Source organism: Sphingomonas mali NBRC 15500, assembly GCF_001598415.1.
GTDB lineage: Bacteria > Pseudomonadota > Alphaproteobacteria > Sphingomonadales > Sphingomonadaceae > Sphingomonas > Sphingomonas mali.
On the sequence record NZ_BCYX01000005.1, the window covers coordinates 1 to 200,031 of the forward strand.

The window sequence follows — 200,031 nt, forward strand, 5'->3', positions numbered from 1 at the left end:
CCCCCCGCCGTGCCTTGCGTCGGCGGGCTCGCGGCCGCCGCAAGCTGTGGCGGCCGCTTTTTTTGTCATTTCGATTGAGGAACCCGCGATGAAGTCTCGTCTGTTCGGCGCCTTGATCTGTATCGGTACGGTTGGCCTGCCGGCCGCGCTCGCCGCGCGCGAAGCCGAGCAGAAGCCCGTCGCCCCGGCGACGAATCGCGCCGGAGAACCGTGGCGCGACAAGAGCTTGTCGGCGGCGGCGCGGGCCGCGGCGTTGGTCAAGGCGATGACGCTTCAGGAGAAGCTGACCTACATCCACGGACTGTTCCCCAACAAGATCGATCCCCGCCCGGCCGACATGGTGCCCTCGGCCGGCTATGTGCCCGGGGTGCCGCGGCTCGGCATCCCGACCTTGCGCGAAAGCGATGCCAGTCTTGGTGTCGCCAACCAGATGAACCTGCGCACCGACGACGTCGCCACGGCACTGCCATCGGGGCTCGCGACCGCGGCGACGTTCGATCCCAAGCTTGCTTATGCCGGCGGCGCGATGGCCGGGGCGGAGGCCCGAGCCAAGACCTTCAACGTCCTGCTTGCCGGCGGCGTCAACCTGACGCGCGATGCCTGGAACGGGCGCAATTTCGAGTATCTGGGGGAAGACCCGCTGCTCGCCGGGACGCTTGCCGCGGCCGCGGTGCGTGGGGTCGAGTCGAACCATATTGTCTCGACCGTCAAGCATTTCGCACTCAACGCGCAGGAAACCGGCCGGACCATCCTCAACGCGCGGATCGACGAAGCCGCGTTGCGCGAGAGCGACCTCTTGGCGTTCGAGATCGCGGTGAAGGACGGCCGGCCCGGCTCGGTCATGTGCGCCTATAACAAGCTCAACGGCGACTGGGCGTGCGAGAACCGGTTCCTGTTGACCAAGGTATTGCGCGACGACTGGAAATATCCCGGCTGGGTGATGTCCGACTGGGGCGGGGTCCATTCGACGGTCAAGGCGGCGATGGCGGGTCTCGATCAGGAATCGGGCCAGGAACTCGACAAGGAAATCTATTTCGGCGCGCCGTTCGCCGCGGCGGTCGCGAACGGCACGATCCCGGTGGCGCGCCTGGACGAGATGGTTCGCCGCATCCTCACCGGGGTGATCGCCAGCGGCCTTTATGACGATCCGTCGCCAGCGGCGGTGCAGCCGATCGACTATCCGGCCCATGCGGACATCGCGCAGCGCGTGGCCGAGGCGTCGGTGGTCCTGCTCAAGAACCAGGGCAACGTTCTGCCGCTGGCCAAGCGTGCGCGGAAGATCGTGGTGATCGGCGGCCATGCCGATGTCGGCGTGCTGTCGGGCGGCGGGTCCAGCCAGGTGCGTTCGGTAGGCGGCGTGCCGATCGAGATCCCGCTGACATCGGGCGCGGCGGCGTCGTTCGTCCGCGTGACCTACCACAATTCCTCGCCGCTCAAGGCGATCCAGGCGATCGCTCCGGGTGCGCAAGTCTTCTATGTCGACGGCAAGGACCCGGCGGCCGCGGCAGCGGCGGCGCGCGATGCCGACATCGCGATCGTCTTCGCCACGCAATGGGCGACCGAAGCCGAGGATAATCGCGATATCGCGCTGCCCGACAATCAGGATGCGCTGATCGACGCGGTGGCCGCGGCGCAGTCGAAGACCGTGGTGGTGCTCGAGACCGGTGGTCCGGTGCTGATGCCGTGGATCGACCGCGTGCCTGCGGTGGTCGAGGCCTGGTATCCCGGCCAGCGCGGCGGCGAAGCGATCGCGCGCGTCCTGTTCGGCGATGTCGATGCGACCGGGCGGTTGCCGATGACGTTCCCGCGCGCATCCGCGCAGCTACCGCGCCCCGGACCTATCGGCCTGGAAAGCCTGAAGAACGACGCCGCGAGCAATGCCGGTTCGGGGACCGCCGAGCCGGTCGCATCGTTCGATGTCGATTATAAGGAAGGCGCCAATGTCGGTTACCGCTGGTATGCGGCGCAGAACAGCCAGCCGCTCTTCGCGTTCGGCTACGGGCTCAATTATGCCAGGCTGAGCTATGGCAAGGCCCGCTTCATCGGTGGGGCCAAGCCCAGCGCGACCGTTGCGATCACCAATCAAAGCGACCGGGCGACTGTTGCCGTGCCCCAGCTCTACGTCACGCTGCCGGACGGCAGTCCGTTGCGACTCGCCGGGTGGAGCCGCGAAGCGCTGGCGCCGCACGAGACGCGCACGGTGACGATCACGGCCGATCCGCGCGTGCTGGCGCGCTGGCAAGCCGGCCGGTGGCGGCAGGCTGCCGGCCGCTACAAACTGACCTTGGCGACCGATGCCGTGCACCCGTTGCAATCGGCCAGTGTTGCCTTGGCGCAACGCTAAATCGAACGATCCGAAAAGGACTTTGTCCGATATTGACATCGATGTCGGACTCGATACGAAGACACTCGAGGCGAGACCACATCGCTTAACATCATAGTCGTGTCGGCATGGGAAGATGCCGGCCAGATAGGGAGGATCCGGGGCATGAGAACATTGAGAATTTCTGCGTCTGCGCTGGCACTTGCGGTCGGGCTTGCAGCGCCGGGCGTGGCCGCCGCTCAGGCTCAACCGCAAACGGCCGCACCCGATGCGGCGCCGCCGGCCTCGCCGGCCGATGATCAGGCCGCATCGAGCGGTGACATCGTGGTCACCGGCGTTCGCGCGTCACTCGAACGATCGATTGCGATCAAGCGCAATTCCAACGGTATCGTCGACGCGATTTCGGCCGAGGATATCGGCAAATTCCCCAACACCAACCTGGCGGAATCGCTCCAGCGCATCACCGGCGTGTCGATCGACCGCGTCAACGGCGAGGGTTCGACCGTCACCGTCCGCGGTTTCGGCGCACAATATAACCTCGTCACGTTGAACGGGCGCCAGCTCGCCACGTCGAACATCCTCGCCGTGGGCGGGGATCAGGGCGGCGACGGCGCGGCCGGAAACGGCCGGTCGTTCGACTTCGCAAATCTCGCCGCGGAAGGGGTCAAGACGCTCGAAGTCTACAAGACCGGCCGCGCCGCGGTGCCGTCCGGCGGCATCGGCGCCGCGATCAACATCGTCACCCGGCGCCCGCTCGATGCGAGGGAGGGTGGGTTCACCGGCACGATCGGCGCGAAGGCCGGTTACGACACCAGCGCCGACGACTGCATCAGCTGCGGCAGCCACGTGACACCGGAAGTTTCCGGCCTCCTGAGCTGGAGCGACAAAGATCAGAAAGTCGGCGTCTCGCTGTTCGGCAGCTATCAGAAGCGCAACTTCAGCGTTCCCAGTGTGGCGAACGACGACTGGAACATCCGCACCTTGTCGGATTTCCTCAATCCGGCCAACGGCTTCGTCAATGCCGCGACCAAGCTCAATAACGTGCCGGGCAATTCGAACGTCCTGGTCTCGGTCCCCAATGACAGTCGCTACCATTTCTCGGAATCGAGCCGCGAACGCCTTAACGGCCAGGCGATGCTGCAATTCCGGCCGACCGACGGGCTGACCATCACCGCCGACGGCCTGTATGCGCAGCTTCGTCAATCGGAGCGCCGCTCGACCCAGTCCAACTGGTTCAACCGCCCGTTCGACGAAGTGACGTTCGACGATGCATCCAACGGCATCGCCACGACTTCCTATCTCCACGAAACGATCAACGGCGTGAAGGACGAGGCATTCGAGCAAGCCTATCGCGCGGAGAAGAATCGCCTGTGGGATGTTGGCCTGAATATCGACTGGCAAGCCACCGATCGCCTGAAGTTCGTGCTCGACGGGCATATCGGCAAGGCCGAAAGCCTGCCGGACAATCCCAATGGCCAGACCTCGACCACGGTCGCGTTCAACCTGCCGGTCGTAACCTCGCACTCGCTCACAACCACCCCGGGCGGTTTCCCGCAGCAGACGCTGACTTTCAACGACTGTGCGCCGAGCGTCACCCCGACGGGCACGCCTTTCACCAAGGGCAATTGCAACAACACGCTCGATGCCGGCGATCTCTCTGGTGCCATCCAGCGCCAGTTCGCCTCGACCCAGACGCAGCGCATCAAGGAATTGCGCCTCGACGGCACCTGGGATCTGGGCGGCGGCAGCAAGTTCGATTTCGGCGGCGGCTATCGCACTACCAACACGCTGCAGACGCAGGTAAATACTCGCCAGGTCCTCGGCGACTGGGGCAATTCACTGCCGCCCGAGATCAATGCAGTGGCGCCCGGGCAGGTGTTTCAGTTCTGCACGGCGTGCCAATTCACGCACAATAACCCCAACGCCGACGCCAATACTTTGGTCGCCTGGCGCACGGAGGATGCGACCAAGCTCTACAACACGCTGTACCAACATTATATCGGCATCACGAACGACGGCGTGGGCCACCAGAACAACTTGGACGCCAATAACTACAATCGCGTCAAGGAGAGCATCTGGTCGGTCTATGGTCAGGTCACCTGGAACGGCAATATCGGCAACATGCCGGCGCAGCTCGTCGCCGGCGCCCGGTTCGAAAGCACCAAGGTCACCGCGAACTCGCTGCAACCGGTCCCGCTTGCGATCGTCTGGCAAGCGGACAACGATTTCACCGTTCTCAACTCGACCGATCGTCAGGCTCTGAACTCCAAGGGTAGCTATAACAATCTGCTGCCGTCGATGGACTTTTCGATCGATCTCACGAGCAAGCTGAAGGGCCGCTTCTCTTATTCGAAGACGATCGCGCGCGCGCCCTACAGCAACCTATTCGCTTCGGCGTCGGTGCAGAACGCCCCGCCGCGCCCCACAGCTATTGGCGGTGTCGCGACCGGTTTTGCCAACAACACCGATCTCAATCCGCTGGACTCGGATAACTTCGACGTGTCGCTGGAATGGTATCCGAATAAGGACACCTATTTCTCGGTCGGCTTCTTCGACAAGCGCGTCCACAATTTCATCGGCAACACCCTGGTCAACCGTAGCCTGTTCGGCCTGCGCGACCCAACCTCGGGCGCTCCCGGCACGCGCTCGGGTACCGCCAAGGATCAGCTGACGAACGTGTTCCACGCCGACATTACGGACGTGAACCTGTTCACCTATACCGCTGTTCTGCAGCAGAATAATGGCAACGTGGCGGCGGCCAATGCGGTGTTCGCATCGCATTATAACGCCGTCTCCCGGTCGCTCGATCAGGGCTTTGTCGACTCGACGCTGGCGGCAGTCGACATTCTCGCCGATGCCAATGATCCGCTGTTCAACTTCGCGGTCAATACGCCGATCAACAACAAGGACGCGGAGATTTACGGCGTCGAACTCGCCGGCCAATATTTCCTTGGCCGGACCGGTTTGGGCATCGCCGCCAGCTACACCCTGGTGCGCGGCAATGTCGGCATCGACGTGGCGGCCGACCCCAGTGTCGACCAGTTCGCGCTGGTCGGCCTGTCGGACACCGCCAACGTTACGTTGATCTATGAGAAATACGGGATCTCGGCCCGCCTGGCCTATAACTGGCGCGCCAAGTTCCTGAGTCAGCTCAACCGCGACACCTATCACAACCCCGTCTACACCGCGCCTTATGGCCAGCTCGACCTCAGCGTCAGCTACGACATCACGAAGAATATCGCGGTCAGCTTCGAAGGCATCAACCTCACCGAGGAAGGTGTCCGGACTTATGGTCGCGATCCCAGCAACACCTGGTATCTGGCCGAAGGGTCGGCCCGCTATCAGATCGGTGCGCGCTTCAAGTTCTGAACCGCATTACATGCTGAAAATGGGGAAGGCCGCTGCACAAGCGGCCTTCTTCGTCTAAGAATAGTAAGATGGCGAACCCTGTCCTTCTCAACAATGTCGACCATGCCGACCTGCGGGTCGTGCTCGACCGCGGCGCCGCTTATGGCGATGCCGTCAACCAGACGATGGTGTTCGCCACCGAGTTCGAGGAATTGCAGCGCGAGTACGCGATCCTGTTCCGGCGCGACCCCGCCGGCGCCTATCGCGCGACCGTCCTGCTCGGGTTCGATGCCGAGGAGAATCTCTATCTCGACGGTGCGCGCTGGGACGCGCGCTATATCCCCGCGCTGATGAGCCGCGGTCCGTTCTCGATCGGGGTGCCGCCGGAAGGCACTCCCGGCGAACCGATGATCCATATCGACCCGTCGCATCCTCGCATACGCCATGGCGGCGAGGGGGCCGCGATCTTTCTCGGCCATGGCGGCAACGCGCCGCTGCTCGACCAGGTCTCGGCCGCCCTTCAGCGCGTCTATGTCGGATCGCAGGTCGCCCCGGCCATGTTCGCCGCCTTCGACGACCATGGGCTGATCCAGCCGGTCGAGCTGCGGATAGAGACCGACGACGGCCGTCGTTTCACGGTGCCTGACGGCTATACGATCGCGCAGGACCGGCTCGCCGCGCTCGACGGCGCGGCGCTCGCGGCGCTGCATCGCGACGACTTCCTGCGGCCGGCAATCTGGGCGGCATCCTCGCTCGGCAACATCAATGCTCTGGTGGAGCGCAAGCGGCGCCGCGATGGCTGATGCGGCGCCTGCCCGGATCGCCGTGACCCGGCGAACCCGCGAGTTGGACGGAAATATTGCCGCCCCGGACCTCGCTGCCATTATTGCCGAAGGGGTGCCGACCATCCTCAAGGGTGCCGCGCGCGACTGGCCGCTGGTCCAGGCCGGGTTGGGCTCGCCGGAACGCGCCGTTGACTATCTGCTGCGGTTCCACAGCGGCCAGCCAGTGGTCGGCTATACCGCCGATCCGGCAGCCGGCGGCCGCTTCCACTATACCGAAGACGCGACCGCCATGAACTTTCGCGGCGAACGCATCGCCTTCGATGCCTTCGTCGCGCGCATCCTCGACCATCGCGGCAAGTCCGGCGCGCCTGCTTTCTATATCGGCTCGACCGATCTCGACACCTTCTTCCCGGGCTTTCGCGCGGAGAACGAATTGACGCCGGCGGGCGACCTGTTCGCGAAGCACCCACCTCTGGCCAGCATCTGGCTTGGCAATCGCACGATCGCGGCGGCGCATTTCGACATGTCGAACAATGCGGCGTGCTGCGCGGTCGGCCATCGCCGCTTCACCTTGTTCCCGCCCGATCAGGTCGCCAACCTCTATCCCGGTCCACTGGCGCCGACGCCGGGCGGGCAAGTGGTGACGATGGTCGATTTCGCGGCGCCCGATCTCGACCTTTATCCCGATTTCCCAAAAGCGGCGGCGGCCGGCGAGATCGCCGAGCTCGAGCCCGGCGACGTCCTCGTTTATCCGGCCTTGTGGTGGCACCAGGTCGAGGCGCTCGACGACTTCAACGTGCTGGTCAATTACTGGTGGAACGCGGCGCCCGATTTCCTCGACACGCCGATGACGACCTTGCTCCACGCCATGCTCTCGCTACGCGATCGCCCGGCGCACGAGAAAGCTGCGTGGCGTGCGATGTTCGACTATTACATCTTCGGTCCGCCGGAACGCCCGGCGGCCCATTTGCCCGCGCCCGCCCTCGGGCCGCTGGCGCCTCTCGACCCCATGGCGGCGCGGCAGTTGCGCGCCTTGATCCAAAGGCAGCTCAATCGATGACTGAAGCAACTCCCGATCGGATCCGGCGCGTCGTGGTCGCCGGCGGCGGCACTGCCGGCTGGATCGCCGCCACCACGCTCGCCAAGCATCTCAGCCCGATGATCGAGGTGGTGCTGGTCGAATCCGACGAGATCGGCACGGTCGGGGTCGGTGAATCGACCATCCCCACCATCCGCAGCTTCCATTCGTTCATCGGCATCGATGAGGACGCATTCGTCCGCGCGACCAATGCCAGCTTCAAGCTCGGCATCGGCTTCGAGGATTGGGACCGGCCGGGCGACCGCTATTTCCACTCTTTCGGCTCGGTCGGGCGATCGGTGTTCGTCGCCGATTTCCAGCATTTCTGGCTGGAGGCGCGGCATCGCGGGTTCGGTCGCCCCTATGGCGATTACTCGTTCGAGCTGCGCGCGGCGGCGGAAAACCGCTTTTCCGCCGATCCCGAGTTGGGGCTGGCTTATGCCTATCATCTCGACGCGACCGCTTATGCACGGTTCCTGCGGGGCATTGCCGAAGCCGACGGCGTGCGGCGCGTCGAGGGCCGGATCGCGGAAGTGTCGCAGGACGCGGAAAGCGGCGACATCCGTTCGCTGATCCTGGCGTCGGGCGAGCGGATCGATGGCGATTTCTTCATCGACTGCACCGGCTTTCGCGCGCTCCTGATCGAGCAGACGCTGAAGGCCGGGTTCGACGATTGGAGCCACTGGCTCGCGACCGACAGCGCGTTCGCGGTCCAGACCGAAAGTGCCGGCGAGCCCGTGCCCTATACCCGCGCCATCGCGCACGACGCCGGCTGGCGCTGGCGGATTCCGCTGCAGCACCGGGTCGGCAACGGCTTCGTCTTCTCCAGCGAATATATGGACAACGACACGGCGCGCGAGACGCTGCTGGCCGCGCTCGACGGCGAGCCGTTGTTCGAGCCGCGCCTGCTGCGCTTCACCGCGGGCATGCGCCGCCGGGCATGGCATCGCAACTGCCTGGCGCTCGGCCTTGCCGGCGGGTTCATCGAGCCGCTCGAATCGACCAGCATCCATCTGGTGATGATCGCGATCACGCGCTTCATCCAGTCCTTCCCGTTCACGCGCGACTATGACGCGCTGGCCGAGCGCTTCAACACGCGGTCAGCGGCCGAATGGACCGATGTGCGCGACTTCGTGATCCTGCATTATGCGCTCAACCATCGCGACGAACCGTTCTGGCGGCGCATGGCCGAGATGACGCTGCCCGATACGCTGGCGGCCCGTCTCGAACTGTTTCGCGAACAGGCGATGGCGTATCAGGACCAGGACGAGATTTTCCGCGTCGATTCCTGGTGCCAGGTGATGATGGGGCAGGGCGTGATGCCTGGCGGCTGGCACTTGCTGCCGAGCCAACTGCCCGACGCCAATCTTCGCCAGGCGCTGGACGGGCTCGATGCGGGGATCAAGGCCCGGCTGCCGCAGCTCCCGACCCTGGCTCAGTTCCTGACGCGTTACGCCGACCCGGTCCCGGCGGCAGCCGCTCACTGACGGATCGACATTCGGTTGGCCGGCGGCTGGCTCAACCCTAGGCGGCTAGCGTCGAAAAACGCTGGTTTGGCGGGGGGCTCTCATGCAGGAAAATGGTGGCCTACAGGACTCACACCAGCTCTTGAGACCCGCAGAAATCCTCGGGTTTTGGCACCCCCCAGATTTCGTGGTCCCTCCGTGGTCCCACCCCAAAAATCGTTCCCACGATCGGACTCGAACCCTCGCCAAGGGACATTTCCTGACGTGATTCGACCTGTTTTGAGACCGACCTTATGCGATCACCGTTCCGCGAGCGCCTCCTGAATGGGGCTCGTTGAATGTTCGTCGATCGATAAGTTGGCGTTTCAGGCTGGAGCGATTTCACCCCTCGAAATCTGGGCATCGCTGCGGGGTAGGATCGTAGCCTGTCAGTCACGATGACGTAGACTTGGCCGGGCCGGCTATCACGCTACGCTGTGGCTGCCACGTTGATCTGACAATGCCGTTTTACCTTGGCGATCCGGCGCGTCATTGCCGCTTTATGGTGATCGTGATTCGTTCGGCTTTTTCGATCCGAACTGACGCAAGCTGCTCCGCGAAGACAAGGTGGCCCCCGGCGACGTCGAAGGTGCAGCCGTTGGGATATTGGGTTCGCGGCACGTAGATTTCAGTAGGCGCCGCGATCGTTGGATCAGCGTCGAAGGTCAGCGCGAAATCGCCGCTCGCCCGGTCGAAATGCATGTTTTGGATTCGTCCCTGAACGTGCCTGGCGAACGGCCGGCAAAATCCCCTGACCCCACGACCGCCGGAATTGGAATCGCCCGATACCAGTTGGTCCCGTGAAAAGATCGACAGATCCTCCTGGTTCCAATTGTCCCCGACCCTGAGGTCGTTGCGGTTCGAAGCGGTGTAATTCCATTGCGTGGAACTGAGTTGCAGCGCGTCGAGCGCATCGTACATCAGCCCGAGCAGGAGATCGTGCTTCGTCCAGACAGAGGGATCGCGCTCGCCGCGATCCCAGGCGGCATAGGCCTCGCCTTCGTCGAGATCATAGGGGATGCCGAACTCGCCGATCAGCGTTGGGGCGCCATCGGGGCCGAAAGAATTGGCGCCGGCTGCCGCCTTGTAGCCGATCTGCGCTATATAGCGCTGCCGCACCTGATCCTCGCTGGTTGCCAGATCGCCGGTCAGGAAATCGTAGGAATTGTTCGGATCGAATGTCTTTAGATAGAGCGTCGACGCGTCGTACCAATGGCTGGCATTGACCGAGCGTTCGGGCATGACTGCGGGAAAGGGGCGCCCTGATGCCGCGCCGAACGCGTCGAGCTCGGCGAACACTGACCAGTCGGGATTGTGCCGCCGCGTGGTTTCCGCGACCGCGCGGAACAGCGGGCCGAAGCCATCTTCAGAGATGGTGATGCGGCGGCCACCTCGCGTACGGAAGAATTCCTCGTCGAGCGGGACCGCCTTGCCGTCCTCGACGCGATAGGCGCCTGCGGCGGCGAACGGGCAACTTACGCCGTCGCGCCAGATCGATACGCCGTCGGGATTGATGATCCGGCTGCCGACGGGTTCGGCATGGCCGGTGTCGAGATTGCGCCTGAGCACCGGCACCTCGACCGACAGGCCGCTCGCTGCAGCCAGCCCGTCGAGCGCCGACGCCGCCACACCGGGTCGTGGGCGCGATCGGTTCTCCTCGCTCGGGGCCAAGTGGCGATAGCTGAGCCCGTCGCCGACCCAACCTGTGCCTGGCTCGTTGAGCGTGTCGAAGCCGAGCACGTGCGGCATGTCGGCGATGCGCTCGGCAATCGCGTCCATCGAGCCGAGATAATGGCGCTGCAGATAATGCTGGATGTTCTCGCCGTCGACGCGATGGTCGGGGGTGAAGAGAGCGCCGCACCAGAACAGGCTCCACATGATTGCATTGCCCGACAGGCGATAGTTCGATCCCCAGCTCATCTGCGGATATTGCGGCTGGCGGCGGACGTCGCTGCCATAGTCATAGACCTGCTGCATCACGTGCGCAGCGCCCGCCGCGTGGAATTTGGTGAAGTCGAGCCCGGCCGCCTCGAACGTCCAGCCCGGCGCGCCGTCGCCGCCGGTCATCCGTGACCAGACGTCCTGATGGAAATCGACGAACAGATAGAGGCCGTGCTTGCCCGCGCGCGCGCAGACTTCGGTAAAATAATCGAGATAGTCCTGGTCGTGCTGGCCCGGTCCGGCATGCTCGACCGCTTCCCAGGTGGTGAGCAGGCGCAGGCAGTTGAAACCCCAATGCGCCAGCCGTGACAGATGCTCGTCGGCTTCGGCGATCGGGAACGGGCGTCCGACGAATGAGACGGTGCGATGATCGGAAAAATCGCTCGGATATTGGGTGCCGCCATTGGGGTAGGGCACCTTGCAGTCGCCACCCAGATTGACCCCGCGCAAGATGACATGGCGGCCATGGCGGTCGACGAACCGGTCCCCGTCGATCGAGAGGGTGGGGGAAAGAGCAGGTCGCGTCGCGACATCGATGGTCATGGTCTCTGAGCCTTGCCGGATGAGATGGACTGGCCAGAAATTTATCGAAAACGTAGAAAAAAATCAATTATGATTTAAAAAAGCACAGGGAGATGCGGCGTCGTTTCCGGAGCGCCTTTCAATTTACCGGGCCCGCTGCTCTATGATGCCGGCTCTTCTCGCCCGCTCAGAAAGACCAGATGTGACAGCATTGGTTTCCGTCGCGACCTTCACCGATCCCCGCCTGACTGCTGGGATCGACGCCGATAAGAACCCGACTCAGGCGGTCGCGCACTGGATGCGCCGCGACATCGTACGCGGCGTGTTCGCGCCGCTCGAACGCCTCAAGGTCGAGCAGCTCACCCAATTTTACGGAGTCGGGCACAGTCCGGTGCGCGAAGCGATCCTTTTGGTCTCGGCACGCGGGCTGATCGAGCACGAACACAATAAGGGCTATCGCGTCGCCGGCATGTCGCTGGCCGATTATAACGACCTGATCGATATCTATCAGCGCACCTATCAGCTCGCGCTGCAAATGGCGGTCGAGCGCGGCGGCGAGGCGTGGGAAGAGCGCGTCGTACTCGCGCTGCACCGCTCGCTCAAGGTCAGCAAGGTGATGACCGACGGCGATCCGGAAGCGCGCGAATTGTGGCAGCAGGCCTATAAGAGCCTGCACGAGGAAATCCTGTCGGGCTGCGGGTCGCCGATCCTGATGGGAGTGGTCGGCAATCTCGGCGACCGCGCCGAGCGTTACGTCAACCTCCATGCCGATCTCGCCACCGACCGCGCGCGCGACAGCCATGCCGAGCACCGCGTGATCGTCGAGGCGATCGTGAGCGGCGACGCTGACCGGCTGCACGCGCTGCTCGACAGCTTCTTCGAAGGCGGCGAACCGATGCGCGCGACGATCCGCCGCAACCTCGCCGAACTCGACCAGCCGAAGCGCGGGCGCGGCAGCGTTCGGAGTGTGCGCGGACGGCGCCCCGCTACCGCCGCCTGACGCCTGCGCCGGCTTCGCGTCAGCCGGATAGCTGCCTCGCGGGCGCGGTAAATCCCGCCTTTTGGTGTTGGGGAGGTCGGGATAGCATCGTGCCATGCCCAGCACTGATGGAACTTACTGGACGACGGACGAGAAGCTTTTTCGGACGCTGCCGGGGAGCGATGAGGTCACCATATGGTTCGGCTTCATCCCTTCTTTTCATGATTGGGAGATCGAGAGGTTAGACGTCACGGCCGGCAAGGCGACGATCGTCTTTAAAGCTCGCCGAACGACGAGCGAGATAGACGCCAGAGGATTTTTCGTCTCCGACCGCCATGCGCATGTCTCCATTCACGTCGATGAAATCACCGGCATTTCGCTGGTTGGAGACGCCGGCTCGATCGTTCACGATCTCGGCATCAGGCGGGTCGCGGCGGAGCAAGGTGGATGGGCGACGGCGGCCGGTCCACAAATCGGGGACCTCGAATTGACCTGGGAGAGCAGCATTGGGCTCGAGGGTTCGTTCTATGCTCGCGAGATCCGCTTCTCGGTGCAGCCGGCTCAAGCGCGAGTGGCCGGTTTGGGCCGACTACCTACGCCATTCCCGGGATAATCCCGAGCGCAGCCGAGCGCTGGAACCTCTCATCGCTCGTATCCGGCCACGGCCCCGGCTCCGGAAATGCCCCGCCCGGCAGTGGCCAGGCGATCGGGGTCGCCGGCCCATCGATCGCCGCCCCAATCGGGATCCCGGTGCGGTCGACCGATGGATGCGCGCGCTCGCCGCCGCGCGTGCAACCGTCGGCGAAATAGATTGCGGTATAGGCACGACGCGTGATCCCGGATTGATTGGGCAGCGCCATGTGCATCGTGCGGCCGTGATGGAACAGCACGTCGCCCGGCCGCGCGGGGACGAACACCGCCTGGTCCTCGACCTGCGGGCCGTTGCTGTCGTCGCCCGCGAAGATGTCGACGAACTGCCGTGCGTCGTGGTGCGAGCCGGGGACATAGCCCATGCAGCCGGTCACGCGGTCGACCTCGACGAGCGGGATCCAGGCGGTGATCGTCGCGTCCTCGGTGATCGGCCAATAGGGATGGTCCTGGTGCGCCTGGGTCGATTTGCCGCCGACCTCTTTGTACAGCGCCTGGTCGTGCCACAGTCGCACCGCACCGGCGCCAATCAGTTCGGCCGCCATCCGACAGACATTTTCGTGAAAGGTGAGGGGGCGGATGCCGGGCGAATCCTCCCACATATATTGGCATTGCACGAACGACTGCTCGTAGCGCGATTTCTCCGTCAGGCTACGCGTGTCGCGGGCCTTGCGCCGCGCGACCGCGGCATCGACCTCGGTGGCGAGCGGCGCGAGCTCGGCCGGATCGATCAGCCCGCGCACCGCGACGAAGCCGTCGCTGCGATACGCCTCGATCAGCGCCGCGCCGTCGTCGCGCATCATTGTTCGGAGCCTTCGATCACGAACTGGCGCTCGGCATCGTCCTGCCGGATCGCTTCGCCATCGACCATCGTATGCGCGCCATCGGGGGCATATTGCAGGATGTACGCCTTGCGCACGGTGCCGTCGCGCAGGTTCGGCCCGGTGCGATGCGGGGACAGCGACGAGAACAGGATGATGTCGCCCTTCTTCGCCGGCACCGCCACCGCGTCCTTGGCTTCCTCGAGGCATTTGAGCCCGATCGGCGTGCGCCAATGGTGGAGCGTGCCACCCTTGTGGAGGCCCGGCACGATCCATGGACAGCCATTCTCCTCGTCGACGTCGAGCAACGGGATCCAGAAGGTCAGATATTGCTGCGGCTCGATGAAGGTGTAGCCGTTATCCTGGTGCCAGGGGAATTCCTGCTTCACCCCGGTCTTCTTGTAGACCGACTGGTCCCAATAGAGCCGCACCGTCCCGCCCATCAGATCGTGGCACAGATCGCGGATCACGGGATGCGCGGCGAACCGGCGCAGCACGTCCGAATGTTTGACGATGTGCGTCGTGAAGGTGATCGCGTCGGTGTTGGTCAGGCGGAGGTTGCCGCCGTGTTCCTTGACGTATTTCTCATAGGCCTGTTCGATCGGGTCGATCGCCGCCTCCACCGCATTCAATTCGGCGTCGCTGAACGCGTTCTTGATGACGATGAAGCCGTCGCGATCGAATGCCTTCACCTCGTCGCGCGTCAGCCGGCGCAGCGGCCGCGCCCCGGGCACGTCCTGCCAGCGGAAATCAAGGTTGAGCGGGTGCGGGCGAGGATAGGTCTGGGTCGACATGGTGATCCGTTCTTCAGGCTGGGATGTTGAAGGTGGCGCGCCGCGCGGGGATCCAGCGGTTGACGTGCGCGAGCGTTGCCGCCGCGACCGCGTCGACCGGCTTGGTGCCGGCTTCGGCATAATGATAGACCATCGCCGAGCGGCGATAGTCGGCGACGTTGTCGGTCGAGCGATGCATCAGATAGGAGTGGAAGAAGAGTACGTCTCCGGGCTCCATCGTCACCGGGATTTCCTGCGTCGTGTCTTCCGACACGATCTCCTGATAGCCCTGCAGGCTCTCGGGCCGGCGATCTGGGACGTGCTCGAAAACTTGCTGTCGCTTATGCGATCCTGGCAGCACCCACAGGCAGCCATTCTCCAGGGTCGCGCGGCTCAGCGCGACCCAGACGGTCACCTGCGGCTGCTTGTCGTAGCGGAAATAATAAGCGTCCTGGTGCCAGGGCTGGCCGACCACGCCGGGGTTCTTGAAGATGAACTGGCTCTGGAAGCAGTCGATGTCGTCGATCAGGATGCCCTGCAGCGGGTCGGTGAGCACCGTATCGACGGCGAGGTCGTGCGCGGCGCCGACGATGTGGCAATTGAACACCTTGGCGATGAAGTCCTCGGGGTTCCGCGCCACCGGGCTGGGCGCCTTTTCGGGATAGATCAGCAAATCGTCGGCGGTCGAATAGACGCGCTCGCCGCCATGCCCGGCCGGCGGGTCAGCCCGGATTGCCTCCACCGCTTCGCGCTCGATCTGCTCGGTGACTGCCGCCGAGAGCAGGCCACGTTCGATGAAGAAGCCACGCTCCTCCCAACTGTCGCGATCCGGCATATCCGCCTCCATATGATTCGATCTAATATAGCACATTTATGGGATTTTAAATCGAAAATAGATCAAATTTGCAAGAGACGAAAGGGCTAGCGACGCGGCGCGTCGGGGGCACCCGCACACAACCGAAGCCACCCCGGCGAAGGAGCGCCGGGGTGGGAAGTAAACTTGATGGATTACAGCTGGGTGATCGAGTGCTCGGCTAGGGGGTGCCTGGGCCGAGTTACCGTCGCGAGACCTCACCCCATCCCCATGGTCAGGGCACGTTGCTCAATATGCTCTGCCAGTTGGTGGTCTCGGTGTAGATTTCGCCGGTCGAGGCCTTGAACGCCTGCTGCCCGTCGGCCGCGCCCTGGAGCTGCCACATCAGCCAGGCGGTCGGATAGCCGAGATAGGCATCGACCCCGTTGTTGCACGACCCGACGCCCGATGGGCAGGTCGGATTGCCCTGGACGTCATTATGGTTGGTACCCTTGATGATCGCCTTGGCCTTGAGCAGCGCCGAGGGCGTGGCATTGTAGTAGGCCGTGTTCGAGTTGAGTTGGCTGCCGAACAATTGCGTGTCGGGAGAGATCAAGCCGTCGGCCGACCCGCTGACATAGAGGAACGAGCCGGAAGTCGCCCCGGTCAGCGTCGCCGTCTGCAGGCAGTTGGACGATGAACTGCACCACATCTGTGCGGGAAGATGGAGCGCGACCGCGGTGCGGATCATGCCGCCCGAATGGATCATCGCGTTCATTACCCCGGTCGCGCCTTGCGAATGGCCGACCGCGCCGATCTTGCTGACGTCGAGCTTGCCAAAGAAAACGCTGCTCGCGTCGGTGTTGCGCGCCTTGATGTAACTGGCGCTGTCGATCAGCGTCTGGCCGACGCCGGTGGTGCCGTCCTTAGTCGCGATCACGACGAAGCCCCACGACGCCAGGTGGCGGAGAAAATAAGCGTAAGTGCTGGCCGCGATTGGCGTGGTGCCGCTGCCGTTTCCCCACACAATGATCGGATGCAGGAAGCCGTTGGCGCCCAGATTGGCCGGGAAATAGATGTCGCACAGATTGCCGGCGGAATCGCAGGCGGTGGCCGTGACCGTGGTCGTCACGGTCCAGGGGCCGTTGGCATAGTATTTCTGCTCGATGGGCTTGGTGGGCAGATTGGTCCCTGCCTGCGTACTCACCGGAACAACCGCGACCAACGCCGCCAGCAACAAGGCTAACCGCTTCATTTTCCTCTCCCTTCGCCGTGCTTGGCATCGGCCGCTTTTTGCTCGGGACGATTTCGATGCCGTTTGAAAATTGCCGACTCTCTTTATAGAAAGTAGAATTAAATTCGATAAATTATCGAATCAAGAGATATTTTCACGCGACTGCCGGCGGCGCGTCCGAGGCTTTCTAAAAGGAGAAGAGCAATGGCGACCGACCCCACCACCGCGCCCCGGATCGATCCGCGCAGCGCTGGCTTCGAATGGCGCGACGTACCTGCCGACCGACCGCTGCGCCGTCTGGCACGCGATGAGGTGGAGGCGTTCGATCGCGATGGCTTCATCTTCGTGCGGGACGCGTTCACGCGCGCGGAACTGGCCGAGGTCGAAGCCGCGATCGATCCGATCGAACAGGCCTATGAACGCTATGTCAGCGAGCAGCAGAGCGGTAATTTCCGGCTAACCTCATCGGGCACGATCACTTTCACCGCGCATCTCGTCGCCCAGTCGGTGGTATTGCGCGCGTTCGCCGCGCATCCCGTGATCCGCGATCTTTGCCATGACTTGGCCGGCGGCCGCATGCGGCTCTATTGGGACCAGTCGGTCTACAAGAAAACGGGCAAGAAGCAGGAATTCCCCTGGCACCAGGACAATGGCTATACCTTCATCGAGCCGCAGCAATATCTGACCTTCTGGATCCCCCTGGTCGATGTCGATGAAGAGAATGGCTGCCCTTGGATCGCGCGTGGCCTGCACAAGCTGGGCACGCTCGAACATTGGCTCACGCCGATCGGGCTAAAGTGCCTCGAGGAGGCCGACGACGCGGTCGCCGCGCCTGCCGCCGCCGGAGACATCATCCTGTTCTCGTCATTGGCGCCGCATCGCACCGGACCCAACCTCAAGGACGGGACGGTGCGCAAGGCGTACATCCTGCAATATGCCCCCGACGGCGCGCGGACGTTCGGCCCCGACGGTACCGTGGTGTTCCAGAACGATCCCGCTCGCCAGTTCCTGATCGACTAAGCGATGGAGGGGGAGGACGGTGATCACTCACCGTCGTGCTCCTCCCCCTCCGGCAATCCCCGCGGGGGACTGCCGCTCCCCTGGCGGGGAACCGATCAGGCCTCGCCGGCGACCACGCGGCGTTGCGCCTCGAGCTCTTCGACGATCTCGTCGTGCCGCTTGCCGCGCAATGGATAGAAGAACATCGCAATGCCCGCGATGACGAGCCCCAAGGCGGGCAGCGCGGTCATCAGCACTTTCATCCGCGCCAGCGTTTCGGCCGATTGCGCGACATTGGCTTGATAGCCGATTACGCCAAGCAACCAGCCGAACAACCCCGCACCGAGACCCAAAGCGACTTTCAAGAAGAACTGGCCCAGCCCAAACACGAAGCTTTCGGTGCGCCGGCCCGATCGCCATTCGCCATATTCGACGGTATCCGGCAGGATCGACCAAAAGCCGAGCGCGAGACCCAGGCCGGTCACCTGCATCCACAGGAAGAATCCGATCGCCAACGCCGTCGTCCGCACGTCGGTGATGGCGAACCAGGTCAAGCCGGCCAGTCCCCAGACCACCGCGGCAAGGCAGGCGTTGCGCTTGCCGATCCAGCGCGTGACGAGCATCCAGATCGGCACGACGATCAACCCCGATGCAGCGCAGAGGCTCAGCGCGGTACGCGCTTGCGCCTCATCATGGAGGTAATATTTGAAATAATAGAGAATCGATTTGCCCAAGGCGGTCGAACACATTGCCCCGGCACAGATCGCGGCGAGCAATGTCCAGAGCGCGCGATTGCCCTTCAGCGCTTGCCAATATTCGCTCAGACTGTGCGGCACGACTTCATGCATGTCGCCTTCCGGCTCGCGAGTGGCCGCGAACACGATCGGGAAGATTATTGTCGCTACCGCCGCAAACAGGGCAGCCGCGAGCAGATAGCCGTGCGGCGAGTCGACAGTTCCGCCGAAATGCGCCGCGAGCGGTTGGGTCGTGATTGCGATGGTCAGCCCAGCCAGAGTCGCGAAGATGATCCGCCCGCCGGCGATCGATCCGCGCTCTCCCGAGTTGGGCGTGATGCGCGCGCTCATCGCGGTATAGGGGATCGACACAACGGTATAGGCGATGCGGAACAGTATGTGCGTGCCGAGCATCCAGGCGGCGAGCGCCGACCCCGCCAGGTCCGGCTTGAAATAGAGCAGGACGAACGCAATTCCGACGAACGGGCCGCCGAACAGCAGATAGGGACGGTAGCGCCCCCAGCGCGTCCGCGTACGATCGGCGATCGCACCCATCAGCGGGTCGATCGTCGCATCGAAGATCGAGGCGATCATGTAGATCAGCCCCGCCGACGCCGCGCTCAGTCCGACCGCGTCGGTGTAGAAGAACAGCAGATAGAGCGAGATGCTCTGCCAATAGAGATTGAACGCGAAATCGCCGATCGTGAAGCCGATCACGCGCGAGATGCCTAATTTTGTACGCGCCCGTCCGGCCATCCCATCCTCCCGATTTTTCGAAGAGGAATAAATGGAGAATCGCTAATTAGCTAGAGAATTTATCTATTTTAACGCGGATTTTTGCGAGGCCGTCCGCGCTTGCGCGGCGCACCCTCCATATCCGGCGCGGAGTCTGCGTGAGCGGACTTTTCGTAGCTGGACAGCGTATGGCTGATCGTCTGGTGGAACTGCACGCCCATCTCGAACATGTCGGCGACGAGCTCGTGCAGCCGCTCGGCATCGCGGTGCACCACCGCGTCGACGATTTCGCGATGCTTGCTGTGATGGTCGAGCACGCGATCGATCTCGAGATCGGCGAACAAATTGACATAGCGTTCGAGCCGCCCGCCAAGATCGGCCCAGATCCGCATCAGGATCGGCGAGCCGCAGCCCGACAGTAAGGTCCAGTGCAGCGTCGAATAAGCGAGCTGCCACATCTCGCGATGCTCGGGGTCGTCGAAATTCTTCTCGACCTTAAGCGAGCGGTGGAGCTGGAGCACCACTGCTTCTTCCCAGGCGTCGTCGCCGTGTTTGAGCGCGCTGTCGAGCATCAGCTGATAGATCTTGCGATAGGCGCGGATCAGATCGTCGTAATCGGCCAGCGAGACAGGCGCGACGCGATGTCCCTTCTGGTGCTCATGGATCACCAATCCACTGGTCGACAACAATAAAATCGCTTCGCGCACGGGGCTGTGTCCGACATCGTAGAAAGCTACGAGTTGCTCGATCTTGAGCCGTTCGAGCGGCGCGAAGACACCGCGGACAATGTCGCGGCCGAGCCAATATTGCACCGCCAGCGTCGGATTCCGCTTGGGATCGACCGGGGCGATAGCCGATGGCGCGGTGAAATTCTTTACGGATGGAATGTCGGTCGGCACGCCGTGACTATTAGACAAGCCTCGCGCCCGCGCAACCAGCACGCCTTCCAGCCGCGGCCGATCGTCGCGTGGGTGTTTCCGCGTCCCTTCGGCTTGACGGCTATTGGCGGCCATCGTTGCTCGCGAGCATCGGCAGGACCTGAGGCGCCGATGCGGCGGTGCCCAGGACGGCAGCGTCGAAACAGGCGCGCGCCTGCTCGGTGAGGAATGTGGCCTCCGTCCAGCGGTCGCTTTCCTCGCGCGGGTTGCCATCGGGGCCGGTGACCATCTTGGGATAAAAAGTGCGCGCGGGGAGCAATTCGCAAAGCGCGGGCAAATAGTCCCCGGAGCGGGCGGTGAGGAGGAAGCCGCCGATGCTCTCCGTCCACATCTGCCGGAAGATGGCGAGATGCTGCGCTTCGGCCGGGTCGCTCGCGGTGAGCTGGCCGAACGCGCCGGACGAGACGCGCAAGTGGAGGAAGCGGACGCGCTCGAACACCGGGCGCATGGCGATCAGCTTGGCCTCGATATCGCCATACGGCAGTTCGTGACCGATATACCAATGCGCGAAATCGCCGTTGAAGGTCAGCTCGGGGAAGCGCTCGATCAGCCCGAGCGTCCGCCGGATGTCCTGCGTCATCGTCGCGCGATGCGTTTCGAGGTGGAGCACGTGGCGCTCCTGCTCGGAGATCTGCAGCATGCCCTCGGCGAGCCGCCACAGATCGTCATCTTCTTCCAGCCCGGTGCCGAGTTGTACCGTGGTGCAGGCGCAGCCCTGGTCACGCCAGTGCCGCGTGACCGCGCGAAGTTGGTCGAGATCGTCGATCACCCGCGCGATCCCGAACGGGACCAGCCCGGCGCCGCGAGCGGTCGCGGGCTCGAGCGTTTGGATGCCCTCATATCCCGCCTCGCCGAGCGCGGCATAGATTTCTGCGGTGTCACCCTTCGGCCCCGACGACCAGGACGGCAGGTCGGCGATCGTGACGAAGCTCAATCCTGCGAACAGGCGGGGAGGGGGCGAAGCCTCCCCGTCCGCATCGCGTGGTTCAGAAACCGACATCGAGCGAAAGCCCCGCCGACCGTTGCGATTCGTACGGCCGGAACTGGCTCAGGCTGCGCGCACTGCCGAACGGGGTCGAGAACATCGTCACCGCGAAATGCTCGTCGAGCAGGTTCTTGCCATAGACCGACAGTTTCCACAGCTTGCCGCTGGCCAGCGCGATCGCGCCGTTGACCAGCACATAGCCGTCCTGCCGCGTGCGCGGATTGTTGGGGAAGGCGATCAGCTGCGACGAGCGATAGCTCGCCGACAGGTCGAACTGCAGCTTGAGCCTGGACGACAAATCGACGCCATACGAACCGCCCGCATTCAATTGCCATTTGGGCGAATAGGGTAGCGGCGCGTCGGTCAGATTCTGCTGCACCCCGGGCGATCCCGCCGGCGATCCGGGCGCCGGCACGCATCCTTCCGCCACGGTCTGGCCGCCAAAGCACGGCGCGTTGGGGAAATCGCCCCAGCGTGCATCGACATAGGAGCCGCTCAGCACCAGGTTGAGGTCGGTCGCCGCGATCGGCCGCCAGCCGAGATCGAACTCGACGCCCTTGGTCTTCGCCTCGCTGCTGACGATCGGATAGGTCGCGGTTACCGGGTCGCGGCCCGCCGTCTGGTAATTGTCGACATGCGTGTAGAAGGCAGTGACGTTGAACGTCACGCGCGCGTCGGGCCAATAGGTGCGGAGACCGACTTCGTAATTTGTCGGCCGCTCGGGCTTCACATAGCGCAAGGTCCTGACACCGATATTGGTGTCGAACCCGCCGCCCTTGAACCCTCGGGTGACGGTGGCGAACACGTTGGCGTCCTTGGTGATGTCGTATTGCGCGCCCGCGCGCCACACCAGGGCGTAGGATTGTTCAGCCTTCCGGTCCGAATCGGTCAGGTGATAGGCCGGGTCCTGCCGGTCCTTGGCTGCTTCCACGCGGTCCTTGAGGTAGCGCAGCCCGCCGATCAGCTTGAACGATTTCGATATGTTGAGATTGGCTTGGCCGAACAACGCCATATTGCGCGAATCCGAGGTGATGTGCGCGCGGCGATTGAAGAACGGCAGCGGCACCGTTGCGAAGATCTGGGTCGATCGCGAATTGACGTCGGCGTCGAAATAATAGGCGCCGAGCACGTAATCGATCAGCTTGCCGGTCGGCGAGGCCAGCCGGATTTCCTGGCTGAACTGCGACTGGGTGAAATGCGCGTAATTGACGTCGAGCAAGTTGATCGGCGCCGAATCCGAATCGAGCCCGTCGGTCGTCTCCCAAGTCCGCCACGCAGTGATCGAGGTCAGCGTGAAGCCGCCCAGGCGATAATCGGCCTGGAGCGACACGCCCTTGCCCTTGGCGTTCGAGAAGACGTTGCCATTGATATCCTGGTCGAGATTGTCCCTGCCCGGTTTGATGCCTTTTGCGATCTGGATCAGTTCGGGCGCGCCCGGGGGCGTCCCCACCGAATAGAGCGTCCACACGCAGCAACTGGAGTCGCGCTTGTAATAATCGGCGATGCCGGTCAGCGTCAGGTTGGCGGTCGGCTCCCATTCGAGCTTGGCGCGCCCGCCCCAATCGTCGCGGTCGTTGAGCTTGCGGCCGTCAAACATGTTAGTGACATAGCCGTCGCGCTTGTTGCGCCGTCCCGAGATCGAGAAGCGAAGCGTGTCGGTGATCGGCCCCGACAGATAGGCGCTGAAGCGACGGTCATTGTCCGGCCAGCCCCAACTGACGCTCGCATTGCCGGTCAATTCCTTGGACGGCCGCTTGGTCACGACGTTGACCACGCCGGCCGATGCATTCTTGCCGAACAAGGTGCCCTGCGGCCCGCGCAGCACTTCGATCCGCTCGATATCGGGGAGGTCGCCGAGCGACGCTCCGGCCTGGCCCATGACGACTCCGTCCAGGACATAGGCGACGCTGCCCTCGATCGCCTCGGACGAAAAGGTGCTGGTGCCGATGCCGCGAATGAAGAAACCGAAATTGCGCGGTCCCGCCGCGTTGGTCAGCGTCACGCTGGGGACCATATATTGCAGGTCGCTGGTCTCGTTGAACTTGAGCGAGGTGAGCTTGTCGCCGCCGATCACCGCGACCGACAGCGGTACATCCTGCAGATTCTCGGCGCGGCGCTGCGCGGTGATGACGATGTCGCCGCGCGTGTCGAACGGCTGTGCCTGCGATGTCGCGGCCGGCGTGCCCGGGGCCTGCGTATCGGGCGCCGGCTTGTCCTGCGGCACGTCCTGCGCCTGTGCTGCGGTCGCCCAGCTTAGCGCCAACATGCTGACGGCGACGCTTCCAGCCACCCGGAATCGAAAACTGAGCATTCACCTCTCCCGATAAATTACTATATTTATCACTAATATTTTATCGGATTCGTGACATTGTCAATCATTCGATATTTTTGGCGCGCGACGGAACGGCTCTCCCCCAGCTCCGTTCGCGGAACTGCGGTTTGGCTAACGAGGGGCTTTTGAGCGACGACGGTCGTCGGCTGACGGACAGCTGGGTGCTGTCAGCCCAAAGCGAACCGGTCTCCGAACGACGGATTCGCGATCATTCCACCGGGCCGGTCGAGCTCACCTGCACGTTCTTCCTCACTCGGATGTCGTCGGAGCCGCCGCCAATCAATAGCTGGTAGATTCCGGCACGCGCCATCCAGCGATGCGTCGCCACGTCCCAATAGGCGAACGCGCGGGTGTCGAGATTCAGCCTCACCGTCTTCGTCTCGCCGGGCTGCAGCTCCACCTTGGCAAAGGCCTTCAGCTGCTTGATTGGCTCCTCAGGCGTTCGATCGGCTCGCGCGACGTAAAGCTGAACGACCTCCTTGCCGGCGACCTTTCCGGTGTTCCTGAGCGATAGTTGAACAGCGACGGGTTTGCCGGGCCGGACAGACGACGGGGCGGTCAGGTCGCCATAGGCGAAGGTGGTATAGGACAGACCGTGCCCGAACGCGAACAGCGGCACAATCGATCTTGCTTCGTAGCCGCGATAGCCGACCAGCAGGCCCTCGCTATAGTTGCTCTTGGCATCGGTCAGCACCGCCGGATCGTCGGCGCTCTTCATCGGGAAGGTCACCGGCAGCTTGCCGGAAGGGTTGACCTTGCCGGTCAGCACGGCGGCAAGCGCGCCCGCGCCTTCCTGGCCCGGCAGCCACATGTCGACAATGCCGGGAACCTGTCCGGCCCAGGGCATGGTCATCGCCGCGCCGGCATTGACCACCACCACGGTCGACGGATTGGCCGCGGCGACCGCGGCGATCAGCCGGTCCTGCTCGCCCGGCAAGTCGATCGACGGCCGGTCATAGCCTTCGCCTTCGGTCATCGACGCCGATCCGGCGATCACCACCACCGCTTCGGCACGCTTCGCCACGGCGATCGCGGCGTCAAAATCGGGACGCGGCAGGCGGACGCCGAACGACAGCGATTCATACGGCGTCTGGCCGGTCCGATAGTCGAGCTGGACAGGATAGGTCTTGCCGCTTTCCAAGGTGAGCTTGACCGTGCGCCGCCCCACCGGAAAGCCGATGACGTCACGATTGTCGGGCGTCGCCGGGATAGCCTTGTCGAGGATGGTCTGGCCCTCGAACATCAGCACGGCCGAACCGGTGCCGCGCACGCTGAATTCGTACATGCCGCTGGCCGGCGCGCGAAAGATCCCCGACCAGCGCAGCGCGGCATAACCGGTCGCCTGGGGGCCGGCGATATTGCCGCTGATCCGCTTGGTGAAATCGGTCGCCCGCTCGCTCCGGGTCGGCGTGCCGCTCAGGTCGGGAGTGGCGAAATAGGTGGCGGTCAGGCCGGTGTCGCCACTGCCGGTGGCTGGACTGAACAATCGGGGATCGGCGGTCGGTGGCGTCTCCTCGCTGTCGACGCCCTTGGCATAGATCACCTCGACCCCGGGCAGTGCCGCGCGGATCGCCTCGAGCGGAGTCTGCAATTTGGCGAAGGGCGCGACAGCCGAGCTGCCGCCGCCCTGGATTCGCGCGACATCGGCATTGGGACCGATCACCGCAAGGGTGCGGATGCCCGGCTTGAGCGGGAGCACCCCGGCATTCTTGAGCAAGACGATCGCCTCATCGGCCGCCGCACGCGCGACCGCGCGGTGGCGATTGCCACCAATCTCGCCCGGGGGGAGTGGGCCATTGAGCACGCCGCTGCGTACGATCAGCCGGACGATGCGGCGGACATTGTCGTCGAGCTGCGCCGGGCTGACCTCGGCCGCTCTGACCGCGGCGGCTAGCTTGTCGCCGAAGAATTTGGCTGGGCCGGGCATTTCGAGATCGAGCCCGGCATTGGCTGCCGCGACGGTCGAATGCGTCGCGCCCCAGTCCGACACGACGAAGCCGCGATAGCCCCATTCCTTCTTGAGCAGATCGGTCAACAACCAGCGATTTTCGCTGGCATAGGTGCCGTTGATCTTGTTGTATGACGCCATCACCGACCACGGATCGGCCTGCTTCACCACCGTCTCGAATGCCGGCAGGTAGATCTCGCGAAGCGCTCGCTCGCCGACCACCGAATTGACCACGAAGCGGTTGGTTTCTTGATTGTTGGCGGCGAAATGCTTGATCGACACGCCGACCCCGCCACCCTGCACGCCGCGGACATAGCCGAGCGCGAGCCGGCCGGCGAGCACCGGGTCTTCCGAATAGCTCTCGAAATTTCGGCCCCAGCGCGGTGTGCGGACGATATTGACCGTCGGCGCGAGCAGCACCGACGCGCCATAGCCACGCGCCTCACCCGCGATCGCGCTGCCGACCGCGCGGATGAGATCCGGATTCCAGGTCGCCGCCAGCGCGACACCGACCGGAAAGACCGTCGCCGGCTCGTCCTCGGGCGAGCGCACGCCGGTCGGCCCGTCGGTCATCTTGACATCGGGAACGCCGAGCCGGGGAATGGCGTGGAGCGTCATCGAGGTGTCGCCGGCAAGCAGCGACACTTTCTCCTCGAGCGTCAGCCGCGCCATCAAATCGTCGACCCGCCGGTCGAGCGGGGCGGCCTTGTCGCGATAGATCATGCGATCCTTGCCCGGCCCCGCCTGTACGCCGATGGCAAAGCCCGCGATTGCCAGTGTGGCGGCCGCGACGCGCACCATTCCCCCTTTGCGCATCACTTGATCGTCGCGAGGTCGGTCGCCGTCTTTGCCAGCATCTCATCGGTCAGCTTGCCATCCGAATAGGCCTGGAGCTGCTTGAGGCCGATTGCCTTGAACATCTCATATTGCGGCAAGCCGATCAGTCCGGGCAGATTCTTTTCGAGCACCGCCTTTCCCGCGGCATCGGCAACGATGTCCTGGATCGGCGTATCGAGTGTGAACTTCGCGGCTTCCGCCGGCGCGGCGGGCGCCGGTGCCGGAGGCGTGGGCGCGGTGGCCGCAGACGGCGGGCTGGTCTGGGCCGAGGCGGCGGCCGGGATCAGCAGCAGGGCAGCGAGCGAGAGAAGCTTCATGGGTTCATCCTTCTTGTGGGGCGACGGCGCATTCGCTGTCGCCGAGCTCGGCGACCATCGCCTCGCGGATCAGATATTTCTGGACCTTGCCGGTCACGGTGGTGGGGAATTGGTCGACGAAGCGGACGTAGCGCGGCACTTTGTAATGCGCGATGCGATCGCGGCAGAAGGCGCGGACCTCCTCCTCGTCGCCGGTGGCCCCGGCGCGCAGCCGGATCCAGGCGCACAGTTCCTCGCCCATGCGATCATCGGGGACGCCGATCACCGCGACGTCCTCGACCGCCGGATGCGAGTAGAGGAATTCCTCGATCTCGCGCGGATAGATATTCTCGCCCCCGCGGATCACCATGTCCTTGAGCCGCCCGACGATGGTCGCGTAACCGTCGGCGTCGATCACCGCGAGATCGCCCGAATGCATCCAGCCATCGGCATCGATCGCCACTTCGGTCTTGTCGGGCTCGTCCCAATAGCCGAGCATGACCGAATAGCCGCGCGTGCACAGCTCGCCCGGCGTGCCGCGCGGCACCATTGCACCTTGCTCATCGACCAGCTTGCATTCGAGATGCGGCTGGACCCGGCCGATCGAACCGACGCGACGGCCGACAGGGTCGTCGATCGCGGTCTGAAAACTGACCGGACTGGTTTCAGTCATGCCGTAGGCGATGGTGATGTCGGGCATGTGCAACCGCTCGATCACCTGGCGCATCAAAGGTTCTGGACAGACCGCGCCGGCCATTATGCCGGTGCGTAGCGACGACAGGTCGAAGCTCGCGAATTCCGATTGCGCGAGCAAGGCGATGAACATCGTCGGCACACCATAGAGCGCCGTGCAGCGCTCCGCCGCCACTGCCGCAAGCACCGCGCCGGGATCGAACCCGGCGGCCGGATAGACCATGGTCGCGCCGTGGGTGATGCTCGCGAGATTGCCCATCACCATGCCGAAACAATGATAGAGCGGCACCGGGATGCAGATTCGGTCGCCGGGTGCGAGACCCTGGGTGAGCCCCACGAAATAGCCGTTGTTGAGGATGTTGCGGTGGCTGAGCGTCGCACCCTTGGGCTGACCAGTGGTGCCACTGGTGAATTGGATGTTCGTCGCGGCGGTCGCTTGGAGCGTCGCGCCAATCGGGGTCAGGCGGTCGCGGTCGGTGCCGCGCGCGTGCCCGGGCACGTCAGCGAACCGGATCCAGTCGTTACCCTCGCTCACTCCGACGCAGATGATCCTGCGCAACGCGGGCGAAGCGGGCGCTATCTCCGCGACCATCGCCGCGTAATCGCTGGTCTTGAAGCGATCGACGAACACCAGTGCCGCGAGGCCCGCTTTGCCTATCGCGAACGCCGCTTCGGAGGTTCGATAGGCCGGGTTGATTGTGACCAGAATCAGCCCGGCGCGCGCTGCCGCGAACTGAGTGACGGTCCATTCGGCGCAATTAGGCGCCCAGATCCCGATCCGCTCGCCCGGTTCCAGCCCGAGCGCGAGCAGACCCGCGGCGAAACGGTCGACCTGTTCGAGCAAGTCGGCGAAGGTCCACCTTATGTCCTGCTCGACCGATACCAATGCCTCGCCGTCACCCCAACGCGCAGCCGCCAAGGCCAGCGCCTCGCCGATCGTGTGCTCGATCAACGGCGGTGACGCGGTGCCGCGGACGAGGCTGGCCGTCAGGCTCATTTTTGGGTGCCGGGCGCCACGCAGGTGAAGTTGATGGCGTCATCGCTCGACCCCTTGCCGTTCCAGCGTGCGACCTTGGGATAGGCGCAGAGCGGCCGCGTCCGCACCGGCTTGCTAGGAAAGCCGAGATAGCCGAACAGGTCGTTATCATACTTGGTCGCGATCATGCTTTCGGGCGCCGCGCCCCCCTGTCGCCACTGGTCGAGCGTGCCAAGCGCGTCGAACACGTTCGGCCCCGGGCCGGCCAGGCAATGCGACATGCCTGGGACCATGAACAACCGCACCGAGCCTGCCGCATCGGCCTGCCGCTTCAGGACCGACTGGTAGTAAGCGATCGTATTCTCGGGCGCGATCGCGGCATCATTCCAGCCGTGATAGAGGATCAGCTTGCCGCCGCGCTTCAGGAACGCGCTGATGTCGGGATTGTCGCTGTCGAGGATCGGCGCCAGCCGCCGCGCCGCCGCATAGTCTCTGGCAAGGCTGAACGCCGAGGGCTGCCAGTCGGCGTTCGAATAGACCATGTAGCGGAAGAATTCGGTGGCGAAGATGCCGTGCTGCGCCTTCGGCCCGGTCAGCCAGGTGTCCCAGGTGCCCGACACCGCTTCGGCACCCGGCATATAACCGGGGAAGAAGCTCTTGCCGCCTGGCCCGACCGCGCCACGATAGAGAGCGCGAGCGGCACCGACCTGGGTCGCCGTCAGGCAGGACGGCCCGTCGCCCGCCTTGCATTGCAAGACGACAGGATCGAAGCGGCAGGCACGTGGATCGTCGATCACTCCGTCCTTGATGCCGTCCTTGCCGTCGCATTGGGCGATCGCGGCGTCCTGTAGCAGCTTGAGCTTGTCGTTGGGGATCACCGTTTCGGAGCGGGCGAATACCGCGCGGTCGTCGGCCATGAAGGCGGTCATCAAGCGCGTCCAGGCATTGGCCGGCGCGCCCGCGATGATGGCATCATAGTCGTCGGGATAACGCTGCGCCTCCATCAACGCCTCGCGCCCGCCGTCCGAGCAGCCCTGGAAATAGGCCGCCTTGGGCTTGTTGCCGTAATAAGCGGCGATCACCGCCCGCCCGGCCGAGGCGGCGAGATGGTTGGCGCGATGCCCGAAATCCGTGATCCGCTCGGGCTGGTTGAGCGCCCATTTGGCATCGGTGTCGGCGGTGCCGAGATGACCCATGTCGGTGCCGACCGTGGCATAGCCCTTGGCCAGCGCGCCCTGCATCGTCAGCTGGGGCAGCAACAGGCTGCCGCCATAGCCGCCATTACCGGCGCCGAGCATCGTGCCGTTCCACGCGGTCGTGGCCGGCAGCCACACTTCGACCTTGATCGATGATGCCGGTGTCGGCGTCAGCACGGCGTGGACGCGGCAGAAGGCGGCCTGCGATGGCAGACCGGGCTGGCCCTGCTGGGTCGAGACCATGCCGCCCTTGCCGACGTCCTCCGCCGCGACCACCTTGCCGTCGGCGAGCGCCAACCCGACCAAAGCGGTGCACGCGCTGGCGGGTGCGTCGGCGGGAGGGAGCGCGCCGGCCGGCACCGCGCCGAACCCAGCCGCCAGCGCGACACCTGCGAGCGCACCAAGCGCGCCGGCGAGACCGATCCTGCTCATTTGCCCAGCAACCCCTTTTCCCGGAACCATGTTTGCGCGCGGCCCGTCCAAGCGTCGGAGGCGGCGCCTTTCTTGGCGATGCCGAAGCCGTGTCCGCCGGTCGGATAGGTGACCAGGGTTGCGTCCGCGCCGGCCGCCTTCCACGCGTCGACTAGGCGGCCGGATTCGGGGCGCACGAGTGGGTCGTCATCGGCCACGATCGCGAGCAGCGGCGGTGCCTTGCCCGGAACGGTCAGCGGATCGCCTACTAGCCCTGGATACATCGCTACGACGAAATCGGGCCGGCTGTCGGCCTTGCCCGCCAGCGCGGTCCACATCGTCACCGCGCCGCCCGCGGAGAAGCCCATCATCCCGACCCGGTCCTGGCGCACGCCATAGCGTTGCGCGTTGGCGCGGACATAGCGCATCGCCTGCTCGCCATCGGCGGTGGCAAGCGGGCGCAACGGCACTATTGCTGCCTCGAGTTCCTTGAAGTTCATCAGCCGCCGCATCAGCACCAACGCGGCGTCATCGCCGGTCGGCAGCAAGCGATAATGCAGCACGAAGGCAGTGATGCCGAGGCTGTTGAGCCAGCGCGCGACGCCGTCGCCTTCATTGTCGACCGACAGGATATGGAAGCCGCCGCCCGGCGCGACGATCACCGCCGTGCCATTGGCGATCTTGGGATCGGCCCGGAAGACTGTGAGCGTCGGGTCGGAGACATTGCGGGTGACATAACCGAACGGCGGCTGGTTGCCGGTCGTTTCGGCCTGCATCGCGCCCATGCTGCCGGGCGGCCCTTTGGGCCACAGATTCACCGTTTCGGCATTGCTGGCGACTGCCTGGCCACCGCATCCCAGCAGCGCCAGGACCGACATAAGCATCGTCAACACGCGCATGTCCGGTCTCCTCATTTCTTGCCGGCGTCACGCGCCGCCGCGATTGCGCGCAACACCGGGCTGCCGGCGGGCGCTGCCTTGGTGTCGGTGCCGATTGCCAGCAACTGCCCGTCGGTCGCCGCAAAACGCGGCCAGGCAGGCAGGCCGGGGCCATTGGGATCACCGGTCCTGGCGAAATTGACCCAATAGTCGGCGACCAATTTTGCCGCGGCCATGTCGGTGGGTGTTACCTTGCCGCCGGCCAGCATCAGATTGTCGAACTGGAACGGCACGTCGGAAGCGTGCGATGCGCCGGACAACGACTTACGCTTGTCCTCGACGACATAGCCGAACCGATAGAGCCAGGTCGGCGTGCCTGCCGATTGCCGCGATGCCAATGCCAGCGCCGGCTCGTTGAAGGTGAAATCGCTCGGGATGTTGTGTTTGTAGAGATCGGGGGACCCGTACGCCGCGCGCACCGCGTCGGCACCGACGCCCAGCGCTTCGGTCGTCTTCTTGACGAAGCCGCCCATGAACAGCGCGGGGATGAAGCCGAGCTCGTCGCTGTTCGACCCGACGATATACCGGATGTCCTTGGCCTTGCCTGCCGCCAGCAACGTGTCGACATCGCCGGTGACGATCTGGCCGTCGGTCATCGGGCCCGAATAATGCTCCTCGTCGCTCTTGAGCAGGTTGATACCGCCCTGGACCTTCTCGGCCGGAAGTGCGCGAAGCGCGGCGAGGTCGTCGCCTTTGACGCCTTCCCGGGTCGCGAACGCGATCCCCTTGGTCTCGGCCGCCGCCACGGTCGGCCAAGTGTCGCGCCCGCCGCCCGATGCCGCGATCGCCTTGACGAACAATCCCTTGGCCGCCGACGACACCATCAGGCGGTCGACCGATTCACCGCCGGCGGATTCGCCGAAGATCGTGACGTTGGCCGGATCGCCGCCGAATGCCGCGATATTCCGCTGCACCCATTTGAGCGCGGCGATCTGGTCCATCAGGCCCCAATTGCCGTTCGCGCCAGCACCCACTTCGCGCGTCAGTGCGGGATGCGCGAAGAAGCCGAGGCGGCCGAGGCGATAATTGAGCGTGACGACCACGACACCGCGGGCGGCAAGCCGGCGGCCGTCGAGGATCGCCGAGCTTCCGGTCCCGCCGGTAAACCCGCCGCCATGGATATAGACCATCACCGCGAGCTTCCCAGCCGGTGCCGGTTTGGGCGTCCATACATTGAGGAACAGGCAGTCCTCACTCATCGGCAAGGTGGTATTGGCAATGTCTCCGGCGAAGCGCGCCTGCATGCAGTCGTTGCCATAACCCCTGGCGTCGCGCGGCGCAGTCCAGGGCTGGACCGGCTCGGGCGCGTGCCAGCGCAATGGCCCGACCGGCGGTGCTGCATAGGGGATGCCCCTGAAGCTGGCGACGCCATCGGCGACCGTTCCGCGCACCGGGCCGCTGGCGGTCGTCGCAACTGGCGCCTCGTCAGCCGGTGCCGCGGCGATCAGCGCGATGGCGAGAAGCGGTAGCAGGCGTCGCATCATTGTCCATCCGTGATAAATTCTGTCGCCCCTGGAGAGATCGTATAAATTCTTGCAGAATTTGTCTGTCGCGAAAATACCGCTCCGGCGGGTGTTGAAACACTGCCGAACTGCGTCGGCACCCAAACCTCACCGGCGCTGTTCATCGGAATGGTGACGGTCATCCGGAGCTTGCCGCCTGCGATCCGCCAGGCCGAGCGAGCCTTGCCCTGCGGCGTCTCCATCGTCGCCTCGGCCCAGTCGAGGCCCTTGGGAATCGTCGGCCGCACCAGCACGATGCGATAGCCCGGCGCACCAGGGCGCAGCCCGCCGAGCCGCTGGCGGAACCAGTCGGAGATCGACGCGAAATAATGGTGATCGCGCGACCTCGCATTGAGGCCCCACGATTCGAACAAGGTCTTGTGCCCGTTCTTCAGCAGGAAGCCCCAGCTCGGCTCGTCGGTGCGGGTCGCGACGCGATAGGCGAGATCGGTATGCCCATAGTCGCTCAGGATATTGAGCAGATAGCGTGTGCCGTAGACGCCCGCGCGCAAGCCGCGCGCATCGACATCCGCCGCGATCGTGTCGGCGACCTTCTGTTCCTGGCCGTCGGGAACCATGCCGAAGGCGAGCGGCAGGATATTCTGTGTCTGGCTGGGCGGCTTGACGGCACCCTTGTCGATCGTGCGGTACCAACCATTGGCGGCGTCCCAGTATCGAGCGTTGTAGGCACGGCGGATATCGGCGGCGAGCTTCGCGTAACGCTCGGCATCGGCGCGGTTGCCGATCACCGCCGACGATTTGGCCAGCAAATCGGCTTCGTGGAAGAAATAGGCGACCGTGACCGCGTCGATGCCGCCATTATTGGCATTGAAGATGTCGAACCCGCCAGGTGCCGCCCATTCGCTAAGGCCGCTGTCATGGCGATAGTCGGGGGCCTTGAAGACGGTCGCGGTATAATCAACCAGCCGCTTCTGCGTGTCGTGCATCCGCTCCAGGATGCGCGTGTCGCCATAGGTCTGGTAGAGTTCCCAGGGCAGGATCATCGCCGCGACGTCCCACGGCGTGGTCGGCCCCCACATGAATTGCCAGCCCGGCGACCTGTCATAGCCGTAATAAGGCGTCGCCGGCACGATCTCGGGCAATTCGCCGCTCGGCGCTTGTGCGTCGGGATAGTCGGCGAGCCATTTGCTCCACACCCGCGCCACGCCGAGGCTGCGCGCCGCGGCGCCGGCCGATGCCTGGGCATCGCCGGTCCAGCCATTCTTCTCATAGGTCGGCGTATCGGTCTGATAGCCGTGCATGTTGTTGAGGATGGTGCGGATCGCCGCCTGGTCGATCTCGGCGAGCAGTGGATTGGCGCTGGCGAAACCTCCGACCGCCGCAACCGACGAATGGGCCACCTTGCCGGTCAGCGTGGCGAGCGTCGGCCTGCCCGGAAAGCCGCGCAGCTCGACATAGCGGAACCCGCGATAGCCGAAGCTCGGCTCCCAATGTTCGCGTCCCGTGCCCGCCAGCGTGTAGCGATCGGTCTGCAGCTGGGCGTCGATCAGGCCCGACGCCGGCACGACCATGCCGTCGTCGCCGATCCGTTCGCTGGCGACGAGCGAGACGGTCTGGCCGCGCGGGCCGGCGACGTCGATCGCTGTCCAGCCCGAAAAGATCCGCCCGAAGTCATAGACCCAGATGCCCGGCCTCACTTCACGTATCGACATCGGGGCAATCGTCTCGACCGGCGCGATCGGTTCGAGGTTGGCGGCGCGCACGACACCGGCCGGGCCGGCAACCAATCGAGCCGCGTTCCAGCGGGCGCCGACTGCGCCGGGCCGATCCCAGCCGACGGGCAGCAGCCGGGCATCGTAACGCTCGCCGCGATGAAGCGAATCGTTCAGCGTCGGCCCCGACATCGTCTGCCAGCCGGCATCGGTCGCGACCGTCTGGCGCGACCCGTCGGCGAAGGTCAGCTCGAGTTGCGCGCCGAGCGCCGGTTCGGCGTGCCAGGGCGCCTGGTTGAAATACCATTCATTGGGATCGGTCAGCCCATACCAACCACGCCCCAGTTCGGCGCCGATCACGTTCGCTCCCGCGCGGATCCGGTCCGTCACGTCATAAGTCTGATAAAGCACGCGCTTGTCATAAGCGGTGAAGCCGCTCGCCAGCGCCGAAGGACCGACGGCCGCGCCGTTTAGATGAAGCCGCGGCCAGCCAGCGCCGGCGACGTAGAGGCGCGCCGCGGCAACCTTTTTTGCCGGCACGATGAAGCTCCGCCGGACGAGCGGCGCGGGCGCTTCGATCGGCAGTACGATGTCGACGGATGGAACGCCGCTCGCGACCATCAGGCCGGAGGTTTCGACCGCCCCGCCGACGAACGGATTGTCGTTAGCCTGGAACCGCGTGGTGAAGGCTGGGCTGCCGGTACCGGTCGCTCGAACCGAATGGATGATCGCCGCCTGCGCCTCTTTCGACGAGAAACCGATCGTCCCATGAGCTTGCGACGCATCGGTAAGGGTATCGACCAGCCGCCCGTCGATCGCGGTGGTGACGCTGTCGCCGCGCGCGGTGATCGTGACGCGATGGCGCACATTCCTGAGCGTCATGCCGGTTAATGGCACCCGCTTGAGGTCGGCGACCTTGACGCCCGAACTGCTGCCGCCCGGATAACGCCGGACACGCTCGATCAATACCGGCCCATCCTTGTCGTCGGCGAGCGTCCAGACATAGGCCTCGCCATAGGTCTTGCCGGCGGGACGCGCGCGGAACAGCAAATCGAGCGACTTGCCGGTCAGGGTGAGGTCGCTTTCGAAACTCAGATCGGTCCAGTCATGGTCGCTGCGTGCCGGCCCGGCGATCCATTTCGCCGACCAGTCGCTCGGCTTGAGCAGCCCCATTTCCCACCAGCCGGGCGCGCTCCAATCGCTCTCGCCGCCCTCGGCGTCCCACGTCCTGACTTGCCACCAATAGCGCGTGCGGGCTGTGAGCGCCGGTCCGGCATAGGGTATCTGAGAATCCGCCGCCGACGCGACTTTGCCGCTGTCCCAGGTCAGCTGCCCGGAAACGAGCGCGGCCTTGCTGGTTGAGACCCGGACTTGCCAGGCAACCTGGTGTTTCGCCGGCGAATGCCAGCCCAGGCGCGGTGCCGGCTCGTCTATGCCGAGCGCGGCGCCGGTATATTCGACAGTCAGCGCCGATGGCACGGCCCGTCCGCTATCCGCTAGGGCGGTGGCAACGGGGAGGGTTGCCACCGCCACGCTCGTGGCGAGCGCGAGACCGAAGAGCAGCGCGGCCGACGACTTTGATGGTACCGGCACACGCGCCCCCTCTTAGAATTTGGTCCGAAGACCGAACGAGACCAGCCGCCCCAAGGTGCTGCCATTGGTATAGCCGGTCGAGCTGTTGAGGTAAGGCGGATCCTGATTGAACACATTGTCGACGTTGAGCGTCAGCATGGTGTTCTTGAGCGGCCCGGTCTTGGCCAGATCGTAGCCCAGGAACAGGTCCACCGTCTTGAACGCACCGACCCGCGTCTGTGGCGCGACGCCCAGGATCGGATAGCCGCCCTTGTAATTGAATGCCGCCCGCGCGGTGACGCCGTAAATCTTGCCGCCCAATGTCGCTACGAAGTTGAAGCGGCCGACACCATTGGCGAGATCGTCGCTGAATGCCCCTCCGGCAATCGCTTCGGATTTGCGGCTGAGCGTGTAGGTCCCGGCGAAGTTCGCGCTGATCGCGCCGAAGCCGGTCTTGCGAACATAGGACAGGTTGAAGTCCAGGCCATCGGTGTTCACCGCGCCTAGGTTGTTCCGCCGCGCATCGATCAGAACATAAGGCGACGTACCGACATACAGGCTCTGCAGGCTCGGTGCGCCGTTGAGAAGTAGCGTGCCGACCGCTGCCTGCGTCTGCGCAAGCGTCGGATTGAGGATGTAGAAATTCTTGTAGTTAGGGTCGGTGTAGAGCGTCGGCAGCAGGAACGGTGCCAGGCCGATCGCGTCCTTGAACTTGACGTTATAGTAAGTGACGTTGACCGTCAGTCCGGAAATAGCCCGCGGCGTCCAGTCGAACCCGACTGACCAGGTGTCGGCGCGTTCCGGTTTCAGGTCGGGATTGCCGCCCGCCAGCACAATCGTCGGCCGCAGGAAATTGAATGGCGAATCGCCAGGACGGAGAAACGGACTGAACAGCAGGATTTGGGCGCGAGAATCCGCCGTACTGGTGGTGTCGGCAAGACTGGGTGCGTGGAACGACGTACCGTAATTGCCGCGGATCACCAGATCGTCGAACGGCTTGTAGTTGACGCCTACCTTGGGATTGGTGGTGCCGCCGACATCGTTGTACGAATCATAGCGCACCGATCCCGAAATCTGCAGACCGCGCAGCCCCGGACTGCCGTTTCCGGCCCCCACGATCGGGACCAGCAATTCGCCGAACAGGGACTTCACGTCGCGCGAAACGCTCGACGAAATGGCGTTGGTGAAGGCGTTGCGGCGGTCCTGCGAAATCCGCGACGCGAGGTTCTCGTAGTGATATTCGGTCCCGACCGCGAGCTTGATGTCGCCGCCCGGCAGGGTCGCGAGCGATCCGTCGAGGATCAGCCGTCCCTCCGCGAGTTCCTGCGTCGCGTCGCCGAAATTCTCGTAGTCGGCGATCGCGGCAAGCAAGGCCGGATTGCTCGCGGACGGGTTATAGGGATTGAGCGCGGTCGCCGTCGTCGTGCCATTGAGCGCCGCCGACGCGAGCGTGGTATTGAGCGCGGCCTCGCGGACGACATTATAGCTCCGGCCGAAATTGCTCTCGGCGCGCAATTGCCAGCCATGGCCGAGCGAGATCGCGAAGCCGGGCGTTACTCCATAGGAATCGAATCGCTGCCGGCTGGTCAGGCTGTTTCCCAGTGCGCCCGAGAAGGACAGAGCGACGCTCTGCGAGAGTTCGCCGGTGATGCTGTGGAAATAGGGATTGAACGCAGAGACAGTGCCGGTCAGCGTCCCCTGCGCTTCCATGATGGTGGTGTCGCGCCGCGAGAAATAGGCGGTCATCGAAAAATCGACGTCCTCGCCCAGTTTCTGCGTCAGTGCGGCGAACACGGAATGGCGCTCTTCGCGCGGATAGAGATCCGCATAGGCATTCTGCTCGCACCTGTTGGTGGTGTTGGCGGTGAAATTGGGCAGCGCATAGTTGGTGGCGCCGACCGTGACATTGCCGGGAAAGCAGGTGGTCGAGCGAAGATCGAGCCCGCCTTCCTGCGTGTTATCGGCGCTGACATAGCTGCGCTGGCGGTTGAGGATATTGTCGTGCCAGACATAGGCGTAGGAGACTAGCAGCGAACCGCTGCCCCAATCCTTGCCCAGCGTCAGGTTACCGTCGACCGTCCGGTAGTCGTCGGCGAAGCCGTAACGGATATTGCCGCCGATGCCGTCGAACCGCTTGCGCGTGATGAAGTTGATCACGCCACCGATCGCGTCAGAGCCGTAGATCGACGATCCGCCGTCGGGGATGACCTCGACCCGGTCGATCACGTCGGGCGGAATGATCGAGGGATCGACCGACGTCTGCAATACGCCCGCCCCGACCAGGCGATGGCCGTTGAGCAGGACCAGGGTAGTGGTGCCGCCCGAGGCGCCGAGATTGCGGATGTTGGGGCGAACGATCGGCAGGCCGAAGGCCGCGCCGCCGGCGGGAACCGTCCCGAAATTGCCGATCTGTGGGATCGACGCGAGCAGGTCGTTGGACGACGCCGCGCCGTTCTCAAGGATGTTGTCGCGCGATACGCCGATGACATTGGTGCCAGTCGGTGCGACGCCGCGCAGCAGCGTACCCGTGACGACGATATCGTCTCGATCCTGCTCGATCGCCGGGGGTGCCGCGTCATCGGCGGCGAGCGGCGTTACGGCCTGTGGCTTGTCGGCGGCTGGGTCGCTGGTCGGCGCAGACTGTGCATGAGCGGCGCCACTCCATACCAGCATCGTGGCGAGCGCCAGCGTCGACAGTCCGGCCAGCTTCGCGATGTTGCGCCCCTGGGCCTCGTTCGCCTTCTTGATGGTCATTTTTCCTCCCTCCCGGTCCTTTGGACTCTCAGTCTCCCGCGTGGTCTGGTGCCGTCGCTCGGTGGAATCGCGCCTTGGCGATCACCCACAGGCTGGCAAATCTCGATCTTTTCTTACCCTGTCAATAGTCATTTTATCATATCATTCTAAATTGAGCATTTCGATAAATTGTGTGATATTTTTCCATCAATTGATAAATGCGGCTGGGGGAATAAAGGCATATGCGTGAAGATCGGCTTCGGGGGAGCCGACCCTCCCTGAGCTCAATAGAGCGCTGTTTCGACCTCGTGGAACGTGCAGCCAATGCCGTCCAGAATGGCATCGCCGCTGGTCGCAGCCTGCCGGCCGTATCGCAACGTCGACGTAGCGCGGTTCGATCTCGATCGCGCAGGGACTCTGCCGTTTTCGGCGGGAACGGTACCGTGGGCTGTGCCCGTTTGGGAATGAGTCCGGCTGCTTCAAGGTGCGCAATGTGTGCGGGGCTAAGTCCGAAGACCGACGTTTGTGTACTAGTTCCTCAGAGCTCTTCATTCGTCTTGAAGCCCGGATCAGCGACCACCCCGTAAACGGGGGATTGAAATCGGACAGCCGGGCGGCGAGGCTGTTCCCTACATGGACCGATGCGCAGCAGCCCGTCAGACCATTGAAGCACGAGAGAGTGGGGAGAAGTGAAAGCGAACGTCGTCATTGTCGAGGACGATCCTCTCGTCGCTGCTCATGTTGGGCGCGGTGTGGAGGCGCATGTTGGTTTGTCGCTGGTAGCCACCACGGGCACGCTGGCCGGAGCACGGGCTCTGATCGATCGGAACGTGGACCTGTTCATCCTCGATCTCGGGCTTCCCGATGGAAGCGGGATCGAACTGATCGAGGAAATCCGCGCGCGAGCTGGTCTGGAGCCGAAAATACTCGTCCTCTCGGTGCTGGGCGATCAGGATACGGTGCTGGCGGCTGTACTGGCAGGCGCGGATGGTTATCTGCTGAAAGATATCGACAGCCTCGACATCGGCCAGCAAGCCGCCGATGCGCTGACCGGCGGCGCGCCATTGTCGCCCAGTATCGCCGCTTATGTGCTGCGGCACCTGCGCCGGCAACGCGAAGACGCGAAACCGGATGATGCCGATCCGCCATTGTCTCCACGCGAAATCGAGCTGCTGCAGCTGCTGGCACGCGGATACAGTAACCGGCAGGCGGCGGCCGAGCTGGAAATATCGCCGCACACGATCGGCGATCATGTGAAATCGATCTACAGGAAGCTTCGCGTGAGCAATCGGGGCGAGGCGATGGTACGTGCCTTTCGCAGTGGGCTGCTGCGTCTGTGAGCCTGTTGCCCCGGCTGACGGGATGGCGCCGTGCGCTGGCCATCATCCTCGGCGCGCAATTGCTGTTCTGGGGAGCCTATGCGCTCATCGTTGCCGGATTGCAGCCGGCGGGCACGCTGGAGCGCTACCGGTTGCCCGCAGCGCGGGTGCTGCTGGCGTCCGAGCAGGGCAAGTCGAGCGCCTTTGTTGCCGGGCTTTCAGGGCCGGCCCTGCTGCGCATCCCTGGCTGGCAGCCGGTAATCCTGTATCCGGCGCGGGCGAGCCTGTTGACGCGGGACGAAGCGGCGACGGGGATTGGATGGTCGCTCGCCTGCCTGGAAAGCTCCTGCCCAAAGGCGGTGACCGCCTATGCAGGGCCTTTCGACCGTATGAACAAGGCGGCCGACTGGGAGAAATTCCAGCGTTTCGACATGGTGTGGCTGGTCGTCGCGACCGAGCTGATGATGGGGGCAGCGCTGCTCGTGCTGTTGCCGGTCAATCGGTTTTCACGCCTCCAGGGCGTCACCGGCCTGCTGCTCATTCTGGTCGGCATCGACGCCTGGCTCACCACCTTCGGCGCGGAGAGCCTGCCCTATGTCTGGTTTCCGCTGCTGCGCTACGGCACCGAATATCTGATGTTGGCGATGGCGGCGCTTTCCGTGAACGCCTTTGTCGATTGGCGACCGCGCGAGGCCTGGGCCGCCTGTGGCTGTTTCATCGCCGTCTTCGTCATATTGCTCGCGACCATGATCGCGGGCGCCAACTTCGCGACAATCGTGCCCTGGCTCGATGCAATGACGCTGACCCTGCTGCTCGGATATGGCGTCGTCGCCTTGCTGCGGATGGGGCGGACGGCGCCGGGGCCGGCGATACGGGTACTGGCGATATTGCTCGTCGCGCTTGCCTCGATTGCCTTCGACCTGTTCCTTCTGCCACCGCCCACTGGCTTCGCGCTGCAGGCATCGGTTCTCGCCCCGCCGCTGACGATGTTCGGCATCCTGTTCGAGATCGCGCTGCAGGGGCACCGGCTCAATCAGGAGGCGGAGGAGGCACGCAGCGATCTGGAGCGTCAGGTGCTCGAACAGGACGCCAGCCTGCTGCGCTCGTCGCAATTGCTGCGTCATCAGGAGCGGTTGATCGCGATCGACGCCGAGCGCCAGCGCTTGCTACGCGACATGCATGACGGGGTGGGCGGTGTGCTGACGCACCTTCTTCTCGATGTCCGCGAGAATCGCCTGACCGAGCCAGAAATCGAGCAGGGACTGCAATTCGCGGTAGACGACCTGCGCAATATGGCGAGCGCGATCGACGCGGGCAATGAGCCGATCGACGAGGCACTGGCGATGTTCCGGGAACGGATGGCGGGTCGACTTGCCCGATCGGGCATTGCCATGGACTATCGCTGCATGTTGCCGATCCCCGCGCCGAGCCTGGACGTGCGGCGGTTGCTCAGCCTCTATCGGCTGTTGCAGGAGGGCATCGCCAACGCTGTGCGCCATGCTTCCGCTACCAGGATCGACCTCGCGGTGACGTTGGGTGACGATGGCGTCATTCTGGTCATTTTGTCGGACGACGGCATGGGATTCGAGCCGGCGAGCGCCATCGGCGCGGCCGGCGAAGGGCGCGGCCTTGCGAACATGCGTCGCCGGGCTGACCAGATGGGCGGGCGAATAGAGATCGAAAGCGCGCCTGGACGGGGCACGCAATTGACCCTGGCCATCCCGACCGTCGTCGCCGCGAGACGAAAAGGCTGAACTGGCTACATTATCATGCCGATATCCCCTGAACGCGGGATTGTTGCGGCGGCCCCAAGATGGGAAATTTCATCGCTGACGTAAGGAGCGCTGGCCCTGACGGGACCGTCGCTCGCGGCGTCGATCGCTGGCGTTCAAGCGCACGCCGCTCAAATGAGATCGACCAGGGAGACGGTCATGAACCTCCGCAACCGCTTCTGCGTCGCCGTCCCGCTGATGGCCACCGCTCCCGCGGCGCAGGCACAGCAATGGCTCGTCAACAACGCCATCAATAACCAGATCGTGGAAACGGCGATCTGCGATTCCGGCCTGAAAAAGGGCGAGAAATTGCCGAGCATCTGCGCCAAATATCCGAAATATTCGCGCGCGGTGCGGCCGAGCAACCCGACGCCGCAAACCCCGCAGGCGTTGGCGAGCGCCAAGCCGCGCGCCGCCGGCTCGGGGAAATTCGTCCCGAACCCGGGCGACGATTCGTTGCGGAAGCTGGCCGACAGCGTCGGCTCGACCGAGCAGGAAAGGCAGCAGCTGCGGCAGGTCGTACAGGCCGGAAACACGCTGTTCGAGCAAAAATATGGCGCAAAGGGCTGGAAGAACGACCTCGCGGGCGCCTTCGCCTTCTTCATCGTCTCGATCAGCACTGTCTATAACGACCAGGAGCCTGATGGCGCTGCCCAGGACCGGGTGTTCGATGCGCTCGGCACCACGCTGGGGCAGGCGCCCGACATCGCTAAGCTGTCGAACAAGGACCGGACCGCGCTGTACAACACGCTGATCGCCGCTGGCGGCCTGCCGCTCCTGTTCTACGCCGACGGCAAACAGCAGAACAATGCCGCGGAGGTCGAACAGGCCAAAGCGATGGCCATCGAGTTCAGCCGCAAGATCCTGAACACCGAGCCACAGGCGCTCGCGGCGATCGGGCAATGAGTCCGGGTAGGGCGCCGATGTGCCTCATCGATCCTCAGTAAGAAAGCACGCTTTTTTTCCGAACTCGAAACGCAAGGGAGTTGGACAATGGTATCTCGGCGCATTGCATTGGGCACAGCGGTGGGGGCCGCGACGATCGCTTCCCTGCCCTTGCTCGCCGCACCCGATCCCGCGAATGCGCCGATCGCGCGCTACGACATCAGGGCGGGAACGGTTTCCGGCACGGGTGCGATGGGCACCGGTTCGATGATGGGGATGATGTTCGGTGGGCGTGGGGGCAACAATGTCCAGCACGAACTGCTGTTAAGGCTCGGGTCGTCGCAGGCCACGACCAAGGGTGAGCCCAGGGCCGAACATTTCATGCCCGCTGGCGCCAGGCTCGGCAAATCTGTGCTCCTGAGCACGCCCAAGATCGAACGCCAGGAGGGAGATCAATTGCCGCAGAGGCCGAAGGGCCGGCTGCTGATATTCTGGGGATGTGGGGCGAATGCACCCAAGGGACAGCCCGTGATCATCGACTTCGCCAAGGCTGCCGGTGGCCAGATGCCAGCAGGCATCTGGACGACCACGATCCCGCGCGATTCGGGCCCCAGCCTGCAGAACAGCCGGACGTTCGGCCATTGGCCCTATGACGACGGCAAGTCCGCAAAACCCGACAGTTCGCTGATCGGTCTGCATCGTATCGCGAGCAATTACGCCCCGGAAATAGCCTTCACGGCCGCCAAGGACTTCATGTCGCCATTACAGGCCACCAACCGTCAGCAAGCCGGCGGCGCGACCCTGTTGAGCTGGAACGGCATTCCCGCCGCCACCGGATATCTGGCGTTCGTCAGCGGCGGCAAGATGGGGCCGAAGGGTGAGATGGGCGACATGGTGATCTGGACCAGCAGCGCCACGCGCCAGTTCGGGGGCGGGCTGTCCGACTGGCTTACGCCGACCCAGGTGGCCGGTCTGGTGCGCGACCGGACCATCCTGCCGCCAAGCGCCACCAGCTGCCTGATCCCAGCCGAAGTGCGGCAGGCGGCGCCGGATTTCACCGCCGGCACGCTGACAGCGTTCGGGCCGGAGGAGGATTTCTCCTATCCTCCTCGTCCGGCTTCGAACGCCACGCCTTGGCGTCTCGAATGGACAGCCCGGATTCGGCACCGTTCCACGACCAGCTGGGTGGAAGCGCAGGGCATGTCGATGGGGTCCATGGGCGCGCGTAGCGCGTCAGCCGAGGATGGGCAGCAGAGTCAGGGGCAACAGAAACGGTGCAAACCAAAAGGGCTTGGCGGCATGCTGGGCGGCATCGTGCGCGGCGGAGGCGGTTGCTGACTCCCGCTCGCGTCACGCGCCGGTAGTGCGCGATTCCTGAGCTTTCAAACACGGTGGCGTTGGGGCGAAAACCCTGAATTTACCAATATTATCGCGCTGATACCCCCTGAACGCGGGATTGATGTGCTGCCGCCGGCGCAGCAAAAGTGCGCTCGGATCTCTCCAGCGGGGTTGGAGAGCAATCAAACGATTACGGTCCCGCCGGCGATGGCGTGGGGTGGACGCATGTGCGCGCCGCCTTGCGCGCCCGCGCGGTTGGCCGTCGCAAGGGGACAGGAACGATGACCGCAAGGAATTCCGGCAAGAGCAATCGTTCGGAGACTATTTCCCTGAGGAGATTGTCGCTCACAACCTCGACGCTCGCGCTCCTCGCGGTCGCCTTCGCTCCCTCGTCCGCTCATGCGCAGGCTGCTACCTTCAACGGGACGGATTCGACCAACGGCCCGTTCAGCTACGACTTGCAGACCTTCAACGACTCCAGCAAGCTGAACGCCGCGGCGGCCGATACGCTCACCGGCGGACACCAGATTTTCAACGCAACCAGTACGTTGGATGCATCGTCGGCCAATGCAGTCCGTGACGGGCTGCAAAATTTCAAGCAAAACAGCGTCCTGATCGCGCGAGCGACCAACACTATCAGCGGCGGACAACAGGATTTCGACAACAGCAGCGTTCTGAATGTGAATGTCTTGGGCGCGATCGGCGGCGGAACGCAATATTTCCGGGGGTCCAGCAGCCTTAACCTCAACGTCGCCAACGCTATCGGCGGCGGAACCCAGACATTCTTCGAATCCGGCACCCTCAACGTGCGGGCTGCCAATGCCTTGAACAACACCAACGCCCTGACGTTCAATAACACGGTTGGTGGCGGGGTGGGCGGCTTCTTGATGCTTAACGGGTTCGACGCCACCGTCGGCCGGATCAATAGTGTTTCCTTCAGCCCCTCGACCGGCGGCTGGATCGCCAATGGCGAGGCGACCGCCGTCACGTTGACCGTCGACAGTTCCTTGCTTGGCGATTCCTTTTTCTCGGGCGTGATCACCGATGGCGGCGGTCCGCTGACCTTGGTGAAGAGCGGCACGGGTACGCTCACATTATCCGGTTCGACGGGCTATTCCGGTGGAACCAGGATCGAGGGCGGCACGCTGCGCCTCAGCGGCGGCGGTTCGCTGGGCAGTCAGACGGGCGCGCTTTTCGTCAGCGCCGACGGCACCCTCGACATGGGCGGCGCCTCACCCAGAATCGGCAGCCTTTCCGGAACAGGGTTGATCACCAGTTCCGTGGCGGTCTCGGGAGGGAACATCCTCACGATCGTCAATCAGACGGCCGACACTACCTTTGCCGGTCTGCTGCGCGACGGTGTGGGCGGGGCCGTGATAGGGCTGAGCAAGGGTGGCGCTGGCACGCTGACCCTCACCGGGAACAATAACTATAGCGGCGGCACGCAAGTCGTGTCGGGCACGCTGCGGCTCACGGGCAACGGCTCGCTCGGCGCGCCGAGCGGATCGCTCTCCATCGGCAGCGGCGGCACGCTCATTTTTGACACAACGGCCCTGACGGTCGGCTCGCTCTCTGGCGCGGGCACCATCACCCGGTCGGACTTGAATCCCGGTGTGCTCACCGTCGATCAGGCGACCGACACCAATTTCAGCGGCGCCATCAACGACTATTTCGACGAGATCAACGGCGTCACCACCATGACCGGGCTGACCAAGGCAGGCACCGGCACGCTGACCTTGGGCGGGAACAGCGCCTATACCGGCGCGACCGATGTGACGGGCGGCACGCTGCTCGTCGATGGGGCGCTGGGCAATGTAATGTGGGGGCCCATACAATTGGGCACCACGCAGGTCGCGGTTGCATCGGGCGCCAGCCTGGGCGGTGCCGGCTCGATCGCCGGCGGCGTTTCCGTGGCGGATGGCGGCATTCTGCTGGGCCGCGCCGGCCAGACCCTGTCGATGGGATCGCTGGCGCTGAGCGGCGGATCGGTGGTTAATGTCGCGCTGGGCGCGCCGTCCACCGCCGGGCTGTTCGACGTCACCGGCAACCTGACGCTCGACGGCACGCTCAACGTGAACAATGCCGGCGGCTTCGGCAATGGCCTCTATCGGCTGTTCGATGCGGGCGCCGTCACCGATAACGGCCTTGCCATCGGCACCACGCCGAACGGCTATGCCGCGGGCGATCTCAGCGTTCAGACGACGGCCAATCAGGTCAATCTATTGGTCGGGACGGTCGCGCCTGGCTCGTACAGCTTCTGGAACGGCGCGCAGACCACGCCAAACAACGTGGTCAACGGCGGCACAGGCACCTGGAGCGCCGCCGGAACCAATTGGACCAACGCGGGCGGCAGCGCGAACGGCGTCTATGATCCGGCCGCGCTGCTGATCTTCCAGGGCGCGAGCGGCACGGTGACAGTCAGCGCGGGCGGTGGAGCGCTCGACGTGAGCGGCGGAATGCAGTTCTTCGTCGGCGGCTATCAGCTGTCCGGTGATGCCCTGAACCTCACTCAGTCCGATGTTCCGATCCGCGTGGGCGACGGCACGGCCGGCGGCGCGGGCATGACCGCGACCATTTCCGCCGCGCTCACCGGCAGCGGCGGTATCGACAAGACCGACCTCGGCACGCTGGCGCTGACCGGCGCCAGCCACTTCAATGGCGAAATCACCGTCAACGGCGGTACGGTCGCGATCCGCAACGGCGGCAGTGTTACCAACGCCGCCGGCGAGATCGCCAAGGATGCCGGCACCACGGGCACGGTCACGGTCGATGGCGCAGGATCGGTGTGGACGAATAGCAGCGGCATCTCGGTAGGGATCGGCGCGAACAGCAGCGGCACGCTGAACATCATCAATGGCGGCAACATTCTCCAGACCGGCGGCGACGGCATTGTCGGCTTCGGCGCCACGGGTACGGCCTCGGTCGACGGCGTGGGCTCGAAGTGGATCAATAACGGCGCGACAAGCGCCATCCAGGTCGGTTGGGGCAGCGGCAACGGTACGCTGAGCATCATCAACGGCGGCAGCGTTTCCGATACGTTCGGCCAGATCGGCTATTCCGGTACCGGTGCCGGTAGCGGTGGCACGGTCACGGTCGATGGCGCAGGATCGGCATGGACCAATAGCAGCAACCTCAACGTCGGCGCTTACGGTAACGCCACGCTGAAGATCACCAATGGCGGCAGCGTTTCCAGCGCCACCGCCGTTGTCGGCAATGGCACCGGCGCCAACGGCACGGTCACGATAGATAGTGCAGGCTCGTGGACCAACAACGGCGTCCTCAAGCTGGGCCAGGGCGGTTCCGGCACGCTCAACCTTAACGGCGCGGTGGGCACGCGCGGCGTGCTGGCGACGCAGAGCATCAGCAAAGGCCAGGGCACCGGTGCCGTCAATTTCGATGGCGGCATCCTGCGCGCCGCGAGTTTTAGCGCCGATCTACTGAGCGGCTTCGCCGCCGGAGACGTGACGATCGGGGCGGGCGGCGCGTTCATCGACAGCAATGGCGGGAGCGGCAGCATCTCCTCGCCGCTGGGCGGCGTCGGTGCTTTGACCAAGCAAGGCGCAGGCTCGCTGACCCTGACCGGCGCGAACACCTATGCCGGCGGCACGATCATCGAATCCGGTACGCTGCAAGTCACCGGCACCGGAACATTGGGCGCCACAACCGGGGCGCTGAGCATAACCGGCGGGGCCATGCTCGATCTCGGAGGCACGTCGCAGACGGTCGGTGCGCTGTCGGGCGCGGGCAACATCACCAGCACTGTCCTGGGCAATCTGAGCCTATTGACGGTCGATCAGGCCACCAACACCACGTTCTCCGGCATCATCGGCGACGGTTTCGATTCCATTGCGGGCGGCACGGTCCAGGTCGGATTGTCCATGCGCGGCGGGGGCATTCTCACGCTGTCGGGGGTGAATAGCTATACTGGGCCGACCACAATTTTCGGCGGCGGCGAAATTCAGGTCGATGGTTCGATCGCCAGCGCCGTTACGGTCAATAGCGGCGGCGCATTGTCCGGTGCCGGTACGATCTTCAACGCGGTGACGCTGAACCACAACGGCCTACTGGCCGGGAAGTCGGGCCAGACCTTGACCATGAACAGCCTGACTCTGAATGATGGGTCGGTAGTTGTCGCGGCTCTCGGGCCACCGTCCACGACTGAGTTGTTCAAGGTCCACGGTGATCTCGTGCTTGTCGGAACCTCAACGCTGGATGTTTCCCCCGACACCGGCTTCGGCGCGGGCCTCTATCGGGTGATCAGCTTTGACGGGAACCTGACTGGCGGCGGCAGTCTGACGGTCGACCCGGCGGCGAATCCCGCGTGGAACCTTGAGGTTCAGACCGCCGCCCACCAGGTTAACCTGCTGGCGGGCACGTCGGCCAACCCCGGCGCCTTTGCCTTCTGGAACGGCGCACAGACCACGCCCAACAACATGGTCGATGGCGGCGCAGGCACGTGGAGCGCCACCGGAACCAACTGGACAAACGCGGCCGGCAGCGCGAGCGGCGTCTACGATCCGGCCGCCATGCTGATCTTCCAGGGCACGCCCGGCACGGTGACGGTGAGCGCAGGCGGCGGCGCGCTCGACGTGAACGGCGGGATGCAGTTCTTCGTCGATGGCTACAAGGTAGCGGGCGACGCGCTGAACCTCACGGCGGCGGCCACGCCGATCCGCGTCGGGGACGGCACCGCTGCCGGTGCCGGCATGACGGCGACTGTCTCCTCCGTGATCACCGGTAGCGGGGGTCTCGACAAGACCGACCTCGGGACGCTCGTTCTTTCCGGGTTCAACACGTACACCGGCGACACGACGATCTCGGCGGGCACGCTGAAGTTCGACGTCGACCTGGGTGGCACGCTTGGCGCACCAACTGGAGCGCTTGCGATCGCCGGCGGCGCCACATTTGATCTTACCGGTACCAGCCAGACGGTCGGCGCGCTGTCCGGCGCCGGCAGCATCACCAGTTCGGTATATGGCGGCCGGCAAAGCCCGCTCACGGTCAATCAGGCGACCAACACCAGCTTCAGCGGTGCGATCACAGACGGATACATGACGGGCGCTGGGGACGGCGCCGTGTGGCTGATCAAGGATGGTGCGGGCACGCTGACCCTGTCCGGCCACAGCGCGTTCTCCTTCACCACCGTCGATGGCGGCACGCTGGCGATCGCCAATGGCGGTACGGTCGCGAACGAAACCAGCAATTTGGGTAACGCGGCCGGCAGCAATGGCACGGTTCTCGTCACCGGCAGCGGGTCTGTGTGGAGTACGGATTATCTGTACCTGGGTTACGCCGGCGCGGGCACGCTTACCGTCGCGGATGGCGGCAGGGTCAGCATCGACACGGTGGATATGGCGCACGCGAGCTCCGGCAGCGGCACGTTGAATCTGAACGGCACGGCCGGGGCGCGCGGCGTGCTGGAAACCGGCTTCGCGGGGGGGAACCGCGGTGAGGTGACGGTCAATTTCGACGGCGGAATCTTGCGCGCCACCGATGCCGACACCTTGCTGAGCGGCGGCGTTCCCGGCTCGGTGACGATCAAGGCGGGCGGCGCCTTCATCGACAGCAACGGCTATCACATGGAGATCGCCTCTCCGCTAGGCGGCGTCGGCGCGTTGACCAAACTGGGCGCCGGGACGCTGACCCTGACAGGCAACAACAGCTATGCCGGTGGCACGATCATCGACACAGGTACGTTGCAGCTTGCTGGGACGGGGACGCTGGGTGCGCCTACGGGAGCCCTCACCATCGCGGCCGGCGCGGCGCTCGATCTTGGCAGTACATCTCAGACGGTCGGTTCGCTGTCCGGCGCGGGCGATATCACCAGCACGGTCACGACGGGGACACCCAGCCTTCTCACCGTCGATCAGGCTACCGACACCATCTTCAGCGGCGCCATTCGCAACGGCGTCTATGTAGCCAGTCCCGGCAGCGCCGGCCTCCCGCCGATCATCGTGCCAACGGTCGTCGGGCTGACCAAATCGGGCGCCGGCTCGCTTACGTTGAGTGGCAGCAACGCCTATACCGGCGATACGAACGTGACCGGCGGAACGCTTCTCGTCGATGGGGCTTTGGGCAATACCAAGGTAGCGGTCGGGTCTAGTGCCACCTTGGGCGGGGCCGGCACAATCGCCGGCGATGTTTCAGTGGCGGATGGCGGCATCCTCTTGGGGCGGGCCGGCCAGACCTTGTCGATGGGATCGCTGGCGCTAAGCGGCGGCTCGTCCGTCAATGTTTCGCTCGGCGCGCCGTCGACGAGCGGATTGTTCAACGTCACGGGCGACCTGACGTTGAACGGCACGTTGAACGTCGGCTCTACAGGCGGCTTTGGAGACGGCCTCTACCGGCTGTTCGATTATGGCGGCGCGCTGAGCGGTTCCGGACTCGCCATCGGCGCCACGCCCGCGGGCTATGCCGTGGGTGACCTGACGGTGCAGACGTCGGTGGCCCATCAGATCAACCTGATTGCCTCGTCGGGACCGTACATCTTCTGGGACGGCGCCAATACCATTGCGAATGGAACGGTCGACGGCGGCTCCGGGATATGGAGCGCCGCTGGCACCAACTGGGCCAACAACAATGCCACCGCCAATGGCGCCTATAGTCCCGCAACCATGCTGATCTTCGTCGGCACGCCGGGTACGGTGACGGTGGACGCGGCCGGGGCGGGTGCGCTCGACATCGGGACCGGTCTTCAGTTCGCGGACGATGGCTTCATGGTGAAGGGTGACGGCCTAGCCTTGACCGGAGCGAGTACCGTTATCCGCGTAGGCAATGGCATCGCCTCGGGCGGTAACGTGACCGCGACGATCGCGTCCGCGCTTACTGGCAGCGGCGGCCTCGACAAGACCGATCTCGGCACCTTGGTCCTCACCGGCACCAATAGCTACGCCCGCGGCACGACGATCGCGGCCGGTACACTCCAGCTCGGCAATGGCGGCACGACCGGCTCGATCCTGGGCGATGTTGCCAATAACGGCCGTCTAGTGTTCGACCGGTCGAATGCGCTCACCTTCACCGGCGCAATCTCCGGATCCGGCTCGCTCGAGCAGATCGGCGCGGGTGCGACCACCTTGACCGCCGCGAACACCTATACCGGCGGCACGACGATCTCCGGCGGTATACTGGCGATCGCGGCGACCGGCGGCATCACCTCCGATGTGACCAACAGCGCCACTTTCCAGAATGCCGGCGCCGTCGCGGGCGGCGTGACCAATAATGCCGGCGCGACCTTTACCCAGACGGGCGGCAGCGTTTCGAACGGCCTGGTCAACACCGGCACGGTCAATGCCAATGGCGGTGCGCTGAACGGCGCAATCGCCAACAATGCGGGCGGTAGCTTCGCGGTCGGCGGCACGGTGACGGGCAACGGCGCTTTCAGCAACGCCAACGGCGCGACGCTCACGGTGGCGGCAACCGGCGGCTTCACGATCGCGGGGCTGCTGACCAATAGCGGTGCGGTCAGCGTCGCGGCGGGCGGCTCGCTGATCGCCCCGGCCGGCATCCTCAACAAGGCGGGCGGCGTCGTCACCAACAATGGTACGATCACGGACGCGCTCGATAATGCCGGGACCGTCACCAACAACGGCGTCTACAACGCCAACGTTGCGTCCAATACCGGCACTATCACCAATAGCGCCGGCGCGACGTGGAACGGCAATTTCAACACGGCTGGGGTCGTCAACAACGGCGGTACGATCAACGGCGGCCTGACGCAGAGCGGCGGAACGACGAGCAACACCGGCGCGATCACTGGCGTCGTCACGATCGCGGGCGGGCTCTTTACCGGCACGGGGTCGGTCGGTGGCCTGAACGTCGCGGGCGGCGCAACGGTTGCGCCAGGCACGAGCGGCGGCATCGGCACGATGGACGTGGCCGGCGGCATCACCTTCAACAGCGGCGCGATTTATCAGGTCGCCGTGACTGCGGCGGGACAAGCCTCGCGTATCAACGCGACCGGGCAGGCCATTCTCAACGGCGGGACGGTCGATGTGCTTGCCGGAGCGGGCAATTACCGGCCGCAGACCGATTACACGATCCTGTCGGCTGGTGGCGGGGTCAGCGGTACCATTACCAATGTGACCAGCAATCTTGCCTTCCTCGACCCGTCGCTCCGATACGACGCGGGCAATGTCTATCTGCGGCTGCGCCGCAACGACATCAGCTTTGCCGGGATCGGCCAGACGCCGAACCAGGTCGCCATCGCCGCGCCGACCGAGAATCTGGGCTGGGATAATCAGGTGTTCGATGCGGTGGTGAATCTCTCGGCTGATCAGGCGCGCGATGCCTTCGATCAGCTTTCAGGCGACATCCACCCCTCGATGCGCACCGTGATGCTGGAGGACAGCCGTTTCGTGCGCAATGCGGTCTGGGACCGGTTGCGGGGAAGTGCGGGCGACGACGGGCGCGGTGGCGTCTGGGGGCAGGCAATCGGCTCCTGGGGCCATACTGGCAGCGACGGCAATGCCGCACGGCTCGACCGCTCGGCCGGCGGCCTGCTGATGGGCGTCGACGTCGCCGCGGGCAAGAACATCCGGCTCGGCGCGGTGTGGGGCTATTCCCAGGCCAGCGTCGACGCGCGCGGATCGGGCAAGATCGACAGCTACCACCTCGGCGCCTATGCCGGTGGCCAATGGGGCGCCGCCTCGATCCGCGCCGGTATTGCCTATAGCTGGCAGGACATCCACACGACTCGCGTCATCGCCTTCCCTGGCTTCGTCGATACGGCACGGGCCGGCTATAATGGCGGCACTTTCCAGGCGTTCGGCGAGCTCGGCTATGGCTTCGATGTCGGCCGCACCAAATTCGAACCTTATGCCAATGTCGCCTATGCGCGTGCTCGCACCAACGGGTTCAGCGAGACGGGCGGCGATGCCAGGCTCGCCGGTGCCAGGGCGGCGAGCGATGTGACGTTCTCGACGTTCGGCCTGCGGACCGCTACCGGTTTCGACCTTGGCGGCGCCCCTACGACCTTGCGGGTCGGCGTGGGCTGGCGCCACGCATTCGGCGATGTCACGCCGCTCACGGCAATACGCTATCGGGCGGGTGGCAATGCCTTCTCAGTCGCAGGCCTGCCGCTAATCAGCGATGCCGCCCTGATCGATGCCGGTCTCGATATCGCGATTTCCGGTCGTACCAGTATCGGTATCTCTTATGGGGGGCAGTTCGGAAACCGCCTCTCGGATCAGACCGCGAGAGCGAGCCTGACGTTCAGGTTCTGACATGGTCGCGACGAATCCATTGCTCGGCGGCTCGCCCAGACAACACCTTCTTGTCCTCGGACCATTTTATCGGGGGAGAACGAAAAGGAGCGGACCACCGGTAATTCGAACAAACCCTGCAGGAAAGTACTCACATCCCGCTTCGACTGTTCGATCGACGGTGCCGAAGCGGCAGCTTCGCGCCCTAATAGCCGCCATTGAGGCCAACTCGCCACGATCCCCAAAGCCGCCGTTCGTTTCGCTAGGCGTTAACATCTGCCAGTGGGTGGATACGAGACAGGCAGCTATTTTCCGTCGGTTTCGACCCCGTCGCTGTTCCAGAACCGCCACGTCCCTACTTCGACACCTTGACTGTAATTCCCCTCAGCCGCGAGTTGGCCGTTTTCATGATAGTCACGCCAAGGACCGTCTTCGCGGCCCTCGCTGTAGTTGCCTTCTGACGCGAGGGAGCCGTCTGGGTGGTATGCCCGGAAAAGCCCGTCTCTGATCCATCGTTCTCCATCGAGCGACATCTTGCGGGAATAGCGATAGCGGATACCGCCGTCCTCATACGGTATTTCGGCGATCTGGAGTTCGCTCATATCGCGGTTGTTGCGCACGATTTTAATGACAGCAAGTGGGTCGAGAGCTGACCTTCGCTCCGACGTCGAATTGATCGTCCGCAACGCGCCCTAATTTCGGCCATTCCGGACAGGGCCTACTGAGTCTGAAAGCCGCCGTGTGTTCAGCTGACATCAGAATTACCGAGTTAGAGAAATTCCAGCTGTCGATTTGCACGTGCTTGGACGTCGATCGCGGGTGTTTCCGGCGGGTCGTGAGCTAATTCGCTTTCAGTATGTGATTCGTCCGAGTCAGCAGCTTCTGCAGCAGACGCGAGCTGTTCGCCGGGCTGTAACCCAACGCAAGCTTGATTGTCGGGGGTGTGCCCGCCAGCGGCCGCGCGACTACGTTTGGGGTCAAAAGATCCTCAGCGTAGGCCGGGATGAGCGTAACTCCGCCACATGACACAACCACGGATATCGTCGCGGAAAGGCTTCCGGCATCGAATCTGGGGTTGAGGTTTATGCCGGCCTTCACAGCATATTTTTTGACGATTGCATCTACTGCTGGAGAGGCGGTCGCAGAACCAACGTAAATTTCTTCGGCAAGCTCCTGGGGTGTTATTCTCTCGCGTGAGGTCAAATGGTGGTTAGCGGGCAACATCACGATCAATGGTTCCGCGAATAGGCTTTTGAAGCATAGGTTGGCGACGTTCTCCTCTCGCCGCATGAGTGCGGCATCCAGACTGCCTCGTACCAATGCGAGGGCGAGTTCAGGCGAGGACTGGCTTGAAAGTTTGAATTCAACGCCGGGGGCCTCTTCCCGGAGAATGCGCATCACACTTGGCAGCCAGGCCTCATGGCCGGCGAGAAATCCGATAGCGAACACGGGCCGCTCTGGTCGGCCCGCGCGCTGGGCACCTTCGACCGCAGCTTCGACCTGCGCAAGCGCCAGTCTTGCGTGATCCAGAAAGACTTTCCCAGCTTCTGTGAGCGAGACGCCCCTTGCTTGCCGGTCCAGCAATTTCACACCGATCTCGGCCTCAAGATCGCGGATTTGACGGCTCAGCGACGGCTGTGAGGTGTTGAGCTGCTGTTGCGCGGCCGCGAGCACGCTCCCGCGCTCGGCGACCGCGATGAAATAGCGAAGATGGCGAAGATCCATGAACCACGTGCTATACCGCTCAGGCATAGCTTGGCCAGACAAGGTCTTTGTCGGCGTCGGAACGAGCAGTTATTTCGCGCCTGCCTCAACAGGGAGAGCGGAATGCCTACGATCATCACCAAAGACGCCGTAAACATCTTCTACAAGGATTGGGGATCGGGTCAGCCTATCGTTTTCAGCCATGGCTGGCCGCTATCGGCGGACGACTGGGACGCCCAGATGATGTTTTTCCTGCAGCACGGTTATCGGGTCATCGCCCACGATCGACGCGGCCATGGGCGGTCCGACCAGCCCAGCACCGGCAATGACATGGACCATTGGGTTGCCGACCTCGCGGCACTGACTGAACATCTCGACCTGCGAGACGCGATCCATATAGGGCACTCGACTGGCGGCGGCGAGGTGGCTCGCTATGTCGCTCGCCACCAGGAACGCGTCGCGAAGGCGGTGCTGGTCGCCTCGCTCACGCCCAATATGTACCGGAGCGAGGACAACCCGTCCGGTCAACCACCGGAATGGTTCGAGACGATTCGCGCAGGCGTGCTGGGCAACCGGTCGGAGTTCTTCCGTTTCGTGCCGGAAAATCCGTTCTACGGCTACAACCTGGACGGCGCGGAACCGTCGGAGGCGGTCATCGCGAACTGGTGGCGCCAGGGCATGGCCGGCGGCGCCCTCGCCCATCACGCGACCGTCGCCTCCTGGCTCGAAGATTATACCGAAGACCTCCAGAAGATCACCGTACCGGTGCTGGTGATGCATGGCGAGGCCGATCAGGTCGTTCCCTTCGCCAGTTCCGTCCCGCGTGCGGTCGACCTGCTCAAGAACGGGTCGCTGAAGACGTATCCCGGCTACCCCCATGGCATGCTGACTACGCACGCGGATGTCCTCAACCCCGACCTGCTCGCGTTCATTAGGTCTTGATGACGTTTCTCATTCGCCACCGGAGAGACCGCCGCGAGCTGGTCTCTTTCGCAATTGGTCGCCGCTGTTGCGTGCCGGTCGCCCAACATCGTCCGCTTAGCGCCCCTAATCAGACATTCGACCGCCGACTTCAGGATCCCGGAAGCTGCCGTACGTTCAGGCAGCCGGAAATGGCTGCTAATGGGTGGTTAGGCGACGGGCAGCTCTCGGGTGTGAGAGTCAATTAGCTGCCGCACCGCGCGTTGAAAATTTTCAGGTTCATCCACGCAATGAGCGATGGTCGTTATGCTCTTTCCGCGTCGGCTGATTGGCTCCTTGAGGTCAAAAACCGTGGTCGGCCACACCGCCAAAGCCAAGTTCAGAACGTGGCGCGCTTTGATGTCGTCCTGGCTCCAGCTCGATCTGAACGCTGCAATATTTCCAAGGGCGATGGGCACGGACATTTTCCGGCCGGTCCTCATAGTAACGATCCCGTCGCGAACAGTGATCGGGCAACTCCTGAACGATCGTATCATCTGAACCAGCATAACGATCAGCGACAGATCGGCTATGCCGATCAGGATCGCGACTTTCCAACCCCAGTAGGCCACGGCGATGATGTGGAGAACGAATGTCTCTACACAGGCAAGCGCCAACACTACGCCGACTATCGGGCTGAGCTTCTTGTGATAGGTGAAGACCATTTCGCTTCCCATTCAGCGTCCTTTTTGCGCTCCGTCTCGCACGGTGAACGGCTGGTTGAAATTGGGCAATGCGATTCACATCGGGAGAAGCGTATGTTGGACAGGTGCCGTCACGCTGCTGCCGTTCCCGAAACCGCCAGTCTGATTTCGAGAAGGTTCGCGGCCGTTTTCGGCGCGGAACGCGGAATTTTTGTGGCTAGCTGCAAGTCCGCTATCAACAACGCAGCCTGGAAAGCCGACGGCCGCGGTGTTAGCCCAAGCTCATGACGCGGAGCGATCTCATCGAGTGCATGAAATCAGAGAGTATGCCCTTGGACATGCTTTGCTCGAGAACATCCGTGCCGTCCGAGTGCTTCGTGATACGCGAGATGCACGGCGTCTGGGAAACATTCTACGCTGAGCGTGGGCTGGAAACCGGATTATCTACCTTCCCGACGGAAGATGCCGCCTGTCGCGCCTTGCTGGAGGAAATGCGTCTATATGCCAATGCGTCAGGTTACCGACGTAGAAGCTAAGCTGCAGAATGGGCAGCTGACAGGGAGAGGGCGAGCGGCGCGGAAGGGCCAACTATGGGTCGTCAGCCGCCATCGCTCAGACGGCGCTCGGCGAAGGCAGCAAAGCGCCCTATGATCAGACATTCGATGACGTTTGCCCTAATCCAAAAAGCGGACCTCAACCCCGCGAACGACGTCGGCAGCCTCATGCCGTGGACAGCGATCTGAGCACACGGTTACGGCCAGCGTAGCAACGCCGCGTTTCCCCGGCTGGACAAATAGGCCTAGAAAACCCGCGCAATGGCAGGAGAAGGTAGCGATGGACGAAGACTTGGCACGCATCCTGGCCACCGGGGGAAGTGCGGCATCCAGAGAACTTTCGCGCCTGCATGATCTGGCTCGCGAGTTCCTTCCCGAGAACGAGGAGCTTCGATACGGTATTGCTTCGGCGCTTGCTGAGGTAGGCCTGAAGGTGATGCGGCCCGCATTCGATGCGCATCCCGGGTTGGAAGCGGAGTTTCAACGACGCGTCGACAAATACGGCCGAACCACCTGACGTCGCGGACGGTGCGTTGTTAGCTGAAGGCACTTCCGGTCGATCAAGCCAATATGGGCCCGGCCAAGTGCATGGACAACGGTGACCTGAGCACACCGCTTACGGCGGTGCGAACGTCTCGCAAGCATTGGATCAGGAGTGCTCGCTCGCAGGGCCGCTTTTGCGTGAGGCTCACCGGAAGCCGACAGACGACTGACGGCCCAGTTCCAGCCGTTCGTCGGTGCGGCGCAGTGACGTCCGCTTAGGCTCTTTTGCGAAACTTCCCCTTGATGACTTTCCCGCCAGCTCGAAGCTGGTCGAGATAATCAGACCACCACTGTGCCATGCGGACTCGTTCGTCCCAATGGGTACCGCGGTGGTAAGCTGCCCTGACCTTGTCTTTGTCACCGTGCGCAAGCGCTCGTTCGATCGCGTCGGGATGCCACAAACCTGACTCGTTGAGCAGTGTGCTGGCCATCGCCCGAAAACCGTGGCTGGTCATCTCGTCCGGTCCATAGCCCAACCGTCGGAGCGCAATATTCAGGGTGTTCTCGCAGATGGACCGCTTCGTCGTGTGAAGCGCCGGAAACACGAACTCACCAGGACGAGCAGCCGCACGCAGCTCGCGCAGGAAAAATAGCGATTGCCGCGAAAGCGGCACCGTATGCGGTTGCTTCATCTTCATGCGCTCGGCGGGAATACGCCAGACCTTGTCCGCGAAATCGATCTCGCTCCACTTCGCTTGGCGCAGCTCGCCCGGCCGCAAGAACACGTGCGGCGCCAGCTTCAACGCAAAGACCGTCTCGAGCCGGCCTTCGTAATCATCGATCGCTCGCAGGAGCGCGCCCACCTTCGCTGGCTCGATGACCGCGGCGTGATGCTTGACCTTGGGCACGATGAGCGCGCCGCGCAGGATATCCGCCGGATTTTGCTCGGTCCGCAGCGTTGCAAAGCCGTAGCGAAACACGCGACCGGCAAAGGATCGCAATCTGTTAGCGGTCTCGTGGTGACCGCGGCGCTCGATCCGCTTCAAGGCGTCGAGCAACTCGTGTGGCGTGATCGAGGCGATAGGGCGCTTCCCAATATCCTTCAGCAGCTCGAGAAACCACCGCGCCTTCTTGATCGTGGCGGGAGACTTTCCCTCCTTCTCCATTTTCTGAATGAACTCGTCGGCCACGAGCTTGAACGTGGTCTGGGCGGCGAGTTCGGCCTTCAAGCGGCGCTCCCGCTTCTCTTCCACTGGATCTATATCGTCGACCAGCTGGGCCAGCGCCTTGTCGCGCTCCTTGCGCGCCTGCTGCAAGGTGACGTCCGGAAAACTGCCGAGGGACATTTTCCGCTCGATGCCGAACTTTCTGTAGCGAAAGCGCCAGAGCAATGAGCCTGACGGCTGAACCAGCAGAAAGAGGCCATCGGAATCAAAAGCCTTATAAGGACGCGACCTCGGTTTAAGCGCCCGAATCTGCACAACGGTAAGCATGGGGCCACGCCTCCTGGACTGCTCGTGGCCCCACGATTCGTGGCCCCTTTTTAGTGGGCCACGGCGGAACATAATGAGATTTCGTGGGACCGCCGATAGGCAGTTTACCGCAGATTTCTGCGGTTTTCTAGGGGTGTTCCCCATATGTACTGGTGCCGCCTACAGGACTCGAACCTGTGACCCCCGCATTACGAATGCGATGCTCTACCAGCTGAGCTAAGGCGGCCCGCGCGCGCCTTCCGGCACGGCAAGGCGGGGCGCTTATCAGGCTTGTCGGGGGCTGACAAGCGCGCCGTCGAGATCGCGGCATTCAGCCCGTTTGAGAAGGTACGCGCCGCTGTGCGGATTGCGTGGCCGCCCGTCACGTAGCTCCTCGCAGCACCGCCTCGTATAGCGCGATATAGTCGTCGGCCATCCGGTCGGCCGAAAAGCGCTCGACGGCGCGCTGCCGCACCACCGCGCGATCCAGTTCGCCGATCCGCGCGATCGCGCGGACCGCCTCCTCGGCATCGTCGACCAGGAAGCCGGTCGTGCCATGCTCGATCAGCTCGCTCATCGAGCCGCGCCGCGTGGCGATGACCGGCGTGCCGCAGACCATCGCCTCGACCACCGACAGGCCGAACGGCTCGTTGAAATTGATCAGGTGGAGCAGCGCCCGCGCATTGCCCAGCGCGCGTGCCCGATCGGCACCGCCGACCGGGCCATGATATCGGATGTCGTTGTCTAGCTCCGGCGCGACCGATGAATCGAAATAGCCTTGGTCCTGGACGATGCCATAGATATCGAGCCGATGGCCGCTGCGGCGGGCTGCGGCGATCGCTTCCTTGGCGCCCTTGTCGGGATGGATGCGGCCGAAAAACACCAGCCCGCCGCCGCCTTCCGGATCGAACGGAAATTCGTCCAGCGCGATGCCGTGATGGATGGTCGCCGCGTAGCGCAGCGAGGGATGCCGGTCCGCCTCGCTGATCGCGACATAGTGAACGCGGTCCTGGAACGGCTGATACATCGGCAGGATGCGTTCGGACGAAAAGCCGTGGATCGTCGTCACCATCGGCGTGCGCACCAGCGGCGCGAAAGCATGCGCCGGGAAATCCGCCTGATTGTGGATCAGGTCGAAGCGATCGGCTTGCGCGAACAGATAGGAAAGGTGGCGATATTCCCAGACCTTGGCATCGATCGTCGGGTCCTCGGAATAAGGTGCGGGCACGACGCCGTCGAGCTTGGCCGACGTGATACTGTCCAGCGTCGCGAACAGGGTGACGTCGATCCCCCGCGCGACCAGCGCCTCGGTCAACAGGCTGGTCACCAGCTCCCATGGTCCATAATGGCGCGGCGGCGTGCGCCAGGCGATCGGTGCCAGCATCGCGATCTTCATGGCGTGCCCGGACCGCTCAGGCGAAAGACCATGGCTTCGTTCGGGCGCAGCATGCCGCCCAAATTCTCGCGTGGGTGCGTGCCGACAAGCAATTGCGCAGCGGGGCCGACGTCGAACGGCAAGTTGATCGGGTTGGCGGCGAGGTTGAGCGCCACCCGTACGCGCTCGCGATCGTCGAACCGATCATAGACCAGCAAATCGCCGTCCGCCGCGACCAGCTCGAACGCGCCAAGTGCCAGTGCCGACGACTCTCGCCGGCAGCGCAGCAACTGACGATAAAGCGACAGCATCGATCCGCTGTCCTGCTGCTGGGCCTGGACGTTGCGGAGCGGCCAGTCGTCGTTGAGCGGCAGCCACGGCTCGGCGGTGCTGAACCCCGCATTGGCCGAGCCGTCCCATGGCATCGGCGTGCGCGATCGATCACGGCCAAGGCCCATGCCGGGCTGACGAAGGTCCTGAGGATCGCGGATGCGATCCGGGGGGATTGTCACTTTGCCGATCCCGAGCTCATCGCCCTGGTACAAGGTCGGCGTCCCGCGCAACGTCAGCAACAGCATCGCCGCGACGCGCGCCTGCTCCTCGCCCAGTCGCGCCGCGATGCGCGGGGCGTCATGGCTGCCGATCACCCAGTTCGGCCATGCTCCCTCGGGCAAGGCGGCTTCATAGGCGCTGATCATCGCGGCGAGCGACTGGGCATGCCAGGGGGCGTCGAGCAGTTGGAAGTTGAACGGGAGGTGCACGCCCGGTGCACCCCGGCCGTAATAAAGCATCAGCGTCTCGACCGGCAGGCAGATCTCGCCGACCAGCAAGCGATCGCCATAGCTGTCCGCCAGCGCGCGGAACGCCGCAGCGATGTCATGGACCTCGGGCTGGTTGGTCGAATGGATCTGCAGCAGCTTGAGCTTTTCGCCCAGTTCGGCGCGGTAATGCGGGTTGAGCGGATTGTCGGGAAGGCCTTCCGCCTTGACCATGTGCCACAGCACGTCGATCCGGAATCCGTCGACGCCGCGTTCGAACCAGAAGCGCAGCACGTCGGTCATCGCCTCGCGCACCGCCGGGTTGCGCCAATTGAGGTCGGGTTGCTCCTTCAGGAAAGCGTGCAGATAATATTGCCCGGTCGCCGCGTCCCATTGCCAGGCCGAGCCGCCCATGTCGCTGATCCAGTTGTTCGGCGGCCCGCCGCCGGGCGCCGGATCGCGCCAGATATACCAGTCGCGCTTGGGATCGTCGCGCGACCGCCGGCTTTCGAGGAACCAGGGATGCTGGTCGGAACTGTGATTGGGGACGAAATCGAGCAATAGCCGGAGGCCGCGCGCGTGCACCGCCTTCAGCAGCCGGTCGAAATCGTCGAGCGTTCCGAACAATGGGTCGACGCCGCAATAATCGGCGACGTCATAACCGAAATCGATCATCGGCGACGGGAAGATTGGCGACAGCCAGATCGCGTCGACGCCCAGCGCGGCGATATAATCGAGCCGCTGCTCGATCCCGCGCAGATCGCCGACACCGTCGCCGTTGCTGTCCTGGAACGAGCGCGGATAGATCTGATAGATGACGCCGCTTTCCCACCAAGGCGCTTTCCTGGTCGATGTCACGCCGTCACGCCTTTCCGGGGCCTTTGGAACGTGGCTGGAATTCGTCGGACGCGGGTATTCCGCGGATCTCGCGTCGAACGATCATGATCTGCTCCCTCTGGATCCTGCTATAAGCCTGAAATCCGCTCCATGGTTCCGGCATGGATCGGCTGATCATCGATATGTTCGGCAAAAGCTTCTTCAGCCCCAGCTTTTGCGCGAACGCCGCCATTCAACGCAAATTTTCGGCCAGAAAGTCGACAAAGACGCGGATCCGTGCCGGGGTGCCGACACCGCCCACGAACACGGCGTGGATCTGCTCGACATCGCCGGGATTGAACTCCTCCAGGATCGGGACCAGCTGGCCGCTAGCGATCTCCTGCGCGACGCTGAACGCGCCTACCCGGGCGATGCCGATGCCGATCGCGGCGAGTTGGCCCAGCGTCTCGCCATTATTCGCTTCGATATTGCCTTTGACGCACAACGAGAAATCATCCCCGTCGCGGCGGAACGGCCAAATCGGCTCGGCGCGCCGGAAGTTGAAGTTGAGGCAATTGTGCTTGTGCAGGTCTTCGGGCTCGCGCGGCGCGCCGTGTTTCGCGAGATAGTCGGGAGACGCCACGATGACCCGGCGCGTCTCGCCGAGCTTGCGCGCCGTGAGCGTGCTGTCGGGCAGCGGACCGAACCGTATCGCGACGTCCGCTTGGCCCGCGGCAACATCGACCAGCGTATCGGTAAGCGCGATGTCGACCAGGATATGCGGGTAGGATGCGGCGAACTTGCCCAATAGCGGCACCACGCAAAGCCGCCCGTGAGCGAGCGCGGCGCTGACGCTTAGCCGGCCGCGCGGTGCGCCCTGGTCGGCGATCTGCTGCTCGGCATCGTCGAGATCGGCAAGGATGCGCCGCGCCGCCTGGAGATAGGACTGGCCTTCCGCGGTCAGCGCGAGCGTGCGGGTCGAGCGCAGGAGCAGGCGCACGCCGAGCCGCGCCTCGATCCGGTCGATCGCGCGCGCGACCGCCGAGGGACTAAGGTCGAGAATGCGGCCCGCCGCCGAAAAACTGCCATGGTCGACCACCGCCACGAACAGCGCCATTTCCCGCGCCCGATCGGTTCCGCTCGCCATCTTTGCGTCCACTGCAATAATCTTTCGCGTCAACCGAGGGTACACGGTCGACGGCTCGACGTCCATCTATGCGCCGAACGAACAAGGGATGAGCAGGTGATGGAATATCGGCAATTGGGATCATCGGGGTTGCGCGTACCGGCGCTGAGCTTCGGCACCGGGACATTCGGCGGTCAGGGGCCGCTGTTCAGCGCTTGGGGAACGAGCGACGTCGCCGAGGCGCGTCGACTGGTGGACCTGTGCCTGGACGCCGGCGTCACGCTGTTCGATACGGCGGACGTCTATTCCAGCGGCGCCTCCGAGGAGATTCTGGGCGCGGCAATCCGCGACCGCCGCGATACTGTGCTGATCTCGGCCAAAACCGGCCTACCGATGGGAGATGGACCGCAGGATTGGGGTGCATCCCGGGCCCGGCTGATCCGTGCGGTCGAGGACGCGCTGCGTCGGCTGGGCACCGATTATATCGATCTGCTCCAGCTCCATGCCCTCGACGCCTCGACACCCGCCGAGGAAGTCATGGGCACGCTCGACCGGCTGATCGCCGCGGGCAAAGTCCGTTATGCCGGCGTTTCCAACTATCCCGGCTGGCAGATCATGAAGGCGCAAGCGATTGCAGATCGCCATGGTTGGCCTCGCCTCGTCGCGCATCAGGTCTATTATTCGTTGATCGGCCGCGCCTATGAATCCGAGCTCATGCCATTAGCCGCTGACCAGGGCCTTGGCGCGCTGGTCTGGAGCCCGCTCGGATGGGGGCGCCTGACGGGAAAGATCGGGCGCGATCGTCCGATCCCGGCGGGAAGCCGGTTGCACGAAACCGAACAGTTCGCGCCGCCCGTCGAAACCGAACAGCTTTACCGGGTCATCGATGCGCTCGAGGTGGTGGCGGCCGACACGGGCAAGACCGTGCCCCAGGTCGCGATCAATTGGCTGCTGCGGCGCCCCACCGTCTCGTCGGTGATCATCGGCGCGCGCAACGAGGATCAATTGCGCGATAATCTTGGCGCGTTGGGCTGGTCCCTCACGTCCGAACAGGTCGCGGCGCTCGACGCGGCAAGCGACGTGCTGCCGCCTTATCCGCATACGCCTTACCGGCAGCAGGAGGGTTTCGCCCGCCTCAATCCTGCGATGGTTTGAGGGGAGGCGGTGATGAAGTTCAATCTCGGCCTCCTGGCCTTGTCCGTCGGTGCCTTCGGCATCGGTGTGACCGAGTTCGCCCCGATGGGACTCCTTCCGGTGATCGCGAAAGATCTCGGCGTCTCCATTCCGGCCGCCGGCCTGCTCATCAGCGGCTATGCGCTGGGCGTGATGATCGGCGCTCCACTGATGACGCTGACTACCGGCCGCGTGCCGCGTCGGACTCTGCTGATCGGACTCGCCGGCATCTTCACACTCGGAAATCTGCTGGCGGCGATCTCGCATAGTTATGCGCTGTTGCTGGCCGCGCGCATCCTGACCTCGTTCAACCATGGCGCCTTTTTCGGCGTCGGGTCGATCGTCGCGGCCGGGCTGGTGCCGCCGCAGCGGAGGGCGAGCGCGGTGGCCGCGATGTTCATGGGGCTGACCATCGCCAATGTCGTCGGCGTGCCGCTCGCGACCTGGGCCGGTGAGCATCTCGGCTGGCGGGCATCGTTCTGGGGCATTGCCGCGTTGGGCGTGGCCACGATCGTCGCGCTGCGGCTGACGCTTCCCGCACTCCCGGCGCCGGAAGGCGGCGACGCGGTCGCCGAATTGCGCGTGCTCATGCGCGGCAAGGTGCTGGGAGCGCTCGCGCTCACGGTGATCGGATCGAGCGCGATGTTCACCGTCTTCACCTATATCGCGCCGATCCTGCGCGAGGCGACCCATGCCTCGCTCGGCTTCGTCACCGCGATGCTGGTTACCTACGGCTTGGGTCTCACGGTCGGCAATTGGGCCGGCGGTAAATTCGCGGACCGGCACGTCGATCGTACGTTGATTGTCACCCTGGCGTCGCTGTCGGCCATCCTGATCGCGTTTGCCCTGACGATGTCCCATGCCGCCCCGACCGCCATCCTGGTCTTTGCCTGGGGCGTGGCGAGCTTCGCGCTGGTGCCGCCGCTGCAAGTGCGCGTGATGGCGGCGGCCGCGGATGCTCCCAATCTCGCTTCGTCGGTCAATATCGGTGCGTTCAATCTGGGCAATGCGTTCGGCGCTGCGTTGGGCGGCGGCGTGATCGCGGCAGGATGGGGCTACCCTGCCGTCGCATTGGCCGGAGCGGCGACGTCGGCGATCGGGCTGGTCGCGGTGGTGCTCGCCGCCAGGCGGCACTCGCTTCCTGCCTATCGTCCGAGTTCGGCGATGTAGATCGTGATCCGGCCGCCCCCGTTCACAGTGGGGACGCTGGAGAGGCGATGTTTCGGTACGTAGAATTGCGAGATTGATTGGTGGTGCCAGAGGACGAAAGGGGTTCCGTCCTACGTGACCTGCGCTGGCAGATGGCTGTGCTCTTCTTGGGACAATGCACGCTAGAGATCGTCTGACATTTCCGTGTCGATGGTGTATTATCGCGGCCGGGGGAAGTGAGTGACGGGCGAGTTTGCAAACGGCCTTAAAGAGGCGCTGAGGCGCGATCTCGGTTATTCGGTGGCGCATGACGTTGTCGCCGCCGGCCGCACGCTGCTCGCGACGATCGCATTGGGCATCGTCATGGCGATGCCCTTCCCAATTCCGGCGCTCAATCGTGCGGCCCGCTGGTGCTTCATAGCCTATCTGTTGCTCGCGGTCGCGGCGCTGGTCGTGAGGTTGGTATCCTGGAAAGCAACGTGGTTGATGCGCCGTATCGGCTCGGTCGCGGATGAGGCGATCGGGCTTGGCGTGCTGATCTTCTACCCGACCGTCACCATTCTCTATCTGCCGTTCATTGTTTTCCTGCTGGTCGCCAAGCGGATTCAGTCGAGCATCGCCAGCGTCGCGCTCGAATATCTGATCCTGTCGCTCGTCATCCTTCTCCATGACCGGGCGGCGGCATTGTGGCCGGCCTTGCCCCGTATCGGCGATGGCCAGCGGATGCTGCAATTCACGGTGCTGACCTTTATTGCCGCCGCCGCGCTGGTGGTGAAGATGCGGCAGACCGATGCTGCGTCGAGCGACCGCTGGAACGGCGAGTTGCTGGCCACGGGCATGCGCGCGCGATCGATGCCGATCGAGGAGATCGCGGCGCGGCTGGCCAGCCGGTTCCAGGTGCAGACAATCCTGATCTGCTGGCGGGGCGGGGAAGATGACGATCGGCATTTCTATCGCTTCGCGGGCGGCGCCTTGTCCCAATTCGATCCGCCGTCCGCGATCGCCGACCGCATGCTGCTGCCGACCGGCTGGGACGAAGCCTATTTGTGGGAGGCGCGGACCGGAAAGGCGATGGTCAACAGCAAGGCGGGGAGCGACCCGGTCGTCCGCGCGGTCGAGCCCGGTTTCCTGTCGGACGAGCTGATCGACGGGGCGGCGATCGTTGGCGCGATGCCGATCGCGGCGAATGCGATGGAGGGCTATGTCTATCTGATCGGATTGCCGCGCGTGTCGGAGATCCTGCTGGGTCAGGTCGCCAGTGCCGGCCATGCGGTCAGCGCGACGCTCGACCGTTACCAGATGTTCGAGGCCTGGCGCGAGAATGCCTTCGCCAATGCGCGACTGGAGATCAGTCGCGACATGCACGACAGCGTGTTGCAGACGCTCGCCGGGCTCAGGATGCAGGTCGCGGTTCTGATGAAGGAAACCGACATGCCGATCGCCAAGCGGCAGGAGCGATTGAAGGGCCTGGAGTCGATCATCTCCGCCGAACAGGCGTGCCTGCGCGAGCTGGTCAACGACAGCGCGCAGCCGGTCAGCGAGCGGATCGACCTCGCCAGCCACCTGGCGCAGCGCGCCGAATTGCTGTCGCGGCAATGGGGCATCGATTGTTCGGTCCAGGCCGAGCCCGCGGTGCTGCCCGTCTCTCCCGACATCGCGCTCGAAGTCGAGTTCCTGGTACGCGAGGCGGTGTCGAACGCGGTGCAACATGCGCATGCCTCGGTGGTCAAGGTAGCCGCGGCACTGCGCGACGAGGCGGTGTTCGTCGCGATCAGGAGCGACGGCGCGACGATCATCGATACCGCTGCCGACGGCGCTGATGTCGAAGGCGTCTTGTCGCATTCGCTGACCAAGCGTGTGAAGGCGCTCAACGGGCGCGCTTATACCGATCCGATGGAGCGCGGTGTGCTATTGTCGCTCAGAATTCCATTAAAGGCTGGTGTCCATGTCGAAACTGCTGCTGGTTGACGATCATCCGATCTTTCTCGAGGGGCTGCGCCAGTTCCTCGAGACCAATGGCCATGTCGTCCAGGATACGGCGCGAACCTCGGTCGATGCGATCGACCGTGTCGCGCACGGTACGTTCGACTTGCTGGTGCTCGACGTCAGCATGGCCGATGGTGGTGGCTTGCACATCCTGCGGACGTTTCGCGGCGCCGGCAATCAGATCCCGATCGTCTTCCTCACCGTCGGCCTGAAGCCGGTCGAGACGATGGAAGCGGTCAAGCTCGGCATCAACGGTATCGTCCTCAAGCACAACGACCCCAGCAACCTGATCACCTGCATCGAAGCGGTTAAGCGCGGCGACACCTGGATCGACCCGACCATCATCGAGCGCGTGTTGAAGCGCAGCATGGCCGGCCAGTCGGTGCCCGTGCTGCCGCAATATGGGCTGACGCGCCGGCAGGAGGAATTGGTCAAGCTGGTCGGCGAAGGCCTGCGCAACCGCGAGATCGCGCGCCGCTGCGGACTGACCGAAGGCACGGTCAAGCTCCACCTGCACCATATCTACGGCAAGCTGGGGATCAGTTCGCGCGCTCAGCTGATCATGATGTTAGCCGCCGAAGCGATGTGAACCGGTCAGGCTGGCCGGGTCGAGATTCCAGGGCTTGGGCTGCGGATTGATATAGCCCCCGACGATCGCGAGGATCGCGCCGGCCGAGATCGCCAGGCCATAGGGGATCGGCCCGCGCGCCTTGAGGCTGGGTACGCTGGTCGATTGCGCGATCCCGGCGGGCAGCATCCGCCGAAGCACGATGAAAGCGATGGCGAGCAGCGCGCCGCCGATTCCCATCCACAGGTACAGCGCCGACGCGCCCTTGAAGTCGAACCACAAGGCGATCGCCGCCATCAATTTGACGTCGCCGCCGCCGAGCCATCCACGCGAGAACAGGAACAGCCCGCCCAGGAAGGTTCCGAGGAACACGAGCGCGTTCTGCCACAGCTGAGCGTTCCAGCCGCAGCTGTATATCCAGACCGGGAACAGCAGGATGACCGCAGCCGGGAATATGTTCGGGATGCGCAGTTTCCACACGTCGGTTAGCGCGGCGAGGGCCAGGACGAGGTACAAAGCGATCAACAGGATATTGTGAAGCGACGTCATTTCTGGGGTCCCAGCGACGAAAGGATGTTGGCGGTTGCCGCCGGATAGATCGGTGCCGCGGCGATCGACTGGGTCAGCCATGCCCGCGCATCATCGCTCCGGCCGGCGAGCGAGGCGGCGTAGCCGGCGTTGGACAATCGCTCCGCCCATCGCGCCGCATCCTCCCCGCGGCGGCGCACCGGCGCCTCGCCCATCGATGCGGCGGCAATATCGAGATTGTTGGCGATACGCCGGTCGTCGGGATCGGCCGCCAGCGCTTGTTGCAGCAGCGCCCTGGCTTCGGGATAGCGGTGTTGCATCAACAATGAGATCGCCATGTCGTTGAGCAACGACGCACGCGGTCCGTTCAGCGCCGACGCCCGCTCATAGGCGGCCTTGCTGTCGTTCCAGCGCGCGCCCGAATCGTAGGCGTGGCCGAGATCGGCCCATAGCCGCCAGTCGGCCGGGCAGCGCGTTGTCGCATCCTTCAACCGGGCAAGCGCCGCCTCGGTATGTCGCAACGCCGCGGCCGCGCTACCCAGTCCGGCGACTACGCGGCAATCATCGCTAGGCGTCGCCGCCAGCTTGCCGAACGCCCGCTCGGCCTCGGCATATTGGCCTTGCGCCAGCATCAGCTGTGCGCGGAGCACCGCGACCTCGAACGTGTCGGATTTGGCATCGGGCAACAGGTCGAGCATCGTCTGCGCCTGCACCAGCCGCCCGCTCCTAATCGCGGCGTCGACCAGCGCGAGATCGTCCGGCGGCGCCGCCGACGCCGTGCCAAAAGCAAACAGGGCCGCCAGGGATAGCAGCCGGAAGCCGAGGATCACCGTCGTCCCCCGCCGGGCTTGGTGACGAAACGCAGCGCATTACCGCCGACCAGCAACTGGATCCGATTGGCCTGGGTGGTGGCGTAAAGCCGGGTCGGGAACGGCACCGCGCGCGCAAGCCGGCGTGCGGTCGCCTCGCCCGATGGTGGATAGAGGATACGGCTCACCGCGATGCGCATTCCGCTGTCGCCGCGATCGAGCGGGCGCCAGCCGCGCCCGGCAAGATAGGATTGGACGCGCCCGGCAATGCCCTTGCGCCCGGCGGCGTTGACCACCATCGTGTTGCGCAGCGCGCCAGGCGCCGGCGTTGTGGCCATCGGCTTCGGCGACGCCACCCGCGAGGGCGCGGGTAAGGGCACTGGTGTCAGCGGAGGGGCGAGAGCAACTCCCCTGCCTGCGCTACGCTCGGGCGGCAGGATCAGATGGACCACGCCCGGAGCTGACTGTTCGAGGCGCGGGCCGGCCGCGATGACGGGGGCTGGCATGACAGGTACCGCCGCGGCGCTCGCCAGCGCAGGGGCGGTTATCGGAGGCGGCGCAACGGGCTGGCTCGGCGGCGTTGGAGCGGCAGGCGTAGCGGAGGCGGAAGCCAGCATGGCGCGCATGTCGACGTCGAGCAACGCTGCGGCGTCTTGGCGGCCCTGCGCGGTCAGCGATGCGGCATAAGCGCGGTAGAAGGCGTCGTTGCGCGGGGCCAGTGCCAGCGCCTTCTGGAAATAGACGTCGCTCAGATCGTAGCGGCGCAACCGGTCGTAACAGAGCGCGAGGCCTTCGACCGCTGCCGGATCGTCGGGCGTCGCGGCCAGGATGCGGCGATACATTTCGATCGCCAATCCGTAATTGCCGTCGGCGAGCAGCCGGGCGGCGGCCACCGACGATGCATCCGTGGCGGCGGTGAACCGCGTTCCCTCCGGCAGTGCGGTCCGCTTGGCCGAGCTCGTGCATCCGCAGGTGGCGGCGACCAGGCCGATCAGGGCGACACGCGAGGCGAGATTCCGCTTCATTCCGTCATCCTCCCATCATCGGCAGAAGCTGGCGAACGACGCGGATCGCCGCAGGCAGCATCAGCACGCCGATCATCACCGGCAGCATGCAGGCGACGAGCGGAATCGAGATCAGCACCGGCAGGCGGTGCGCCTTTTCCTGCGCCAGCATCTTGCGGCGTTCGCGCATCTCGCCGGCATAGATGCGCAGCGTCTGGCCAATGCTCGATCCCAGCTTGTTCGACTGGATCAGCAATGTCGTGAACGACCGGATCTGGTCGACCGCGGCGCGGTCGCCCATCCGGCGCAGCGCTTCCTCGCGTCCGCGCCCGGCGCGCAGTTCGAGCACCGTGGTCGCCAGCAGATTGGCCACCAGCGGATGCGACCGCGCCATTTCGCGTCCGACGCGATCGAACGCCGCTTCCATGCCGAGCCCGGCCTCGACGCAGACCAGCATCAGGTCGAGCGCGTCGGGAAAGCCGTTGACGATCTGCTCCTGGCGTCGCGAGGCGCGCGCCGACACCCAGAGATTGGGCAAATAGAGCCCGAGCACCGCGAGCGCCGCTCCGAACAGATAGAGTTTGAGCAGCGACGGCGCCTCGCCGCGGAAGACGGTTGCCGCCACCAGGATCAGCGGCAGGCCGAGCGTCAGTGCGAGTCGCGCGAGGGTGAACACGCGCGGCGCCTGGGGCGAGGTATAGCCCGCCGCCGCCAGTTTCGCGGTCAGTGTCGCATTGTTGGTGTCGAGCAGCGACACGCCGCGCTTTTCGATCGCGCCGACGATCCGGCTCCAGGCATCGGCGCGCCCCGTGTCGCGCAAGGTCGCCGCTTGCCCCTCATGATGTCCCGCCGCCGCTGCTTCGGCGAGCCGGCGACGCACGGCGGCGCGCCCGGTGACGACGGTGGAAACGCCGAGCACGATCATCACGACCACCGCGAACAGGCCGGCGAGTATCGCATAGCGCGGGAATTGCTGGATAAGGGCTTCCCACATCGCTCTAGACCTTGATGTTGATGAGACGGCGGATGATGAAGAACCCGATCAGATAGAGCCCGATCAGACAGCCGAACCCGATCGAGAAAGCAGGATCGCCCGCTACCTGAAGGTAGAAAGGCGGGTTGAGCAGGAACAAGGCGACGAACGCCATGACCGGCAAGGCGGTCAGGATCGTCCCGGTCATCCGGCCTTCGGAACTGAGCGCGCGGACCATCAGCACCATGCTGGCGCGCTCGCGGATGACCTGGGACAGGTTTTCGAGGATCTCCGCGAGGTTGCCGCCGGTCTCGTTCTGCACCGACAGCGAGACGACGAACATCCGCAGATCGTCGAGATCGCAGCGATCGGCCATGTTCTGCAGCGCGTCGCGCAATTCCGCGCCATATGCGACTTCGTCGGTGACGATGCCGAACTCGCTGCCGATCGGATCGGTCATTTCCTGCGTCAGCAAATCGAGCGCCGAGGCCACCGGATGCCCGGCACGCAGGCCGCGCACGAAGATGTCGAGCGCGACGGGGAATTGCTCGGCCATCTTCTTGCGGCGGCGTTCGGCACGCTGCGCGATCAGCATCAGCGGCAGCACCAGGCCGGCCGCAACGGCGAAGCAACCGGTCATCAGCACCGTGCCCAGCCCGATCCGGAAACCGAACATCACGGCGCCGAACAACGTCACCATGAACAGGACCGCCACGATCAGCAGCATCAGCATCAGCGTACGCCCGGGCGACATCCCGAACCCGGCCGTGCGCAGGACGCTGTCGAGCTTTCGGCCGGTGCCCGCGAGAAAGCCCGGCAAGCGGATCGCGTCGCCCCAGGCGTCGCGGCGCAGGCGCGCGAGCACTTCGGGCCGGTCGAAGCCGCTGGCGATCAGGCGCAGGCGCCGGTTGATCGCCATCGCGCCGCCGCGATTGGTCCGGTACCAGCGCATACCGCCCTCGATGCCGAGCACGACCGCGGCGAAGACCAGCGCGAGGACCAGCAGCCGGATGACGTCGGCGGACATCAGTCGAGCGCCGCGCTGGGATTGAAGATGTCGGCGGGCAGTTTGATGCCGCGATCCTCCAGCTCCTGCATGAAATGCGGACGGATGCCGCTCGCTTCGAACCGGCCGAGCACGGTGCCATGCTCGTCGCGGCCGGTCATGCGGAAGCGGAAAATCTCCTGCATGGTGACGACTTCGCCTTCCATGCCGATCAGCTCGGACAGGCTCATCAGGCGGCGCTTGCCGTCGGACAGGCGGCCGACCTGGATGACGACGTTGATCGCCGACGCGATCTGCGCGCGCGCCGAGCGCGGCGCGATGTCGATCCCGCTCATCCCGATCATCTGTTCGAGCCGGGACAGGGCGTCGCGCGGCGTGTTGGCATGGACCGTGGTCATCGACCCGTCATGGCCGGTGTTCATCGCCTGCAACATGTCGAACGCCTCGCCGGCGCGGACTTCGCCGACGATGATGCGGTCGGGCCGCATGCGCAGCGCGTTCTTGAGCAGGTCGCGCTGGGTGACTTCGCCATTGCCTTCGATATTGGCCGGACGCGTTTCGAGCCGCGCGATATGCGTCTGTTGCAGCTGGAGTTCGGCCGAATCCTCGATCGTGACGATCCGCTCGGCATTGTCGATATAGGCCGACATCGCGTTGAGCAGGGTGGTCTTGCCCGACCCGGTGCCGCCGGAGATCAGGATGTTGCGCCGCGCCTCGACGATCGCTTCGAGCACCAGCGCGACCGACCGCGGCACGCTGCCGTAGGAAATCAGCCGTTCCATATCGATCGGCACGCGGGCGAACTTGCGGATCGAGAGCAAGGATCCATCGACCGCGAGCGGCGGGATGATCGCGTTGACGCGCGAGCCGTCGGCCAGTCGCGCATCGACATAAGGCGACGCTTCGTCGACCCGGCGCCCGACTGCGGAGACGATCTTCTGGATGATGCGCAACAAATGGCGCTCGTCCTTGAAGCGGATCGACGACGGTTCGAGTTTGCCGTGGCGCTCGACGAATACCGAGTCGAAGCCGTTGACCAGGATGTCGGTGATGCTCTCGTCCTTGAGCAAGGGCTCGAGCGGCCCGAGCCCGAGCAGCTCGTCGAGCACGTCGCTGACCAGCCGCTTGCGCTCGGCGAGGTTGAGCGCGTGCTTCTGCAGCGACAATTGCTCGTGGACGATCTCGCCGATCTCGGCCTGGATCTGCTCGCGCGACATGGTCTCGAGCGCGGACAGGTTGATCAGGTCGAGCAGCCGCTGGTGCAATTCGACCTTGAGCGCGGTGTGGCGATCGGCCTCGGCATGCGCCTGGTCGTCCTTGTCGGGCACGATCTCGGCCTGCCCGGAGGCAGTGCGTTCGCCCGCTCGCCTGATCTGCCAGGCGCTCATCAGCCGCGCTCGAGCAGCATGTCGATCGCGTCGAGCAGCTTGTTGAGGTCACGCGTCACCGCGCTCTTCGACTTGATGTCGCCGATCATCACGCCGCGGTTGAGCGCGGTGTTCATCAACGCGAAATCGCTGGTGACACTGAGCCCGATCTGGCGGCCGATCGTGTCCGACGCGTCCTTCAGGTTGATCTGCTGGAACAGCCGTTTCTCGACGCGGTTGACGACGACCTGGACCTTCTCGGACGCGACGCCCAGCTTGAGCAGCAACGCGAGCTGGCGCTGCGCCTGGCGCAGGCTGGCGATCGACAGTTCGACGATCAGGAACACGACGTCCGACTGCGCGACCAGCGACAGCGACCAATTGGTCCAGTCGCTCGGCAGATCGAGGAAGACGGTGCGATATTCCGCGGTCGCCAGGTGGACGATGTCGCAGATCTGGTCGGTGCCGACGGTATCGGTCGGCATCAGCTCGGAGGGGGCGGCGATGATCCGCAAGCCCGACGAATGTTCGGCCGCGACCGACGCCAGCACGGTGGAGTCGAGCCGCTTGCCGGCGTCGAGCAATTCGCTGACGGTCAGGGTCGGGCTGATCCCCAGATGGGTCGCTGCATTGCCGCCCTGCAGATCGAGGTCGAACAGGCACGCCTTGAACCCGCGTTCGGCTTCGCGCTGGGCATAGAGCGCCGCGGCCTGGGTCAGCAACGCGGTCGCGCCGACGCCGCCGACGCTCTTGATGATCGACACGACCTTGCCGGTCGGCGTCTCCTGGGCCAGCCCGCGCTCGATCTCCTCGCGCATCCGTTCCAGCACGGTTTCGAGATCGTTGCGGACCAACGGCAGCGCGATGACGTCCCTGATGCCGGCGCGGAGCAGTGCCTGCATCGTCGGGACCGTCGGGTTGCGGACCGCGGCGATCACCGCGATCGAGGGATTGGCGACGTGCAGCTTGATCAGCCGCGCGAGCGAGGCCGGCCGGTCGGGCCGCACCTCGATCACGATCACGCGCGCGCGCTTGGCGATCTCTTCCGGGACATCGTCATCGGGTTCGATCTTGCTGGTGTCGAGCGACCAGCCGCCGACGACGCTGGGGCCGAATTCGGCGGTCAGCACTTCCTCTTGCGACAGGACCAGCTCGACCGCCGCGCCGGGCCGCCTGATGGTCCAGCTGTTCGGTTCGAACTCGGACAACTCTACCGCTCCCACAACGCTAACTCCCAGTTCATGTGTTCTTGCCGTCTTCCAGCGTCAGCGAGGCAGCATAGGCCGGCAGGCTGACGGTAGTGTTCCCGAAGAAGCGGAAAAGCATCGGCGTGAAGGTGGTCGGCTTGAGCCGGACCGTGACGACCGGGGATACCTGGATCCCGTTGGGATCCCCGGCATAGCCCAAACCCGAATATTCGTAGCTGACCGTGACCTTGTCGGCGGTCAGACTGGGGTAGAATCGCTGCATCTGGGTCACGATGGCGTTGAACGCCGCCGTGTTGATGGGGGTGAGCGTGGGGCAAGTCGCCCCAGTCCTGCAGGTGCAGCTCACCGTGCCGCTGGCCGAATTGCAATCGGCGCCACCGAAGGAGCTCAACGGGATCGGATCACCTTGCGGGATGCCGCCGGCTACCGCGAAATCGTATGTAGCAAGCCCACTCGGCACGACGTCGTTGGTGACCGCGTAGCGCACCCCCATCTGGGTCGCCTTTTCGGCGCGATTGCACGTCCACAGGAACCGCCCGAGATCGACCGTGCCGATCATGAACGACAGCAGCAATGGCGTCAGCAGGCCGAATTCGGCGGCGGTCCCGCCATGCGTCGATCGCAGCATGGCACGCCAGGCGATCATGCGCCCACCACCGCCGCCTGCGCGGTCGCGTTGAGGTTGATCGTCGTCTTGGTGATCCCGAATGCCTTGAACAGCGACGGATAGGGTACTGTCGCGGTCACCGAGACCACGGGCGCGCCCGCGGTCGATGCGGTATAGATACCGCCGCGATACGTAGCGTTGGTGTTGCACGCGACCGACACGACGATCGTCGTGTTGCTGCTCCAGCCGTTGAGGCGAGGCGCACCGGTGCCGTCGATGGTGTTGGTGCGCACCAGATTCTGGGTTGCGACGGCGATAGCGCTGGTGTCGGTCGTTACCGCGACACAATTGACCGGGTAGCGCCGAGACGCGTAGCGCGCGCCGTCGCGCACGCCCTTCAGCACGGCATGTTCCGACAGGAAGTAATTGCCCAGGTCGACCGAACCGAAGCCGAGTATTAGGAACATCGGCGTGACGAGCGCCATTTCGACCGCTGCGGAACCGCGGCGGCACGCCAGCGCCCGTGAGGCGATCGAGAAACGCCGCCGGATCATTCGATCAGATAGGGTACGTCCTTGCGTACCACCTGCCCCGCGGCCCCGCCCGCGCTCCCGTTCGTGGTCGTGCCGATCACCTCGACATAGACCTCTTTCTGATCGGTATAGGTCGCCTTGTTCGAACCGCTGCCGCCCGTACGATTGAAGGCCGGCTCGACCAGGAACACGTCGAGCCACTTCGCGACCGGAATCTGTGTGGTCTTGCCGTTGATCGAGAGTGCGTTGCAATTGAGCACCGCGACCGACATCCGGCGGCGGTCGAGGTTCGAGCCGCCTGGCGTCAGTCCCGCACGGCCGGTCGCGGGAACGCCGAACCCGGTATTCTTGCCCGACAGCGCCTGCGCGACTCCGATACCATGCGCGGACCCGTTCGAGACGATCGACGGATGGGCCAGTTCCCATTGATAGACGTCGTAGCGCGACGCGGTGGAAGAAAGCCCGGTCGCCGCCACCCATGTCGACTGATTGGCATAGCCGTAATTGACGCGGAAATAGGCGTCGCGATCCCAAGTGCCGTTACCGGTGATGCCGCACGCCCCGGACGTGCCGGACGGCACCGCGTGACACAGGTCGCGGGGATAGCCCATCATGTCCGGATCGGCGCTGCCGTTGCTGGGCAAAACACCAACGGTCGTCGGCCGATACGGCTTGGGCGACTCGCTCCATTTGTCGTTGTTACAGGTGGCGCCGTTATTGGAATCGCACACCAGATCCTTGCGCGTGTTGGCCGATGGCGAGCACGTGCCGCCGTCCTGCGACGGGCAGGTCGAATTGCCGTTATCGAAGATATCGAACCGCGTGTTGAACGCCGACAGGACCGACGTACTCATGCCCGGCTTGGTAGTAACGCCGGTTATCGGCGAACAATCGCCCGGCGGTACGTTGTAGCCCAGAGATTCGGCGAGCGCGTTGGCGCCGTTGCCGAAATTGGTGTCGAGCCAGCCGAAATTGCCGGGCGCGGTGGCGTTGCCGGTCACCAGCTTGAGCCCGGTGCCCGTCGCCACGTTGAAATCGGCGAGATAATCGGTGTTGGTGGCGCCTTCGGACGGATTGCAGATCATCACCGGCGGCACCTTGCAGATGCCCGATGCCACCCCGGCGAATGCCTTGGCGTTGATCGATGCCGATGTGAAGGCGGCGACCACCGGGGTCAGCGCATAGCGGGCCTGCTTGGTGTCGACGGTGACCTGGACGAAATAGGCATTGGCATCGCTGGTCGACAGCGTGGTCTTGGCCTTGTCCTGATAGAAGACCACGTTGCCGCTCGCCACCGACACGTTGCGGTTGGCGCCGTCATTGGCGAACAGCGCCAGATTGGTGATCAGGCTTTGCGCGGCGGAGATCGCGCGGCTGCGGGCATTGGTCTTGCCGTCGAGCTGGCCGGCAGCGGCCAGCGCGGCATGGTCGGCGGCGTCCTGAAGCTCGGTATGCAAGCCGACGAGGCGCGAATAATCGAACCCGATGCCGGCCGCGCCGATCAGCGCGAACAGCGATATGGCGACGATGGGCGCGACCGATCCGCTCTCGGATTTCCAGAGCTTTTGGGGTGCGCGGCGCATGTCAGTTGGAACTGGGGGGGGATCCCCCCCCGCCTCCGCCACCACCGCCGCTGCCGGAACTCCCGCCGCTGCCGGTGGTCTGGGCCTGGGGCTGCTTGACCGCGCCCTTGCGATAGCGTTCGGCGGCGCCCGCCGCCTGCGTGCCCGATCCGCCTTCCATCACCGCGGCCTCGGCCGGAACGGGCTTGGGATCGGGATTGATCGTCTGGAGCGCATAATCGGTCTTCACCGAATCGCCCAACGTGGTGTCGATCGGCGTGCACCCGGCCAGCAAGCCGATGCCTCCCAGCAAGGTGATAGCCGTGATCGGATGGATGAAGCGCATATCGGTCACCTTTGCGGCGCGTAGCCATTGGGACCGGAAAAGCCTCCGGCGGGTGGTGTCGGCTTCGGCCCATCTTTGGGCGGTTCGTTCGGGTCGAACGGATTGGTTCCGACCGCCTTGTCGGTCCGCCCGTTCAGGAACAGGTCGAGTTCGCTGGGCGGCTGGACGCGATCGGTCGGCAGGCGGATCTGCCCCGCCGGCACCGGCCGCACCAGGCGCGGCGTGACGATGATCACCAGCTCGGTTTCCTGGCGCTGGAACCCTCTCGAGCTGAACAAGGCGCCGATGATCGGGATCGACCCGAGCACCGGGAATTGCCGCACCGTGCTCTGGAAATCCTTGCGCAACAGTCCGGCGATCGCGAACGACTGGCCGTCGCGCAATTCCAGCGTGGTCCTGGCGCGCCGCGTCTGCAGCCCGGGAATGGTCAGGCCGTTGATCGTGACCGAGGCCGAAGGATCGATCGAGCTGACTTCGGGCGCGACCACCATGTTGATCACGCCGTCGTCGAGCACGGTCGGCGTGAACGCCAGGCTGACCCCGAACGGCTTGTATTCGACCGTGATCGCGTTGCCGCCGTTCTGGCCGGCGCCGCTGCTGCCCTGCGAGATTGGCACCGGGAATTCGCCGCCCGCCAGGAACGACGCGGATTCGCCCGACAGCGCGACCAGGGTCGGCTCGGCCAAAGTCGTCACCAACCCTTTGCGCTCCAGCGCGTCGAGCGCGGTGAAGATGTTGAGGTTGCCGAGCGAGATGCCCTTGGACACGACACCGAACGTGTCGAGGATGCCCGACAGGTTGACCGTCGGCACGCCGTTCTTGTTGGTCAGCAGCGCGGTGCCCGGCGCGGTATTGCCGATCCCGCCCTGGAACGTGTTGGCGCCGTTGCCGTTGGTGAAGGCGGTGTTGAGGCCCAGGCTTTTCGCCACGTTGCGGTTCATTTCGGAGAACCGCACTTCCAGCATGACCTGTTGCGAGGCGCCGACCGCGAGCAGATTGACGACCTTGTCGCCGGCATAAGTCGCGGCGATCTGTTTGGCCCGATCGATGGCCGGGCCGCTCGAGACGGTGCCGGTCAGCACCACCGAGTCACCCGACATGCGGACGCCGATCTGCTCGCTCGGCATCAGCTCGCTGAGCTGGCGGCGCAGCGAGAGGACGTCGGGCCCGACCGCGACGTCGATCACGGAGATCAGATTGTTGTTCTTGTCATAGAGCGTCAGGCTGGTCGTGCCGATCTTCTTGCCCAAAACGTAGAGCGAGCGATTGGTCAGCGGCAGGACGTCGGCGACATCGGCATTGCCGATCAGCGCCTTGGCGAACGGCCGATCGGCGGTCAGCACCTGGCTCTTGTTGACGGCGACGTCGAGCTGGCCGGCGCGCAGATTGACATCCGCGGTCCTGACCGTTTCCTGCGCCTGGGTCATCGCCGGGGCGATGATGGCGGCGGCGCTGGCCGCCAGTGCGAGCACGCGACAGCGCGCCTTCATATCAGCGACCGACATAGCGACCCACCTCATAGCTGCTGTCCTTGGTACCGCGGACGATCATGACCGTGAGGTCGGGGTTCGCGGGCTTGCGAGCAGGGGCGCGTGGCCCCGCGGGTGGAGCGGAAAGAAGTGGTGGCGGCTGAAAGCGCGGCGCGCCGTCCGAATAGCCGCCGACATAGGCGCCATCGCGCAGATCGTCGGTGCTGACGGTTTCGACCGTCGGGCTGGTTTCCGACGCGGGATTGACCAGCGCCAGGCTCAACTGCCCGACCTGCTGCGCCAGCGCGAGCTTCTGCGCATCGACCTGCGCGACTTCAAGCGTCGCGGTCTTGCCGACCGCGGGCTTGTCGGTGCTGTCACTGGCGTCCTGGTCGATCGCGATGACGCGAACCTTTTGCAGCAGGACGTCGGTGATCTGCTGGCTGCTGCCGTTGGCGACCATTGGCGTGCGCGTGACCAGCACGTCGACGACATCGCCTGGTAGCACGAAACCGGCGACGCCGGCGACGTCGCTGACGCGCACGGCGACCGCGCGCTTGGTGGGATCGAGCACCGCGGAGATCGCCGCGCGGCCGCCTTCACCCGAAATCTTGGAGCGCAGGATCGGCTCGTTCGCCGCCATCGGGCGGAGCGCGACGCGCGTGTGGTTCATCGGCAGGAGCTGCGGGATCGAACTGAACGTCCCCTCGGGCAGAGCGCCCGCCGGCCAATCGACCAGCCGCACCTTGTCGGGCGTGATCGGCGTGCCGAAGTCGAGCGGAACGGCCGCCACCGCGACCTTCACCATGCCCTGGGGTGTGGTGACCTGTTGCTGTTCGACCCGGCCAAGATAGGAATTGGCAAGGAAAACCGCCGCGAGCCCGATCAGGATCGCGACGCCCAAAATTATCAGTCCTTGTCCACGCATATCCCGACCCCCCGCCGGTCAATTGTAGCCCAACGAAGATTGGGGACGTGCCGAAGCACGCCCCCTCCCCCCCCCGGGGATAATTAGCACGCAGTAGTTGCGGCAGCCTGCGTTCCTGCGTTGATGCAGTTGGTCGCCTTGTTCATTGCGCCACCGATCGCACCACCGAGCGTCCATGCCGCAACGGCGATGCCTGTTCCGACGATCGCCAGGATCAGCGCATATTCGGCGGCCGAAGCGCCGCTGTCGTCCATCAAAAGATTCTTGATCATGGTCATGTCACTTCCCCAACTTCCCGCCGGATAAAACCGGCCCCAACGATTCCGCGAGCAGTCTGGGATCGGGTGTTCAACTCGTTTGAGAGTTCGTCCGACCAGTCGTCCCTGGAATGCCAGTTGATGAAGGGGTCGAACCGGGTAACGTGTCAATAACCCACTATTTTTATATTTCTTTCAATAGGTTACGCTTAATCTACGTTAACCATTAAGACTTTAATGTAGCATTATCAGACACTTGACCGAAATGACTTGGGGAAGGGGTGCTGCCGGTTAACCATCAAGAATTGCAGAAAAAATGTGCCGTTCGGGACAAAGGGCATAGGTTCTATATCCTTCGTCATACCCAAATCGGGCCGGACTGGGTATATCGATGTGTCGCTTTTATCCAACGGTATGAATCGCCTGTCCGATTAGTCCAAATCGCGCGAATCACTTTTGCAAAAAACGAATCACCTATTAGGTCGGGGAAAGGGCCGAGGGGAAGATTTATATGCGGCAATTAAGTATGCCAAAATGAGTAACGGTAAAGTCAGCGAAGCTGACCTTCCCGATATTGCCTTCCTATTACTGGCGAGCTTCATCGCGTTCGCATTCGTCACTGTCTTATCCTCGGCCTTCGCCGACGGCGATACCGGCTGGCACATCGCGACCGGACAATGGATCGCGACGCACGGCGCGGTTCCGCGATCCGATCCCTTCTCGTTCACTGCGCGCGGCCACCCCTGGGTCGCGCACGAATGGCTGTCCGAGTTGCTGATGTACGGCGCCTGGCGTTATGGCGGCTGGAGTGGGCTGATCCTGTTGTTCGGCACCGCGGCGGCGGCGCTCTACGCCATTATCGCGCTCCATTTGCGGCGCTGGCAGCGACCCGGCGCCGCCGCGCTGATGATGGTCTATCTGTCGATCGGGTTGGCGCAGTCGCTGCTGGCGAGACCCCATCTGCTCGCGCTGCCGATATTGGCGGCATGGCTGATCGCTCTCTTACGCGCGCGCGAGCGCGAGCGCGCGCCCCCGCTCGCGCTCGCGATTCTTATGTTCGTCTGGGCCAATGCTCATGGCAGTTTCGTGTTCGGCCTGGCGCTGGCCGGTGGGCTGGGGCTGGAGGCGCTGGTTGCCGCCGCGCCGGGCGACCGAGTGCGCGTAGTCCGGCAATGGGGGCTGTTCGGCATCGTCTCGCTCGCGGCCGCGGTGGCAACCCCGGCCGGGCTGGATGGCTTGCTCTACCCCTTCTACGTCAACAACCTCTCTTTGCTGTCGCTGATAGCCGAATGGCAGCCCGCGCGGTTCGGCAGCGCGTCCAGCCTCGAAGTGCTGCTGCTCAGCGGGCTGTTCTTCCTGCTGCTGCGCCCCGTCCGTGTTCCAGTGCTGCGCCTGCTGATCCTGCTGGCCGCGCTGCACATCACGCTCGATCATATCCGCAACCAGATGGTGCTTGTGACCTTGGCAACGATCCTTCTGGCCGAGCCGCTTGGGCGTGCCTGGGCAGAGGGCGCCGAGCGACCGCGACCGGCATTGCTGCCGCGGCTCTGGGCGGGGCGGCGCGAGCTTGCGCCGTTGCTGGCGGTCGGATTGCTGCTGTTCGTCGGAACAGCGACCTATCGCCTGATCACGCCGTTCGATCGGCCCGACAGCTCTGGCGTCCCGGTCACCGCGTTACGCAAGCTGCCGCCCGGGTTGCGCGATAAGCCGGTGTTCAACGAATATAGTTTCGGCGGGCTGCTGGCGTTCGAGGGCATCGCGCCGTTCATCGACGGACGGTCGGACATGTATGGCGATGCCTTCACCGCCGACTATTTCGAGATCGCCAAGGGTGACGTTGCGCGCTGGAAAGCGGCGGAAGCGCGCTGGAAATTCGGTTGGACGATCCTGCCGCCCGATAATGCGCTGGTGAAGATCCTCGACCACGAGCCAGGCTGGCGGCGGATCTATGCCGATAAATGGGCAGTGATCCATGTCAACGACCGGCCGTCCCGATCGATCATCGATTGTGCGCCCGTTCCCGCAGGCACAGGATCCCCGTGCGGGAGGAAAGAGAATTGACAGGTTCGCTCATCACGCGGTTGCGGACAGGCATTCCCCGCGATGAAATGGGGCCGTGGTTCCCGCGCGAGACAATCCCGGCTTATACGATCACGTCGATCGGTTCCCTCACCGTGATGCTGACCTTCACGCTGACGTCGTTCACCCTTGCTACCTCGGTCCCGACACAACTCGCGATCGTCGCTATCCTCCTGATCGTCAGTGGCACTCTCGCCCGCCGCTACAGGTTGGGGGAGTTCGATACGTTGCTCGAAGGCATTGGTCTTATCGGGCTGATGTCGCTGCTATGCCAACTCGGGTCGATCTTGTTGAGCGCGTCGCAAATGCCGCTCGCCGACGCTTGGCTGGCACGCGCCGACGCCGCGATGGGCTTCGACTGGTTTGCCATGGTCCGGTTTCTGCGAACGCATGACACCGTTCTGGCTACTGCCGAGTATCTCTATCACGCCCTGACGTGGCAGCCTGGCCTCGTCGTTCTTCTCCTAGTCGCGACTCGGCAGCGCGATCGATGTTGGACCTTTCTGACCGCTTGGGGTGCCGCCCTCGTCGTAACACTCGCTATTTGGCCGTTGACGCCGGCTGTGAGCACCTTTCCCTATTACGGAGTCCCGCGATCGGTCTTGCCGCACATGGTGAGCCGGCTGCCTTGGGCAGTCCCCGATGTGATCGGCCCGATCCGGGCAGGAACATTGCGTTCGATCGACCTCGATACCTTCATCGGTCTCGTCTCGTTCCCCAGCTTCCACGCCGCCGGAGCAACAATATTGGGTTGGGCGATGTTGCGTACCCGCCTGCTCTGGCTGCCGTTCGCGCTGCTTAACATCGGCGTCACGGTGTCTGCGTTGGTCGACGGCGGGCATTATCTGGTCGATCTTATTGCCGGATGCGGTGTGGCATGCCTGTCGATCGGACTTGCCAAAGTAATAATGGCGCGTCTTTGCGGTAGCCGTGCTTATCCTGCGAAGGCGCGGGCCCAGTCACCGTTATAGGCCACCGCATCCGCCAACGGACCGGCGAGCGCGACCGAGGCGCCTCGATTAAAATTCCGAGCTTTCAAGCCATGTTGCCGTAGGCCGAAAGAGTCGCTTGGAGAGTTCAAAGAGGACCCAGACGTTCACGACGCAGCCAATGATCGGAAGCCAGTATATTTCCGCCCAATAAGCGATATATCCCGTACTCGATGCCCCGATGACGGCGGTCGCAACAGCCCCGTTGACCCGTTTTGGAGAGATGAAGGCGAGCGAGAGGGCGAGCAAATCTGCCAGAAGAGTGAACCTCTCGAGCATCTTCGGGAGCAGGAAGGGCAACGCCAGGGCAGATAGCAAGGCGGCTTCTATCATTTGCTCGCGGGATAGTCTGCGGCGACAAAGCGATGCGACATATATCGCCGAAAAAATTACCCCTGCCGCATAGCCAATCATGAATAAGTCGGTCGGCTCTCTCGGTAATATCGCGGCACCGATGGCCCATAATCCGGGCGATGAGCCGATCGTCGTGAAATATTCGGCCTGGCGCAAATAAATCGTCGCAAGATCGGTCGCAGGCCATCCGACCAACCATGCGGGTAGCATGGCGATGCAATAGATCGCGGGAGGGACGATCCAGAGGACGATATTCGCTCGGCGCTGTAGCAGCATTGTCAAAACAAAAGGCGCAATGAACGCTGCCTGCGCCTTGAACGCGAAGGCTATACCGCACCAAATCACCATTGGCAGCATCCGTCCCTCAATGGCCGCCGCGACGCTCAGAAGGCACAGGGCAACCCAAATGCCGTCGCATTGCCCGAGCACAGGGCCATCGATGATCATCGTGGGAAGTAGCAGGCTCATCGCGGCAGCCTCGATGGAATTTCGTTCGATACGAACGAAGCGCCAAACGGCGATGGCGGCGAAGCCACATGATATCGTACTAAGCGCTTTAACGATGACCAACGAATTGTCGGTCAGCAACGTCCCTATGGCGAGCAGGTAGAGATAGGGAGGCGTGTAGTTTCCGAACGGCCCCCCGAAAGCATCCACGGCTCCCGCCGCTCGAATGTGCGCGATCCACGGAAATAAATATGTGTCTAGATCTGAGGGGATGACCGTCGAGCACACGCCGTAGATCACGCAAATCATCAGCGCGATGGACGCGATAACCCTCACGTTAGCGCTCAACCGCACCCCCCATGTATCGAGCCTGCGTCCGTTCAGGAGTTGATGCAAGTCATATCAGCCGCGACGACGTGCCAATGATATTGCCGCCAGGACGCATCGCCACTGGCACCGGCATCAAGGTGCGGCTCTACGCCGGGACCCGCAAGCGATAGGTCAGGTTCACCCGCCGCGACAGCAGCAGATAGGGCAGCCAGATGGCGACGCTGATCAGCACTTTCTTGAGATTGCCCTCGAGCATGTCGGCGAGCGACGCGCCCACCGGTCCCGGTAGGTTGGCGACATTGCCCATCACGCGGGCGATGCAGATCTGCATCAGGATATCGATCGCCCAGACCGCGGTCAGGAAGCGCGGGAAGATCGGGACGTGGCGCAGCGCCAGGACGAAGGCGAGGGCGTAGAGGCACGACAGCAGCACCAGGTCGGCCAGCATCATCGCATAAAGCGTGCGGAACCAGTCGGGCGCCATGCCGCCCAGGGCCGGGATGCCAGTCAGGAACTCGAACGTGCGGACGGGAACGTTGATCAGGATTCCGACCAGCAACGAGGCCATGAACCCGGTCGCGCCATAAAGCGGCATCGAGCGCGCGGCGATCGCGTCGACCCGCCGCCAGCGGCCGAACCGCGCCAGGCGCGTCGTCGGCTGGGCGTGGAGCGTGGCGGCCGGGAAAGCGGACAATCCCAGCATGACGGTGACGATCGGCGCGACGACCAGCAACAGATAGGGGAGCGCATTGCCGAGCTCGTCGCCCGGCGTCAGTATCGGCGTCGCGGCGAAGGCGACCCTGAGGCCGCAGGCAAAGCCGGCGAGCAATACCCAGATCAGCATCAGCCGGGGCAACCCGACCTCCAGCTTGCAGACCAGGGCAAGACTGCGTGCGGTCAACGCGCGGCCCGCCGGGTTTTCGCTCAACGACCTCAATCGGACCCCCTTGGCTGTTAACTAGAGTATCAACCGAAATCGTTGCCGTCTCGTAAAGGTTCCGGGCCGGATTTCTCCGGTGTTCCTTTATGGTGCGGGTTGTTCGGGGTGGGGCGGGGGGTCGACCTTCGTCCAACTCCAAGTCCGGCATGACGGTTAAAGCTGGTCGCATCCGAGCCGCACGTCCGCCGCGACATGACCCGATCGGCATATATCCTTTGTTTCGGTGCCCGCAGCATCGTCCTGAATTGATTCTCTAACTTTTGTTCCGCGACTCACCGCCGATTCGGAGCGTTCCGTCGCCGAGTCGTGCCGAGTCGTGCCGAGTCGGCCATGTCGATTCCATCCAAGCGTTAACAATCTAACTTAACAAAGTAATAATTATACACGAATCAGTAACTATATTCCAAAGCAGCGCTCGACCTTCGCATCGGGAGGGGCGCAAAGGCGAGGTGCCAGCGTCAAGTATGGGCTCGACTAGTTATCGGAAACCAAAGTTATAATATCGAACTATTTTCGACGTTTCGCACAATAGATTTTGCGACTGACTTTGAATCTAAAGTTTTGTCCCAATAATAAACAGCAAATTTCACAGATGTAGTGATTCCATATAACCAAGGATATAGGGGCAATAACCGTAGCTATACCGTCTCTTCTGCAGGTTACCTAAATTGGTTAATGAAGCGTAAAAAATTCTTCTTGCGTTTTTGCCTGCCTCGTCAACAAAAGGGTCATCGTTCATTTGTCCGGGAGGGGGCAGCGAACTGTGACTTGCCGGGGTTCATTGACTACGATCGTGTTGGCGATCGGCATCGCGCTGCTTCCGCAGGGCGCCGCCGCGCAAACGGTCTACGCTGACGGTCAGCCCGGCGTGGTTGGCGGCAATCGCCAGCTGCCGGTGATGGTCACCGCGTCGGTTGGCGGCCATTGCGGCTTCGCCACCGGATCGGCGCCCTCGGGCACCTATACGCAGCCTGATTTCGACGTCGTCGGTCTCAACCACGATTTCTCGTTCGTACTCGATTGCACCGGCCCGTCGCGGGTCGCGGTGGTCTCGGCCAATGGCGGCCTGTTGACCGGCGGCTCGGTGCCGACCGGTTATGCCACGCTGGCACCCTATGACGTGGCGCTCAACGTGGTCGGAACGACCGCAACCGCGACGGGGTCGTGCCCGGTCGCGACGCTGACCGCGACTTCCGGCGCGCCGTGCACGTTCCGCGGCCCGGTCAGCCAGTCGCAAGGCCTGCTGCTCAATTCGACGTCGGTCAATCAGCCCGGCACTTATCTCCGCGTCAGCGCTCCCGCCTATAGCGGTCCGAGCATGCTGGTCAGCGGCTCCTATTCCGACACCCTGACGGTGACGGTGAGTGCGGCGTCATGAGGATGACCGCGCAAACGTCCGCTTTTCCCGCCCTCGGGGGAACCGGTCGATCTTCAACCGAGGGTGGGCGGAACCGTCCGGGGGGGCAGTGCTCGCCAACGGCAGTAATTTTGAAAGGGACAGTACAGTGAACAAGTTCATGCTTATGGCGCTCGGCGCCGGTTCGATGATCGCGTTGGCCGCTCCGGCCGCCGCGCAGAATGTGACGGGCACCGTGAACATCACCGGTTCGGTGGCCGGCAAGTGCCTGGTCGTTCCCGGCTCGGGCTCGACGTTCGGCACGACCGTTGCGCTCGGCGAACTCGCCGATGCCACCGGCAAGCTTCGCACGAACATCGCCACGGACTTCAATGCCGCGGCCGGGCTCACCGCTCGTGTGGTCTGCACCACGGCAGCGCCGACGATCAGCGTCGATGCCGATCCGATCACGGCGGCCACCGCCACGGGCGGCGGCGGCTATGACAACAGCATCGACTTCACCGCCAGCGTCGCCGTGACCACGACCGCCGGTGCGGCTGGACCGTTCACCAACGACAGCGCCGCTGCCGCCGGTGCCGATACGCTGATCGGTGGTCGTCTTGCCAATAACGGCTCGGACAATATCGCCATCAGCGCTTCGAACTTCCGCACCGATACGGCGAGCGACCTGCTGGCCGCCGATCCGACCTACACTGGCAAGATCACCGTCGTGATCAAGCCGGGTGCGTAAATCGATCTTCAATCAAGGAAACCAACGATGAAGACCTCGATCCTTGCCGTGGCAGCGGTGATCGCCGCCACGGCCGCTCTTCCCGCCGCCGCTCAGACGACGTCGGCGACGGGCACCGTCACGATCAACGGCTCGGTCGCCGACCGTTGTCAGTTCACCTTGCCGTCGGACGTGATCAATGCCGGCGAACTGTCGCTGCAAGGATCGGGGGCCACCGCGGGCAAGCTGGATAGCAGCAAGCTCGATGGCCAGACCCGGACGCTGCAGGGCTGGTGCAACGGCACTGCCGCCACGATGAGCGTGGAGGCGCAGCGCCTGGTCAACACGACCTTCACGACCACGCCACCGGCCGGTTTCGACCGCGTCGTCAACTACACCGCGACCGCCGCCGCCAATAGCGCCAACGCCACCGACACCTCGGTGACCGATGGTGCCGGCAGCGCGGTTCCGGTGGGCATGTTCACGGGTGACGTGAAGGTCACGCTGTCCGGCTCGTCGAGCCCGACCAGCGGGCTGCTCGTCGCGGGCGACTATTCGGGTCAGGTCCTGGTGACGCTGACTCCGTCGGTTACCCCGGCGCCCTGATCGGTCCTGACGGAGAAGCTGCGATGAAGCGCCTCGCTCTTGCCCTGCTCGCCGCGGTCGCCCTGCCGGGTATCGCGCACGCCCAGGCCACCGACACCGCGACCGCCGATGTCGGCGTCTCGGGCACGGTCGCCAAGCTGTGTATGCTCGGCACGCCGACGCCCGCGCCGGTCGATGTCGGCCAGATGGCGAACACGTCGGGAGCGCGGGTCGGCAAGATCGCCGTCATCGCACCGCGCATCGTCACCTTGCCGGGCTCGTTCTGCAACTTCGCGGGATCGGCCATCACGGTGACCGCGACCGCTTTGGTGTCGAACGACGCCAGCGCGGTCGAACCCGGCTTCGCCAAGGCGGTCAATTACACCGCCGATGTGGCGAACTGGGCGGCGGGGTCGGCGTCGGTCACCACCGCCGCCACCGCCGGGGGCGGATCGCCGACAGCGTCGGCGACCGGACCCACGCAACCGGCGCCCAAGGTCGCCGATCTCGATGTCACCTTGTCCAATTTCACCGCACCGTCCGACTTCCTGCTCACTGCCGGCGCCTATAGCGGCCTGGTCGTGGTCAAGCTCGGACCGGTCGCGTCGGGGGGAGATTGATCATGACGCATAACCTGAAGCGCCTGGCCGTCTTGTCGGCTGCAGCAGTCGCGATCGCCTGGAGCGGCAGTGCCGCGGCCCAGAGCAGCGACACCGACACCAAGAACTTCGCCGTCGTCGGCAACGTGCCCGCGATGTGCGTCGGCGGAACGATCGCCGGCACCGGATCGACGTTCGACATGGGCGTGCTGATCGACCTCAACACCGGCCTGTTGCGGACCGACCTGGCGGCACCGCCCAAGGTCCTGTCGGGCTCGTTCTGCAGCGCGCGCAGCACCATCACCGTCAACGCGACGCCGATGGCCGCGCAGACCTTTACCAGCACGCCGCCGGCCGGCTTCTCGCGCGTGGTCGACTATACGGCCACCGCCGCCGGCTGGACGACGACACCGGCCTCTTTCGCGACCGGCGCGGGCAGCAACCCCGCCGCGGTGCAGACGCGCGGGACCGCGTTCTCGGGCGATATCACCGTCTCGGTCGGCAGCTTCTCGACCAATGGCGGGGCGACCCAGCGGCTGGTCGCCGACACCAATTATCAGGGCAACGTCACCGTTACGTTGGCCGTGGCGTCCTGACGATGTCGCGCTGCCTCCGCCTTGAAACGGTCTTGGTCGTCGGCGGGCTCCTCGCCTGGGCATCCCCCGCATTTGCCCAGTCGACCGTGGCGACCAAGACCCTGCCGGTTACAGGCAACGCCCCACCGGTATGCGCGGTGGGGTCGCCCCGGGTGGCGGCGGGCAACCAGATCAATTTCCGCGGGCTGAGCGGCAACACGCTGCAGATCGACCAGATGATCGATCCGACCACGCTGGCGGTCGCCGCCGCCTCGGTCGACGTGAAGTTCGACGCGGTGTGCAACTATCCGCACCGGCTGCGCCTTGAATCGCAGAATAACGGCCTGTGGCCTACGTTGCAGCGCACCCGGGCGCCCGCGCCGGGGTTCGGCTCGGCCGTGCCCTATCGCGCGACGGTGATGTGGGGTGTGGTCAATGGCGTGCTCAACGCCGATGCCCAGGCGCGCCGCGTCAACGACCAGCAGTTCAACATCGACCTGCCGACGGCGGGCGAGATCGACCTGAAGCTCAACATCGCGCCGGGCGCGTCCAACGCCCGCGACAATGCCCCGCTACTGGCCGGCGATTATGCCGACACGATGCGGATATTCGTGGAGCCGCGCTGATGCATCGCATCGCCCTCATTCTGCCGGCCTTGCTCGCGACCAGCGTCGCGGCGCAGGCACAGGCGCAGACCATCAATCCGAACGACACCGGCCAGGGCCGGCTGGAGATCGCCGGGCGCGCGCCGCCGGCCTGCGTGCTCAACGCGCCGACCGCGTCGGGCGCGCAGAACGCGACCTTCACCAGCACCGGTGCCTCGAGCGGCGAGATCCGCATCGTCGAGTTCGGCGATCCGCAGACCGCGCAGCCGCGTGGCGCCGCGATCAACCTGGCGCTGCCGGTGATCTGCAACGCGCCGCATCGGCTGACGGTCACCAGCACCAATGGTGGCTTGCTGCGCGACGGCGGCAACGCCCGCAATCGGCAATCGCCGACCGGATTCGGCGAATTCGTCGGATATCAGATCAGCGCGACCTGGGCGGGCCAGAATGCCAGCGTGCAGACGATCAACAACAACGTCCTCGCGATCGCGACCGCTGATGGCGGCGCGGGCGACATGGACCTGACGATCGCGGTTCCGCCGGGGGGCGGAGCGCTGGTCGCCGGGCGCTATGCGGACACGGTCACGGTACTATTCGAAGCAGCGTTCTAAACGACCCAGCGGGAGGGGGAAGTGAAGAGAATGAAGAGGATATTGATGAGTGCGGCCTTCGCGGCTGCCCTCGTTCTGCCACAGCAGATTGCGGTGGCGATGACGGTACAACCGGTCATCATCAACCTGAAACAATCGGGCAACGGGATGACTCAGATCATCACCGTGGAGAACACGTTCGCGACGCCGTTACCGGTCGAGCTGCGCGTGCAATCGCTCGAGTTCGATGAGAACGGCGTCAAGGAAACGGGCAAGGATCCAGGCGATCTGCTGATCTTTCCGCCCCAGGCGCTGATCCAGCCGGGCCAGACGCAGTCGTTCCGCGTCCAATATGTCGGCGACCCCGAGCTCAAGACCAGCAAGCATTATTACGTCACGGTGGCGCAGCTGCCGGTGAAATTGCCCGCTGGCCAGTCGGCGATCCAGATCCTGTACAATTTCCAGGTGCTGGTCAGCATCGCGCCCAACGGCGTGAAGCCGGCGATCAAGGTACAGAGCGCGGAGATCGGGCATAATCCGGCGGGCAAGCCGATCCCGTTGGTCACCCTGACCAATGCGTCGGCCGCTTACGGCTATCTGTCCGAAGGACGGCTGCGCATCGTCGAAAAGGATGCTGCGGGCAAGGAAGTGTTCCGCCGCACGTTGTCGGGTCCGGAAACGCAGCAAACGATTGGGTTCGGTTTGGTGGGGGCCAACCAGACGCGGCGCATGTCGCTGCCGATTGAGTTGCCGGTGGATGGGGGCAGCGTCGATGTCAGCTTCACCCCGGACGGCTAAGCGGCTCACCAGCCGCGTGATCGGCCTGATGCTCGCGAGCGCGAGCATCGGCGGCCTGTGTGCGCCGGCGCGCGCCAATAGCGCCAGCCAGCAGGGCACGGTGCCGCAGTCGCAGGAACGGCGCGTCACGATCGACGCGCCGACCGCGCCGACCGATCAACCGCAAGCCACGCTCAATCCGACTGGGCGCGACATCGTCCTGACGGTGCCGGTCAAGGATGGCGGGACGTATCTCGGCGACATGCCGTTGACGATCACCGCCAACAGCAAGCTGGAATTTCCGGCGCAGCGGTTGCTCGACTTGCTGTCGAACGTGCTCAACCAGCAATCCTTCACCGCGATCCAGTCGAGCCTGTCGACCAAGGCGGTACTGACCCCGGCCGATTTCGAGGCCGCGGGGGTGGGCATCCGCTACAATCCGCAGACGCTCGAGCTCAATCTGACCATCGCCGCCGAACGCCGCGCGTCGCGGTCGCTGACGGTCAGTCCGCTCGACCGCAACCGGGTCGGCACCTTTGCCGTGCCGGCGGACTGGAGCGCCTATATCAACATCCGCGGCTCGGAAGATTATATCCATGCCGGCGGCGAAAAGGGCTTCGCCTCGCCGATCTTCTCGCTCGACGGCGCGATGCGGGTGGGTGGTGTGGTCGCCGAGGGCGAAGGGATCTGGCAGCCCGGATCGACCGGTGTCGATTTCCAGCGGCTGGGATCGCGGCTCGTCTATGACGACGAGAAGAACCTGGTGCGCTGGACCGCGGGCGACCTGCAGACCGTCTCGCGCGGTTTCCAGTCGGCGCCCGACATTGCCGGTCTCTCGATCTTCCGGTCTTACAGTGTGCTCCAGCCGCAGCAGCTGGTCCGCCCGCGCGGCGACCGCAGTTTCCAGCTGAGCCGCCCCTCGACCGTCGAGATCCAGGTCAACGGCCAGATCGTCCGGCGCCTTCAGCTCGCGCCGGGCACCTATAATCTGCGCGATTTCCCGTTCACCCAGGGCGCGAACGACATTCGCCTGTCGGTGATCGACGATACCGGGCGCACCGATCTGTTGCGGTTCAACCTGTTTCTCGACCAGTCGCAGCTGGCCAAAGGGCTGAGCGAATTCGGCCTCTATGCCGGTGTGCTCAACCCGCTCGGGCTGCACGGGCCGCATTATACCGACAAATTCGCCTTCACCGGCTTTTATCGCCGCGGTATCAGTGACTTCCTGACCCTGGGCGTTAACGCCCAGGCCGACAAGCACACCCAGATGGGTGGCGTCGAGGCGGTCGTGGCAACGCCGTTCGGCACCTTTGCCGGCAATTTCTCGCTGTCGAACATGAAGGGGTCGCACACCGGCCATGCCGCGACGCTGACTTTCCAGCGGCTGATCCAGCGCTCGGGCGGGCAAGCCGATTCGCTCAACATATTCGTCGAGACGCGCAGCCGCTATTTCGCCCCGGTTGGGGTGCTGGTGCCCGACAACCAGTTCCAGTTCGAAGTGGGCGGCGGCTATTCGCACACCTTCAACGAGCGGCTCTATGCCGGGTTCGACGGGCGCTTCTCCAAGGGGCGCGGCGCACAACCCGATTTGCATACCTACCGGGTCACCACCGGCTACCGGATATCCTCGACCGCGACGGTGACCGCCGACGCACGCTGGGAGCGCGACAATTTCGGGTCGCGGTTCGGCGGGCTGGTCTCGCTGGTCATCAGGCTTGGTCGCTATTCCACCGCGCGCGCCGATTACGATTCCCGTGGCAACCGGGTACGGACATCGTTCCAGACGCTCTACGGACAGGGGGTCGGATCGTATAACATGACCGCCGATGTCGAACGCAGCGATGCCGGATCCGGGATCAACTTCACCGGCAATTATTACACCAACCGCGCCGAACTGGGCCTCAGCCACTTCGGGACGTTCCAGGACACGTTCGGCAGCGTCACGTCGCAGCGCACGTCGTTCCGGTTCGGCACCTCGCTGGCGATCGCGGACGGCGCCTTCTCGGTCGGACGGCCGATCTACGACAGCTTCGCGATCGTCACGCCGTACAAGAAGCTCGACGGCACCAACGTGGTCATCTCGCCGTCGCCGTTCGGTTACACCGCGAACAGCGGCGTGTTGAGGGCAGGCACCGAGCCCAGCCTGAGCTCTTATGCCGAGCGGACGATCGCGGTCGACGCACCCAATGCCAAACCGGGCGTCGATCTGGGGCAGGGGTCGTTCCGGCTGCTGCCGCCGTACCGGAGTGGTTACAGGCTCGTGGTCGGATCGGCCTATTCGGTGACCGCAGTCGGTCGTCTGATCGACATTGACGGCGAACCCGTCTCGCTGGTCAGCGGCACCGCGGTCGAGCTCGCGCATCCCGAACGCGCGCCGATCACGGTCTTCACCAACCGCGAGGGTCGCTTCGGCATCGGTGGACTGGCGCCCGGCAAATGGCGCATCAACATGCTCGACGACAAGAAATCGGTCTTCGAGATCACCATTCCCGGCGATGCGGACGGACTTGTCCGGGTCGACGAACTCAAAGCGGTCAAAGGGCAGTAAGTATGGCCTTGTCTCTGTTTCGACACGCACTTCTGGCGCTGGCAGTCGCCGCCGGGGCATCCCCCGGCGCGGCGCTCGCCGTCGGCAAATGCGGTCTCACCACCGTCAGCGGCGGCATCGCCAACCTGACCTATGACCCGTTCAGCGGCGGCACCACCTCGATCAACCTGACGGGGGTCACGTTGTCGCGCGTCAATGGCGCGGGCGGCGAGAAAACCGCGAACATCGAATTCTACGTCAAGGGCACGACCGCGGCGCAGAACGGCACGATCCTCATCCCGATCAGTGCGACGGGATCGGGCAATGGCGGGCCGACCGGGAGCAATATCTTCTTCGGCACCAATCAGTCGCCGCCGATCCTCAACATCAATGCCGGGAGCCCGGCGCCCGGCGTGTTCCGCTGGGCATTCTCGGGCAACAACGCAGGCTCGGATACCTTTACGCTCAACATGACGCTGCAATTGCCGGCCAATCTCAACATCAACGCAGGATCGACGCTGCCGTTCGACATCGTCTACAGCTGCAACGGCACCGGCGGCGGCGGGCCGTTCACCGATACCGGCACCGTCACTAATGCGATCGTGGTCAACGTGGTCGTGTTGAGCGGCCTTCAGGCCAGCTATGTCGGCACCAATCTCGATTTTGGCGAGGTCGGCAACCTGACGACGGCGCAGGTCCTGGCCGCACCCGCGACCTACACGACGCCGACCACCAACTATATCCGCGTCGCCAGCTCGGGACCCTATAAGATCGATGTCGCCTCGCAGAACAATTACAAGCTGACCTTCTCGGGCGGCTCGCTGGCCAACGCCAACCAGACGCTCGCCTACAAAGCGCTGTTCCTGGGACAGCAGCGAACGACTGCCAGCCCTACCTTCACGACAGTCACCTGCGTGCGCGCCGGCCTCGACGCGGCGGCCGGCATCCTGCCGATCCGGGCGACGTTGCTCGAGGGCGGGCAAGGCAAGACGCCCGCCTCGGTCTATAGCGACACGATCACCGTCACGGTGACACCGTTATTGTCGACGGTGCCATCGCAACAGAATTGTCCTGCCTTATAGCGCGACGATCCGGAACGAGATCGCGCCCGGCTCGATACCTTTCGGCAAATCCAGCGACACCGCGTGGGCAGCAATGCCCGCGCGGTTCGACTTGGTCACGCGGACAGTGCCGTCCTTGCCGAGCGGAAGCTTGTGGCCATCGACCAACAAGCTCGCCTTCGCCATGTTCGCCGAATAGTCGGCATAGACCTCGTAACCGTTGGGGCTGTTGCAGAATTCGTTGAGCGAGCCGAGCGAGACCTGGCCACCCTGGGCGGGGACCATCGCCGCATCGACCGTCGCACGACACACCACTGGCACGTAGCCACTGATGCCGATCGTGTATTGGGCCGAGTTGACCGCAACATGGGGATCGACCGCCTGGGCGGCCGGAGACGCGACTGCGAAAGCCGCGACTAAAGCAATACAAACGTTCTTCATATCGGCATCCTTGGGTAGAAACGCGAGGATGCTTATGACGGCGACGTGTGAAGATGCGGTCGTCCGGCGTGGTAAAGGCGCGGATAACCTTTGGCGTGATCTTCCCGGATAGTTGCGGGAAGATGTCGGCAACTAATGCGCCGCGGTCGACTGGCCCGAACTGCAGCGGTGGCCGTGGCCTGGCTGAGCGCTGACAAGGACGAGGAGGAATCGCCAAGCGCCCTCAAGCCAAGCGGGCCGTCATCGGGGCACGCCATTCGGCGCCTTGCGATATTTTGTCAGACAAATAGGGTTTCTATCTTTGTTTGGTTGACGCTATCAAGCCAACCGCAACGGCCCTGATTACGAGGGCAGGAATACGGAGAGGCTGATGGGTTCGGGGTGGTCGCGCGGATTGGAAAGCCGTCGTATTACCGTCCGTCGCCGGGCCGGGCTCACCACCGCAGAACGCGTCTTAGCGCCGGCCATGGACGATCAGCGCAATGCCCAGCGCGGGCTTCTCCGGGACAGCCATTGATGTCCGATGTCCGCGTGATCGAACGCGACCGCCGCGACCGGCTGGGGGAGGGGCTGTTATGGTCCGCCCGTGAGGCCGCACTCTATTGGGTCGATATCCTCGGCGCGTGCGTCAATCGCCTCGATCTGGCAAGCGGCCGCGTCGACGATTGGTCGATGCCCGACACGATCGGCTGGCTGATCGAGCGCGAGCGGGGCGGATTCATCGCCGGGCTGGGCCGCGCCTTTGTCTCGCTGACATTCGATCCATTGAGCATCGAAACGATCGCCGCGCCCGAGCCCGAGCGCGATGGCAATCGCTTCAACGATGCCAAGGCGGATGCCGCCGGGCGCATCTGGGCGGGCTCGATGCCGTTCACCTGCGACCGGCCGAGCGGCGCCTTCTACCGGCTCGATCCTGATGGGCGGGCGACGCGGATCGAGGACGGCTATACCATCCCCAACGGTCCCGCGATCGGCGACGGCTTCCTGTTCCACACCGATACCGCGCTCGACACGATCTTCCGCTATCCGGTCCATGACGATGGCAGTGTCGGTCCGCGCGAGCCGCATATCGTGTTCGAGCCCGATTGGGGTCATCCCGACGGCATGACGATCGACGCCGAGGGCCATTTATGGGTGGCTTGCTGGGGCGGGTCGTGCGTGGCGCGGTTCGATCCGGCGGGCCGGCGTGAGCGGACCATCGCCTTGCCGGCGTCGCAGATTACCAATGTGGCGTTCGCCGGCGATGCGCTCGACCGGATGTTCGTAACCTCCGCCGCCGATGGCGTCGACGAGCCGCAGGCCGGATGCCTGTTCGAAGTCGATCCCGGCTGCCGCGGCATTCCCCCCTATCGCTACCTTGGATGAAGGAGACAGACATGGCGCTGCGTTCGCTAGCTCTTGCCACGATGCTGATCGGCGTCGCCACGCCCGCAATGGCGGCGGAGGCGCGGCAATCGAATTTTGGCCGGCTGCCCGACGGGCGGTCGGTGGCAGCGGTGACGCTGACCAACAAGGCTGGCGTGTCGGCGACGGTGATCGCCTATGGCGCAACGCTGCAATCGCTCGTGATGCCCGACCGCACCGGCAAGCGCGCCGACGTCACGCTCGGCTACGATACGATCGACGACTATCTCAAGACGCCGCAATATTTCGGTTCGACGGTCGGACGGTTCGCCAACCGCATCGCCCGTGGTCGCTTTTCGCTCGACGGGCGCGACTATCGCGTGCCGGTCAATAACGGGAAGAACTCGCTCCACGGCGGCACCGTCGGATTCGACAAGGTGTTGTGGTCGGTGGTCTCGGTGAAATCGGGGCCGACCGCGTCCGTCACGTTGCGCTATGTCAGCCGCGATGGCGATCAGGGCTATCCCGGAACGCTGACCGTCGATGCGACTTATTCGCTCGACGAGAAAAACGCACTCAGCATCGAATATCGCGCGACCACCGACGCGCCGACGATCGCGAACATCACCAACCACGCCTATTGGAACCTGTCCGGCGAGGGATCTGACAATGGCGCGATGGGAATGGTGCTGACGATGCCGGCCGATTCCTATCTGCCAATCGACGACGGCTTGATCCCGACCGGAGAATTGCGGCCGGTCAAGGGAACGGCATTCGATTTCCGCACGCCGCGCGTGATTGGCGACCGAGTGCGCGACGCGCGTGACGAGCAACTCGTTTACGGCCGCGGTTACGACCATAATTGGGTGTTCGGTCGCCGGATCACGCCCGATCAGCACTTGATGGCGCGGGTCTTTGATCCGAAATCCGGGCGCGGATTCGAACTCTGGTCGAACCAGCCGGGGATACAATTCTATTCGGGCAATTTCCTCGATGGCACGTCGTCGGGCAAAGCCAAGCGCATCTATCGCGAGGGCGACGCGATCGCACTGGAGCCGCAGCTCTTTCCCGACACGCCCAACCAGCCGACCTTCCCTTCCGCCCGCCTGGCGCCCGGCCAGGTCTATCGCAACGTCATGACCTATCGCCTGACGACGGGTCAAACTGCCGGCCGCCGCCGGTAGAGTTGGTTTCAGCGTCGCCGGACCGGCGGCGCGACTGTTTCAGCCATGCTGAAATGGAAGTCCTGAGGGGAAGGGAAAGCGCATGCAGCTCGCCACCATCGATATCGCGGTCGTCGTGATCTACTTCGTCTGCATTTTCGGGCTCGCCCAATGGGTCAGCCGTGAGAAAGCAGGGCATACCAAGGATTCGTCGGATTATTTCCTGGCGTCCAAGAACCTTCCCTGGTGGGCGATCGGCGCGTCGCTGATCGCGGCCAACATCTCGGCCGAACAGATCGTCGGCATGTCGGGGTCCGGCTATGCCATCGGACTCGCCATCGCGTCTTACGAATGGATGGCGGCGGCGACGTTGCTGATCGTCGGCAAATGGTTCCTGCCGATCTTCCTGGCCAACAAGATCTACACGATGCCGCAGTTCCTCGAACAGCGTTTCGGTCCGACGATCCGGACCGTGATGGCGGTGTTCTGGCTGATCCTCTACGTGTTCGTGAACCTGACCTCGATCATCTGGCTCGGTTCGATCGCGGTGACGCAAGTGACCGGCCTCAACCAGGATGTCGCACTGATCGGGCTCGGCGCCTTTGCCTTGCTCTATCAGCTGCGCGGCGGGCTCAAGGCGGTCGCGCTGACCGATATCGTCCAGGTCGCGTTGCTCGTTTTCGGCGGGCTGGTGATCGCGTATCTGACGCTCGGCAAGATCGGTGGCGACGCCGGCATCATCGCCGGCTTCACCGAGCTGACACGGCGCGTGCCCGACCATTTCGACATGATCCTGTCGCCGGATAATCCGCATTACAAGGACCTGCCGGGTATCGCGGTGCTGGTCGGCGGGATGTGGATCGCCAATCTCAGCTATTGGGGATTCAATCAGTATATCATCCAGCGCGCGCTGGCGGCCAAGAGCCTGTCGGAGGCGCAGCGCGGCGTGGTATTCGCTGGTTTCCTCAAGCTGCTGATGCCGGTGATCATCGTGCTGCCGGGGATCGCCGCCGTGGTGCTGGCGCCGGGCCTGACCAAGCCCGATCAGGCCTATCCGACGATGATGCGGCTGTTGCCGACCGGGTTGCTCGGTCTGGTCTTCGCGGCGCTGATCGCGGCGATCATCGCCTCGACCGCGTCGAAGATCAATTCGATCGCGACCATCTTCACGCTCGATATCTACGCCAAGAGGAAAGGGGTGCAGACGCGCGCAGAGGACGCCGCCGGGTCGATCGAGCATGAGAAACATCTGGTGCTGGTCGGCCGTATCGCTGCGGTCGTGGCGATCGTCATCGCGATGGCGACGGCGCGTCCGTTGCTCGGCAGCCTCGACCAGGCATTCCAATATATCCAGGAATTTTCGGGCTTCGTGACCCCGGGAATCACGGTGATTTTCCTGCTCGGCCTGTTCTGGCCGCGCGCGACCGAGATGGGCGCGCTGGTCGGCGCGATCGCGTCGGTAGTGGTGAGCTTCATCTTCTGGTTTCCAGCCGCCTGGGGCGGCTCGGCAATGCTCAACGCGATCCCGTTCATCAACCGCATGTCAATCGTCTTTTTCGTTGCGCTGGCGCTGGCGGTGATCGTCTCGCTGCTCCGCCCGGCTCGCGCGGAGAGCAATCTGATCACGATGCGCGGCGTTTCGTTCCGCACGACGATGGGGTTCAACATCGCCGCCGGCTTGATCGTGGTGATCCTGATCGCGCTCTACGCGACCTGGTGGTGACGGCATGAGTGCACGACCTTTACTGGCGATCGATTGGGGCACGACCAATCGGCGCGTCTATCGGATCGAGGACGGCGCGGTCACCGCAACCGAGCGCGATGCGCTCGGGGTGACCGCGGTCAGCGACTTTGCCGGCGAGCTGGCGGCGATCCGCGCGCGGTTCGGCGACGGGCCGGTGCTGATGGCGGGGATGGTCGGGTCGACGATTGGCTGGCGCGAAGCGCGCTATGTAGCGGCGCCCGCTGGTCTCGACGATCTCCGCGACAATTTGCTGCGCCTCGACGACCGTACCGCGATCGTTCCCGGTGTGTCGTTCAGCGACGGCGTGCGCGGCGACGTCATGCGTGGCGAGGAAGTGCAGTTGCTGGGCGCCGTCGCGGCCGGGCTGGCGCCGTCCGACGCGCTGCTCGTTCAGCCGGGCACGCATTGCAAATGGGTCGAGATGGCGGGCGGCCGGATCGCGCGCTTCACCACAGCGATGACCGGCGAATTGTTCGCGCTGGTCCGTGCGCACGGCATCCTTTCCGCGCAACTGGGCGCCGATGTCGTGCTGGGGGATGCCTTCCGCGACGGCGTTCGCGAAGGAGCGAAGCGCGACTTGACCGCCTCGCTCTTCGGCATTCGCGCCGCCAAACTGCTGGGCCTGCGCGACGACGCCGACGCGGCGTCCTTCGCCAGCGGCCTGATCATCGGCGCCGATGTCGCCGCGCGCATCGCTGAAAATCCGTTCGACACGGCCTATATTCTGGCCGACCCGGTGCTTGGCGGCCTCTATGCCGCGGCGATCGCGGTCAACGGACGGACCGCGACGATCATCGACAGCCATGCGGCGTTCGTCGCCGGTATTTCCCGGATAGGAGCCTCTCTCTCGTGACTTCGCTTGCCGCTTTCGACGCCGCCTTTGCCTCTTGTCCGCTGATCGCCATCCTGCGTGGCGTGCGCCCCGATGAAGTGGTCGCGATCGGCGAGGAGCTGGTCGCTGCAGGCTTCACGCTGATCGAAGTGCCGATGAATTCGCCCGATCCGCTCGACAGCGTCGCCCGATTGGTCGCCGCTTTGGGGGACCGGGCGATGATCGGCGCCGGGACCGTGCTGACCGTGGACCAGGTCGCGGCGATGCGCGATGCCGGCGGGCGGATGGTGATTTCGCCCAACACCAATAGCGACGTGATCCGTGCCAGCGTCGCCGCCGGCCTGGTCTCGCTGCCCGGCATCGCCACCCCGAGCGAGGCGCTCGCCGCGCTCGACGCGGGCGCGACCGCGCTCAAGCTGTTTCCCGCCGAAGCCGCCAGCCCGGCAGTGCTCAAGGCGATGCGCGCGATCCTGCCGAGCGCGCTGCGCATCTTGCCGGTGGGCGGCATCGTCCCCGAAGGCATGGCACCCTGGCGCCAGGCGGGCGCGGCTGGCTTTGGTCTCGGCTCGGCGCTTTACAAACCCGGGATGACGGCCGGGGACGTCGGCGTTCGTGCCCGCGCTTTCATCGCGGCGCTCGCCTGACGCGTTGACCGCAGGCGCGCGTTCACCCGGCACACCCCGATCGCCGCGTCAGCTTCAGCGTTCCCTGCCCTCATAATAGCCTGCCAGCACGCCGAACGCCTGCTTGCGCTGGCCGGTCTCGGAGATCAGGCCCTTGCGGTTCCAGCCCTGCTGAAACTCCGGATTCTGCCGCCGCGGCGAGCGGAAGTCCTTCAGGATCCAGGGCGACATGCCGCGCAGCGTCGGGATCCGGTCGACCATGCCCAGCGTCTTGCGGTAGAATTCGGCCTGATATTCCTCGGAGAATTTCTCCGGCATGCCGCGCAGATCGTGGAATCCCGCTTTGGCGTCGGCGCCGAATTCGGAGAAGATCAGCGGCTTGTTCGCGGGCACGCGGAACGAGAAGCTGGCCAGGTCGCCGAGCCGATCGGGCGTATACCAACCGAAATAGGTGTTGATCGCGACTATATCGAGCGCGTCGGCGAGCGGATCCGCCATCGCGATGATCGGCTTGCCGTCGGGCCCCTGCGATCGCTCGGTCAGTAGTGCCGCGCTGACCAGTCGCGTGTCGTCGAGCTTGCGCACATCGCTGACCAGGGTGCGCAGGAAGATATTGCGCGCGTCTGTCACCGGGGTTTCGTTGGCGACGCTCCAGATCGCGATCGAGGCGCGGTTGCGGTCGCGCATGATGTTCTCCGCGATCATGTTGCGCGCGGTCGCCAGCGTATCGGGATTGCTCCAGGCGACGCGCCAATAGACCGGCACTTCGCTCCACACGATGATCCCCATCTCGTCGGCCAGCCGGGTCATCACCTCGGAATGCGGGTAATGGGCGAGGCGGACATAATTACCGTGCAGCCCGTCCTTGATCTCGCTGAGCAAGGCGCGCGCCGCGGCCGGCGTCATTGCGCGCGTCGGTTCGGCGCCCAGTTCTTCCTCGTGCAGCGAGATGCCGCGCAGGAAGATCGGCTTGCCGTTGAGCAGGATGTCGGGGCCGCGCACTTCGATCGTGCGGAACCCGATCCGGTCGCGCCACTGGTCGTCGCCCGCGGCGATCGTCACGTCATAGAGTTTGGGCTGCTCGGGCGACCAGCGGACCAGCGCACGCGGGGCAGCGACCGTCGAGCGCCAGTCCCCCTTCGCATCGGTGGTGCCGGCAAGGTCGAGGCCGAGCGCGGCGATCTTCAACCGGATGGCGTGGTTGCCGGCCTGGGCGCCATCGAGATGCGCATCGACCGCGAGTTTGCCGTCGCGGGTCAACCGCACCCAGGCGTCATCGACATAGGTATCGGGAGTCGAGATCAGGCGGATCGGCCGGGTGATGCCGCCATAATTCTCCCAGTCGGTGACGGGCGGCGGCACGGTCGCTTCGGTCGCCTGCGAATCCACCCCAACCGTGATCTGGTTGTCGCCCGCACGGAGCAATTTCGTCACCTCGAATGCGAAGGGGGTGAAGCCGCCCTCGTGCCGTCCGACCGGTTTGCCGTTGAGATAGACGACGGTCGAATAATTGGCCGCGCCGAAGCGGAGGAAATAGCGGCCCTTGCGCGCCGTGGGCGCGGGGAAAGTCCGCTGATACCACATCAACCCCTGATAATAACGCAGCTCGGGGGCTTCGGTCAGCCAGGACGAGGGCAGGGTGGTGACGGGCGAACGCGCGAGATCGAACTCGTACATCGCGCGATTATCGTCCTTCATCGCCTTGGCGACGTCTAGGTCGAGATAGCGCTGCTGGCTCTCGCCGGGCGCTTCGCCGTGAAAGCCGGCAAGGCCGGCGCGGAACGGATCGACCGAATAATGCCACGGTCCCGACAGATCGAGTCCGTCGCGCATATCGGCCGAGACGAGCAGCGGCCCGGTCTCGACCGTCGCCAGCGGCAGTGTCGGAGGGGCGGCCTGCTGCGCCACCGCGGGCGCCGCGCAGACCATCGCCGCGGCGATCAGTCGCCGGATCATCCTTGCCATCTGCACTTCCGCTCTCCCGTTTTTTAGCGTGTTGTTGTTGTGTCGTCGCGGCGCGCGAAGGCGATGCCGCGTTCGAGCCCGCGAAGCTCGGCCAGCCCGCGCATGCGCCCGAGCAGCGAGTAGCCGGGGTTGGTCCGCTTGGTCAGGTCGTCGAGCATCTGATGCCCGTGATCGGGGCGCATCGGGATCGAGCGGCCGGTCCGGCGTTGCAGCGCGTGCACGGCGCCGACGATCGCGGTCATGTTCGCGTCGCCTTCGAGATGCGCTGCCTCGTGAAACGCGCCATTGGTCTCCCGCTGCACCGACCGCAGATGCAGGAAGCCGATACGATCGCCGAGCCGCTCGACCATGCCGGGCAGGTCGTTGTCCGGCCGCACCCCGAACGAACCGGCGCAGAAGCAAAGGCCGTTCGACCGGTTTGGCACGCGCGCGAAGAGATCGGCCACGTCGGCCTCGGTACTGACGACGCGCGGCAGGCCGAACATCGGAAAAGGCGGGTCGTCGGGGTGGACGACGAGCCGAATGCCGAGTTCGTCGGCGACGGGGCAGACCGCTTCGAGAAAGGCGACATGGTTTTCGCGCAGCTGGTCCGGGCCGATATCGGCATAACTATGGATCGCCGCCAGGAATTCGGTCGCGGTGAAGCTTTCCTCGCTCCCCGGCAATCCGGCGATGATCGTCTGCGCCAACATGGCGCGGGCGCTGTCGTCCATCGCCTGGAAGCGGCGCGCCGCCGCCTCGACCATGTCCGGTGCATAATCCTGTTCGGCGCCGGGGCGCCGCAGGATGTGGAGGTCGTATACCGCGACCGCCTCGAGCTCGAAACGCAAGGCAAGCGCGCCGTCCGGCATCGGCCAGGCCAGATCGGTCCGCGTCCAGTCGAGCACCGGCATGAAATTATAGGTGACCACGCTGATCCCGCACGCCGCCAGGTTGCGCAGGCTCGCGCGATATTGCTCGATCAACCGATCGTAATCGCGCCCGCGGGTCTTGATTCCCTCATGCACGGGCAGACTCTCGACCACGGTCCAGCCGAGCCCGGCGTCCTCGATCATGCGCTTGCGTGCGGCGATCGCTTCGCGCGGCCAGACTTCTCCATTGGCCGTATCGTGAAGCGCGGTCACGACTTCGGTCGCGCCCGCCTGGCGGATATCGCGTAGCGACACGGGGTCGTCGGGTCCGAACCAGCGCATCGTCTGCGTCATGAACATCGTCGGTAACTGCTCCTGCGTGTTGGCGTCGACCGATGGGTGCCGCCGGGCTGTTGCTTGGTATCGCCTATTCGGCGGGTTTGAATTCGAACGACATTCCCGATGCCTTGTTGGGCTGGAAGCCCTTCCACAATGTCGCGGCGGGCGGGCCTGGACTGTATCCCGAATAACGCCCGGGCGGCGCACCTGCCCAGATTCCGTCGTTGGAGTTGGGCGTGAGCCCGTCAATATAGGCGGCCTTGGCGCTATCGTCCTTGACGTAGCGATCCAGGAACGCGGTGATGAAGTGCGTCTCGATCGCCATCAGCCGGTCCTTGCGCCACACCGCATCCTCGAACCAGTCGATATCCCAGAAAGAGCCGCGCATTCCGGCCGGGGCGCCGATCAGCGCGATGCTGTGTGCCGCTTCGCGGAACGTCAGCAGATAGCGGGGCGCGTGCGCCTCCTGCTCGAACAATGTTCGTACGCCGGGGTCGTAGCCGACGACATGATCCTGGCTGCCGACGATGAACAATGTCGGCGCGCGGATCGCGGCGACGCCGGGGGCAGCCCACAAATTGGTGCCGCGAAGCGTGCCGGGCGGCGAGATCGCGACCACCGCTTTCAACCCGGCGACCTTGAGTTCGCCTGCTTTGGGTCCGGTCGCGACATAAGGCGCGAGCACATTGCGGGTCGCCCCCGCCAGCGCCGGGTCGAGCGGCGCGCCGGCGGCGGTGAGCATGCCATAACCGCCCATCGAATAGCCGATCAGCACCGTCCGGTCGGCATCGGCGGTCGCGAATGGGCCGAGCCCCGCCCGGGCGCGCCGCTGCGCCTCGGCGGCGACGAAGGCGATGTCGAGCGGCCGCCGGGAGAGCGGACCAGCCGCGGCGGCGGCGGTACGGATGGTGATCGGCGGATCGCGAAAGTCCGGGGCGACGACGACATAGCCCTTGCTGGCGAGATTCTCGCCGAGCCAGGACAGCACCACGGGCGTGTTGCTATAGCCGTGCGCGAGGATGACGAGCGGAAATCGACCCTGGGCAGCCCGCGCGCCGGGCGACGCGATGCCGGCGACGGAGAAGGTCACATCCTTTCCGTTCTCGCCCGGCAGCGCCGAGCGATAGGTCGTCCCCTTTCCGGGCGCGGCGGCGGGATACCAAATTTTGAGCGCCAGGCGCCGGTCGACGATCGCCGGCCGATCCTGACCCTGGAGCGGATCGGCCTGACGGGGCTGAACGAAGGCGATATCGGCGACGCCGACCGGATGCGGGCCGAGTGCGGCGAGTTCGGGAGCATCGATCGCGGGCTTTGCTGGCGCATCCTGGGCCGGCGCACCTGCCGCCGCGAGCAGCGCTACGGCACTTGCCACCGGCAGCGCAACACGAACCATCACGTCACTCCCGATCCGCTCGAGGCGGCGGGGCAGTATGCGCCCCGCCTTTCCATCAGAAGTTCACGCCCAGCCGCAGCCCGCCATAACGGCGGAAGTCGCGCGGCAGCAGCGCCTGGGTCGCGATCCTGTTGTTGAAATTGCCCGCCGTGTTGACCAGCGCCGGATAATATTGAACGTCGAACAGGTTGTTGACGAACGCGACGATTTCCCACTTGCGGTCCTTATCGCGGACGCCGAGGCCGGCGTTGACGATGCTATAGGCCTTTTGGAAGGTCTGGGGGTCTTCGGCGACATAATAGACGCTGCTCTGATATTGCCAGTTGGCCTGCACGACGCCCTTCAGATTGCCGCCCAGCGACGGCGAATAATCGGCGCTGATCGCAAACTTCCATTTAGGCGCCTGGATCGCACGTGCGCCGGTCAGCACTTGATAAGCAGGCTGTGCCGGGGTCGTCGGCGTGGCCGGCACCGCAGCGACGCATCCTTGCGCTGGGGTCTGCAACGGATAGCATTGGGCCTGCGCGTACGACGTGTATTTGGCATCGAGATACGCAACCGACCCCGTCAGGTTGAAGTCTTGGCCGATCCGCGCCGTGCTGTCGAACTCGACGCCCTTGGTGTTGAGCCCGCCGACGTTGGTCAGGCGGAAATTGGTCGTACCGTCTGACAAGGTCTCGATCGTCTGCGCTTGCAGGTTCTTATAATTGGTGTCGAAATAGGTGAGGTTGAGCGTCACCCTGCGATCGAGCACCTGCGCACGGATGCCGATTTCCTTGTCGCGTGAACGCTCGGGCTTGATCGGTCCCGCATTCGCGCGATTTTGGTTGAAGCCCGTCGTCAGGTCGTAGGTTTGACCCTTGTAGCCGGTCGAATAGCTGGCAAAGGCCATCACGTCCGGCGTGAACTGGTAGCGCGCAGCAAGCCGATAGGTGCCGGCGGTGTCGGAGGCGTTGCCGCTGAAGAACTGGGCGCCTGCAGCCGCGCGATTATCCTGGAAGGTATAGGATACCTTTTCGTTTTGGACGCGCCCGCCGGCGGTCAGCGTTAGCTTGGGCACGATCTCCCAGTCGATCTGGGCAAATCCGGCCAGCTGTTCCGATTTCGATGTCGCATACCAATCGGCCAGCGAGAAATAAGGCCCGCGCATGAACGGGCGCTCGAACTTCACGTTCGCGTAATAGGCGCCCAGCGTATAGCGAAACGGCTTGGCGCTGGACGATAGCAGGCGGACTTCCTGGGTGAACAGCTTCGAGTGGAATTCGCCCACCTGGATATTGCTGCCGATCGTCGCCGGCGAGGACGTGTCGTCATGGTCGAGATAGTCGTTGAGGCGGAACTTGTCGTAGGAAGTGATCGATACGAGCGTCATGTCGCCCAGTCCGATTTCCCCGCGCAGCGACGCGCCCCCGCCTTCATATTTGGTGCGTGAATTATAGTTGTTGCTGATGTCCTGATTGTCCGGACCGATCGTCACCCCGGGCATCGTCACTGCCGGCGTCTGGCCCGGCGTGCCGCGGAGCACTGCGGCCGGGTCCATGCGGATGAACGGGCGCCCGACCGTGGTGTTGCCGTTGAGATAATTGCCCGACAAGGTGATGGTGACGTTCGACGCCGGTTCCCAGCGGAGCTTGCCGCGGGTGTTGAACGCCTCGCGTCCGTTCACTTTCTTGTCGTTGAGCAGATTGCGGACATTGCCGTCCCAGTTCGAGTAGCTCGCCGACAGGACGTAACCGAGCTGCGAACTGATCGGGCCGGAGACGCTGAAATTGCCGCCATATTCGCTGTCGGTGGTGCCCATCACGTTGAACCGGGCGTGGAACGTGTCGGTGGGCTGGCGCGTGATGATGTTGATCAGGCCAGCCGAGGCCGACTTGCCGTAGAGCGTGCTTTGCGGCCCGCGCAGCACTTCGATCCGCTCGACGTCCGGCAGATCGGTGAAGGCGCGCGCCTGGAACGCGAGCGGCACTTCGTCGACCAGCACCGCGACGCTCGGTTCGACGCCGATGCCGAACGCGAACGTGCCGACGCCGCGCAGCGAGACGTTGGCGTTGACCGGATGCTCGGCCGGGCGGACCGTCAGCGACGGCGCGATCTTGCCCAGATCCTGGAACTGGGTGACGCCGGAGGCCTTGAGCTGCGCCTCGCTGACCACGGAGACGGCCAGCGGCACCTTCTGGATATTTTCCGAGCGCTTCTGGGCGGTGATGATGATGTCGCCCGGCACGGGCTCGTTCGTCTCGGCAGTTGCAGGGCTGTTCTGGGGTGCAGCCGCGTCCGGCGCGCTCTGGCCGGGATCGGCCGGTTTGTCCGCTCGAGCCAGTGCCGGCGTCGCGCAGAGCGCGAGCGACAGGGCCAGCGCCCCCTGTCCGACAGATGCATGCAATCCGATCATCCTACCCTCTCCGATGTCGTGCATCGGGTCTTTTCGCCGATGCTTCGGCGGCTCAACTAGCAAATGGTCTGACCACATGCAAGGATTGCCTGACAATCGTCCGTCAGACCACCTTACCAAAGAAGGTCGCTGTTGCCGCTGCGCGCGGGCTTTGGTAAGTATCAACCGATTATGTCGACACAGAGATTGATCAGGCCAGTTACCAAGCAAACCGGGATCGCGTCGCAGCCTGACGGGCGTAAGCTTTATCAGCAGGTCGCCGCGTCCGTCGCGGAGGCGATCCAGCGCGGGGACTTCTCGCCGGGCCAGCGCATTCCGTCGGAACGCGAGCTAGCCGACGAGTATCAGGTCAGCCGGCCGACGATCCGGGAGGCGATGATCGCGCTCGAAGTCATCGGCATCGTGCGGTCGCGCCACGGTTCGGGAATCTTCGTCGTCGACAATCCGCCGCTCGACACGCCGATGATCGGTCTCGATATCGGCGCGTTCGAGCTGACAGAGGCGCGCCGCCTGTTCGAAGGCGAGGCGGCGGCGCTCGCTGCGGTGTCGATCACCGACGAGGAGATCGCCGCGCTCGAAGTCCTGATCGGCGACATGGAGCGCGAGAACGAGGAAAATGTCAGCGGCGAACATGCCGACCGCGAATTCCACCTGGCGATCGCGCGGGCCACGCGCAATTCGGCGGTGGTCGACGTGGTCGAATCGCTGTGGGATGCGCGAACCCGTTCGCCACTCTGCCAGCACATGCTCGAACGCGCGCGCAGCGTCGGCGTGGTGCCGCGGATCGACGAGCATCAGACGATTCTGGCGGCGCTGCGCGAGCGCAACTCCAAGGCGGCGCGCAAGGCGATGCGCGACCATCTCGCGCGCGTGATCGACGGGTTGCTCAAGGCGACCGAAAGCGATGCGTTCGAACGCGCCCGCGCCGAGGTCGAGGCCAGGCGCACCGATCTGGCGCGCCGCGTCGCGATCTGAGATCGGGCAGCGCTAGATCGTCAGCGCGACGCCGCGGCGGCCGTCATGGTCGACGGCGCTGCCCACGCCACCATTCACCACTAGCGAGCGAGCTTCGTTCGGCGGCAGCAACAGGGTGATGCTGGTGTCGCCCCAGCTACCCGGTCCGTCCCGGCGCACATCGACAACGATCCGCGTCGGCTCCGCCCGGCCGGTGAGGTGCCAGGTATCGAGCGGTCCGTCGCCGTCGCCCGTATCCTCGACCGCCGACCAGCTGAAAGCGCCTTCGCGTGGCGGGAACAGCCACACGCCGCGGCGATAGGGCTCGGGCCGCCATCCACCTTGAGCGAGATCGACCAGCATCGCCGATCCGGCGCGTGCGAGCAGCGGCGGAAGCCCATCGAGCGGCGCGTCGAGGGTGACGGATGTCCCGCCGGCGATCCGCTGCCCGCTCCATACATCGAGCCATTCCACACCAACGGGCGGCCGCACGGTTCGCGTCTCCGCGCCTTGTTCCATCACCGGCGCGACCAGCAGGTTGGGCCCGAGCAGATGCTCGTCATTCTCCTCCCAGGCGACAGTGTCCTGGGGGAAGTCCAGCCAGGTCGGCCGGACCATCGGTGCATAGTCCGCATGATAAGCGTGCAGCAGGTCGTAGAAGAAGGGGATCAGCGTCTGGCGGAGCGCCATCAGCCGGCGGATCGCGGGCAGCGCTTCGGGGTACATCCACGGCTCGTTGACGGTGCGGTCGTCGTTCCAGCTGTGGATGCTGAAACGCGGCATCAGCACGCCTGCTTGTACCCAGCGGATCAGCAGTTCGGGCGACGGCGCGGGTCCGGCGAAGCCGCCGACATCGTGGCCGCTATTGGACACGCCCGACAGCGCCAGCCCGATCGACTGGCGCGCATTATAGCGTAGCGACTTCCATTCGGTCAGGTTGTCGCCGCTCCACGTCTGGGCATAACGCTGCAGCCCGGCCATGCCCGATCGCGTCACGGCATAAGGGCGGCGATCGGGCAGCGCTTCGGCCTGGGCGCGGCGCGATGCGCGCGTCATCAGCAAGGGTTGGACCGGGCGCATTTCGGCGGCCGCGCGGGGCTGCCCGAAGCCGGCGAACCGCGCACGCGCGTCCCAGATCTCATATTCGTTATTGTCGTTCCAGGTTGCCACCATCCCCTTGTCCAGCAGCGCCGTCCTGACCTGGTCGCGCCACCATTGGGCGGCGCGCGGATTGGTGAAGTCGATCTGGCTGCCGACTTCGTCCCAGAATTGCACCTCGACCGGGGTGCCGTCCTCATATTCGACGAACAGCCCGTCCGCGGCGACGTCGTCGTAGCGAGGATGGCTGCGCAACAAGGCCGGCTTGATATTGGGCACCAGCTCGAGGCCCGCTCGCGCGTAGCTCGTCACGAAACCGGCCGGGTCGGGAAATTTGTCGGTGTTCCAGTTGAACACGTAGCGTTTGTCGCCGATCGACGTGTAGCCCGACGACAAATGGAACGAGGTGCAGCCGATATCGTGCTCGGCGAGCTTGTCGAGGAAACCCGCCATCTGCGCCGCGGCGTCGGGCGCGTCGGTATAGCTCATCGTCGACCCTGAATAGCCGAGCGACCAGCGTGGCATCAGCGCGGGCCGGCCGGTCAGCCAGGTGAAGCGGCGGGTGACCGCCAGCGGATCGGGGCCGGCGATCATCCACAGGTCGACATCCCCGGCCTCCGCCACCATATGACGGTACCAACCGTGATAATTGTCCATCTCGCGCCCGAAGTCGAAATGCACATCTGCGGTCGTGTCGTAAAAGGCGCCGTGGCAGCGGCCGTCGGCGTCGGCGACCAGGACGTAAGGGATCGATTTGTAGAGCGGATCGCTGGTCTCGGCGTCATAGCCCATCGCGTCGAGATTGGTCAGGCGGAAGCGCCGCCCGGCGCGGTCATTGTCGCCGCCTTTGTCGCCAAGGCCGTAGAAGCGCTCGCCCGGCCGGCGGGCGACATAGTGATGCGCGCGGCCGTCCCACCAGCCGAAATCATAGGCCTGGGTCGGACGGTCGGCCGCCATCAGCCGCCACGCATCGCCGTCGCGCTGTTCCCAGGTGCAATAGAGGCCATGCAGCCGGATGCTGACGCGCAGCCGGGCGGTCTCGACGATGATCCGGTCGTCACCTTGCTCCAGCCGGAAATCGGGACAGGCGAAGCCCGTCACATCCAGCCGATCGCGCCCGGGCTCGGCGATGTCGGCGGCGCCCGGCGCGATCGCCCAGCTCGGCGGGCTCGTCACCGTGCCATCGGCGAGCAGCAACAGCCGAATGATATCGTCCTCGAGCACGAACAAATGCGCGACCGCGCCGGTATCGGCGGCGAGCGTCAGCCGGCCGGGCCCGCGTTCGGTCAGCGCGAACAATGGAGGGTCGGACAACACAGCGCGTCTCATGAACGGGTTTCCATTTGCGGGAGGGACAAGCGGCGGACAAAGGCGATCAACACGGCGGCCCCGATGAGGTCGAATATGCCGAGCGCCGCGAACAACGGCGCGTAACCGACGCGATCGGCATATTGCCCGATCAGGAACGTGAACAGCAGCCCGCCGACCCAGCCTGCCTGCCCGACAAAGCCATTGGCGGTGCCGACTTCCTCCGGCGTGAAGACGTCCGCGGACAGCGTGTTGATCAGCACCGAGATCATCTGATGCGCGAACCCGCCGATGCAGAACAAGGCGATGGCGACATAGGGGCTGACAGCGAGCCCGATGCATCCGGGCGCAATCATCAATACCGCGCCGAGGCTGATCCCGAGCACGCGCGAGGGTATCAGGTTGACGTGGAAGCGCTTCATGAAGAACGGCGAAAGATAGCCGCCGAGCACGCCGCCGAGATCCGCCGCCAGGAACGGCAGCCACGCAAAGGCTGCGATATGCGCCAAATCCATGTGGCGCTCGGTCGCGAGATAGAGCGGAATCCAGAAGCTGAAGGTTTGCCAGGCCGGTTCGGCAAGGAAGCGCGGTACGGCGATCACCCAGAAGCGCGCGGAAGACAGGATCTCGCGCGCGCTGGCCTTTCGGGCAGGGATTTTGGGGCGATCCTCTGCGATCATCGCCTGCTCGCGCGGCGTGATCGCGGGATGCTCGGTCGGCGATCGGTAAAAGGCATACCATGCCGCCGCCCACACCAGCCCAACCGCGCCGGTCACGATGAAGGCCAGCCGCCAATTGCCCCATAAGGCGACCGCAACGACGAGCGGGGGCGCGATCAATGCCCCAAGCGAGGTTCCGGCGTTGAACCATCCCGTCGCGATCGAGCGCTCGCGGGCCGGAAACCATTCGGCGATCGCTTTCATGCCGGACGGGATTGCCGCCGCCTCGGCTAGGCCCAGCAATCCTCGAAAGAAGGCAAGGCTGATCCAACCGCCGGCCAGCGCGTGGAGCATGTTGGCGGCGGACCACGCGATCCCGAAAAATGCGAACCCGGCGCGCAGCCCGAACCGATCGACGATATAGCCCGCGATCGGCTGCATCACGGTATAAGCGAGCTGAAACGCCATGACGACGTAGCTGTATTGCGCGGTTGAGATCGACATCGACGTCTTGAGCTCGGGGGCGAGCACGCCAAGCGAATTGCGCGCGAGGTAATTGGCGATCGTGCCGGCGCAGATCAGCGCGACGATCCACCAGCGCAAATGCGGTATCCGCTTCACGATCCTCTCCCCAGCCCGCGGCATTGTCCGCTGGCAAGCGGCGTAGCGCCTCTGGTGGTATTTGTCGAGATTGGTCAGGCCAGTTCGCGGGCCAGATCAATAAGTGGCCGGCCAGGCGTTCGAGCGCCATGCCCTTGGCGCGCAAACCGACGCTCCGCTTGACCGGCTCGATTAATACTTCAAATAGATTAATGTATCGAGCGGACGGCTCGGCGCGGTTGGAGACAGCTTGATGGGCACGCCGAAGGAACGCGTCAACTGGAACGCAGTCGGCACCGCCAGCCTGGGCGGATTGCTGTTCGGCTTCGATACGGCGGTCATCTCGGGTGTCACCGAGGCGCTGCGGGGCGTGTTCGGGCTGAGCGCGATCGGGCTTGGGACGGCGGTATCGGCGGCGTTGGTCGGGACGCTGGTCGGCGCGCTCGGGGCAGGCAAGCCGGGCGACCGATACGGTAGCCGGGCGGTGCTGATCTGGATCGCGATCGCCTATATCGTCTCGGCTTTCGGCTCGGCGATGAGCTGGAATCTCGCGGCGTTCGTCGCCTTCCGCTTCCTCGGCGGTCTGGCGATCGGCGGCTCGTCGGTGCTCGCGCCCGTCTATATCGCCGAGGTGAGTCCGGCGGCGCGGCGCGGATTCCTGGTCGCGCTGTTCCAGCTGAATGTCGTGATCGGCATCTTGGTCGCCTATGTCAGCAACTTCGTGATTGGCCGGCTGGTGACCACCGATCTGGCCTGGCAAATGAAGCTTGGCATCGCGGCCCTCCCGGCCATCCTGTTCCTGATCATGTTGCTGCGCATCCCGCCGTCGCCACGCTGGCTGGCGCAGCGCGGGCGCGACGAGGAAGCGCTGGCGGCGATTGCCCAGCTCGGGATGGGCGACCCGCAGACGATCATTGCCGAATTCCGCAGGGATCAGGTCGAGGCGCCAGATGCCCGGCTCAGTTGGGCCGCGTATCGCAAGCCGATCTTGCTCGCGATCGGCGTCGCGGCGTTCAATCAGCTCTCCGGGATCAACGCGATCCTCTATTATCTTGGCGATATCTTCGCCGCCGCCGGGTTCGACCGGCTATCCGCCGACCTGCAATCGGTCGCGATCGGCGTCGCCAATCTGCTGGCGACCTTTGTCGGGATGACGGTGATCGATCGCGCGGGGCGCAAGCTATTGCTGCTGATCGGCGCGGCGGGCACCGGGATTGCCTTGGCCGCAGTGGCGACGATCTATTCGACCGGGCAGGGGCAGGTATTGCTGCTCCCCGCGTTGATCGGCTTCATCCTGTTCTTCGCTATTTCGCAGGGCGCGGTGATCTGGGTTTATCTGTCGGAGATTTTCCCGACCGCGGTACGTGCGCGCGGCCAGGCACTGGGCAGCGCGACGCATTGGGGAATGAATGCGTTGATCGCGTTCGGCTTCCCGGTGGTCGCGCGATATACCCAGGCGGCACCGTTCTGGTTCTTTGCCGCGGCGATGGCGGCGCAATTCCTCGTTGTCTGGCGCTTCTTCCCCGAGACGCGCGGAGTGGCTCTGGAGGCGATGGAGGATGCCATCAACCGACCCGAAAGGCGGCGTAATGGCCAGAATTGAAACCATTATGGGGATATTCCGCGTTGGCGTTCTCGACCGCGGCCAGCTAATTCGTATGACTATGCTCATGATCGTCTGTCACCGCGTGATTCAAGAAGGAGTGGGGATCGCCCGCGCTCGGGTAATAAGGATGCACGGATGACCCAGCCGACAACCCGCCTCAGGCTCTCCGGCACCAATCTGGAACGCGCCGCCGACCACAACCAGCGCGTCACTCTCCATGCGATCCGCATCAACGGCTTGCTGACCCGAGTGGAACTCGCCGCAATTACCGGGCTGACCGCGCCGGCCATTGCCAACATTACCAAGCGCCTGCTTGCGGATGGCTTGATCGAGGAGGCGGGCCAGCGTCGCGGTGGACGTGGCCAGCCGCCGACCAAGCTCGTCATCAATCGCGATGCCTGCCACTCGATCGGCGTCAATATCGATCGCGACCATATCACCATCGTGCTGGTCAATTTCGCCGGCGAGACCTTGGCCCGCGTGTCGGAGGAAGTGAATTTCGCGCTGCCCGATCATGTCCGCTCGCTCTATCGGCGGTCGATCAAGGAGATGATGCGATCGGCGGGGGTCAAGGAGTCGAGTCTGGTCGGCCTGGGCGTGGCTGTCCCTGACGATCTCGGTCTGGTCGATCTGCCGGGGCGTCCCGCTGCTTATGCCAAATGGGACAAGATCGACATGAGCGATCTGTTCGACAAACCCTTCTCGTTGCCCGTGTTCGTCGAGAACGATGCCGCGGCCGCCGCGATGGGCGAAATGCAGCTGGGCCTTGGGCAGAAGCACGGCACCTTCTTTTATATCCTGATCTCGTCGGGCCTGGGCGGCGGCCTCGTCATCGATGGTGCCTATTTCCGCGGCGTCGATGGCCGCAGCGGAGAGCTGGGCTTCATGCACGCGCCCGGCACCGGCCCGCGCGATCAGATCCAGAACCTCGTATCGCTGTCGGGCCTGGCCGGGCAGCTCGAGCGTGACGGGTTGAGCCTCGCCGACGTGATGGGCGTGGCTCACCTGTCGCCGGCAGCCGAGAAGTGCGTCGATGAATGGATCGGCCAGGCAGCCGAGCAGCTCTATGTCCCGCTCGAAGCGGTGAATTGTCTGATCAACCCCGGCGTCGTGCTGGTCGGGGGGCGGCTGCCGAGCGCGATCGTCGAGCGTCTGGCGGCGCGCGCGCACGACCTGCTGCGCGAGCAGGCGACGAACGTGCCGGTGATCGCTCCGGTGGCGCGCGCTGCCTTGTCGGACGACGCGCCGGCGGTCGGGGCGGCGATCCTGCCGTTCAGCCATTTCCTGCTGCCTAAGCCCGGCGCATTGTGGAAAGTGCCGGCAACCAGCAACGTCAACGGCCGAGCGATTCAGCCGGCGCGCTGAGCCCTATCGACGCGAAACAGCGTCGATCCATCCCGACTTCTCGGACCGACAACGTCAGTCACAGGCAAGTTTTTTTGGCCGCGCTAATTCAATTGACAAAATGTTTAATTTAATCGACGGTGCCGCTCGACGCCATTGGAAACAGGACCAATGGGGTGGTCGCCAAGGGGGCAGCAATAGCTCCGAGAATCAGGGGAGGTACCGTGGGTATCCGCCAAACGCTTGCATGGCCGGATGGGCGGCGTCGTAGCGCCCGCCTGTTGCTATTAACTCTGAGCATATCGATCGCATTGTCTGCGGCGGCGGTCGTCAGCGCGCAGACGGCTCCCGCCGAAGCCCCGGTTGACGAGGCCAATCCGCTGGTGGGCACGGCACCGCTCGATAGACCCGATTTGATCGGCAATGCGCCGCCGCCGGGAGAGCCGGTTTATTCGGGCCAGACCTCGCCGGGTGCTCGCCTGCCGCACAGTTCGGTCGAGGCGGCGCCGATCAATAACAATATCGCGCTGACCTATCCGAACGGCGTCGAGGTCCCCTATTATTACACCAATCCGACGATGATCGGATTTTCCGGTGGCGGGGGCTCTTCCTATGGCGGCCGCGCGGAGCCGATCATCATGCCGGTGGTCGGCGACTGGTCGGTGCCTCCGGCCTATTCGCAATCCTATTACGACAAGTCGCGCGAGATCGCGTCGCCGGGCTATTATTCGGTCTATCTCGACACGTTCCGGACGACGGCCGAACTGACCGCCACGCAATGGGCGAGCCTGATGCGGTTCACCTTCCCGCAAAGCGATCGGTCGAACGTGCTGATCAACTTTCCGGAGCATGGCGGCGACGTCGAAATCGTCGGCAACCAGATGGTGCGGGGCGTGTCGAAGGATAGTGGCGGCGCGGACGGCGCCTATTTCGTCGCCATATTCTCGAAGCCGTTCGCCAGCCTGGGGACGTTCAGCAAGGCGCCCGGCGACGCCAGGGGCTGGGGGATCGGCGACAAAAGGGTCGAGCCCGACCAGCGCAAGATTTCCGGCAGTTTTGCCGGCAGCTACGTCACCTTTCGCACCAAGGCCGGCGAGACGGTGCTGATGAAGATCGCGCACGGCACCAGCTATGCCCAGGCCGAACAGCGTCTGCGCGACGAATTGCCCGGTTGGAATTTCGATGGCGTTCGCACCGCGGCGCGCGGTGCCTGGTCGAAGCTGCTCGATCGCGTCCAAGTGACCGGCGGGACGCCCAAGCAGCGGATGCTGTTCTATTCGACCTTGTTCCAGTCGTTCGCCAGCCCGCGCCTGGTTGCCGCCAAGGGAGAGAAGTTCACCGACACCAACGGCAAGGTGCAAACCGCGACGCACGATCGCTACAGTCCGGTGCCGTTCTGGGATACCGGCCGCAACCAGATCGTCCTGCTCGAATTGATGGAGCCGGAGACGATGCGCAATGTCATGCAGTCCGAGCTCGACATGGCGCGCGAGCAGGGCTTCATGAACACGTCGTTCCACGGCGACAATGCAGTGTTCATGTATTTGGGAGCGTGGGAGCGCGGCATCCCGTTCGACTATCCGGCGGTCTACGAATATCTCCGCAAGAACGCGACCGATCCCGCCGGTCCGCGCCACTATCTCGCCGAATATGACAAGAACGGCTGGATCGCGGACATAGTCCCCGACGGCAATCCGAGCCCGCCTTATGCCGGCGGCAAAGCGGGTGCGGCGACGACGCTCGAATATGCCTGGGACGATTTCGCGATGGCGCAATTCGCCAGGCGGCTCGGGAAGATGGACGATTACGCCCTGTTCCTGAAGCGCGCGCACAATTACGCTAACGTGTTCGACAAGTCGGTCGGTTTCGTTCGCGGGCGGACCGCGGACGGCAAGTGGATCGCGCCGTTCGATCCCGGCGAGCCCTATTACAATTTCATGATGAAGGAAGCGTCGGGCTGGTCGACCTTGTGGCTGGTGCCGCATGACGTCAGCGGGCTGGCCAGGTTGCTCGGCGGGCGCCAGGCGTTCACCGCCAAGCTCGATCGGTTCTTTTCGACGCCCTATAATCCCAAGGGGATTTGCCGCGACTGTACCGGGCTGATCGGCCAATATGTCCAGGGCAACCAACCCGACCAGCAGGCCGCTTATTATTACGATTGGGGCGGCCAGCCGTGGAAGACGCAGGCGCTGACCCGCCGGATCCTCGCCGAAATGTATGGCAGCGACGCCTCCGGCTATGGCTATCCCGGAATGGACGATCAGGGCGCGACATCGTCCTGGTACGTGCTGAGCGCGATGGGATTCTATCCGGTCGATCCGTCGAGCCAGAATTACATCATCGGCAGTCCGATCTTCGACGACGTCAAGCTGCAGATGGGCAACGGCAAGACCCTGGAGGTCGAGGCCCGGAACAACTCCGCCGCGAACATCTACATCCAGTCGGCAACGCTCAACGGTCGGCCCTGGACCAGGCCATGGTTCAGCCATGACGATATCAAGAACGGCGCCCGGCTGGTGCTGACCATGGGCCCAACGCCGAACAAGAATTGGGGCGCGGCGCCGGCCGACGCGCCGCCATCCATGTCGCCGATGCCCTGACCCGCCATCCCCTTTGCCTCCGTTCCCCTCCCCCCTCGACGGAGGCAAGAGCCCAGGGCTGCGCCAGCCCGCATGCCCTGGGCTCACCATTCTAGATCGCCGACCAATGGCCCAACGCTCGAGGAGAAACGCCATGCGCACGCTGATCGGAGCAATCGCCTCGATGGTCCTGGCGATGAGCGCGATCGACGCCGCGGCGCAGGCCGCGCCGACGGGCGATAGCGTCTATACCAGCGACCTGATGACCCGATGGGGCAGGGAGGTAACCCCCGATAACGCCTGGCGCAGCTATCCCCGGCCGCAACTGAAACGCGATCGCTGGCTCAATCTCAACGGCCTGTGGGACTATGCGATCGCCAAGGATACGGCGGCGCAGCCGATGCGGATGGATGGCCAGATCCTGGTGCCCTATCCGGTCGAATCGAAACTGTCCCGCGTCGCCCGCAAGGTCACGCCCGACGACCGCATCTGGTATCGCCGCAGCTTCACCGTGCCGCAGGATTGGGCCGGCGAGCACGTCATGCTCAATTTCGGCGCGGTCGACTTCGCCGCGACGATCTGGGTCAATGGCGCCGTCGTCGGGTCGCACAAGGGCGGCTTCGACACGTTCGGTTTCGACATCACCGACTATCTGAAGCCGGGCCGGAACGAGCTGGTGGTGCAAGTCGCGGATCCGACCAGCGCCGGCACGCAACCACGCGGCAAGCAGATCCTCGACCCCTCGGGCATCTGGTACACCGCGGTCAGCGGCATCTGGCAGACGGTGTGGCTCGAGCCGGTGCCTAAACTCCATATCGATGACGTGCGCGCGACGCCCGACATCGACCGCGGAGTCGTTGATATCGCCGTCGCCTTGAGCGGCTGGGCGAGCGACACCGATGCGGTAAAGCTGACCGCGAGCGCGGGCGGAAAGGTGATCGCCTCGACAATCATCCGTGCCAATCGCCGCGCGACGCTCGCCGTTCCCAATGCGCGCTTGTGGTCGCCGGACGATCCCTATCTCTACGACCTGAAGGCCGAACTCGTGACGGTCGCTGATCCCTATGCCGGGCAGGATGAGCGCGATCGCAAGGCCTATGACGCTCGCTTTACTCAGGGCGAGGATCGAACCTATGCCGCTGCGCGCATCGCCGGAGTACCGCGTGACACGGTCGACACCTATTTCGCGATGCGCAAGATCTCGATCGGCCCGGGACGGGTCGCGGGTCAGCCGGCGGTCCTGCTCAACAACAAGCCGCTCTTTCAGAACGGCACGCTCGACCAGGGCTGGTGGCCCGACGGTCTCTACACTGCGCCTTCCGAAGAGGCGATGAAGAGCGACCTGGTCTTCCTCAAGAAGGCCGGCTTCAACATGCTGCGCAAGCATATCAAGGTCGAACCGGCGCGCTATTATTACGACGCCGATCACCTAGGCATCCTGATTTGGCAGGATATGCCGTCCGGCGGCGGCGAGGACCAGTTCGTCACCGGCACCAGCAAAAGCCAGGCGGTGCTGTCGTCGGATGCGATGGCCGAGAACCAGAACGAACTCGCCGCGATGATCGGCGATCTGCGCGCCTTTCCTTCGATCGTGATGTGGGTGGTCAACAATGAGGGTTGGGGGCAGTACGATTCCGCGACCCTGGCCCGCTACGTCAAGGGCATGGATCCCAGCCGGCTGGTCAATGCCGATAGCGGCTGGCTCGACGTCGCGCCCGGCGCCTCGGACGTGTTCGACATCCACACCTATGAGGACGTGCCCAATACGCCGACGCGTCAATCGACTCGCGCGATCGTGATCGGCGAATATGGCGGCATCGGCATGCCGGTCACGGGCCATATCTGGCGGCCGGGCAAGAAGAATTGGGGCTATCAGGTGGCGACCGGCGAGGAGGATTATCTCGCCCGTTTCCGCCGCAAGATGGCCGGCGTCATCCGCGCGGCGCGCGAGGATGGACTGAGCGCCTCGGTCTACACTCAGACGACCGATGTCGAGGATGAGATCAACGGCCTGCTGACCTATGATCGCGCGCGCGCCAAGGCCTCCCCGGAAGCCTTGGCGGCGATCGCCGCGCCGCTCCGGACATTGTCGAGCGAGCGATAATATACTGAATCCATGAGATAAAAACGCGCATTTGCGGTCAAGGGCGAGCCGCGCCCGAGCGGAAGAAATCGCGCCGGACAATTTAATTGACAAATTGCTTTTTATATTCTGAATTGCGGCGCGACGGTTGGTGGACGGGCTTCGAGCCCCGCCGCAGCGCCGAACGAAAACAAGAAACGGAGGGCGATAACGCCCTCATTCATGGAGAGGGAAGATCCATATGAGCATTCGTCACATCGATCTCGGCCTGGGCACAGCGTGCACCCGGTCGCGGGCCAAGCTGATTCGCGACCTCATGCTGACCGCCAGCGCGGCAATCGGTTTCTCCGGCATGGCGCAGGCGCAGACCGCGCCAGCCACACCCCCTACGCCCGACGCTAGCGCGCAACCCGCCGACCCCCAGGCTGCCGACTCGGCCGGCGAAATCACCATCACCGGATATCGCCAGTCGATCGAAGCCAGCCTTCGCACCAAGCGCGAGGCGAACGCCTTTATCGACGTCATCACTGCCGAGGACGTCGGCAAGTTCCCCGATAAGAACGTCGCAGACGCGCTGCAGCGCGTGCCGGGCGTCATCATTTCGCGCGACGGCGGCGAGGGCTCGCGGGTCAGCATTCGCGGCTTGAATTCCGACCTGACGCTGACCGAGCTCAACGGCAATTTCATCGCCGGTACCGACAGTGGCGATCCGTCGCGGTCGTTCAACTATCTGCTGCTGCCGTCGAGCATGATCGGCAGCGTCGAGGTCTACAAGTCGCCCGAAGCGCGGCTCGACGAAGGCGGGGTCGGCGGCACCGTCATCCTGCGCACGCGCCGGCCGCTCGATCTCAAGCCATGGTCGGGCTTCGTCTCGGCCGAGGGTACGGACTCGGACGTCACCAAGAAGGTCGAGCCGCAGCTCACCGGTCAGATTTCGTGGCGCAACGACGCCGGCACGATCGGCCTGCTGGTCGGCGGTAGCTGGCAGAAGCGCACCAACCGCGAGATGGATGGGTCGACCGAGAGCTGGCAATGGTGGACCGATGGTGGCCGCAACGGCAAACCGGCGACCGACGTCAACGGCAACGTGCTCCCCAACCAGGACGCGATTACCTATTGGTCGGAGGACAAGGCCCCGACTACGCGGTCGGGCCAGCATTATAACGGCTATTGGGCGCCGCAGTCGGTTGACGAGCAGATCACCACCGACAGGCGCGAACGCATCGGCATCCAGGCGACGGTCGACGTGAAGCCGTTCGACAATCTACGCCTGACCTTCAATTATTTCCGCTTCCAGCTCAATCGCACGCAAGAGGACAACGTCCTGAAGATCCCCGAATGGGGCTATGGCAACTTCTTCACTGGGGCGAAGTTCGACAAGAGCGGCACGGTCATGGAATCGGCGACCTTTGAGGTACCGCCGGCCGGCCAGGGCTGCTCGGCCAACACCCCGATCTGTACGATGGAAACGCCGCAGCTTTCGGGCATCTACCAGCGCGAGAAGCAGATCTCGAACACCTACGACCTGCATGGCGACTGGAATCTCGGCCATCTCGCCGTGTCGTTCGCGGTCGGCAAGACCAAGTCGACCGGCGGCCCATACCAGCAAATGAAAGTCGCGGTGAAGCCCCGCCTGACCGGTGCCGTCACCCAGAACGGCAACTTTCTGAGCACCTGGGACTTCAGTAGCGGCGACCTGGGCATGACCTTCTCGCCCGATGTGCAGAAGAACCTCTTGGCCGGCATCGCCCAGGTCGATACCGGGTCGACCGGATCGGGCTACACCAACAGCAGCATCGAGCAGCGCTATGCCCAGATCGACGTGACGCGCAGCTTCGATGATTCCTTCATCAGTTCGATCCAGGTCGGCGGCAAGTGGCGGGACGGCCGCGTCCAGCGCTCAAGGGGCGAGCTGGACTGGTACGCCGATCCGGCCACGTTGCTGCGCTTCCAGGACACGCCGCAGGGCGCGGTGGCGCAGCCGTCCTTCTTCTACAGCAATCCGATCACCAATATCCCCGGCGGGTTCACGGCGTCGTCCTACCCGGCGATCAACATGGTCAACTACCTGAACTACCTCAACACGACCTATGGGCCGGCCGTGAAGGTGCCGCAGCCGCAGAATCTCTACAGGATCGGGGAGAAGATTTGGGCCGGCTATGCCCAGCTGAACTTCAAGTCGGGACCGATCCGCGGCAATATCGGCGTGCGCGTGGTGAACACGAAACAGTCGGGCACGTCGACCGATACGCTGTATTTCGAGAAGGATTATTGCGTCGACGGCCCCGGCGGCCCGTTCGATCCCAACCGGCCGATCGGCCCGGACGGCAATTGCCAGGTCATTCCGCAGAGCCAGCGCGAAGTCCGCGTCTACAGCCCGAACAGCGAGTCGAAGAGCTACACGAACGTTCTGCCGAGCTTCAATATCTCGTGGGACGTCACGCCGAACCTGCTGGTTCGCGCCGCGGTCTCCAAGGTCGTTGCGCGTCCCGCCTATAATGACCTTGCCTCTGCGCGCTCGCTGACCTTCCGCTCGGACGCCTATACGTTCGACCGAGCGCAGTTCGGTGAGCGGGCGGGCTGGTCGGGCGACGGCGGCAACTTCAATCTCTCGCCATTCTCGGCCTGGGCCTACGACATCGGCGCGGAATGGTATTTCCACCCCGGTTCGGTGCTCGGGGTCGCCGCGTTCCGCAAGGACGTGAAGGACTTCGTCGTGCCGGTGGTGCTCGACCTGAACCAGACGGTGCAGGGGCAGACCGTGCTGGTCCAGTCCTATTCTACGCAGGCGAACGGCTCGAGCGCCAAGTCGGAGGGCGTCGAAGTTTATGCGCAGCACACTTTGTCGTTCGGGCTCGGCGCGCAGGTGAATTTCACCTACAACCACACGTCGGTCGCCGACGTCTCGCTCGACGGCAAGAAGATCGGCACGTCGCCGCTGGTCGGCAGCGCCAAGACGCAGTGGAACGCCTCGATATTCTACGAAAAGGGCCCGGTGTTGCTGCGGGCATCGTACAACCGGCGCGGCGAACGGGTGGGCGATTTGGTATCGGGCCTCAACGTTTATGACGATCCGTATCAGCAGGTCGACCTCAATGCGTCGTTCGAGGTGTTCCATAATTTCACGATCACAGGTGCCGTAATCAACCTCACCAAGGAGACGGAGAGGTCGCATCTGGGTAACGACACCACGGCGCGGTATTATTCGTCGAAATATACCGGACGCCGGTTCTATCTCGGCGCTTCGTACAAGTTCTGATCGATCGTAACCGGGACGGCGGCCTCTCTCCGCCGCCGTCCCAACCAAGGGGCCGAGACGGCATGCGAAGGATGGCAATGCGCCTCGCCGCGGGGCTTGCGCTGGCGGCCCCGTCCCCCGTGTACGCGTCCAACCCGATCGTGCCGGGCTGGTATGCCGATCCCGAGATCCGCATCTTCGCCGGGCAATATTGGATCTATCCGACCTATTCGGACGACAGCGGCAAGCCCGAAGCCATGCCGCCGTTCACCGCCCCCCAACGGGCGAAGCGCGCCAAGCCGAAGATTCGCCCCGAATATCTCAAGCAGACGTTTTTCGACGCCTTTTCCTCCCCCGATCTCGTCCATTGGACCCGGCACCGGCATGTACTCGACGTCGCCAGCATCAAATGGGCAGCCTATGCGGTCTGGGCGCCGTCGGCGATCGAGCGCGACGGCAAATATTACCTCTTCTTCGGCGCCAACGACATTCAGAGCGACAATGAAACCGGCGGCATCGGCCTGGCGGTGTCCGACAGTCCAGGCGGGCCATTTCGCGATGCGATCGGTCATCCGCTGGTGCCGGCCTTCCACAATGGCGCGCAGCCGATCGATCCGTTCGTCTATCGCGACGACGATGGTCGGACCTACCTCTATTATGGCGGCTGGGGCCATTGTAACGTCGTCCGGCTGAGCCCCGATCTGAAGTCGGTGGAACCCTATCCGGACGGTTCGACATGGAAGGAAATCACCCCGCCCGGCTATGTCGAGGGTTCCTTCGTGATCAAGCGCAAGGGGATCTATTATCTGATGTGGTCGGAGGGCGGCTGGACCGGCCCCGATTATCGCGTCGCCTATGCGACCGGCAAAAGCCCGCTCGGTCCGTTCAAGCCGATGGGTACTATCCTCGCGCAGGATTTCCGCATCGCCAGCGGGGCGGGGCACCATTCGGTCGTCAACGTGCCGGGCACCGACGATTGGTACATCGTCTATCACCGTCGGCCGCTCGGCGACGATAATGGCGATCACCGCCAACTCGCGATCGACCGCATGACGTTCAACGCCGACGGGACCATCCAGCCGGTCGTCATGACCAATGAAGGCATCGCGCCGCGGCCGCTGCCGGCCGCTACCAAAAAGGGACGCCGATCGTGATCAGGAACATCGTGACCTTGCTGAGCGCCGGGGCCTTGTTGTCGTCGCCGATCATCGGTGCGGCGACGCCTGCATACGCCCAGCAGGCTGCGTCGCCGCAGCCCGCGTTGGTCGATCTGATCAACCCGCTAATGGGCACCGACAGCGATCACGCGCTCTCCTATGGCAACACCTATCCGGCGATCGCGGTGCCGTGGGGAATGAATTTCTGGACGCCCGTCACCGGCAAGATGGGCAGTGGCTGGGGCTACACCTATGCCTCGAAAAAGATCAACGGCATCAAGCAGACGCATCAGCCCAGCCCGTGGATGAACGATTACGCTGCGCTCGCGCTGTTTGCCGAGACCGGACCGCTCAAGATCGAGCAGGAGGATCGCGCCAGCTGGTTCAGCCACAAGGCCGAGGAGGCCCGCCCCTATGGCTACAAGGTCTATCTTGCCGATTACGACGTCACCGCCGAGGTCACGCCGACCGCGCGCGCGGCGCAGTTCCGTTTCACTTTTCCCAAGAGCGATGACGCACACATCCTGATCGATGGTCAGGACGGCGGATCGATGGTGACGATTGATCCGGCACATCGGCGGATCACCGGCTATGTCCGCAACAATAGCGGCGGCGTGCCCGACAATTTCCACAATTACTTCGTCGCCGAATTCGACCACGATTTCACCGTCACCCGCACCTGGGACGACAATTACCAGCTCTCCGCCGCCAAGACGCGCGAAGGCGGCCATGTCGGCGCGGTGGTCAGCTTCAAGACCGCGGCGGGCGAACAGATCGGCGTAAAGGTCGCATCGTCGTTCATCAGCCCCGAACAGGCGGCGCGCAATCTGGACGCGGAGATCGGCAAGGACGGTTTCGATCAGACCCAGGCCAAGGCGAAGCAGGCATGGGAGACGCAGCTGGCACGCGTCCGGGTCGAGGATGCCGATCTCGACAACCGCCGCACTTTCTACTCGGCGCTATACCGCATGCTGCAATTCCCGCGGATGTTCTACGAGATCGATGCCAAGGGGAAGCCGGTCCATTACAGTCCCTATGACGGCAAGGTCCATGCCGGCTTCATGTACACCGACAACGGCTTCTGGGACACGTGGCGCGCGGTCTTCCCGTTCTTCGCGATGATGTATCCCGAGCGCGACAGCGAGATGATGCAGGGCCTGGTCAACACGGTCAAAGAGGGCGGCTGGCTGCCCGAATGGGCAAGCCCCGGCTATCGCGACGTGATGATCGGATCGAACTCGGCGAACATCATCGCCGACGCTTATGCCAATGGCGTCCGAGGCTTCGACACCGAGACGTTGTACAAGGCGATGGTCAAGAACGCGACGACCAGCGCGGGCCGACCGGTCGACAAGAAGGGGAATGTCGTCAGCGCGGTCGGCCGTGAGGGCGTCGAATATTACAACCGGCTCGGCTACGTGCCCTACGATGTCGGCATCAACGAAAATGCCGCGCGGACGCTGGAATATGCGACTGCCGATTTCTCGCTGTCGCGGTTTGCCGCGGCGCTCGGCAAGACCGACGATGCGAAACTCTATGCCGAGCGCGCGCAGAATTACCGCAAGCTCTACGATCCGCAGACCGGCTGGATGCGCGGGCGCAACAAGGACGGGTCGTGGGAGACTCCGTTCAACCCGTACAAATGGGGCGATGCCTTCACCGAGGGGAATGCGCTGCACTACACCTGGGCAGTGATGCAGGACACGCAGGGCCTGATCGACCTGATGGGCGGCGACAAGAAGTTCGTCGATCGGCTCGACGGCATCTTCACCGCGCCGCCGATCTTCGACGACAGCTATTACGACACGGTGATCCACGAAACGCGCGAGATGCAGATCGTCAACATGGGTCAATATGCCCATGGCAATCAGCCGATCCAGCACATGATCTATCTCTACGATTGGGCCGGCGCGCCGTGGAAAGCGCAATATCACGTCCGCGATGTCATGAAGCGGCTCTATTCGGCGACTCCCGACGGCTATCCGGGCGACGAAGATAACGGCCAGACCTCGGCCTGGTATGTCTGGTCCGCGCTCGGTTTCTATCCGGTGACGCCGACGGTCGGCCAATATGCGATCGGCAGCCCGCTGTTCCGGAAGGTCACCTTGGCCCTGCCGAGCGGCAAGACGCTGACGATCGAGGCCGAGAATAACGGTCCCGACAATGTCTATATCCAGTCGGTGACGCTCAACGGCGCGCCGCACGACGCAGCCTATCTTACCCGCGATGCGCTGGCGCAGGGCGGAACGTTGCGGTTCGTGATGGGCCCGACGCCGAACAAGCAATGGGCGAGCACCAAGGCGGCCGCGCCCTTCTCGATGAGCGCACCCGCCAAGTGACCCGGAGAAAGACGCTGACCCCCAATCGACGCCACATCATGGCCGGAGCCGGCGCCATCGCGCTCAACGCGGCACTGCCAATGGCCGCGCGCGCGGCGTCCTTCGCCAGCAAGCGTCCCCCGGTCGCCCGGCGGCTGTTCACCAGTCCCGCCGTCGAGGCGGAGATCGCGCGGGTGAAGGCCGGCATCGCCGATCCCGAACTCGCCTGGATGTTCGAGAATTGCTATCCCAACACGCTCGACACCACGGTCGAAACCGGGATGGTCGACGGCAAGCCTGACACCTTCGTCATCACCGGCGACATCAAGGCGATGTGGCTGCGCGACAGTTCGGCGCAGGTCCAGGCCTATGTCCATCTCGCGCCGCGCGACCCGGCGTTGCGGCGGCTGTTCCACGGCCTGATCCAGCGCCAGGCGCGCTGCATCCTGATCGATCCCTATGCCAATGCGTTCATGCAGGACCCGTCGGCCAAGAGCGATCTCGAGTGGTCGCAATCGGACAAGACCGACATGAAGCCGGGCGTCGCCGAGCGGAAATGGGAGATCGACTCGCTTTGCTATCCGATGCGGCTCAGCCACGCTTATTGGACGGCGACGCGCGACAAGGCGCCGTTCGACGATAGCTGGGCGCGCGCGATGAAGCTCGCGGTTGCGACCTTCCGTGTGCAGCAGCGCAAGAGCGGGCCGGGGCCGTATCATTTTCAGCGGACCGCGGCCCAGCCGACCGACTCGCTGATCCTCGACGGCTATGGCGCGCCGACCAGGAAGATCGGCCTGATCCATTCGATGTTCCGGCCGTCGGACGATGCGTGCGTCTATCCTTTCCTGATCCCCTCGAACCTGTTCGCGGTGTCGGCGCTCCGCCAACTGGCGGCAGTCCATCGTCAGGCGCGCAACGACGTCGCGGCGGCGCGGGAATGCGAGACGCTGGCGGCCGAAGTCGAGGCGGCGTTGAAAGCCCATGCGCTGGTCCCGGACGGGCGGGGCGGCCGGGTCTGGGCCTATGAGATTGACGGGTTCGGCAACTGGCTGTTCATGGACGACGCCAACGTCCCCAGCCTGTCGGGCCTTGCCCTGATCGAAGCAGCCAAGCGCGACGATCCGTTGTTCAGGCGCACCGCGGCGCTCGCCTGGAGTCCGCGCAACCCCTATTTCTTCCGGGGCAAGGCGGCCGAGGGGATCGGCGGCCCGCATGTCGGGCTCGACCAGATCTGGCCGATGTCGATCATCACCCATGCGATGAACGCTGACGACCCAGCGACGATCGTCCAATGCCTGCGCTGGCTGAAGGCGACGCATGGCGGCACCGGGTTCATGCACGAATCCTTCGACAAGGATCGTCCGGCGAAGTTCACGCGGTCATGGTTCGCCTGGGCCAACGCCCTGTTCGGTCAACTGATCGTCGAGCTCGCCCAGCGCAAGCCGGCGATCCTCGCCGGCCGCATCTGACCAATCCGGGAGGAAAGAATAATGATTACCGCCAGCCGCCGCCAATTGCTCGCCGGCGCCGGTCTCGCCGCGCTCGGCAATGCGATGCCCGGCATAACCTGGGCCGCGCCGCCGGTTGCCGCCAAGGCTGACCTGTTCGTCGGTACGGGCGGACACGGCCACACCTTCCCCGGGCCGTCGCTGCCTTACGGCATGGCGCAGCTAGGCCCTGACACCAACAATATCGGCTGGGACGCGTGTTCGGGCTATCACCGCGATGACCGCTCCATCATGGGGTTCAGCCACACCCATCTGTCGGGCACCGGCATCGGCGACATGCTCGACATATTGGTGGTGCCGACGCGCCAGCCGCTGATGCTCGAGCCGGGGCCGGTCGGCGATCCCGACAAGGGCTATCGGCAGCGTTTCTCCGACGAATTCGCCGAGCCCGGTTATTATCGCGTTCGGCTCGAATCGGGCGTCCAGGCAGAGCTGACCGTCACGGACCGCTGCGGCCTCCACCGCTATCGCTTCCCCAGCGGCCCGGCGCATATCCTGATCGATTTCGCCCATGCGATGCTCGACACGTCGGACAAGGGAGGCCTGATCGAGAACGCCTCGCTGGCAGTGGATTCCGACGGGACGCTGACCGGCAGCCGGACGGTCAACCGTTGGGCAAAAGGGCGGCATATCCATTTCGCGATGCGGCTGTCGCGCAAGCCGGACCGGGTACAGTTTTTCGGCGATGTCGATGCGCCCGCCGCCAAGGACGCGATGAATGTCGCGGGGGAAAAGCTCAAGGTCGCGCTGTTTTTCGACGATGCCGGCGGCGATCCGATCCTGATCAAGACCGGCCTGTCGGGCGTCGACGTCAAGGGTGCGCGCGACGCGCTGGCGGCGGAAATTCCCGGCTGGGATTTCGATGCTGCCCATGCCGCTGCTCGATCCGCGTGGGCCACTGCGCTCAACCGGGTGCGTGTCTCGGGCGGCACCGAGGCGCAACGGACGATCATGGCGAGCGCGCTCTATCACACGCAGCTTGCGCCGACCTTATTCGCTGATCGCGACGGGCGATATGTCGGGCTCGACCGGCAGGTGCATCAACTCGCCCAGGGCGAGCGCGCGTACAGCGCTTATTCGCTATGGGACACCTATCGTGCGGTCCACCCGCTGCTGACGCTGATCAATCGCGATCAGGCGAAATTGCTGGTTCGCGACCTGATCCGTCAGACGCAGCAAAGCCCCTACGGCCCGCCGGTCTGGCCGCTCCAGGGATCGGAGACCGGCTGCATGATCGGCTGGCATTCGGTGTCGGTGCTTGCCGAGGCGCATGCCAAGGGGATCGAGGCCGATTACGCCGCGGCCTGGCCCAATATCCGCCGCCGTGCCTTCGATCGCGATTATAAGGATTCCGACGGCTCGCTGGGCCGCGGCCATTATTACGACCTGAACTACATCCCCGCCGACAAGGTGTGGGAATCGGTCAGCCGTACGCAGGAATATGCCTATGACGACTGGGCAATGGCGCATTTGGCGCAAGCGGCCGGCGCGACGGAGGATGCGGTTCTCCTGCGCAAGCGCTCTCGCAATTATCGCAACGTCATCGATCCCAGCATCGGCTTTGCGCGCCCGCGCTTTTCCGACGGCACCTGGTGGGAGAAATACGACCCGATCCAGCTCGGCCATGACGTGCCCAAGTGGCGCGATTATACCGAGGCCAATGGCTGGCAGGCGACGTTCCTCAACCAGCACGACGTTTATGGGCTGATCGAGCATTTCGGCGGGGATGCGGTGTTCGAGGGCAAGCTCGACGCGCTGTTCAATGGCCCATCGACCTTGCCGGCGAACGCGCCGCCCGACATTTCCGGCCTGGTCGGGCAATATGCTCACGGCAACGAACCCGATCAGCATGTCGCCTATCTCTACGCTTATTGCGGCGCGCCGTGGAAAACACAGGCGATGGTCCGCCGGCTGCTGACCGAGATGTACAAGGCCGATCCCGACGGCGTGATCGGCAACGACGATTGCGGCCAGATGAGCGCCTGGTTCGTGCTGAGCGCGGTCGGTTTCTATCCGGTCGATCCGGTCAGCGCGATCTACGTCTTCGGATCGCCGCTGTTCGATATCGCCGAGGTGGATGTCGGCAACGGCCGGACCCTCACCGTGCGCGCCAATGGCAACGGGCCCGACCGTCCGTACGTCCAATCGGTGCGCTGGCGCGGCAAGCCCTGGACGAAGAACTGGATCGCGCATTCCGAGCTGATCCTGGGCGGCGATCTCGTCTTCGAGATGGGCGCGAGGCCATCGCGGTTCGGCGCGGCGAAACGCGATCGGCCGCCCTCCTTCGCGCGTGGGCCGGCGTGACGCAGCAGGCGGATCCGCACCGCGGCGCCGAATATTCTTAGACAGTCGAGAGCAGTTTCAATGATGTATGCGTGGTGTTTGCTGACGATCAACGCGGTGACGCAATGAGCGCCGACGGGGCGTCTCCGCTTTTTGCCGGTGTCGAGCTTGGCGGCACGAAATGCGTGTGCATGCTGGCCTACGGTCCCGATGCGATCGTCGATCAGCGGACCGTGCCGACCACCACGCCGTCCGAGACCTTGCCCGCGATCTGCGCGATCCTGTCGGACTGGGAGCGGGACCACGGCTTCGCCGCGATCGGCATTGCCTCGTTCGGCCCCCTCGACCTCGATCCCGGCTCCAATCGCTATGGCCGGATCACCAGCACCAACAAGCCAGGATGGCCGGGCGCGGATGTTCGCGGCATCCTGTCGGCGCTCTTCTCCGTGCCGGTGGGATTCGATACCGACGTCAATGGCGCCGCCCTGGCGGAGGTCCGGTGGGGCAGCGGGCAGGGGTTGAGCGATTTCGCCTATGTCACGGTCGGGACGGGCGTCGGTGTCGGCCTGATCGTTCACGGTCGGCCCACGCGCGGCATCGGGCATAGCGAATTGGGCCATATCCGGGTGCCGCGCCTGCCGCTCGATCATGTGAAGAGTGCGTGCTCTTACCATGACGATTGCGTCGAGGGCCTCGCCTCCGGACCGGCGCTGCTTGCCCGGCTGGAAGGACGGTCGCCCTCGGATCTGTCGCCCGATGATCCGATATGGGATCCGGTCGTCCACACGCTTGCCGCCATGTGTCATGCGCTGGTGTGCGCGACCGGGCCCTATCGGATCGCGATGGGTGGCGGCGTCGTATCGGGGCAGCCCCATTTGCTCGATAGGATCAACACGGCGCTGATCGATAGCCTCGCGGGTTATATGCCTCTCCCTGGCGGCGGAGATTATATCGTGGCACCGCGGCTGGGGGATCTAGCCGGCCCGCTCGGCTCGATCGCGCTCGCCGCCAACGCTGCCGTTTGAGACGACAGGTGTTGGATCAACCTGCCTCGGCCATCCACTGCACCGCATCCGCTCCGGCCGGAATCCTGAGCGGGGCGCTAGCGTCTGTAGCCGCCCGCCAGACGGCCTCCGCCACATCGCCGGCATGCGTCACCGGGCCGCTATCCTCGCGGAAATTGGCGATCATCCCCTCGATCAGCGGCTTGTAGTCCGGATTGTCGAGCCCGCGCAGGTGCGGCATCGCATTATTGCCGAACTGGGTTTCGGGCGAACGGCCGGGGAGCACGATATGCACGCGCACGCCGAACGGCGCCATCTCGACCGCCAAGCTTTCAGTGAGCGCATTCACCGCCGCTTTGCTCGCGCGGTAGACGCTGACGAGCGGTAGGGGCTTGAGCGTCACGGTGGAGGTGACGTTGACGATCACGCCCGATCGGCGCGCGCGGAACTTTGGGAGCACCGCCTGCAGCATGGCCAGTGTGCCCAGCGTGTTCGTCTCGAACAATTGGCGCACCGTCTCTGGCTCGATTAGCTCGATCGGCACGGCTGCCCCGAACCCGGCATTGTTGACCAACACGTCAATATCGCCGGCCTTTTCCATTGCACCGGCTATGCTCGCGGCATCGGTGACGTCCAGCGGCAGGATGACGAGATTGTCGGAGGCCGGCAGGATATCGGTCCTGGGGTTGCGCATCGTGGCGATCACCTTCCACCCGCGATCGAGGAACAATTTCGCCGTTTCGAGGCCGAAACCCGACGAACAGCCGGTGATGAGGACGCTGGGCATGATGTGCTCCGGAATTGTTGAAAGTGATCCAGAGATAGCTTCCGTACCCGATACCTTCTATGGGTGAAAGTCTCGAATAAATTTGCGATAGTCCTGAAATGACCGTGGACCCGCTTGCCGAGATCGTGACCCTGCTCCGGCCGTCGACCAGCTTCTCCAAGCTGGTCGAATATGCCGGGCGCTGGCGTATCCGCCGCGATGTCGAGGGCAAGCCGGTCTATTTCGCGGTCCTGGAAGGCGAATGCCGCGTGATCGGCGCGAACCAGCCGCCGATCATCGTGCGCGCCGGTGATTTCGTGCTGTCGCCGTCGACCAGCGATCAGATCGTCGAGAGCATCGACGCTCCGCCTCACGGGATGGACATGCTGCCGGTCGCGCTTGGCGAAGGGCGCTTCCGCGTCGGTCGGCCGGACGCGCCGATCAACCTGAGGATGCAGGTCGGGTTGTGCAGCTTCGCGTCGCCCGATGCCGCACTCCTGGTATCGTTGCTCCCGGCGATGGTGGTGGCGCGTGGTGAACCGCGGCTTGCCACCCTTATGCAATTGGTCGGCGACGAGACGCGCCGATCGCGGCCCGGGCGTGAGCTGGTGCTCGAACGCCTGTTGGAGGTGCTGCTGATTGAGGCGCTGCGTTGCGGTGCCGATGCGAGTTCGGTGCCGAGCTTGGCGCGCGGCCTCTCCGACGAGCGCTTGGCTGCGGCCTTGCGGGCGATGCACGCGACGCCGGCTCGTGGCTGGACGGTAGCCGATCTCGCTGCCGAAGCGGCGATGTCACGCTCTGCCTTCTTCGTCCGATTCAGCCGTGTTGTCGGGCTGCCGCCCATGGAATATCTGCTCGCCTGGCGCATGGCACTTGCCAAGCGCTTGCTGCGCTCGCGCGAGTTCGCGGTTCCGCAGGTCGCCGTCCGCGTCGGCTACGGATCGGCGAGCACGTTCAGCACCGCCTTTACTCGCCATGTGGGCATACCGCCGGCGCGCTATGCGCGGGATGGGATGACCGGTTGATCAACAGCGATGAGGAAGAAGAAGCGCAGGGAGCGAGGAGTCCGGCGAACACGGAGCGGGGTATTGGGCCTTGTCAGTAGCGCGAACCCCGCTCTGGACGAACCCTCTTCCTATCGCCAGCCGAGAGCCGGGGCGACGTGTTTGAGGATGCTCTCAAGGACGTGCGCGTTATAGTCCACGCCGAGCTGGTTGGGCACGGTCAACAGCAATGTATCGGCTTCGGCGATGGCTTCGTCCGCTCTCAATTCCTCGATCAGGCGGTCGGGCTCTGCCGCATAAGAGCGGCCGAAAACCGCTCGCATATTGTCGATGACCCCGATCTGGTCGCTGCTGCCGTCCCGGCCGAAATAGGCGCGGTCCTGGTCGTTCATCAGCGCGAAGATCGATCGCGACACTGAGACGCGGGGCTCGCGGCTGTGGCCGGCCTCCTTCCACGCGGCGCGGTAAGCGCGAATCTGCTTTGCCTGCTGGACGTGGAACGGCTCGCCCGATTCGTCGGCCTTGAGCGTCGAGCTTTGCAGGTTCATGCCTTTCTGTGCAGCCCAGATCGCGGTGGCGTTCGCCCCCGAACCCCACCAGATGCGGTCGCGCAAGCCAGGGGAGTGCGGCTCCAGCCGCAAGAGTCCGGGAGGATTGGGGAACATCGGGCGAGGGTTCGGCCGGGCAAAGCCTTCACCCTTCAACAGTTCGAGGAATACCTCGGCATGGCGGCGCCCCATATCGGCATCGCTCTGGCCCTCTGTCGGCGAGTAGCCGAAATGCCGCCAGCCATCGATGACCTGCTCAGGCGAGCCGCGACTGATGCCGAGCTGCAGACGCCCCCCGCTAATCAGGTCGGCCGAGCTTGCATCCTCCAGCATGTAGAACGGATTCTCGTAGCGCATGTCGATCACGCCGGTGCCGATCTCGATGCGGCTGGTGCGGGCGCCAACCGCCGCGAGCAGCGGGAATGGCGATGCGAGCTGCTGCGCGAAATGGTGCACGCGGAAATACGCCCCGTCGGCGCCAAGCTCTTCGGCCGCGACGGCAAGGTCGATCGATTGAAGCAGGACGTCGCTGGCGGAGCGGGTCGCCGATTGTGACGACGCGGACCAATGTCCAAACGAAAGGAAGCCGATTTTCTTCATGCCGGAGAGCTGGCGGTCGATCGCCCGAACCGCAAGTCGCCAGCCGGAATTTCACTGTTTCCGATCCGTCGGAGTTGGAGGTGAGCGCTACGAGATCGCCACGGATGAGACCCTTCGGACCGGCATTGTCGAGTCCGATGCCGGGATCGCCGGTGCGCCCTGCACGGCCTTCACGCCGCTAGTTATCCTTGTCGGGTCCGGCAGCGGGATTGGCAGGCGCAGGCTCTGCCTTCATGCATTTCGACATCATGTCGGGGGACATGCTCTCCTTCCCCTTCCCCTTCATCTGCATCTTCATCTCGCCCGTCCCGTCCATCGGCATGTCCATTTTGTCCATCATCGGGCATTTGGCCGGCATGGGGACAATTTTGGCCGCCGGCATCTTGCGCGGATGATGCCTTACGTGTGCGTTCCTGGTCGCGGAAAATGCCGGAGTGCCGAGCAAAATCGCGACGGTTGCGACGATAAGGGGGGTCTTCATTTTGAACATTCCTCTGGTCAGGTGAGCACGTCAGAAACGGGACGGTTCGGGAACGCTGCGAACGGCGGCGGTCGGAATCCCCAGCCACGCGCCGAACACGAGCGACCAGCCCAACGCCTGGATCAGCGCCGGCGCAGATGCCGTTTCGATGCTGAGCGACCCGAACGCCAGAAGCCAGCAGGAGACAAAGTTGACCCCGAAGATGAGGGTGCCAACTGCGGCGAAATGCAAGACCAGCGATTTGTCGGCCGATCGCCGTCCGAATCCAGGAATAGTCATTTCGGCCTCCTAAATTTGGCCGGGCAAAGCTTCCTTCTTTTCCAGCCGATTAGCGATACGTAGATACCCGAGGAGCGCGCCGTCATATTCTTGCTAGAGATTGCAATGCGTGACGCAGGTGAGTGACCTCGACAATGTCGCAAGCTGCCGGAGAAGCCAGATGAAGCCCGATGCGCATGGCTATTCGAAGGTGGCGGCTCGGCGTGCGTCAGAGGGAACCGCGCCGCAAGGCTCGGTCAAAGACCCCGTCTGCGGGATGGTCGTCGATCCTGCGATGACGCCGCACCGCGCCGACCATTCAGGCCAGACCTATTATTTTTGCAGTCAGGGGTGTCGCGACAAGTTCGTCGCCGACCCGTCGGCTTATCTCGATCGCGGCCCGGCGGACGAACCTGCCACCGCGAACGGCATGATCTGGACATGTCCCATGCATCCGCAGATTCGGCGGAACGGGCCGGGCAATTGCCCGATCTGCGGCATGGCGCTAGAGCCCGAGGAGCCGTCGCTCGACAATGCGCCAAATCCCGAGCTGGTCGATTTCACTCGACGGACATGGGTCGCGGGCGTGTTGACCGTGCCGTTGCTCGCAGTCTCGATGGTGGCCGAACTCTTCAACCTGCATTTCTTGCCGATGGCCTGGTCGCCATGGGTGCAACTGGCGTTGACGGCGCCGATCGTCTTGTGGGCCGGATGGCCATTCTTTCAGCGCGGCTGGACGTCAATCGCCTCCCGGCACCTCAACATGTTTACCCTGGTGTCGATCGGCGTCGGCGCCGCGTTCGCCTATAGCGTCGTCGCGACCGTCGCGCCGGGCCTGTTTCCGATGACCTTTCGCATGAACGGCATGGTGCCGGTCTATTACGAAGCAGCGGGCGTCGTCGTCGCCCTCGTGCTCTTCGGTCAGGTCCTCGAGCTTCGCGCTCGCGCTGCGACGGGCCGCGCCATTCGTGCGCTGCTGAAGCTGGCGCCAAAGACCGCGCGCCGGCTTACCGCTGTCGGAGAGGAGGAAGTCGATCTTGCCGAAATCGTCGCCGGGGACCGCCTGACAGTAAGGCCGGGCGAGGCGATCCCGGTGGACGGCGTCGTGATGGAGGGACGATCGGCGGTCGATGAAGCGATGCTGACGGGAGAACCCGCACCGGTGCTGAAAGAGGGCGGGGCTGCCGTTACGGCGGGGACGGTCAACGGCACCGGCGCGCTGGTCATCGAAGCACGCGCTGTTGGGGCGGGCACCGTTCTGGCGCGGATCGTCAGGATGGTAGCCGAGGCGCAAAGGAGTCGAGCGCCGATTCAAGCCGTAGCCGACCGCGTGTCGGGGTGGTTCGTGCCGCTCGTCGTGGCGATCTCGGTCGCGACATTCGTGATCTGGAATGTCGTCGGACCCGAGCCTCGCTTCGGTCACGCGCTGCTCAACGCGATCGCCGTGCTGATCATTGCCTGTCCCTGCGCGCTTGGTCTTGCGACCCCAATGTCGATCATGGTGGGCACCGGGCGCGGTGCCCGTGCGGGGGTGCTGATCAAGGACGCCGAAGCGCTGCAGATGCTGGACAAGGTCGATACGCTGGTGATCGACAAGACCGGCACGCTGACCGAGGGGCGGCCAAGAGTCACTGCCGTCGAAACGGTCAACGGCTTCGACAGCGCAGAAGTGCTGGCGGCGGCAGCTGCCGTCGAAGCCAAATCCGAACATCCGCTCGCTCAGGCTATCGTAACGGCGGCGCGCAGCGATGGCGCAGAGATCCTGGTCGCCGGAGATTTCTCCTCCCAGACCGGCCTCGGCGTAAGCGGCACGGTTAAAGGGCGCGATGTGGTGGTTGGTAACGCAGATCAGTTGCGCAGGATCGGGATCGATCCGACCGCGCTGGATGCCGGCGCGGACCGACATCGCCTTGGCGGCGCTGGGGTCATGTTCGTCGCGATCGGCGGGCGGGCCGCCGGGTCGCTGGCGGTGGCCGATCCGATCAAGTCATCCGCGCGCGAGGCGATCGAAGCCCTGCGAAGCGAGGGTCTGCGCATTGTCATGCTGACGGGCGACGCCCAGGGCACCGCGGATGCCGTCGCGCGTGAGATTGGCGGGATCGACGAAGTTCATGCGGGACTAAAACCGGAAGACAAAGCGAGGATCGTTGGCGATTTGAAAGCCAAGGGCGCGGTGGTGGCGATGGCTGGCGACGGTATCAACGATGCTCCCGCACTGGCGGCCGCCGATGTCGGCGTGGCGATGGGCACGGGGACCGACGTTGCCATCGAAAGTGCCGGAATAACGCTCACCAAAGGCGACCTGGCGGCAATGGTTCGGGCGCGCCGTCTCGCCAAGGCGACGATGCGAAACATCCGGCAGAACCTGTTTTTCTCGTTCGTGTTCAACGGCATCGGAGTGCCGGTGGCGGCCGGCCTTCTGTATCCGATCGCGGGGTTGCTCCTGTCGCCGATGATCGCGGGTGCGGCCATGGCTATGTCGAGCTTCACTGTCGTAACCAACGCGCTCAGGCTGAACTCGGCGAAGCTATAAGCAGGTGCTCTGGAGCGGTTTCGGCCGGTCGTTCGACACCAGGGAATTGCCGTTTTCTATCGGATCAGCCGCCACCTCAGCCCAGGTCGCGTACCCAGATGTTGCGATAGCTGATCGGCGGGCTGGGATCGCCATGGGCCTGCAGCTTGATCGGCGCGCGATCATACGCCTTGTAGCTCGGCTTGCCGATATAGAGCGTCTCGCCGAGCAACGTGACATGGTTCTGGACCAGCACGCCGTTGATGAAGGCAGTGACATGGGCCGGCGCCTTCAGCGTCCCGTTCGCGTCGAAGGTTGGCTTGTCCCACACGACGTCAATGCTTTGCCACTCGCCCGGCTTGCGCACCGGATTGGCGAGTGGCGGGTATTGTTTATAGATCGCGCCGGCCTGGCCGTTGACATAAGTGTCGTTCTTGTAGCTGTCCAAGATCTGCAGCTCGTAGCCGGTATCCCCCGGGCCGGTTGAGGCCAGGAACAGGCCGCTATTGCCGCGGGCCTGCCCCGTGCCGGTGACATTGGTGGGGATGCGATATTCGAGGTGAAGCTGGTAGCTGCCGAAGGATTTACGGGTCTGGATGTTGCCCTTGTCCTTCGCCACGGTGACGATGCCATCCGCGACCGTCCAGCCCGCCGCGGCGCCGTCCTTCACGTTCACCCATTGGTCGAGCGACTTGCCGTCGAACAGGACGATCGCGTCGGACGGCGGCGATGCCGTCTCGCTCTTGCCGGGGGTCACCACCGGCACGGCGGGGGACCAGACCTCCGTGTCTTCCGGCTTCGGCTTGGCGTCCTGCGCCATGGCGGCAAACGGGGCCATGACCAGCAACAGGCTCGTGCCCCGCAGGATCGATTTCATCGCACTCATCCTTTCGATAGGGTCTCGGTCAGCGGACCGCCACGGCGCCGCGCAGCTCAAGCCAGGGCGCCGGCATGCAGCTGCTTCACCGCATGGTCCACTGCCCGGCACGTCAGCGCCATGAAGGTCAGCGACGGATTGACGCAGGAGATCGAGTTCATCTGCGAACCGTCGGTCACGAACAGATTGGGCGCCTCATGCGCCTGGTTCCACTTGTTGAGCACCGAGGTGCGCGGATCGTTGCCCATCCGTGCACCGCCCATTTCGTGGATCGCCTCGCCGGGAACATGCTCGGACTCGCCGCTGGTCACGTTGACCAGGCCTGCCTGGCGCAACATCATCTCACCCTGTGCGCGGGCATCCGCCATCATGCGCAGCTCATTGTCCCGGAACGTCACGTCGAAGCGCAATTGCGGGATGCCGAAACGGTCGACCCTGGTAGGATGCAGCGAGACGCGATTGTCCTCATAGGGCAGGCATTCGCCAAACGCACCGATCGAGAATTTCCACGGATCGTAGCGGCGCATGCCTTCCTTCATCGCGGCGCCGAAGCCGACCGGCTTGGACGGGCTTCGGCTTGCGCCGCCCTGATAGCCATAGCCGCGCTTGAAGCCGACGCCGTCATCGGTGCCGACGTTGCGGAAACGGGGAATGTAAATCGCCCCGGGTCGGCGGCCATATTCGATATATTCCGTCATGCCCGGCACCTCGCCCGTGATGTGCGTGCGGAAGATGTGATCCATGACGTAGCGGCCGAGCGTGCCGCTCGTGTCGAAATAGCTTTTATCCGTTCCCGGCGCGCGGCTGTTCATCAGGATCTGGACCGACGCCATCGCGGACGCGCACAGGAAGACGAGGGGGGCCTCCACCACTTCGGCTTGGCCGGTTTTCGCATCGACGAAGCGGACGCCGGTCACGCGCTTGCGCTTGGGATCATATTCCAGGTTCGACACGACCGCATCGGATCGGATGGTGAGACGGCCGGTCGCACGCGCCGCCGGCAGCGTGACGGCCTGGGTCGAGAAATAGGCGCCGAACGAGCAGCCGTTGGAGCATTGGTCGCGGAACTGGCATTTGCTGCGATTCTGCTCGGGTTTGTCCTCGGTCATGTTCGAGAGCCGAGCGTTGATCAGCTTTCGGCCGGGGAACGCGCCTTCCAACCGGCCCTTCACCCACTTCTCGGCGACGTTCATCGGCATCGGCGGCTGGAACTCGCTGTCGGGCAGATAGGGAAGGTTCTCGCGCGAGCCGGAGACGCCGATATATTTCTCGACATAGGAATACCAGGGCGCGACGTCGTCATAGCGGATCGGCCAGTCGCCGCCGATCCCCTCGCGCTTGTTCGCCTCGAAGTCCGCCGGACTCCAGCGGAAGCACCAGCGGCCCCAGATCAGCGACTTGCCGCCGACCGCCGCCGGCCGGATCCAACGGAATTTGCTACCCTCGTCGGTGACGTAAGGGTTCAGCCGGTCGTCATTGTAGAATTGCAGATTGCTGGTCGACAAATAGCCGTACTTGGCGATGAAAAAGTCGCTCTCCACGATTGCCTTGGGGACCTCGCCTCGTGCCGGGAGCTCGAAGGCCGGCTTGCCGTCATAGGGATAGCCTTCCTGATGCTCGACCATGAAGCCGCGGTCGATCATCAAGACGCGGAGGCCCTTCTCGGTCAGTTCCTTTGCGGCGAACCCGCCGCTGATCCCGGAACCGATGACGATCGCGTCGAACTTGTTGGTGGATGCCATGGGTAGATGCCTTGAAGAAGGGGATCAGAAGCGCAGCGCGCGCAGATTCCTGAAGCTGGTGGTGATGTCCGGCAAATAGGGGGCCGGCGCTTCGTCATTCTCGACATAGAAATGGCGGACGCCCGATGCCCCGGGCAGCTTGAACAGCCCCGCAAAATCGATCGTGCCGGTGCCGACGGCGGTCATCTTCTTGTCCGCCCGCATGTCCTTGACGTGGAAGGCGTAGAGACGGCTGCCGAGCCGGGTGATGAGCTTGCCGGCATCCTCGCCCGCGTGAACGGCCCAATAGAGGTCCAGCTCCAGCTTCACCAACGACGGGTCGGTGCCTCCGACCAGGCGATCGTAGAGCGAGGTGCCCCCGAAGCGCGTGGTGAACTCGAAATCGTGATTGTGGTAGGCGAGGCCGAGGCCCGCCTCGCGCGCCTGCTTCGCGAACCGGTTGACGTTCTCCACCACGCCGCCGAACCCCGTATCGGTGCGAAGCTCGGGGGGCAGCCAGGGCATGACGATCGTATCGGCGCCCAGCGTCTTCGCCATCTTCACGGCATCGGCGAATTTGGTCAGCAGCACGTCATAGGACACGTGAAGCGACGGCGCGGACAGCTGCAGCCGGTCCATCGTCCGGCGCAGCAGCGCGTGGTCCATGCTGTCGTAATTGCCGCCGCCGAACTCGACCTCGCGATAGCCGATACGGGCGACCTTCTCGAGCGTCCCGACCGGGTCGCTCTGGAAGATTTCGCGTACCGTATAGAGCTGCAACCCGACCTTGCGGACCTGCGCGGCGCGCGCGAGACCCGAGATGCTGCTTGCCGCCATTATCGTGCCCATGCTCGCAACGAAGGTGCGTCGATCGATCGTCATGCCGTGTAGACCTTGTTGACGTTGGAATAGAGATAGTCGCCGTGATATTCGCCGGGGACGGGCAGATATTCCTGCTCCTGCGTCATCCCGATCTCGGACGTGTAATATCCGGTGATCACGAGCTGCCGGAACGCCGCGAAGAAGGGAGCGCCGTCCGCGAATTGCGCATTCATCGCGGCGGTGAGCAGCGCGTCGAGTTGCTCGGGCGTCGCCTGGGCAGTCGGCACCTTATAGTCCTGAAGACATTTGGCCTCGGTCGCGTCGAGCCCGGCGAGGATCGGAATCCTCTCCTGGGGAAGCGCCCAATCGGCGAGCAGCTTTTCGATATAGTCGGGCACGCCCGCCTTGATCGCGCCGGGCGTGTCGGTGGTCGGAATGACGCGTTCGCTCAGCTGCGTCATCAGCGCGCGTTGCGGCGCGGTGAAGACCTGCACGCTTGGCGGTCCTTCGCTGATGACGGGACGCTGGTCCTTGCCGACGAGCCCTGCCGCGCGCGCGATCGGCGCGAACAGCGGGGCGCCGAACAAGGCGGCCATGCCGGCAAGGGCGGTTCTACGGTCTATCATTGTGGGCCTCCGGGCCGATGCGAGATCTGGGTGTCGCTCTTCATGCCGCGTCGATCTCCCGATAGGCGGCGATCAGCCGGTTCTCACCCGCGCGTCCGGCGAGCGAGTTGCCATGCTCCATGCCGATCACGCCGTCATACCGCCGGCCCTTCAGCCAGCGGACGATGTTGTGGTGGTTGATCTCGCCGGTGCTTGGCTCCAGCCGGCCCGGATTGTCGCCGAACTGGATATAGGCGATCTCGCTCCAGCAGGTTTCGAGCGTCGGGATCAAATTCCCCGCCTGGATCTGGGCATGATAGAGATCGGCGAGGACCTTGACCGCCGGATTGGCGACGCCCGTGGCGATCGCATAACCCTGCGGGATCGTGCGCATGAAGATGTTGGGGTGGTTGGTGATCGTGTTGAGCGGCTCCATTACCAGGATCAGCCCGTTTTGCGCGGCGATATCGCCCGCGCGCCGCATCACTTCGATGATCCGCGCCGTCTGAATGTCGACCGGCACCTTCGGGTCCATGAAGCCGGTGACGACGGTCATCCACTTCGCATCGAGCCGCTTGGCGACATCGACGGAGCGGCGAATGTCGGCAAGCATGGCATCCTGCTCGGCGCGGTCGCCCGAGCCCAGCAGCGGCCGATACTGACCCCATTTCGGCATGCTCGCGACCAGCACGCCCATCGTCATGCCGCGCTGCCGCAGCGCCTTGCCCATGGCTTCCTGCTCGGCGACGGGACGCGCGGCGGCCTCATTGTCCTCCCAGGCGGTGAAGCCCTGATCGGCGGCGTAAGCGATCTGCTCGATCAGGCCGCCCCGGCTGGCGAAGCTGCCTTCGTGGGGCGCGAACTTGAGGGCGAAGCGCGCGGCGTTTCGCGATGTCCCGGCCGCACGCGCATAGCTTGCCGCGCCGAGCCCCGCCAGGGTGCCGGCCAGGACGGTACGGCGGGAGGGTGTCAGTGGTCGCGGCATCTTTTCTATCCTCCGCCTATTTGGCCGTTGCCGTCGTCAGATAGGCGATCACCGCAGCGCGCTTCGCCGGATCGGAGACGCTGATCGGCATCTTCGTCCCGGGAACCTTCTTCATCGGTGCGGCCAGGAATTGGTCGAGCGTCTTGGCATCCCATGTCAGGCCCGAACCCTTCATCGCGGCCGAATAGCTGAAGCCCGGAACGGACCCGGCACGCCGGCCGATCAGGCCCGAGAGATTGGGGCCGATCCCGTTGCGGCCGCCCTTGGTGACCGTATGACACGCCGTGCACATGCCGAAGGCCTGGGCACCCGCCGGGGCGCTTTGCGCGCCGGACGGTACCGCGAAGACCGCGATGGCCGCCATCAGGGCAGGGGCAGCGGCCAGGCTGTAGATCGACTTCATCAATGCTCTCCTGGAGATATGGTCCCGGTGACGTCCGCCGCTTGCGGATCGAGGCCCATCAGCGCGCGATTGGCGCTTCGATCGGTACCGCTCGAGGCGAAATCATCGAAGGCATGGGGCGTGACCCGGATGATATGGTTCTTGATGAAGGGCGCACCCTCGCGCGCGCCGTCTTCGGGATGCTTGAGCGCGCATTCCCATTCGAGCACCGCCCAACCCGCAAAGTCATAGGCCGCCATTTTCGAGAAGATCGCGCCGAAGTCGATCTGGCCGTCGCCCAGCGAGCGAAAGCGGCCGGGGCGGTCCACCCAATTCTGATAGCCGCCATAGACGCCGGATCGCCCGTTCGGCCGGAACTCCGCATCCTTGACGTGGAAGCAGCTGATCCGCTCATGATAGATGTCGAGAAAGGCGAGATAGTCGAGTTGCTGCAGCACGAAATGGCTGGGATCGTAGAGGATCCGAGCGCGCGGATGCTGGTCGACGGTGTCGAGGAATCGCTCGAAGGTCACGCCGTCGTGCAGATCCTCGCCCGGATGGATCTCGAAGGCGCAATCGACGCCGCAATCCTCGAATGTGTCGAGGATCGGCCGCCAGCGCTTGCCGAGTTCGGCGAACGCCTCGTCGATCAGCCCGGCCGGGCGTTGCGGCCAGGGATAGAAATAGGGCCAGGCCAGCGCGCCCGAGAAGGTCGCGTGCGCGTCGAGCCCCAGCCGTTGGCTGGCCCGCGCGGCGAGCTTCACCTGCTCGACCGCCCAGGCCTGGCGCTCGGCCGGCTTGCCGCGCACCTGCTCGGCGGCGAACCCATCGAACAGACTGTCATAGGCGGGATGGACCGCCACCAGCTGGCCCTGAAGATGGGTGGAAAGCTCGCTCGCCACGATGCCGTGCTTGTCGAGCGTGGCGCGGAGATCGTCGCAATAGGTCTGGCTCTCCGCCGCCGTCGCGAGGTCGATCAATTGCGGCGTGCAGGGGATCTGGACCGCCACGAATCCAAGCCCGGCAGCCCATTCCGCCAGATGATCCAGCGTGTCGAACGGCGGTTGATCGGACAGGAACTGGGCCAGGAAGATGCCGGGCCCCTTGATCGTCTTCATCGTGCATCTCCGGGGACGGACATCCAGGCGCGGGCTTCGTTCGAGCGGATCGCGCAATCGATGAAGCGTGCGGACCGCAGGCCGTCGTCGATGCCGGGCAGGAGACCTTTCCTGTCGTCCGCGCCGTCGATCATGTCGGCAAAATCCCGGTAGAGCGTCGCAAATGCCTCGATGAAACCCTCCGGATGTCCGCTCGGCAACCGGGTTGCCCCTTGCGCAGCCGAATGCAGGCCCGGCCCTCCGGCATGGATGATCTCGGTCCGCGAGTCCGGCCAGCGCAGGATCAGGTCGCCTGGCGCGTCATGGCACCATTCGAGGCCGCCTTTCTCGCCATAGATGCGCAGGCGCAGCCCGTTGCGTTCTCCCGTCGCGATTTGCGAGGCGGTCAGGACGCCGGGCACGCCGCCCGCAAAGTGCAACAGGACGTTGCAGTCGTCGTCGAGCTGCCGCCCTGCGACCACGCGGGGAAGGTCCGCGATCAGCTCCATGGCGCGCAGGCCGCTGACATATTCGGCGAGCTGGAAGGCGTGGACGCCGATATCGCCGATGGCGCCGCCCGTGCCGGCGCGGGCGGGATCCGTTCGCCAACTCGCCTGGAGATTGTCGCCTTCGATGCGCTCGGACAGCCACCCTTGCGGATAGTCGACCATGATCTTGCGGACCCGGCCGATCGCACCGTCGGCGATCCGCGCCCGTGCCTCGCGGATCATCGCATAGCCGGTATAGGTATAGGTGAGCGCGAAGGGGCGGCCCGATCGCGCGACGATAGGGGCCAGCGCCTCGGCCTCGGCCAGGGTGGCGGTCATGGGCTTGTCGCAGATCACCGGGAGACCGGCTTCCAGCGCCGCCTTGGCGATCGCGAAATGGCTGTCGTTCGGCGTCGCGATAGCGATCGCCTGCACGCCGTCGTCGCGTCCGCGCTCGCCCGCGATCAAGCCCTCGATGCCGTCATAGGCCCGTCCCTCCGGGATGCCCCATCGAGCAGCCTGCTGGCGAGACTTCTCCAGTGTCCGGCTGAAGGCGCCGGCGGCCAGTACGAAGCGCGCGTCGAGGCAAGCGGCCATGCGATGCACCGGGCCGATGAAGCTGCCCGGGCCGCCGCCGACCAATCCGAGCCTGAGAATATTCTGGGTCATCGAAAATCCGTCCCGGACCGTCAGGGGAGCACGGGCGCGGCCGCGCCGGACTGCTCGTCCTGCGGCGGAGCCAGCTTCTCGCGGAAGGCGAGGGCGAAGAGGACCATCGCGACGAAGGCGATCACCGCCGGCACCATCCAGATCGCGCGCCAATCATGGCTGCCGTCGGAATTGGCATGCATGCCGTAGACGACGCCGGCAATGTTGGAGCCGATCACGATGCCGATGCCCTGGGTGATCAGGTTGAAGAAGGATTGCGCGCGGGATCGAGCCTCGGCGTCGAACTTGCGATCGACATAGATCTGCCCCGACACGATCAGGAAGTCGTAGCAGATGCCGTGGATGATGATGCCGAGCAGCACCATCGGCATGATCGCGGTCGAGCCCTGGTAGCCGAATCCGAACAACAGGAAGCGAACCGCCCAGGCGCCCATTCCGACCACCAGCACCCATTTGATGCCCAGCCGGAGGAGCACGAACGGCAGGCTGACCAGGATCAGCGATTCGAAGATCTGCCCCGCGGTCTGGATGCCGGTCGCTTCGATCCGCGTCCCGAACAATGTCAGGTGCAGGTCCTTGTCGGCGAAGAAGGTGTTGCCATAGGCATCGTAGAAGCTTCTCGGCGTCATCAGCGCCAGGGTGCAGGCGATGAAGATCCAGAATGCCGCCTCGCGATGACGCAGGATGACGTCCAGTCCCAGCACCGCCGAAGGGCTGACGATCCGCCCGCGGGCGCGCGGCGGCGTGTTCGGCAGGGTGAGGGCATAGAGCCCCAGCGCGATATAGACGATCGCCGCCATCCGCATCGGCAGAGCGGTTTGCGCCGCTCCGGCGATAACGCCGACCAGCAGGCCCGCCACGATCCAGCCGATCGTGCCCCACACCCGGACGCCCGGAAATTCCTTGGCGATGTCGGTCATCGAGTTGAAGGCGATCGCCGTCGCGAGCGGGATGGTCGATGCGTAGAACAGGAAATGGAGCAGGCAGCCGAACAGGAAGAGCGATGGCGAGGTCTGGATCGTGGACACCCAGAAGAGCGCGACGCCCGCGCAGATCGAGAGGATGCTCAACAGCTTCTCGGCCGCCATGAAGCGGTCCGCGATCATCCCGACGAACAAAGTGGAGGCGATCGTCGCTATGCCGACCATGCCATAAGCAGCGCCGATGATCGTGTCGAAATGCAGGCCCTTGCTCATATAGGTGCTGAGCGGAACGAGCCAGACGCCCCACGCGAAATATTGCGCGAACATCATGACCGACAGCCGCAATTTGACCATGTGCCGCACCCCTTCAGAGCCAAGGCATGACCTTGGCGGACCTCTCACCCGGCAGGAAACTGGCGATTAGAGAAAAACGCCACCCGATACCGTCACTTGCCTCGATCTTCGCCGAGTCCTCGATCGGCTAAAACAATCATGAGATCGATCTCATTGCAAGCGCAAATCGACGAAAATCGGACGCGTCGAGTCAGGAAATCGGCGATTGCCTGGGGACAGGCCCCATGCTTTGCCGGGCGACGATCTCATAGGGCAGCGTGGCATAGACCGGCTGGGTCTGCCGACCGCTCAATATGTCGAGCAGGAGTTCGACCGTTTTCCGGCCGATTTCCGCCATCGGTTGGCGCACGGTGGCGAGCGGGGGGTCGACATAACGCGCCATCTGGATGTCGTCGAAGCCGACGACCGACATATCGCCCGGGCAGGAAATGCCGGCGGACCGCGCCGCCGCCAATGTCCCGATCGCCATCTCGTCGCTGAAGCAGAAAATGGCGGTGGGGCGTGGCGCGCGCGAAAACAGAGCCATCGCCGCGCGACGACCGGATTCGATGGAGAAGTCGCCATTCTCGATCACGAGGTGGGCGGCCAGGCCCTGATCCTCCGCCGCCTTCTGCGCGCCGGCCAGGCGATCCCGGGTCAGCGGACTGTCGGCGGGTCCGATGATGACCGCGACGTCGCGATGGCCCAGTCGATAGAGCGATTGCATGACATCATAGCCCGCACCCGCATTGTCGATATGGGCGCTCGACACGCCAAGCGATGGCGTGAACTCGCAGCCGTTGACGATCGGCGCCCGGCTGCCGTCGCGTTCGAGGATGGTCGCCAGGACCGTGGGCAGGCGGTGCCCGAGGAAGATGATGCCGTCCGCCTCTCGGCGATTGAGCATGTCGGCATATTGTTCCTCGCGCTCGCGCTCGTTGCGCGTATCGCCCAGCAGGACCGCATAGCCCGCTTTCTGCGCCGCTTCCTCGACGCCGCGGATGACGCGCGAGAAGAAGGGATTGGAGATATCCGGGACGGTCACGATGATCCGGCCGGTGCGAGTGGTGCGCAGGCTCGCCGCCACCGAATTGCGGCTATAGCCAAGCTCCTGCACCGCCTTCAGGACCCGGTGCCGCGTGGCCTCCGCGACCAACTCAGGCGCCGACAACACGCGGGCGGCCGTTGCTCTCGAGACGCCGGCGGCCTGCGCGACGTCGCGAATGGTCGTCATTGTAGGAAAATGTCGGGGGCGATGGCCGCAGCGCGACTATCTGGGTGGGCGATGAGCGGTCCGTGACAACGCATCGCCATACATTTGCGATCGGTCATCCGATTGACAAGCCCTCTTCGCAGCGGCCGCCAGACGCGGGATGCTTTGAATGCCCCCTTCGAGACACATCAGTCCTCTCTCAACAAGGTCTCGAAATCCCGCCCACCATAGAAAATGCCGATGACGACCACGTCGCGCTCTTCAACCACGAATGCTATTGTTACCCGGCGTCGCCAAGCCAGTGTACGCATTCCCGGTCGCAGATCGTCCCGCGGCGTTCCTCGCTCGGGAAATTCGCTCAACGTGGCGATATGGTCGAGAATCCCGTCCGCAAACCGCATCGCGATCTCGGCGTCGGCCGCCGATGCAATGTAGCTGTGCAGATGGTCTAGTTGGTCGCGCGCCTCGGGCGTAAAGACAATGTGGTGGGCCACCCTCGGTCAGAAGGCCGCAATCAGACGTCGCGTTTACCGATTGATGCGCGAACGTCGTCCAGGGACATTCCGCGAGAGGGATCGGCGCGATAGGCATCATAGGCAGGCAAAGCCTGTTGTCGGAGCCAGTCATCCAATGCGCGCTCGCGCGCATTCAACGCTCGCAGACCTTCGCGGATAACTTCGCTCTCGCTGGCATATTCGCCCGATGCGACCTTGGCACGGACAAGAGCCGCCATCTCGTTGGGCAATGTCACACTGAACTGTTGGGTCGAACGCATGGCGAGGTCCTTTCCAGTAGGATTTAATCCTACTCAGCCGGAAGTTCAATCAGCGTCAGATGGACGCCTAGGGCAAATAGCCGGGACGGCGTGATCGAGGTTTTGTGCGCCAACCGACCTCATACACCGTTCGTCGTCTGACCGTTGACGCCGGCGCACTCCCCTTCGCATGTGCAGCATATCGTTAAGAAGAGGCGAGAAAGCTGATGCGCATCGTGATGATCGGTTCGGGCTATGTGGGACTTGTCTCGGGCGCGTGCTTCGCCGATTTCGGCCATGACGTCGTCTGTGTCGACAGCGACGAGGCGAAGATCGCCAAGCTGAAGGCTGGCGGAATCCCGATCTATGAGCCCGGGCTCGACCGGCTCGTCGCCAAGAACGTTGCCGCAGGCCGGCTGTCGTTCACGACCGAACTCGCCGCGCCGGTGGCCGCTGCCGATGTCGTGTTCATCGGCGTCGGCACGCCCACCCGACGTGGCGATGGCCATGCCGATTTGTCCTATGTTTATGCTGCGGCGCACGAGATCGCGCGGGCGCTCGATGGCTTCACCGTGATCGTCACCAAATCGACGGTTCCGGTCGGCACCGGCGACGAAGTGGAGCGCATCATCCGCGAGGCCAACCCGGACGCCGATTTCGCCGTAGCCTCCAATCCCGAGTTCCTGCGCGAGGGCGCCGCGATCGAGGACTTCAAGCGCCCCGACCGCATCGTCGTCGGTATCGAGGACGAGCGCGCCCGCGCGCCGATGGAGGCGGTCTATCGTCCGCTCTATCTCAACAAGTCGCCGCTGCTGTTCACCCGCCGTCGCACCAGCGAGCTGATCAAATATGCCGCCAACGCGTTTCTCGCGATGAAGATCACCTTCATCAACGAGATTGCTGACCTGTGCGAGAAAGTGGGGGCGGACGTTCAGGACGTCGCGCGGGGCATCGGCCTCGACAACCGGATCGGCGGGAAGTTCCTCCATGCCGGCCCCGGCTATGGCGGATCGTGCTTCCCCAAGGATACGCTGGCGCTGGTCAAGACTGCCCAGGATCACGACAGCCCGTTGCGGCTGATCGAGACGACCGTCGCGGTCAACGACGTCCGCAAGCGCGCAATGGCGCGAAAGGTGATCGCGGCGGCCGGCGGCGACGTGCGCGGCAAGACCATCGGCGTGCTCGGCCTGACCTTCAAGCCCAACACGGACGACATGCGCGACGCGCCCGCAATCGCGATCGTCCAGGCGTTGCGGGATGCCGGTGCGAGCGTGCGCGCTTATGATCCGGAAGGGATGGCGGCGGCGGCGCCGCTGCTGGGCGAAATAGCCTATACGGATTCCGCCTATGCCGTGGCGGAAGGCGCGTCGGCGATCGTCATCGTCACCGAATGGGATGCCTTCCGCGCGCTCGACTTCGCGCGGTTGAAGGCAGTGATGGCGGCGCCGGTGCTGGTCGACCTGCGCAACATCTACCGCGCCGACGATCTCACCGCAGCGGGCTTCATCTATCGCAGTGTCGGACGGCCCGGCGATGGCGAGCCAGTGATCCATCCCGAGGCGATCAAAATCCCCGAGTTGCAATAGGAGCGCCGGACATGGCCTCCACCACGCCGCCGATCTGTGTCACCGGACTGCGGGGCTTTCCCGACGTGATGGGCGGCATCGAAAGCCACTGCGAAGAGTTGCTGCCCCGCATTGCGGCACTCGCGCCCGAACAGCCGATCGTCGTACTCGGCCGCGCGCCCTATTTACCGGAGCGGCGGCGAACGTGGCGCGGTGTCGAGATCGTCGGACTGCGCTGTCCACAATCGAAGCATTTCGAGACGATCCTTTCGACATTGTTCGCGATAGTCGCCGCCAAGCGGCGCGGCGCGGAAGTGCTCCACATCCATGCGATCGGGCCCGCGATCCTGACTCCGCTCGCGCGGCTGCTGGGACTGCGTGTGGTCGTGACTCATCACGGCACCGACTATGATCGCGCCAAATGGGGCCGGTTCGCAAAAGCCGTATTGCGGGCGGGCGAGCGTGCGGCGCTCGGCTGGGCGGACCAGATCGTTGCGATCTCGCCATCGCTTGCCGAGCAGTTGCGGCTGGCCTTTCCGCGAAAGGCCAACGCGATCCACTATATTCCCAACGGTGCGCCCGAATTGTTCGCGGCTGGCGATGCCAACGAGATACTTTCGGGGCTCGGGATCGGCGACGCACCTTTCCTGCTCGCGGTCGGGCGGCTGGTGCCGGAAAAGGGTCTCCACGACCTGATCGCCGCGCACCGCACATCGCGCACGGGGTACAAATTGGTAATCGTCGGCGGCGCGGATCACGACAGTCCCTATGCCCGCGACCTGGTCGCCGAAGCGGGACCGGATGTGATCTTCGCGGGCGTGCAATCGCGCAACGTGCTCGCGACACTCTATCGCCGGGCGGCGATGTTCGTGATGCCGTCCTATCACGAGGGCCTGCCGATCGCCGCGCTCGAGGCCGCGGGCGAGGGCGCGGCGATGGTGCTGAGCGACATTCCCGCCAACCGCGATATCGGCTTGCCTGCGGCGAACTATTTTCCGGTGGGCAACGTCGATCGTCTCGCTTCTATGCTGACGGCCGATCCCGCCTCGCTGCGCGCCGACGCAAACGCGGTACGCACGCGCTTCTCCTGGGACAAGGCCGCGGTGGAGACGCTCGGCCTGTATCGCGCGCTTCAGCCCGAACGGTCACGCACGATCCGGCCAAGCGCGGCCTGAAGCGCGCGCGCGTCGCGCGGATCGGGCCTGCCCGAAACCTGAAGCCCCGCGCGCTCGACAGTGATCCGGCCGGTCAGCGGGCGCCACGCCCCCGCAGTCCACGTCCAGCTGCGGAACCGCCACACGCCGGCGCCTTCCTGCGCGATATGAAAAGGCGGGCGCGACGGATCGGATGGCGTTATCGCGCCGAGCGACCCTGCCGGCACCGCCGCGAGCGCACCGCCCAACAGGCTGCGTCTCGAGAAGTCCATCGCGCGTCTCCTTCATGCTTAGCGACCCGCTAATAATGCCTGTTGAGCCTTTGAGCACGCGCGCCATGGCAGACAGAGCCTCGCAAGCGGCGGACTGAAGCGGCCGAGGGCCGAGCGTTCCGCATTTCGTAAAATCTGGAAAGGGTGGCGCGATGCGCGGTGCCCGGTCGCAATGCGGGTGGGCTATGGGTACGCGTTACATTTCGCCGACCGGGGCAGGAGACAAATCCGGATCGAGTTTGGAAAACGCCGCGCCGATCGGGGCGCTCGATGCTCAGATCGTCAAGGCCGGCGCGGGCGGCGAAGTACTGCTGATCGCCGACGCTGGCACCTACCAGATTGCGGGGACCATTCCCGTTTCGCACGGCGGCGCGGACGGCCTGCCGGTCACGATCCGTGGCATCGACCATCTCGGCAATGCCATGGCGGCGCAGTTCAACGGGACCCGCCCTGCCGATTGGCACGCCGGGGACGCGGCCGGGAACGAGCTGTTCAAGATGGGCAGCGGCGCGAACCACCTGTCGTTTCAGGATATCGACGTCAGCAATGTCGGGACTGCCTTCCGGGCCAGCGCGGACATCGCCGACGTCACGATCCAGCACGTCGATGTCCACAACGCCCGACGCTTTTTCGAGGACCTGGCGAGCAGCGGCACCGCATCGATCACCGGCCTCACGATTCGCGATGTCGCGGTCACCGGCTTCTCGCGCGAGGCGATCCGGCTGCAATATGACACGCATGGCGTCCTGATCGAGAACGTCCGCGGCGACATGGCGGGCGAGGTCGGCGACGATCTGCCCGAGGGTATCCATCTCGACGGTACGGTCCACGATGTCGTGATCCGCGACACGACGATGGCCAATGTCCAAAGCGTCGGCAGCGGCAGCACCTATCTGAACGGCGACGGCTTCGCGACTGAACGCGGAGTCTACAGTGTGCGGTTCGAAAATACCGTCGCCACTGGCAATAGCGACGGCGGCTATGACCTGAAATCCACCGACACCGTGCTGGTCGGCGCGGTCGCGTCGGAGAATGCGCGCAACTATCGGCTCTGGGGCGACATCACGATGTCCCACTCGGTTGGGCTGAATCCGGTCTGGCGCGGCGGATCGTCCGAGCAGAACCAGGGCTGGATCGCGGCCGGCGCGCATGTCACGATCATCGACGGCACTTTCACCGATGCCGGATCGCGCACCAAGGTCTTCTCGTCCGAAGGTACGCTGCTGCTCGACGGGGTGCAGGTCGTCCATGCGGCGGACTCGATCCTGATGACCTCCGATACCTTGCTCGCCCTGGAGGGGCTGCCGACGCTTACGGAAAGCGTCGTCGCGTCGGCTGGCGGCAATTCGGCGGGGTGGTCGACCAGCGATCCGGCAACTGCGACGCCGATCGGCGCTGCGGTCTACGTCGTATCCACGGATCACTTCGTCGGGACGGCCGCTAACGACCATTATTTCATCGATTCTTCGAAGGATACGATCGCCGAATCGGCATCGGTCGGCACGGATCACGTCGCGACGACGCTCGATAAATACGCGCTTGGCCCTAATCTGGAGAACTTGACCCATATCGGCCTCGGCGATTTCGCCGGCACCGGCAATGCGCTCGCCAACATCATCACCGGCGGGATCGGTCACGACATACTGCTGGGACTTGACGGCAACGACACGCTGAATGGCGGTGGCGGCGACGATTCGCTCCAGGGCGGCAACGGCAGCGATGCGCTGAACGGCGGCGATGGCAACGACATGCTGCTAGGCGGGTGGCAGCCCGATACGCTCGACGGCGGCACCGGCGATGATCGCCTGATCGGCGACATCAATTGGCTGAGCACGACCGGCGCGCGCGATATACTTCGCGGCGGCGACGGCAGCGACCTGCTGTTCGGCGACGCTGAGACGATGAGCGGCACCGCGCATGGTGGGGTCGACAATCTGTCGGGCGGCACCGGCAACGACGTTCTTTACGGCGATGCCCTCACGATGACCGGCACCTCGGTCGGTGGGGGCGACACGCTGTACGGCAATGACGGCGACGACGTGCTGTACGGCGACGGCGCCATCATGGCGGTCGGCGTCGTCGGAGGGGACGACCGGATCGACGGCGGCGCGGGCAATGACGTGCTCATCGGCGGCGGCGGCCACGACACTCTGATCGGCGGCGCCGGTGCCGATCACTTCGTCTTCGCGCCCGGATCGGGAAAGGACGACATTCTCGATTTCTCGTCCGCCCAGGGTGATCGGATCGATCTGTCGGGATTCGGCGCCGCGGCTGGAAACTACACGACGACGCTCACGGCTGACGGACTCTCGATTCATGTCGGCGCGAGCACGATCGTCTTGCACGACGTCGTCGCGCTCCATCCCTATGATCTCATCCTCATGTAGCGACGGGCCGCCCGCTCCCAGCGACGGGCAACCCCCGGAATGGTGCATCGCAGCAGACGCGCATGCTATGCTTCCTGACGGTAACCGGTGGTAGCGCCGAACGTGAGGATACATGGCCGCAAAGGCGACGATCCTGTTCGTCATCAATTCGCTCGCCGGCGGCGGGGCGGAACGTGTGCTCACGACGATCCTTGGCGCGTCGGCGCCGTGGCGGGATCGATACGATATCCATCTCGCGCTGCTCGACGATGAGCCGCGTGCTTACGCCGTTCCGGAGTGGATCACTCTCACTCAGCTCGACGCGCGGCACCGCTTGGGCGCGAGCATCGCCCAGTTGCGTCGGCTGGTCGGCCGCCTGAACCCTGACGCCGCCTTTGCCTTCCTGACTCGTGCCAATGTGGCGACCGCCGTAGCGATGGCCGGGCGCGGACGGCCCTGGCTGATCAGCGAGCGGGTCAATACCAGCGCGCATCTGGGCAGCGGCGTGGGCGCCATGGCGGCGCGGGCGATGGTGCGCTTCGCCTACCCACGCGCACGGCACATCGTCGCGGTGTCGAATGGTGTAGTCGACGATCTGGTCGAAAATTTCGGGGTCGCCCGCGACCGCGTAAGCGCGATCGCCAACCCGGTCGACCATGACGCCATCGCCGCTCAGGCCGCCGCGCCCAGCGCATTGGCGATCGACGGCGACTATATGGTGGCGGCCGGCAGGCTCGTTCCAAACAAGAATTTCGCGCTGCTCGTCGATGCGTTCGCCGCGTCCGGCCTGCCGCATCGGTTGGTCATCATGGGAGAGGGGCCCGAGCGCGCGTCGCTGGAAGCGCAGATCGCGGCAAAGGGCCTGACGGAGCGCGTGTCGCTACCCGGTTTCGTCGCCAATCCCTTCGCGGTGCTGGCACGCGCGCGCCTGTTCGCGATGCCCTCCAATGCCGAGGGCTTTCCCAACGGCCTGGTCGAGGCGATGGCCTGCGGATTGCCGGTGGTCGCCACCAATTGCGCATCGGGACCGTCGGAGATCCTCGCCGGTCTGCCGCGGGAATCGGTCGTCGACGCACGCCCGGTTCCCGCAGGCGCGCTGGTGCCGCCGAACGACGTTGCCGCCTTCGCATCGGCCTTGCGCGAGGTCGCGAGCGAACCGCGCCGTGCCGCCGCGGCCGATGCCGCTCGTCGACGCTCGCTCGATTATGGAGTCGCCCAGGCGACCGAACATTATTGGCGGCGTATCGACGCCGCGTTGAAACCCCCTCGAACCAGCGGCTCGCCCGCGTCTCCCTATCCCCTGTCTTCAGGAATCGCGCGATGAAGCTTCTGCTCGCTCTGGCCCTTCTTTTTCTGTCTGCCTGTGTCGGGCAGACCCCGGTCGCCGGCGGCGGTCCGCCGCCCGCGGCCGACGCGATGAAGCTGGCGCCAGGCGATAAGGTCAAGGTGACGACCTATGGCGAGCCGACGCTGACCGGCGAGTTTCAGGTGACACCCGCCGGTACCGTCGCTTTCCCGCTGATCGGCGACGTGCAGGCCGCGGGGCTCGACCCGGCCGCGCTGGCGGGCGCGCTTGAGGCCAAGCTTGGCGCGGGCTATCTGCTCAATCCCAAGGTCGCGGTCGAAGTGCTGACTTTCCGCCCCATCTACGTTCTGGGCGAGGTGCAGAAGCCCGGCGAATATCCCTATACGCCGGGCCTCACGATCCGCGGGGCGGTCGCGAAGGCGGATGGCTTCACCTATCGCGCCAACCAGAAGAAGGTGTTCGTCAAGCGCGCGGGCGAGGCGGGCGAAACCGAATATCCGCTGACCGCGGACTTCGCCATCATGCCCGGCGACACGGTGCGATTCTCCGAGCGCTATTTCTGATGGAGGAAACGGGTGAGCCGCATCTGCGCGGCTGTGCAGTCAGCTTCACGAAGCTCAAGGCGCTGCTTGCCGCCGACCTCTACCGCTATGCCGGCCGGGTCGATCTGAAGAGCTTCGTGCGGCATTATGCCTTCACGCCGGGATACAAATATACCGTACTGATGCGCACCTGCGGGTGGCTGAAGCGCAAGCCGGCCAAGGCGTTCGGCCTCTATCCGCTCGCAAAGCTGATGCTCCTTCGCGCGCGGTACAAATATGGCTTCGCGATCCCCGAATATACCGAGATCGGCCCGGGGCTGTTCCTCAATCGCTTCGGCGGTTTCTACATCCACGGCGATGCAGTGCTGGGAAGCAACGTCAACCTGACCCATGGCGTCGTGCTCGGCTATATGAACCGCGGCGCGCGTAAGGGCGCGCCGGTGATCGGCGACCGCAGCTTCTTGGGGTCGGGCGCGAAGATCATCGGCGGCATCAATGTCGGCGAAGAGGCGGCGATTGGCGTCAATGCCGTCGTCACCCGGGATGTACCCGATCGCGGCGTGGTCGTCGGGATTCCGGCCAAGCTCATCTCTGACCAGGGATCGGACGGCTATATCAACCGCATGGCGCCCGAGGCGTTGTTGGCGGCCTGCGCCGATGCCTATCCCGGCCAGCGGCGGGAAAAGGCGCAGCCGGCCGTCGTCGGTGCCTTACAAGCCTGACAGAGTTACGCCGAACGACACGCGCATCTTCTCGAATTCGCGACCGAGCACAGTACCGACGCTCGACTGGCTGCGACGCAACACGTCCGCGCGAAGCGCTACCCGCGGGCTCAGCCGGTAGGTCCCGGACGCGCGATAGGTCCAGCGGTCGTCGTCGCGATCGATATTGTTGAAGTTGCGCGCTTCCTTTTCGACGCTCGCGCTCAGGATCAAATTGCGCAGCAGTTCATAGTCGGCGCGGAGCGTCATGGTGGTCGACAGGTAGCCCGCGGCGCCGAGAATCCCGGTCTCGTTGACGCGGCGATCGATTGTCCCGGTGAGCGTGACGAGCGGCGTCAGGAAATATTCGACATCGCCGCGCACCAGCATGCCGCGGATGTCGGCAAAGAACGGCTCGCGATACTTCTGCTCAAGATAGCCCAGGCGCAGCGACCCGCGGATTTTGGCGCCGAGTTCGAAACTCGATCCGACCGCGGCCTCGTAACCCTGCGAGTCGCGTGCCGGAACCGGCCCGATCCGGGTACGGTAGTCGCGGATGTTGTAAGACCCCGCGCCGAACAGCGAAATGCTCGGGCTGAGCGCATATTCAACGATCCCGGTGCCGGTCACCGTTGTTCGGTCGCGAAAATCCTCATCGACGACGTTGCCCAGTGCATCGCGACCGTCCCGATAGTTGCGGTTTTCGACGTCCAGCACGCCGCGCACGCGCAATCGGTTGAAGACATGCGTCACTGTTCCGGTCGCTTCGCTGATCGTGAAGCGGATCGGACGCTGCACAAGCGCCGGAGAATCGGGCTCGGTACGCTCTTGGGCAAAGCGGCCGTAGAGCCCGGTCAGATCGAGCGTCGTGTCATTGCTGATGACATAATGGGCACCGCCGTCGAGGCGGTAATTGGTCTGGTTTTCGCTGATACGCGATGCGTAGCGCGTCAGATCGAACTCGCCGTTCAGGGTCAGCTTCAGATTGGGCGACGGGCGGACGATCTTCAGCCGCGGGACGATATGGAGATAGGCGTCGCCGATGCGCGGCGCGTTCACCGCGTACAGATTGTCGTCATACCCCGTGCCGATCGCCATCGACGGCGTGAGCTCGAGGATACCGACATGGATCGGGACCGGGTCGTATTCGGGATGTTCACGCTCCATGACGCTGACGTTGCGGTCGCGGCCGAACGCGCTCGACGGCGGTGCCTGGCCGACGCTATCGGTCGCATCCGATACCTGCGCGAAAGCGGTACCGGTAATCGCGGCATTGATCATGCCGGCCAGCAGGATCACGCGAGGCGTCATCGGCGACCCAGCGTCACGAGAATGGGGAAATGGTCGGAGCCGGTCGCCGCCAGGCGATCGACGCGCACCAGGCCCCAGGCCGGGCCGGCATAGAGCTGGTCGATCGGCAGGAAGGGCAGGGGCCGCGGCCAGCTCCAGACCGCACGCGTCATCCGTGTCAGTGGTGCGAGCGCCGCATCCTGCGCGCGCATCCCCGCGCTCCATGGCGTCAAGTTCATATCGCCTCCAATGACGAGGCCGCCGCGGTCGACGCGCGCGAGGGCGGCGGCGAGCGCGGCACGTGCTGCAACCTGCCGGCTGCCGGGAAATGGCCGCGGATAATGCAGCGTAGCGACTGTCACGGGTGCGCCCCCCGGTACAGCGATTTCGGCCCAGAGCAGCGGCGGTCCAAACCGCTTCCCACGCGCATCCTTCAGGAAATAGCCCGACGCCCGGATCGGCCAGCGCGACAGGATAGTAAGGCCGCATCCGCCGCGGGGACACGCCGTGCGATAGGGAAAGCGTTGTGCGGTCGCGGCAACCAGCGCGTCGCGTGCGCGCGCCGTCTCCTGCAACAGCACGACGTCGGCATCTGCCCGCGCGATCGCCGCGCCGGTTGCGGCGGGGGACGCGTTGTCGACCCAGACATTATGAGTCAGCACGCGCAATTCGCGCGCCCCCGTGGGCGCGGCCGGGATCGTCCGGACGATTTCCGGCGTCGCCGCCATCGCCATCGGTACGATCCCGATCGCCGCGAGCGGCAAGGTCCAGCGAACGCGTCGCCGCGCGATGATGAGGCCGACCGCCAGTGCCACGGCAAAAAACGGCAGGAACGACGCGAGCACGTCCAGGCTCGGAAGCCATGTCCCGAGGATGGCGAGCCACGCCGCGACTGCCGCGCCGGCAATCATCAGGCGCCCGATATTGGCAAGGATCGTCAAGCCTGCGCGCTCCATCGGGTGCGCAGCTCATATCCGCGTTGCCGGAGCGCCGCCGGGATCGCGCGGGCGGCGAGCACCAGCGCCGCGGTCGTCCATCCCTCGGGCAGATAGACGTCGCGTGTGCGGATCGCGGTCCGGCCCGGATGTTTCATCGCATAGCGCGCGTAATGCGCGATCTCCTGGTTCGCCAGTCGCCGCAGCAGCGCGGCTTCGCGCCGGGCCGCATCCGGGATCATGGTGCGCACCGTCGTCACGATGAGAGGCAGATCGAGCGTCGTGGTCGACTTGCTGACCTTGTTCTCGGAGTCGCGATGAAAGTCGGCGCTGATCACGGGAGAATATCGCAACCGGCCCTTGCTGAGGACGCGCAACCACAGGTCCTTGTCGCCGCCACGCACGGCCTTGCCGTGGGGGAATCCGCCGGCCGCCAGGATGGCCGTCCGGCGTATAGCGATCGCGCCGGTCCACATCGGACATTCGCGTACCGCCAGCCAGCTTTCGAGGAAGCCGGCGAAATCGAGTGTGACGGGTCTTTCGAGCCGGGGCGAAATGCGCTGCGGCTGACGGCGGTCCGCGAACACATGATCGAACCGGGTCGCAACCGCGGCGACACCGGGGTCCTCGGCGATAGTCTGCGCCAACAGCGCCAGATGGTCCTGGGCCCACAGATCGTCGGCGTCGAGAAACGCGATCCATTCGCCCCGCGCGACCTCGATTCCGATATTGCGCCCGGCATAGCCGCCCGGCCCCGGTGTCGCGAGATCGTGCAGGCGAATGCGCGGATCGTCGATCGCGGCGACGATCTCCCGGCTGCCATCGGTCGAGCGATTGTCGACCACGATGATTTCGTACGCTGCGTGGGATTGCGCGCGGACGCTGTCGATCGCGTCGCGGACATGCGCGGCCTTATTGTATAGCGGCACGACCACCGAGAAGCGGACCTCTCCCATCAGTCCCGCGCCGCCTCGCGTCCGCCCGCTAGCCGCAGAAATTCGCGCGTCGCGACGCCCGCCAGCTCGAGGGTCAGCTTCATCACCGCCAGCCGCCGGCCGAGCGGCAAGTCGCGCGAGATCGCCGCGCGTCGCAGCCGGCGCACGGTGTCGACCGCGGTAACACCCAGCACCCGCGCCAGGCGGGGCGTAGCGCTTGTTCGATCCCACCGGCCGCCGCTGAGCCGGCGTCGCTTGCGCACCAATTCGGTGCGGTCGGCGCGAACCGGGTGACGCACGACCATGTCGGGGACGTAGATGAGCGGGTAGCCGGCGCCGCGTATCCGCAACGCCATCTGGCGGTCGCCGCCCGATTTCAAACTTGCGTCGAACCCGCCCAGCGCCCGCAACACGTCCGTGCGGCTGATCCAGTTGGCGGTCGCGCAATTCCCTCGTGCCGCATGCGCCTGCGGAAAGCTGAACAGCCTCTCATAGTCCGCATAGACCCGTGCGCCCGACACGCCCTCTTCGAACAGGTCGATCTTGCCCGCCAGAACGCCGAAGCCAGGATTCGCCTCGGCCCCGACCAAGGCGGTGGCGAGCCAGTCGACATCGGGCACGCAATCGGCATCGGTAAACGCGATGATCGGTGCCGCGACCTGCGCGATGGCGGTATTGCGCGCGGCATAGGATCCCGGCCGGGGCTCGGCGAGCAGAGTCACGCCGGGATAGTCCCGGACGATCTCGGCAGTGCGATCGGTCGATCCATTGTCCACCACGATGATCTCATAGCGCGCACGATCGACCGTCTGGCGCCCAAGCGCGTCGAGGCAGCGCGCGATCACCGCTTCGCCGTTCCACACCGGCACGATGACGCTCAGCGCAACACGCGTCACGACTCGTCTCCTCGTCTGACGTCAAGCATTCGCACTGCCCTCCATGCGCACGCGGCCAGCGTCAATGTCTTGCTGCACTTGCGAAGGCGAAATGCCCCTTTATGCCGACGACGCGAAAGCCTCGGATTCATGACTCTGGACCCGTCGCTCGTGCCGCCCGGATCGTCGCAGCGCCGTCTTGCGCTGCACTGCAAAATAATCTCTGCGTAACGCGTGGTGTCGGACCCAGACCATGTTTCGCGAGGGAAGGCCTCCGGCACGCCCCCGCTGACCGAGCTTTTCGTGGTGTCGCTGGCCGACGCCGGCGAGCGCCGCGCAGCATTCGCCGATCGCGCGCGCGACACCACTTTGTTCTGGCGGTTCTTCGACGCTTGCACCGGGCGCCCCGACAGCCTCGCGATCGATGAGGCGGCGGTCCGGCGCAACAAGGGCCGGACCCTGACCCGCGGCGAGATCGGCTGTTACGCGAGCCATTTCTCGATCTGGGAGGAGATGGTCGCGCGCGACATTACGCAGGCCATCGTCCTGGAGGACGATACGATCATCGACTGGGCCTATATCGAGCGCCTCGCCGAGACGGACCTCGCCGCTCGCGGTTTCGATTACCTGCGGCTCTATGCGAAGCGGCCGACCTTTCAGCGGATCGTCGCGACCGATTTCCTCCAGCACTCGCGCACCGTGGTGGAGTTGATCGGCCCGGCCTACGGCACGCAGGGCTATGCCATCACGCTTGCCGGCGCGCGCGCGTTCATCGACGAGTGCCGCATCATTCGCCGGCCGATCGACGACGCGATGGATCGATCCTGGGCCCACGGGGTTCGCAATCTCGCGCTGTTTCCGGCGCCGATCCTCGAAGCGACCGTGCCGTCCGCGATCGGCGCGGCGCGGTTTGCGGGGAAGAACGATCCCGCGTTCCACACGCTGCGCCAGCGCGCCTGGCGTCAGCTGGAGCGCACACGCATGCGGATGATGAAGGCGAGGCGGTTCCTTGGGTATTGATCAAGCCCGTTTCGACACCGAGCTCCGCAAGCGGAGCAAGAGCTCGATCGGCTGGACGCTGGTGCGCTTCCTGTCCGATCAGGTCCTGTCGTTCATCGTTTTCGTGCTGCTTGCGCGATTGCTGTCGCGTGCCGAGATCGGCGCGTTCGCGGTCATCGCGGTCACGTCCGAGGCTTTCCGCATCATATCGACCGCTGGCCTGCTCCAGACGGTCGCTCGGCGTCGCGAGCTGACCCCTGCGTTCCTCGACACGATCTACCGCTCGCAACAAGCTTTCTCCTTGCTGTCGTGCGTAAGCATCATCCTGCTTTCCCGCCCCATCGCCGATTTGATGGGTGCGCCTGGCATCGCGCTGCCGCTCGCGGTGCAGAGCCTGGTCCTCCCTCTCTCCTCGCTCGGCGTGACCCACATGGCGCTTCGCCTGCGCGAGTTCGGGCATCGCACGACCGCGCTGCGCTCGGTGGTCGGCGGCGTGATCGGCGGCGGGGCTGCCGTGCTTGCCGCCTTTTACGGGCTTGGGCTGTGGGCGCTGGTGATTCAGCGCCTGGTGACCGAAGCGGTCGGCGTTGTCCTCTCACGCCAGTCGTATGACTGGACTCCGGGATGGCGGTTCGAATGGCCGATCCTGCGTGGCAATTTGATGCTCAATGCCAGTCTGATCTATGTTCAGCTGATCTTCCTGGCGACGGTCCGCGTCCAGGAGATGGCGCTCGGGGCGGGGATCGGCCTTGCCGCCGTCGGCGTCTACCGCACCGCGTGGCGCACCGTGGAGTTGATCGCTCGCGGCGCGATCCAGCCCTTCACCACGGTCGCGACGCAAACGCTGGCGCGGGTGAAGGACGACACCGTCCAACTCGCCCGCGCCTATCGCTGGATGATCGGGCGGGCGGCCGCGATTTCCTTTCCAGCCCTTGTCGGCTTCGGCGCGCTCGCGCCGATCGCGGTGCCGTTCGTGTTCGGCGCGAAATGGGCCGAGGCGGGCGCCCTGGCACAGATTTTCGCCTTCATGGCGCTCCCCTTCACGCTCAACTTCTTCGCCTCGCCATCGTTGTCCGCGCTTGGCGCCGGGCGGAGCCTGATCATGCTGTCCACGGCGCAACTCGTGCTCGGCGTCATCTTGACCCTGGCGTCGCTGCCTTACGGCTTGTTCGCGGTGGCGATTTCCTACGTGGCGCGCGCCTATCTCACGCTGCCGTTTCAGATCTGGCTGCTGCACCGCATATCGGGGATCGGCCCCGGGACGACGTTCGCGGCAGTGCGGGCGCCGCTTGCCGCCTCGACCATCATGGGAGTCGCGCTGTTCGCCGGGCTGCGCGCGCTGGAGATGGCGGGGATGAGCAAATTCATCACCCTCGCGACGCTCGTGCCGCTGGGCGTCGCGCTTTACGCCGCGGTTCTTCTCGCGGTTGGACCCGAATGGCGCACGATGATCCTGGGTCGTGCCTATCGTTTGAGAAAGGCCCGCATTTGACCCCCGTAAGCGCCGACCGCGTCGTCGCCACGCTCGCCGATCGCTTCGCGGCGACACTCGACCGCGTCCTGCCTCCGGGGGAGCTCGCGCTGGTCGATTTCCCCGATCACAGCAATGTCGGGGATTCGGCGATCTGGCTGGGCGAGATCGCCTATCTGCGGCGCGCCGGACGGATGCCCGCTTATGTCTCCGCGCTGGGCGACCATGACGACGCCGCGATGGCGGCGGCGATCGGCGACGGCACGATCCTGATCCATGGCGGCGGCAATTTCGGGACGCTGTGGCCGAAGCATGAGGCGTTCCGGTTGCAGATGCTGCGGCGCCATCGCGACCGCGCCATCGTGCAGATGCCGCAGTCGATCCATTACGACGCGCCTGAGCGCGCCGACGAGATGGCCGCGGCGATCCGCGACCATGGCCGCTTCACCTTGCTCGTCCGCGACGCGAAGTCGCTGGCCTTCGCCCGCGCACGCTTCGATTGCGCGGTCGAGCTGTGCCCCGATGCCGCGCTGATGCTCGGCCGGTTGCACCGGCCCGCGCGCGCTGTGGCGCCGGTATTCGCGCTGCTGCGCACCGACCATGAACGCGCCAACGGTGCCGATGCCGAGCCGCCGGCGGGCGTGATCGCCGACGACTGGCTCGAGGAGTATAAGCGAGCGCGGGACCGTATCCGGATGGAGCTGAAGCTCCGCCGGCTTCTGGTGCGCGATCCGCAGGCGCGACGGCTGTTGCGTCAGCGCGTGCTCGCCGAGTGGCGGGTCAAGCGCGGCCTCGCCATGCTGGCCCAGGGTGAGACCGTCGTGACGGACCGGCTCCATGCGCACATTCTTTCGCTCCTGCTCGATATCCCGCACGTGCTGCTCGACAATAGCTACGGCAAGGTCGCCGGGTTCGCCGATCAATGGACCGCCGACTATGCCGGCCTGTCGCGCGCGACGTCGCGAGAGGCCGCGATCGACATGGCGCTTGCCGCGACCACCACAAAGGAAATGCGCCATGTCGCTTCGTAGCCGCATCGTCCGCCGCTGGATGCTGTTCCGCCTCAGCCCCGTCGCACAACGCATGCGGCGCGAAGGGCTGACCTATCTGCGCCCGGTCAAGCTCGTCCGGATCGAGTCGGCGCTGCGCCGGCTCGGCCAGCGTCGCGTGCCCGGCGACTATCTCGAATTCGGCGTGGCGCTCGGCGGGACCGCCGCGTTGATCGCTCAGGCCGCGCGGCGCTCCGAGGCGCGCTTCACCGGCCTGGACGTCTTCGCCACCATTCCGCCGCCCACTTCCGAATATGACGACGACAAGTCGCGTGAACGGTACGCCGTGATCGCGGCCGGCGAGGCGACCGGGATCGGCGGCGATGTCTATTATGGCTATCGCGATGACTTGCTCGACCATGTCGGCCAAGTTCTCGCCAGCGTCGACGCGCCGGTCGATGGCCGCCAGATCCGGCTGGCAAAGGGTCTGTTCGAGGAGACCTGGCCCACGCTCGACGTCGAGCGTGTCGCCTTCGCGCATATCGACTGCGATTGGCACGATCCAGTGCTCTATTGCCTCAACGCCGTCGCGCCGAAACTGTCGGAGCAGGGCGTGATCGTCATCGACGATTATCACGATTATCCCGGTTGCCGGACCGCCGTGGACACCTTTCTCGAACAGAATCCCAGCTTCAGGATGGTGCCGGGCGCCAATCCGTTGATCGAACGGCGATAGGCTCTCGCCGGTGCGAGGCGAGGGCCCGCGCACGATACATCGTATAGCCGCACAGGAAGCCGTAGAGACCCAGCCCCTCGACCTGCCAGAATGGCATCGTCGCCATGTTGAGCAGCAGGAACGAAGCGTGCGCCGCGATCAGCATCAGGCGCTCGCCCTTCGCATTTATCGCCACCCACAGCATCGTCAGCCACAGCGACAGCATGCCGAGAACGCCGACGAGACCGAGTTCGTACGCTGTGCCGACCAGCGTGTTGTGCGGATAGACTTTGAACAATCCCTCCCAGCTCTCCGGCCCGAATCCGACCAGATGCTGGACCGGGCCGCCTTCCAGCCAGGCGTAGATGTAGCTGCTCCAGATATAAGCGCGTGCCGACAACACCTGCTTGTCGGCCCAGGTAAACTCGCCGGGGGGCTTGATCAGCGCGGCGGGATTCGCGGCGATGGTCGCGATGTCGGCGAACTTGTCGGCATAGAAGACCACCGCCACGCCGACCAGGATCACCGCGAGCGCCGCACCGACCCCCGCCATGAACGGACGCTGGTCGCGCCGCACGCTGGTGGTGATGCTGATCCATAGCGTCGCCACCGCGAGCGGCCCCATGGCGAAGATGGCGGTGCGATAGCCGGCGAGCTGGATGCCGACGAGCATCGCCAATAGAAAAATTGCGCGGGGAAGGGGATGCGCGGCGCGGGCGAAGCACCCGACGACGAACCCCGCCACAAGCGCGACCGAAAAGGCTGCTTCATGATTGTAGCCGCCTATCCAGACCAGTCCGCCGTCGAGTTCGGACCCTTTGGGCAAATGGAGCACGACCGACAGAAACTGGAACACGGTCAGCGGCAGGAAAGCGACCATCAGCCAGCCGATGAAATGGCCTTCCGGATCGCGCCGGTGCGCCTGAAGCACGGCCAGCGCGATGACCAGGAAATAGAGATATTTGACGACGGCGTTGATCGCACCGCTCGGATCATGGTTGAGGATCGCGCTGACCAGCACGATCGCCATCATCAGATAAACCGGCACCACCCAGCGAATCGCCAGATTGGCGAAGCGGACCACGAACAGCAGCCCGATGCCGGTGGTCGCGATCGACACCACCGCATTGCCGGAAAGGCCCGCGGCGATGGGGCGAAACATCCAGAGATGATAGGCGCCGGCGATATAGCGCAGCCAGAGCGCGACCAGCACGAAACGCGCCGCGGTGCTGCCCGACCGCACATAGGCGATGGCGAGCGGCACGAGCAGGAGCATCGTGACGGGAACGAGGATCTGCAGCCCGAAGGACGGGCCGAAACTGGTGGCTTCGTTCACGTCGCGGCTCGTTCAGGCAGTGTGGTAGCTTTCAACGTCCTTGTAATAATAGCCGGCATCGCCGAACCCGGCCCGCGCCTGCTCGACTACGTTGACCTGAGTCAGCGCGACGCCGATCACGTTCGCGTCGACATCGGCGAGCCGGTCGAGGGCGATTTCCGCGGCCTTCGCGGCCGTTTTGCGCCAACGCAGCAAGAACACGACGCCATCGGCCATGCTGGCGACGACGCGCGCCTCGTCGATCGCCAGCAATGGCGCCGTGTCGAGCAGGATCAGATCGAACCGCTCGCGCAATTCCGCCAGCAAAGTTGCGAAGCGCCCGCTTTCGGTCAGGGTCAGGTCATCCGCATCGACCCGCTGCGGCAGCAGCCAGGCGCCGGTCGCCTGATCCTGGACCAGGACTTGATCGAGCGACGCGCTTCCCCTCAGCAACTCGTTGAGTCCAACCTTCACATTGCCGCCGAACTGTCGGCTCGTGGCGCGGCGGCGCGGGTCGCAATCGATGAGCAGCGTCTTCACGCCAGCAGCGGCGGCCGATCGCGCCAGGCAGATCGCGGTCGTCGTCTTGCCTTCGCCGGGTATCGAAGAGGCGATCGCAATGATGCGGTGCTTCTGGTGGGGAAGGGCGAACGAGATTGACGTCCTGAGCGAGCGAAAGGCCTCGGCCAACAAGGATTGCGGCCGTTGCACGACGAGGTCGATCGGCGGCGCGGGAAGTCCCTTCTTTTTATATTCCGGCAGCGTCGCGGCGTCAGGGATCGACGCCAGTGCCGGCAAGCCGAGCTTCCGCTCGATCGCATCGCCTGTCTCGACGCCACGTTCGAGTAGCTGGAGCAACAGCACGACCAACGTCGCGAGACCGATCCCGCCGACCAATCCCGCCGCGCCGAAGATCAGCAAATTGGGTGAGCTCGGCGACGCCGGGACGCGCGCCGCGGCGACGATGTAACTGTCGCTCTGCTCAAGGCCTGCCTGCGCTATCGTCTGGCGATAGCGGTCGAGGAACGAGCGGTAGAGCGTGCGCGCCGAATCGGCGTTGCGCTCCAGTTCGTTCAGCCTCACCGTGGCATTGTTATCCGCTGCCAATTTACCTTCGGCGCGGTTGATCGATCCCTGGAGCGACGCGGCACGCTGGCTGGCGATATTGGCCTGGATCGAGGTATTGGCGACGATGCGGCTGACCTCGGCGGCGATCTGCGCGTCTGTGTTCGCCATCGCCCGCTGCGCCCGCTGGAGATCGGGATGAAGCGGGCCATATCGCTTTTCGAGGCTGGCAACGTCGCGGCCGATCTCGGCGCGCTGCCCGCGAAGCGCGCTGATAACGGGCGAATCCAGCGACTCGCCGAGTTCGTCGCCGCTCTTCCCGCGCGCGAGTTGTGCGCGAGCAGTCGACAGACGCGCTTGCGCGGCGGCACTTTCAGCCTGCGCCTGCGCGAGCTGGGTAGAAAGGTTGGACAAGGCTTCCTGGCTTGTCGACTGGCTTGTCGAACTCTGGTTTGATACCGCGAAAAGGTTGTTTGCCGCGCGGAAATCGGCGACCGCCTTTTCCGCCGTCAGCACCTGGCCGCGCATTTCCTGCAACCGTCCTTCGAGGAATTGGCTGGCGCGCTTGGTCGCGCCGGACTTCGTATTGACCTGGCCCGAGACATAGGTCCGCGCCAGCGTGTTCACGACTTGCGCGGCGAGCGTCGGCGAGGTTGCTTCAAAGGAGATGCTGATCGCGTAGGACATGCCATCGCGCTTGATCGTCAGGTTGCCGAACACGTTGCCGATCGCGCGTGCGCGCGCAAGCGGATCAGGCTTTGCGTTTGCGGCCGCGGGAAGCGCGAGATGGCCGTTGAAATCAGGGTTTCGATCGAGCCGCAGCGTGTCGACTACCTGGCCGATCAGCGCCGGCGATTGCAGCGCCTGGACCTCGGTATCGACCGCCGCCGAATCGGGATCGACGGTGGGCGTCACCTGATCCTCGGCGATGACCTTTTCGGCGGTACGCTCGAGCGCCACCTGCGCGGTTGCGACATAGCGTCGCTGCACCATCATATAAGCGATAACCGCGATCACCGCGGCGCAGACCAGGATGATCGCAATGATCAGGGCGCGCCGGCGGAGGATGCGACCGATACGCCGCAAGTCGATCAGGGTCGATTCGTCGACATCCGATTCCGGGCCGGGCGGGCGCGGGTGAACGCGGGGCCGGGTTGCTGCATCCATATGGTTCACGCTCCCGCCAGACAGTCGCGAACCGCCGACGCCATGTCCGGCCGTGACAGCGCCACGGCGATCGTCGCGCTCACGAAGCCGTGCTTGTCGCCGCAATCATAGCGCGTGCCCGCGAAGGTGACGCCGTGGAACGGCTGGCGGCCGATGAGGTGTGTCATCGCGTCGGTAAGCTGGATCTCCCCGCCGGCGCCTTCTTCCTGCTGCGCCAGGATGTCCATGATCGCCGGTTGCAGGATATAGCGCCCGATCACCGCCAGATTCGAAGGAGCCTCGGCGGGCGCGGGCTTTTCCACCAGGCCGCGAACCTCGGTCAGCGTACCGTCGGCAGCGCCAGGCGTGATGATGCCGTATTTGTTCGTCCGGTCGTGTGGCACCTCTTCGGCGCAGAGGAGGTTGCCGCCGACCCGCGCATAGGCCTCGACCATCTGTTTCAGGCAGCCGGGCTGGCCGATCATCAGGTCGTCGGGCAGCAGCACGGCAAAAGGCTCGTCCCCGACCAGGCGGCGCGCGCACCAAACCGCATGGCCGAGACCAAGCGGTTCCTGCTGACGTACGATGGCGATGTCACCCGGCGCGAACCGCGTGTCGACAAGCGCGTCGAGCGACTTGCCGCGCCGCTCCATCATCTCTTCGAGTTCGAAGGAATGATCGAAATGATCCTCGATCAGCGACTTGCCGCGGCTCGTTACGAAGATGAACTGCTCGATCCCCGCCTCGCGTGCTTCGTCGACGGCATATTGGATCAGCGGGCGATCAACGATCGGCAGCATTTCCTTCGGCATCGCCTTGGTGGCGGGAAGGAAACGCGTCCCCAGTCCGCCGATCGGAAACACCGCTTTGCGCACCTTGTCCATATCGATCCCTTTTGTAGAGCGTTGTCGACAGGTGCCCGGCATGCCAAGACTCCGGTGGTCGGCTTAAGACGGGCTGGCCGTACCTGTGCCCTTCTGCTGCATCGCAACAAGCGCGCAACGTCGAGCCGTGCCTACATCGCGGCTAACGCTGCAGCAGCTTACACTTAGGTCACAGCTTCGGCGGCGTGCCGCCCCACTTGATTCCACCCGGTACGCTGCCTTTGCCCCGTGGCCTGATCAAAGGAGTGCCCGCGGGAACCTGGATGTCGTGCGAATCGATGATGATCCGTACCGGCCCGTCATGCACGTCGAAGATCGGCCATCCATGAGCGCTCTTCACCACCAGATGGGCGATGCGGATGACGATCGGCGCGCCGCCCGGGGCCTTGGCGCCCATCAGGGCGAAATGCACCGTATCGCCGATGCCGCCGACCTTGGCCGGCTCGATGCTGGTCAGGCGACTTGCGTTGATGCTCGACCACAAACGGTAATTGCGCGCGTTGCGGCCCGAAATGCAGTCGTCGAGCATCGAATCGCTGGCCTTCAGATCGAAGCCGCCATCGCTATTGTCCCAGGCGGCGCAGGAGCGGAACAGTAACCGCCGGTTGCCGCGCTCGGCCGAAAACCCGTCGCCATTCCAATATTGGCGGTCGTTCCTCTTCCATTGAAAGCCGCGCATCGTGCATCGTTCGAAGCGAAAGTCGGACGCGTCATCGGCGATCGCGATTCCGCACGGAAGATCGTGAGCGCCTGTCGTCAACACGCCGCTGGCAGTGACGTCGGAGAAGATTCCATCCCGGCTGTCATATCGGATCCGGGCAAAGCCACGGCGCAGATTGGTCGCGGTGACGTTGGACACCCGCAAGCCAACGACGCGCGCGGCGGCACGATCTATCCCGGTATTCTCGATGACGCGATACCCGCCGTCGACTCGCACATCGTCCATCACGACGCCGACTGTCGGACGATCGAGCACGACCAGGCCATTCCCCACATCGTGCGCGCTGACGTGGCGATAGGCCGCACGGTCCTTGGCATGATAAACCGGCTCGCCACGAGCGTCGATCTGGGTCCGGCCGGTTGCTTCGAACAGCATCCCTCCACCTATCGGTACGCCGGCGCCACCGGCCAGCGGCCTGCGGCAGTTCGGGAGACACATTCGGCGAACCGATGCTTAATCTGGGTTAAAGCATGTCGCTTAACGACATCGAAGCTCCACCGCGGGCACAAGCGTCGCGACCACAAGGAGTTCGCGCGATGCGCCCATCCCCCCTCGCCGCGCACGTCGCGCGGCCCGAAGACCATGATAACATGGCGGCAGAGGTTCTGTCCGCCTGGCTCGCGCCGCGCAAATCGCCTCGCCGCCGGCTGGTGCCGGACTTCAAGCGGTTGATGAAGCTTGGTTAATTATTTTGGTCTTCACTCATCGGTTTAACGCGGCTATGCCACACCTCGCCTCAACGGCGTAAGCGGTGGGCGGGAGAGGATGGACGAAATGTCTCAACAGGCGCTCGGCGCTGCGCTCGATCGGCTCGAGGCCCAGTCAAATCCCGAATCGACACCGGCGGAGCGCGATCGGATCGAGCTCATTGTTCGCCGCGTGTCGCGCTTTGCCGGCTATCTGTCGCTGGCCTTAGCGGTGGCCGGAATCGCGTATCTGGTGATTCGCTGAGGCGTCTGCATTTCGCGTTTACGCTGCACCGCGGCATAGCAAAAAACCGGTCGTCCTTTTCATAGACCGGGTGGTCTTGCCTTCGGCCAATTTGACCCGCACCTCCATTGCCACTCGACGTTAGATAACTGATTTATACCGAAAGACCCGGATCGGCGCTTTTGCGCACGCGTCAAAGGGGAACTCGGGAATGAATGTTTCGACGCTTGGGGAATTCGTGGCACCGCGCGTACGCTCAAAGCGTCTGCAGCGCCTTCGCCTTTATGCCGAACTCCTCGCGCTGGATTGCCTGGCGATCACTGCCGCGTTCGTGACGGCCCACGCAGTGCATGCGGGGCCGCGCACGTTCGACGGCTGGCAATTGTCGCTGATGGTGTTGACCGGCTATCTCGGCATCGCGCTCGCCGCCGAAGTTTATAACGCGACGGTGTTCACCAATCCCAAGCTGAGCCTCAAGCGATCGGCGACGGCGCTTGTCTATGCCTTGGTCGCATTGGTGTTCCTTACCTATATCGCGCATGCCAGCCAGGAGATTTCGCGCATCGATTTCGCGATCGGGTCGCCACTCGCCTTGTTGTTCCTCGTCGTCGGCCGGCTACTCTTCGTGGAGCATGGTTTGCGGCGCTTGGAGGGGTCGCTGTACAACGAATTGCTGATCGTCGATGGCGTCGAAGTGCCCGGCGTCGGCTGGGCTCACCGCATCAACGCGCGCGCGATGGGCCTTTTGCCCGATCTCAGCGACCCGGTGATGCTCCATCGAATCGGCGACGTGCTGGCTGGGTTCGATCGCGTGATTGTCTCGTGCGACGATGACCGCCGGCATGCATGGACCACGTTGTTGCGCGGAGCGAATATCGACGGCGAATTGCTCGTTCACGATCGCAACTATGCCGACGTGATCGGCCTTGGGCGCGCCGGGGGGCAATCGACCCACATCGTATCGCGCGGGCCATTGAGCATGAGCAATCGTGCGGCGAAGCGCTTGCTTGATATCGCTTTGACGGTGCCCACCATCATCGCGCTATCGCCGCTGCTCGCGGTCGTCGCGCTGATGATCAAGCTCGATAGCCCCGGGCCGGTTTTCTTCCGGCAGGACCGCGTCGGCCGGCGCAATCAGCTGTTCAAGATCGTGAAATTCCGCACGATGCGACATGAGGAAAGCGACGCTGCCGGCAAGCGTTCGGCCAGCCGCACGGACGACAGAATCACGCGGGTCGGACGCTTTTTGCGGCGCACCAGCCTCGACGAGCTGCCGCAGCTGTTCAATGTGCTGGAAGGCGATATGAGCCTGGTCGGTCCACGGCCCCATGCGCTCGGGTCGCTGGCGGGCGACCAGCTATTCTGGGAGGTGAGCCATCAATATTGGGTCCGCCACGCCCTCAAGCCCGGCATAACCGGTCTGGCCCAGGTTCGCGGACACCGCGGCGCAACCGAAAAGCGGGAGGATCTCGAACGCAGGCTCGCTGCCGATCTCGAATATCTCGATCAATGGTCGATCTCCCGCGATCTGCGCATCCTGGCGTCGACCGTGGTCGTGATGGTGCATCGCAATGCTTATTGAGGGGCGGTCAGGCTAAGCCAGCTCCGATCCCTTCCGCATCCCACCGAGTGTCGGCCAAGCCGGCAGTGTTCTCGCCTTTCGCATCGATCTCACTGACCCGTCGTCGCCGCTTTTTGACCGAAACGTTCGCCAGGACAGCGCGCGTCACCGTCCACTCAATCCAACCGACCGATATGATGGTTCGTCAGGATAATTGCCCATCTCGGCCAAGAAACTTGCAAGCACCACTGGCCGACCGAGCAGATATCCTTGAGCTTCCCGATAGCCGAGCGAGCGGACCAGTTCGAGTTGGCTGGGACTCTCGATTCCCTCGACGACGCAACGCAGATGAAGCTGGTCGCACAGCCCCTTTATGGCTGCCAGCATCTCCTTGTCCGATCCTTCGGTCGTCATCACGAAGCTCCGGTCGACCTTCACCTTGTCGACCGGAAGCCTGCGCAGATAGCTCAGGCTCGAGTAACCGGTGCCGAAGTCATCAAGGACAATTCCGCAGCCAATGTCGCGCAATTCCCGCATGCCGACGATCGCCAGATCGAAGTCCCGCATCAACGCCGTTTCGGTCAATTCGAACGTCAGCCGCGCGGGCGATACGCCTCGCCGCCGGATTTCATTGAGCAGGAATACGATCGTATCGGGCGAGACGATGTCGTGCGCCGACAAGTTGAACGATATGTGCAAGCTCTCCGGCAGGTCGGCGAGGGCATCCAGCGCCTGCCCGAACAACGCCTGGGTGACTCTTTGCATCAGTCCCAAACGCTCTGCCGCGGGAATGAAAATGTGGGGCGGGACTTGGCCAAGTACCGGACTGGACCAGCGGGCCAGTATCTCGGCGGTAGTGGTTCGCATCGACGCGAGGTCGACGATAGGCTGGAGGTGAATGGTAAGTTCCGCGTCGAAGTCGGCGGCCTGAAGCGCCGCCTCGATCGCCCGCTCCGACCGTATCCTGGTTTCGTGTTCGAGGGAGAAGAGCGCACAACGTCCTCGCTCCTCGGATTTGACGTGGTAGAGCGCGTAATCGCTGCGGTCGAACAGCGCATGTGCGGATTGTCCCGCGTCCGGGAATATCGCGAAACCGCCCGAGCATCCGATCGTAATGCGCAGCTCGTCGACCTTATACGGGTGGCAAATTATCCTGCACAGGCTTTCCCCCACCGCTGCTGCCGTATCGCATTCGGAAAACAGGATAATGCCGAATTCGTCACCGCCGAGCCGCGCGACTATTAGGTCACTGCTCGCAAGGGCCGAGAGTCTTCGACCGACTTCGGCAAGCAGGCGGTCGCCCAACACATGGCCATAGGTGTCGTTGATCGGCTTGAAGCGATCGAGGTCGAGCACGCCTACGGCGAATCGCGTATCGGTGTCTCTCGCTGCCTCGATTGCCGCCTCAAGCCGCGTAAAGAAGTAGCGGCGGTTCGGCAGGCCGGTCAGGCTGTCCGTCATGGCCAGGCGCGCATTCTCCTCGCCCAGGCGCTCAGCCTCGGCGGTCTTCGCCGCCATATCGCGCTGGGACCGGACCAGCTCGACAAAGGCCTTGAAGCTGTTGAGGATTATCCGGATCATCACCAGCGATACCAAGGCGATATTGATCGCGATGGCGGACCAGACGGTGCTCTGCTGCGCGAAATAATAAGCGAGGTAGGGACCGGTCACGAGAAGGCAGCCGAGAAGCGCTGCCTGCGGCAGCGACATTAAACAAAAGATGCACGCTATGACCGTGATCGAAATGTAGAGCGCGACGTGCCCCTGCTCATACGGACCGCCATAGCGACCCAGGCTCAGGGCCCACAAAACGGCGATCAACCCGAAGCCGCCTGCGAAAACGATGGAGCGCTTGAGCTGCGCACGCGCCGCGGCAACGTCCAGCGGCTCCTTGCGCGGAAACTGCCATTTCAGAATTCGCAAAAGCGAAACAAGGCACAAGCCCGCTGGCATGACGTAGGTCAGAACGGGTGGGGCAAACTGGCGGTGAGTGAAGGCAACTGCCGCAGTGTTCACGATCAGTAGCGAATAGAGCAGCGGGACCTGCCGCGTGATCTCGCGATATTGCGCAAGAATGATTTCGGGCTCGTCGCTCAACGCGAGAGCCCGGGATATGCGTTGTATCGGCCCTATCGATACGCTCATTTCGTTACGCCCTAACTCGGTCGACCAGACATAGGCGGCCAGTATTGATGATGCGTTAGCCGCTTGCGGGTTCGGCGCGGTCCGCGCTCGGCCGCGTACGGCGATCGGGCCGCCGCGCTTCCAACACCGACCTTTTCGACACGATCCAGGTCGTAAACTGAGATCGCAGCCCCCGGCAAAGCGGTCGGCCGGATCGGGCTTCCTCTGCTCGCCGGCCGTGCGGGGCGCTTGCTTCGCGATCCGGCGGGCCTGGCCGCGCCTGCACCGCGCAACACAAGAGGGCCGGTTCCTTTCGGAACCGACCCTCCGCCCTCATACGCTACTCGAGGGGACTGTCTCTCCCGGATACGCTACGCGGGAGAACTCGACTGTTCGGGATTAGCGGCGGCAGTAACCGGGGCGATCCGAGCGATCGATCGCCCGGCCGGCCAAGGCACCTACACCGGCGCCCAATATGGTGCCGATGGTACGGTCGCCGCGGCCGGCAACGGTGTTGCCGAGCAGGCCGCCGGCGATCGCGCCGACGATCGTGCCGCCGTCACCATCGTTGCACTTCTGACGCGCACGATAGCTGCGGTTATAGCCACGATAGTTGCGGTCATATCCGCGATAGCTGCGGTCGTAGCCGCGATAGCCGTCGCGGTCATAACCGCTGTATCCGTCGCGATTATATCCGTCGCTATAGGCCTGATCATAAGCGTAACGCTGCGCCTGCGCCGGCGCGAGGGGAACAACGGCACCGGCAGTCATCGCGAGCGCGGCGCCAACGAGCGAAAGTGTCTTCATCATTGGTCGTCTCCGTCTCAAAAACTCATCCATCGATCGGTAGAGGGCCCCGGCGATTTCCGTCCTGCCATTCCGTGTCGATGAAAGGGTTTTGCCCGATTCGCATTGAGCCAAGGCTGAATGCGTCCGTTATCCGCCGTTCAGGCTGGCGGGCGCTGGCGGGGCGGCTATGAGAGACCGCGATGCGCCGCCGCACTCGCTATCTCCTGATGCTCGCGCTGGCGCTGTCCTGTCAGTGGAGCGGCACGCCCGAACGGCCGATGCTGGGCGCCGTTCCCGATCTTACCGCGACGCCGGTGCCGCTCGATCCCGGCAACCCGAACCATTTGAAGGTCGGCGCGCTGACCTTCATGGGCGGGGTTCGGCTGACCAGCAAGGACCTGGCGTTCGGCGGCTATTCGTCGATGACGATCGACCGCGGCCTGTTCACGCTGTTGAGCGATGGCGGGACGATCGTGCGGTTCCGGCTCGACGACCGCTTCCACCTCAGCGCGCCGGGCTTCGGCGATCTGCCGGTTGGGCCGGGGACCGGCTGGACCAAGGCCGATCGCGACAGCGAATCGATGACGCTCGATCCCGCGACGGGGCGGGTGTGGGTCGGCTATGAGCGCGTCAACCAGATCTGGCGCTATTCGCGCGGGCTGACATTGCCCGCGACCATGGTCGCGCCCAAGCCGATGGCCGACTGGTCGGAAAATGGCGGCGCCGAATCGTTGGTGCGGCTGCACGACGGCCGCTTCCTGGTGATCGCCGAGACCAATCGCCGCCTGCCGAGCCAGGCGCGGAGCGCGCTGATCTTCGACCGCGATCCGGTCGAGAAGCCGCTCGAGGGATTCGAGTTCGGCTATCTGCCGCCTGAGGGCTACGATCCGTCCGACGCGACCGAACTGCCCGACGGGCGCGTGCTGGTCCTCAACCGCAAGCTTGCGTTGCCATTCACCTGGAGCGCGGTGCTGACCCTGATCGATCCGCGCCACATCCGCCCCGGCGTGACGATTCGCGGGCGCGAGATCGCCCGGCTGGCGCCGCCGCTGACGGTCGATAATTTCGAGGGCCTCGCAATCACCCGTGAGAATGGCGCGACGATGCTGTGGATGGTCAGCGACGACAATCTGCTGATTTTGCAACAGACCTTGCTGATGAAGTTCCGCCTCGACCTTTAAGGCCTTTCGGCAGCGCTACGTCGGGTGCGGCCTGGCCGCCGGGACGATTATTCCTCCCGGCTCGCGGAGTTTCGGTTGTGCTCGTACCGTCGGGTCAGCGGAAAGGGCGGCAGCCACGTTTCGCGCCGGACGGTCCAGGCTTCGTAGGTCGGCATCAGCTCGTCGGGCGAATCGAGCGATCCCAGATGCACTTCGATTTCATCGCCGCTGCGCGCGAAAACCGACGAGCCGCAGCGCGGGCAGAAATGCCGTCCTGCATAATGATGTGTTTCACCCTCGATCGTCACCGAGTCCTGCGGGAACATCGCCGCGGCGAAGAACAGCGCGCCGTGATGCTTGCGGCAATCCAGGCAATGGCAAAGCCCCACCCGATAAGGACGCCCCGACGCGACAATCCGCACGTCACCGCACAGGCAACCGCCGGTAAATCGATCCATGCCGCACCTCCTTTTCGGACGAGAGGCTGAATAAACCGGCCGCACCCAGCTCGACCACCCGCGATGCGACTGTATCGCGATTCCGCCGGGCAGAAACGACTCCGGCCCGCTCTCCGCCGTGGAGAGCGAGCCGGTGGCGATTCGCTGATGGTCCGGGCGAGCCGGACCGGCGCGATTACGCGGCCTGGGTGTCGCCCAGCTTCTTCTTGACGTCGCGCTTCAGGCGGCGCGCGCGCAGCGACAGATCGTCGTCGCTGGTCTTGACCAGCCAGTTGTCGAGACCGCCGACATGCTCGACCGAACGCAGGCCGTGCGTCGACACGCGCAGCTTGACGCTGGTGCCCAGCGCGTCCGACAGCAAGGTCACGTTCTGCAAATTGGGCAGGAACGTCCGCTTGGTCTTGTTATTGGCGTGGGAAACGTTGTGACCCACCTGCCGGCCCTTGCCGGTCAGCTCGCAAATGCGCGACATCGCTATCAATCCTGAGTTTCGGGCCAAGACGAACCTGACCCCGGAAAGGTGGCGCCGATAGCGGCTGACGCGCTTCGGGTCAACAGATTCGCGCTTTATCGTGCAACCTGCTCTTGTAGCGGCGCGTTGATTACGCGAACGATTCGATTTTTAGGAGACCATCATATGCGGTTCCTGCTCGCCCTAGTCGGCCTTGCCGCCCTCATCCTGATCGCGCTTCTGGCCTTCGGAATGATCACGATCAACGGCAAATCGGGCTCGCTGCCGACCGTCAAGCTCGAAGGCGGCCAGGCGCCCGAAGTCAACGCCAACATGGCGACGGTCAATTTCGGCACCGAAAACAAGACGGTAGAGGTGCCGACCGTAACCACCACCAGCAAGACGATCAAGGTGCCGACGATCAGCGTCGAGAAGCCCGCGACCCCTCCGGCCAATTCGGCGGCGCCGCAATAACCGGGTTTCAGCTACCTCAGCCGATGCGTGCCGCGCTCGATGCGGCCGCCGCCGCCGCGACGATGGGGGAAGTCCCTGTCGGCGCGGTGGTGGTATTGGACGGCCGCGTCATTGCCACCGCCGCCAACGCGCCGCGCACCCGCCACGACCCCACCGCGCACGCCGAGATGCTGGCGATTCGCGCGGCGGCGGAAGCGATCGGCGACGATCGGCTGAGCGACTGCGATCTGTGGGTGACGCTGGAGCCCTGCCCGATGTGCGCCGGAGCGATCGCGCATGCCCGGATCGCAAGGCTATATTATGGGGCGCCCGATCCCAAAGGCGGCGCGGTCGAGCACGGCCCGCGCCTGTTCGCACAACCGACGGTGCACCATCGGCCCGAAATCTATTCCGGCATCGGGGAGGAGGAGGCCGCGCGGCTGCTGCGCGATTTCTTCGCGATCCGCCGAGGTGGCGGGAAGTAACTCCCCTCGCGCAGGCGGGAGGGGAATGACCGCCACGACCACACGCCATGTTGCGCGACGTTCCCGCCCGCGTGTAGGCAGGTGATACATCATGACCTTGCCCCCATCCCCCGCGCCCTATCCCTGGATTGACGTCGTCATCATCCTCGTCCTCGTCGGGGTGAACGGGGTGTTCGCGATGAGCGAGCTGGCAATCGCCTCGTCGCGCAAGGCACGGCTGGAGGCGCTGGCGCGGACCGGCAGCCGCGGCGCGCGTGCCGCGATCAACCTGGCGGCCGATCCGGGCAAATTCCTGTCGACGGTACAGGTCGGCATCACACTGATCGCGGTTATCTCGGGCGCTTATTCGGGCGAAGCGCTGGGCGGACCGACTGCGATCCGCCTGCAGCAATGGTTCGGGTGGAGCACCGAATTCTCCGACAAGGCCGGGTTCGCGCTGGTGATCGGCCTCACCACCTTCCTCTCGCTGATCGTCGGCGAGCTCGTGCCCAAGCAGATCGCGCTGCGTTCGCCCGAACCCATCGCCGCGGTGATGGCGCTGCCGATGACCTGGCTCGCGCGCATCGCGGCGCCCGTGGTCTGGCTGCTCGATTCGACCAGCTCAATGCTGTTCCGGCTGATCGGCCTGAGCCATGACAGCGAGGACCAGGTGACCGCCGAGGAACTCCATTTGATCGTCGCCGAGGCGTCCAAATCGGGCGTGATCGAGGAGCATGAACGCTCGATCATCTCGGGCGTGGTGCGGCTCGCCGACCGGCCGGTACGCGAGGTGATGACGCCGCGGACCGAAGTCGATTGGCTCGATATCGGGCTCGACGATGCCGGCATTCGCCAGAAGCTCGCGACGACGGCGCACACGCGGTTGCCGGTGGCGGAAGGATCGGTCGATGCGGTGATCGGCGTGGTCCAGGCGCGCGACATCGTTGCCGCGGCGATCCGCGGCGATCGCCTCGATCTCAAGGTGCTGATGCGCTCGGCGCCGATCGTAATCGATCAGCTCGACGCAATGGACGCGCTGGTGCGGCTGCGGCGCGCCGAAGTGCCGATGGCGCTGATCCACGACGAATACGGCCATTTCGAGGGCATCGTGACGCCGGCCGACTTGCTCGCCGCGATCGCGGGGGCGTTCGCGTCGGACAGCGACCCGCACGAAAGCCCCGATTTCGTCCAGCGCGAGGATGGCAGCTATCTGGTCGCCGGCTCGGCTTCGGCCGATCTCGTCGCCGAGAAACTCGACCTCAATCTGCCCGACGATCGCGACTATGCGACCGCCGCCGGCCTGGTTCTGGCGGCGCTCAAGCGACTCCCCGAGGAAGGCGAGAGCGTCGTACAACAGGGCTGGCGCTTCGAGGTGGTCGACCTCGATGGCCGCCGGATCGACAAATTATTGGTGTCGAGAGCGCGCGGCGAGTGACGCCTTTCGAGGCCAAAGCGAGCCGCTGGCGCGTGTTGCTGTTGCTCGCCGGCGCGATCGGCTTCGTCGCGATCGGTATTTGGCTGCTCCGGCTGGATGCGCCGACGACGAGACGCACCTTGGTGGCTTGGGCAGGGATCATCATATTCGGGGTGCTCTTCCTGATCGGCCTGCCGCGCTTATTCCAGCAGGGTGTCGTGCTCCGCATCGATGCGCGAGGGGTCTGGTGGCGCCAATGGTCCGACCAGACGATCCCCTGGATCGCGATCGAGCGGATTTCGGTTGGCAAGATACAGCGCCAGCGTTTCGCATGCCTGTTCCTGACCGATCCGCGGGCGTTCCCGTCGGCCACGCTGCAGGGCAAGCTGGCACGCGCGAATAAGGCGATCGGCTTTGGCGACATCGCGCTCAACATATCTGGCACCGACCAATCGTTCGACGCCATGATGGCGGCGATCACCAGGTTCGCGCCGGCCGGCCTGTTGCGCTAGCCCAGCTTCCCGAACTCCGCTTCGTAAGCTGCGGTGTCGCCCGCGGCGAGCAGCGTCGCCTGGTCGATCCAGCGATCGCGCTCCATCCGCCCGGTGAACGCGCCCAATTGCACGTCGAGCGCGGACGCCTCGTCGGGCGATAGCGCGGCAAGCTGATCGACGCGGGTTATGCCGCGCTCCGCGAGCATCGCGGCCACCTTGGGACCGAGCCCCTTGATCGTGGTCAGCGCGAGCGCTCCCGCGACATTCGGTGCCGGTGCGGGGGGGGTGGGCGGCGGCGACGGTTCTGGCGGTACGGCGACTGGCTCCGGCACCGGTGCGGGTTCCGGCGGTGGCGGTGGGGCTGCCGCTTCGGTCGCCGCTTCGGCTGGTGTCTCGACGGCCGGTTCTGGCGCCCGCACGGGCTCCGTTATCGGCTCCGGCGTCTGCGGAGCCGGTTCCGGTTCGGCTGCCGACGCAGCGATCGGCTCCGGCGCGAGTTCGCGTGCCGCCAGGGGCCGCGGTTCGACCTGGCGGGTGACCGGAGGAGCAGGTGGGCTCGGCGGTGTTTCCGGTTCGGGCTCGGGATGCGGCTCGTCGCGTGGCAGGCCGGCATCGACATCCGTCGGTGGCGGCGGGGGGGCGGGGGGCAAGGTCGCGCCCGCTTCCTCGGCGCGCTCCTCAGCAGCTTCCTCGACGCGATTGCGCTCGCGCGCTTTCTTCTGCCCCCAGATCATGCCGGCGATCACCAGCACCGCGAGCAGCGCGATCACGATCAGCACGATGACGGTCCAGTCCTGGAAGATATAGGAGGCGGCACTGACTGGTGGCGGGGAAGCGGCGGAGTCCATGAACAGTTTTCCCGAACGACGAAACGCCTTCTATCCTAGAGGGGGAGTGGCCGTTTCGCCAGTGATCGGGGTCAGGTCGGTGGCCGCTCGGCTTGGCATGGCCGATCAGCCCTCACGCGCAATCTCGCGCCAACCGATGTCGCGGCGGCAAAAGCCGCTCGGGAAGTCGATCGCATCGACCGCGCGATAGGCGGCGGCCTGCGCCGCGCGGACGTCGGCGCCGCGTGCGGTCACCGCGAGGACACGGCCGCCCGCCGCGACGAGCCGGTCATTGGCGATCCTGGTGCCGGCCTGGAATATTTTCGCCCCGGCTGCCTCGGCAGCTTGGATCCCCTGGATAGCGCCGCCGGTCTCGGGCGTGCCGGGATAGCCTGCTGCCGCCATCACCACGGTCAGCGCGACATCGTCGCTGAACACGGGGGCGGGCGCCTCGGCCAGCCGACCTTGCGCGATCGCCAGCAGCAGCGGCAGCAGGTCGCTGTCCAGCCGCATCATCAGCACCTGGCACTCGGGGTCGCCGAAGCGCGCGTTATATTCGATCAGCTTTGGCCCATCGGCGGTCAGCATCAGCCCGGCATAGAGCACGCCTGAATAAGGCATGCCTTCCGCCGCCAGCGTGGAGATGGTCGGCGCGACGATCTCGTCGAGCGCGCGACGTTCGAGCTCGGGAGTCAGCACGCGCGCGGGGCTATAGGCGCCCATGCCGCCGGTATTGGGGCCGGTATCGCCATCGCCGACGCGCTTGTGATCCTGCGCCGATCCGAACGCGACCATCGCGCTGCCGTCGGTGAGGACGAACAGGCTGACTTCCTCGCCCTCCAGGAATTCCTCGATCACCGCGCTGGCGCCCGGTTCGGCGAACAATGCCTCGACCGCATCCTCGGCTTCGTCCGCCGTCATCGCGACGACGACGCCCTTGCCGGCGGCCAGTCCATCGGCTTTCACCACGACTGGCGCGCCGAACGCCGCAAGCGCGGCGCGCGCCTCGTCCAGCGAGTGGACGGCACGATAGCCCGCGGTCGGGATGCCGGCGCGGTCGCACAGCGCCTTGGTGAACGCCTTGGATCCTTCGAGCTGGGCCGGCGCCTTGTCGGGGCCGAACACTGCCAATCCCGCGGCGCGCAAGTCGTCGGCTATCCCCGCGACCAACGGCGCCTCGGGACCGACCACGATCAACTCAACGTGGTTCGCGCGGCAGAAATCGATCACCGCGTCATGGTCCGTGACGTCGATCGCGACGAGCTCGGCGCTTTCCGCTATCCCCGGATTGCCGGGTGCGGCGAAGAGTTTGGTGAGCAGTGGCGATTGCGCGAGCTTCCACGCGAGGCCATGTTCGCGTCCACCCGATCCGATCAGCAGGACGTTCATGCCCGACCCTTTTCCAGAAGATTCGCCGCGGCTGGTAGCCGAGGCCATGCCCGGCGACAATTCCGCCGCCGAAAGCGTGTCCGAACTGTCGGGGCGGCTCAAGCGAATGGTCGAGGGCGAATTCGGCCGCGTTCGGCTGCGCGGCGAGATTTCGGGATGGAAGCGCGCCGCCTCGGGCCATTGCTATCTGAGCCTGAAGGACGATCAGGCCGTCATCGACGGTGTGATGTGGAAAGGGCAGGCGGCATTGATCCCGTTCAGCCCGCAGGACGGGATCGAGGTGATCGTCAGCGGCAAGCTGACCACTTATCCCGGCCGGTCCAAATACCAGATCGTCGTCGACCGCATGGAGCTGGCGGGCGAGGGCGCGCTGATGGCGCTGCTCGAAAAGCTCAAGGCGCAATTGGGTGCGGAGGGGCTGTTCGACCAGAGCCGCAAGAAAGGCTTGCCGTTCATGCCGCGCGTGATCGGCGTCGTGACCTCGCCGACGGGTGCCGTGATCCGCGACATCCTGCATCGCCTTGCCGATCGCTGCCCGACGCATGTCCTGGTTTGGCCGGTCAAGGTGCAGGGCGACGGTGCGGCGCGGGACGTCGCCGCGGCGATCGCCGGATTCGACGCCATCGCGCCGGGCGGGCCGGTGCCGCGTCCCGACCTCGTCATCGTGGCGCGCGGCGGCGGGTCGGTCGAGGATCTATGGGCATTCAACGAGGAAATCGTGGTCCGGGCGATCGCCGCTTGCTCGATCCCGCTGATCTCCGCGGTCGGCCACGAGACCGATACCAGCCTGTCGGACCATGCCGCAGACCTCCGCGCGCCGACACCCACCGCGGCAGCCGAAATCGCGGTGCCGGTGCTCGCCGACTTGCGGCTGGGGCTCGATTCGTACGCGCAACGCGCCGAGCGGTGCGCGCGGCGCTATGTCGAGCGCGGGCGCGAGCAGAGCAGTGCGCTTGCGCGGTTGCTGCCCAAGCGCGACGCCTTGCTGGGCCCGCAGCGCCAACGTGCCGACGACAATGCGCAGCGGCTCGACCGGGCGCTCGAACGGCGCATCACCCTGGCGCGTGGCCAGCTCGACCGCAGCGCCGGCGCGTTGCGGCCAGCGATGCTGACGCAACGTCTGTCGGCGGCACGCGATCGGTTGGCGGGCGCCTGGAAACTGGTCGAGGCGCTCAACCCGAGCCATGTACTCGACCGCGGCTATGCCTGGGTCGAGGCCAAGACGGGGGGCGTGCTGACCAGCGCGACCGCGGCGCGCAAGGCCGGGGCGCTGGTGCTCCATTTTGGTGACGGCGACGTCGCGGCGCGGGTTGAGGGCGCGAGCGGCAAGGCATATGTAAAGGACACGCCGGGGCAGCCGACCTTGCTGTGACGGTAACCGGGTTGGCCCGACTTTTTTGAGATTTCGAGGATCGCTGCAATGCTGATGTCCAATACCGATCGGCCGGCGCGCCTCCACTATATGGCCAATGGCTTTCGCGTGCTGGTGCCGGGGGGGCATGTGACCTGCGCGATATCGGGGGTGCCGATCGCGCTCGACGATCTGCGTTATTGGAGCGTCGCGCGCCAGGAGGCCTATGCCAGCGCCGAGCTCGCACTAGAGGCTGAAGGACGGAAGTGAAACGCGCGCGGCGCTGGGTCCTCGGCCTCGCCGCGCTGACCTCGCTGGGTAGCTGCGTCGAACCGGGCTCGCCGCCTGCCGCGCGCCCCGCGCCGGTGACGGTCGTCACCCCACCGCCGCCCGCGCCACGGATGCCGACGGTCCCGCTCGGCGATTTCAGCTTCAAGGGCAGCATGATCCAGGGCGGATTGCTGATCGGCACCGCGCCCGCCGGGGCCCAGCAAGTCAGCTTCAACGGCGATCAGGTGCCGGTGGCGCCCGATGGCCGCTTCGTGATCGCCTTCGACCGCGATGCCGGGCCGGTGGCGACCGTGGCCGCGACGCTGGCCGACGGCCGCTTGGTCTCGCGCACGCTGACGATCAATCCACGGGCATGGGACATTTCGCGCCTGTCGACATTGCCAAAATATCCTGTGCCGATGCCGCAATTCGAGAAATTGCGCCCGGTCGAAATCGCCCAGATCAACGCGGCGCGGAGGCAGGATACGGGGGCCGCCGGGTGGCGTCAGCCGTTCATGTGGCCGGCGACCGGACGGATCTCGACCCTGTTCGGATCGCAGCGCATCTATCGCAACGGCGAAGCGGGATCGTATCATTCGGGCACTGACGTCGCGGTGCCGGCGGGAACCCCGGTGCTGGCGCCGGCCGACGGCGTCGTCATCCTGGCCTCCGATCATCCCTTCCTGCTCGAAGGCAATCTGCTGATGATCGACCATGGCATGGGGCTCAACAGCGCGCTGATGCATTTGTCGCGGATCGTCGTGACGCCCGGCCAGGCGGTGAAGCGGGGGCAAATCGTCGCGTTCTCCGGCGCGACTGGGCGCGTGACCGGCGCGCATCTTCACTGGAGCCTGCGCTGGCGGAATGCGAAGATCGACCCACTGCTGGTCGCGGGGCCGATGCCGGCGGTGAAATAACGCGAGGTGCCACGCGCTATGGCCACGACGCATCACACACATTGCGGAGCGCGAAAATGACGGGCGTTCATGTAAGAATTCAAGACGAACGCGCAAACGACATTTCCCATGGATCAACGACTTGCGCCCCCGCTAGTGGAAGCCGAGGCTCGCTACCGACCGGTTCTCGCATACCGGTGTGACTTTCGTGTAACTCTCTGCTGCAAATCGGCAATCAATCCTGGTTCCGGCTTTACAACGATCGTCTCGAAGGTAACCAGTCGCCCATTCCGGACAGGCGTAGGGGCCTGCCGGTACTGGGGGCTCATGATTCGCGCCGGTAAACGAGCGTGGGCGTGGCCCGCTACATGGGGATTACACACCGATGCTCTCTTTCCGAACGACGTCCAAGCTTCGTCTGCTTGCTGCTGCGGCTCCGCTCGGCCTGCTCGCGCTGGCGACGCCCGCTCAGGCGCAAGAAACGCCGGCTTCGCCGGCTCCGGCCGATGACCAGGCGGCCGACAATTCGGCTGACATCGTCGTCACCGGCACGCTGTTCCGGCGCGCCGACAATGAAACGCCCTCGCCGGTTACCACGATCACCGCCGATTCGATCGAGAAGCGCGGCCTGACGACCGTGTCGGACGTGGTCAACTCGCTCGCCGCCGGCAACGGCGGTGCCGTTCCGCAGAATTTCACTGGCGCGTTCGCGTCGGGTGCGACAGCGGTTTCACTGCGTGGCCTGAGCACGAACTCGACACTGACCCTGTTCGACGGCCTGCGCCCTGCTTATTATCCGCTCGCCGATGACGGCCAGCGCAGCATCGTCGACCTCAACACGATCCCCTCGGCGATCGTCGAGCGGGTCGAAGTCGTCCGTGACGGCGCTTCGTCGACCTATGGCGCCGACGCGATTGCGGGCGTGGTCAACGTCATCACCAAAAAGGAAATCAAGGGCCTCGACGCTCGCGTCGAAGCCGGTATTTCCCAGCGCGGCGATTCGGACAGCCAGCGTATCCAGCTGACCGGAGGGTTCGGTTCGCTCTCGGAGCAGGGCTATAACTTCTACGTCAGCGGCGAATATCAGCGTCTCGGCAGCGTCTACAACCGTGACCGCGAGTTCCCGTACAACACCAATAACCTGAGCTCGCTCGTCGGCCGCGACGCCGCCGGCGTGGTCGGTGGCGGCTATACCGGCAAAAACGCCAATTTCGGCTTCAATCCGCCGACGTCAGGGTCGTCTTCGGGCGCGACGGTTGCCGTGGTTCGTCCGGCCACGCCAACGGCCAACAGCTCCGGCATCCCATTCGGCACGGCGATTGGCGGCGGCTTGTTTCAGGTGCTGGGCAACTGTGCCCAAGACAACCTCATCCTGCATACCACGTCGGCCGGTTCGTATTGCGAACAGGATCTGATCAACCGTTATGGCGTGATCCAGCCCCGGCAGACCCGTTTCGGCGGGACCGCACGCTTCACCGTCAACGTTGGCAGCAAGGCGCAGGCTTACCTGACCGCCAACTTCTACCAGAGCAAGGTGTTCATCGACGGTACGCCGCAGTCGATCCGTTCGAACGGCAACCCGCTCGAAACCCGCGGTATCTCGCTTCCGGTGTTCCTGAGCAACGGTCAGCTTAACCCGCAAAACCCGTTCGCTGCGGCCGGGCAGGCTGCGCTGATCTATTACCGCTTCGGCGATATTCCGTCGAACCTGACCAACCTGTCGCGCACGTACCGTGTCGCGGGCGGCATCGACGGCAAATTCGGCGCGGACGACAGCTGGGGCTATTCGGTCGCGGCGACCTATTCGCGCACCGATCTCGAGCAGACCCGTCGCGGCTTCCTGAACATCGCCGGTCTGACGAAGGCGATCAACGACGGTACCTATAACTTCATCAATCCGTCGTTGAACTCGCAGACTATCCGCAACCAGATCTCTCCGACGCTGCAGACTCGCGCCAATTCGGAGCTCTGGCAGGTTCAGGCGACCTTGACGAAGGAGCTGTTCCAGCTGCCTGGTGGTCCGCTCCAGGTCGGTGTTGGCGCCCAGGAACGTTACGAAGCCCAGTATGACCCGAACCCGGTCCCGCTGCGCGACTTCATCACGGTCAACCCGTTCTCGGCCGTGGGCAATCGCTACGTTAGCGCGGCGTTTTTCGAGTTGAACGCGCCGATCCTGAAGCAATTGGAGATCAACGCTTCAGGCCGGTACGACCATTATTCGATCGGCTTCAGCCACTTCTCTCCGAAGATCGGCGCCAAGTTCCAGCCCATCAAGGAACTCGCGATCCGCGGAACGTATTCGGAAGGGTTCCGAGCACCGTCGATTCCGGAGCTTAGCGGCGCGGTCATCGGCTTCGTGCAGTACACGCCGAGCGCGGCGGTCCAGGCGCTGTACGGCAACGACTCGTACATCACCTCGACTTATGGTCTCGGCCAGAACTCGACCGGCAACCCGAACGTGAAGCCGGAAACGTCGCGGTCGTTCACCGGCGGCGTGGTTTTCCAGCCCAAGAGCTGGTTGAGCATGACGGTCGACTACTACAATATCCGCAAGAAGAACCTGATCATCGGGGGTTCGGGCGGTCCGGCGGCGATTGCCGACGCCTATCTGCTGACCGGTGTGATCCCGGCCGGCGTGACCATCACACCCAATCCCGTCGATCCGGCGCACCCAGGCCTGCGCCCGACCCCGCTATCGATTAACTTCCTGTACGGGAACGGGAACGTTCTGCAGACCTCAGGCATCGACGCCCAGATCCAGGCGACGTTCAAGCTCAGTGATGACGTGAAGTTCACGTCGATCCTCGAAGGTACCGAAATCCTCGACTACACCGTGGATGACGGCTCGGGTAACGGTCCGCAGCAATATGTCGGTACGTTGGCATCGTATGTCACGACTTCGGCCTCGGGCACTCCGCGTTGGCGCGCCAACTGGCAGAACACGCTCGACGTGGGCGCCTTCTCGTTGACCGGCACGGCCTACTTCACCAGTGGATACAAGGGCTATGCAGCCGACAACCTCGGCATCGGTTGTGACAAGACGTCGGAAAACTCGGCGCTGTATACCAATGGCGGCGTGACCACGACGACCGGCGGCCCGCTGCAGTGCACGGTGAAGCACTTCTTCGACTTCGACGTGTCGGCCTCGGTCAAGATCAACCAGAACTTCAAGTTCTACGTGAACATCGTCAATGCCTTCGACAACAAGGCGCCGTTCGATCCGAATACCTATGGCGGCAACAACTACAACCCGGCGTGGTCGTCGGCCGGCGTGATCGGCCGCCTGTTCCGCGCGGGCGCTACCGTCAAGTTCTGATCGATCTGAACGAACCAGAAATTTGGGGGCGGGGCCGCGAGGCTCCGCCCTTTTCTTTTGCCTGCGCCGTGCGGCCGCTCCGCGCAGGACTTTGTGGCCTTTTTGCTACACGTGCGGCCAAACGCACCTGAACTTGTCAAAGCTAGCTTTACAGCGAGAAAGCTGAGCTTAATCCGTGCGGCCATTGGCCTCGGACGTACCTGGGAGGGTGGTTCGTAGAGGCTTGGCAACGCTCGAACCATAATCGGGGGCAAGGGTCGAGCCAGGCAAAGGGAATATTTCGTGACCAATTCGACTGTTTCGCGTTCGCTCCGCGGAAGCGCCGCGCTGCGCGCGCTGATGCTGTGCGGCGCCGGCGCGTCGGCGGCTTTGTTTGCCGCTCCGGCATTCGCCCAGGACACCCCGGCTCCGGCCGCGGACGCTACGCCCGCGCCGCAGGACGATCAGGCGGCAGCGCCCGAAATCGTCGTCACCGGGACGCTGTTGCGCAATTCGGCGACTGCTACCGCCGCGCCGCTGACGACGCTGACCTCGGACGACCTCGCGAAGCGCGGCCTCAACACCGTGGCCGATGCGATCAACTCGATCGCAGCAAACAATGCCGGCTCGATGAACAAGAGCTGGAACAGCTTCAACTTCGCGACCGGCGCGACCGCAGTGTCGCTGCGCGGTCTTACTACCGGCAATACGCTCACCCTGTTCGATGGTTTGCGCAGCGCGCCCTATCCGCTGGCGGATGACGGGCACCGCAACTTCGTCGACCTGAACACGATTCCCAGCGGCATCGTCGACCGCATCGAAGTGCTCCAGGACGGCGCGTCGTCGACTTACGGCGCCGACGCGGTGGCCGGTGTGGTCAACGTCATCGTCAAGAAGGAAATCACTGGCATTCACCTCGACGGGTCGGCGGGCATTTCCGAATATGGCGACGCCGGCGAGCAGCGCCTGAGCGGCACGGTCGGCTATGGCAAACTGTCGGAGCAGGGCTTCAACATCTACGCCAATGTCGAATACCAGAAGAACGACCCGCTTTACGCACGCGACCGCAAGTTTCCCTATAACAGCGCCGACCTGAGCAGCATCTGCAACGCGCCAGGGAACTGCCTTAACAATGGAGTGGTGAACGGCATCCAGGGCGACGGCACGTTCCTCGGTGTCGGATCGACCATGGTTCCTGCGATCCGGCCTTATAATACGACCACCCTTACGTTCGTGGATCCGGGCGGCACCAGCCACACGTTCGCGCCGGGCACCGTGGCAATGGGTCCCTGGCAACTCGCTAACCCTGGCGCCGGTTGCGGAAACCTGACCTCGGTGACGCTCAACGCGGCTCAGCAGGGGTCGGCCGCTCCTACGTTCAAGCAGAATACCGACGGCAGCTATTCGTTCAATAATGTCGGCTATACCGGCGTGACGAACGGGGCGCAGCAGTGCCAACAGGATAACGTCAACCGTTACCTGGAAGAGCAACCGATGGTGAAGCGCTTCGGCGCCACGGTTCGTGGAACGGTAAACCTGGGCAGCAGGGCGCAGGCCTATGCGATGTTCAATTTCTACCAGACTAAGACCGACACGTCGATTGCGCCGCTGACCTTCGCCGGTCAGACCGCGGCGGGTGGCACGCAGTTCACGCTGAGCCCGGTGCTGCTGCCGGTCTATGTCTGCCCGCGCGGCACGACCGTCGCGTGCACGGCGGCGAACGGCACGCTTAATCCGAACAATCCTTACGCCGCCAGCGGCCAATTCGCGCGCGTGAACTACCGTTATGATCAGCCGCGCATAACCCTGTCGGATGCGCGCACCTACCGCGCGTCAGCCGGCATCAACGGTTCGTTCGGCGATAACTGGCGCTATGCGGCCGACTTCACCTGGTCGCAGGTCGACCTGAAGATCACGAACAAGAACTACCTGTATGCCCAGCATCTGGTCGATGTGATCAACGACGGCAGCTTCAATTTTATCAATCCGTCGCTGAATTCGCAGGCGATCCGCGATTATATCGCGCCGACCAATGTTACGAACTCGCGTTCGAACCTGTGGCAAGCTCAGGCGACCTTGTCGAAGGACCTGTTCCAGCTGCCGGGTGGTATGCTGTCGGCGGCGGTCGGCGTGTCGTACCGCAAGGAGTCGATCACCAACCCGAGCGCCAACCCGGCGAACGAGGTCAACCCGGCGGACCGCTATTACAGCATTAACGCCGTTGGTGCGACGGGCAGCCGCAACGTCAAATCGGCCTTCTTCGAAGTCGAGGCGCCGATCGTCGACATGCTCAGCCTGAACGCGTCGGGCCGCTACGACGATTATTCCTCGGGCCAGAAGAATTTCTCGCCCAAGATCACCGCGATCTTCAAGCCGATCAAGCAGATCAAGCTTCGCGGAACCTTCTCGAAGGGCTTCCGCATCCCGAGCTTCAACGAGGCCTATGGTCTGCCGACGACCGGCTATATCACGGCTCAGGTCAGCGACCCGGCGTTCCTCGCCGCTCACGGCAATAACTCCTATGCGACGCAGCCCTATTCCTATGGTCTGACCGCAATCGGCAACCCGTCGCTGAAGCCCGAAAAGTCGACCTCGTTCACGGGTGGTATCGTTCTTGAGCCTACCCGCAACCTGGCGTTCACCGCGGATTATTGGCACATCAAGATCAAGGGCCTGATCACCAACCCGGATTATTCGGGCGTGGAGGATGCCTATTATGCCAATAACGGCGTGGTGAACATTCCGGGCCTGACGGTGCTTCCGGGCATCAAGGATCCGGATCATCCCAACGCTCTGCCGTTGCTCGGCTTCATTCAGTATTCGTTCGTCAATGCGAACTCTGAAACCGCATCGGGTCTCGACTTCTCGGGCACCGCGCGCTTCCCGATCAGCAACGGGATCACCTTCACCAGCCGGGTCGATGCGTCGTACCTGATCAAGCTGGAGAAGAATATCGACGGCACGATCCAGCGTTATGACGGCACGCTCAGCCCGTGCGACATCACGTCATGCTCGGGTGCTCCGAAGTGGCGCGGTACCTGGACGAACACGCTGGACTTCGGGAAGACCTATCTGAGCGCGACGGTGAACTACACCAGCGGTTACGACATGGCGTCGATCGATTACGGTGGCATCAAGGGCGATTGCGATGCCAATGGCGGCGTTTCGGCGGCGACCTATGCCGACGGTACGATCTTCAAGTGCCGGGCCAAGCGTTTCATCACGCTTGACCTGACCGCGAGCACGAAGATCGCCGATCACTTCACGCTGTACGCCAACGCGCTGAACATCCTGGGCGCGACGCCGGACTTCAACCCCGGCCAGTCGTACAACCTCGGCTACAATTACAACGTGGCCTGGGAAGGCCAGGGCTTTGTCGGCCGGTTCTTCCGCGTCGGTGCGAAGGTCGACTTCTAGGTCTTCGCTCTCATCGACCGGTACAATCGGGGCCGTTCCAGCGATGGAGCGGCCCCTTTTTTGTCGGCGGCAGCCGCTCCTAACGGTGTGTGGCCAATTTGCTACAGCCGAAACGAAACCAGTACGCGGCACTCCGTGTCGGCTTTACACCTATCCGCATAGGTTCCATCCCTCGCCCATGCCTCGAACGAGCCTGGAGGGCGGTTCGCAGGGGCTTGGCGACGCTCGCACCGCAAGGGGGAACGGACGGGCCAGGCAAAGGGAAGACCTCGGTGAAAATCAATACGACACTTGCGCGTTCGCTTCGCGGGAGCGCGGGGTTGCGCGCGCTGATCCTGTGCGGCGCAGGCGCGTCGGCTGCATTGTACGGCGCTCCGGCTTTTGCCCAGGATACGCCAGCACCAGCACAAACAACTGCGCCAGCGCCTGCCGCCCCCCAAGACGATCAGGCATCCACCGGTGGCGACATCGTCGTTACCGGTACGCTGTTCCGGTCCAACCGAGACACCGTTTCGCCGATCACCACGTTGAGTGCCGAAAACCTGGAAAAGGCCGGTATCACCAACGTCGCCGATGCGGTTCGCTCGATCTCGGCCGACAATTCCGGTTCCATTCCCTCGGCGTTCGCCAATGGCTTCGGCTCGGGCGGCGCGGGCGTTTCGCTCCGCGGCCTGACCGTGAATTCGACGCTGGTGCTGATCGACGGCGTCCGCACGACCTATTACCCTTACGCCGACGACGGCCAGCGCGCGTTCGTCGACCTCAACTCGATCCAGAAGAGCAATATCGACCGCATCGACGTCCTGAAGGACGGCGCGTCGTCGACCTATGGCGCGGACGCGATCGGCGGCGTGGTCAACATCATCACCCGCAAAGAGATCCAGGGCATTGAAGGCACCGCCGAGGGCGGCGTCTCGGAGAAGGGCGATGGCGGCGAGCAGCGCCTGACGCTTACGGCCGGCTATGGTGACCTCGCGCGCCAGGGGTTCAACATCTATGTCACGGGCGAGTATGAGCATGACAGCCTGATTTCGGCTGCCGATCGCGGTTTCCCCTATAATACGGCCGATCTGACGTCGATCGGCGGCGACAATTTCAACGTGAACTCGCCCGAACTGGGCGGCGCGTTCGGCACGCGTCTCGGCTCGACCAGCGCAGTTGTTCGCCCCGCGATGGAAACCACTGCCGGCAATATCTTCTCGGGTGCTTATATTCCGACTCCGGGCGATCCGGATGCCACGCCGTTGCCGACGCGGATTCTCAATCCCGCCGGCTGCCGCGCGAATGGGCTGACGACTCAGCACACCGACGCGACCGGCGACTATTGTGAAGAGAACACCATTCCATATGGCACGCTGCAGCCGGAGCAGACCCGCTATGGCGCCACGGCGCATCTGACCGCCAATGTCGGCAGCAATTCGCAGGCCTACCTGACCGGCACCTATTACCACAGCAAGGTCTATTCGGAAGCGGCGCCGTTCTCGGTCCGTCAGCGTAACCCGATCAACACCACCAACCTCGTGCTGCCGGCGATCCTGTCGAACGGGCAGCTCAACCCCAACAATCCCTATGCGGTGGCGGGATGCGTCGAAGCCGTGAGCTGCGTCGATGCGCAGCTTTCCTACGCTTTCCCCGAACTGATCCAGCGCGCGACGACCGAGAATGACGTCTACCGCGTCGCCGGTGGCATCAGCGGCAAGTTCGGCGACGGCTGGGCCTATTCGGTCGACGCGACCTATGCGCGCAGCGACCTGAAGGGCACGAATCAAGGCTATCTGAACATCGCCGGTCTGACCGCTGCGATCGAAAACGGCACCTACAATTTCGTGAACCCGTCGCTGACCCCGCAGTCAGTGATCGACTCGATCTCGCCCGCCGCGATCACCACCGCGAAGAGCGAATTGTACATGATCCAGGGCAACCTGACCAAGGAGCTGTTCCAGCTTGCTGGCGGCCCACTCCAGGTCGGTGTCGGCGGATCGGTTCGTCGCGAAACGCTGGACAATCCGAACGCCAATGCCAACAACGCGTTCCTCGGCCTCAACGCGGTCACTGCCGCCGGTAAGCGCACCATCTGGGCCGCTTATTTCGAAATCGATGCGCCGGTGTTGACGACATTGGATATCAACGTGTCCGGCCGCTACGATCACTATTCGGACGGGTTCAGCAATTTCTCACCGAAGGTCGGCGCCAAGTTCACGCCGATCAAGGGCCTGATGCTCCGCGGCACCTATTCGCGTGGCTTCCGCGCGCCCAGCTTCGCCGAGTCGCAGGCGGGCGCGGTGATCGGCTACACGTCGGCGACCTTGCCCGACGATGTGGTGGCGGCGCACAATAACGACGCTTATGTCCAGCCCTATTCGATCGGCTTCAACAGCGCGTCGAACCCGAACCTCAAGCCTGAAAAGTCGCAGAGCTTCACAGGCGGCGTAGTGTTCGAGCCGGCGCACTGGCTGAGCCTGTCGGTCGATTATTACAACATCAAGAAGACCGACGTGATCTCGGGCGGTCCGCTCGCCGGCGCGGCGCTGGATGCCTATTATTCGGGCGGCGCCATCCCGGACGGCTATACGTTCGTACTCGACGATCCCGATCCGCAAGCGCCGAACGCGATCCGCAAGGTGTTGATCGTCAACTCACCGTACGCGAATGCGGCGGCGTTGAAGACGTCAGGCCTGGACGTGTCGGCCACTGTCCGGTTCGATCTCGGTGGGGTCAAGTGGACCAGCCAGGGTGAAGCGACCGACATCTTCTACTACGACTTCAAGCCGGCCGCTGATCAGCCATACGACCATTATGTCGGCACGCAGGCGCCGTATATCCTGTCGTCGGGCGCGGGTACGCCGAAATGGCGCGCCAACTGGATGAACAGCCTGGAGTTTGGCAAGTTCACGCTGACCGGCACCGCTTATTATGTCAGCGGATACAAGTCGGTTGCGGAAGATCAGAACGGTAACGGCGCCACCAGCTGTGCCGACAATCTTTACGGTGGCACGGACCCGAACTTCGGCTGCCGCACGAAGAGCTTCATCGACTTCGATCTGGTCGGCCAGGTCAAGATCAATGATCACTTCACGTTCTACGTGAACGCGCTCAACCTGTTCAATGCATCGGCACCGCTCAACCCCGCCAACTATGCGGGCGCCGCGGCGAACTACAATCCGACCTGGACCCAATCGGGGATCGTCGGCCGCTTCTTCCGCGCGGGGGCGAACTTCAAGTTCTGATCCCTGCCCGAGAGGCAAAATAATGGGGCCGCTCCAGCGATGGAGCGGCCCCATTCTTGTTCGGCGATAACGGGACGGGTCAGACCACCGTCAAGGTCAGCTTCCCATCACCTTCGTCGGCCTTGACCGTCTGGCCGTCCTTGACCGCGCCCGACAGGATCAGGTCGGCGAGCGGATCCTGCAGATAACGCTGCACCGCACGCTTCAGCGGCCGCGCGCCATAGACCGGATCGTAGCCCACCCGGCCGAGCCAGTCGCGCGCCGCCTGGGTCAGGTCGATCGTGATCTTGCGGTCGGCGAGCAGCTTGCCGACGCGCGCGACCTGGATGTCGACGATCGGCGCCATCTCGCTCTGGCCCAGCCGATGGAACAGTACGATCTCGTCGAGCCGGTTGAGGAACTCCGGCCGGAAATGCGCGCGGACGATCTCCATCACTTGCGGTTCGACCGACGCGACGCTCTCGCCATCGCCCAGGCTCGTCAGGAACTGGCTGCCGAGATTGGAGGTCAGCACGATGATCGTGTTGGTGAAGTCGACCGTGCGGCCCTGACCATCGGTCAGCCGCCCGTCGTCGAGCACCTGGAGGAGGATGTTGAAGACGTCGCCATGCGCCTTCTCGACCTCATCGAACAGCACGACCTGATACGGCCGGCGACGAACCGCTTCGGTTAGAACACCGCCTTCTTCATAACCAACATAGCCAGGAGGCGCGCCGATCAGGCGGGCGACCGAATGCTTCTCCATGAATTCGCTCATGTCGATCCGCACCATCGCCGCGCTGTCGTCGAACAGGAATTCGGCGAGCGCCTTGGTCAGCTCGGTCTTGCCGACGCCGGTTGGGCCGAGGAACAGGAAGCTGCCGAGCGGCCGGTTGGGATCCTGTAGTCCGGCGCGTGCGCGGCGCACCGCGGTTGACACCGCGCGCACGGCTTCGGCCTGGCCGATAACGCGCTTGCCGAGCTGTTCCTCCATCTGCAGCAGCTTGGCGCGCTCGCCTTCCAACATCCGGTCGACCGGAATGCCGGTCCAGCGGCTGACGACGCCGGCGATGTCCTCGGCAGTGACTTCCTCGCGCAGCATCGCCCCCTTGGTCGAGCCCTGCGCCTCGGCGAGCTGCTTCTCGAGCTGCGGAATGGTGCCGTAGGACAGCTCACCGGCCTTGGCCAGGTCGCCCGAGCGCTGCGCCTGGTCGAGCGCGTTGCGCGCGGCATCGAGCTGCTCCTTGAGCTTGGCTTCGGCGCCGATCTTGTCCTTCTCGGCCTGCCAACGCTGGGTCAATTCGCTCGACTGCTGTTCGAGATTGGCGAGCTCGCCTTCGAGGTTGGCGAGGCGATCCTTCGACGCCGCGTCGGTTTCCTTCTTGAGTGCCTCACGCTCGATCTTGAGCTGGATGATGCGGCGATCGAGCGTCTCGATCGCCTCCGGCTTGGACTCGACTTCCATCCGAATACGGCTCGCCGCCTCGTCCATCAGGTCGATCGCCTTGTCGGGCAGGAAGCGGTCGGTGATGTAGCGGTTGGACAAGGTCGCTGCCGCGACGAGCGAGGCGTCGGTAATCCGCACGCCATGGTGCAGCTCGTACTTCTCCTTCAATCCGCGCAGGATCGAGATCGTGTCCTCGACCGTCGGCTCGCCGACGAAAACGGGCTGGAAGCGCCGCTGCAGCGCGGGGTCCTTCTCGACATACTTGCGATACTCGTCGAGCGTGGTGGCGCCGACGCAATGCAGCTCGCCACGCGCCAGCGCGGGCTTGAGCAGGTTCGATGCATCCATCGCGCCCTCGGTCTTGCCCGCGCCGATCAGCGTGTGCATCTCGTCGATGAACAGGATGATGTCGCCTTCACCGGCCTTGACCTCGTCGAGCACGCCCTTCAGCCGCTCCTCGAACTCGCCACGATATTTGGCGCCGGCGATCAGAGAGCCCATGTCGAGCGCCATCAGCCGTCGGTCCTTGAGCGTATCGGGCACGTCGCCATTGGCGATGCGCAGCGCGAGGCCCTCGGCGATCGCGGTCTTGCCGACGCCGGGCTCGCCGATCAGTGCTGGGTTGTTCTTGGTGCGGCGCGCCAGGATCTGGATCGTGCGGCGGATTTCCTCGTCGCGCCCGATCACCGGGTCGAGCTTGCCGTCGCGCGCCGCCTGGGTGAGGTCGCGGGCGAATTTCTTGAGCGCGTCATAGCGGTCCTCGGCGCCCGCGGTGTCGGCCGTGCGGCCGCCGCGCAGCTCGTTGATCGCTGCGTTGATGCCTTCGGGTGTCGCGCCGGACGCCTTGATCGCCTTGCCGGCAGCGGTGTTGAGGCTGAGCGCAAGCGCGACGAGCAGCCGCTCGACAGTGACATAGCTGTCGCCCGCTTTCTGCGCGATCTGCTCGGCTTGATCGAGCACGCGCACCGCGTCGTTGTTGAGCCCGGGCTGGGTCTGCGCGCCGGCGCCCGACACGGCGGGGATTTTGGACAGAGCAAGGTCGGTCTCGCTCGTCGCCTTCTTCGCATCGCCACCGGCCTTCTGGATCAGGCCTGCGGCCAGGCCCTGCTCGTCCTCCAGCAATGCCTTCAGCAGATGCTCGGGCGCGATCTGCTGATGGTTCATGCGGATCGCGACGGTCAGCGCGGATTGCAGGAAGCCCTTGGCGCGGTCGGTGAATTTTTCGAGGTTCATTGATGGTCCCTGATCGATAGTGTCCCGAATTTAGTGTTGCACGTTTGCAACACAAGGTCGGCGGCGCAATTCGTAAACTACCCTAGCTTGCGATCGTCACGGGTCCGTCACGGACCTTTCTCCGAACTGCAACCCCAATGCCTCCATTGTGCAACGCAGCATGCCTAGGCGCGAGCCCAGAGGGAACGATCCACGTAACCCAAAGGGAATGTTTCATGATCCGCATCGTATCCGCCTGTCTGCTTGCCGGCACTGCTTTGTCCTGGCCGCTTGCCGCCCAAGCCGCGGACAAGCCAGTTGCCGACGATAAATCCGCGGCCGCGGCTCCGGCGGCCGATGATAGCGCACCCACCGCCGACGACGCGACCGACATCGTCGTCATCGGCCGCGGTGAATCGCGCCAGGTCCAGCGGATCGGCGCCGCGGATATCGACATCCTGGCCTCGGGCACCAGCCCGCTCAAGGCGATTTCCAAACTGCCGGGCGTCAATTTCCAGTCGGCCGACCCGTTCGGCGCGTACGAATGGTCGGAACGCGTCTCGATCCGCGGCTTCAATCAGAACCAATTGGGCTTCACGCTCGACGGCATTCCGCTCGGCGACGGCAGCTACGGCAACGTGAACGGTCTGCACATCAGCCGCGCGATCAGCTCGGAGAATATCGGCGAAACGCGGGTGTCGCAGGGCGCCGGGTCGATCGGGACGCAGGCGACCAACAATCTCGGCGGCACGGTCGAATTCTTCTCGTCCGATCCGACCGAGACGTTCGGCGTCACCGCCAATGGCACCTATGGCAGCAACAACGCGGTCCGCGCCTTCTTCCGCCTCGACACCGGCACGCTCGGCGCCAACGGCCCCTCTGCCTATGTTTCCTATGCCTTTGGCGACACCGACAAGTGGAAGGGCTGGGGCTCGCAACGCCAGAGCCAGGTCAATGCCAAGTTCGTCGCGCCTGTCACGCCCGGCGTGCGGCTGGTCGGCACGTTCGATTTCTCGGCGCGCCGGGAGAATGACTATCAGGACATGTCGCTCGACATGATCAAGCGGCTCGGCTGGAATTGGGACAATATCAGCAACAACTTCCCGCTGGCGATCAAGGTCGCCAACGTCGCCAACAATATCGACAACTTCAACAATACCACCGGCGCACCCGGGGGAGATGGTCTGTCCGACATTACCGGCCTTCCGCCGTCCAATCCCGCGGCGGGTAAGGTCTTCCCGACGCCGATCGGCACGATCGATGACGCTTATTTCGACGCGGCGGGCCTGCGGAACGACTATCTCGCCTCGCTCGGCGCCGAGAGTTCGGGTGACTCGAAGATCAAGTGGAGCCTCAAGGGCTATTACCATTCGAACCACGGCCAGGGCATCTGGTTCACCCCGTACGTGCCGTCGCCGTCGGGTGTGCCGATCTCGGTCCGCACCACCGAATATGATATCCGCCGCAAGGGCGTGTTCGGCTCGGTCGGCGGCGATCTTGGCATGTTCGGCGAGCTGACCGTCGGCGGCTGGTACGAACGGAACGATTTCCGCCAGGCGCGTCGCTATTACGGCCTCGACAGCCTGACGGCTTCGACCCGCGACAGCCTGGACTTCCAGGATTACCCGTTCGCGACGCAATGGGATTTCCAATACCACACCGACACCGTGCAATATTATGTCGAGGACAAGCTCACCTTCGGCAAATTGACGGTCAACCTGGGCTGGAAGGGCTATGACGTTCGCGCGACGGCGACGCCGATCGTTTCCGGCGGGCTGGCGCAGGGCAAGATCAAGACCACCGACTGGTTCCAGCCGCATGCCGGCTTCGTGTACAAGCTCGGCGGCCAGGCCGAAGTGTTCGGCGGTTTCACCGAAGTGACGCGCGCCTTCGTCGCCTCGGCCACCGGCGGTCCGTTCGCGACGACCCAGGTGGGATTCAACAATCTCGGCAACCTCAAGCCGGAGAGCTCGGATACGTACGAACTCGGCGCACGCGTGCGGTCGGGGCCGTTCACCGGATCGATCGCCGGCTATTATATCGATTTCCAGAATCGACTGATCGCCTTTGCCAACGGCGCCGGGATCATCGGCAACCCGGCCATCCTGCAGAACGTCGGATCGGTCCGTTCCTACGGCATCGAGGCGACCGGCCAGATCAAGCTGCCCTACGGCTTCGGGCTGTTCGCCTCCTACGCCTATAACGACTCGACCTATCGCGATAACGTCTTCAACGCGAAGGGTGTGCTGATCGCCAACACCGCCGACAAGACCGTGGTCGATTCACCGAAGCACATTGCGTCGGGCGAAATCACCTATGACGGTCAGCTGTTCTTCGGTCGGATTGGCGCCAATTATATGTCGAAGCGCTACTTCACCTATGAGAACGATCAGTCGGTGCCCGGACGCGTGCTGTTCGACGCGACTGTCGGCGTGCATCTGGACATTAGCGGCCGCAAGTTCGAACTGCAGGGCAACGTCACCAACCTGTTCGACAAGAAGTATATCGCCACGATCGGGTCGAACGGCTTCGGCAATCGCGGCGACAATCAGACGCTGCTGGTGGGGGCGCCGCAGCAATTTTTCGTCACGCTCAAGACCAAATTCTGAACCTGGTTTCTGGGTGAAAAGAGGCGGGCGCGAATCCCTCTCCCGTTGGG

154 protein-coding genes and 1 tRNA gene are annotated in these 200,031 nt (G+C 64.5%); 74 read left to right on the forward strand and 81 right to left on the reverse strand.

The window, feature by feature from the left end:
- Positions 1-88 precede the first annotated feature (88 nt).
- The 5 genes from SMA01S_RS06000 (at position 89) to SMA01S_RS06020 (ending at position 9,021) form a co-directional block, all read left to right on the forward strand.
- The gene (locus SMA01S_RS06000; protein WP_066819314.1) at positions 89-2,344 is read left to right on the forward strand and encodes a beta-glucosidase; all 2,256 of its coding nucleotides are present in this window, start codon (positions 89-91) and stop codon (positions 2,342-2,344) included.
- Positions 2,345-2,488: 144 nt separating this feature from the next.
- Entirely contained in the window at positions 2,489-5,692 is a 3,204-nt protein-coding gene (locus tag SMA01S_RS06005; RefSeq protein ID WP_066819316.1) for a TonB-dependent receptor, read from the forward strand.
- Positions 5,693-5,760: 68 nt separating this feature from the next.
- Positions 5,761-6,474 (forward strand): SapC family protein, encoded by a 714-nt coding sequence (locus tag SMA01S_RS06010; protein ID WP_066819319.1) that lies wholly within the window; start codon positions 5,761-5,763, stop codon positions 6,472-6,474.
- Positions 6,467-7,516 (forward strand): cupin-like domain-containing protein, encoded by a 1,050-nt coding sequence (locus tag SMA01S_RS06015; RefSeq protein WP_066819619.1) that lies wholly within the window; start codon positions 6,467-6,469, stop codon positions 7,514-7,516. The genes SMA01S_RS06010 and SMA01S_RS06015 overlap by 8 nt, the downstream gene beginning before the upstream one ends.
- The gene (locus SMA01S_RS06020; RefSeq protein WP_066819322.1) at positions 7,513-9,021 is read left to right on the forward strand and encodes a tryptophan halogenase family protein; all 1,509 of its coding nucleotides are present in this window, start codon (positions 7,513-7,515) and stop codon (positions 9,019-9,021) included. Before SMA01S_RS06015 ends, SMA01S_RS06020 begins: the two co-directional genes overlap by 4 nt.
- 507 nt (positions 9,022-9,528) lie before the next feature.
- Here the strand turns inward: SMA01S_RS06020 and SMA01S_RS06025 are convergent.
- Positions 9,529-11,523 (reverse strand): glycoside hydrolase family 5 protein, encoded by a 1,995-nt coding sequence (locus SMA01S_RS06025; RefSeq protein ID WP_066819327.1) that lies wholly within the window; start codon positions 11,521-11,523, stop codon positions 9,529-9,531.
- A 181-nt stretch (positions 11,524-11,704) separates the two neighbouring features.
- Between SMA01S_RS06025 and SMA01S_RS06030 the strand changes: the two genes are divergently transcribed.
- Both SMA01S_RS06030 and SMA01S_RS06035 read left to right on the forward strand, forming a co-directional pair.
- Positions 11,705-12,502 carry an FCD domain-containing protein gene (locus SMA01S_RS06030; protein WP_169804198.1) on the forward strand — a complete coding sequence of 266 codons (798 nt, stop codon included), beginning with the start codon at positions 11,705-11,707 and terminating at the stop codon, positions 12,500-12,502.
- Positions 12,503-12,596: 94 nt separating this feature from the next.
- Positions 12,597-13,094 (forward strand): hypothetical protein, encoded by a 498-nt coding sequence (locus SMA01S_RS06035; RefSeq protein WP_066819331.1) that lies wholly within the window; start codon positions 12,597-12,599, stop codon positions 13,092-13,094.
- On the opposite strand, the gene SMA01S_RS06040 is transcribed toward SMA01S_RS06035, so the two are convergent.
- From SMA01S_RS06040 to SMA01S_RS06055, 4 genes are all read right to left on the reverse strand, one after another.
- Positions 13,075-13,932: a phytanoyl-CoA dioxygenase family protein gene (locus SMA01S_RS06040; RefSeq protein WP_066819337.1), complete on the reverse strand. Its 858-nt coding sequence runs from the start codon at positions 13,930-13,932 to the stop codon at positions 13,075-13,077. The two genes, SMA01S_RS06035 and SMA01S_RS06040, sit on opposite strands and share 20 nt — an antisense overlap.
- A complete protein-coding gene (locus SMA01S_RS06045) occupies positions 13,929-14,744 on the reverse strand; it encodes a phytanoyl-CoA dioxygenase family protein (protein WP_066819340.1) in 816 nt (271 codons plus the stop codon). The genes SMA01S_RS06040 and SMA01S_RS06045 overlap by 4 nt, the downstream gene beginning before the upstream one ends.
- 13 nt (positions 14,745-14,757) lie before the next feature.
- Entirely contained in the window at positions 14,758-15,558 is an 801-nt protein-coding gene (locus tag SMA01S_RS06050) for a phytanoyl-CoA dioxygenase family protein (protein ID WP_169804199.1), read from the reverse strand.
- Between the two features lie 253 nt (positions 15,559-15,811).
- The gene (locus SMA01S_RS06055; protein WP_066819346.1) at positions 15,812-16,771 is read right to left on the reverse strand and encodes an alpha/beta hydrolase; all 960 of its coding nucleotides are present in this window, start codon (positions 16,769-16,771) and stop codon (positions 15,812-15,814) included.
- A 183-nt stretch (positions 16,772-16,954) separates the two neighbouring features.
- On the opposite strand from SMA01S_RS06055, the gene SMA01S_RS06060 reads away from it, so the two are divergent.
- Positions 16,955-17,770, forward strand: a complete 816-nt coding sequence (locus SMA01S_RS06060; RefSeq protein ID WP_066819349.1) for a phytanoyl-CoA dioxygenase family protein — start codon at positions 16,955-16,957, stop codon at positions 17,768-17,770.
- Between the two features lie 95 nt (positions 17,771-17,865).
- Here the strand turns inward: SMA01S_RS06060 and SMA01S_RS06065 are convergent, their stop codons facing one another.
- From SMA01S_RS06065 to SMA01S_RS06120, 12 genes are all read right to left on the reverse strand, one after another.
- The gene (locus SMA01S_RS06065; protein ID WP_066819351.1) at positions 17,866-19,239 is read right to left on the reverse strand and encodes an MFS transporter; all 1,374 of its coding nucleotides are present in this window, start codon (positions 19,237-19,239) and stop codon (positions 17,866-17,868) included.
- 68 nt (positions 19,240-19,307) lie between these two features.
- Complete coding sequence (locus tag SMA01S_RS06070) at positions 19,308-20,117, reverse strand: GntR family transcriptional regulator (protein ID WP_169804200.1); 810 nt, start codon at positions 20,115-20,117, stop codon at positions 19,308-19,310.
- A gap of 100 nt (positions 20,118-20,217) precedes the next feature.
- On the reverse strand, positions 20,218-21,156 hold the full coding sequence (locus SMA01S_RS24805; protein WP_169804201.1) for a hypothetical protein: 939 nt from the start codon (positions 21,154-21,156) through the stop codon (positions 20,218-20,220).
- A complete protein-coding gene (locus tag SMA01S_RS06080) occupies positions 21,143-23,452 on the reverse strand; it encodes a TonB-dependent receptor (protein WP_084250133.1) in 2,310 nt (769 codons plus the stop codon). The genes SMA01S_RS24805 and SMA01S_RS06080 overlap by 14 nt, the downstream gene beginning before the upstream one ends.
- A gap of 229 nt (positions 23,453-23,681) precedes the next feature.
- A complete protein-coding gene (locus SMA01S_RS06085; RefSeq protein WP_084250134.1) occupies positions 23,682-26,237 on the reverse strand; it encodes a beta-glucosidase H in 2,556 nt (851 codons plus the stop codon).
- The gene (locus SMA01S_RS06090; RefSeq protein WP_066819365.1) at positions 26,237-26,575 is read right to left on the reverse strand and encodes a hypothetical protein; all 339 of its coding nucleotides are present in this window, start codon (positions 26,573-26,575) and stop codon (positions 26,237-26,239) included. The genes SMA01S_RS06085 and SMA01S_RS06090 overlap by 1 nt, the downstream gene beginning before the upstream one ends.
- Positions 26,576-26,579: 4 nt before the next feature.
- On the reverse strand, positions 26,580-28,244 hold the full coding sequence (locus SMA01S_RS06095) for an AMP-binding protein (RefSeq protein WP_066819367.1): 1,665 nt from the start codon (positions 28,242-28,244) through the stop codon (positions 26,580-26,582).
- Complete coding sequence (locus tag SMA01S_RS06100; protein ID WP_066819373.1) at positions 28,241-29,851, reverse strand: tannase/feruloyl esterase family alpha/beta hydrolase; 1,611 nt, start codon at positions 29,849-29,851, stop codon at positions 28,241-28,243. Before SMA01S_RS06100 ends, SMA01S_RS06095 begins: the two co-directional genes overlap by 4 nt.
- Positions 29,848-30,729 carry an alpha/beta hydrolase gene (locus SMA01S_RS06105; protein ID WP_169804202.1) on the reverse strand — a complete coding sequence of 294 codons (882 nt, stop codon included), beginning with the start codon at positions 30,727-30,729 and terminating at the stop codon, positions 29,848-29,850. Before SMA01S_RS06105 ends, SMA01S_RS06100 begins: the two co-directional genes overlap by 4 nt.
- Before the next feature lie 11 nt (positions 30,730-30,740).
- Positions 30,741-32,252, reverse strand: a complete 1,512-nt coding sequence (locus SMA01S_RS06110; protein WP_066819379.1) for a carboxylesterase/lipase family protein — start codon at positions 32,250-32,252, stop codon at positions 30,741-30,743.
- Positions 32,249-35,536, reverse strand: coding sequence for a family 78 glycoside hydrolase catalytic domain (locus SMA01S_RS06115; RefSeq protein WP_157093829.1), 3,288 nt, complete (start codon positions 35,534-35,536; stop codon positions 32,249-32,251). The genes SMA01S_RS06110 and SMA01S_RS06115 overlap by 4 nt, the downstream gene beginning before the upstream one ends.
- A 12-nt stretch (positions 35,537-35,548) precedes the next feature.
- Entirely contained in the window at positions 35,549-38,269 is a 2,721-nt protein-coding gene (locus tag SMA01S_RS06120; protein ID WP_066819391.1) for a TonB-dependent receptor, read from the reverse strand.
- Positions 38,270-38,937: 668 nt separating this feature from the next.
- On the opposite strand from SMA01S_RS06120, the gene SMA01S_RS06125 reads away from it, so the two are divergent.
- The 5 genes from SMA01S_RS06125 to SMA01S_RS06145 all read left to right on the forward strand — a co-directional run bounded on the left by SMA01S_RS06125 (position 38,938) and on the right by SMA01S_RS06145 (position 52,783).
- On the forward strand, positions 38,938-39,588 hold the full coding sequence (locus SMA01S_RS06125) for a response regulator (protein ID WP_066819392.1): 651 nt from the start codon (positions 38,938-38,940) through the stop codon (positions 39,586-39,588).
- A complete protein-coding gene (locus tag SMA01S_RS06130) occupies positions 39,585-41,321 on the forward strand; it encodes a sensor histidine kinase (RefSeq protein ID WP_066819394.1) in 1,737 nt (578 codons plus the stop codon). The genes SMA01S_RS06125 and SMA01S_RS06130 overlap by 4 nt, the downstream gene beginning before the upstream one ends.
- Before the next feature lie 177 nt (positions 41,322-41,498).
- Positions 41,499-42,245 carry a DUF6683 family protein gene (locus SMA01S_RS06135; RefSeq protein ID WP_066819397.1) on the forward strand — a complete coding sequence of 249 codons (747 nt, stop codon included), beginning with the start codon at positions 41,499-41,501 and terminating at the stop codon, positions 42,243-42,245.
- Positions 42,246-42,332: 87 nt separating this feature from the next.
- On the forward strand, positions 42,333-43,562 hold the full coding sequence (locus tag SMA01S_RS06140) for a hypothetical protein (RefSeq protein WP_066819400.1): 1,230 nt from the start codon (positions 42,333-42,335) through the stop codon (positions 43,560-43,562).
- 338 nt (positions 43,563-43,900) lie between these two features.
- The gene (locus SMA01S_RS06145) at positions 43,901-52,783 is read left to right on the forward strand and encodes an autotransporter-associated beta strand repeat-containing protein (RefSeq protein ID WP_066819403.1); all 8,883 of its coding nucleotides are present in this window, start codon (positions 43,901-43,903) and stop codon (positions 52,781-52,783) included.
- Between the two features lie 284 nt (positions 52,784-53,067).
- Here the strand turns inward: SMA01S_RS06145 and SMA01S_RS06150 are convergent, their stop codons facing one another.
- Together SMA01S_RS06150 and SMA01S_RS06155 are read right to left on the reverse strand one after the other, a co-directional pair.
- Positions 53,068-53,364: a toxin-antitoxin system YwqK family antitoxin gene (locus SMA01S_RS06150; protein ID WP_066819621.1), complete on the reverse strand. Its 297-nt coding sequence runs from the start codon at positions 53,362-53,364 to the stop codon at positions 53,068-53,070.
- A 238-nt stretch (positions 53,365-53,602) separates the two neighbouring features.
- Positions 53,603-54,487: a LysR substrate-binding domain-containing protein gene (locus SMA01S_RS06155; RefSeq protein ID WP_066819622.1), complete on the reverse strand. Its 885-nt coding sequence runs from the start codon at positions 54,485-54,487 to the stop codon at positions 53,603-53,605.
- A gap of 102 nt (positions 54,488-54,589) precedes the next feature.
- Here SMA01S_RS06155 and SMA01S_RS06160 point away from each other — a divergent pair, with 102 nt between their 5' ends.
- Positions 54,590-55,408 carry an alpha/beta fold hydrolase gene (locus tag SMA01S_RS06160; protein WP_066819406.1) on the forward strand — a complete coding sequence of 273 codons (819 nt, stop codon included), beginning with the start codon at positions 54,590-54,592 and terminating at the stop codon, positions 55,406-55,408.
- A 188-nt stretch (positions 55,409-55,596) separates the two neighbouring features.
- On the opposite strand, the gene SMA01S_RS06165 is transcribed toward SMA01S_RS06160, so the two are convergent.
- The gene (locus SMA01S_RS06165) at positions 55,597-56,103 is read right to left on the reverse strand and encodes a hypothetical protein (RefSeq protein WP_066819409.1); all 507 of its coding nucleotides are present in this window, start codon (positions 56,101-56,103) and stop codon (positions 55,597-55,599) included.
- Between the two features lie 801 nt (positions 56,104-56,904).
- Here SMA01S_RS06165 and SMA01S_RS06170 point away from each other — a divergent pair.
- Positions 56,905-57,141 carry a hypothetical protein gene (locus tag SMA01S_RS06170; RefSeq protein WP_066819412.1) on the forward strand — a complete coding sequence of 79 codons (237 nt, stop codon included), beginning with the start codon at positions 56,905-56,907 and terminating at the stop codon, positions 57,139-57,141.
- Between the two features lie 241 nt (positions 57,142-57,382).
- On the opposite strand, the gene SMA01S_RS06175 is transcribed toward SMA01S_RS06170, so the two are convergent.
- The 6 genes from SMA01S_RS06175 to SMA01S_RS06200 form a co-directional block, all read right to left on the reverse strand.
- Positions 57,383-58,600, reverse strand: coding sequence for a tyrosine-type recombinase/integrase (locus tag SMA01S_RS06175; RefSeq protein ID WP_066819415.1), 1,218 nt, complete (start codon positions 58,598-58,600; stop codon positions 57,383-57,385).
- A 150-nt stretch (positions 58,601-58,750) separates the two neighbouring features.
- Positions 58,751-58,826: transfer RNA gene (locus SMA01S_RS06180), tRNA-Thr, on the reverse strand.
- Positions 58,827-58,961: 135 nt separating this feature from the next.
- Entirely contained in the window at positions 58,962-59,975 is a 1,014-nt protein-coding gene (locus SMA01S_RS06185) for a glycosyltransferase family 4 protein (RefSeq protein ID WP_066819418.1), read from the reverse strand.
- Positions 59,972-61,570, reverse strand: coding sequence for an alpha-amylase family glycosyl hydrolase (locus tag SMA01S_RS06190; protein WP_066819420.1), 1,599 nt, complete (start codon positions 61,568-61,570; stop codon positions 59,972-59,974). The genes SMA01S_RS06185 and SMA01S_RS06190 overlap by 4 nt, the downstream gene beginning before the upstream one ends.
- A gap of 4 nt (positions 61,571-61,574) precedes the next feature.
- Entirely contained in the window at positions 61,575-61,781 is a 207-nt protein-coding gene (locus SMA01S_RS06195) for a hypothetical protein (protein WP_066819422.1), read from the reverse strand.
- A complete protein-coding gene (locus SMA01S_RS06200) occupies positions 61,782-62,687 on the reverse strand; it encodes a LysR family transcriptional regulator (protein WP_066819424.1) in 906 nt (301 codons plus the stop codon).
- 87 nt (positions 62,688-62,774) lie between these two features.
- Between SMA01S_RS06200 and SMA01S_RS06205 the strand changes: the two genes are divergently transcribed.
- The 4 genes from SMA01S_RS06205 (at position 62,775) to SMA01S_RS06220 (ending at position 67,551) form a co-directional block, all read left to right on the forward strand.
- Positions 62,775-63,809, forward strand: coding sequence for an aldo/keto reductase (locus tag SMA01S_RS06205; protein WP_066819427.1), 1,035 nt, complete (start codon positions 62,775-62,777; stop codon positions 63,807-63,809).
- Between the two features lie 12 nt (positions 63,810-63,821).
- Positions 63,822-64,997: an MFS transporter gene (locus SMA01S_RS06210; protein WP_066819429.1), complete on the forward strand. Its 1,176-nt coding sequence runs from the start codon at positions 63,822-63,824 to the stop codon at positions 64,995-64,997.
- Between the two features lie 219 nt (positions 64,998-65,216).
- Positions 65,217-66,944, forward strand: a complete 1,728-nt coding sequence (locus tag SMA01S_RS06215; protein WP_066819431.1) for a sensor histidine kinase — start codon at positions 65,217-65,219, stop codon at positions 66,942-66,944.
- Positions 66,922-67,551, forward strand: coding sequence for a response regulator (locus SMA01S_RS06220; RefSeq protein WP_066819437.1), 630 nt, complete (start codon positions 66,922-66,924; stop codon positions 67,549-67,551). The genes SMA01S_RS06215 and SMA01S_RS06220 overlap by 23 nt, the downstream gene beginning before the upstream one ends.
- On the opposite strand, the gene SMA01S_RS06225 is transcribed toward SMA01S_RS06220, so the two are convergent.
- From SMA01S_RS06225 to SMA01S_RS06290, 14 genes are all read right to left on the reverse strand, one after another.
- Positions 67,531-68,079, reverse strand: coding sequence for an A24 family peptidase (locus SMA01S_RS06225; RefSeq protein ID WP_066819439.1), 549 nt, complete (start codon positions 68,077-68,079; stop codon positions 67,531-67,533). The genes SMA01S_RS06220 and SMA01S_RS06225 overlap by 21 nt on opposite strands.
- The gene (locus tag SMA01S_RS06230) at positions 68,076-68,888 is read right to left on the reverse strand and encodes a tetratricopeptide repeat protein (RefSeq protein ID WP_066819440.1); all 813 of its coding nucleotides are present in this window, start codon (positions 68,886-68,888) and stop codon (positions 68,076-68,078) included. The genes SMA01S_RS06225 and SMA01S_RS06230 overlap by 4 nt, the downstream gene beginning before the upstream one ends.
- Positions 68,885-69,892, reverse strand: a complete 1,008-nt coding sequence (locus SMA01S_RS06235; RefSeq protein ID WP_066819442.1) for a LytR C-terminal domain-containing protein — start codon at positions 69,890-69,892, stop codon at positions 68,885-68,887. The genes SMA01S_RS06230 and SMA01S_RS06235 overlap by 4 nt, the downstream gene beginning before the upstream one ends.
- A 4-nt stretch (positions 69,893-69,896) precedes the next feature.
- The gene (locus SMA01S_RS06240; RefSeq protein WP_066819444.1) at positions 69,897-70,865 is read right to left on the reverse strand and encodes a type II secretion system F family protein; all 969 of its coding nucleotides are present in this window, start codon (positions 70,863-70,865) and stop codon (positions 69,897-69,899) included.
- A gap of 4 nt (positions 70,866-70,869) precedes the next feature.
- The gene (locus SMA01S_RS06245) at positions 70,870-71,871 is read right to left on the reverse strand and encodes a type II secretion system F family protein (protein WP_066819449.1); all 1,002 of its coding nucleotides are present in this window, start codon (positions 71,869-71,871) and stop codon (positions 70,870-70,872) included.
- Complete coding sequence (locus SMA01S_RS06250; RefSeq protein WP_066819451.1) at positions 71,871-73,238, reverse strand: TadA family conjugal transfer-associated ATPase; 1,368 nt, start codon at positions 73,236-73,238, stop codon at positions 71,871-71,873. The genes SMA01S_RS06245 and SMA01S_RS06250 overlap by 1 nt, the downstream gene beginning before the upstream one ends.
- Positions 73,238-74,425: a CpaE/TadZ family protein gene (locus SMA01S_RS06255; protein WP_066819453.1), complete on the reverse strand. Its 1,188-nt coding sequence runs from the start codon at positions 74,423-74,425 to the stop codon at positions 73,238-73,240. Before SMA01S_RS06255 ends, SMA01S_RS06250 begins: the two co-directional genes overlap by 1 nt.
- Before the next feature lie 31 nt (positions 74,426-74,456).
- Positions 74,457-75,071: a TadE/TadG family type IV pilus assembly protein gene (locus tag SMA01S_RS06260; protein WP_066819455.1), complete on the reverse strand. Its 615-nt coding sequence runs from the start codon at positions 75,069-75,071 to the stop codon at positions 74,457-74,459.
- Positions 75,068-75,586, reverse strand: coding sequence for a TadE/TadG family type IV pilus assembly protein (locus SMA01S_RS06265; protein WP_066819458.1), 519 nt, complete (start codon positions 75,584-75,586; stop codon positions 75,068-75,070). The genes SMA01S_RS06260 and SMA01S_RS06265 overlap by 4 nt, the downstream gene beginning before the upstream one ends.
- Positions 75,583-77,148, reverse strand: coding sequence for a pilus assembly protein TadG-related protein (locus SMA01S_RS06270; protein ID WP_066819460.1), 1,566 nt, complete (start codon positions 77,146-77,148; stop codon positions 75,583-75,585). The genes SMA01S_RS06265 and SMA01S_RS06270 overlap by 4 nt, the downstream gene beginning before the upstream one ends.
- Before the next feature lies 1 nt (position 77,149).
- On the reverse strand, positions 77,150-77,473 hold the full coding sequence (locus SMA01S_RS06275) for a hypothetical protein (protein WP_066819624.1): 324 nt from the start codon (positions 77,471-77,473) through the stop codon (positions 77,150-77,152).
- 5 nt (positions 77,474-77,478) lie between these two features.
- Positions 77,479-78,978, reverse strand: a complete 1,500-nt coding sequence (locus SMA01S_RS06280; RefSeq protein ID WP_245649178.1) for a type II and III secretion system protein family protein — start codon at positions 78,976-78,978, stop codon at positions 77,479-77,481.
- The gene (cpaB, locus tag SMA01S_RS06285; protein WP_245649179.1) at positions 78,965-79,846 is read right to left on the reverse strand and encodes a Flp pilus assembly protein CpaB; all 882 of its coding nucleotides are present in this window, start codon (positions 79,844-79,846) and stop codon (positions 78,965-78,967) included. Before cpaB ends, SMA01S_RS06280 begins: the two co-directional genes overlap by 14 nt.
- 107 nt (positions 79,847-79,953) lie before the next feature.
- A complete protein-coding gene (locus tag SMA01S_RS06290; protein WP_066819461.1) occupies positions 79,954-80,148 on the reverse strand; it encodes a Flp family type IVb pilin in 195 nt (64 codons plus the stop codon).
- 513 nt (positions 80,149-80,661) lie between these two features.
- On the opposite strand from SMA01S_RS06290, the gene SMA01S_RS06295 reads away from it, so the two are divergent.
- Positions 80,662-82,188: a hypothetical protein gene (locus SMA01S_RS06295; RefSeq protein WP_066819463.1), complete on the forward strand. Its 1,527-nt coding sequence runs from the start codon at positions 80,662-80,664 to the stop codon at positions 82,186-82,188.
- Positions 82,189-82,208: 20 nt separating this feature from the next.
- Entirely contained in the window at positions 82,209-83,177 is a 969-nt protein-coding gene (locus SMA01S_RS06300; protein WP_169804204.1) for a phosphatase PAP2 family protein, read from the forward strand.
- A gap of 48 nt (positions 83,178-83,225) precedes the next feature.
- On the opposite strand, the gene SMA01S_RS06305 is transcribed toward SMA01S_RS06300, so the two are convergent.
- Together SMA01S_RS06305 and SMA01S_RS06310 are read right to left on the reverse strand one after the other, a co-directional pair.
- Positions 83,226-84,332 carry a putative hexosyltransferase gene (locus tag SMA01S_RS06305; RefSeq protein ID WP_157093831.1) on the reverse strand — a complete coding sequence of 369 codons (1,107 nt, stop codon included), beginning with the start codon at positions 84,330-84,332 and terminating at the stop codon, positions 83,226-83,228.
- A 139-nt stretch (positions 84,333-84,471) separates the two neighbouring features.
- Complete coding sequence (locus tag SMA01S_RS06310; RefSeq protein ID WP_066819472.1) at positions 84,472-85,263, reverse strand: DUF2569 family protein; 792 nt, start codon at positions 85,261-85,263, stop codon at positions 84,472-84,474.
- 784 nt (positions 85,264-86,047) lie between these two features.
- On the opposite strand from SMA01S_RS06310, the gene SMA01S_RS06315 reads away from it, so the two are divergent.
- The 10 genes from SMA01S_RS06315 to SMA01S_RS06360 all read left to right on the forward strand — a co-directional run bounded on the left by SMA01S_RS06315 (position 86,048) and on the right by SMA01S_RS06360 (position 94,672).
- Complete coding sequence (locus SMA01S_RS06315) at positions 86,048-86,644, forward strand: hypothetical protein (protein ID WP_157093832.1); 597 nt, start codon at positions 86,048-86,050, stop codon at positions 86,642-86,644.
- 127 nt (positions 86,645-86,771) lie between these two features.
- Positions 86,772-87,353: a hypothetical protein gene (locus SMA01S_RS06320; RefSeq protein ID WP_157093833.1), complete on the forward strand. Its 582-nt coding sequence runs from the start codon at positions 86,772-86,774 to the stop codon at positions 87,351-87,353.
- 27 nt (positions 87,354-87,380) lie between these two features.
- The gene (locus tag SMA01S_RS06325) at positions 87,381-87,938 is read left to right on the forward strand and encodes a hypothetical protein (protein ID WP_066819479.1); all 558 of its coding nucleotides are present in this window, start codon (positions 87,381-87,383) and stop codon (positions 87,936-87,938) included.
- A 23-nt stretch (positions 87,939-87,961) separates the two neighbouring features.
- The gene (locus tag SMA01S_RS06330; RefSeq protein WP_066819481.1) at positions 87,962-88,537 is read left to right on the forward strand and encodes a hypothetical protein; all 576 of its coding nucleotides are present in this window, start codon (positions 87,962-87,964) and stop codon (positions 88,535-88,537) included.
- Positions 88,538-88,539: 2 nt separating this feature from the next.
- Positions 88,540-89,112 (forward strand): hypothetical protein, encoded by a 573-nt coding sequence (locus SMA01S_RS06335; RefSeq protein WP_066819483.1) that lies wholly within the window; start codon positions 88,540-88,542, stop codon positions 89,110-89,112.
- 2 nt (positions 89,113-89,114) lie between these two features.
- Positions 89,115-89,717 carry a hypothetical protein gene (locus SMA01S_RS06340; protein WP_066819485.1) on the forward strand — a complete coding sequence of 201 codons (603 nt, stop codon included), beginning with the start codon at positions 89,115-89,117 and terminating at the stop codon, positions 89,715-89,717.
- Positions 89,717-90,307 (forward strand): spore coat protein U domain-containing protein, encoded by a 591-nt coding sequence (locus SMA01S_RS06345; RefSeq protein ID WP_066819486.1) that lies wholly within the window; start codon positions 89,717-89,719, stop codon positions 90,305-90,307. Before SMA01S_RS06340 ends, SMA01S_RS06345 begins: the two co-directional genes overlap by 1 nt.
- A 45-nt stretch (positions 90,308-90,352) precedes the next feature.
- On the forward strand, positions 90,353-91,084 hold the full coding sequence (locus SMA01S_RS06350) for a fimbria/pilus periplasmic chaperone (RefSeq protein WP_245649180.1): 732 nt from the start codon (positions 90,353-90,355) through the stop codon (positions 91,082-91,084).
- Entirely contained in the window at positions 91,059-93,611 is a 2,553-nt protein-coding gene (locus SMA01S_RS06355; protein ID WP_066819488.1) for a fimbria/pilus outer membrane usher protein, read from the forward strand. The genes SMA01S_RS06350 and SMA01S_RS06355 overlap by 26 nt, the downstream gene beginning before the upstream one ends.
- 2 nt (positions 93,612-93,613) lie before the next feature.
- The gene (locus tag SMA01S_RS06360) at positions 93,614-94,672 is read left to right on the forward strand and encodes a spore coat protein U domain-containing protein (RefSeq protein ID WP_066819490.1); all 1,059 of its coding nucleotides are present in this window, start codon (positions 93,614-93,616) and stop codon (positions 94,670-94,672) included.
- Here SMA01S_RS06360 and SMA01S_RS06365 read toward each other — a convergent pair.
- The gene (locus SMA01S_RS06365) at positions 94,667-95,092 is read right to left on the reverse strand and encodes a hypothetical protein (protein WP_066819492.1); all 426 of its coding nucleotides are present in this window, start codon (positions 95,090-95,092) and stop codon (positions 94,667-94,669) included. The genes SMA01S_RS06360 and SMA01S_RS06365 overlap by 6 nt on opposite strands.
- A gap of 516 nt (positions 95,093-95,608) precedes the next feature.
- Between SMA01S_RS06365 and SMA01S_RS06370 the strand changes: the two genes are divergently transcribed.
- From SMA01S_RS06370 to SMA01S_RS06390, 5 genes are all read left to right on the forward strand, one after another.
- A complete protein-coding gene (locus SMA01S_RS06370; RefSeq protein WP_066819494.1) occupies positions 95,609-96,457 on the forward strand; it encodes an SMP-30/gluconolactonase/LRE family protein in 849 nt (282 codons plus the stop codon).
- Entirely contained in the window at positions 96,454-97,620 is a 1,167-nt protein-coding gene (locus SMA01S_RS06375; protein WP_066819496.1) for an aldose epimerase family protein, read from the forward strand. Before SMA01S_RS06370 ends, SMA01S_RS06375 begins: the two co-directional genes overlap by 4 nt.
- Before the next feature lie 82 nt (positions 97,621-97,702).
- Positions 97,703-99,322: a sodium/sugar symporter gene (locus tag SMA01S_RS06380; protein ID WP_066819497.1), complete on the forward strand. Its 1,620-nt coding sequence runs from the start codon at positions 97,703-97,705 to the stop codon at positions 99,320-99,322.
- Between the two features lie 4 nt (positions 99,323-99,326).
- Positions 99,327-100,196 carry a 2-dehydro-3-deoxygalactonokinase gene (locus SMA01S_RS06385; RefSeq protein WP_066819498.1) on the forward strand — a complete coding sequence of 290 codons (870 nt, stop codon included), beginning with the start codon at positions 99,327-99,329 and terminating at the stop codon, positions 100,194-100,196.
- Positions 100,193-100,819, forward strand: a complete 627-nt coding sequence (locus SMA01S_RS06390; RefSeq protein ID WP_066819499.1) for a 2-dehydro-3-deoxy-6-phosphogalactonate aldolase — start codon at positions 100,193-100,195, stop codon at positions 100,817-100,819. The genes SMA01S_RS06385 and SMA01S_RS06390 overlap by 4 nt, the downstream gene beginning before the upstream one ends.
- A 54-nt stretch (positions 100,820-100,873) precedes the next feature.
- Here SMA01S_RS06390 and SMA01S_RS06395 read toward each other — a convergent pair whose 3' ends face one another.
- The 4 genes from SMA01S_RS06395 to SMA01S_RS06410 form a co-directional block, all read right to left on the reverse strand.
- A complete protein-coding gene (locus SMA01S_RS06395) occupies positions 100,874-102,763 on the reverse strand; it encodes a glycoside hydrolase family 2 protein (RefSeq protein ID WP_066819505.1) in 1,890 nt (629 codons plus the stop codon).
- Between the two features lie 23 nt (positions 102,764-102,786).
- Positions 102,787-103,968 (reverse strand): mannonate dehydratase, encoded by a 1,182-nt coding sequence (gene uxuA / locus SMA01S_RS06400; protein WP_245649181.1) that lies wholly within the window; start codon positions 103,966-103,968, stop codon positions 102,787-102,789.
- Positions 103,969-104,041: 73 nt separating this feature from the next.
- Positions 104,042-105,346, reverse strand: coding sequence for an alpha/beta hydrolase family protein (locus tag SMA01S_RS06405; RefSeq protein ID WP_066819509.1), 1,305 nt, complete (start codon positions 105,344-105,346; stop codon positions 104,042-104,044).
- 55 nt (positions 105,347-105,401) lie between these two features.
- Positions 105,402-107,741 carry a TonB-dependent receptor gene (locus SMA01S_RS06410; RefSeq protein ID WP_084250140.1) on the reverse strand — a complete coding sequence of 780 codons (2,340 nt, stop codon included), beginning with the start codon at positions 107,739-107,741 and terminating at the stop codon, positions 105,402-105,404.
- Between the two features lie 171 nt (positions 107,742-107,912).
- On the opposite strand from SMA01S_RS06410, the gene SMA01S_RS06415 reads away from it, so the two are divergent.
- Positions 107,913-108,716: a FadR/GntR family transcriptional regulator gene (locus tag SMA01S_RS06415; protein WP_084250141.1), complete on the forward strand. Its 804-nt coding sequence runs from the start codon at positions 107,913-107,915 to the stop codon at positions 108,714-108,716.
- A 12-nt stretch (positions 108,717-108,728) separates the two neighbouring features.
- On the opposite strand, the gene SMA01S_RS06420 is transcribed toward SMA01S_RS06415, so the two are convergent.
- Both SMA01S_RS06420 and SMA01S_RS06425 read right to left on the reverse strand, forming a co-directional pair.
- On the reverse strand, positions 108,729-111,122 hold the full coding sequence (locus tag SMA01S_RS06420) for a glycoside hydrolase family 31 protein (protein ID WP_066819511.1): 2,394 nt from the start codon (positions 111,120-111,122) through the stop codon (positions 108,729-108,731).
- Positions 111,119-112,405: an MFS transporter gene (locus SMA01S_RS06425; protein WP_066819512.1), complete on the reverse strand. Its 1,287-nt coding sequence runs from the start codon at positions 112,403-112,405 to the stop codon at positions 111,119-111,121. Before SMA01S_RS06425 ends, SMA01S_RS06420 begins: the two co-directional genes overlap by 4 nt.
- A gap of 208 nt (positions 112,406-112,613) precedes the next feature.
- Between SMA01S_RS06425 and SMA01S_RS06430 the strand changes: the two genes are divergently transcribed.
- The 10 genes from SMA01S_RS06430 (at position 112,614) to SMA01S_RS06475 (ending at position 131,501) form a co-directional block, all read left to right on the forward strand.
- Positions 112,614-113,963 (forward strand): sugar porter family MFS transporter, encoded by a 1,350-nt coding sequence (locus tag SMA01S_RS06430; protein ID WP_066819513.1) that lies wholly within the window; start codon positions 112,614-112,616, stop codon positions 113,961-113,963.
- A gap of 138 nt (positions 113,964-114,101) precedes the next feature.
- Complete coding sequence (locus SMA01S_RS06435) at positions 114,102-115,331, forward strand: ROK family transcriptional regulator (RefSeq protein WP_066819514.1); 1,230 nt, start codon at positions 114,102-114,104, stop codon at positions 115,329-115,331.
- A 203-nt stretch (positions 115,332-115,534) separates the two neighbouring features.
- On the forward strand, positions 115,535-117,910 hold the full coding sequence (locus SMA01S_RS06440) for a GH92 family glycosyl hydrolase (RefSeq protein ID WP_281179154.1): 2,376 nt from the start codon (positions 115,535-115,537) through the stop codon (positions 117,908-117,910).
- Between the two features lie 133 nt (positions 117,911-118,043).
- A complete protein-coding gene (locus SMA01S_RS06445) occupies positions 118,044-119,993 on the forward strand; it encodes a glycoside hydrolase family 2 protein (protein WP_218016847.1) in 1,950 nt (649 codons plus the stop codon).
- 220 nt (positions 119,994-120,213) lie between these two features.
- On the forward strand, positions 120,214-123,231 hold the full coding sequence (locus SMA01S_RS06450; protein ID WP_157093835.1) for a TonB-dependent receptor: 3,018 nt from the start codon (positions 120,214-120,216) through the stop codon (positions 123,229-123,231).
- A gap of 62 nt (positions 123,232-123,293) precedes the next feature.
- The gene (locus SMA01S_RS06455; RefSeq protein ID WP_066819515.1) at positions 123,294-124,364 is read left to right on the forward strand and encodes a glycoside hydrolase family 43 protein; all 1,071 of its coding nucleotides are present in this window, start codon (positions 123,294-123,296) and stop codon (positions 124,362-124,364) included.
- A gap of 50 nt (positions 124,365-124,414) precedes the next feature.
- Complete coding sequence (locus tag SMA01S_RS06460) at positions 124,415-126,706, forward strand: GH92 family glycosyl hydrolase (RefSeq protein ID WP_439654302.1); 2,292 nt, start codon at positions 124,415-124,417, stop codon at positions 126,704-126,706.
- A gap of 38 nt (positions 126,707-126,744) precedes the next feature.
- Entirely contained in the window at positions 126,745-128,154 is a 1,410-nt protein-coding gene (locus SMA01S_RS06465; protein ID WP_066819639.1) for a glycoside hydrolase family 125 protein, read from the forward strand.
- A gap of 21 nt (positions 128,155-128,175) precedes the next feature.
- Positions 128,176-130,497 (forward strand): GH92 family glycosyl hydrolase, encoded by a 2,322-nt coding sequence (locus tag SMA01S_RS06470; RefSeq protein WP_066819519.1) that lies wholly within the window; start codon positions 128,176-128,178, stop codon positions 130,495-130,497.
- A gap of 104 nt (positions 130,498-130,601) precedes the next feature.
- Positions 130,602-131,501 (forward strand): ROK family protein, encoded by a 900-nt coding sequence (locus SMA01S_RS06475; RefSeq protein WP_066819521.1) that lies wholly within the window; start codon positions 130,602-130,604, stop codon positions 131,499-131,501.
- A gap of 16 nt (positions 131,502-131,517) precedes the next feature.
- On the opposite strand, the gene SMA01S_RS06480 is transcribed toward SMA01S_RS06475, so the two are convergent.
- Positions 131,518-132,267 (reverse strand): SDR family oxidoreductase, encoded by a 750-nt coding sequence (locus SMA01S_RS06480; protein WP_066819523.1) that lies wholly within the window; start codon positions 132,265-132,267, stop codon positions 131,518-131,520.
- A 98-nt stretch (positions 132,268-132,365) separates the two neighbouring features.
- On the opposite strand from SMA01S_RS06480, the gene SMA01S_RS06485 reads away from it, so the two are divergent.
- Positions 132,366-133,271: an AraC family transcriptional regulator gene (locus SMA01S_RS06485; protein ID WP_066819525.1), complete on the forward strand. Its 906-nt coding sequence runs from the start codon at positions 132,366-132,368 to the stop codon at positions 133,269-133,271.
- A 110-nt stretch (positions 133,272-133,381) separates the two neighbouring features.
- Here SMA01S_RS06485 and SMA01S_RS06490 read toward each other — a convergent pair whose 3' ends face one another.
- The 3 genes from SMA01S_RS06490 to SMA01S_RS06500 all read right to left on the reverse strand — a co-directional run bounded on the left by SMA01S_RS06490 (position 133,382) and on the right by SMA01S_RS06500 (position 135,158).
- Positions 133,382-134,398 carry an LLM class flavin-dependent oxidoreductase gene (locus SMA01S_RS06490; protein ID WP_066819527.1) on the reverse strand — a complete coding sequence of 339 codons (1,017 nt, stop codon included), beginning with the start codon at positions 134,396-134,398 and terminating at the stop codon, positions 133,382-133,384.
- Positions 134,399-134,576: 178 nt separating this feature from the next.
- Positions 134,577-134,879 carry a hypothetical protein gene (locus SMA01S_RS06495; protein ID WP_157093837.1) on the reverse strand — a complete coding sequence of 101 codons (303 nt, stop codon included), beginning with the start codon at positions 134,877-134,879 and terminating at the stop codon, positions 134,577-134,579.
- A gap of 30 nt (positions 134,880-134,909) precedes the next feature.
- A complete protein-coding gene (locus SMA01S_RS06500) occupies positions 134,910-135,158 on the reverse strand; it encodes a hypothetical protein (RefSeq protein WP_066819531.1) in 249 nt (82 codons plus the stop codon).
- Positions 135,159-135,318: 160 nt separating this feature from the next.
- On the opposite strand from SMA01S_RS06500, the gene SMA01S_RS06505 reads away from it, so the two are divergent.
- Positions 135,319-137,670 carry a heavy metal translocating P-type ATPase gene (locus tag SMA01S_RS06505; RefSeq protein WP_084250143.1) on the forward strand — a complete coding sequence of 784 codons (2,352 nt, stop codon included), beginning with the start codon at positions 135,319-135,321 and terminating at the stop codon, positions 137,668-137,670.
- A gap of 76 nt (positions 137,671-137,746) precedes the next feature.
- On the opposite strand, the gene SMA01S_RS06510 is transcribed toward SMA01S_RS06505, so the two are convergent.
- The 12 genes from SMA01S_RS06510 to SMA01S_RS06565 all read right to left on the reverse strand — a co-directional run bounded on the left by SMA01S_RS06510 (position 137,747) and on the right by SMA01S_RS06565 (position 148,539).
- Positions 137,747-138,526 carry a 3-keto-disaccharide hydrolase gene (locus tag SMA01S_RS06510; protein WP_245649183.1) on the reverse strand — a complete coding sequence of 260 codons (780 nt, stop codon included), beginning with the start codon at positions 138,524-138,526 and terminating at the stop codon, positions 137,747-137,749.
- A gap of 56 nt (positions 138,527-138,582) precedes the next feature.
- Positions 138,583-140,268 carry a GMC oxidoreductase gene (locus SMA01S_RS06515; RefSeq protein ID WP_066819535.1) on the reverse strand — a complete coding sequence of 562 codons (1,686 nt, stop codon included), beginning with the start codon at positions 140,266-140,268 and terminating at the stop codon, positions 138,583-138,585.
- Between the two features lie 24 nt (positions 140,269-140,292).
- Positions 140,293-141,129 (reverse strand): sugar phosphate isomerase/epimerase family protein, encoded by an 837-nt coding sequence (locus SMA01S_RS06520; protein WP_066819540.1) that lies wholly within the window; start codon positions 141,127-141,129, stop codon positions 140,293-140,295.
- Positions 141,126-141,695, reverse strand: a complete 570-nt coding sequence (locus SMA01S_RS06525; RefSeq protein WP_066819541.1) for a gluconate 2-dehydrogenase subunit 3 family protein — start codon at positions 141,693-141,695, stop codon at positions 141,126-141,128. Before SMA01S_RS06525 ends, SMA01S_RS06520 begins: the two co-directional genes overlap by 4 nt.
- A 40-nt stretch (positions 141,696-141,735) precedes the next feature.
- Entirely contained in the window at positions 141,736-142,659 is a 924-nt protein-coding gene (locus tag SMA01S_RS06530; protein ID WP_066819542.1) for a hydroxypyruvate isomerase family protein, read from the reverse strand.
- Between the two features lie 16 nt (positions 142,660-142,675).
- Positions 142,676-143,062 (reverse strand): c-type cytochrome, encoded by a 387-nt coding sequence (locus SMA01S_RS06535; protein WP_066819543.1) that lies wholly within the window; start codon positions 143,060-143,062, stop codon positions 142,676-142,678.
- Positions 143,062-144,159 carry a sugar phosphate isomerase/epimerase family protein gene (locus SMA01S_RS06540; protein WP_066819545.1) on the reverse strand — a complete coding sequence of 366 codons (1,098 nt, stop codon included), beginning with the start codon at positions 144,157-144,159 and terminating at the stop codon, positions 143,062-143,064. Before SMA01S_RS06540 ends, SMA01S_RS06535 begins: the two co-directional genes overlap by 1 nt.
- On the reverse strand, positions 144,156-145,295 hold the full coding sequence (locus tag SMA01S_RS06545) for a Gfo/Idh/MocA family protein (RefSeq protein WP_066819547.1): 1,140 nt from the start codon (positions 145,293-145,295) through the stop codon (positions 144,156-144,158). Before SMA01S_RS06545 ends, SMA01S_RS06540 begins: the two co-directional genes overlap by 4 nt.
- Before the next feature lie 20 nt (positions 145,296-145,315).
- The gene (locus tag SMA01S_RS06550) at positions 145,316-146,572 is read right to left on the reverse strand and encodes an MFS transporter (protein ID WP_066819551.1); all 1,257 of its coding nucleotides are present in this window, start codon (positions 146,570-146,572) and stop codon (positions 145,316-145,318) included.
- A 190-nt stretch (positions 146,573-146,762) separates the two neighbouring features.
- Positions 146,763-147,785, reverse strand: a complete 1,023-nt coding sequence (locus tag SMA01S_RS06555; RefSeq protein ID WP_066819554.1) for a LacI family DNA-binding transcriptional regulator — start codon at positions 147,783-147,785, stop codon at positions 146,763-146,765.
- 167 nt (positions 147,786-147,952) lie between these two features.
- Positions 147,953-148,258 (reverse strand): type II toxin-antitoxin system RelE/ParE family toxin, encoded by a 306-nt coding sequence (locus tag SMA01S_RS06560; RefSeq protein WP_066819556.1) that lies wholly within the window; start codon positions 148,256-148,258, stop codon positions 147,953-147,955.
- A 20-nt stretch (positions 148,259-148,278) separates the two neighbouring features.
- Positions 148,279-148,539: a type II toxin-antitoxin system ParD family antitoxin gene (locus SMA01S_RS06565; protein WP_066819558.1), complete on the reverse strand. Its 261-nt coding sequence runs from the start codon at positions 148,537-148,539 to the stop codon at positions 148,279-148,281.
- 206 nt (positions 148,540-148,745) lie between these two features.
- Between SMA01S_RS06565 and SMA01S_RS06570 the strand changes: the two genes are divergently transcribed.
- Both SMA01S_RS06570 and SMA01S_RS06575 read left to right on the forward strand, forming a co-directional pair.
- The gene (locus tag SMA01S_RS06570) at positions 148,746-150,104 is read left to right on the forward strand and encodes a UDP-glucose dehydrogenase family protein (RefSeq protein WP_066819559.1); all 1,359 of its coding nucleotides are present in this window, start codon (positions 148,746-148,748) and stop codon (positions 150,102-150,104) included.
- An 11-nt stretch (positions 150,105-150,115) separates the two neighbouring features.
- Positions 150,116-151,258, forward strand: coding sequence for a glycosyltransferase family 4 protein (locus SMA01S_RS06575; RefSeq protein WP_084250144.1), 1,143 nt, complete (start codon positions 150,116-150,118; stop codon positions 151,256-151,258).
- On the opposite strand, the gene SMA01S_RS06580 is transcribed toward SMA01S_RS06575, so the two are convergent.
- Positions 151,216-151,509, reverse strand: coding sequence for a hypothetical protein (locus SMA01S_RS06580; RefSeq protein WP_066819560.1), 294 nt, complete (start codon positions 151,507-151,509; stop codon positions 151,216-151,218). The genes SMA01S_RS06575 and SMA01S_RS06580 overlap by 43 nt on opposite strands.
- 185 nt (positions 151,510-151,694) lie before the next feature.
- Here SMA01S_RS06580 and SMA01S_RS06585 point away from each other — a divergent pair, with 185 nt between their 5' ends.
- The 4 genes from SMA01S_RS06585 (at position 151,695) to SMA01S_RS06600 (ending at position 156,445) form a co-directional block, all read left to right on the forward strand.
- On the forward strand, positions 151,695-153,896 hold the full coding sequence (locus tag SMA01S_RS06585) for a calcium-binding protein (protein ID WP_169804206.1): 2,202 nt from the start codon (positions 151,695-151,697) through the stop codon (positions 153,894-153,896).
- A 112-nt stretch (positions 153,897-154,008) separates the two neighbouring features.
- Positions 154,009-155,199, forward strand: a complete 1,191-nt coding sequence (locus SMA01S_RS06590; protein WP_066819562.1) for a glycosyltransferase — start codon at positions 154,009-154,011, stop codon at positions 155,197-155,199.
- On the forward strand, positions 155,196-155,744 hold the full coding sequence (locus SMA01S_RS06595; protein ID WP_066819564.1) for a polysaccharide biosynthesis/export family protein: 549 nt from the start codon (positions 155,196-155,198) through the stop codon (positions 155,742-155,744). The genes SMA01S_RS06590 and SMA01S_RS06595 overlap by 4 nt, the downstream gene beginning before the upstream one ends.
- Positions 155,744-156,445 (forward strand): serine O-acetyltransferase, encoded by a 702-nt coding sequence (locus tag SMA01S_RS06600; protein WP_066819566.1) that lies wholly within the window; start codon positions 155,744-155,746, stop codon positions 156,443-156,445. The genes SMA01S_RS06595 and SMA01S_RS06600 overlap by 1 nt, the downstream gene beginning before the upstream one ends.
- Here SMA01S_RS06600 and SMA01S_RS06605 read toward each other — a convergent pair.
- From SMA01S_RS06605 to SMA01S_RS06620, 4 genes are read right to left on the reverse strand one after another with little or no spacing between them, the layout of a single operon-like run.
- Positions 156,434-157,735 (reverse strand): outer membrane beta-barrel protein, encoded by a 1,302-nt coding sequence (locus SMA01S_RS06605; RefSeq protein ID WP_066819568.1) that lies wholly within the window; start codon positions 157,733-157,735, stop codon positions 156,434-156,436. The genes SMA01S_RS06600 and SMA01S_RS06605 overlap by 12 nt on opposite strands.
- Complete coding sequence (locus SMA01S_RS06610; RefSeq protein ID WP_169804207.1) at positions 157,732-158,655, reverse strand: endonuclease/exonuclease/phosphatase family protein; 924 nt, start codon at positions 158,653-158,655, stop codon at positions 157,732-157,734. Before SMA01S_RS06610 ends, SMA01S_RS06605 begins: the two co-directional genes overlap by 4 nt.
- Positions 158,652-159,605, reverse strand: a complete 954-nt coding sequence (locus tag SMA01S_RS06615; protein WP_066819572.1) for a glycosyltransferase family 2 protein — start codon at positions 159,603-159,605, stop codon at positions 158,652-158,654. The genes SMA01S_RS06610 and SMA01S_RS06615 overlap by 4 nt, the downstream gene beginning before the upstream one ends.
- Positions 159,605-160,480 (reverse strand): glycosyltransferase family 2 protein, encoded by an 876-nt coding sequence (locus tag SMA01S_RS06620; protein WP_066819574.1) that lies wholly within the window; start codon positions 160,478-160,480, stop codon positions 159,605-159,607. The genes SMA01S_RS06615 and SMA01S_RS06620 overlap by 1 nt, the downstream gene beginning before the upstream one ends.
- A 213-nt stretch (positions 160,481-160,693) precedes the next feature.
- Here SMA01S_RS06620 and SMA01S_RS06625 point away from each other — a divergent pair, with 213 nt between their 5' ends.
- The 4 genes from SMA01S_RS06625 to SMA01S_RS06640 are packed head-to-tail and all read left to right on the forward strand — an operon-like array spanning position 160,694 to position 164,654.
- A complete protein-coding gene (locus tag SMA01S_RS06625) occupies positions 160,694-161,479 on the forward strand; it encodes a glycosyltransferase family 25 protein (RefSeq protein ID WP_245649184.1) in 786 nt (261 codons plus the stop codon).
- On the forward strand, positions 161,469-162,950 hold the full coding sequence (locus SMA01S_RS06630; RefSeq protein WP_066819576.1) for an oligosaccharide flippase family protein: 1,482 nt from the start codon (positions 161,469-161,471) through the stop codon (positions 162,948-162,950). Before SMA01S_RS06625 ends, SMA01S_RS06630 begins: the two co-directional genes overlap by 11 nt.
- Complete coding sequence (locus tag SMA01S_RS06635) at positions 162,947-163,960, forward strand: polysaccharide pyruvyl transferase family protein (protein ID WP_066819578.1); 1,014 nt, start codon at positions 162,947-162,949, stop codon at positions 163,958-163,960. Before SMA01S_RS06630 ends, SMA01S_RS06635 begins: the two co-directional genes overlap by 4 nt.
- Entirely contained in the window at positions 163,947-164,654 is a 708-nt protein-coding gene (locus tag SMA01S_RS06640; RefSeq protein ID WP_066819580.1) for a TylF/MycF/NovP-related O-methyltransferase, read from the forward strand. The genes SMA01S_RS06635 and SMA01S_RS06640 overlap by 14 nt, the downstream gene beginning before the upstream one ends.
- Here the strand turns inward: SMA01S_RS06640 and SMA01S_RS06645 are convergent.
- The 4 genes from SMA01S_RS06645 to SMA01S_RS06660 form a co-directional block, all read right to left on the reverse strand.
- On the reverse strand, positions 164,611-165,969 hold the full coding sequence (locus SMA01S_RS06645) for an O-antigen ligase family protein (protein ID WP_066819581.1): 1,359 nt from the start codon (positions 165,967-165,969) through the stop codon (positions 164,611-164,613). The genes SMA01S_RS06640 and SMA01S_RS06645 overlap by 44 nt on opposite strands.
- A gap of 12 nt (positions 165,970-165,981) precedes the next feature.
- Entirely contained in the window at positions 165,982-168,180 is a 2,199-nt protein-coding gene (locus tag SMA01S_RS06650; RefSeq protein WP_066819584.1) for a GumC family protein, read from the reverse strand.
- A 5-nt stretch (positions 168,181-168,185) separates the two neighbouring features.
- The gene (galU, locus tag SMA01S_RS06655) at positions 168,186-169,043 is read right to left on the reverse strand and encodes a UTP--glucose-1-phosphate uridylyltransferase GalU (RefSeq protein ID WP_066819585.1); all 858 of its coding nucleotides are present in this window, start codon (positions 169,041-169,043) and stop codon (positions 168,186-168,188) included.
- 169 nt (positions 169,044-169,212) lie between these two features.
- Positions 169,213-170,139, reverse strand: a complete 927-nt coding sequence (locus SMA01S_RS06660; protein ID WP_066819587.1) for a hypothetical protein — start codon at positions 170,137-170,139, stop codon at positions 169,213-169,215.
- A gap of 161 nt (positions 170,140-170,300) precedes the next feature.
- On the opposite strand from SMA01S_RS06660, the gene SMA01S_RS24490 reads away from it, so the two are divergent.
- The 3 genes from SMA01S_RS24490 (at position 170,301) to SMA01S_RS06670 (ending at position 172,276) form a co-directional block, all read left to right on the forward strand.
- On the forward strand, positions 170,301-170,450 hold the full coding sequence (locus SMA01S_RS24490; RefSeq protein ID WP_157093840.1) for a hypothetical protein: 150 nt from the start codon (positions 170,301-170,303) through the stop codon (positions 170,448-170,450).
- Between the two features lie 88 nt (positions 170,451-170,538).
- A complete protein-coding gene (locus SMA01S_RS06665; protein ID WP_157093841.1) occupies positions 170,539-170,715 on the forward strand; it encodes a hypothetical protein in 177 nt (58 codons plus the stop codon).
- Between the two features lie 190 nt (positions 170,716-170,905).
- Positions 170,906-172,276 (forward strand): sugar transferase, encoded by a 1,371-nt coding sequence (locus tag SMA01S_RS06670; protein ID WP_066819590.1) that lies wholly within the window; start codon positions 170,906-170,908, stop codon positions 172,274-172,276.
- A 144-nt stretch (positions 172,277-172,420) separates the two neighbouring features.
- Here the strand turns inward: SMA01S_RS06670 and SMA01S_RS06675 are convergent, their stop codons facing one another.
- Both SMA01S_RS06675 and SMA01S_RS06680 read right to left on the reverse strand, forming a co-directional pair.
- Complete coding sequence (locus SMA01S_RS06675; protein ID WP_066819592.1) at positions 172,421-174,352, reverse strand: putative bifunctional diguanylate cyclase/phosphodiesterase; 1,932 nt, start codon at positions 174,350-174,352, stop codon at positions 172,421-172,423.
- 426 nt (positions 174,353-174,778) lie between these two features.
- On the reverse strand, positions 174,779-175,189 hold the full coding sequence (locus tag SMA01S_RS06680) for a glycine zipper 2TM domain-containing protein (protein WP_066819593.1): 411 nt from the start codon (positions 175,187-175,189) through the stop codon (positions 174,779-174,781).
- A gap of 179 nt (positions 175,190-175,368) precedes the next feature.
- Between SMA01S_RS06680 and SMA01S_RS06685 the strand changes: the two genes are divergently transcribed.
- A complete protein-coding gene (locus SMA01S_RS06685) occupies positions 175,369-176,349 on the forward strand; it encodes an esterase-like activity of phytase family protein (protein WP_066819595.1) in 981 nt (326 codons plus the stop codon).
- Positions 176,350-176,396: 47 nt separating this feature from the next.
- Here SMA01S_RS06685 and SMA01S_RS06690 read toward each other — a convergent pair whose 3' ends face one another.
- Together SMA01S_RS06690 and rpmB are read right to left on the reverse strand one after the other, a co-directional pair.
- Entirely contained in the window at positions 176,397-176,786 is a 390-nt protein-coding gene (locus tag SMA01S_RS06690) for a GFA family protein (RefSeq protein WP_066819596.1), read from the reverse strand.
- Between the two features lie 175 nt (positions 176,787-176,961).
- Positions 176,962-177,258, reverse strand: coding sequence for a 50S ribosomal protein L28 (gene rpmB / locus SMA01S_RS06695; RefSeq protein ID WP_066812698.1), 297 nt, complete (start codon positions 177,256-177,258; stop codon positions 176,962-176,964).
- A gap of 165 nt (positions 177,259-177,423) precedes the next feature.
- Between rpmB and SMA01S_RS06700 the strand changes: the two genes are divergently transcribed.
- The 4 genes from SMA01S_RS06700 to SMA01S_RS06715 all read left to right on the forward strand — a co-directional run bounded on the left by SMA01S_RS06700 (position 177,424) and on the right by SMA01S_RS06715 (position 180,080).
- Complete coding sequence (locus tag SMA01S_RS06700) at positions 177,424-177,711, forward strand: hypothetical protein (protein WP_066819598.1); 288 nt, start codon at positions 177,424-177,426, stop codon at positions 177,709-177,711.
- 23 nt (positions 177,712-177,734) lie between these two features.
- On the forward strand, positions 177,735-178,175 hold the full coding sequence (locus tag SMA01S_RS06705) for a nucleoside deaminase (RefSeq protein WP_066819600.1): 441 nt from the start codon (positions 177,735-177,737) through the stop codon (positions 178,173-178,175).
- A gap of 91 nt (positions 178,176-178,266) precedes the next feature.
- Positions 178,267-179,589, forward strand: a complete 1,323-nt coding sequence (locus SMA01S_RS06710) for a hemolysin family protein (RefSeq protein WP_174543085.1) — start codon at positions 178,267-178,269, stop codon at positions 179,587-179,589.
- Complete coding sequence (locus tag SMA01S_RS06715) at positions 179,586-180,080, forward strand: STM3941 family protein (RefSeq protein ID WP_066819602.1); 495 nt, start codon at positions 179,586-179,588, stop codon at positions 180,078-180,080. The genes SMA01S_RS06710 and SMA01S_RS06715 overlap by 4 nt, the downstream gene beginning before the upstream one ends.
- On the opposite strand, the gene SMA01S_RS06720 is transcribed toward SMA01S_RS06715, so the two are convergent.
- Positions 180,077-180,910 (reverse strand): helix-hairpin-helix domain-containing protein, encoded by an 834-nt coding sequence (locus SMA01S_RS06720; RefSeq protein ID WP_066819604.1) that lies wholly within the window; start codon positions 180,908-180,910, stop codon positions 180,077-180,079. The two genes, SMA01S_RS06715 and SMA01S_RS06720, sit on opposite strands and share 4 nt — an antisense overlap.
- A 105-nt stretch (positions 180,911-181,015) precedes the next feature.
- Positions 181,016-182,278, reverse strand: a complete 1,263-nt coding sequence (gene purD, locus SMA01S_RS06725) for a phosphoribosylamine--glycine ligase (protein WP_066819606.1) — start codon at positions 182,276-182,278, stop codon at positions 181,016-181,018.
- Between purD and xseA the strand changes: the two genes are divergently transcribed.
- The 6 genes from xseA (at position 182,277) to SMA01S_RS06755 (ending at position 194,734) form a co-directional block, all read left to right on the forward strand.
- Entirely contained in the window at positions 182,277-183,650 is a 1,374-nt protein-coding gene (xseA, locus tag SMA01S_RS06730) for an exodeoxyribonuclease VII large subunit (protein ID WP_066819608.1), read from the forward strand. The two genes, purD and xseA, sit on opposite strands and share 2 nt — an antisense overlap.
- A gap of 48 nt (positions 183,651-183,698) precedes the next feature.
- A complete protein-coding gene (locus SMA01S_RS06735) occupies positions 183,699-183,899 on the forward strand; it encodes a DUF2093 domain-containing protein (protein WP_066819610.1) in 201 nt (66 codons plus the stop codon).
- Complete coding sequence (locus SMA01S_RS06740) at positions 183,896-184,816, forward strand: peptidoglycan DD-metalloendopeptidase family protein (protein WP_439654301.1); 921 nt, start codon at positions 183,896-183,898, stop codon at positions 184,814-184,816. Before SMA01S_RS06735 ends, SMA01S_RS06740 begins: the two co-directional genes overlap by 4 nt.
- A gap of 364 nt (positions 184,817-185,180) precedes the next feature.
- Positions 185,181-188,111 (forward strand): TonB-dependent receptor domain-containing protein, encoded by a 2,931-nt coding sequence (locus tag SMA01S_RS06745; protein WP_066819612.1) that lies wholly within the window; start codon positions 185,181-185,183, stop codon positions 188,109-188,111.
- A 282-nt stretch (positions 188,112-188,393) separates the two neighbouring features.
- Positions 188,394-191,507 (forward strand): TonB-dependent receptor domain-containing protein, encoded by a 3,114-nt coding sequence (locus tag SMA01S_RS06750; RefSeq protein ID WP_066819614.1) that lies wholly within the window; start codon positions 188,394-188,396, stop codon positions 191,505-191,507.
- A gap of 272 nt (positions 191,508-191,779) precedes the next feature.
- Positions 191,780-194,734, forward strand: coding sequence for a TonB-dependent receptor domain-containing protein (locus tag SMA01S_RS06755; protein ID WP_245649185.1), 2,955 nt, complete (start codon positions 191,780-191,782; stop codon positions 194,732-194,734).
- 79 nt (positions 194,735-194,813) lie between these two features.
- Here the strand turns inward: SMA01S_RS06755 and clpB are convergent, their stop codons facing one another.
- Entirely contained in the window at positions 194,814-197,393 is a 2,580-nt protein-coding gene (gene clpB / locus SMA01S_RS06760) for an ATP-dependent chaperone ClpB (RefSeq protein WP_066819616.1), read from the reverse strand.
- 215 nt (positions 197,394-197,608) lie between these two features.
- On the opposite strand from clpB, the gene SMA01S_RS06765 reads away from it, so the two are divergent.
- Positions 197,609-199,981 (forward strand): TonB-dependent receptor, encoded by a 2,373-nt coding sequence (locus SMA01S_RS06765; RefSeq protein ID WP_084250148.1) that lies wholly within the window; start codon positions 197,609-197,611, stop codon positions 199,979-199,981.
- Positions 199,982-200,031: the final 50 nt, after the last annotated feature.

Bases quoted from the DNA above. Each gene is read 5' to 3' on its own strand.
- SMA01S_RS06000 (WP_066819314.1), top strand. From the start codon at position 89: ATGAAGTCTCGTCTGTTCGGCGCCTTGATCTGTATCGGTACGGTTGGC.
- SMA01S_RS06005 (WP_066819316.1), top strand. From the start codon at position 2,489: ATGAGAACATTGAGAATTTCTGCGTCTGCGCTGGCACTTGCGGTCGGG.
- SMA01S_RS06010 (WP_066819319.1), top strand. From the start codon at position 5,761: ATGGCGAACCCTGTCCTTCTCAACAATGTCGACCATGCCGACCTGCGG.
- SMA01S_RS06015 (WP_066819619.1), top strand. From the start codon at position 6,467: ATGGCTGATGCGGCGCCTGCCCGGATCGCCGTGACCCGGCGAACCCGC.
- SMA01S_RS06020 (WP_066819322.1), top strand. From the start codon at position 7,513: ATGACTGAAGCAACTCCCGATCGGATCCGGCGCGTCGTGGTCGCCGGC.
- SMA01S_RS06025 (WP_066819327.1), bottom strand. From the start codon at position 11,523: ATGACCATCGATGTCGCGACGCGACCTGCTCTTTCCCCCACCCTCTCG.
- SMA01S_RS06035 (WP_066819331.1), top strand. From the start codon at position 12,597: ATGCCCAGCACTGATGGAACTTACTGGACGACGGACGAGAAGCTTTTT.
- SMA01S_RS06040 (WP_066819337.1), bottom strand. From the start codon at position 13,932: ATGATGCGCGACGACGGCGCGGCGCTGATCGAGGCGTATCGCAGCGAC.
- SMA01S_RS06045 (WP_066819340.1), bottom strand. From the start codon at position 14,744: ATGTCGACCCAGACCTATCCTCGCCCGCACCCGCTCAACCTTGATTTC.
- SMA01S_RS06050 (WP_169804199.1), bottom strand. From the start codon at position 15,558: ATGCCGGATCGCGACAGTTGGGAGGAGCGTGGCTTCTTCATCGAACGT.
- SMA01S_RS06055 (WP_066819346.1), bottom strand. From the start codon at position 16,771: ATGAAGCGGTTAGCCTTGTTGCTGGCGGCGTTGGTCGCGGTTGTTCCG.
- SMA01S_RS06060 (WP_066819349.1), top strand. From the start codon at position 16,955: ATGGCGACCGACCCCACCACCGCGCCCCGGATCGATCCGCGCAGCGCT.
- SMA01S_RS06065 (WP_066819351.1), bottom strand. From the start codon at position 19,239: ATGGCCGGACGGGCGCGTACAAAATTAGGCATCTCGCGCGTGATCGGC.
- SMA01S_RS24805 (WP_169804201.1), bottom strand. From the start codon at position 21,156: ATGTCGGTTTCTGAACCACGCGATGCGGACGGGGAGGCTTCGCCCCCT.
- SMA01S_RS06080 (WP_084250133.1), bottom strand. From the start codon at position 23,452: ATGCTCAGTTTTCGATTCCGGGTGGCTGGAAGCGTCGCCGTCAGCATG.
- SMA01S_RS06085 (WP_084250134.1), bottom strand. From the start codon at position 26,237: ATGCGCAAAGGGGGAATGGTGCGCGTCGCGGCCGCCACACTGGCAATC.
- SMA01S_RS06090 (WP_066819365.1), bottom strand. From the start codon at position 26,575: ATGAAGCTTCTCTCGCTCGCTGCCCTGCTGCTGATCCCGGCCGCCGCC.
- SMA01S_RS06095 (WP_066819367.1), bottom strand. From the start codon at position 28,244: ATGAGCCTGACGGCCAGCCTCGTCCGCGGCACCGCGTCACCGCCGTTG.
- SMA01S_RS06100 (WP_066819373.1), bottom strand. From the start codon at position 29,851: ATGAGCAGGATCGGTCTCGCCGGCGCGCTTGGTGCGCTCGCAGGTGTC.
- SMA01S_RS06105 (WP_169804202.1), bottom strand. From the start codon at position 30,729: ATGCGCGTGTTGACGATGCTTATGTCGGTCCTGGCGCTGCTGGGATGC.
- SMA01S_RS06110 (WP_066819379.1), bottom strand. From the start codon at position 32,252: ATGATGCGACGCCTGCTACCGCTTCTCGCCATCGCGCTGATCGCCGCG.
- SMA01S_RS06120 (WP_066819391.1), bottom strand. From the start codon at position 38,269: ATGACCATCAAGAAGGCGAACGAGGCCCAGGGGCGCAACATCGCGAAG.
- SMA01S_RS06135 (WP_066819397.1), top strand. From the start codon at position 41,499: ATGAACCTCCGCAACCGCTTCTGCGTCGCCGTCCCGCTGATGGCCACC.
- SMA01S_RS06140 (WP_066819400.1), top strand. From the start codon at position 42,333: ATGGTATCTCGGCGCATTGCATTGGGCACAGCGGTGGGGGCCGCGACG.
- SMA01S_RS06150 (WP_066819621.1), bottom strand. From the start codon at position 53,364: ATGAGCGAACTCCAGATCGCCGAAATACCGTATGAGGACGGCGGTATC.
- SMA01S_RS06155 (WP_066819622.1), bottom strand. From the start codon at position 54,487: ATGGATCTTCGCCATCTTCGCTATTTCATCGCGGTCGCCGAGCGCGGG.
- SMA01S_RS06160 (WP_066819406.1), top strand. From the start codon at position 54,590: ATGCCTACGATCATCACCAAAGACGCCGTAAACATCTTCTACAAGGAT.
- SMA01S_RS06165 (WP_066819409.1), bottom strand. From the start codon at position 56,103: ATGGGAAGCGAAATGGTCTTCACCTATCACAAGAAGCTCAGCCCGATA.
- SMA01S_RS06170 (WP_066819412.1), top strand. From the start codon at position 56,905: ATGGACGAAGACTTGGCACGCATCCTGGCCACCGGGGGAAGTGCGGCA.
- SMA01S_RS06175 (WP_066819415.1), bottom strand. From the start codon at position 58,600: ATGCTTACCGTTGTGCAGATTCGGGCGCTTAAACCGAGGTCGCGTCCT.
- SMA01S_RS06185 (WP_066819418.1), bottom strand. From the start codon at position 59,975: ATGAAGATCGCGATGCTGGCACCGATCGCCTGGCGCACGCCGCCGCGC.
- SMA01S_RS06195 (WP_066819422.1), bottom strand. From the start codon at position 61,781: ATGGCGGCGTTCGCGCAAAAGCTGGGGCTGAAGAAGCTTTTGCCGAAC.
- SMA01S_RS06205 (WP_066819427.1), top strand. From the start codon at position 62,775: ATGGAATATCGGCAATTGGGATCATCGGGGTTGCGCGTACCGGCGCTG.
- SMA01S_RS06210 (WP_066819429.1), top strand. From the start codon at position 63,822: ATGAAGTTCAATCTCGGCCTCCTGGCCTTGTCCGTCGGTGCCTTCGGC.
- SMA01S_RS06220 (WP_066819437.1), top strand. From the start codon at position 66,922: ATGTCGAAACTGCTGCTGGTTGACGATCATCCGATCTTTCTCGAGGGG.
- SMA01S_RS06225 (WP_066819439.1), bottom strand. From the start codon at position 68,079: ATGACGTCGCTTCACAATATCCTGTTGATCGCTTTGTACCTCGTCCTG.
- SMA01S_RS06235 (WP_066819442.1), bottom strand. From the start codon at position 69,892: ATGAAGCGGAATCTCGCCTCGCGTGTCGCCCTGATCGGCCTGGTCGCC.
- SMA01S_RS06240 (WP_066819444.1), bottom strand. From the start codon at position 70,865: ATGTGGGAAGCCCTTATCCAGCAATTCCCGCGCTATGCGATACTCGCC.
- SMA01S_RS06245 (WP_066819449.1), bottom strand. From the start codon at position 71,871: ATGTCCGCCGACGTCATCCGGCTGCTGGTCCTCGCGCTGGTCTTCGCC.
- SMA01S_RS06250 (WP_066819451.1), bottom strand. From the start codon at position 73,238: ATGAGCGCCTGGCAGATCAGGCGAGCGGGCGAACGCACTGCCTCCGGG.
- SMA01S_RS06260 (WP_066819455.1), bottom strand. From the start codon at position 75,071: ATGATCGCCTGGCGTGCCATGCTGCGATCGACGCATGGCGGGACCGCC.
- SMA01S_RS06265 (WP_066819458.1), bottom strand. From the start codon at position 75,586: ATGATCCGGCGGCGTTTCTCGATCGCCTCACGGGCGCTGGCGTGCCGC.
- SMA01S_RS06270 (WP_066819460.1), bottom strand. From the start codon at position 77,148: ATGCGCCGCGCACCCCAAAAGCTCTGGAAATCCGAGAGCGGATCGGTC.
- SMA01S_RS06275 (WP_066819624.1), bottom strand. From the start codon at position 77,473: ATGCGCTTCATCCATCCGATCACGGCTATCACCTTGCTGGGAGGCATC.
- SMA01S_RS06280 (WP_245649178.1), bottom strand. From the start codon at position 78,978: ATGTCGGTCGCTGATATGAAGGCGCGCTGTCGCGTGCTCGCACTGGCG.
- SMA01S_RS06290 (WP_066819461.1), bottom strand. From the start codon at position 80,148: ATGACCATGATCAAGAATCTTTTGATGGACGACAGCGGCGCTTCGGCC.
- SMA01S_RS06295 (WP_066819463.1), top strand. From the start codon at position 80,662: ATGAGTAACGGTAAAGTCAGCGAAGCTGACCTTCCCGATATTGCCTTC.
- SMA01S_RS06325 (WP_066819479.1), top strand. From the start codon at position 87,381: ATGAAGACCTCGATCCTTGCCGTGGCAGCGGTGATCGCCGCCACGGCC.
- SMA01S_RS06330 (WP_066819481.1), top strand. From the start codon at position 87,962: ATGAAGCGCCTCGCTCTTGCCCTGCTCGCCGCGGTCGCCCTGCCGGGT.
- SMA01S_RS06335 (WP_066819483.1), top strand. From the start codon at position 88,540: ATGACGCATAACCTGAAGCGCCTGGCCGTCTTGTCGGCTGCAGCAGTC.
- SMA01S_RS06340 (WP_066819485.1), top strand. From the start codon at position 89,115: ATGTCGCGCTGCCTCCGCCTTGAAACGGTCTTGGTCGTCGGCGGGCTC.
- SMA01S_RS06345 (WP_066819486.1), top strand. From the start codon at position 89,717: ATGCATCGCATCGCCCTCATTCTGCCGGCCTTGCTCGCGACCAGCGTC.
- SMA01S_RS06350 (WP_245649180.1), top strand. From the start codon at position 90,353: ATGAGTGCGGCCTTCGCGGCTGCCCTCGTTCTGCCACAGCAGATTGCG.
- SMA01S_RS06355 (WP_066819488.1), top strand. From the start codon at position 91,059: ATGTCAGCTTCACCCCGGACGGCTAAGCGGCTCACCAGCCGCGTGATC.
- SMA01S_RS06360 (WP_066819490.1), top strand. From the start codon at position 93,614: ATGGCCTTGTCTCTGTTTCGACACGCACTTCTGGCGCTGGCAGTCGCC.
- SMA01S_RS06365 (WP_066819492.1), bottom strand. From the start codon at position 95,092: ATGAAGAACGTTTGTATTGCTTTAGTCGCGGCTTTCGCAGTCGCGTCT.
- SMA01S_RS06370 (WP_066819494.1), top strand. From the start codon at position 95,609: ATGTCCGATGTCCGCGTGATCGAACGCGACCGCCGCGACCGGCTGGGG.
- SMA01S_RS06375 (WP_066819496.1), top strand. From the start codon at position 96,454: ATGAAGGAGACAGACATGGCGCTGCGTTCGCTAGCTCTTGCCACGATG.
- SMA01S_RS06380 (WP_066819497.1), top strand. From the start codon at position 97,703: ATGCAGCTCGCCACCATCGATATCGCGGTCGTCGTGATCTACTTCGTC.
- SMA01S_RS06385 (WP_066819498.1), top strand. From the start codon at position 99,327: ATGAGTGCACGACCTTTACTGGCGATCGATTGGGGCACGACCAATCGG.
- SMA01S_RS06395 (WP_066819505.1), bottom strand. From the start codon at position 102,763: ATGGCAAGGATGATCCGGCGACTGATCGCCGCGGCGATGGTCTGCGCG.
- uxuA (WP_245649181.1), bottom strand. From the start codon at position 103,968: ATGACGCAGACGATGCGCTGGTTCGGACCCGACGACCCCGTGTCGCTA.
- SMA01S_RS06405 (WP_066819509.1), bottom strand. From the start codon at position 105,346: ATGGTTCGTGTTGCGCTGCCGGTGGCAAGTGCCGTAGCGCTGCTCGCG.
- SMA01S_RS06410 (WP_084250140.1), bottom strand. From the start codon at position 107,741: ATGATCGGATTGCATGCATCTGTCGGACAGGGGGCGCTGGCCCTGTCG.
- SMA01S_RS06415 (WP_084250141.1), top strand. From the start codon at position 107,913: ATGTCGACACAGAGATTGATCAGGCCAGTTACCAAGCAAACCGGGATC.
- SMA01S_RS06420 (WP_066819511.1), bottom strand. From the start codon at position 111,122: ATGAGACGCGCTGTGTTGTCCGACCCTCCATTGTTCGCGCTGACCGAA.
- SMA01S_RS06425 (WP_066819512.1), bottom strand. From the start codon at position 112,405: ATGCCGCGGGCTGGGGAGAGGATCGTGAAGCGGATACCGCATTTGCGC.
- SMA01S_RS06430 (WP_066819513.1), top strand. From the start codon at position 112,614: ATGGGCACGCCGAAGGAACGCGTCAACTGGAACGCAGTCGGCACCGCC.
- SMA01S_RS06435 (WP_066819514.1), top strand. From the start codon at position 114,102: ATGACCCAGCCGACAACCCGCCTCAGGCTCTCCGGCACCAATCTGGAA.
- SMA01S_RS06445 (WP_218016847.1), top strand. From the start codon at position 118,044: ATGCGCACGCTGATCGGAGCAATCGCCTCGATGGTCCTGGCGATGAGC.
- SMA01S_RS06450 (WP_157093835.1), top strand. From the start codon at position 120,214: ATGAGCATTCGTCACATCGATCTCGGCCTGGGCACAGCGTGCACCCGG.
- SMA01S_RS06455 (WP_066819515.1), top strand. From the start codon at position 123,294: ATGCGAAGGATGGCAATGCGCCTCGCCGCGGGGCTTGCGCTGGCGGCC.
- SMA01S_RS06465 (WP_066819639.1), top strand. From the start codon at position 126,745: ATGGCCGGAGCCGGCGCCATCGCGCTCAACGCGGCACTGCCAATGGCC.
- SMA01S_RS06470 (WP_066819519.1), top strand. From the start codon at position 128,176: ATGATTACCGCCAGCCGCCGCCAATTGCTCGCCGGCGCCGGTCTCGCC.
- SMA01S_RS06475 (WP_066819521.1), top strand. From the start codon at position 130,602: ATGAGCGCCGACGGGGCGTCTCCGCTTTTTGCCGGTGTCGAGCTTGGC.
- SMA01S_RS06480 (WP_066819523.1), bottom strand. From the start codon at position 132,267: ATGCCCAGCGTCCTCATCACCGGCTGTTCGTCGGGTTTCGGCCTCGAA.
- SMA01S_RS06485 (WP_066819525.1), top strand. From the start codon at position 132,366: ATGACCGTGGACCCGCTTGCCGAGATCGTGACCCTGCTCCGGCCGTCG.
- SMA01S_RS06490 (WP_066819527.1), bottom strand. From the start codon at position 134,398: ATGAAGAAAATCGGCTTCCTTTCGTTTGGACATTGGTCCGCGTCGTCA.
- SMA01S_RS06495 (WP_157093837.1), bottom strand. From the start codon at position 134,879: ATGAAGACCCCCCTTATCGTCGCAACCGTCGCGATTTTGCTCGGCACT.
- SMA01S_RS06500 (WP_066819531.1), bottom strand. From the start codon at position 135,158: ATGACTATTCCTGGATTCGGACGGCGATCGGCCGACAAATCGCTGGTC.
- SMA01S_RS06505 (WP_084250143.1), top strand. From the start codon at position 135,319: ATGAAGCCCGATGCGCATGGCTATTCGAAGGTGGCGGCTCGGCGTGCG.
- SMA01S_RS06510 (WP_245649183.1), bottom strand. From the start codon at position 138,526: ATGAAATCGATCCTGCGGGGCACGAGCCTGTTGCTGGTCATGGCCCCG.
- SMA01S_RS06515 (WP_066819535.1), bottom strand. From the start codon at position 140,268: ATGGCATCCACCAACAAGTTCGACGCGATCGTCATCGGTTCCGGGATC.
- SMA01S_RS06520 (WP_066819540.1), bottom strand. From the start codon at position 141,129: ATGACGATCGATCGACGCACCTTCGTTGCGAGCATGGGCACGATAATG.
- SMA01S_RS06525 (WP_066819541.1), bottom strand. From the start codon at position 141,695: ATGATAGACCGTAGAACCGCCCTTGCCGGCATGGCCGCCTTGTTCGGC.
- SMA01S_RS06530 (WP_066819542.1), bottom strand. From the start codon at position 142,659: ATGCCGCGACCACTGACACCCTCCCGCCGTACCGTCCTGGCCGGCACC.
- SMA01S_RS06535 (WP_066819543.1), bottom strand. From the start codon at position 143,062: ATGAAGTCGATCTACAGCCTGGCCGCTGCCCCTGCCCTGATGGCGGCC.
- SMA01S_RS06540 (WP_066819545.1), bottom strand. From the start codon at position 144,159: ATGAAGACGATCAAGGGGCCCGGCATCTTCCTGGCCCAGTTCCTGTCC.
- SMA01S_RS06545 (WP_066819547.1), bottom strand. From the start codon at position 145,295: ATGACCCAGAATATTCTCAGGCTCGGATTGGTCGGCGGCGGCCCGGGC.
- SMA01S_RS06550 (WP_066819551.1), bottom strand. From the start codon at position 146,572: ATGGTCAAATTGCGGCTGTCGGTCATGATGTTCGCGCAATATTTCGCG.
- SMA01S_RS06555 (WP_066819554.1), bottom strand. From the start codon at position 147,785: ATGACGACCATTCGCGACGTCGCGCAGGCCGCCGGCGTCTCGAGAGCA.
- SMA01S_RS06565 (WP_066819558.1), bottom strand. From the start codon at position 148,539: ATGCGTTCGACCCAACAGTTCAGTGTGACATTGCCCAACGAGATGGCG.
- SMA01S_RS06570 (WP_066819559.1), top strand. From the start codon at position 148,746: ATGCGCATCGTGATGATCGGTTCGGGCTATGTGGGACTTGTCTCGGGC.
- SMA01S_RS06575 (WP_084250144.1), top strand. From the start codon at position 150,116: ATGGCCTCCACCACGCCGCCGATCTGTGTCACCGGACTGCGGGGCTTT.
- SMA01S_RS06580 (WP_066819560.1), bottom strand. From the start codon at position 151,509: ATGGACTTCTCGAGACGCAGCCTGTTGGGCGGTGCGCTCGCGGCGGTG.
- SMA01S_RS06585 (WP_169804206.1), top strand. From the start codon at position 151,695: ATGGGTACGCGTTACATTTCGCCGACCGGGGCAGGAGACAAATCCGGA.
- SMA01S_RS06590 (WP_066819562.1), top strand. From the start codon at position 154,009: ATGGCCGCAAAGGCGACGATCCTGTTCGTCATCAATTCGCTCGCCGGC.
- SMA01S_RS06595 (WP_066819564.1), top strand. From the start codon at position 155,196: ATGAAGCTTCTGCTCGCTCTGGCCCTTCTTTTTCTGTCTGCCTGTGTC.
- SMA01S_RS06600 (WP_066819566.1), top strand. From the start codon at position 155,744: ATGGAGGAAACGGGTGAGCCGCATCTGCGCGGCTGTGCAGTCAGCTTC.
- SMA01S_RS06605 (WP_066819568.1), bottom strand. From the start codon at position 157,735: ATGACGCCTCGCGTGATCCTGCTGGCCGGCATGATCAATGCCGCGATT.
- SMA01S_RS06615 (WP_066819572.1), bottom strand. From the start codon at position 159,605: ATGGGAGAGGTCCGCTTCTCGGTGGTCGTGCCGCTATACAATAAGGCC.
- SMA01S_RS06640 (WP_066819580.1), top strand. From the start codon at position 163,947: ATGTCGCTTCGTAGCCGCATCGTCCGCCGCTGGATGCTGTTCCGCCTC.
- SMA01S_RS06650 (WP_066819584.1), bottom strand. From the start codon at position 168,180: ATGGATGCAGCAACCCGGCCCCGCGTTCACCCGCGCCCGCCCGGCCCG.
- galU (WP_066819585.1), bottom strand. From the start codon at position 169,043: ATGGACAAGGTGCGCAAAGCGGTGTTTCCGATCGGCGGACTGGGGACG.
- SMA01S_RS06660 (WP_066819587.1), bottom strand. From the start codon at position 170,139: ATGCTGTTCGAAGCAACCGGCCGGACCCAGATCGACGCTCGTGGCGAG.
- SMA01S_RS24490 (WP_157093840.1), top strand. From the start codon at position 170,301: ATGCGCCCATCCCCCCTCGCCGCGCACGTCGCGCGGCCCGAAGACCAT.
- SMA01S_RS06665 (WP_157093841.1), top strand. From the start codon at position 170,539: ATGTCTCAACAGGCGCTCGGCGCTGCGCTCGATCGGCTCGAGGCCCAG.
- SMA01S_RS06670 (WP_066819590.1), top strand. From the start codon at position 170,906: ATGAATGTTTCGACGCTTGGGGAATTCGTGGCACCGCGCGTACGCTCA.
- SMA01S_RS06680 (WP_066819593.1), bottom strand. From the start codon at position 175,189: ATGATGAAGACACTTTCGCTCGTTGGCGCCGCGCTCGCGATGACTGCC.
- SMA01S_RS06685 (WP_066819595.1), top strand. From the start codon at position 175,369: ATGCGCCGCCGCACTCGCTATCTCCTGATGCTCGCGCTGGCGCTGTCC.
- SMA01S_RS06690 (WP_066819596.1), bottom strand. From the start codon at position 176,786: ATGGATCGATTTACCGGCGGTTGCCTGTGCGGTGACGTGCGGATTGTC.
- rpmB (WP_066812698.1), bottom strand. From the start codon at position 177,258: ATGTCGCGCATTTGCGAGCTGACCGGCAAGGGCCGGCAGGTGGGTCAC.
- SMA01S_RS06700 (WP_066819598.1), top strand. From the start codon at position 177,424: ATGCGGTTCCTGCTCGCCCTAGTCGGCCTTGCCGCCCTCATCCTGATC.
- SMA01S_RS06705 (WP_066819600.1), top strand. From the start codon at position 177,735: ATGCGTGCCGCGCTCGATGCGGCCGCCGCCGCCGCGACGATGGGGGAA.
- SMA01S_RS06710 (WP_174543085.1), top strand. From the start codon at position 178,267: ATGACCTTGCCCCCATCCCCCGCGCCCTATCCCTGGATTGACGTCGTC.
- SMA01S_RS06720 (WP_066819604.1), bottom strand. From the start codon at position 180,910: ATGGACTCCGCCGCTTCCCCGCCACCAGTCAGTGCCGCCTCCTATATC.
- xseA (WP_066819608.1), top strand. From the start codon at position 182,277: ATGCCCGACCCTTTTCCAGAAGATTCGCCGCGGCTGGTAGCCGAGGCC.
- purD (WP_066819606.1), bottom strand. From the start codon at position 182,278: ATGAACGTCCTGCTGATCGGATCGGGTGGACGCGAACATGGCCTCGCG.
- SMA01S_RS06735 (WP_066819610.1), top strand. From the start codon at position 183,699: ATGCTGATGTCCAATACCGATCGGCCGGCGCGCCTCCACTATATGGCC.
- SMA01S_RS06745 (WP_066819612.1), top strand. From the start codon at position 185,181: ATGCTCTCTTTCCGAACGACGTCCAAGCTTCGTCTGCTTGCTGCTGCG.
- clpB (WP_066819616.1), bottom strand. From the start codon at position 197,393: ATGAACCTCGAAAAATTCACCGACCGCGCCAAGGGCTTCCTGCAATCC.
- SMA01S_RS06765 (WP_084250148.1), top strand. From the start codon at position 197,609: ATGATCCGCATCGTATCCGCCTGTCTGCTTGCCGGCACTGCTTTGTCC.